Here is a 230,686-nt window from a genome sequence, read left to right as displayed (position 1 = left end):
GGTGACGTCGGCCCGGGAACGCCCGGACAACAACCTGCTGGCCACCGCGAACGTGCCGGCCGGCGAGGAGGTGGCCCGGGTGCTGCGGGTCGCCGACGGGGTGCCCGACCCGCTGCGCCGGTTGGCGGCACAGCTCGCCGAGGAGAACGGCGCCCCGTACGCGCGGGCGGTGGCGATCGAGCAGTTCCTGGCCGAGCACTACCGGGTGGTGGCCGACGCGCCGAGCGGGCACGCGTACCCGAACCTGGCCTTCTTCCTCTTCGGTCCGCGCAACGGCGGCGGGCAGCGCGGGACGTCGGAGCAGTTCGCGGCGGCGTTCGCGGTGCTCGGCCGGCTCTCCGGTCTGCCGACGAGGGTGGTGGTCGGCTTCTCCTGCAGTGGGCAGGGCCCGGTGCGGGCCGGTGATGCGTACGCCTGGCCGGAGGTGCTCTTCGACGGATTGGGCTGGGTGGCGTTCGACCCGCTGCCCCGCCCGGAGAACGAGCCGAGGCCGGTGGAGGAGGACTTCCGCCCGACCCCGGAGGACCCGCCGCCGTCGGAGGCGCCGGCGCCCACCGTGGAGCCGACCGCGTCGCCGGAGCCGGTGGCCGCCCCCGAGGGCCCGCCCGCACGGGGTGGCGTGTCCACGCCGGTGCTGGTCGCGGGCGGCAGCGGTGCCCTGCTGCTGGTGGTGGGGGCGCTGCTGCTCACTCTGTTGGCGATGCGTCGCTCCCTCACCCGCAAGCGACTGGCGGGGGGTGACCCCGGCCAGCGCATCGCCGGCGCCTGGCGGGAGGTCACCGACGCGTTGCGACTGGCCGGCCGCCCGGTCGGCGACGACCTGGCGGCGACCGAGGTGGCCGCGCAGGCCCGCCAGGCCCTGGCCGAAGCCCGAGCGGGCACGACCAGAGGCGGCGCATCCGGCAGCGCCACGACCGGAGGCGGCGTGCCCGGCGGCGGCGCACCCGGAGGCGGCGTGCCCGGCGCGGAGCCGGCCGTCGACGAGCTGGCGACGCTGCTCAATCAGGTGGGTTTCGCCCCCGAGGCCGCGGCGGCCGATCAGGCGGCCCGCGCCGCCGAGGTGGCCACGGCCTACATCGCCGACCTGCGCTCGGCCCGACCCTGGTGGCGCCGCCTGCTCTGGTCCGTGCACCCCTCCCCCCTCCACCAGGCCCGCCGGTCCCCCCACTCCCACCCCCGCCGCCCCCCGCGGTGATCAAGAGGTTCGCGTCATTTCAAGACGTCCCTGACCCGAACCTCTTGATCACCGGTGGCGGACTGGGGGCTGGTCGTGACCGCGGTGACCGTCAGCGGCTGACCCGGGCGCCGGCGAACTGCGACCAGCCGGCCACCAGTTCGGTCACCACCGCGACCAGCGGCTGCAGGTGGGTGGCCGGATAGAAGTGGCCGCCCGGCATCGAATGGCATACGAACTGCCCGGACGTGTGCCGTGCCCAGGCCCGCGCGTCATCCGGGGCGACCCGCGGATCGTGCTCGCCGACCAGCGCCGCGATCGGGCACCGCAACGCCCCGGTACCACCGGGATAGGTCTCCAGCGCGCGGTAGTCGTTGCGGATCACCGGCAGGCTGGCCCGGACCAACTCGGCCTGCACCGGGTCGGTGATGGCCGCGCCGCTGAGGATCTCCACCTCGATCAGCAGCGCCGCGTCGCTGAGCAGGTGCACCTTCGCGTCCCCGGCACGCGACGGCGGTCGGGCCGCGGAGGCGATCAGGCCCAGCGGCGAACGGCCGTCGCGTTCCAGGCGGGCCGCTAGCTCGAACCCGACGGTGGCGCCCATGCTGTGGCCCAGCACCGCCGTGGGCCGGTGCGACCAGGGCAGCAGCGCCCGCTCGACCGATTCGGCGAGCACTTCCAGGTCGTCCACCAGGGGTTCGGCGAGCCGGTCCTGGCGGCCCGGGTACTGCACGGCGAGGACCTCGATGTCCGGGGGCAGCGCGCGGGCCAGGGCGAAGAAACTGGACGCGGACCCGCCGGCGTGCGGCAGGCACACCAGCACCGGGGCGTCGGCGGAGGCGGTCGTGAACCGTCGTACCCAGCTCTCGGTCGTCATGCCGCTCCCCCGTCGCCGGGCTTGGGAAACCATCCCCGGTTGATGAAGAAGTCCACCTGGCGGCGGAAGAACTCGCGAGTCACCGGCGGGCAGGCGATGTCGCTGCCGTCCAGGGCGGCGACCGTCTCGCGGTCGTCCACCGGCGGGTAGAAGCGGTCCGGCGCGGCCGCCATCACGTCGAACGCGTCGAGCAGTGGAAGCAGCGCGTTGGCCGGGTCGCCGATGATCGCCGCCCGCCAGTCGTCGGCGGACCGTTCGGTCAGCGGGTAGCCGGTACCGCGCAGCTCTTCGATCATTTCGTCCAGCCCGATGTCGCCGTGCCCGGCCACGTGGAAGGTGCCGCCGGCGGTCTGCTCCTGCCGGGAAATGTGCAGGATGGCCGCGCTGGTGTAGTCGACCGGCATCAGCCGGAACCGCACCGGAATGGGTTCCGGGACGGCACCGCTCTGCACCATGCCCTTGAGCGCCAGCCACACGTAGTCGCGGCTCTGGCAGGCCCCGGAGTACCGGTCGCCGGCGATCAGGTCGATGCGGTAGATCGAAACCGGCAAACCCCGGCCGCGGGCGATCTCGATGATCTGCTCGGCCACCCACTTGCTCTGCGTGTAGCCGGTGGGCAGCCGCTCCCCCGGGCCGGCCGGGTCGCCGACACGCAGCCCGGCGCCGCCGGTGTCACGTCCGACGTAGACGCCGAGGGTGGACACGTGGTGGACCGGCACCGTCCGGAACCGGGCGGCCAGTCGCAGAATCTCGGCGGTGCCGCCGACATTGGCGTCGCGCACGGTCGCGTACGGCTGCACCCAGTTGACGGCCGCGCCCGCGTGGTAGACGGCGTCGACGGTGCGGGCCAGAGTGTCGTAGTGCTGCTCAGTCAGTCCGAGCCGGGGCGCGGCCAGGTCACCGGGGACGACGACGATCCGGTCCTGGTCGATCTGGCCGGTCAGGCCGTACCAGTCGAGGTTGTCCATCAGCCGCCGGCGTGCCTCGTCCGGTCCGGCACCGCGGACCAGGCAGTGCACCCGGGCCCGGGTCTGGCTCACCAGATCGCGCAACAGGTAGGCGCCGAGGAAGCCGGTAGCGCCGGTGAGCAGCACCTCGCGCGGGTCGGCCACGACCCGGTGCAGCTCGTCGGCAGGCCGGATGTCGTCGGCCAGGGTGATGTCGGCGGCGAAGTCCGGCCCGGCGGGCTGGTCGGCGCCGCCCAGCCGGCCGGCGAGGTAGCCGGCGGCGTCCAGCAGGGTCGGGTGGTCGAAGACGAACGTGGCCGGCAGCCGGAGCCCGGCGACCGCGCCGAGCCGGTTGCGGAACTCGACGCCGGTCAGCGAGTCGAAGCCGAGGTCGGACAGGCGCTGGTCGGCCGGTATTTCACCGGGGTTGGCGTGGCCGAGCACGGCGGCGACCTCGGCACGGACCAGGTCGACCAGCCGGTCGCGGCGCTCGCCGGCGGGCAGCCCGGCGAGTTCCTCGAGCAGGCCCGCCTGCGCGGCGTCGTTGCCGGCGGCCTCGCGGCGGGTCAGGCGCAGCACCGCGTCGAGCATGGCCGGCACCTGGTCGGGCCGCGCGCGCAGAGCGTCCGGGTCCAGGGGCGCGACCACGACGCCGGGTTCGCCGAGGGTGAGCGCCGCGTCGAAGAGCGCCGTCCCGGCGCCGGTGGCGATCGGCGGGTAGCCGGCGCGGGCGATGCGGTCGATGTCGGCGACGCTGAGCTCCCCGCCGGCGCCGCTGATCTGCCAGACGCCCCAGGCGATCGAGGTGGCTGGCAGGCCCTGCTCATGGCGGTGGGCGGCGAGCGCGTCCAGGAACGTGTTGGCGGCGGCGTAGCTGGACTGGCCGGCGCCGCCGATGACCCCGGCGAGCGAGGAGAACAGGACGAACGCGGTCAGCGGCAGGTCGCGGGTCAACTCGTGCAGATGCCACGCGCCGTCGGCCTTGGGCCGCAGTACGGCGTCGAGCCGCTCGGTGGTGCCAGAGGTGATCAGGCCGTCGTCGATGACACCGGCCGCGTGGACGACTCCGGTCAGCGGGTGCTGCGGTGCGATGCCGTCCAGGACCGCGCGCAGCGCCTCGCGGTCCCCGGTGTCGCAGGCCGCGATCCGCACCCGCGCGCCGAGTCCGGTCAGCTCGTCCGCCAGCTCCGCAGCGCCCGGCGCGGCGGGTCCGCGGCGGCTGGTCAGCACCAGGTCGGTGACGCCGTGTGCGGTGACCAGGTGCCGGGCGAACAGGGCGCCCAGCGCGCCGGTGCCGCCGGTGATCAGGACGGTGCCGCCGGGCGTCCACTGCGGAGCGGACGCGGTGGCGCCGACCCGGTGCAGGCGCGGGATGAGGATGGTGCCGGAGCGGATGGCGGCCTGCGCGACGCCGCTGGCGGCGATCATCGACAGGATCGGGTACGGGTCGTCGTCATGATCGATGTCGGCCAGCACGAAGCGGCCCGGGTTCTCCGACTGCGCTGAGCGGAGCTGCCCCCACACGGCGGCCGCCGCCGGATCGGTCACCGGACCACCGGCCGGGACCGCGCCGCTGGTGGTGATCACCAGGGGAACGTCGGTGAGCCGCTCGTCGGCCAGCCACGCCTGCACCAGGGTGAGGACGCGGCTAGTGTGCAGGTGTGCCTGCTCGGCGGTGCGTGATCCGGCGGGCTCGCCGCCGCAGTCGTACCGGACGGCGGTGGCCGCGGCGGCCCGGTCCAGGGCGGCGCGCAGCCGGTCGGGGTGGTCCGGGTCGGCGGGCATCAGCGGGGCCCAGTCGTGGTCCGGGGTCGGGCCGGTGACCTCGGCGGGTGTCCACCGCACGGCGAGCATCGCATCGGGCACCGGCTGCCGCCCGGAGGTGTGCGCTCCGCGTTCGGCGGCGCCGAGGGTCGCGACGAGCCGGCCGGTGCGGTCGGCGAGGACCGCACTGAACCCGCCGCCGGTGGCCGGAGTCAGGCGGGCGCGCAGGGTGGTGGCGCCGGTGGCGTGGACGTGCCAGTCGCTCCAGGCGTGGATCGGGCCGTCGCCCGGGGCCACGTTCAGCAGGGCGTCAAGCAGGGCCGGATGCAGAACGTACCGGTCCGCCTCGCCGGCGAGGTTCTCCGGAAGGGTGACCTCGGCGTACAGGTGCGGTGAGTCGGTGACCGCCTCGGGCGCGGACGGCCAGTCCGCGATCGGTTCCTGCTCAGCGGTGATGGTGACGCCGAGGGTGCCCTCGGCGTGCCGGGTCCACGGGCCGTCGCCGTCACCGGGGCGGGCGTGCACGGTCACCGGGCGCCGGCCGCGCTCTCCGGGCGCCCCGACCCTGACCTGGACCTGAAGGCCGCCCCGGGCGGGCATCTCCAGCGGGGTGATCGTGCACAGTTCGCGGACGGTCGTGCAGCCGGTCTCGTCGCCGGCGCGGGCCACCATCTCCAGCAGGGTCGCGTCGGTGACCGCCGGGTTGCCGGAGCCGGGCAGGCGGGTGGTGAACACCGTCTCGTCGCCGCCGGCCAGGGACACGGCCGCGCCCAGCAGCGGGTGGGTGGTGTCGCGCAGGCCGAGACCGGTGGCGTTGCCGGTGCGGCCGGCGGCGACATGCCAGTAACGGGTGTGCTCGAACGCGTACGTCGGCAGCGGAACGACCCGCGGGTTCGTCCCGGCGAACGGGTGTTCCCGGTCGACGGGCAGGCCCTGGGTGTGCAGGTGGGCGAGGGCGAGCTGGAAGGTGCGCACGGCGTCGGTGTCGCGGCGCAGGGTGCCGCCGACGAGCGCGTCGACGCCCAGGTTGTCGCGCAGCGAGGCGACCAGCACCGGGTGCGCGCTGACCTCGATGAACGTGCCGTGCCCGGCGTCGGCGAGGGCGCGCAGGGTGGTGGCGAACTCGACCGGCTGGCGCATGTTGGCGTACCAGTAGCGGGCGTCCATGCCGGTGGTGTCAAGGCGCCCGCCGGTGACCGTCGAGTACAGCGGCACGGTCGCCGCTCGGGGCCGCACGTCGCGGAGGGCTTCGAGCATCTCCTGCTGTACGACGGCGACGTGCGGCGAGTGCGACGGGAAGTCGGCCGGGAACCGCTTGGTGCGCGCGCCGGCCGCAACGCACTCGGCGACGAACTCGTCCAGGGCCTGCCTTTCGCCGGCGACCAGCACCGACGCCGGGCCGTTCTCGACCGCCAGGGTCAGCCGGTCGGCGAAGCGCCCCAGGCGCCGCTCGACGTCGGCGCGGGGCAGGCCGATCGCGGCCATCCCACCGCGCCCTTCCAGCCGGCGGGCGAGCCGGCTGCGGACCGCGATGATGCGGGCGCCGTCGGCGAGGGAGATCGCGCCGGCGACGACGGCTGCGGCGATCTCGCCCTGGGAGTGCCCGACGACGGCGTCCGGCCGGATTCCGGCCGCCTCCCACAGGGCGGCAAGAGCCACGTGTACGGCGAACAGGGCCGGCTGCACCACCTCGATGCGGTCCAGGGCCGGCGCGCCGGGCACGCCGCGCAGCACGTCGTCCAACGACCAGTCCAGGTGCGGTTCGAACGCCTTGACGCACTCGACGACGCGGGCCGCGAACACGTCCGAGGAGGCGAGCAGCGCGGTCGCCATCCCCGGCCACTGGCTGCCCTGGCCGGGAAAGACGAACACGGTACGACCCCGGTCGGCGGCCGTGCCGGTCATCAGATTCTCGGCGCTCTCCCCGGCGGCGAGCGCGTCCAGGCCGGCCAGCACGGTGTCCCGGTCGGCGGCCACCACCACCGCCCGGTGCGGGAACACCGTACGTGTGGTGGCCAGCGAGTACGCCACGTCGCGCAGGACGTCCGGGCGGTCGCTCGCGGGCAGCGACCGTACGTGGGTGGCGAGCCGGGCGGCCTGGGCCCGCAGCGCGGCCGGTGTCTTCGCCGACACCGCCCACGCAAGCGGCCCCGCGACCACCGTCTCCGGCTCGTCGCCGGACGGCTCCCGGGTTTCCGGTGCCTGTTCGAGCAGCAGATGGGCGTTGGTGCCGCTGGCGCCGAACGCGGAGACCGCGCCGCGGCGGGGTCGATCGGTGCCCGGCCACGGCCGGGTGGTGGTGAGTAGTTCGACGTCGCCGGCCGACCAGTTCACGAACGGCGACGGCTCGTCCAGGTGCAGCGTGCGGGGCAGCACGCCGTGCCGGATGGCCTGCACCATCTTCACGATGCCACCGACCCCGGCGGCCGCCTGGGCGTGCCCGACGTTCGACTTGAGCGAGCCGACCAGCACGGGACGGCCCTCGGGGCGGCCGGCGCCGTACGTGGCCAGCAGCGCCCCGGCCTCGATCGGGTCGCCGAGCCGGGTCCCGGTGCCGTGCGCTTCGATCGCGTCAACGTCGACGGTGGTCAGCCCGGCGTCGGCGAGCGCCTGCCGGATGACCCGCTCCTGGGCGAGCCCGTTCGGGGCGGTGAGCCCGTTGGAGGCGCCGTCGGAGTTGACCGCGCTGCCGCGGACCACGGCCAGCACGCGGTGACCGTTGCGCCGCGCGTCGGCAAGCCGCTCCAGCACGAGGATCCCGGCGCCCTCGGACCAGCCGATCCCGTCGGCGGCGGCGGAGAACGGCTTGCACCGGCCGTCCGGGGCGAGTCCCCGCTGCCGGGAGCCGTCCAGGTAGCCGCCGGGGTGCGCGGCAATGTACGCGGCACCGGCCAGCGCCAGGGTGGACTCGCCGGAGCGCAGCGACTGGGCGGCCAGGTGCACCGCGACCAGCGCCGACGAACAGGCGGTGTCGATCGACACGGCGGGGCCCTGCAGCCCCAGCGTGTACGCGATCCGCCCGGACGCCATGCTGCTCAGCTTGCTGGTCATCTGGTAGCCCTCGAACTCCTCCGGCGGGTCGAGGTCCAGGTAGCTCTGCTCGACCAGCCCGGCGAACACCCCGGTGCGGGACCCGGTCAGCGTGCTCGGATCGATGCCGGCGTTCTCGAGGGCCTCCCACGCCGACTCCAGCAGGATCCGCTGCTGCGGGTCCATGGCCAGCGCCTCGCGCGGGGAGATGCCGAAGAACGCGGCGTCGAACAGCCCGGCGGTGGCCACGAAGCCGGCCTCGCGGATGTAGATGTGGCCGGGCTTGGCCGGGTCCGGGTCGTAGAGGGCGTCCAGGTCCCAACCGCGGTCGGTCGGGAACGGGGTGATCTCGTCGCGTTCCTCGACGGCGACCCGCCACAGCTCGTCCGGGTCCTGCGCACCCGGGAACCGGCAGGACATGCCGACGATGGCGACCGGGTCGCGCTGCGGGTTCTCCATCTCGGCAATGCGGGCGCGCGCCTGCTGCAGGTCGGCGGTGACCCACTTGAGGTAGTCGACCAGCTTCTCTTCGTTGGACATGTGCGGTCCCGTCCTCGGGTCAGCCGGCTCGGCGGCCGAGCTCGGTGTCGATCAGGTGGAAGATCTCGTCGGTGCTGGCATCGGCGATCCGGGTGCTCGGGTCGGGTCCGCTGGCCGCGGGGGCGCCGGTGAGCCGGTCCAGGACGGCCCGCAGCCGGGCACCGGCCGGGGCCAGCGCCGGGTCGCCGGGTGTCCGGCCGGTCAGGGCCGCTTCGAGCTGGTCGAGCAGGCTCGGCAGGTCAGCGTCAGGCACGCCGGCGGGCAGCAGGGTGAGCAGGTGCGCGGCGAGCGCGGCCGGGGTCGGGTGCTCGAAGACGACCGTGGCGGCCAGTTCCAGGCCGGTGGCCGCGCGGAGCCGGTCGCGCAACTGGACGGCGGTCATCGAGTCCATGCCGGTCTCCTGGAACGGTCGGTCGGCGGGGATGGCCGTGTCGCCGGTGTGGCCGAGCGCCGCGGCGCTGTGGCGCAGCACCAGGTCACGCACGGCCCGCTCGCGGTCCGCGTGATCCAGCCCGGCCAGGGTGGTGGCGAGCGTCGGGGCCGGCTCGGTGGGCGCCGACTGAGGTTCCGGGGTACGGGCGGTGCCGGTGGCCAGCCAGTAGGCACGGTCGTGGTCGAACGCGTACCGGGGCAGGTCGATGCGGGTGGCGCCGCTGCCGGCGAAGTAGGCGGACCAGTCCACGGCCGCACCACGTGACCACACCGTCGCCAGCGCGTCGAGCAGCGTCGTCACCTCGTCGCGGTCGCGGCGGCCGGCCGGCACCGCGCCGTCGACCAACGCCGAGAGCGCCGCGTCCGGCCCGACCTCGAGGAACACACCGATGCCCTGGTCGCGCAGGGTGCGTACGGCGTCGGAGAACCGGACGGTGGCCCGGATCTGCCGGGTCCAGTAGTCCGGGTCGCTCCACTCGTCCTGCACGGCGTTGCCGGTCACCGTCGACACCGCCGGAATCGTCAGTCCGGCGTAGTCGACCATCTCGGCCTGTTTGCGGAACTCCGGCTGCATGGGCTCCATCCGGACCGAGTGGAACGCGTGCGACACGGTGAGCCGCCGGGTGCGCCGGCCCCGACCCGCCCACCGGGCCACCACCGCCGCCACGATCCGCTCGTCGCCGGAGATCACCACCGAGTCGTCGGCGTTGACGGCGGCGATGTCGATCTCGTCGCCGATCTCGGCCTCGGTGGCCTGCACGGCGGCCATCGCCCCGCCCGCGGGCAGCGCCTGCATGAGTCCGCTGCGGGCGGCCACCAGCACGCAGGCGTCCGGCAACGACAGCACGCCGGCGACGTGCGCGGCGACCAGTTCGCCGATCGAGTGCCCGGCGAGCGCGTCCGGCCGTACGCCCCAGGACTCCAGCAGGCGGAACAGGGCAACCTCGAACGCGAACAGGGCGGGCTGGGTCAGTCCCGTCTCGTCGAGTCCGGCGCCGCTGTCGATGGCGGCGCTCAGCGAGGTGGGCAGCAGGCGGTCGAAGATGTCGCAGATCTCGTTGTAGGTCGTCCGGAAGATCGGGAAAGCGGACCGCAACCCGGCGCCCATGCCGACCCGCTGCGCGCCCTGCCCGGTGAAGAGGATCGCAAGGCCACCGGTGCCGGCGGTGACGGGCACGGCGTGCTCGACATCGGTGCCGATCACGACCGTGCGGACCGGGAGCGCCGCGCGGGTGGCGAGGGTGTAGCCGATGTCGGCGAGGTCCGTGCCGGGGTGCTGGGTCAGGTGCTCGCGCAGCCGGGCGAGCTGGCGCCGCAGCGCCGGCTCGTCGCGGGCGGAGAGCACCCACGGCAGGACCTGCGGTGCCTGCTTCGCAGCCGGCCCGGTTGTCGGGCCCTGTTCCAGGATGACGTGCGCGTTCGTGCCGCTGATCCCGAACGACGACACCGCCGCCCGCCGTGGACGGTCCTCGACAGGCCACGACTGGGCCTGCGACAACAGACGCACTCCCGAGGCATCCCAGTCAATCTCCGACGACGGCGTCTCGCTGTGCAACGAACGCGGCATCACCCCGTACCGCATCGCCTGAACCATTTTGATCACACCACCGACCCCCGCCGCCGCCTGCGCGTGGCCGATGTTCGACTTCAGCGAACCCAACCAGACCGGACGCCCGGAACGACCGTAGGTCGCCTGCAACGCCTGAACCTCAATCGGATCGCCGAGCCGGGTACCCGTGCCATGACCCTCCACCACGTCAACATCCGTCACCGTCAGGCCAGCGGTCGCCAGAGCCTGGCCGATCACCCGCTCCTGCGCAGGGCCACTCGGCGCGGTCAGCCCGTTCGACGCGCCATCCTGATTCACTGCCGAACCACGCACCACAGCGAGGATCTGACGACCGGAAGCGACCGCGTCCGACAACCGCTGGACCAACAGCAAGCCGACGCCCTCGGCCCAGCCAGTACCCTGCGCGTCATCGGCATAGGAACGGCACCGGCCATCCACCGCCAAGCCGCGCTGCCGAGAGAACTCCACAAACGTGTTCGGCGACGACATCACCGTCACCCCACCCGCAACCGCCAGATCACACTCACCGCGCTGTAGAGCGGACACCGCCCAGTGCAGGGCCACCAAAGACGACGAACACGCGGTGTCGACCGTCACCGCCGGACCCTCGAGCCCGAACGTGTACGCCACCCGCCCCGACACGACGCTGCTCGCGCTGCCGCCGGCGAGGTAGCCCTCCAACTCCGGGGGCACCTCGCGGACCCGTGCGCCGTAGTCGCTGTACATCGCGCCGGTGAACACGCCGGTGTTGGAGCCGCGCAGGGTCGCCGGGTCGACGCCGGTGTCCTCGAACAGCTCCCAGGTCGTCTCCAGCACGAGCCGTTGCTGCGGGTCGGTGGCGAGGGCCTCCTTCGGCGACAGGCGGAAGAAGTCGGCGTCGAAGCGGTCGGCGTCGTACAGGAAACCGCCGTGCCTCGTGATCGACGTGCCCGGGTGGGCCGGGTCCGGGTCGTACAGCGACTCCAGGTCCCAGCCGCGGTTGGCCGGGAACTCCCCAACCGCGTCGACCTCCTCGGCCACCAGCCGCCACAACTGCTCCGGCGAGCCCACCCCACCCGGAAACCGGCAGGCCATTCCCACGATCGCGATTGGCTCGTCCGCCTCGGCGCGCATCCGCTCGGCGGGCGGCGCCTCGGCCGGGTCGCCGCCGAGTTGGGCGGACAGGTACGCGGTCAGCCGCTCGACGGTGGGGTGGTCGAAGGCGAGCGTGGCGGGCAGGCGCAGCCCGGTCGCGGCGCCGAGCTGGTTGCGCAGCTCGACCGCGGTCAGCGAGTCGAGCCCGAGTTCCTGCAACGGACGGTCGGTCGGGATGGCCGTTGGGTCGGCGTGGCCGAGCACGGCGGCGAGCGTGGCGCGGACCAGGTCGGAGGTGGCCCGGTTCGGCTTCGGCGGTGCCGCTGGGCGACGACGACGCGGCACCAGCTCCCGCAGCAGCGGCGAGGCGTCGGCGGCGTCCAGCGCGGACCGGTCCAGGCGGGTCGCCGCGTACACCGGTTCGGTGCCGGCGATGGCCTGGTCGAACAGTGCCAGCCCGGCCGCGGTGGACAGCGGCCGCAGGCCGAGCCGGGTCAGGCGGCCGCGGTCGGTCGCGGACAGGTGTCCGGTCAGCGCGCTGTCGGCCTCCCACAGCCCCCAGGCCAGGGAGACGGCGGGCAGCCCGGCGGCCCGCCGGTGCGCGGCGAGCGCGTCCAGGAAGGTGTTGCCGGCCGCGTAGTTGGCCTGCCCCGGTGTGCCCACCAGGCCGGCGAGGGAGGAGTACAGCACGAACGCGGACAGGTCCCGGGTGAGCTCGTGCAGGTGCCACGCACCGTCGATCTTGGGTCGCAGCGTCCGGTCGAGGCGGGCCGGGTCGAGGGCGGTCAGCACGCCGTCGTCGGTGATCCCGGCGGTGTGCACGACGGCGCGTACCGGATGGTCAGCCAGGACCGCTTCGAGGGCGGCGCGGTCGGCCACGTCGCAGGCGGCGAAGGTGACCCGCGCGCCGGCGGCGGCGAGCTCGTCGCGTAACTCGGCGCCGGGCGGCGTCTCGCCGCGGCGGCTGAGCAGCAGCAGATCCCGGGCACCGTGCTGGTGCACCAGGTGGCGGGCCAGCGCGCGGGCGAGCGTCCCGCCGCCGCCGGTGATCAGGATGGTCCCGTCGAAGCGCGGCGCGGTGCCGGCCGGGGCGACCGGGACGGCCGGGACCAGGCGCGGGGCGAAGAGCACGCCGTCGCGGATCGCGAGCTGTGGTTCGCCGGCCGCGACGGCGGCCGCCAGCAACTCCGGGGTGCCGGGCACGTCGGCGTCCACGAGCGTGATCCGGTCCGGGTGCTCGCTCTGCGCCGAGCGCAGCAGGCCCCAGACGGCGGCGTGGATCAGCGAGGGTGCTTCGCCGGGTGCGGTGGCGACCGCACCGCGGGTCAGCACGACCAACCGGGTGGCGGTGAACCGGTCCTCGGCGAGCCAGTCGCGGACCAGGGTGAGCACGTGCGCGGTGGCGGCGCGCACGGCGGCGGGCAGGTCGCCGTCCGGCGGTGGGCCGGGCACGGGGGCGAGCACGACGTCCGGCGGTTCGGCGGCCAACGCGGCCAGGTCGGACGAGGCGTGCAGCGTCGCCCAGCTCGTGCCGGGTCGCGGATTCCCGGCGGCTGCCGGGCGCCAACGCAGGGGCAGCAGGTCGGCTGCCGGCGCCGGGGCGCCGGAGGTGTCCAGCGGGCGCAGCGCGACGGCGTCGACCCCGGCCAGCGGGGTGCCGGCGCTGTCGGCGACGAGCAGGGCGTACGTGTCGGCGCCCGCCGGGGTGAGCCGGACCCGCGCGGTGGTCGTCGCGCCGGGCCGGAAGCGTACGCCGGCCCAGCTGAACGGCATCCGGGCCGGCGCTTCCCCGGCCACACCGGGCAGCAGCGCGTGCAGGGCGGCGTCGAGCAGTGCCGGGTGCAGGGCGAAGTCGCCCGAGTCGACGCCACTCACCTCGGCGAACAGCTCGTCGTCGCGATGCCACAGCCGCCGCAGGCCGCGCAGGCGCGGGCCGTAGCCGTAGCCGAGGTCGCGAAGCCGCTCGTAGGTGCCGGTCAGGTCCAGCTCGGTGGCGCCGACGGGCGGCCACTCGCGCAGGTCCTCGACGGGTTCGGCCGGCGTCTCGGTGAGCTGCCCGGTGGCCACCGGGTACCAGGTGCCGTCGGTGGCGGCGTGGATGTCGACGCGCTGGTCGGCGGCGCGGACCGCCACCTGCACGTCGACGCCGGCCTGCGGTGGCACCGTCAGCGGCGTGAGCAGGGTGAGCTCCGCGATCCCGGTGGCGCCGGCCTCGTCGGCGGCACGCCGCGCCATCTCCAGTAGCGCCGTGCCCGGGACGATCACCTGACCGTTCAGCGTATGGTCGGCGAGCCAGGGCTGGGTGTCGGTGTCGAGGTGCCCGGTCAGCAGCAGGTCGCCGGCGCCGGCCGAGCGGACGGCGGCGCCCAGCAGCGGGTGCCCGGTCGCGGACTGGCCCAGCGCGGCGGCGTCCGGGACGGCGGCACGCGGGCTGAGCCAGTAGCGCTGGCGGGCGAACGCGTACCGGGGCAGGTCGACGTGCGGGCCGGTGCCGCCCGGGAAGTAGCTGGAGAAGTCGACCGGCACGCCACGTTTCCACAGGTCGGTCAGCGCGCCGACGACGGCCGGGACCTCGGGGCGGTCGGCGCGGCAGGCCGGGACCGCGCCGTCGACCAGGGCGGACAGCACCGCGGTCGGTCCGATCTCGACGAAGGTGGTCACGCCGAGTTCGCGCAGCTTGCGTACGGCGTCGGCGAACCGGACGGTGGCGCGGACCTGCCCGGACCAGTAGCCGGGTCGCTGCCATTCGTCGCGGACCGGGGCGCCGCTGACCGTGGAGACGGCGGCGAGCTTCGGTACGGCGTACGTCAGGGTGTTCGCCTGCTCGCGCAGGGCGTCCAGCATCGGGTCCATCCGGGCCGAGTGGAAGGCGTGCGAGACCGTCAGGCGGCGGGTGCGCCGGCCGCGGCCGCGCCACAGCGCCTCCACCCGGGCGGCGGCCCCCTCCTCACCGGAGATCACCACCGCGTCGTCGGCGTTGATCGCGGCGACGTCGACGCCGTCGGGCAGCGTCGGGCGCAGCTCGTCCTCGCTGGCCTGGATCGCGACCATCACGCCGCCGGGTGGCAGGGCCTGCATCAGGGTGCCACGGGCGACGACGAGCCGGGCCGCGTCGGGCAGCGTGAGCACGCCCGCGACGTGGGCGGCGGCGAGTTCGCCGATCGAGTGGCCCACGACGAAGTCCGGACGCAGCCCCCAGGAGGCGAGCAGGCGGAACAGTGCGACCTCGAAGGCGAACAGCGCCGGCTGGGTGAAGCCGGTCTGTTCCAGCCCGTCGCCGGACTCGATGACCGGGCGTACCGGGCGCGGCAGCCAGCGGTCCAGCTCCGCGCAGGCCGCGTCGTACGCGTCCTCAAAGACCGGGAAGGCCGCGCGAAGTTCGCTGCCCATCCCGGCCCGCTGCGCGCCCTGCCCGGTGAACATGACGGCGAGCGCGCCACCGGCGGCGGCCGGGGCCGGTTCGGCGGCCGCGAGCGCGGCGCGCAGCTCCCCCCGGCTGGTCGCGGTGATCACCGCGCGGGTCGCCAGAGCGGGACGAGCGGCGAGAGTACGGCCGATGTCGGCGACACTGGCCTCGGGGTGGGCCTCGGCGAACCCGGCCAGCTGCTCGGCCTGCGCGCGCAGTCCGGCCGCGTCGTGCGCGGAGATCAGCCACGGCACCACCGGCGGCGCGGGTGGCGGGGTGACCGGCTGCGGCACGGTGTGTTCGAGGACGACGTGCGCGTTGGTGCCACCGAAGCCGAACGACGAGACCGCCGCGCGGCGCACCCCGTCGGTCGCGGGCCAGTCCCGGGCCTCGCGCAGCAGCGTGACACCGCCACTGTCCCAGGCGACGTGCGGGGTCGGCTCGTCGGCGTGCAGGGTGCGCGGCATGACGCCGTACCGCATGGCCTGCACCATTTTGATGACCCCGCCGACCCCGGCGGCGGCCTGGGAGTGCCCGATGTTGGACTTGAGCGAGCCGAGCCAGACCGGCCGCCCGGCCTGGCCGTAGGTGGCTTGCAGCGCCTCGACCTCGATCGGGTCGCCGAGCCGGGTGCCGGTCCCGTGTCCCTCGACCACGTCGACGTCGGCCGGGCGCAGGCCCGCCGCGTCCAGGGCGCGGCGGATGACGCGCTCCTGGGCGGGGCCGTTCGGGGCGGTCAGGCCGTTGGAGGCGCCGTCGGCGTTGACCGCGGTGCCGCGGAGCACGGCCAGCACCCGGCGGCCGTCGCGGATCGCATCGGACAGCCGCTGCACCAGCAGCAGGCCGACGCCTTCGGCCCAGCCGGTGCCGTCGGCCGCGGCGGAGTACGAGCGGCACCGGCCGTCGGTGGACAGGCCGCGCAGCCGGGAGAACTCGATGAACGCGACCGGGGTCGACATGACGGTCACGCCGCCGGCCAGGGCCAGGTCGCACTCGCCGCGGCGCAGCGCGGAGGCGGCGAGGTGCAGCGCGACCAGCGACGACGAGCAGGCGGTGTCGACGGCGACGGCGGGGCCCTCCAGCCCGTACGTGTAGGCGAGCCGCCCGGCGGCGATGCTGCCGGCGCTGCCACTGAACAGGTAGCCCTGGAACTCGTCCGGCGGCAGGCCGGGCCGGGTGCCGTAGTCGCTGTACATGGCGCCGGCGAAAACGCCGGTGGCGGTGCCCCGCAGCGTCGCCGGGTCGACCCCGGCGTCCTCGAACGCCTCCCACGCCGTCTCCAGCAGCAGCCGCTGCTGCGGGTCGGTGGCGAGGGCCTCGCGCGGCGACATCCCGAAGAAGTCCACGTCGAACAGGTCGGCGTCGTGCAGGAAGCCGCCCTCGCGGGTGATGGAGGTGCCCACGTGGTCGGGGTCGGGGTGGTAGAGCCGCCGCAGGTCCCAGCCCCGATTGTCCGGGAACCCGCCGACCGCGTCGACGCCGTCGGCGACCAGGCGCCACAGCTGCTCGGGGGTGCGCACCCCGCCCGGATAGCGGCAGGCCATGCCGACCACGGCGATCGGCTCCTGCTGGCTGTCCTGCACCTGTTGCAGACGCTGGCGTACGTCGCGCGCATCGGCGATCGCGCGCTTGAGGTATTCGCGAAGCTTCTCTTCGTCAGCCATGGGGCCACCCACTCTCCAGGTCGGCGATCACTCGGACTCGTCGACGAGCGCGAACAGTTCTTCATCGCTGGCGGCCGCCAGGTCGGCACCGGCCGGTCCGGCACCGGGTTGGACGATCTTGAGCAGGGCGTGGAGCCGTTCGGCGAGATCGGCGGTGTCCCCCGCCTCGACCGCCGCCGCCAGGTTCTCGCCGATCCGATCCAGATCGGCCAGCAGCGCCCGCGCGGCGGCCCGCGGGTCCGGAGCGACGATCCGGTCGAGGTAGGCGGCGAGGGCGCCGACGCTCGGATGGTCGAAGACCACCCCGGCCGGCAGTTGCGTGCCGATCGCGGCACCGATCCGGTTGCGCAGCTCAACCGCGGTCAGCGAGTCCAGGCCGAACTCCTGCAAAACCCGGTCCTCGGCCAGGGCCTGCGGATCGGCGTAGCCCAGCACGGCGGCAGCCTGCCCGCGGACCAGGCGCAGCAGGGCGGGACGGCGTTCGGCTGCGGGCAGCGCGCCGAGCCGGGCCGCGGCCGGTTCGCCGGTCTGGGCCGGGCGTGGGCCGGCGGCCGGCACGAGCGCGCGCAGCAGCGGCGGAACGGCACCGGTGGCGCGGACGGCGGCCAGGTCGAGGCCGGTGAGCGCGTACAGCGGCTCGGTGCCGGCGGTCGCCGCGTCGAACATCACCATCGCCGCTTCCGTGTCGACCGGGCGCAGGCCGAGGCGGGCGAGGCGTTGCCGGTCGGCGTCGCCGAGGTGCCCGCTCAGTTCGCTGGCCTGCGCCCACAGCCCCCAGGCGAGGGAGGTGCCGGGCAGTCCGGCGGCGTGGCGGGCAGCGGCGAGGGCGTCCAGGTACGTATTGCCGGCCGCGTAGGCGGCCTGCCCGGCGGTGCCGAAGAGCCCGGCGACCGAGGAGTAGAGGACGAACGCCTCCAGCTCGCGCTCGCGGGTCAGCTCGTGCAGGTTCCAGGCGGCGTCGATCTTGGCGGCCAGGACGCGGTTGACCTGCTCGTCGGTCAGCCCGGTCAGGACGCCGTCGGCCACCACGCCGGCGGCGTGCACGACGGCCCGCACCGGGTGGACGGCCAGGACGGCGGCCAGGGCGGCGCGGTCGGTGACGTCGCACGCGGCGAAGGTCACCCGCGCGCCGGCGGCGGTCAGCTCGTCGCGCAGTTCGGCGGCGCCCGGTGCGGTCTCGCCGCGGCGGCTGAGCAGCAACAGGTCGCGGGCGCCGTGCCGGGTGACCAGGTGGCGGGCCAGGATCCGGCCGAGCGTGCCGGTCGCGCCGGTGAGCAGCACGGTTCCGGCCGCCCAGTCGGGCGCCGTGCCCGGTGTGCCGGTGGCCCGGACCAGCCGGGGCACGAGGAGTTGTCCGTCGCGTACGGCGAACTGCGGCTCCGTCGGGGGCAGCGCGGGCGGCGACACCGGGTCGTCGTGGTCGACGTCGAGCAGGACGAACCGGCCCGGGTGCTCGGTCTGGGCCGTGCGGATGAGCCCCCACACCCCGGCGTGGGCGGGACCGGCCGCCCGGCGGGTGACCACGGCGAGGCGGCGCTCGGCGGTGCTCTCGTCGGCCAGCCACCGCCGTACCCGGTGCAGCGTGTCGCGGACGACGTCGCTCGGGTCGGTGCCGGTGACCTCGTACACGTCCACAGTGGTGCCGGGCTCGGACGCGGCGGGAACCCAGGAGACCGTCAGCAGCGGGTCGTGCGGCATCGCGCCGGCCAGGGGCCGCAGGCTCAGCGCCCCGGCACGCAGCACGGGCGTACCGAACTCGTCGGCGGCGGCGACCGCGACGGTGTCCGGGCCGGTACGGGCCAACCGTACGCGCAGCTTGCGGGCTCCGGTCCGGTACAGCCGCACGCCCGCCCAGCTGAACGGCACGACGGCCGGCCGGTCGTCGGCCGCGACCCCGGGGAGCAGGGCATGCAGGCCGGCGTCGAGCAGGGCGGGGTGCAGCAGAAACGCGGCGTCGTCCTCGTGCTCGACCTCGGCGTACAGGTCGTCACCGGCGGTCCACACCCGACGCAGGCCCTGGAACGCCGGCCCGTACCGGTAGCCGTGTCCGGCGAGCCGCTCGTAGGCGCCGGCCAGGTCGACCTCGGTGGCGGCCGGCGGCCACTCGGTCGCGTCGACGGCGGGTTCGTCGTCCTCGCCCGGGGCGAGCGTCGCCGTCGCGTGCGAGGCCCATTCGTCCTGCTCGCCGGCGCGGGCGTGCACCTCGGCGGCGCGGTTCCCGCGATCGTCCGGCGCGGCGATCAGCACCTGCAACCGCAGCGTGCCGTCGTCCGGTACCACCAGGGGCGCGGTGACGGTCAGGTCGGCGACCCTCGGGCAGCCGGTCTCGCGACCGGCGCGCAGCAGCATCTCCAGCACGGCGGTGCCGGGGATCAGGACCGCGTCGCCGACCCGGTGATCGGCGAGCCAGCCGGTCGCGGCGGCGCGGCCGGTGAAGACCATGCCGTGCCGGCCGGCCAGCTCGGTGCCGGTGTGCAGCAGCGGGTGGCCGAACCCGCCGTCGGTGTCGGCGGGCGGCGCCGGGAGCCAGTAGCGGTCGGCCTTGAAGCTGTACGTCGGCAGGTCGGTGTGTCGCCCGCCGGGGAACACCGCCGCCGGGTCCCAGGTCGCGCCGTGCAGGCGCAGCTGGGTGAGCCCGGCGGCGATCCCGTGCGGCTCGGGCCGGCCGGGCGGCAGCAGCGCGGCACAGGTGGCGTCCCGGTCCGCCGGCAGGCACTGCTGGACCAGGGCGGTCAGGGTCCCACCCGGGCCGATCTCCAGGTAGCGGCCGACGCCGAGGGCGTCGAGCTGGCGTACGCCGTCGAAAAAGCGCACCGTCTCGCGGATGTGCCGGACCCAGTAGCCCGGCTCGCGCAGCTCGTCCGGGTCGGCGAGTTCCCCGGTCAGGTTGGAGACGATCGGGATGCGCGGCTGGTGGAAGTCCACCTTCGCCAGCGCGGCGAGGAAGTCGTCCAGCACGACGTCCATGTGCGGGGAGTGGAACGCGTGGCTGACCGTCAGCAGCCGGCAGGCGACGCCCTGCTCGTCCCACCACGCGGCGAGGCGGTCGGCCGCCGGAGCGTCGCCGGAGACGACGGTGGCCTGCGGGCCGTTGACCGCGGCGACCGCGAGCGCCTCGTCCAGTCCGAGGCGGCGCACGTCGGCGCGGACCTGCTCCTCACTGGCGCGGGCGGCGATCATCACGCCGCCTTCACGGGCAGCCTGCATGAGCCGGCCGCGGGCGGCCACGACCGCGCAGGCGCCGGGCAGGTCCCACAGACCGGCGACGTGGGCGGCGCTCACCTCGCCGATGGAGTGGCCGAGCAGGTAGTCCGGGCGTACGCCGTGGTGCTCGACCAACCGGTAGAGGGCGACCTCAACGGCGAAGAGCGCGGCCTGCGTGTACGCGGTCTGATCCAGCATGGCCGAGTCGGCGGAGCCGGGCTCGGCCCACAGGACCTGGCGCATCGGCCGGGGCAGGTGCGGGTCGAGCAGGTCGCAGATCTCGTCGAAGGCGCGGGCGAATTCGGCACTGGTCTCGTGCAGCTCGCGACCCATGTCGAGGCGCTGGCTGCCCTGCCCGGTGAACAGGAACGCGGTGCGGGCGCCGGTGTCGCGGACGGCGCGTGCGGGCAGCACCGCCGGGTGCGGCGTGCCGGTGGCCAGCGCGTCGAGCCCGGCGAGGGGGTCGTCACCGACGACGGCGGCCCGGTACTCCAGCAGGGGCCGGGTGGCGAGGGTGTAGCCGACGTCGACGGGGTCCGTATCCGGATGACGGGTCAGGTGCTCGCTCAACCGGGCCAGCTGACGCCGCAACCCCGGCTCATCGCGAGCCGAGAACACCCACGGCACAACCGGCGACCGCCGCCCCGCGACCGGCTCGACCACCGGACCCTGTTCCACAATGACATGCGCATTCGTGCCGCTGATTCCGAACGACGACACCGCCGCCCGCCGCGGGCGGTCCTCGACCGGCCACGACCGGGCCTGCGACAACAAGCGCACCCCAGAGGCATCCCAGTCAATTTCCGCCGACGGCGTCTCGCTGTGCAACGAGCGCGGCATCATCCCGTACCGCATCGCCTGCACCATCTTGATCACGCCGCCGACGCCCGCCGCCGCCTGCGCATGACCAATGTTCGACTTCAACGAACCCAACCACACTCCATCCCGCGAACGACCATAGGTCGCTTGCAACGCCCCAACCTCAATCGGATCACCCAGCCGGGTCCCCGTCCCATGACCCTCCACCACATCAACATCCGCGACCGACAAACCAGCAACCGCCAACGCCCGACCAATCACCCGCTCCTGCGCAGGACCACTCGGCGCCGTCAATCCATTGGACGCACCATCCTGATTCACCGCCGAACCACGAACCACAGCCAAAACCCGACGACCAGCAGCAACCGCATCCGACAACCGCTGAACCAACAACAACCCCACACCCTCGGCCCAGCCCGTACCGCCCGCGCCATCAGCGAAAGAGCGACACCGACCGTCGACCGCCAAACCACGCTGCCGAGAAAACTCCACAAACGTGTTCGGCGACGACATGACCGTCACCCCACCGACCACCGCCAGATCACACTCACCACGCCCCAACGCCGAAACGCCCAAGTGCAAAGCCACCAACGATGACGAACACGCCGTATCAACCGTCACCGCCGGACCCTCGAAACCAAAGGTGTACGCCACCCGCCCGGACACGACGCTGGAGAGGTTTCCGGTGAGCAGGAAGCCTTCGAACTCCGGTGGGGCGCTGCGGCGGCCGGCCGCGTAGTCGTCGTACATGGCGCCGGTGAAGACGCCGGTGTTCGAGCCGCGCAGCGTCGCCGGGTCGATCCCGGCGTCCTCGAACAGCTCCCAGGTCGTCTCCAGCAGCAGCCGTTGCTGCGGGTCGGTGGCGGCGGCCTCGCGGGGGGACATGCCGAAGAACTCGGCGTCGAAGCGGTCGGCGTCGTACAGGAAACCGCCGTGCCTCGTGATCGACGTCCCCGCGTGGTCCGGATCCGGGTCGTACAACGACTCCACATCCCAACCCCGGTTGACCGGGAACTCCCCGACCGCGTCGACCTCCTCGGCCACCAGCCGCCACAACTCTTCCGGCGAGCTAACCCCACCCGGGAACCGGCAGGCCATCCCCACGATCGCGACCGGCTCGTCGGAGACCTTCGCGACCGCCGGAACGACCGGCGCGCTCTCGTCGGCGCCACCACCGAACTGGGCGCTCAGATGGGCGGCGAGCGCCTCCGGGGTGGGGTGGTCGAAGACCACGGTGGCCGGCAGGCGCAGTCCGGTCGCGGCGCCGATCTGGTTACGCAGCTCCACGCCGCCCAGGGAGTCCAGGCCAAGTTCGCGGAATGCCCGCCGCGGGTCGACCCGGTCGGTGCCGCGATGTCCCAGGACGGTGGCGGTGGCCGCACGCACCAGTTCCAGCGTCCGGTCCTCGTCGAACTCCACGACCCGGTCATCGTCGAACGAGACGGCAACCTGCGCGACGGGTCGCGGTTGGTATCGGGCCGGCGCGATCAGGGCCGCGTCGGCGCTGATCGCGGCGTCGAACAGGGCGAGGCCGTCGGCGGCGCCGAGCGGGGCGAAGCCGGCCCGACGCCAGCGGGCGAGGTCGTCCTCGCCGAGGCCGGCGCCCATCCCGGCGGTGCCGTCCCACAGCCCCCAGGCCAGCGACAGCGCCGGCATCCCGGCGGCTCGCCGGTGGGCGGCGAGCGCGTCCAGGAAGGTGTTCGCGGCCGCGTAGTTGGCCTGCCCGGGTGTGCCGACCAGGCCGGAGACCGAGGAGAAGAGCACGAACAGCGCCGGTGGCCGGTCCCGGGTGAGCTCGTGCAGGTGCCAGGCCGCGTCGATCTTCGGACGCAGCACGGTGGTGATCTGCTCGTCGGTGAGGGTGGCGACGGTCGCGTCGGCGAGCACGCCGGCGGTGTGCAGGACACCGGTCAGGGGGTGCTCGGCGGGGATCTCGTCCAGCACGCGGGCGAGTTGGGTGCGGTCCGCCGCGTCGGCCGCGACCGCGCGTACCCGGGCACCGTGGGCGGCGAGTTCGGTGACCAGCTCGGGCAGCCCGGGGGTGTCCGGGCCGCGGCGGCTGAGCAGCAGCAGGTGGCGTACGCCGTGCTCGGTGACCAGGTGGCGCGCGAACCGGGCGCCGAGCCCGGCGGTGCCGCCGACGATGAGCACCGTCCCCGCCGGGTCGAGCCGCCCACTCACGGCGCCGGCCGGCGCCGCCGGGACGAGCCGGGGCGCGAGCAGCTTTCCGCCCCGGACGGCGACCTGCGGTTCGCCGGTGGTCAGGGCCCGGCGCAGCTGGAGGTCGTCGGCCGCCTCGTCCAGGTCGACCAGCACGACCCGGCCGGGATGTTCGCTCTGCACCGAGCGCACCAGTCCCCACGCCGTGGCGGCACCGAGACCGGTGACGTCCTCGCCGGGCAACACCTGCACGGCGTTGCGGGTGACGACGGCGAGCCGCTCGTCGCCGGGCAGCCGCCCGCGGATCAGCCGGGCCAGGTCGAGGGCCGTGGTGTGTGCCTGTCCGGGCAGCTCACCGGGCGCGTCGGTGGGCACGACGGTCAGGATCGGCCGCGAGGTCCCGGCGCTGACCTCGACCCAGTCGATGGTGTGCAGGCGAGCGTCGGTGGCGGTCACCGGTCGTACGGTGACGGCGTCGACCGTGGCCACCGGCGACCCGTCGGCGGCCACGAGCCGCAACCCGACCCCGTCCGTCCCCGCCGGGGTGAGCCGGACCCGCGCCGTGGCCGCGCCGTGCCGCGCGACCTGCAGACCGGCGATCACGAACGGCAGGTCGATGGTGTCCGCGTCGCCGGTTCGCCGGGACAGGAGCTGCCAGACCAGGGCGTGCAGCGCCGAGTCGAGCAGCACCGGGTGCAGGCCGTAGCCGGCGGCGGTGTCGCGCAGCCCGTCCGGCAGGCCGACCTCGGCGTAGACGCCGTCGCTGTCGTGCCAGAGACCGCGCAGCCCGCGAAAGGCCGGACCGTAGTGGTAACCGGCGTCGGCGAGGCGGGCGTAGACGTCGGCGATCGGTACCGCGGTCGAGCCCGGCGGCGGCCACGCCCCGGCCGGTCCGGCCCGCTCCGGCACGGCCGGGGTGAGCAGGCCGGTGGCGTGCCGGGTCCACTGCTCCTCGCCGGTGTCCGCCGCGGCGTGCACGGTGAACGCGCGGCTGCCGTCGCCGGCCGGGGCGGCGACGGTGATCTGCACGCGCACCGGCGCGTCCAGCCGCAGCGGTGCCTCCAGCGTCAGCTCCGCGACGCGCGGGGCGCCACACGTCAGTCCGGCGCTCAGTGCCAGCTCGGCGAAGGCCGCCGCGGGCAGCAGCGCCCCCGATCCGACGACGTGGTCGGCCAGCCACGGCTGCTCGTCCGTCGACAGCCGGCCGGACAGCACGACCTCGTCCCGTCCGGCGATGCTGGTGCGGGCGCCCAGCAGCGGATGCCCGGCGGGCATCAGGCCGAGGGTGCGCACGTCGCCGCCACCCTGCGGCGCCAGCCAGAAGCGTTCCCGCTGGAACGGGTAGGTGGGCAGATCGGCGCGCGCGTCACCGGGGGCGAGCAGGTCGAGATCGACCGGTACGCCGTGGACGTGCGCCCGGGACAGCGCCCCGGCCACCGACCGGGTGTCGGAGTGCCCGCGACGCAGCGCCGCGATCGCCGTCACGTCCGGCGGCAGCGTCCGCGCGGCGAGCGGTGCGAGCACCGCGTCCGGACCCACCTCGACCAGCAGCCCGGCACCGGCCTCGACGAGCGCGGTCACCGCGTCGGCGAAGCGGACCGTCTCGCGGATCTGCCGGGTCCAGTACTCCGCCGTGGCGATCTCCTCCCCGGCGAGCCGCCCGGTGACCGTGGAGATCAGCGGCAGCCGGGGCCGGTGGTAGGTGACCTGCTCGGCGACCGTCCGGAACTCGTCCAGCGCCCCGTCCATGTGCGCCGAGTGGAAGGCGTGGCTGACGATCAGCGTCCGGGTGCGGCGGCCGCGCGCGGCCCAGCGCTCGGCCAGCGCGGTCACCGCGTCGGCGTCGCCGGAGACCACCACGGCGTCGGGGGCGTTGACGGCCGCGAGGCTCACCTCGGCGCTCAGTTCCGGCTCGACCTCGGCGGCACCAGCCTCGATGGCCGCCATGGCGCCACCCGCGCGGGCGTCGCGCATGGCACGGCCGCGGGCGGTGACCAGGCGGGCCGCGTCGGGCAGCGAGTACACCCCGGCCAGGTACGCGGCGGCCAGCTCACCGATCGAGTGCCCGGCGAGCAGGCCGGCCCGCAGCCCGTGGTGCTCCAGCAGCCGGGCCACGGCGACCTCGACGGCGAACAGGGCGGGCTGGGTCCAATCCGTCCGGTCGATGTCCTCCCCGGCGTGCACGACCTCGCGCAGCGGCCGGTCCAGGTGCGGTGCGAAGGCGTCGCACACCTCGTCGAAGGCGGCCGCGAAGACCGGGTCGGCCTCGTACAGCTCGCGGCTCATGCCGGGGTACTGCGCGCCCTGCCCGGTGCAGAGCAGCGCCGTCGGCGCGGACACCCGCGCCTCGCCGGTGACGACGTCCGGATGCGCGCTTCCCGCGGCCACGGCCGCAAGCCCGCCGAGCAGGGCCTCGAGGTCGGTGCCGAGGACGACGGCGCGCCGTTCGAAGGCGGTCCGTCCGGTGGCGAGCGTCCGCGCGACCGCGGCCGGGTCAGTCTCTGGCGCGGCGCTCAGCCGCTCGTGCAGGCGGCGGGCCTGCTCGGTCAGGGCGGCACCGGTGCGCCCGGAGACGGCCCAGGCAAGCGGGTACGGACCGGCCGGCGCGGGAGCGCCCGGCCCCGGATCGTCGCCCTCCTCGAGGACGACGTGCGCGTTGGTGCCGCTGACCCCGAACGACGACACCGCGGCGCGACGTGGCCGGTCGCCGCGCGGCCATTCCCGGTCCCGGGTCAGCAGGCGAACCCCGCCGGCGTTCCAGTCGACATGGTCGGTGGGCCGGTCCACGTGCAGGGTTCGCGGCAGGCGCTGGTGCCGCATCGCCTGCACCATCTTGATGACTCCGCCGACACCGGCGGCCGCCTGGGTGTGGCCGATGTTCGACTTCAGCGAGCCGAGCCACACCGGATGGCCGGCCTGCCCGTACGTGGCCCGCAGCGCGTCGGCCTCGATCGGGTCGCCGAGGCGGGTGCCGGTGCCGTGCGCCTCCACGGCGTCGACAGCGGTCGCGTCCAGGCGGCCGTCGGTGAGCGCGTCGCGGATCACCCGCTCCTGGGCCGGGCCGCTGGGGGCGGTCAGGCCGTTGGACGCGCCGTCGGAGTTGACCGCGCTGCCCCGGATCACGGCGAGGACCCGGTGACCGTGGCGGCGCGCGTCGGCGAGCCGCTCGATGAGCAGCAGGCCGGCACCCTCGGCCCACGAGGTGCCGTCGGCGGCCGCGGCGAACGACTTGCTGCGGCCGTCGGGCGCCAGTCCCCGCTGCCGGGAGAACTCGACGAACATGCCGGGGCCGGACATCACCGCGACGCCGCCCGCGAAGGCGAGGGTGGATTCGCCGGACCGTACCGAACGCACCGCCAGGTGCAGCGCGACCAGCGACGACGAGCAAGCGGTGTCCACGGTGACCGCCGGGCCGTGCAGGCCCAGCTGGTAGGCGATGCGCCCGGACATCACGCTGGCGGTGGTGCCGGTCAGCACGTGCCCGTCGACCTCCGAGCCGGCGATGTGCATGCGCGGTCCGTAGTCGAGGTGGGTGCCGCCGACGTACACGCCGGTGCGGGTGCCGCGCAGCGAGCGCGGGTCGAGCCCGGCGCGTTCGGCCGCCTCCCACGCGGTCTCCAGCAGCAGCCGCTGCTGCGGGTCCATGGCGAGCGCTTCCCGCGGTGAGATGCCGAAGAAGTCGGCGTCGAACAGCGCCGCGTCGTAGAGGAATCCGCCCTGGTCGACGTAGCTGCGGCCGGGCCGGTCGGGGTCGGGGTCGTGCAGGTGGGCGTCCCAGCCGCGGTCGGCCGGGAACACGCCGACCGCGTCGACGCCGTCGGCGACCAGCCGCCACAGGTCCTCGGGGGAGGCGACGCCGCCCGGGTAGCGGCAGGCCATGCCGATGATGGCGACGGCGCCGTCGTCGCCGGTCTCCTCGGCCGTCACGGCCGCCGTGCCACCGGAGTCGCCACCGGTGCCCCCGGCCAACGCGGCCGCCGTGCCACCGGAGTCGCCGCCGGCTTCGGCCAGGTGGGTCACCAGGTCGCCGATGGTCGGCCGGTCGTAGATCAGTGCCGCGGGCAGCGACCGGCCGGTCGCGGCGGCCAGGGCGTCGCGCAGCTCGACGCCCATCAGCGAGTCGAAGCCGAGGTCGCGGAAGGTGGCGTTCGGATCGAGCCGCTGTCCCGGCGCGATGCCGAGCACGGCTGCGGCGTGCTCGTGGACCAGGGACGCCAGGTCGGTGGTCGCCGGGTGCCGCGGCGCGACTTCGACCGGCGCGGTGCTCACGGTGTCGAACCAGTGCCGGCGTCGCTGGAACGCGTACGGCGGGAGCTCGGCTCGCGGGCCGGGGCCGCAGGCGGCCGCCCAGTCCACCGGCACGCCCCGCACGAACGCCTGGGCAATCGCGGTGGTGAAGGTCCGTGGTTCGTTCCGGTTCGCCCGCAGCAGCGGTACGGCGGACGCGCCGCCCGCCTCGGGCAGGGCCGCCGCGATCAGCGCGCTGCACACCCCGTCCGGGCCCAGCTCCAGGTAGGTAGCGACGTCCTCGGCCGCCAGCGCCCGGATCGCGTCGTGGAAGCGCACCGGCCGGCGAACCTGGGTGCTCCAGTAGCCGGGGTCGGTGGCCTCGTCGTCGCGCAACGCCCGCCCGTGAACGGTGGAGATCAACGAAATCCGGGGCGGGCGCGGATCCAGCCCGGCCACGACGGCGTGGAACTCCTGGAGCATCGGCTCCATCAGCGCCGAGTGGAAGGCGTGGCTGACGCTCAGACGGCGGGTGCGGTGCCCGGCGGCCCGGAACGCCTCGGCGAGTTCCAGGACGGCCGGTTCCGGGCCGGAGATGACCACGGCGGCCGGCCCGTTGATCGCCGCGAGGTCCACGCCGGCGGTCAGGCGCGGGCGCACCTCGTCCTCGGTGGCCTCGACGGCGACCATCGCGCCGCCGGCCGGCAGGGCCTGCATGAGCCGGCCCCGGGCGGTGACCAGGGTCGCCGCGTCGGCCAGGGTGAACACGCCGGCGACGTGCGCGGCGGCGATCTCGCCGATGGAGTGTCCGGTCACGTGATCGAAGCGCACTCCCCAGGACTCGGCGAGTCGGTAGAGGGCGACCTCGACGGCGAACAGCGCCGGCTGGGTGAATCCGGTGTCGTCGAGGCCGTCCCCGGAGACGATCACGTCGGTCAGCGGCCGGGGCAGCAACCGGTCCAGGTGGGTGGCGATCTCGTCGAATGCCTCGGCGAAGCGCGGGAACACCGCGTACAGCTGCCGTCCCATGCCGGCGCGCTGGCTGCCCTGGCCGCTGAAGACCGCCGCCACGGGTCCGGGCGCGACGGCTCCGGTGATCAAATTCGGCGCTGGGCGGCCGGCGGCCGCCGCGTCGAGAGCGGCCGGGTCGGCGTCGAGGATGACCGCGCGGTGGTCGAAGACCGTACGGGTGCCGGCGAGCGCCCGGGCGACGTCCGCGGGTGGCGGCGGGTCGTCCCGGTTCAGCCAGTCACGCAGCCGGGCCGCCTGCGCGCGCAGCGCGTCCTCACGCGCGGTGACCACCCAGGGCAGCACCGGCGGGACCGGGCCCTCGGGCTGCTCGGGGGTCGCGGGCGCCTCGGCCAGGACGACGTGGCAGTTGACGCCGCCCATGCCGAACGAGCTGACGCCGCCGACCAACGGTCGGGTCGGGTCCGGCCACGGGCCGCGTCGCTGCTGGACTTCGAGGCCGAGCTCGGCGAACGGGATGTCGGGGTTCGGCACGCTGAAGTTGCGGCTGGCCGGCAGCTCCCGGTGGGAGAGCGCGAGCAGGACCTTGAGCAGTCCGACGACGCCGGCCGCGGCCTCCAGGTGGCCGACGTTGGTCTTCGCCGAGCCGATCCGCAGCGCCTGCGCGGCGGGGCGTCCGACGCCCAGGGCGGCGCCGAGCGCCTGGGCCTCGATCGGGTCGCCGAGCCGGGTTCCGGTGCCGTGCGCCTCGACGTACTGCACCTGGTGCGGGTCGGTGCCGGCCCGACGGTACGCCGCGCGCAGCAGGTCGGCCTGCGCGTCGGCACGGGGGACGGTCAGCGCCGGCGCCGCGCCGCCGTGGTTGACGGCGCTGCCCCGGATGACGCCGTAGACGCGGTCGCCGTCGGCCCGCGCCTTCGCCAGGGGCTTGAGCACGACCAGCGCGGCGCCCTCGCCGGGGGCGAAGCCGTTGGCCCGGGCGTCGAAGGCGTAGCTCTCGCCATCCGGGGAGAGCGCGCCGAAGCGCCGTTCGGTGACGTGGTCGCCGAGCAGCGCCAGGTTGATCCCGGCGGCGAGGGCGAGGTCGGCCTCGCCGGTGCGCAGGCTCTCGCCGGCCAAATGCACGGCGACCAGTGAGGAGGCCTGCGCGGCGTCCACGGTGAGGCTGGGTCCGCGCAGGTCAAGGAAGTAGGAGACCCGGTTGGCGATGATTCCGCGGCTGAGGCCGGTCATCGAGTGCTGGGTGATGGCCTGCTCGCCGTGCCGGCGCACCAGGTGGGCGTAGTCGTCGCGCAGCGCGCCGACGTAGACGGCGGTGCGGCTGCCGGCGAGGGTGGCCGGGATGATGCCGGCGTCCTCGAGGCCCTCCCAGGCCAGTTCGAGCAGCAGGCGCTGCTGCGGGTCGACGGCGGCCGCTTCGCGGGGCGAGATGCCGAAGAACGCGGCGTCGAAATCGCCGGTGCCGTCGAGGCGGCCCGCCCGCGTGCCGTCGGCGCCGGTGCGCAGGCCGCTGCCACCGGCGGCGAGCAACTCCCAGAACGCGCCGGGATCGGAGGCGCCGGGCAGCCGGCACGCCATACCGACGACTGCGATCTCGTTCATCATCCGCCTTCCGGGTGGACCTGGGGATCTCCCACCCTTCCGGCCCTGCCTCAGCAGGCGGTAATGAGGCGGTAACCCAAAGTGGATGAGTGCACCGTTGCCCGGCGGTGGGGTCGGCAACGACCGCGCCCGGTTAGCGTCGGCCACCGATGACTTCGGACACCACACGGAGGGAGCACGCCATGACCGTCACACACGAGCAGCTGGTCGACGCCGCACGCGAGCACGGGGAGCGATACGTCGAGGCGTTCAACTCGGGAGACGTCGACACGATCAACGCGATGTACACCGAGGACGCGATCTCGGTGTGGGAGCCGGGCAACCCGCAGACCGGTCAGGCCCGGCGCGACTCCCTCGCGGAGTTCATCAGCCAGAAGCCGCAGATGCGCGCGACGCTGCGCGAGTCGCACGTCACCGGCGACACCGCGCTGCTGGTGGTGGATTGGGCGATCGACGTGGAGACGCCGGAGGGTGCACAGCACCTGGAGGGCGTGGGCCTGGACGTGCTGCGCCTGGGCGCCGACGGCCAGTGGCGGTTCGCCGTCGACAACCCGTTCGGGCAGAGCCCGGCGAACTGAGTGCACGACGCGGAAGGTCCGTCCCGGGCGTGCCCGGGGCGGACCTTCCGCGTGCAAGGGCGCCGGTCAGACGGTGGCCGGTACGCCGAGGCGCACCGGGACGACCTCGTGCCCGTTGGAGACGAACGACTCCACCGGCGGCAGTTTCTCCACCGGCTCGGCGAGCCGCAGGTCCGGGAAACGCTCGAAGAGCGCGGGCAGCGCCACCGAGGCCTCCAGCCGGGCCAGCGGCGCACCCAGGCAGTGGTGCACGCCGTGGCCGAACGAGATGTGGTTGCCCCGCTCGGGGCGGCTGATGTCGAACGCGGCCGCGTTGTCGCCGAAGACCTTCGGGTCGCGGCCCGAGGCGGCGAAGTTGACGAGGATGGCGTCGCCCTTGGCGATCGTCACGTCACCCAGGTCGATGTCCTCGACGGCGAAGCGCAGCGGCAGGCTGCCCAGCGGGGACTGCACCCGCAGCGTCTCCTCCACCACGTCCGACCAGGTCGCGGCGCCGCTGCGGACCAGCGCCAGCTGCTCGGGGTGGGTGAGCAGCAGGACCGCCGCGTGATCGAGCAGGTTGACGGTGGTCTCGTGGCCGGCGGTGTACATCAGGAAGATGGTGTCGATCAGCTCGCGCTCGGTGAGGCCGACGCCGCCCTCGTCGCGGACCGAGACCAGGCCGCTGGCCAGATCGTCGCCGGGCGTGGTCCGCTTCAGCTCGATGAACCCGGCGGCCAGCTCGTAGAGGGCCGCCTCGTTGGCGCGGGCCTCTTCCTCGCTGGCCGAGGTCTGGAAGATCGCCTGCATCCGCTCCAGCAGGTCGTCGCGCATACCGGCGGGAATGCCCAGCAGCTCGGAGATGATCAGGGTGGGCAGCGGGAAGGCGAAGTTCGCCCGCAGGTCGACCACGTCGTGCGGGCCGGCGGTGGCCATGCCGTCGAGCAGCGCCGCGGTGACCTCCTCGATCCGGGGCCGCAGCGCGGCGGTACGCCGGGCGGTGAATGCCTTGGCGACCAGCTTGCGCAGCCGGGTGTGCTCCTCGCCGTACGCGGTGATCATGTTGTGATCCTGGACCCAGATGGCCAGCGGCCAGGAGCGCGCCAGCTCGCCCTCGCCGTTCTCCCAGGCCGGCCAGTGCCGGTACGCGTCGCGGGAGACCCGGTCGTCGGTGAGCAGGCGCTTGATCAGCGCGTGACCGGTGATCGACCACGCGGGGACCTCACCGGGCAGTTCGATGCGGGTGGCCTCGCCGCGCTCGCGCAGCGCGGCCGCCTCACCGTGAATGTCCGAGCCGGCCGGATCGATGGCGTACGGGCATTGGGATTGCTTCGCTTCGGCTTCCATGGGACACCCCGAATCCTGGCGATGAATTGTCACCGGCCACGGTAGGCACGGACTCGTCATCAAACGCTCACGCACCGGTCTATCCACCACACTTACTTCCAGGTAAGTACGGACATATGAGTCCCTACTTGTGTCTCGACATTTCCTGCGGAAGCCTGGCAGCACACCGGGTTTCGGAAACGATGGCGCGCGCCTCGGCGTGGGCTGGCTGGAGACAAGTCATTGAGCAGCTACACGGGTAAGAAGGCAGTGATCACCGGTGGCACGATCGGCATGGGTCTGGCTACCGCCAAGGCACTGGTCGACGGCGGTGGCGAGGTCCTGGTCACCGGCCGCAACGAGAAGAACCTCGCCGCCGCGCAGACCGAGCTCGGCGACGCCGCGCGCGTGGTGCGCTCGGACACCGCCGTGCTCGCCGACATCGAGCAGCTCGGCGAGACCGTGGAGAAGGAGTTCGGCCAGATCGACCTGCTCTTCGTGAACGCGGGCTTCGCCCAGCCCGGCCCGTTCGGGCACGTCACCGAAGAGCTGTATGACAACACCTTCAACGTCAACGCCAAGGGCGCGTTCTTCACCGCCCAGCGCCTCGCACCGCTGATCAAGGACGGCGGCGCGATCATCTTCACCACCTCGGTCGCCAACGACTCCGGCAACCCCGGCATGGGCCCGTACGCCGGTTCCAAGGCCGCCGTCCGCGCGTTCACCAAGGTCATCGCCGCCGAGCTGCTGCCCCGCAACATCCGGGTCAACAGCCTCAGCCCCGGCTTCATCCACACCCCGACCGCGGGCATCACCGGCGCCACGCCCGAGTTGCTGGCCGTCTTCGAGAAGGTCGGCGACACCATCACCCCGATGCGCCGGCACGGCTCCTCCGAAGAGGTCGCCCGCGCCGTGCTCTTCCTCGCCTTCGACGCCACCTTCACCACCGGCGCCGAGCTCAACGTCGACGGTGGTCTCGGCCAGCGCCTCAACCGCCAGCAGTAACCCCGATCCGTCGCTGCGAGGCGACGCTGTGCCTCCACAGTGGCACAGCGTCGCCTTTTTTTGCGCATTGTCGCCCAACGGCACTCACCGGCCGGTAATCGGCGACTCACCGCGTTAGCCGTGAAGCCGCGGTTACTCCGCCATGACCAGGTTCAGGTGGTTGTCTGCCACGATTCCTGCGTTCCTTCCGGACGTGTGCAGCGTCGAGCCGACAAGGAGACGGAATGACTACTCGGGAAAATGGCGTCGAGGCCGTGCTGAGCGCCGTACGCAAAATGGTTCCCCAATTGCGGGAAAACGGCCTGGAAGCCGAGGACCGACGCTGGTTGCCCGACGAGAACCTGCGTCTTCTCGAGGACGCCGGCGTATTCCGGATGGCCACTCCCGACTACCTCGGCGGCCTGGGCTTCTCGGTGGCCGAGCAGGCGGCCGTGCTGTCCGAGATCGCCCGCGGTGACGTGTCGACGAGCTGGATCGCCAGCGTCTGGGTCTCCAGCGCGTGGATGGCCACGCTGTTCCCGGAGGAGATCCAGAAAGAGGTCTTCGCGACACCCTCGGTGCGCATCTCCGGCGGCTTCACGCCCTCCGGTGTGCTGAAGGCGACCGACGGCGGCTACACGCTCAACGGGTCGTGGAAGTTCAACTCCGGCTGCCGCGGCGCGCACTGGAACATCGCCACCTCGCTGATCGAGCACCCCGACGGCCGGTACGAGGAGGCCATCGCGATGGTGCCGATGAGCGACTTCAGCATCGCCGACGACTGGAACACCTCGTCGGTCGCGGCGACCGGTAGCTGCACCTCCACCGCCGAGAACGTCTTCGTACCGGCGCACCGGGTGATCCCCGGCGACGCGGCGGCCTTCGAGGCCGCGCTTGCCGAGCTGCCCGCCGACTGGCAGCCGACCGGCCGCGAGTACGGGCTCTACAGCTTCATCATCGCGCAGGGCGTGGCGACCCTGATCGGCGCGGCCCGCGGCGCCCTGGACGCGTTCCTGGACCGGCTGCCCGGCCGGGGCATCACCTACACCCCGTGGACCGAGCAGAAGCTGCACCCGCTGACCCAGATCCAGGTGGCCACCGCCGACGCGAAGATCGCCGCCGCCGAGGCGTTGATGGGCCGGGTGTACGAGACCCTGCAGCGCCGCGCCGACGCGGGCGAGCTGCCCACCCTGCAAGAGAAGGCGGCCATCCGGGGCCACAGCGCGTACGCGGTCGAGCTGGCCAAGGAGGCGGTCGCCATCCTCTTCAACGCCAGCGGCGCGACCGCCATCCAGCGGGCCGTGCCGATCCAGCGGTTCCACCGCGACATCCAGGGCCTGGCCCTGCACGGCATGATCCTGCTCAACTCCAGCCTCGAGGTCCACGGCCGCGTTCTGCTCGGCCTGGACCCGGAGACGCCGCTGCTCTGACGAGCCGGCCGTTACACCCCGTCCCGCCACGCCGGGCGCGGAACGTCTCCACGTTCCGCGCCGGGCGTATGTCACGGGACCCACTTTTCCCGGCGAACCGGGAGATCACACCGTCCTGCGCGAGGGGGCCGGACGGTGCCACCTGTCGTCCCGCGCGACGCGTGGGCACGACCATCACTGGGGGGACCCAACATTGCGAGACCAACCCACCGCACCAACGACCGCACTCTCCGGCCACCGGCTGTCGCGGCGCCGGCTCGTGCAGGCCGCCGGCCTGACCGCGGTGGCCGCCTCGGCGGGCACCGCACTGGGCTCGCCGGCCCGCGCCGATTCACCCGGCACCAACCGTGACGTGATCGTCGTGGGCGCCGGGTACGCCGGCGTCACCGCGGCCCGCGAGCTGCGGGCCCGGGGCTTCCGGCCGGTCATTCTGGAGGCCCGGTCCCGCATCGGCGGCCGGACTTGGACCACCACGTTCGAAGGCAAGCAGGTCGAGCTCGGGGCACAGTGGATCGGCCCGACGCAGCCGCTGGTCAACGCCGAGGTCCGCCGGTACGGTCTGAGCACCCTGACCGGCTCCATCCCGTCGCGGCTGCTGATGCCGTCATTGTCCGGCCCGGCGGCGGTGGATCTGGAGAGCGGCGACGCCCGCTACGGTGCCCTGATGGAGCGGCTGTTCGCCGGCGCCCGGGACCTGTTTCCGGACCCGCTGAACCCGCTGGCCAACCGTGCCGCGGTGGTCGCCGCCGACGGGCTGACCCTGCGCGACCGGCTCGACCAGCTCGGCCTGACCGCGGAGGAGCGGCTCTGGCTCAGCGGCACCACGGCCGGATACTCCGGCGGGGACAGCCGGATCGGCGCGTACACCGCGCTGGCGCACTGGTGGGCGCTGGCCGGGTACAACGTGGCCGGTTACGACGCGGCGATGTCGCTGCGGATCTCCACCGGGATGACCGGGCTGTTGCAGTCGATGCTCAACGACGCGCAGGCCGAGCTGCACCTGCGCACGGCGGTGGCGTCGGTGACCGACACCGGCGGCGAGGTGCGCGTGACCACGACCGCCGGGGTGACGTACCGGGCGCCCTGGGCGGTGATCGCGGTGCCGGTCAACGTCTGGAAGACGATCGCGTTCCGGCCGGGCCTGGCCGCGGTGCGCGCGCAGGCCAGCGCCCAGGGCGTCGGTGTGCCACACAGCAACAAGATCTGGATGAAGGTCACCGGCCTGCCGGACCGGGTCGCCGCCCGGGGCACTGAGGGCGACCCGTTCACCACCCTGCTGTCGCAGGGCGACGTGAACGGCGGGCAGCTCATGGTGGCCTTCAACAGCCTACCGCCGGTTGACGGCACCAGCGTCTCGGCGGTCCAGCGGGCCCTGCGCTATTACCTGCCCGAGGCCTCGGTGACCAGCGTGCTGGCCCAGAACTGGGGCACCGACCGGTATTCGTTGGGTGGCTGGGCGCTGCGCCGTCTCGGCCAGCTGTCCACCCAGCAGCCCGCCATCCAGACGCCACAGGGCCGGCTGGCGTTCGCGTCCGGTGACATCGCCACCGGCTGGATCGGTTTCGTGGAGGGCGCGATCGAGTCGGGCCTGCGCGCGGCCGGCCAGGTGGCCGCGATGGGCACCCCGGCGCTGGCCGCGGTCTGAACCCGCGTCGGTGAGCGTGACCGCCGTGCACCCGGACGCGGGCCACGGCGGTCATGCCGGCGACGGCGGGGCCGCCCCGGGACGGAACCCGCCGCCGAAGAAGATCAGCCCGTCGGCGCCCGTTCCCCGCAGGCTGTTGATGACCGAGCCGACAAAGATCGAGTGGTCGCCGGAGTCGTGCGCGTCCACCAGGACGCACTCGATCCAGGCCAGCGCGCCGCTGAGCAGCAGAGCCCCGGTACGCGGCCCGGGATGCCAGTCGAACGGTTCGAACTGTGACGCGCCCAGCGGACGGCTCTTGTCGGCGAAGTAGCGGGCGTGCCGTTCCTGGTCGGCGGCCATGATGGAGATCGCGAAGCGGCGCTCGGAGCTGATCGACTTGTGCATGACCGCGCTGTGCGCCACGCAGCAGAGCACCTGCGCCGGATCGAGGGATACCGAGCTGAAGGCGTTCGCGGTCATGCCGTGCGGATGCTCGCCGCCAACGGTGAGCACGATGACGCCGGTGGCGAACATCGACATGACCTCACGCATGGTCGCCGGCACGGGCGGTTCCTGAAGGGACATCGCTGCTCCCGTCCGAGGGGACTCGTGATCGAACGTAGTTGCGGCGTGGCAGTCGGTATCCATCACAAGGTCATCGCGTGGCAATCCGCGCCACGCGAGGACGCTTACCGCGCCGAGACCGTACGCTGCCGGGCCGTAGTCGACCCGCCGGTAACGTCCCCGGCGAATCCGGCCCGTACCTGCTGACGCGGACGAGGAGCCCCGATGACCACCACCGAATCCCACGCACCCGAACTGGCCGAGCCGCAGATGCTCGGCTTCCTCGCCCAACTCGGCATCGACGTCGAGTTCATCCGGGCCGAGGGGGACACGCTGTTCTACCGCGACGGCGCCGGCGAGGACGTGCCGGTGCTCGATGTCGCGGGCGGTTACGGCGCGCTGATCCTCGGACACAACCATCCGGAGATCGTCGACGCGGCCCGCGACTTTTTCGCCGCCGGCCGGCCGGTGCTGGCCCAGGCGTCCCGGCAGAGCGACCCCACGCTGGTGGCGCGGCTGCTGAACGACATCCTGCGGCGCGAGTTCGGCGATCCGGAACCGTACTACGCGGTGTTCGCCAACAGCGGGGCCGAGGGCGTCGAGGTCGCGATGAAGCACGCCGAGTTCGCCCGGGTGCTGCGCGTACAGGATCTGCTCACCGAGATCGAGACGCACCTGGCCGCCGTGGTCGAGGCGGTGGACTCGGGCGCCGCGCGCGTACCGGAGGAGGTCCTGCGGCGCCTCGGCGCCGAGCCCGGCGACGGCCCCGGCATCCTCGCCGACCGGGTCCGCGCCGCCGTGGCCCAGCAGGCCGCCCAGCCGCCGGTCTTTCTCACCTTCGCCGGGTCCTTCCACGGCAAGCTCGCCGGTTCGATCCAGCTGACTCACAACGCGGGCTTCCGGGTCCCGTTCGCCGGGCTGGCGGCGAGCGCCCGGTTCGTTGCGTTCGAGCAGCCGGGCGCGGTCGCCGAGGCGGTCGAGGCAGAAGGGGTCGACGTGCCGGACCTGCTGGTCGAGGGCGGCGAGATCAGACTGGTACAGCGCCCGTTCCCGACGGTCGCCGCGTTCGTACTGGAGGTGATCCAGGGCGAGGGCGGCATCCGGATGGTCTCCGCGCCGATCGCCGCCGAGGTTCGGGCCGCCGCCGACGCGGCCGGGATCCCGGTCGTGGTCGACGAGATCCAGAGTGGGATGGGCCGCACCGGCGCGTTCTTCGCCAGCTCACACATCGGTCTGCGCGCGGACTACTTCGTGCTCGCCAAGGGGCTCGGCGGTGGTATCGCGAAGACCGCGGTCACCCTGATCAGGGAGAGCTGCTACCGCCCGGACTTCGAGCTGCTGCACAGCTCGACGTTCGCCCGCGACGGGTTCTCGACCGCGCTGGCGCTGCGCACCCTGCGGGTACTGGAAGCCGACGGCGGCGCCGTGTACCGCCTGGCCGCCCGGGCCGGTGAGCGGCTGCGGACCACCCTGGAGAAGGTCCGGGCCGACTTTCCGGACGTGGTGGCCGAGGTCCGCGGCCGCGGCCTGATGCTGGGGGTGGAGTTTCGCGACCAGTCGACGTCCCCGCTGCCGCCACTGCGCGAGGCGACCGCGAACGGGATTCTGGGCTATCTGTTCTCCGGCTATCTCTTCCGGGCGCACCGGATCCGAACCTTTCCGACCGCGAGTGCGGTGAGCACCCTGCGCCTGGAGCCGTCGGTCTATTTTGGTGACGAGGCGGTCGCCGAGCTCGACGGCGCGCTGCGCGCGTTGTGTTCTCTGCTGCGCACGGGCGATCCACGCCTCTTCGAGACTGCGTGACCACAACGACACGTTGCGTTCGGATCGCGCCCGTGGCACGGTGGTGGCGGGTTTCGGCGGCCGTGACCGGCGCGGCCGCCTCAGTCCCGGCAACGACAAGGGTGTGATGCATGAGCGTGCGAGCGCGACCACCGTTCTGCGGCCTCGACGCCTCGATGGAAGTCATCAGCGGCAAGTGGAAGGTCCTCATCCTCTGGGCCCTGCGCGACCAGCCCCAGCGGTTCGGTGCCCTGAAACGGCAGGTGCCGGGGGTCAGTGAGAAGGTGCTCACCCGCCAGCTGCGCGAGTTGGAGGAGGATCGGATCGTGCGGCGCGAGGCGCACGACGACCAGACCGGCCTGCGCGTCGAGTATTCGCTCACCCAGCGCGGCGTCGACCTGTACAAGGCCCTGGAGCCGCTGGGCGACTGGGGCCGGCGCTATCTGACGCCGGCCCGCCAGGACGAGCTGGCGCACAGCTCAACCGGCAACGCATGAGGTCGTCGTAGCGGTCAGATACCGCGGCGGCCGCATAGCCAGCAGCGACCGCAGATGGCGGCGGCGCTCGTCGGGGTGGGTGCCGGCACTCGCGCCCAGCAGCTGGCGCAGCCAGCCACCCAGCCCGCGCGCCGCCTGACCGTCGGCGCTGTCGAGAAGCCGGTCGACCGCGGTGTCCGAGAGCGCGTCCAGCGTCAGCGTGGTGATGTGCCGCTTGCCACCGCCCCAGCCGGGCCGTACCTCGAGCAGACACGGCTGGGCGGAGGCCACCACGAGCAGCGGCACGTCGGAGACGTCGGCGAGGCCGTTGACCATGGTCAGCACGTCGTCGTCGGCATCGTGGAGATCGTCGATCAGCAGCACCAGCGGCCGGTCCAGTGGCACGTGCTCCAGGAACTGCCGCCACGCGCCCAGCTCGGCCTGCAGGTCGCCGAGGTGGTCGCGGTCGGCGTCCGGATCGACGTAGGCCCGCAGGCACGCGGCCAGGGTCCGTTGCCGGTCCGGGTCGCGGACGAGGTTGCGCAGCGTCCGGTCCAGCTTCGTCTTCCGCACGTCGACGGAATCGTCCTCGTCCACCTCGCAGAGCGCCAGAATCAGCTCGCGCTGCACGGCGAAGGCACCGCTCACCGCCTGCTCCGCGGCGCCGCCGGCGGCCACCGGGAACCGGGCCACGTGGGCGAGGCCGCTGATGACGTGTCGCAGCTCGGCCAGGAACCGGGTCTTGCCAGTGCCGGATTCGCCGAGGATGGTCACCAGGTGCGGGGTGTTGCGATAGCGTGCCCGCTCCAGCAAGTCGCGGATCAGCAAGAGTTCGAACTCGCGCTCGACCAGCGGGATGCCGTCGTAGGCCGCCTCGTCGAACCGCAGGCCCCGCACCGTCCACTCCCCCGGCTCGGCGAGCCGGTCACTGCGGTACACGTCATCGACGTCGCAGCGGGTCTCGTCGCAGATGCGGATCTCACCGTCGCCGGCACGGGCCAGTAGGGCGTGACAGCGGTCGAGGACCTGGCCGGTGGCCGACGACAGCGCTCCCCCGTCCGGCGACTCGTAGCGCACCAGCGCCGATCCGGTGACCACCGCGGCCCGGAACCGCACCGGTGGGCGGGCCACCTCGTCGCCGGAGTCGCACAGGCGTTCGCGCACGGCCAGCGCCGCGAAGACGGCGCGCTGTGCCCCGTCCTGGCCACCGTCGGCGGGAAAGACGGCCATCGAGATAGGACCGATCGCAGCGGTGGCCTGGCCACCGAGGTGCTCGACGCGCCGGCGGGTGTCGTCCGCGACGCCGGCCAGCAGCGCGTCGGCGTCGGGATGCCCGCTCGACCGGCTCTCGTCGTCCACCTGCGTGCTCACCAGCAGCACGCTGACCTGGCGGCGGGCGCTGGCTGCGGCCGCGACAGGATCGGCCGGTGGCGCGACGAGGGGGGCGCGCTGGGCGGGGATACGCGCCGGGACGGGATCGGCGGCCGGTGACACCACGACGGCCGGCTCGCCGGTCGTCGTGGTGTCCACGTCGAGTGCCGGATCCTGGGCCAGGATCGCGTTGTGCAGCACCTGCAGGTCCCGGCCGGGTTCGAGGCCGAGTTCCTCGACCAGGTAGGTGCGCATGCGCCGGTAGACGTTGAGCGCGTCGGCCTGCCGGCCGCTGCGGTAGAGCGCGAGCATGAGCTGCTGGCAGGAGCGTTCGCGCAGGTTGGAGCCGCAGACCATGGTCTCCAGGTCGGCGAGCACGCTCTGGTGCTGGCCGCAGGCGAGCTGGGCCTCGAAGTAGTCCTCCAGGGCGTCCAGCCGGGAGTTTTCCACGGCGGTCAGCTCCGGCCAGACGATGTCGGCCTCGGTAAGGTCGGCCAGCGCCGGGCCGCGCCACAGATCGAGGGCCTGGCGCAGCATCGCGGCCGCGGCGGCGGGCTCGCCCCGGGCCAGTCGCTCGCGCCCCGTGTCGGCCTGGGCCTGGAACTGGACGAGGTCGACGCTGTCCGGCGCGACGACGAGCTTGTATCCGGGTGACTGGGTCATCAGCTCCACCTGGTCGGCGCCGTCGGCCGCGGCCAGCACCCGCCGCAGGCCCCACACCGCGTTCTGCAGGATTTTTCGGGCCGAGACCGGCGCGTCGTCGGCGGGCCAGAGCGCGTAGAGCAGCTGACTGGTGGCGACCACCCGGTTCGGTCGCAGGAGCAGGTATCCGAGCGCTGCGCGCTGCTTGGTTCCTCCCAGTGGCACCGCCCTACCCTCGTGCACTACCTCCAGCGGCCCAAGGACACCAAATCGCATACTTCCCCCGAAGAATGGCGTTTCTCGATCTATCGAGCCCTATGTCTATACCGTTATACCAAGTCGATACATCCTTTTGTGACCTGCGCCACACGGCCGCCTTTAGGGCAGGATAATGAGCTGCATCGGCGGGCTTTAATTGCTGTCGGGAACATTTCACGAACGTTAAATTTTGCTTCCCCCGGCCAGGGTGCCGGCACTGGATCGCCGATCGCGCCACCGCCGTCGCCGATCCGCACCGCCTCTTCCCGTCCGAGTCCCACCCTCTTACGCACGTGTGCCCGACTCGGACTCTAGTGGGCCCACCCGCCCCAAAGTAAGTACGGACTCAAAGGTAAGTACCCACCCGAGTCTCCTCCGGAGACCACCGGTGAGTAACCGACCAGGCACCCACCGTCGCATCTGGACGGTTACCGCAGCATGACCGTCCGTCGCGGCGTTCGTGGAACGCTTCGGAGGCGGACCCCCTGCCATCCCTGGCGCCGAGCAGACAGGAGCACCGACATGACCATGATCAACGAATCGACCATTCCCGACGACCCAGACCTGCAGAACGAACTGTTCGTACGAATTTTCAATTCCGGCGACGGCGCGTTGTACGACTCGATGTATACGCCGGACGCCATATCGAACATCTCCGGCGCACCGTTGACCGGAGCAGAACGCACGCAGTTTTTCAAGGACTTTCTGGCCACCGGTCCGAAGATCGCGTCGAAAGTATCCCAGACCTACACCACCGCGGACACGTCCCTGCTGATCGTCGACTACCAGTTGGAGCTCCCGCAGCCGGACGGCAGCACCGCGACCGTGCGGGGCACCTGCACCGACGTGCTGATCCGCAACGCCGAGGGCCAGTGGCGACTGGCCATCGACCGCCCGGTCCCCGACGGCGCGCACGCCTGAGCACGCGACGTCCCGGTCCCCGTCCCACGCCGGGGACCGGTCCGGCCGACCCGCTCCCGCGCCAACCTCGCACAAGGAGAATCCATGACGAGCGCCAGGCTCGACACGCGTGCGGACGAGATCCGTACCCTCCCGGACGCCCTGCAGCTGCGTCGCGAGCGCCAGTCGGACGACGTGGCCTACGTGTCCCTACGCGACGGTGAGGTGCCCGACGAGACTCTCACCTACGGCGAACTGGCCGATGCCGCGCACGAGCGCGCCGTCCGCTTCGCCGCCCTCGGACTGGCCGGGCACACCGCGGTACTGCTCTACCCCTCCGGCCTGGAGTTCGTGCGCACCCTGCTGGGCTGCATGACCGCCCGCACGATCGGCGCGCCCGTGCAGGTGCCGCGCCGCCGCGACGGCCTGGCCCGGATCCGGCGCATCGCGGACGACGCCGGGGCCACCGCGATCCTCACCACGGCGGCCGTCAAACGCGACCTGCAGGACCGCTTCGGCGACGCCCCCGAACTGGCCGGGCTGACCCTGCACGCCACCGACGAGCCGGCCATCACCGGGCTCGCCGAGCTGCCTGAGGGGCCACGGCCGGACGACATCGCGCTGTTGCAATACACCTCCGGCTCCACCGGCGAGCCCAAGGGCGTCATGGTGACGCACCGCAACTTCCTGCACAACGCCCGCGAGACCGCCGAGCTGTGGCCGCTCGAACCGGACGCCACCGTGGTCAACTGGCTGCCGCTCTTCCACGACATGGGCATGCTCTTCGGCGTCGTCATGCCACTCTGGGGCGGAATCCCGTCGTACCTGATGGCCCCGGACTCCTTCATCCGGCGCCCGGCCCGCTGGCTGGAGGCGATCGCCCGCTTCGGCGGCACCCACTCCGCCGCGCCGAGCTTCGCCTACGAACTGTGCGTGCGCGCCGCCGCCGACGGGCAGACCGGCGACGTCGGTGACCTGTCCCGCTGGCGCGTCGCGGCCAACGGCGCCGAACCGGTACGCCGCCACGTGATCACCGCCTTCCTCGAAGCGTTCGCTCCACACGGCTTCACGCCGTGGGCCATGTGCCCTGGCTACGGGCTCGCCGAGAACACCCTGAAGGTCACCGGCACCGACGAGCACCGGCCACCCCGGATGGCGTGGTTGGCCGCCGGCCCGCTCGGCGACGGCATCGCCGAGTTCGCGGCCGAGCCCGGCCCCGACACCCTGCCCGCGGTCGGCAGCGGCAGCACGGTGCCCGGCACCACCGTACGCATCGTCGACCCGGCCACCCGCCGCGAGTGCCCGCCCGGACACGTCGGCGAGATCTGGGTCAGCGGCCCCTGCGTCGCCGCCGGGTACTGGAATCGGCCGGAGCTGTCCGAGGAGATCTTCCGCGCCCGGATCGAGGGCGGCGACGCCACCGGCTACCTGCGCACCGGCGACCTCGGCTTCGTGCACGACGGCGACCTGTTCGTCACCGGCCGCCAGAAGGACGTGATCATCCGCAAGGGTCGTAACTTCTACCCACAGGACATCGAGGAGTCCGCCCAGCACGCCGTCGACGGGCTGCATCCCAACTGCGCGGCCGCGTTCTCGGTCGACGACGGCAGCTCCGAGCGACTGATCGTGCTTGTCGAGGTCGACGGCCGGGTCGCCCGCGTCCCCGGCATCGCCGCCGCCCACGACGCCATCCGCGCGGCGATCTGGGACCGGCACCGGCTGGAGGCCGACGAGATCCTGCTCGTACGCCGGGGCACGCTGTCCAGGACCTCCAGCGGCAAGGTGCAGCGGCGCGCCTGCCGGCAGCGCTACGAGTCCGGCGCGCTGACGCCGTTGACCGCGGAGGCGCAACGATGAGCTCGCACCGGGGCTCGACGATCCTCGGCGTGGGCGCCTACCGCCCCGCCCGGATCGTCGGCAATGACGAGGTCAGCGGACCGATCGACTCCTCCGACGAGTGGATCCGGCGGCGCTCGGGCATCGTCACCCGCCGCTTCGCCGGCCCGGACGAGACCGTCGTCAGCATGGCGGCCGAGGCCGCGCGCAAGGCCGCCGCCCAGGCCGGCACCGATCCCCGCGACCTCGACGTGATCCTGCTGGCCACCATGTCGCTGCTGCACCAGTCGCCGCCGGCCGCGCCGCAGGTCGCCGAGCTGATCGGCGCCCGGGCGGCGGCCGGCATGGATCTCAACGCCGCCTGCTCCGGCTTCAGCTACGCGCTCGCGCTCGCCGACGGCTTGATCCGATCCGGCGCCCGCCGCGTCGTGGTGGTCGGCTCGGAACGGATGAGCGACCTGATCGACCGCACCGACCGCAGCACCGCCTTCCTGTTCGGCGACGGCGCCGGCGCGGTCGTGGTGGGCGCCGCCGACACCCCGGGCATCGGCCCGGTCGTCTGGGGCAGTGACGGCAGCCGGCACCACCTCATCGCGCACGACGCCGCCTGGGGCGAACCCGGTACCCGCCCCTACCTGCGGATGGTCGGGCCCGAGGTGTTCCGCTGGGCGATCGAGATGATCCCCGACATCTCCCGACGCGCTCTGGCCGCCGCCGGCACGGACCCGAGCGAACTCGCCGCGTTCATCCCCCACCAGGCGAACCTGCGCATCGTCGAGGCCGCCGCCCGCGTCCTCGCGCTGCCGGCGCACACCGCGGTGGCCCGCGATGTCGTACACGCCGGCAACACCTCGGCCGCCTCGGTCCCGCTCGCCATGGAGGCTCTGCTGGCCCGCGGCGAGGCCGGCTCCGGCGGCCGGGCACTGCTGGCCGGATTCGGCGCCGGGCTCACCTACGCCGCCCAGGTGGTGACGTTGCCGTGAACATGACCACCGCCGAACAACTGGCCGAGCTGCGGCGCCGCCGCGAGCGGGCCCGGCAGCCGTACGACCCGCGTGCCGTCCAGCGGCAGCGGGAGAAGGGCAAGCTCACCGCCCGGGAACGGGTCGAAGCCCTGCTCGACGCCGACTCGTTCGTGGAGTTGGACGCGCTGGCCCGGCACCGCTGCCACACCTTCGGGATGGAGCAGGAGCGTCCGTACGGCGATGGCGTGATCACCGGTTACGGCACCGTCGACGGCCGGCCGGTCTGCGTCTTCGCCCAGGACTTCACCGTCTTCGGCGGCAGCCTCGGCGAGGTGTACGGCGAGAAGATCATCAAGGTGATGGACCTGGCGCTGCGCACCGGCACCCCGATCATCGGCATCAACGACTCCGGCGGCGCCCGCATCCAGGAGGGCGTGGTCTCCCTGGCCTACTACGCGGAGATCGTCAAACGGCACGTCGAGGCATCCGGCGTCATCCCCCAAATCTCGATCATGGTGGGTCCGTGCGCGGGCGGCGCCGTCTACGCCCCGGCGATCACCGACCTCGTCGTCATGGTCGATCAGATCTCGCACATGTTCGTCACCGGGCCCGAGGTGCTGCGCGCGGTCACCGGCCGGGATGTCGACCACGCGGAGCTCGGCGGCGCGACCAGCCACAACAGCGTCTCCGGCAACGCGCACTACCTGGCCGCCGACGAGAAGGACGCCTTCGACTACGTCCGCGCGGTACTGGCCCACCTGCCCTCGAACAACATGGCCGAACCGCCGGTGCTGACCGTCCTCGGGCCGGAGACCGCTCGCGACCTGACCCTGGACGAGATCATTCCGGATGACCGGAACCGACCGTACGACATGGTCACGGTGATCGAGTCCGTCCTGGACGACGGCGCGCTGCTCGAGGTGCAGCCGCTGTTCGCCCGCAACATGATCTGCGGCTTCGGCCGGATCGAGGGCCACAGCGTCGGCGTGGTCGCCAACCAGCCCATGCGGCTGGCCGGCGCGCTGGACATCGACGCGGCCGAGAAAGCCGCCCGGTTCATCCGGCTGTGCGACGCCTTCCACCTGCCGGTGCTGACCTTCGTCGACGTGCCCGGCTTCCTGCCCAGCCCGGAACAGGAGCGCGGCGGCATCATCCGGCGCGGGGCCAAGCTCATCTACGCGTACGCCGAGGCCACCGTCCCGATGGTCACCGTGGTCACCCGCAAAGCCTACGGTGGCGGTTACGGGGTGATGGGCTCCAAGCACCTGGGCACCGACGTCACCCTCGCCTGGCCCACCGCGGAGATCGCGGTGATGGGCGGCGACGGTGCGGTCAGCGTGCTGCACCGGCGCGCACTCAAGGACGCCGCAGATCCGGGCGCGGAGCGCGCACGCCTACGCGAGGAGTACGAGCGCACCCTGTGCAACCCGTACCTCGCGGCCGAACGCGGCTACGTGGACGAGGTCATCCTGCCCAGCGAGACCCGCTCCCGGATCGCCGGAGCACTGCGGGCCCTCCGGGACAAGCGGGTGACCCGCGCGCCCCGCAAGCACGGGAACATCCCGCTGTGAATGCCACGTCACCCGATCCTGACGAGGTCGCGGCGGTGCTCGCCGTTCTCTGCCTGCTGACCCCCGCCGCGCCAGCCGCCGCGCCGCCCGCCCGGCGGCGCCGGATCGTCACGTCGCACCGCCCGGCCGTGCTGTCCCGCGGTCCCGGCGTCTGGCGGCACAGTGCCTGGACATGACCAGCACGGGGAGATCGAGATGCGCAAAGTACTGATCGCCAACCGGGGCGAGATCGCCGTCCGCGTCGCTCGCGCCTGCCGGGATGCGGGCCTGACCAGCGTCGCCGTTTATGCCGAGCCGGACCGGGACGCACCCCACGTGCTGCTCGCCGACGAGGCCCACGCGCTGGGCGGCCAGACCCCGACCGAAAGCTACCTGGACGCTGGCAAGCTGCTCGCCGCGGCGGACGCGACCGGCGCCGACGCGGTGCACCCCGGTTACGGCTTCCTGTCGGAGAACGCGGACTTCGCCCAGGCGGTGATCGACTCCGGGCGGGTCTGGATCGGGCCGCCGCCGGCGGCGATCCGGGCGCTCGGCGACAAGGTGCGCGCTCGCGCCATCGCCCGGCGCGTCGGCGCACCCCTGGCGGTCGGCACCGAAAAGCCGGTCACCGGCGCCGACCAGGTGATCGACTTCGCCCGTGACCACGGCCTGCCGCTCGCTATCAAGGCCGTACACGGAGGGGGTGGTCGCGGCCTCAAGGTGGCGCGGACGCTCGGCGACATCCCAGACCTCTACGCCTCCGCGGTACGCGAGGCGAGCGTGGCCTTCGGCCGCGGCGAATGCTTCGTCGAGCGCTACCTGGAACGTCCCCGGCACGTCGAGACGCAGTGCCTGGCCGACGCGCACGGTTCGGTTGCGGTGATCTCCACCCGCGACTGCACGCTACAGCGCCGCCACCAGAAGCTGATCGAGGAGGCGCCCGCGCCGTTCCTGACCGCCGAGCAGGACGTCGAGCTGCGCCGGGCCTCCAAGGCGATCCTGGCCGAGGCCGGCTACGTCGGCGCCGGCACCTGCGAGTTCCTGATCGCCGCCGACGGCACGATCGCATTCCTGGAGGTCAACACCCGGCTCCAGGTGGAGCATCCCGTCACCGAGGAGGTCACCGGCATCGACCTGGTGCGGGAGATGTTCCGGCTGGCCGCTGGCGAGGCTCTCGGCTACGACGACCCGCCGGTGCGCGGTCACGCCATCGAGTTCCGCGTCAACGCGGAAGACCCCGGACGCCAGTTCCTGCCCGCGCCCGGGACGCTGACCCGCTTCGACCCGCCGTCCGGCCCCGGCGTGCGCCTCGACGCCGGCGTCCGCTCGGGCACGGTGATCGGTCCGGCCTGGGACTCGCTGCTGGCCAAGCTGATCGTGGTAGGTGCGACCCGCCGGGAGGCCCTGCACCGCGCCCGGCGGGCGCTACGCGAGTTCACGATCGACGGCACGGCGACCGTGCTGCCGTTCCATCGTTTGATCGTCGAGGATCCCGCCTTCACCGCCGAGCCGTTCGCGGTTCACACGTCCTGGGTGGAACAGGAGTTCGCCGGCCAGTTGGCCCCGCAGGAACCGGCGACCGGCGCGGAAGCGCCGCAGCTGCCGCGCCACACCGTGGTGGTCGAGGTCAACGGCCGTCGCATGGAGGTCTCCGTGCCGGCCGGGCTGGCCGCACCGGCGTCCCCGGCGACGCCGCTGCCGGCGGCCCGCACCCGCCGCCCGCACCGCGCCGCCCCCGCCGGCACCAGCCTCACCAACCCCATGCAGGGCACCGTGGTGAAGGTCGCCGTCAGTGAGGGCGAGCACGTCGAGCAGGGTCAGCTGGTCGCGGTCATCGAGGCGATGAAAATGGAGCAGCCGCTGACCGCGCACCGCGCCGGCATCATCAAGGACCTGCGGATCATCGCCGGCGACGCCATCCCGGCCGACGCGGTCATCTGTGAGATCAAGGACTGACCGGCCGGCGGTTCGAGGCGCAGGTGGGCGGCGCGTCAGGCGGTGAGGCGGCGGACGAGTTTGCGGAGGCCGGCCTGCCAGCCGTCCGGGTCCTCGGCGCGACGGCGGGCATAGTCGGCGACCTCCGGGTGCGGCAGGATCAGGAACCGCTCCTCGGCCAGCCCGGCGATGGTCGCCTCGGCGACCTGGTCCGGGCTGAGCACCGCTCCGGAGGCGGCGATCACCCGGGCGCCCAGGTGGCCCTCGACGATGCCGTCGGCGAGCATCGGGGTGTCCACACCCTGCGGGCAGAGGGCGCTGACCCGGATGCCCCGGTCGCGGTAGGTGATGGCGAGCCACTCGGCGAAGCCCACCGAGGCGTGCTTCGTCGCGGTGTAGGCGGCGTCGCCCACCGCGGTCAGCACCCCCGCCGCCGAGCAGGTGTGCAGCAGGTGGCCGCCGCCGCGGGCGAGCATGCCGGGCAGCACCGCTCGGGTCGAGTAGACGTGGGCGAGCACATTGACCCGCCACGCGCGGTCCCAGGCCGCGTCGTCGACCTCCACTCCCCCGCCGGTGGTCACTCCCGCGTTGGCGCAGAACAGGTCGATGCGGCCGAAGCGTCGTTCGGTGTCGTCGACGAGCGCGCGGACCTGGGCCTCGTCGGTGACGTCGAGGGCGGCGGCGTGCGCCACCGGGCCGATGCCCTCGGCCACCGCGTGGGCCGCCTCGGCGTCCAGGTCGGCGACGACCACCGCGGCGGCGCCCTCGGCGGCGAAGCGCCGCGACAGTGCCGCCCCGATGCCACCGGCGCCGCCGGTGACCACCGCGATCCGGTCGGTCAGGTTCACGCGGACGCTCCCACGGGCTCGGTGCCCAACCGGGCGATGAGGGTCATCAGGGCGGCGGCGCTGCCGGCGGTCACCTCGGGGGTGGGCAGCAGTGCGAGGACCGGCACGTCCACGCCGGCGTCGGCGTAGCGGCGGACCTGGGCCCGGCACCGCTCCGGCGAGCCGTGCAGCACCAGGGCGTCGACCAGCTCGTCGGGCACGGCCGCGCTGGCGGCACGCCGGTCACCCGCCGCCCAGGCCTCCCACATCGGCGCCAGCGCCTCCGTACGGCCGAGCCACCGATGGAATTCGGCGTACGCCGGCACGGTGAGGTAGCTGGTGATCAGCCGGCGGCCGAGCGTGCGGGCGTACGCGGTGTCCTCGGTGGGGCAGACGAAGATCCGGGCGGCGATCTCGAAGCCGGCACGCCGCTCGCCCAGCTCGGCGAGGGTCCGCGGCACGTCGTCGGCGCTGAGCCAGTTGAGGATGACCCCGTCGGCCTCGGCGCCGGCTAGTCGGAGCATGCCCGGGCGCAGCGCGGCGAGCAGGATCGGCGGCGGCACCGCCGGTGGCCGTTCGAGGGTGAACCGGCGCACCGTGAAGGTGTCGTAGACCTCGTCGACCGTCTCACCGCGCAGCGCGGCGCGCAGGAACCGCAGGACGTCGCGGGTGCGTCGGAACGGCTCGTCGAACCGCACCGCGTTCCAGTCCCGCACGAGCACCGGCGAGGACGCGCCGATGCCGAGCGAGAACCGGCCCGGCGCGGCCTCGGCCAGTGCCGCCGCGCTCATCGCGAGCAGCCCGGGGCCACGGGTGAAGACCGGGGTGATCGCGGTGCCCAGCCGCAGCCGCGGCTGCCACGCCGCGGCGAGGGCCAGCGGGGTGAACGCGTCGGTCCCGGCGACCTCGGAGGACCACACGTCGGTGAACCCGGCGCGATCGAGGGTCGCGTAGACCGCCTGGTGATCGGCCAGCGGGATCCCGCCCAACGGCACCGTCATGCCCCATCGATTCGTCACCGATCGATCGTGCCCGTTGACGGGGCCTGCGAGCAAGATCCCCGAAGTGGGCAGAATCGCCGGTTCGCGGCCGCGCGTACCGGCCGGGGTGCTACGACTTCGAGGTGGACCGGAGCACCGGCGCAGGCCGCTGACCATGGCTCCCAGGGCGGCGGGACACCTGGAGCCGGTCCCGGCGGCGGCCGCGCCCGGTCGGGCCACGTTCCTGGAGCTCTTCTTCGACCTGGTCTACGTCTTCGCGCTCACCCGGATCTCCGCGCGTGCGTTCGAGGACCTGACCGAGAGCCCGGCGCGGCAGCAGGGCTGGGCAGCGGTCACCGGCGGCGGCAAGACGTTGCTGTTGCTGCTGGCGCTCTGGGCGGTCTGGCAGGGCACCGCGTGGACGACCAGCCGCTACGACCCGTATTGGGGGCCGCTGCAGACCGTGGTGCTGACCGCGCTCGTGAGCAGCATGGTGATGGGGGTCGCGATCCCCGGGCGTTCAGCGAGACCAAGCTGATGTTCGCGGTGGCGTAGGTGGTCGCGCAGGTGACCCGGCCGCTGATCCTGTCGATCGCGTTGGGGCCGCATCCGTACCGTCGGTTGAAGGTGCGGATGACAGTGGTGTTCGCCGTCAGCGGGGTGCTCTGGATCGGTGGGGCGTTGCTGGCCACCAACGGACAGGTGCTGCTCTGGGCGCTGGCGCTGCTCATCGAGTACCTGGCCGGGCGGTACGGCTGGCCGGTGCCGGGCCTGGGCCGGTCGACGGTTTCGAGGTGGGAGATCGCCGGGGAGCACCTGGCCGAGCGGTACCAGCAGTTCTTCCTCGTGGCGCTGGGCGAGACGATCCTGGTGGCCGGTTTCGCGTACAGCAAGGGCCCGTACGGGTCGAGGCACGCGTGGGCCTTCGCGCTCGCGGTGGCCACGTCGATCATGCTGTGGCGGATCTACGTTCAGCGCGCCGGGCAGATCCTGGCCGAGGCGGTGATGAAGGCCCGCCACCCGGCCAACATCGGCCGCTCGGCGGCGGACACGCACCTGGTCATGGTGGTCGGCCTGGCCGCCACGGCGGTCGGCTACGAGTTGATCATCGACCATTCGCTGGGCCATGCCCCACCGTCGTGGCTGGCCATGGCGCTCGGCGGACCCGCGCTGTTCCTGGCCGGCCGGGCCCGCTTCGAGTACGAGGTGTTCGGGCGGGTCTCGCCGTCGCGCTGGATCGCCATCCTGGTGCTGGCGGCGGTGGCCGTACCGCTGCTGTTCCTGCCGGGGCTGGCCGCCTCGGCCGCCGGAGTGCTCGTGCTGGGCGGCGTCGCGGTCGCCGACGCCCGCCGGGCCCGGGGCGCACCGCCGGAGGCAGCCGCGACGCCGTTCTGACCGTTCGGCGTACGCCGAACGGCCGGTTAGTCTCGGCGGGTGACCTTCTCCCTCGTCGCCCGATCCGCCGACGGCCGCCGCCACGGCGTCGTCGTGGCCAGCAGGTTCCTCGCCGCCGGGGCGCTGGTGCCGGCCGCGCAGGCCGAGGTCGGCGCGCTGGCCACCCAGGCGCACGTCAACCTCGCCTACCGCCCGCAGGGGCTGACGCTGCTCCGCACCGGGGTGGCCGCCGCCGACGTGGTGGCGGGCCTGGTCGCCGCCGACGCCGAGCGGGAGTACCGGCAGCTCGGCGTGGTGGGTGTCAGCGGGCCGGGCGCGAGCTGGACCGGCCCGGCCTGCCACCCGTGGGCCGGCGGGCGGACCGGCGACGGCTGGGCCGCCCAGGGCAACATCCTCACCGGCCCGGAGGTCGTCGACGCGCTGGGCGACGCGTGGCTGGCCTCCTCGGCGCTGCCGTTCGCCGAGCGGCTGGTCGCCGCGCTGCGCGCCGGTGACGAGGCCGGCGGGGACCGGCGCGGCCGGCAGAGCGCCGGCCTGCTGGTGGTCGAGCGCGGCGGAGGGTACGGCGGCACCAGCGACGTGCTGATCGACCTGCGGGTGGACGACCACCCCGACCCGGTCACGGAGCTGGGTCGGCTGTTGGCCATGCACACCATGTTGTTCAGCCGATCCGACCCGGCGACCCTGCTCGACCTGAGCGGCGTGGTCGCCGACGAGGTGGCGACGTTGCTCACCGCGCTGGGTCACCCGGTCGGCGACGCCGGACCGGAGGCGGCGCTGTTCTCCTGGGCGGAGCTGGAGAACCTGGAGGAGCGGCTGGTGCCGGGCCGCATCGACCCGGTGGTGCTCACGCACCTGCGGGGCGTCGCCCCGCACGTTCCCGCGCCCCGTCCGGCGAGCTGACCGACCGGGCCAGCCCCGCACGTTTCCTGCGTCCGGCCCGGCGAGCTGACCGGCCGGGCCGGCGTCAGCGGCACCCGGTGACGAGTCAGCGGCCGAAGGCGAGCCAGCGGAAGCCGGCGGCGTCGCTCGCGGCCCGTTCCGGGCCGGTCAGCGCGGCACGTCCGGTGGTCTTGCGGATCAGGGTCAGCCGGTCCCAGCCCAACGCGGCAGGCGCGGGTCGCCCTGCGGTGAGCAGGTCGGCGATCACCGCGGCCGCGTGCGGGGTGAGCCACGGCGGGCGGTCCAGCGCCGCCGCCAGGTCCAGGCCGTGCACGCCCACCTCGACCACCCGGGTACGCAGGAACTCGGTGAGGAGCATCGCGTCGCCGTGCCGGGTCCGGACCACCCGATCGGACGGGGCGGCGGCGACCGCCACGTCGGCGGCCCGCCAGGCCCCCTCGAACCCGGTCGTTAACGCCTCCCGGTGCACCTGCCGCGCGTCCCGGCGGCCGCCGGCGATGCGGTCGGCGTCCACCTGCGGGGTGAATTTCGCCGCGCCGAAGTAGCGGGCGGCGTCCACCTCGGCGCGCGGCGGGGCGGGGGCGGCGAGCATGTCGGCCAGTCGTCCGGCGCCGGTGCGCACGTGCGCGAGCAACTCCCGGACGGTCCACGGCGGGCAGGGGGTGGGCCGGTCGAGGTCGACGTCGTCCACCTCGGCCAGGACCTCGGTGAGCCGTACGCATTCGGCACGGAACGCGGCACGAACCGGGTCCATCGGTCGGCTCAGCCCTTGACCCGGGGCACCAGCCGATGCACGACGGTCAGCACCAGCGCCATCACCAACGCCATTGTGCCGGCGATGCCGGCGGCGCTGCCCGCGTACCCGACCAAGAGCGGGCGGCGGCTCAACTCCTCCGGGCCGGTCCCGCGCAGGTCCACCAGCCAGGTGAGGGCCAGTCCGGAGGCGATCAGGGCGAGCACACCGGCCACGCCGAGCACGACCGCGGCGACGCGGTGGGCGTCGCCGGGCGCGATCTGGGCCTGCTCGCGTTGGGTGATCAGCAGGACGAGGCCCGCCAGCGCCGCCCAGACGCCCACCACCAGGTAGGCGGCGACCGCGTCGCTGGGTCGGTGCCAACCGGCGGACAGGGTCGCCACCCCGGCGAGGGCGGCGTAACTCGCGCCGACGAAGGCGCCGACGGCACGTACCTTGGGCGGCAGGACCAGCATGAGCGCGACCGCCACCGACGCGGCCACGGCGGTGTGCCCACTGGGGAGGCTGTTGCCCACCGCGGCGCGGTCCGGGTCGAGGCCGAGGTCGGGCCGACTCAGGCCGTACTTGAGCAGTTGGGTGGAGACGTTCGCCCCGGCGATGAGCAGCGTCGCGGTGACGGCCAGGGCGATCCGCCCCCGGATGAGCGCGATGAAGCCGATCATCGCGGTGGCGGCGAGCAGGGAGACCACCGACATCGCGTTGAGGATCCGGTCCACCGGCCCGTCGATGCGGTCGTGGCCGATCTGGTTGCCGGTCAGGGCGACCGTGTCGACCCACTGGCCGATCTCGGTGTGCACGGCCACCCGCCAGACGGCGAGGAAGGCGGCCGCCTGGACGAGGGCCAGTACGACCAACCAGACCGCGGTCCAACCCCGTGCCGTCGCGCGCATCCGCACACCGTAGCGGCCGGTGCCGGCCGGTTGGCCGGTGGCCCACCGGCTTCCGCCGGTTAGGTTGGGGCGGAGGCGAGGAGGTGGCGGTGGGCGGCACACCGGAGCGGGAGTCCGGCCAGGTCGAGCCCGGCCCGGACCGGGCGACGGCGGCCGGTCCACACGGCGGGGGGACGGCCCCGGCCGAGTCCCTGACGGACCTGCTGGGCGGGCGACGGGGCGCGGTGGACGCCACCCTGCCGACGGTGGCGTTCGCGGTGGGCTGGCTGATCGGGGGCGAGTCGCTGTGGGCCGGGGTGGGCGCGGCGCTCGCCGTGGGCGTCGTGGTGGCCGGCGTACGGCTGCGGCGGGGTGACCGGCCGCGCTCGGTGCTGATCGGGCTGCTCGCCGTCTGCGTCGCGGCGCTGATCGCGGTGCGGACCGGCCGGGCCGAGAACTTCTTTCTGATCCAGTTGCTGTCGAACGCCGCCAGCGCGCTGGCGTGGGCCGTGAGCATCGTGGTGCGCTGGCCGCTGCTCGGCGTGCTGGTCGGCACGGCGCTGGGCCAGCGGACCCGGTGGCGGCGGGACCCGGCGCTGCTGCGCGGGTACGGCCGGGCCAGTTGGGTGTGGACGGCGACCTATGTGGTGCGGGTGGCGGTGTTCGTCCCGCTGTACCTGAGTGGGCAGGTGCTCGCGCTCGTGGTGGCCCGGATCGCGTTGACCTGGCCGCTGGTCGCGGCGGCGCTGGCGGTGAGTTGGGTGGTGCTGCGCCGGTCGTTGCCGACCGGGCACCCGGGGCTGCGTCACCCGGTCACCGGTGACCCGGACGTCCGGCCCGGCGAGCAGGCTGGGAAGGGGCCCCGGCGGGCATAAAAGTGGAGAGGCCGCCACGGGGGGAGCGGCCTCTCCGGTGACGTACGTTACTCCGTCATCCTCTGTGGCGTGATCCCGCGACAGCCGGAATTTCTGGGCTTTTTCGCGCCAGTCTTCAGTCCGGGCGGTGGGGTGGGCCGGTCGACCCGCTGCGTTGGCCAGATGACCGGCCCACCCCGGCCTGACCGTGGGTGTCAGGCCGTCCGCCGGCCGGGTCCCGTCGTTCCCCCGGACCCGGCCGAACCCCGGGGTGGGCGGGGCACTCCACCCACCCCGGGTCGCTGTCAGCCGTTCGGGAACAGGGTCCCGTAGTCGGCGTACGCCATGGCCACGTCGGCCTGCGCCCAGAAGCGGTGGTAGTTGAAGCTGGGCTCCGCACCACCGTTCAGGTACGCCTGCACCTTGGGCCAGTCCGGGTCTTTCTTGTAGAAGGACCGGATGTCGAGGAAGCTCTTGCCGGCGGCGATGGCGTCGCCGTTGGGCATCTTCCCGGTCCAGCCCGGCGGGACGTAGAGGCCCTGCCCGGTGGAGGCGTCGTAGACGTCGTCGAAGCGCTTGTAGTCGCCACGCGTCTCGGTGGTGGAGACGCCCTTCGCGTCACTGGCGGCGTCCAGCGCGTCCAGCAGGCCCTTGGCGGTGGTCTTCGCCGCCGCGTTGCCCGACTTGGCCGCGTACGCGATCAGGATCCGGGCGTAGGAGGCGGCGACGCCGACGTCCTGGCCCTTGCTGATCACCTCGACGTGCAGGTTGGTGTTGGGCTGCGGGCTGGACGGGTTCCAGGTGGTCGGCTGACCGGTCCACTTCATGTCCGACGGGATCGACCAGTTGGTGCCGACGGTCGTGTTGGCGATCGCCCACGGCACCCACTTGTCCAGCAGCGCCTTGGCCTTCGCGTTGCCGGTCTGCAGGTACAGCTCGGCGATCCGCTGCATCGACCACGCCTGCATGCCGAACCACTGGTTCGACGGCGGGTCGTTGTAGACCGGGTCGACGTCGTAGAACATGCCGTAGAAGGTGCTGGTGCCCGACGGCGGCTGGGCGTAGCTGCCGTCCCAGCTGTTGGTCGCGCCGCCGGCGATGCCGCCCTCGGACGACTGCAGCCAGGTGTAGAACTCCAGCTGCCGGTCGAAGCTCTTGGTCCAGTCGGCGACAGCGGTCGACGACTGCGGCTTGAGCTCCGGGGTGTTGGTCAGCGCCCAGGCCGCGAACGGGTTCTGGTAGCCGAAGTGGTTGTGGCTGGAACCGATCCGCCAGGACCAGTTCTGGCTGGCGTCGTACGCGCCGCCCCAGGCGTAGTACCAGGACAGCAGGTAGTGTGCCGAGTCCTTGCCGGTGCCGGCGGGGCAGGTGCTGGCCCCGACGCAGTTGCCGATCTTCTTGAAGTACTTGTCGAACATCGCGTACCGCAGGTAGTCGCCCATCTTGGCGGCCTTGGCCACGGTGGCGGCGACGTCGGCCTGCTTGCCCTGCGCCTTGGCCCAGGTCAGCGCCCAGTAGGCGGCCTGCACGGCGCGGGCGTCGGCGTCCGGGGCGTTGGTGTACTTCCACTGCTTGGCGGGAGCGCCGGTGTCCTTGACGAACAGGTCGAGGTAGCCGTACTGACCGCCGTGCTTGAAGGTGTCGCAGGACGGCTGCGGGATGGTCTCCCACACCGACTCCTGGGTGCCCCGCTGGAAGGTGTTGATGTACGCCGGCTTGGTGGTGCCGTCACCGCAGCGGCCGAAGCCGTAGGTGTTGTCGACGTCCATCAGCCAGTGCATGCCGTAGATGTCGCCGGTGCCGTAGGTGGACTGGAGCTCCGAGCGGAGCGGGTCCTGCCCGACGGAGATGTTGGGCTGCAACGCCGAGGGGTACTGGCTGGGCAGGTTGTACTCGGCGGCGTACTGCGGGGTGCCGGCGGAGCCCGCGGTGGGCTGGTCGGCGTGCGACGGGATGATGTACTTCTCCATCACCGTCCAGGCGTTGTTGAACGGCGCCCAGTTCTGGGTGACGCGGCCGTACTGGGCCTCGAGCCAGATCCAGAAGCTGAACGCCTCCGAGGTGGTCTCGTGGCCGTGGTCGGGCGCCTCGACGATCAACGTCTCGACCGAGTGGTACGGCACGCCCTCGGGGCTGAAGTAGCCCGAGTTCTTGATCTTGCCGTACTGGTCGAGGAACTTCTTGATGTAGGCGTTGTCGCCGCCGGGGGTGTCGTTGTCGATCTCGGTGGCGGTGACCGTCAGGGGCGCGAGACCGGTGGCGGACGCGGTGATGGTGGCGGTGCCGCCGACGGTGTCGGCGTCCTCCGCCGCGGCGACCGTGATGGTGACCCCGGTGTTCCAGTTGGTCGGCGTCAGCGTGACGCTGGTCGGCGAGACCGTGACGTCGGTGTCGCCGGTGCGGGTGAGGGTGACCGGCACGTTGCCCGTCGGCGCGGCGCTGAGCTTCAGGTTGAAGGTGGTGGTGCCTCCCTCGTTGACGCTCACCGCGGACGGGGTGGCGATCAGCCTCGGGCCGGTGGCGGCGGCGACGGTGAACGACTTCTCGTCGACCCCGATGCCGTTCGCGTTGTCGTACGCCTTGGCCTGCACCGTGTAGTTGCCGGCCGGCAGGGCCTCCTGCGTGTACGCGTACGGCGCGGTGGTGTCGGTGTTGATCAGCAGGCCGTTGCGGTAGAACTCGACCTTGCTGATCGTCCCGTCCGGGTCGCTGGCCGTGGCGGTCAGCGGCACGTCGGCCGGGGCGGTGAACGGCCCGCTCGGCAGGGCGAGGGAGACCGTCGGCGGCTGGTTGGCCGGGGTGCCGTTGCAGGGGGTGCCGTTCAGGGTGAACGAGGTGGGCTTCGGGTTGCTGCCCGAGTAGGAGCCGTTGAAGCCGATGGTGGTGGAAGCCCCGGTGCCGAGGTTGCCGTTGTACGACTCGTTGGTCGCGGTGACCTCACTGCCGGACTGGCTGAACCTGGCCGACCAGCCCTGGGTGACCCGCTGGCTGCTGTTCGGGAAGGTCCACTTGAGCGTCCAGTTGCTGACCGCGTCGCCCATGTTCTTGATGGTCACGTTCGCGGTGAAGCCGGTGTTCCAGTCGTTGGTCGCGTAGACCACGTCGCAGGCGGGTGCGGCCTGCGCGGCGCCGGCGGGCAGGGTCACTCCGCCGATGGCGAGCGCGGCGGCGGCGAGGATCGCCACTCGGCGGCGTCGTGCCAGTTGTCTCATGTGCGCGGTGTCTCCTCGGACCAGGCCGGGGTGGTCCCCGGCGAGGCGCCTCCCCGCGGGTGTGGTGGTACGCGGGGGATTCGAGGCGCCGGGAAGGTGGTCGCCCCGGGCCCGGCCGGGGTGCGGCGGTGCGGCCCGCGCGGGAGGGGGTCCCGCCGGCTGCGCTCGGGTGCCGTGACCGGAAGTCGTGCTGCCGGCTGCCCTCGGCGGACCCGCGCCCACGCGATCTGGCTCCTGTCGCGTTGAATCGACAGTGTGCCATGGAAGCGCTCCCACAACAAGCGCGCGGGGGGCGGGATCACCCAGTTGTTTCGATCTCGTTTTGGGTCTTTCACAAAGGCGTGACGAGCGTTACAGTCGCAACATCGGTCGATGGGAGCGCTTCCATCGACAAAGGTTCCAACTGGAAGATCACCGGGACCGTCCTCGTGGCGGCCCCGGGGAACCAACCCGAAGGCCGACGGCGGGCCAGCCCGGACGCCGCCGTCAGCCATCATCCCGCCACAGGGAGGGAGGTGGAACCAGAGCCACTCGCGTGGCCCGGCTCCCGCGCGACACGCACGGCAGGACCCAAATCTCGCCCGTGTGTGTGCAGTTACGGTGGGGACGGGGGTTGCCCTCCCCCGTCCCCACACTAAACCCCCGTACACAATGGGAAAAGAGGCCGACGGGACAGGCGCGAAGCGCCGCCCGGTCGGCCTCGTTCGCTGTCCGGGGCCCCCACCCGCCTCGACCCGCCAATCCGGCCGCCGTGACGGCCGGCTCACCGGGCCGGCCGCTCCTGGCCTATCCTGGGAGCGCTCCCGAATCTCGGCGGCGGCCCCGTATCCACGAGGAGAATCCATGTCGATACCTACCGGGCCCGCCGGCCCGCTGCGCTTTCCCCGCGACTTCGGCTGGGGCGCGGCCACCTCCGCTTACCAGATCGAGGGCGCCGCCAAGGAGGACGGCCGCGGCGAGTCGGTCTGGGACACCTTCAGCCGTGTCCCCGGGCGCACCCGCAACGGCGACACCGGCGACGTGGCCGCCGACCACTACCACCGGTACGCCGAAGACCTCGACCTGATGCGCGACCTGGGTCTGCGCAGCTACCGCTTCTCCATCTCCTGGCCCCGCGTCCAGCCCGACGGCACCGGCGCGCCCAACCAGCGCGGGCTCGACTTCTACCGCCGCCTCCTGGACGGCCTGCACGAGCGCGGCATCGCCCCGATGGCCACCCTGTTCCACTGGGACCTGCCGCAGGCGTTGCAGGACGCCGACGGCTGGGAGTCCCGCGACACCGCCCACCGCTTCGCCGACTACGCCGACGCGGTCTTCACCGCCCTCGGTGACCGGGTGCCGGTCTGGCTCACCATCAACGAGCCCAAGACCGTCGTGCAGAACGGCTATCTCATGGGCCACCACGCGCCCGGCCGGCAGGACCCGGACGCCGCCTACCTCGTCGCCCACCACCTGCAACTGGCCCACGGCCTCGCGGTCCGCGCGCTGCGCGCCGCCAACGGCACCGGCCGGATCGGCCCCGCGCTCAACCTGCACCCCTGCTACCCCACCGACGACTCCCCCGGGGCCGCCGCCGCCGCCCAGCTCTACGACGGCTACGAGAACCGCCTCTACCTCGACTCGCTACTCAAGGGCAGCTACCCGCAGGACGTGCTGGCCGACCTGGGCCCGCAGAGCCGGATGGTGCGCGGCATCCGCGACGGCGACCTGGCAGTGATCTCGTCCCCGGTCGACCTGCTGGCCGTGCAGTACTACACGCCCATCTACGTCACCGCCGACGGCAGCACCGAACACCGGTGGCCGACCTCCGAGGCCGGTTGGCAGCAGATCTACCCCGACGGCATGTACGACATCCTGACCCGGGTCACCCGGGACTACGGCCCGATCCCGCTCACCGTCACCGAGAACGGCCTGCCCACCCCCGACACCCTGGCCGCCGACGACACCGTCGACGACAGCGGCCGGATCACCTTCCTGCGCGACCACCTGGCCGCCGCGCACCGCGCCATCAGCGCCGGGGTGCCGCTGGAGAGCTTCCACGTGTGGTCGATGCTCGACAACTTCGAGTGGGACGAAGGGTACGACCAACGCTGGGGCCTGGTCTACGTGGACTACGCCACCCAGCGCCGGGTGCTCAAGCGCAGCGCCCACTGGTACCGCTCCGTCATCGCCGAGGGCGGTTTCTGAGCGGGCCGCCCGGACGGCCGGGCCCGGACGGCTCGGCTCCGGGTGAGCCGGTGACCGTCCGGGTTCCGGTCGGGAACGTTCAACGGGGCAGCGCCTGCTGCAACTCCGCCCGCAGGGCAGGGGTGAGCATCTCCCCCGCCTGCTTCGCCAGCCGGGCCATCTCGTAGCCCACCACGCCGATGTCCGCGTCGCCGGCCGCGAGCGTGGCCAGGATCGACCCGTCGCGGACCTGCATCACGAGGAAGTAGCCCCGGCCCATCTCAACCACCGTTTGCTTGACGATGTCGCCGTCGAACATCTGCGCCGCGCCCGCCGTGATGCTCATCAGCCCGGACGTCACCGCGGCGAGCTTGTCCGCGTGGTCGCGGGGCAGATGATCGGAGATCGCCACCAGCAGCCCGTCGGAGGAGACCACCACCGCGTGCGCCACACCCGGCACCCGCTCGGCGAACGCGCTCACCAGCCAGCTCAGGTCACGTGCCTCCTGGCTCAACGTCGTCACTGTCGTCGTCCTCCTTCGTCGTGCCCCCACGAGGGTGGCACCGGTATCTCGGTGGTGTCCTCGGCCTCGGCACGCCGTACCCCGCTGTAGAGCCGGGAAAGCATGCCACCGACCGCCTCCGGGTCCAGCTCGGCGCGCGCCGGCGCCGACTCCGGCTGGGCCGGGCGGGTGACCGCGGAAAGTTGCGCCATCGGCACGCGGATCGGCAGGCCGCGCTCGTTCGTGCCGGCCGTCACCGGAGTGGCGGGCGGCGCGGCCGGGCCGGGGGCCACCGCCCCGGTCGGTCCCTGCCGGGACCACCAGCCGCCGTCATCGCCGCCGGCGGCGGCCGGCGCCAACACGTCCTCGGCGCGTACCGGCACGGGGCGGGTCTGGCGCGGCACGGTGGCGGCCGGCGGGCGACCGGCCACCGGCAGGTCCAGCGGAGCGACGGCCGGTCCACGGGCACCAGCCGACCGGGGCGCCCCCGGCATCCGCTGCGCCGCGGCGCCCCGCGCCGCACTCGCCGCCAGCATCCGCGCCGGCGCCGGCGGATCCAGCTCCACCGAACCGGCCGGAGCCAGCAGGGCGGCCGGCAGCACCAGCCGCGCGACCAGACCGCTCTGGCCCGCGTCGAGCTGCACCCGCACGCCCAGCCGGCTCGCCAGGTGGCTGACCACGAACAGGCCCATCCGCTCGACCGCCGCGACGTCCGCGGCCGGCGGTTTGGCCAGCACCGCGTTCGCCTCGGCCAGCGCGGCCGGGCTCATGCCCAGGCCGTCGTCCACGATCTCGATCAACGTGCCCGAAGCCTCGACCCGGGCGGTCACCAGCACGACCGTGTCCGGACGGGAGAACGCGGTCGCGTTCTCCAACAGCTCGGCCAGCATGTGCACCAGTTCCCCGACCGCGTGCCCCAACACGTTGACCTCGCCCACCGAATCCAGCCGGACCCGCTGGTACTGCTCGATCTCGGCGGCGGCTGCCAGCAGCACGGTGCCGAGACCCACCGGACGGTTCCACCGACGGGTGGAGTCCGTACCGGCAAGCACCAGCAGGCTCTCGTCGTTACGGCGCATCCGGGCGGCCAGGTGGTCGAGCTTGAACAGGTTGCCGAGCTGGTCCGGGTCGCTCTCCTCGCGCTCGAGGTCGTCGAGCAGCTCCAGTTGGCGCTCCACCAACACCTGGCTGCGGCGGGCAAGGTTGACGAACATCGCATTGACGTTGCGACGCATCAGCGCCTGCTCGACGGCGACGGTCACGGCGCTGCGGTGCACCGCGACAAACGCCTCCGCCAGCTCACCGATCTCGTCGAGTGAACGGACCACCGCCGGCGCGACCTCGATGCTCGGCACCCCGCCGGTGACGGTCCGCAGCCGATCCAGCGCGTCCGGCAGCTCGACCTGCGCGATCCGCAGCGCCTGGCTGCGCAGCAGCCGCATCGACCGGGCGACCGACCGCCCCACCAGCAGTGAGATCAGCAGGGCGACCAGCAGCACGGTGACGACACCGCCGACCACCAGCAGGGTGGCCCGCAACTGGCCGCTGCTGGCGTCATCGGCCTCGCGCACCGCGTCGTCCAGCACCCCCGCCTCGACCTGGCGCAGCAACTCCTGGCGCTGTTGGCTGGCCGACCACCACTGCTCCGATGGCAGCACCTCGGGCGCGGCGTTCCCGGCCGGCAGGCTGCGCTCCTCCAGTTGGGTGGCGACCAGGAACAGCGGGTTCACCGAGGTCTCGTCGTACCGGCGGATCTGGTCCGTGGTGGCGGCCACCCGGAACGCGCCGAGGGCGGTCAACTGCTGGGCACGCAGGTCGGCGAGGACCACCCGGTCCTCCGTGCCGTACCGGCCGGCACGGGCGCCGGCGTAGAGCTGGGCGCGGACGCGCGAGGAGAGCTCCTTGACCCGGGCCAGCTGCACGTAGCGCAGGACCGAGTCGCTCAACGCCGCCCGGTCCTGACCCGGCGTCGGCTCGGCGAGCAGATCCAGCAGCGCGCCCACGGCCCGGTGGTAGTTGCTCAGGATGGTGTCGTTGCTGAGCACCGCCGGCGGGATCGCCGGACGGATGTCGATCACCTGGTCGTACGCCTCCTGCGCCTCGGAGAAGGCCACCCGCCAGGACGCGTCGGCGTCGGCCAGCGGCCCGGCCGCCCGACTCAGGTCGGCCATCGCCCGGTCGGAGGCCGCCTGCAACGGTCGCAGCGCGGTCGCGGCGGCCTGCCGGTCGCCACCGCGGCGCAGCTCGCCCAGCTCACCCGCCGAGCGGTCCCGCTCCTGTTGAAGCTGGTGCACCACCGCGGTGATCTGCCGGCCGATGGCGACCTGCCGGGAGAAGTCGTTCAGCGCGGTCGTCCGGCCGACCAGGGCGCTGGTCTGCACGCCCGCGAGCACCAGGAACGCCAACGACGGCACCACGAGCACGGTGGCCAGCTTGGTGCTCATCCGCCAGTCCCGCAGGCGGAACGGCGAGCGGCGTCGATGCGGAACGACGCGGACGTCGAAGCGTCGCCGGCGGTGGTTCGAAACCCCGCCGGTCGCCGGGTCGGGACCTGCCGCCACCCTGCCTCCTCCTCCTGCCGCGTCCACCGCGACCCGGGGAGCGCAGTCCATCCAACCAGGCCCGGTAGCGCTGTCAACGGCCCGGGCAGGGCGGAAGTTCAGGAAGGATACTGCGGGTGGGATCGTCCTGTCGTGGTCGGTAAGACCAGCTCATCCGTCCGGCCGATGTCGGCGAGCCCGGCTGCCGCACCAAAGCGGCCCAGCGCGACCAACGCGGCGCCGGTGGCACCGATCTCCGGGTTCCGTTGGTGCGACACCGGTCGCGGCGCGAGCGCGGCGGCGAACGCCTGCCGCCACCACACCGAGGCGGCCACCGCGCCACCACCCAGCACCACCCCGACCGGTTTGTCGACCGTGGACTCCAGCACCGCGAGATCGTCGGCGACCAGCTCGCACAGCCCCTGCATCAAGCCGGCCAGGATGTCCACCGCCGTGGTGCTGAAGCTCAGGCCGCGCAGCTCGCCCGAGCCCGCCGGCGCCAAACCGGGCGGCCGGTCGCCCCCGAACCGCGGGTCGGCCGGCCGGCCGCCGCCCGCCGGCACCAACGCCAGCGCCGCGTCCAGCTCGTCCCCGGAGGGCAGTCGCAGCTCCCTGTTCGCCCAGGCGAACAGGTTGCCACCGCTGGAGTACGCCGCCCCGGTCACCACGTGGTCGTGGTCGACCCGGTAGCGCCAGAGTCGTTCGGGCAGCCGCGGCAGCGGCTCTCCGGCCGGGATCCGCTGCATCAGGCGTACGGCCGCGGACGTGCCCACCGTGACCGCGGCCCGGCTCGGGTCGGCGCAGCCCGAGCCGACGTTCGACGCGCCGCCGTCACCCACCGGCGGCGTCCACCGGGCCTCGGCCAGCTGCGGCCAGCGGCGGGCGCGGTCGGGCCGGAGCCGGCCGTGCCAGTCCAGCTCACCCAGGGTCGGCAGGTCACGCGGTCGCGCGCCGGCGAGCGTCAACGCCTCCTCGTCCCAGCGCAGTGTGCGCAGGTCCAACAAACCCGTGCCGGAGGCCTGGGAGATCGACATGGGCGCCGCCTGCAGCAGCTCGCCCAGCACGTACTCCGGCAGGCCGACGAACCGGGCGATCGGCGTGCCCGACTGTTCCCGCAGCCAGGGCAGGCGCATCGACCAGTAGGAGCGGTGCCACCAGCAGCCGGTGCGCTGGTGGAAGCCGTCCGGGTCGGCCGGGCCGGACGTGTCGCCGACCGGCGCGGGCCGGGTGTCCAACCAGGTGACGACCGGGCCGAGCGGAGTGCCGTCGCGGTCCAGCGGAAGCACCGAGTGCCACTGCGCGGAGGTCGCCACCAGGTCGACGTCGTGCAGGTGCCCCGCCTCGGCCAGCTCGTCCAGACACTCGATGAGACAGGCGAGGTAGTCGGGGCCGGAGAGCGTGCCGGTGCCGTCGTCACCGATGGCGAGGTTGACCTTCCGCCGGGCCAGAGCGCCGGGCAGCGGCTGGGTTCCCCCGTCCAGCACCAGTCCGCGTACGGAGGAGGTGCCCAGGTCGAGCGCGAGAATGTTCATCGCCGGTCAAGTTACCCGGTGCCGGCCGCGCGGGACCGAAGGTCCGGCCGGGCGTACCGGTACGTCCGAAGGGGTCCCGAGCCGGGCCGCGGCCGCGTAAGGTGGACCGCATGCTCGCGCACCCAACCTCCTGGTGGCCCGCCGACCCGGCGGCCACCCCCCGCGCGTAGCTCCATCCACGCGGCCGCCACCGAGGCGGCCGCCGGATCTCCCGGCCCGGATGGCCGCCACCGCTGGCGGCGCCCGGCCCACGGAGACCACGATGACCAGCCTGACCCACCTGACCGACCTGCTCGCCGCCATCTCCCGTGGCGACGACCCCGGCCCGTTCGCGCTGCTGCGCCGCGAGGGCGCCGACGAGCTGGAACTCTTCACCGGCGTCGTCGCCACCGTCGACCGGCTGGCGGACATCCCGCTGTCGCCGGGCGCGCCCGGGGCGCGGACGCTGGCCCTGGTGCCGTTCCGGCAGATCGCCGAACGCGGCTTCGCCTGCGTCGACGACGACGCCCCGCTGGAGTGCCTCCAGATCCGCGAGCACCGGCGGATCCCCCTGGCCGAGGCCCTGGCCGCGCTGCCCGACCAGCCGGTCCGCACCCGCGACGCCGCGTTCGACGTCAGCGACGAGGAGTACGCGGGGATCGTGCAGCAGGTGCTCACCGAGGAGATCGGCCACGGCGAGGGCGCGAACTTCGTCATCCACCGCACCCTGCACGCCACCGTGCAGGGCACTCCGCTGGTGGCGGCGCTGGCCGCGCTGCGCCGGCTGCTGGTCGCCGAGCGCGGCGCCTACTGGACATTCGTGGTGCACACCGACACGCGGACCCTGGTCGGCGCCAGCCCGGAACGACACGTCAGCGTCGACGACGGGCTCGTGATGATGAACCCGATCAGCGGCACCTTCCGGCCCAGCGGCGACACCCCGGACCGGGAGGCGCTGCTGCGGTTCCTCGCCGACCCGAAGGAGGTCGAGGAGCTCTACATGGTGCTCGACGAGGAGCTGAAGATGATGGCGACCGTCGCCGAGCACGGCGGCCAGGTCATCGGCCCCTACCTCAAGGAGATGTCCCACCTGGCGCACACCGAGTACCTGCTCGCCGGGCGGGGCACCCGCGACGTGCGGGAGGTGCTGCGGGAGACGATGTTCGCGCCCACCGTGACGGGCAGCCCGATGGAGAACGCCTGCCGGGTGATCGCCCGGCACGAGCGCCGGGGCCGGGGCTACTACGCGGGCGTGCTGGCCCTGCTCGGGCACGACGACGCCGGCCGCCAGACGCTGGACGCGCCGATCCTGATCCGTACCGCCGAGATCTCCCCCACCGGCCAGCTGCGGGTGCCGGTCGGCGCCACCCTGGTCCGGCATTCCACGGCGGCCGGCGAGGTGGCCGAGACGCACGCCAAGGCCGCCGGAGTGCTGGCCGCGCTCGGTCTCGGCCCGGCGGCGCCCGCCGGCGACCGCGGGCCGGTCGTGCGGCTGGCCGACGACCCGGCGGTACGCGACGCGCTCGCCGCGCGGAACACGCCGCTGGCCCGGTTCTGGCTGGACCAGCGGGCGCCGGACGCGCCGGGGCTGCCCGGGTTGGTCGGTCTGCGGGCACTGATCGTGGACGCCGAAGACACCTTCACCGGCATGCTGGCGCACCAACTGGGCGCGTTGGGCTTCGCGGTCACGCTGCGGCCGTGGCACGCCGGTGGCCCGGTCGACGAGTACGACCTGGTGGTGGCCGGGCCCGGGCCGGGTGACCCGGGCAGCGCGGACGACCCGAAGATGACCGCGTTGCGGGAGCTGCTGGACGGGCTGCTGGCGACCGGCCGGCCCACCCTCGCGGTCTGCCTGGGGCACCAGGTGCTGGCCGGGCTGCTGGGGCTGCCCCTGCATCGTCGGGACGCGCCCTATCAGGGGTTGCAACGGGAGGTCGAACTGTTCGGCGGGGCCCGCCGGGTCGGCTTCTACTCCTCGTTCACCGCACGGGCCGAGGTGGACCGACTGCACACCGCGTACGGGACGGTGGAGCTGGCCCGGGACGCGCGCGACGGGTCCGTGCACGCCCTGCGCGGGCGGGGTTTCGCCGGGGTGCAGTTCCACCCGGAGTCGGTGCTCAGCCCGGACGGGCTGACCGTGCTGATCGAGTTGCTGGCCGATCTGCTGCCGGCGTCACGCCCGGCCCGGCAGGCATCGCCGGCTGGCCCGGCCCACCAGGCGTAGCCGACCGGCCGCGCCCGCCCGGCATAGCCACCGCCGTCATGGGGTAGGGCTGGTGCGACCGGTGGTGTGAGCGGGCCGAGAGCCCCCGCCCGCGCCACCGGTCGCACCATCTGTCAGCCGCCCAGGCCCTGCTTGAGCGCGGCGCCGACCTGCACCGCCCGGCGGGCGGTGAGGGCGCAGGCGCCCAGCGCCACCGCGTCCGGGGCGATCTCCCCGTTGTTGCTGGTGTGCGAGGCGCCGTACGGGTTGCCGGCGATGAACTGGCTGGAGTCGGTGTAGCCGGGGGGCACCACGACACCACCCCAGTGGTAGAAGACGTTGAACAGCGAGGTCAGGGTCGTCTCCTGCCCGCCGTGCGAGGTCGCTGTCGAGGTGAAGCCCGCGTAGACCTTGTTGGCCAGCGCGCCCTGCGCCCACAGCGGACCGGTGGTGTCGATGAACTGCTTCAGCTGGGCGGCGATCATGCCGTACCGGGTGGGCGATCCGAAGATCACCACGTCGGCCCAGGCCAGATCGTCGATCATCGCCTCGGGCACGTCCTGGGTTTCCAGGTGGTGCGCCTGCCAGCCGGAGTTGGAGCGGATCGCCTCGTCCGGCGCCAGCTCCCGCACCTTGCGCAGACGTACGTCGGCGCCGGCCTCGCCCGCGGCCTCGCACGCGGCCTGCGCCATCTGGTACGTGATGCCGGTGGCGCTGTAATAGATCACCGCTACCTTGGTCTGGGCAGCCATCAGATTGTCCCCTTCTCGTCTCGGGTCAGCTCCCGCGACTACCCCCCAGGTGCGGTGACAAACGACGCCGACGGCGGCCTTCCGGTCGTCCGGGCTCAAGTTTTCCGCAAGTTCCCGGCCGTTTCGGCCCGGTCGTCCGCGTGGGCGGCCATCCTGATGCCATCGGTGCCGGCGCGATCCTGGCGCCGGATGGCATCGGGCGCCTGAACGGGGGATCGCGCTCCGCTGGCAACGACGCTGGCGCAGCGCGATCAGGGGTACTTCCCGAACCTGTCCGGCCGGTGCGCTCAGTGGACCAGCGCCGCCATCAGCCGATCCAACTCGCCGGCCGGGTCAGCGGTGAGGCCGGTGTGCACCGGGCCCGCCTGGATCATCGTGCTGCGGGGCGCGGCCAGCCAGTGGAACCGTTCGCCGAGCCGCATCCGGGTCGCCGGCCCGGCACCGCAGGTGGTCCGGTCCAGGGAGTCGAGCACCGCGGCCACGGCCGGCAGATCGACATCGGGCGCCAGCGCGCGGACCCGATCGGCGTCCAGGTGCGTCCGCGCCGCCAGGAAGTCACGCTGCTGGCAGTAGAGCAGCACCCCGACGTTGATCTGCTCGCCGCGCTCGATGCGGGGCACCAGCCGGATGAGGGCGTACTCGAACGGATGCCTCACGCCACGCTCCCCGCCGGTAGCCAGTCCGCCGGCCGGGCGACCCGCCGCGACAGGTGTGCCACGTACGCCGCGCGCGCCGCGTCGGCCGAGTCGAAGTCGGCGGCGGTCAGCCACTGGGCCGGCACCAGCGCCAGCACCTCCCGCAGCAGCTCCGGGGTGACCCGGGGGGTCAGCTCGGCGTCGGCCTCGGCCAGCCGCGACGCGTACGGCTCCAGCACGTGATCGCCCGCGCGGTAGGCCCGGTGCACGGCGGCGTCGGCGCGCGGCCAGTTGTGGTGGAAGTACAGCGCGGCGCCGTGGTCGATGAGCCACAGCTCCCGGTGCCAGACCAGCAGGTTCGGGTTGCGCCAGCTCCGGTCCACGTTCTCCACGTACGCGTCGAACCAGAGCACCCGGGACGCCAGCACCGCGTCGACCGGGTGTGCGACCGGGTCGAAGCCGAGCGCTCCCGGCAGGAAGTCCATCCCCAGGTTGGCGCCGCCGCTGTTGCGCAGCAGCTCCTGCACCTCCTGGTCGGGCTCCGCCCGCCCGATCACCGGGTCGATGTCGAGGACCACCAGCGGCGGCACCCGCAACTCCAGCCGGCGGGCCAGCTCACCGCAGATCACCTCGGCGATGAGCGCCTTGGGCCCCTGGCCGGCGCCGGAGAACTTCGCCACGTACGTGCCGAGGTCGTCGGCCTCCACGAGGCCCGGCAGCGAGCCACCCTCGCGCAGCGGCGTGACGTAGCGGATGGCGTTGACCTGGCGGAGCACGTCGCCCACCCTACTGGGGGCCGCGCCGCGACCCGCCGCCTGTCCTCGTCGAACGTGCTCCGCCGTCCGGGCGGCCCGCGTCAGTCGAGCTTGCCGCGCAGCTTGTCGACCTGCGTCTGGAGGCGGTTCACCGCGTTCTCGTTGTTGACGAAGGTGGTGATGCCCGCGGCGAGGCCGAGGCCGATCAGCACCGCCAGGATGCTCAGCACCAGACCGCCGATCGACACCCCGCGGCCGGTCACCCCGGGTCGTTGCGCCATCTTGAGCCCGACGATGCCGAGGATGATTCCGATGATGCCGAGCACCAGCCCCAACCAGGCGAGGATGGCGGTCAACACGCTGAACAGGCCGGCGACGCCGAACACCAGCGCGAAGGTGGCGGCCGCGCTGGTCTTCGCGCTGGCTTCCCCCCGGTGGCTCCGAGACCCGGCCGGTACGCCGGCACCCCGGGCCGGCTCGTTTGCGGCAGTCATGAGACTCCCCCTTCGTACGCGCGGCTCGTGTACTTCCGGTGGGCCGCCTTCCCGCTGCTCGGGTGGTTATGCACCGGAGCCACTGTCGGCCGGGTGCCCTACCCTGACGCAGCCACCTCCGGGGAAGGGAGTCCGATGACCAGGGAACTCACCGCGTCCGAGGCGCTCGGCCTGCGGATGACGAGCCTGCTGCTGCGACCGCACCCGAGCATCCGGCCCGGCGCGGTGGCCGAGGTGGTCGAGTGGTTCGGCGCGATGCAGGCGCAGGATGTGGCGAGCGGGCTGTGGTCGCTGGGCGCCCGGTTGCCGGGGTGGACCAGATCCGACGTACAGGCGGCGCTGGAGCGCCGTGAAGCTCTGCGCACGTGGCCGATGCGGGGCACCGTGCACCTCGTTCCCCCCGCCGACACCCGCTGGATGCTGGAGCTGACCGGCGTCCGCTCGCGGGCCGGCGCGGCGACCCGTCGCACGCAACTCGGGCTCACCGAGGCCGACGCGGACCGGGCGTTGGACGTGCTCGGCGCCGCGCTGGTCGGCGGACGCCGGCTCACGCGGGCGGAGTGCCTGGCGGCCCTTCGCGCGGCGGGCCTGTCGACGGACGCCCAGCGGGGCTACCACCTGCTCTGGTACGCGAGTGTGCGCGGGGTGACCTGCGTGGCGCCGAACGTCGGCACCGACCAGACCTTCGCCCTGCTCGACGAGTGGGCGCCGGAGCAACGCCACCTGGATCGGGACGAGGCGTTGGCCCTGCTCGCCCACCGCTACGTCCGCGGGCACGGGCCGGTCACCGCCCGCGAGTTCGCCGGCTGGAGCGGCCTCACCCTGACCGACGCGCGGCGCGGCCTGGCAACCGCCGGCGAACTGCTGAGCACGGTACTCGTCGACGGCGAGCCGATGCACGTGGACGCGGCGCTGTGCGACACGGCGTCGGCCGGTGCGCGCGCGCCGCAGGATGACGTGCTGGCGCTGCCCGGCTTCGACGAGTACCTGCTCGGCTACCGGGACCGCACGCTGATGCTCGACCCCGCGCACCAGGCGGCCGTGGTGCCCGGCAACAACGGCGTCTTCCAGGCGACCGTGGTCCGCGCGGGCCGGGTGGTGGGCGTCTGGAAGCGCGCGCTCGGCCGGGCCGCCGTCACCGTGGCGATCCGGCCGCTGACGACGCTGGACGCTGGCGAGCGAGCCCGGGTGGAGAAGGCCCTGGGACGGTACGCCGACTTCCTCGGGCTGCCCGCCCGCTACGACTGGTCGGCCTGAGGGCTGCGCGCCTCGGACCGGCGCGGGGCGGACGATCGGGGACGCGCGGCGGTGAGCAGGTCGCCGACCCGCGTCACCCGCGGGTCGGCGCGGATCTGCGCCACGGTCGCCGGCAGCGGCAGCCTCCAGTTCGGATACTCGTCGACCGTGCCCGGCATGTTGGGCTGGCGCACCTCGCCCAGCACGTCGTAGAGGGAGACGCCGAGCAGCCGGGTGGGGCTGGCCGCGAGCGCGGCGTGCATCGCCACCACCACGTCGTCGTCGGGTGGGCCCGGCTCGCCGCCGGGCGTCGCCCCCGGGTCGGCCGGCTCGGGCAGCAGCGCCTCGTCGCGCAGCATCGCCAGCAGCCGCTCGCGGTCGGCGGCGGCCCGGGCCCGCTCGACCGCGACATCGGTGCCGAGCAACGTCAACTCGTCGCGGACACGGACGTGCTCGCCGGTCAAAAAGCCCGACGCGGTGGGCAGGTCGTGGGTGGAGATGGTGGCCAGCGCGTTACGCGGCCAGCGGGTCGGCGGGATGAAGTTGCCATCGTCGTCCCGGGCGAACCACAGCACGGTCGAGCCGAGCATGTTGCGCCCCCGCAGGCCCCGGGTCACGGCGGGTTGGACCGTGCCGAGATCCTCGCCGACCACCACCGCGCCGGCCCGGTGGGCCTCCAGCGCGAGGATGCCGAGCATCGCCTCGGCGTCGTATCGGACGTAGGTGCCCTCGGCGGCGCTGGCGCCCGGCGGCACCCACCACAGCCGCCACAGCCCCGCGACGTGGTCGACCCGCAGGCCGCCCGCGTGCCGCAGGGTCCGCCGTAGCATGTCCCGGTACGCCGCGTACCCGGTCTCGGCGAGCCGGTCCGGCCGCCAGGCGGCGAGGCCCCAGTCCTGGCCGAGCTGGTTGAAGTCGTCCGGTGGGGCGCCGACGCGTACCCCCTGGGCCAGGACGTCGGCGAGCTGCCAGCCGTCCGCGCCGCCCGGGTCGATGCCGACGGCCAGGTCGTGCACCACGCCGACCGGCATTCCCGCCGCCCGGGCCGCCGCGGTGACGGCGTCGAGCTGCTCGTCGCACAGGTATTGCAGCCAGGCGTGGAAGGCCACCCGGTCGGCGAGCTGCCGACGCTGCTCGGCGACCGCCGGGGCGGCCGGGTGGTGCAGCTCCGCCGGCCAGGCACGCCAGTCGTTGCCGTGCCGCTCGGCCAGCGCGCACCAGGTGGCGAAGCTGGCCAGCGCCGGGTCCGCGGCCAGGTCGACCGGCTGGGCGTACGGGTGCAGCAGCTCCAGGGCGTGCCGCTTGGCGGTCCACACCTCGTCATAGTCGATCAGGTCGCCGCGGTCGGGGCGCAGCGCGTCCACCACCGCCCGGGTCGCCGGGTCTGCCGCGGCGTACGCGGCGGTGTCACCGACGCGCAGGTAGAGCGGGTTGACGAAGCGCCGACTGGCCGGTGAGTACGGTGAGGCGGCCACCGGATGCGCGGGCCCCACCGCGTGCAGCGGGTTGAGCAGCACCAGCCCGGCGCCCGTGGCGCCGGCCCAGCCGGTGAACTCGGCCAGGTCGCCGAGGTCGCCCATGCCCCAGGAGCGTTCCGAGGTGAGCGCGTAGAGCTGGACCATCCAACCCCAGGTGCGCGGCGGCACGGGCAGCCGACGGGGCACCACCACGAGCGTCACGTCGCGGCCGGCGCAGCCCAACCGGTGCCAGCCCAGCGGCAGGTCTCCCGGCACTTCGCCGTCGACGTCGCGGCGGCCACCGTCCTCCAGGGTCACCACGCCGGGGCCGGGCAGCGCCCGGGTCGTGCCGTGGGTCAGCACCACCGTCGCCGGCAACGCGGCCGAATCGACGGCGCGGGCGGCGGCGAGCGCGTCGGCCACGGCGGCCGGGCTGGTGGCGTCCACGCCGAGCAGGCCGAGCACGCCCACGACGGTCTCCGGTGCGCCTCGCCGATCTTGCACTTTCGGTCGCGACACAGGGGACATCCGGCCCATGTCGACAACCGAAACTGCAAGATCGGCGGGAGGGGCGGCGGGGTTCAGTCAGCTAGCGCGCCGGCTGACCTGCCTTCGTGCAGGGTGAGGTTGCGGCCGTTGGTCGGGTCGAACAGGTGGATCTTCTCCAGGTTGAACCAGACCCGGCGGGACTGTCCCTCCGCGACCGGCGACTCGGCGGACAACCGGGTGACCAGGTTGCCGCCGGTGCCGGCGAAGTCGCCCGCGCCCGCGTCGGCGGCCAGCTCCTCCAGCTCGGCGGCGCTGGCCCGCTCCCCCTCGACCGTGAAGTAGACGTACTTGTCCGAGCCCATCGACTCGACGATCTCCACGGGCGCCTCGAACTCCAGACCCCGGCGGCGGGTGTCCTCGTCGACCAGTTCGGCGTCCTCGAAGTGCTCGGGGCGTACGCCGAGGATCAGCTCGCGGGGCGCGTCGGCCGCCTCCAGCTCGCGGCGGACCCGGTCGCCGAGCGGCACCTCGCCCAGCGCGGTGTGCAGGCTGCCGTCCAGCACGGCGGCGTGCAGGAAGTTCATCGACGGGGAGCCGATGAAGCCGGCCACGAAGAGGTTGCGGGGGTGGTCGTACAGCTCCTGCGGAGGCCCGACCTGCTGGATCGCGCCACCCCGCATGATGACCACCCGGTCGCCGAGGGTCATCGCCTCGGTCTGGTCGTGGGTGACGTAGACGGTGGTGGTGCCGAGCTGCTTCTGCAACCGGGACACCACCGTGCGCATCTGCACGCGCAGCTTCGCGTCCAGGTTGGACAGCGGCTCGTCCATGAGGAACGCCTTGGGCTGGCGGACGATCGCACGGCCCATCGCCACCCGCTGACGCTGACCGCCGGAGAGGTTGGCCGGTTTGCGGTTTAGCAGCGGCACCAGCTCCAGCACCTTGGCCGCCTCGTCGACCTTGGCGTTGATGGTCTCCCGGTCCAGCTTCGCCAGGCGCAGGGGGAACGCCATGTTCTCCCGCACGGTCATGTTCGGGTACAGGGCGTAGGACTGGAACACCATCGCGATGTCCCGGTCCCGGGGGGCCTTGTCGTTGACCCGCTGGCCGCCGATGCGCAGTTCGCCGGAGCTGATGTCCTCCAGGCCGGCGATCATGTTGAGGGTGGTGGACTTGCCGCAGCCCGAGGGGCCGACCAGGATGACGAACTCGCCGTCGGCGATCTCCAGGTCGACGTCCTGCACGGCGACGGTCCCGTCCGGGAACCTCTTGCTCACCTTGTCGAGCACGATGTCAGCCATGACTATTCACCTATCCCTTGACTGCGCCGGAGGTCAGGCCGGACACGATGCGGCGCTGGAAGAAGAGAACGAACAGGATGATCGGTACGGTGATCACCACGGCGGCGGCGCAGATCGCCCCGGTGGGGTCCTCGAACTGCGACGCACCGGTGAAGAACGACAGCGCGGCCGGCACCGTGCGGGACCGCTCGGTGGAGGTCAGCGAGATGGCGAACAGGAAGTCGTTCCAGCAGAAGATGAAGACCAGGATCGCCGTGGTGAACAGGCCGGGCGCGGCCAGTGGGGCGATCACCCGACGGAACGCCTGTGCCTGGGTGGCGCCGTCCATCTTCGCCGCCTTCTCCAGGTCCCAGGGGATCTGCTTGAAGAACGCCGACAGCGTGTAGATCGCCAGCGGCAGCGCGAAGGTGATGTACGGCAGGATCAGCCCTGGCCAAGTGTCGAAGATCTTGAGCTGACGCTCGATCTCGAACAGGGGCGACACGAGGGACACCTGCGGGAACATCGCGATCAGCAGGGAGACCCCGACCAGCAACCCCTTGCCGGGAAAGTCCAGCCGGCTGATGGCGTACGCGGCCATCGCGCCGAGCACCACCGCGATGAGCGTGGCGATGAGGGCGATGCCGATCGAGTTGACCAGCGCGCGGACGAACTGGTCGGTGTCGAAGATCGTCCGGTAGTTGTCCAGCGTCCACTCCCGGGGGATGAAGTTCCCGTCGGTGAGGGTGGCCGGCGTCTTGAACGACAGCGACGCGATCCACAGCACCGGGACCAGCGCGAAGACGACCACGAGGACGTCGAGCAGACCCCAGCGCACCTTGGCCCGGGTGGTGGTTTCGACAGCCATGTCAGCGCCTCTCGGAGTCGTCGCTGCCGGGCGCAGCGGTGCCGAACAGCTTCACGAAGACGAAGGCGATGATCGCCACGGTGATGAAGATGAGCACCGACATCGTCGAGCCGATGCCGAGGTTGAGACCCCGGATCAGGTTGTTGTAGGCGAGCATCGACACCGACGAGGTCTCGTTGCCCCCGGCCGTCAACACGAAGATGTTGTCGAAGACCCGGAACGCGTCCAGGGTGCGGAACAGCAGCGCGACCAGGATCGCCGGCTTCATCACCGGCAGCATCACCTTGGTGAACTTCTGCCAGGAGGTCGCCCCGTCGGTGGAGGCGGCCTTGAGCAGGTCCTCCGGGACCAGCGCCAGCCCCGCCATCAGCAGCAGCGCCATGAACGGCGTGGTCTTCCAGATCTCCGCCAGCATGATGATCGCCAACGAGCTGGCCCGCTCGGTGAGCGGCGCACCATCGCTGAACAGGTCGGCCAGGTAGCCGGTGCCGGGCGTCCAGGCGTACCGCCAGGAGAACGCGGCGACCACCGTGACGATGCCGTACGGGATGAGCGCCGACGTGCGGACCAGGCCGCGCCCGACCAGCGTGCGGTGCATGATCAGCGCCAGCCCCATGCCGAGCACCAGCTCGACGGCCACGGTGACCACCGTGATCAGCGTGGTCACCCCGAACGCCGTCCACCAGAACTCGTTGGTGAGCACGGTGACGTAGTTCTCCAGCCCGATGAACTCGCGCTGGTCGGGAAAGCGCAGGTCGTAGCGCTGCAACGACAGCCAGACCGAGTAGATGATCGGGTACGCGGTCACCGCGACCATCACCAGCGCGGCGGGCGCGCAGAGCAGCCAACCGAGTCGGCGTTCGGCCTTCTTGTTCTCACTCAGCGGCGGCCTGCGGCGGCCGCCCCGCTGGGTGGGCACGGTGGTGGATCGTTCCGCCTCGGCGCTCACCTGCGCGCCGGCCGGCGTGGCGTTGACACTCACGGCAGGACCCCCTTGGACTGGAGGGCGTCGGCGATGGCGCCGCGCAGCTCATCGGCCGTCTGTTGGCCACGGATCGCCGACGGCGGCGACAGGATCGCCGACATGACTGTCGAGATGCTCTGGTAGGCCGGGGTCAGCGGACGCGTCGCCGGGTCCTTCAGCTCTTCGAGGATGGTGTCCTTCATGGGGTACGCCTCGGTCATCTCCGGTTCGTCGAAGACCGCCTCGATGGTCGGTGGTACGCCGTCGTTGATGGCGGAGAACTTCTGGTGCTCGGGGCTGCGCAGACACCGGGCCGCCTCGAACGACTGCTCCGGGTGCCGGGAGTAGGAGCTGACCGCCAGGTTCACGCCGCCGATGGTGACCTTGCTGGGGGTGTTCTCGTCGATGCCGGGCACCCGCGCCCAGCCGACCTGCTTGGCCAGCTCCGGGTCGGCCTCCTGCAACGCCGGGTAGACGAACGGCCAGTTCACCTGGAACGCGCCCGAGCCGGACTGGAACTCCAGCCGGACCGGGTCCTCGGTGGCGTTGCTGAACGACGGCGACGTCACGCCCGACGTGGCGAACCGCTGCAACTGCTCCAGCGCCCGGACCGTGCCGTCGTCCATCACGGCCTTCTTGCCGTCGTCGGAGAGGACCTTGCCGCCGGCGCTCTCGGCCAGGGTGTTGTAGAGGACGACCAGGCCCTCGTACTGCGCGCCCATGGTGAGCACCTGGTACGGCTTGCCCTGGTCCTTGAGCTGCTTCGCGGCCGTGATCATCTGGTCCCAGGTGGTCGGCGGCTGCGGCACCAGGTCCTTGCGGTACCAGAGCAGTTGGACGTTGGTGTTCTTCGGCGCGGCGTAGAGCTTGTCCTCGTAGCGGGCGGTGTCCAGCGGCCCGGCGAGGGTGCCCTGCTCGACGTCGGACTTGTCCTGGCCGGTCCACTCGAGGATCCACTTGGCGCTGGCGAACTCCTGGGTCCAGGTGACGTCCAGGCCGAGCACGTCCATCCCGGTGTCCTCGGCGGCGAGCCGGCGCACCATCTGCACCCGCTGGTCGTCGGCCTGCCGGGGCAGCACCCGGTAAACGATCTTGTATCGTCCCTGGGCCTGCGCGTTGCAGTCGTCGACCACCTTCTGCAGGTTCTGCTCCGGCGGGTAGTACAGGTTGATCGTCGGCGTACCGCCGCCACCGTCGCCGGCACCGCACGCGGCCAGTGGCGCGGCCAGTGCCAGCGCGGCGGCTGCGGCACCAAGCCGGGCAGCCGGCCGACGCCGGTGTCGAGCCGTTTCGGGGTCCGTCATCGCCCTCCCCCTCTCTTCGGCGAGAAACCGGGGAGGGGCATCCGCGCCCCGGCGCACGGCGAGACTTCCGAGCCCTGGAGCTGCGGAAACGCCCCGACTCGGATGCTCTGTGCGGCTACACTGCCCCACCCGCGAAGTCACGAAACCTGCCTGCGCGCTGCCGCTGCACCGACCCCGCCGGATGAGTGAGGATGCCGCAGTATGACAGTTGCAAGCTGCGCGTATGACAGAGCCGCAGCGTCGCTGCTGCCGGAGCGGGCGCAGGACCTGCCGGAGCTGACCTTCTGGCAGCGCAGGATCCACCGCTTCGACCTGGCCGCTGCCGCCGTGGCGGGTCTGACCCACGACGCCGCGGTGCTCACCGGTGAGGGGCCCGGGTACTCCGAAGGGGTGCCGCTGATCCACTTCCCCGGATGAACTCCGGTGCGCCGCCCAAGTAAGGGGTACGAGCGGAGTCAGCCCCGGGCCCGCGCCCAGGAGAGGAAGCGCTCGGTCATCCGGGCCGGCGGGTGGTCCGGGTGGAGTTGGGTGAGCTGGTTCGTCGCCTCATGCATCAGGGTGCCGAGGTAGATCAGCAGCGCCGTCCGGCTGCCCCGGTACTCGGTCAGCAGGGCGAGCTTGGCCGGCTGGCAGGGCCACTCCTTTCCGCAACTGCGGCACCGCCAGAGCGGGCGCATGGCGACGTGCGGGACGGGCGGCCGGACCACCATCACCGCCACCGCATCGCGTGCTGCTGGTCGCTCCACCACGTGACCGTGCTCCGCACATCGACCTCCTCGGGTGGTGAGGGCGGGGCCGCTCCCGCACGGGGAACGGGAGCGACCCCGGGGCAGGGCCCGCCGCCGCCAATTCCGGCCACCAGCGGACCCGCCACTGGTGACAGTCTGGGGTGACACGACTACCGTCGATACGTGCTCAGGGCATCCGTGCAGCTCAACGGCCCAGGTGAGCAGCCCTGGCGGACACGCCGATCCACAGTGAGCGGAGTTTGGAGAATTGATGGGGACCGTGACGGACTACGTGCTGGAGGAGCTTCGCCTTCTCCGGGCGGGGCTGGGGCTCAGTCAGGACGACTTCGGCAGGGGCATCGGATATTCGGGTTCGCACGTCAGCTCGGTGGAGACCGGCGGGCGACCACCCACGAAGGAGTACATGCGGGCGGTCGACGCGCACCACGAGACCGGCGGGCGCTTCCTGCGCATGCTGGAGAGGCTGGCCCAACTGGACGCCGAGCCGGCCTGGCTGCGCGAGTGGATCGAGTTCGAACGCGAGGCAACCACGCTGCGCTGGTTCGAGCTGTCGTATGTGCCGGGTCTCCTTCAGACCGAGCGGTACGCCCGCGCCACGCTGGCCGGCGGGCGGTTCGATGCCGAGGATGTCGACCGCATCGTCGCCTCTCGGCTGGAGCGGCAGTCGATCCTGCACCGCCCGCGCCCGCCGCAGCTCATCGCCGTCCTGGACGAGGCCGTGCTCCGCCGGCCGGTGCTCGATCAGCCAGGGCTCATGGTCGAGCAGTGCGAGCACCTTGCCCAGGTGGCGGCAGCGGAGCATATCCAGGTGCACGTCGTGCCTGCGGATGCTGGGATGTACCTGGGGCTGGCAGGCCAGTTCATCATCGCCGAGTTGCCCGATGGAACTCGGGTAGCCCACGCCGACAACCAGCTCACCGCGCAGATCATCGATGCGCCAGCGGACGTCGCTAAGCTGGCGAAGACGTGGGAGATCGTGCGGAACGAGGCGCTCCCCCGCCGGCAGTCAATCGAGCTGATCAAGGAAGTGGCGAAGTCATGGACATGATGACCCCGCAGTGGCGGAAGTCGACCAGGTCCGGCGGCAACGGTGGGTCCTGCGTCGAGGTCGCCGACAACCTGCCGAACGTGGTGCTGGTACGGGACACGAAGGACCGGGACGGCGGCACCCTGCACGTCGATCCGGCGGCCTGGAGGGCGTTCCTCGGTTACGCCAAGCGGCACTGACCCCCACAGATCCACCCCGACCAGGCATGCTGGGATCATGATCGCGCGCTTCAAGGACCTCTGCCTGGACGCCTCCGCCCCGCGCTCGCTGGGCGCCTTCTGGGCGCGGGTGCTCGACGGAGAGCTGGCCGACGCTGGCGGCGACGACACCCGGGTCGACCCCCGATCCGCCCGCTCCGACGCCGAGTCGATCTGGGTGAACGAGGTGCCCGAACCCCGGACCGGCAAGACCCGCGTACACCTGGATCTGCGGTTGCCTGGTGCGGACCCGGCGGCGCTGCTCGCGGCCGGCGCCCGACTGGTCCGCGACCCGGCCGGCGACGCCGACTGGTGGGTGCTGGCCGACCCGGAGGGCAACTCGTTTCGCGCGTTCGGAGCCCACGAGGACACTCGGCCGGGTCCGTTCGAGCTGGTCGTGGCCTCGACCGACCCGGCCGCCCAGGCGACCTGGTGGACCGGCGTGCTCGGCGGCACCGTCGAGCACGGCTCGGGCAGCGCCTCGGTGGTCGGCGCGGCCGGGTTCCCCTGGGAGCGATGGGTGTTCGACGGGGTGCCCGAGCCCAAGACGGTCAAGAACCGGATGCACTGGGACGTCGAGCTGGTCGAGCCGGAACCGATGGCGCTGATCGGGGCCGGGGCGACGCTGCTGCACGAGCCGCTGGACGAGGCGCACTGGTGGTGGGTGCTGGCCGACCCGGAGGGCAACGAGTTCTGCGCCTTTCCGCCACGTCCCACCGGGTGAACGACCGACTATCCAGCGCGGGCGGCGTCGACTAGCGTTTCCCTAGCGCCGCAGCCAGCGCGTTCGCCGCCGACGTCGACACGCCTCCGGCCGGCCCAGCCTGCCCGATCGGTTGGTTATCGCGGGAACGTCCCACCGCCGCGGCACCGGTTCGGCAGGATCGTCCCAATGAGGGAGGTGCCGTCGTGCAGGACACCCGCGCTCTCGCCCTGACGTTCGAGGTGAGCGGCCTGCCACCGGTCAAGACCGAAGCGTTGTCCATCTTCGCCGCCGGGCATCGGCAGGCGACGAGGGTCCGCACCCTGCTCCAGGCCGCCTTGGGCGCGGCCCAGCGCACCGGCTGGACGCCGTTGCCTGGGCCGATCGAGGTGGACCTGGTTCTGCGCTGTCCGCCTGGGCACCGGACATCCGACGCCAGCACCCTGCTCGGCGGCGTCTGCGCGGTGCTGCAGGACAAGAAGCGGGTCTCCACCATCGGCCTGGCGCACCTCGGCGTCCTGGTGGATGTCGCCCTCTACGACGACGACCGGCAGATCCGCCGCTTGTCGTACCACGAGGAGCCGGCGGAGGACTTCTCGTACCAGGTGCGGGTCGCCGCCGTACCGACCGGCGTTTGACCGACGGCCGCGGTGGGGTATCGCGGACGCCGACGAAGGGAGCACCGATGTCGGAGCCACATGTCACGCTCGACCCGCGCGGGCTCGATCCGGTGCAGCAGAAGCTGCGCGGGCCGCTGGAGGACCAGCTGACCTCGGCTCTCCAGGCTGCCACCGACCGGGTTCGCGCCAGCTACGCCGGCGAGCCGGTCGAGCAGGTGTGCCAGCGGCTGTTGGACGAGACCCGCTCCGGGTTGCACCCCGACATCGCGGCCGGGTTCAACCCGGACATGGACGAGTTCTGCCGGGTGGCAATCTCGATCGTCCGCGGCGGGTCCGACGAGCCGGACGCCCACCACACCGGCGACGGCCGGCACCGCGCCTGACGGGCCGGCACCGATCGCAGTGGCCGGGTCAGGACCGGGTCCGCAACTACCCGGTCCTGACCCCCGGCCGTCCGGCGGGGAGCGGACAGGTCCGGCACCCACCGCGCACGTGGGCGCGGCACGACGCCACGCGGCCCGGCGGGGAGGTCCGGGCCGCCCTGCACTCAGCTCCACGGTGCCCACCCGCCGGACACCGGTGCGTTCCCGGCACACCCCGAAAGGCCGTGAGCGCCGGCTCAGGTTAGGCGGATCCCGACGGGCTGGACAAGCGTTGCGGGACCGTCCGCGACGTGACTGATCTCAAGGGGAAAAAGCGGCATGTGCGCGTAACGCAACCATGATTTTCGACGCTGTTCGGATTCGACGGTCAAAAATGCCGGAGCAGGTCGCGGAAGGCCGCCAGCCGCAGGATGCCGTTGTCGGTCGGGTCCAGCTCGTCGTCCTCCAACACCCAGGTGTTCTCGTTCGGGATGAACACCGCGTTCAGCCCGGCAGCCCGCGCCGGCAGGATGTCCGACTTCGGGGAGTTGCCGATCATCCACGCGTCGGCCGGCTCGAACCCGTGCTCGCGGATGAGCCACCGGTAGGTGTCGACGTTCTTCTCGGCGACGATGTGCGCCGCCCCGAAGTGGTGCAGCAGCCCGCAGGCATCCAGCTTGCGCTGCTGCTCCTCCCGCTCGCCCTTGGTCAGCAGCAGCAGTTCGTGCCGGCCGGCCAACTCGTCGAGCGCCTCGGCGACACCGGGCATCAGCTCTACCCGGTGCTCCACCAGCGCCAGGGCCAGCCGGTCGATCTCCTGGCGCTCGGAGTCGGTGGCCGGCCGTTCACGCAGCCGCTCCAGGCACTCGGCCAGACTGCGCAGGAAGACCTTGCTGCCGTACCCGTGCGCCACCGCGTTGGCCCGCTCGATGTCGTCGAGGATCGCCCGGGTCTCCGCCCGGTCCAGGGTGGGGTGGTCGAGCCAGGCCAGGAAGTCGTCGATCACCCGCTCGAAGACGACGTTGTTCTCCCACAACGTGTCGTCCGCGTCGAAGATCAATACCTGTGCCCGTCGACGAGCCGCCTGGTCCGCGGTCATGCCGGCACCTCCTCGCGATCATGCTCGTGCGGACGCGAACTCTAGGGCATTGCGCCCCGGGCACCCAGCGAATTCCCGTCCGCCGGGCAGGGCCACCACAGCAGTCTCTCCATGATCATCGCCTCCCGCTCCTCCTGCGCCTCGGGGCGCAGCCGGCCGCCGCGAGTGAGCATCACGACGCCGTGCAGCAGGCTCCAGCCCACCTCGGCGAGGATGTCCGGATCACGCCCCTGGGCCAGCGGGAGCAGGGCCGCCCGCAGCGCGGCGAAGACCGCCCGCGGCGCCGCCGGCACCCCGGCCGCGCCGAGGGCGAGGTCCGGGGTCAGCGCGAGCATCGCGTCGTAGACAGCCGGATTGGCGTACGCGAAGTCGAGGTACGCGCTCGCCATCACCGCCCAGGCCCGCTCCGGGAAGGGGTTGTCGGCGTGGGCGGCGGTCAGCGCGGCGGCCAGCGCGGCGAAGCCGTGCACCGCGACGGCGGCCAGCACCGCCTCCTGGTCGGCGAAATGCCGGTAGAGGTCGCCGACGTCCACGTTGGCCCGCTCGGCGAGTCGTCGGCCGTTCAGCCCCGTCCAACCCTCGGCCTCGGCCAGCTCGCGGGCGGCCGTGACGATGAGATGTCGCCGGTCCTCTTCGGTGGCCTCCTCGGCAGGTACGGACACGGGCCGAGCGTAACGACCAGCACTGTTCGTATCCGCTTCATGACGGATTGGCGACTGTTCGCCTCCTCCGCAGATCGGCAGCCGAGGCGGCCTCACCACGCCACCGACACCACTACATCCTGGATCGAGCACGATCATGCGCGGTACGCAGGGCGCGGCGAGCGGGGCGCGGCGGGCCGACTGCGCGGGTCAGCGGCGCAGGGTGAGGATCAGGTCGGCGATCAGGGCCGTCCAGCCGGTCTGGTGCCAGGCGCCCAGGCCGGCGCCGTTGTCGCCGTGGAAGTACTCCGGGAAGGCGATCAGGTCGCGCCAGTCGGGGTGGGTCTGGAACAGCCGCGCCGCGCCGTAAATCGGCCGGCGACCCCAGTCGTCCTGGGTGAAGAGCGAGATCAGCCGTGCGGACAGGTCGTCGGCGATCTCGTCCAGCGAGCGTTTCACCCCGGAGCGGGTCGGATACTCCACCTGCAGGTCGTCGCCGAAGAACGCCGCGTAGTCGCGCAGCGCGCTGATCAGCAGGAAGTTCGTCGGCATCCAGATCGGCCCGCGCCAGTTCGAGTTGCCGCCGAACAGGCCGCTCGTCGACTCGGCCGGTTCGTAGCCGACGGAGAACTCCTGCCCGCCGAGGGTGACGGAGAACGGCTTGTCCAGGTGCGCGCGGGACAGCGTCCGCAGGCCGAAGTCGGAGAGGAACTCGTCGGGGTCGAGCATCGGGGCGAGCAGCCGGACCACCTGATCCTGGCCGACCATGGACAGCAGCCGCTGCTGGCGGCCGTCCGGGCCGAGCCGGCGGGTGCCGATCACCTGGGCGTACTCCGGGCGGTTGGTGAGGAACCAGCGCAACCGCGCGCCCAGCTCCGGCAGTCGGTGCAGGGTCTTCGCGGTGAGGCGGGTGGTGGCGGCCAGCGGCAGCAGCCCGACCACCGAGCGGACCTTCAGCGGCACCTTCGTGCCGTCGGCGAGGCGCAGCACGTCGTAGAAGAAGGCGTCCTCGTCGTCCCACAGCCCCTGCTCGTACGCGGCGGCGGCGATGTAGAGGAAGTGCTCGAAGAACTTCGTGGCGGTGTCCACCCACGTCCCGTCGTGCTCGGCCAGCACGATGGCCATGTCGAGCAGGTTGAGGGCGTACATGGCCATCCAGCCGGTGCCGTCGGACTGCTCCAGCACGCCGGCCACCGGCAGCGCCGCCGAGCGGTCGAACGGCCCGACGTTGTCCAGCCCGAGGAAGCCGCCCTCGAAGACGTTGTTGCCGCCGGTGTCCTTGCGGTTGACCCACCAGGTGAAGTTGAGCAGCAGCTTGTGCATCACCCGGCCCAGGAACTCGAAGTCCTTCCCGCCGTCGATCTCGAACACCTTGAGCGCCGCCCAGGCGTGCACCGGCGGGTTCACGTCGCCGAACGCCCACTCGTACGCCGGGATCTGCCCGTTGGGGTGCAGGTACCACTCGCGCAGCAGCAGCAGGATCTGCTCCTTGGCGAAGCCCGGATCGACGCGGGCGATGCTCACGCAGTGAAAGGCCAGGTCCCAGGCCGCGTACCAGGGGTACTCCCAGGGGTCGGGCATGGAGATGACGTCGAAGCTGGTCATGTGCCACCAGGCGCTGTTGCGCCCGTGCCGGCGCCCGGCCGGCGGGGGCGACGAGCCCGGGTCGCCGTCCAGCCAGCGCTTGACGTCGAAGTGGTAGAACTGCTTGCCCCACATCAGCCCGGCGATGGCCTGCCGCGCCACCAGCGCCTCGTCCGGGGTCGCGGCCTCCGGGATCACGCCGGCGAAGAAGCGGTTCGCCTCGGCCCGCCGTGCCCACACCACGGCCTCGAAGCCGTCCCGCAGGTCGGCCGGGGGCGGCGGGGCGGCGGCCGGCGGCGACGCGGTACGGGTCAGCCGCAGCCGGATCTGGCGCTGGCCGCCGGCCGGCACGTCGAGCACGTAATGCAACGCGCCCTTGGTGCCCTCGCGGGCCGGGTTGACCGTGGGGGCGCCGTTGACCACGTGGTCGTTGATGCCGTCCTTCGGGTACGGCGAGCGGCCGGGCAGCCCCCACAGCCGCTCGGCGTTGGTGTCGTTGTCGCAGAGCAGCGGCACCGGGCCGCCGTCGCCCTCCAGCAGCAGCTGGCCGAGCACCCGGTGCTCACCGACCAGCCGGGTGCCCTCCCCGGTGAGGCGGGGGATCCGGTCGCCGCCGGGCAGCCCCCAGGCCCAGGTGTTGCGGAACCACAGGGTGGGCAGCACATGCAGGGTCGCCGCCCGGTCGCCCCGGTTGGCCACGGTCACCACCATGCACAGGTCGGTCGGTGACGCCTTGGCGTAGTCGACGGTCACCGCCCAGTACCGGTCGTCGTCGAAGATCCCGGTGTCCACCAGCTCGTACTCGGTGTCGTCCCGGCCGCGCAGCGCGTTCACCGCGACGAGTTCGTCGTACGGGAAGGCGGCCTGCGGGTAGTGGTAGCGCCAGCGCATCCAGGAGTGGGTGGGCGTGGAGTCCTCGTACCACCAGTACTCCTTGGCGTCCTCCCCGTGGTTGCCACCGTCGCCGCCGAGGCCGAACATCCGCTCCTTGAGGATCGGGTCCTTGCCGTTCCACAGCGCCAGGGCGAAGGCGAAGGTCTGACGGTCGTCGCAGACGCCCGCCATCCCGTCTTCGTTCCAGCGGTAGGCTCTGGACCGCGCATGGTCGTGCGGGAAGTAGTCCCACGCCGTACCGTGCTCGCTGTAGTCCTCCCGTACCGTCCCCCACGCCCGTTCGGACAGATAGGGACCCCATGCACGCCAGTCCTGCTCCCCCGAGTCGGCCTGGGCGAGCCGGAGCCGCTCAGCGTCGGGGGGCGAGGCGTCGGAGGACGATCGGTCAGTGATCACGTGCACATCTTTGACGCCGCCGGGGTACTTCACCACAGCGGCCATTCTCGTCGTGGCGTGTTACACCTCGCCGGCGGTGGAGGAAAGTTGATCGACATTCACTTCGGCCCGCAGGTCTGCGGCGAGCTGACCAGCGCGTCCAGCCGGGAGTGGCTGGTGCCCGACGGCCTCGGCGGGTACGCGATGGGCACCGTCGGCGGGCTGCGGACCCGCCGCTACCACGGTCTGCTGGTGGTGCCGGGCGAAACTCCCGCGTCCCGCCAGGTGGGACTCGTCAGTCTCGACCCGGCGGTCACCCTGCCCTCCGGCGCCCGGGTCCGGCTCGGCGCCCACGAGTGGTCCTCCGGCGTCGTGGACCCGCGCGGTTTCGAATTGCTGGAGCGCTTCGAGCTGGTCGACGGGCTGCCCCGGTGGCGGTGGCGGATCGGCGGGGTGGTGATCGAGCGGGAGCTGGCCATGCTGCCCGGCCGCTCCTGCGTGGCGGTGGTGCACCGGCTGGTCGCCGGCGGACCCGTCCGGCTGGAGCTGTCGGCCGCGTGCACCTGGCGTGACGCGCACGGCGAGCGGCGGGCCGACGGTCCGACCCCGCAGGTCGAGGCGGTGGCCGACGGCGCGGTGGTCGAGGGCGCGTACCGGCTGGCCGGCCCGGGCTGGGCGCCGGAGGGGCAGTGGTGGCTGGGCGTGCACCACCGCGAAGAGGCCAACCGTGGATTGAACGCGGACGAGGACCTCTGGTACGCGGGACGCTTCGTCGGCGAGCTGGAACGCCCGGGCGACACGGTGTCGGTGCGGGCCTGGGCCGGTCGACTCGACGAGGAGCCGCCGCCGGCCGCCGAGATCGTGGCGACAGCCCGGCGACGCAACCGGCAGGTGGTGGCCGCGGCGCGGCCGGCCGACGAGGTGGACGCGACGCTCGCACTGGCCGCCGACGCGTTCGTGGTCCGTCCCGGCGGCGCGGCTGTCGACGTGGTGGCCGGGTACCCGTGGTTCGGCGCCTGGTCGCGGGACACGATGATCTCGTACGAGGGGCTGTTCCTCTGCACGGGCCGGGCCGCCGAGGGGCGCGAGCTGCTGCGGGCGTACGCGGCGACGCTGTCCGAGGGGATGCTCGCCAACACGGCCGACACCGGCCGGGTGGAGTACAACACCGTCGACGGCACGCTGTGGTTCCTACACGCGGTGAGCCGGCACGTGACGGTCACCGGCGACACCGATCTCGGCGACGAGTTGCTGCCGGCGCTGCGTGCCGTGATCGACGCGCACGTGGCCGGCACCCGCTACGGGATCGCCGTCGACCCGGCCGACGGGCTGCTCACCCAGGGCGCCCCGGGCACCGCCCTGACCTGGATGGACGCCCGCGTGTACGGGGTGCCGGTCACCCCGCGCACGGGCAAGCCGGTGGAGGTCAACGCGTTGTGGATCAACGGGCTGGCCGGTCTCGCCGAGCTGGCCGAGCTGGCCGGGCAGGACGCGGGCGAGCTGTGGCGGCGGCACGCCCAGGCGACCGCGTCGTTCCGGGACCGCTACCCGGCCCCGACCGGCTGGCTGCACGACGTGCTGGACGCGCCCGCGCCGGCGTACCCGCTGGGTGGGGCGGCCCTGCACGACGACGACGCCCTGCGCCCCAACCAGTTGCTGGCCTGGTCGTTGCCGTTCGCGCCGCTGGAGCCGGACGAGCCGACGCTGCGCCGGATCGCGACCGGGCTGCTCACCCCGCTCGGGCCACGCAGCCTCGCCCCGGACTCGCCCGAGTTCGTGGGTCGGCACCGGGGTGGCCCGGCCGAGCGGGACGGCGGCTACCACCAGGGCACGGTGTGGCCGTGGCTGCTCGGGCCGTACGTGGACGCCTGCCGGCGGGGCAAGATGTCAGTCGATGACGTATTGATTGGTATTGAGTCCCATCTGACCGAATATGGGCTAGGCTCGGTAAGCGAGACGGCCGACGGCGTCGCGCCGCACTCCGCGACCGGCTGCCCGTTCCAGGCGTGGTCGGTGGCCGAGCTGCTGCGGGTGCGCCGAAAGGGCCAGTAGCGCTTTACACGACCGCAACGGCGGTGTCTCCGCTGGTTATCTCGGCCCCGGCAGGATTGGCCCCGATCCAGACGCGACGGCGACACCGACTCCGGTGTCGGTCGGCGCGCGCCCGGGGACAACTCAAAGGGGGCCGCATGTCACCCGACGCCCACGTGATCGACATCCACCCCGCCCGTCAGCTGCGGGTGCTGATGCTCTCCTGGGAGTACCCGCCGGTACTCGTCGGCGGCCTCGGCCGCCACGTCCACGCCCTCTCCGTCGCCCTCGCCGCCGCCGGCCACGACGTCACCGTCGTCACCCGCCACGCCGACGGCGCACCCCTGGAGGAATACGCCGACGGCGTCCGCATCCTGCGCGCCCCCGAAGACCCCGTCACCTTCCCCCTCGCCACCGGCTCCCTACTCGCCTGGACCATGGCCTTCAACCACACCCTCACCCGCACCGCCCTACGCGCCACCCAGGCCGGCAGCTACGACGTCATCCACGCCCACGACTGGCTCGTCGCCCACACCGCGACCACCCTCGCCGAACACCTCGACCTGCCGCTGGTCACCACCATCCACGCCACCGAGGCGGGCCGGCACCAGGGCTGGCTGCCCGAGGAGATGAACCGCACCATCCACGGCGTCGAGCACTGGCTCAGCGGATCCTCCACCCGGGTGATCACCTGTTCGGGTTACATGCGCGCCCAGGTCAGCGCGCTCTTCGACGTGCCGACCGGGCTGGTCGACGTGGTGCCCAACGGGGTCGACGACCGGGCCTGGCGGGCCCGCCCGCGCGCGGTCGCCACGGCCCGCGCACGGTTCGCCGCGGACGGCCCCCTCGTCGGGTACGCCGGACGTCTGGTCTACGAAAAGGGCGTGCAGCACCTCGTGCACGCGGTGCCCCGGCTGCGCGAGCGGCACCCCGGCCTGCGCGTGGTGATCGCCGGCGACGGCCCGTACCGCCCCGAGTTGGAGGCCGAGGCCCGCCGCCTGGCGCTCGGCTCGACCGTCCGCTTCACGGGCTTCCTCGACGCCACCCAACTGCCGGCGGTGCTCGGCGCGACCGACGCGACAGTGGTCCCCAGCCTCTACGAGCCGTTCGGCATGGTGGCCCTCGAAGCGGCCGCGGCCGGAGCGCCCCTCGCCGTGGCCCGCACCGGCGGCCTCGCCGAGATCGTCGAGCCCGGCGTGACCGGCGTGACGTTCCCGCACAGCGACCCGGCCGCCCTCGCGGGCGCGGTCGACCAACTGCTCGGCGACGAGGTCTTCGCCCGGCGGGTGGCCCGACGGGCCCGCAGCATGGTCGGCGAGCGGTACGGCTGGGCCAGCATCGCAGCCCGCACCGCCGCCACCTATGCCACCGCCCGTCGCGAGCACGGCCCGCTCCAGGCCCAGCGGGCCGCCGCCCGACTGGCCGGTGGGCGCGGCCGGATCGCCATCCCGGAGGGCAATCTGCTCGCCGCCACCGACCACGCCGCCTGCTGAGCCAGGTCGGACGACCGATAGGTGACTTCCGATCCGCTGGTTAGGGTGTACCCCCGAACAGCGGCTGAGGAGGAGCGTGGGCAGGTGCTGATCGCCGGTCGGTACCGGCTGCTCGACCTGGTGGGTCGCGGCGGCATGGGCCGGGTGTGGCGAGCCCGCGACGAGATGCTGCACCGCGAGGTCGCGGTCAAGGAGGTCGTACCGCCGAGTTGGTTGGCCGACCACGAGCGGGCCGAGCTGCGCTCGCGCACGCTGCGGGAGGCGCGCGCCGCGGCCCGGCTCAACCACCCCGCCGTGGTCCGCCTCTACGACGTCGTCCCGGTCGAGGGCAGCCCGTGGATCGTGATGGAGTACGTCCCGTCGCGCACCCTGCAGGACGTCATCGACGCCGAGGGGCCGCTGGAGCCGGCCCGCGCCGCCCGGATCGGCCTGGCCCTGCTCGACGCGCTGGAGGCCGCGCACACGGCCGGAGTGCTGCATCGCGACGTCAAACCGCAGAACGTGCTCGTCGCCCACGACGGCCGGGTGATGCTCGCCGACTTCGGGCTGGCCACCTTCGACGGCGGGGACGGCGCGATGACCCGCCCCGGGATGGTGCTCGGCTCCCCGCAGTACGTCGCTCCGGAGCGGGCCGCCGAGGGCGTGTCCACCGTGGCCGCCGACCTGTGGTCGCTCGGCGCCACCGTGCACGCCGCCGTGGAGGGCCGCTCCCCGTACGCCCGCAGCAACGCGATGGCCACCCTCAGCGCCCTGGCCGCCGGCCCACCCGACCCGGCCCCACACGCTGGACCGCTCGCGCCGGTGCTCGCCGGGCTGCTGCGCCGCGACCCGCGCGACCGCCTCGACCACGACGGCGCCCGCCGACTGCTCACCGCCGCGACCGGCCGCGCCGACCCGCCGCCGGCGACGGCGGCCCGGGCCCACCGCACGCCCGTGCCCGTGGACCTGCCCGACCAGGACCCCACCGTTCCGTTACCCGAGCCCGGCCCACCCACCTCCGACTCGACCGCGACGGGCCCAACCGACACCGGCCCGACCGCCGACAAGGGTGACCCGGCCCCGACGAGCGCGGCCTCCACCGCGACAGCCACAGCCCCTCCGAGCGTGGGCGGGCGACGTACCATGCGCCGGGCCGCTCTGGTCGTCACGGCGCTGCTGGTGGCGGCGGCAGCCGGGGTGGGCACCGCGCTGGCCGTCGCCGGAGACGACTCGGCCGACACCGCCGGCCGGTCCACCACGCCACAGCCGGACCGTCCACGCGGCGGCGGCGGACCCAACGGCGGTGGCGGCCTCGGCCGACCCGGCCCGCCGCCCGGCGAGCGCGACGTACCCCCGCCACCATTCGCCTGCGTACGCCCGGACATCGTCGGCGTGCCGGTGCCGGCCGGGTCGCCGACCCCCGGCGAACGCTTCCGGCCGCCGCCCGGGTGGGTGTGGCACGCCGACACCGCGGGCTTCCGGGTCTCCGTGCCGGCGACCTGGCGCTACTCCCGCGAGGGCGGGGTGGCCTGCTTCCAGGACCCGGCGACCGGCCGGGCGTTCAGCGTCACCGAGGGCGGCGGCGCCGATCCGCTGGCCCGGCTGCGTGCGAACCGCGACGCCGGTGTCGACTCCGGGGCGCTACCGGGGTACGACGAGATCCGGCTCGCCGCGGATGACGACGGGGCGGAATGGGAGTTCCGGTGGAAAGCCCCGTACGCCGTCTGGCTGCACGCGCGGCGGCAGATCGTCGGCGCCGGCCGCTGGACGTTGGGATGGATCACCGACGACCGGGACTGGTCCGCGGCCGACGCGGACTGGACGGCCGCGCGAAACAATTTCCGACCACCCCGCTGACCTGCGCCGTACGGCCGTGATCGGCCCTCCGTCCGGCGTGGATCGAGGCTGCTCAGCGGATGAGAAAAGTAGCCTGGGTGGTTATCGTGTAACCCGGGGTGACCGAGGGGCGCGCAGTCGCCAATAGAGTAAGCGACGGAATGCGATGGTGAACTTGACGGAGTGGGGGAAGCGGGAGGGTGTCCATCCGGTTACGGCGTATCGCTGGTTCCGGGAGGACAAGCCGCCCGTGCCTGCTCGACGAGTTGGCGGGCTGATCCTGGTGGAGCAAGCCGCTGGGGCGTCACCGTCGGAGACCACGGTGGTTCACGCCCGGGTGTCGTCGGCCGATCAGAAGTCCGACTTGGATCGGCAGGTCGCCCGGGTGACGGCGTGGGCGACCGAACAGAACCTCGCCGTGTCACGGGCGGTGACCGAGGTTGGTTCGGCGTTGGACGGGCGGCGCAAGGCGTTCCTTGCCCTGCTGCGGGATTCCGCCGTGTCGACCATCGTGGTCGAGCACCGCGACCGGTTCGCCCGGTTCGGCGCCGAGTATGTGGAGGCGGCCCTCGCGGCGCAGGGCCGCAGGCTGTTGGTGGTGGACCCGGCCGAGGTGGACGACGATCTGGTGCGTGACGTGACCGAGATCCTTACGTCGCTGTGTGCGCGTCTCTCGGGCCGTCGCGCTGCCGCGAGCCGCGCCTGTCGCGCGGTTGATGTTGCGATCGTCCCGGACGCTGTGGTGTGAAGACCGTCCAGGCGTATCGGTTCGCTCTTGACCTGGCTCCGAGGCAGGAACGCGCGGTGCTCGCGCACGCCGGGGCGGCGCGGGTGGCCCACAATTGGGCGCTGGCTCGGGTGAGGGCGGTCTTGGATCAGCGGGCCGCCGAACGCAGCTACGGGATGCCTGAGGAGCACCTCACTCCCGCGGTCGGGTGGACTCTGCCGGCTCTGCGTCGGGCATGGAACGGCGTTGAGGACGAGGTGGCGCCGTGGTGGGCGCAGTGTTCGAAGGAGGCATTCAACACCGGCCTGGATGACCTGGCCCGCGCGTTGAAGAACTGGACCGACTCCCGGGCGGGCAACCGCGCCGGTCGGCCGGTCGGGTTCCCTCGGTTCAAGTCCCGTCGCCGGTCGGTGCCGTCGGTGCGATTCACCACTGGCGCGATCCGCGTCGAGCCCGACCGTAAACATGTGGTGCTGCCCCGCTTGGGTCGGTTGAAGCTGCACGAGTCCGCCCGCAAGCTGGCCCGACGTCTCGACAACGACACCGCCCGGATCATGTCGGCCACGGTGCGACGTGACGGCGGACGCTGGCATGTGGCGTTCACCTGCGAGGTCGAACGGAGCGCTCGCGTCGCGTCGCGGCCCGTGTCGACGGTCGGTGTCGATGTCGGTATCAAGCGCCTCGCGGTGCTCTCCACAGGTGAGTTGGTGCCGAACCCGCGTCACCTCGGCGGTGCTCTGCGCCGTATTCGCGGGATCGGTCGGGCGGTGTCACGCAAGGCTGGACCGGACCGGCGTGCCGGCGTCCGCCCGTCGAAGCGGTGGCAGCGCGCATCCGTGCGGCTGGCCCGGCACATCGCCGACGCCGGGTTCGCCGAGATACGTCGCCAGCTCACCTACAAGACCAGCTGGAACGGCGGCCGGCTGATCACGGCCGACCGGTGGTATCCGTCCTCGAAGACCTGCTCGGGTTGCGGCACGGTGAAAACCAAGCTGGCCCTGTCCGAGCGTCAATACCAGTGTGAAGCCTGCGGTCTGGCCCTGGACCGGGACCTCAACGCCGCACGTAACCTCGCCGCCCTCGCGGCACAGGCAACGACCGCCGGGAGTGGCCCGGTGGCAGCACGTGGAGCCGACCAGAAGACCTGCCTACGCGGGCAGGTGGCTGTGAAACGTGAACCCGGCACGGCAACCGCCGGCAAGACCGGGACCGTCCCACCGCAAGGCGGGACTACCAACCATGCGCTTACCAAAGCGCACTGAGAGGTAGCGGAGCGACCGTGCGGCAGTTGCTGATCGCGGGTCGGTACCGGCTGCTCGACCTGGTCGGCGCCGGCGGGATGGGCCGGGTGTGGCTGGCCCGCGACGAGATGCTGCACCGGGACGTGGCGGTGAAGGAGGTCGTGCCGCCAGCCTGGCTGACTGAGGCCGACCGCGCCGAACTACGACTGCGGACGCTGCGCGAGGCCCGCACGGCGGCCCGGCTCAACCACCCCAACGTCGTGCGTCTCTACGACGTGGTGCACGACCGGGAAAACCCGTGGATCGTGATGGAGTACGTGGCGTCCCGGTCGGTGCAGCAGATCATCAACACCGAGGGCCCGCTGAGTCCACAACATACCGCCCGGATCGGGCTGGCTGTGCTCGCGGCGTTGCGGGCGGCGCACGGCGCCGGCGTGTTGCACCGCGACGTGAAGCCGCACAATGTGCTGGTCGCCGACGACGGGCGGGTGGTGCTCACCGACTTCGGGCTGGCGACCTTCGACGGCGGCGACGGGGCGATGACCGGCCCGGGCCTGGTGCTCGGCTCGCCGCAGTTCGTGGCGCCGGAGCGGGCCCGCGAAGGCGTGTCGGATCCGCGTACCGACCTGTGGTCGTTGGGCGCGACGCTCTACGCCACGGTCGAGGGGCAGTCCCCGTACGCCCGGTCCAGCGCGATGGCGACGCTGAGCGCGCTGGCCACCGAGCCGCCGGACCCGATGCGTCGGGCCGGCCCGGTGGGTCCGGTGATCACCGGCCTGTTGCAGCGCGATCCCTGGCGGCGGTTGACCGCCATCGAGGCCGAGCAGCTGCTGCGCGCCGCGGCCGCCGACCGCGACCGGCCGGCCGGGCCGCCCCTCTCCTCGGCGGTGGCGGCGGTCCGCAGCGCGGGCCGGTCCGCCGCGTCCACCCCGGTCAGCCCGGCCGGGCCGCCGGACGACGCGGCCCCGCCGATCCGGCCGCCGACCCGCCCGCCGGCGGCCCGCCCGAACGGCCGACGCGGGCGGCTGATCGCACTCAGCTGCGCGGCGACCGCCACCGTCCTGCTCGTCGTCGGAGGTGTCACGGCGGCGCTGCTCAACCACCGGGACGAGCGGATGCCGCCGTCCGGCGCCGGAGGTGGCGCGACCGCCACCCGACCGGCCGCGTTCGCCTGCGCGGCCCCTCCGCCGCCGACGGCCACCCCGGTGCCGTCGGTGTCGCCGCCCAGCGACGTGCGGTACGGGCTGCGGGACGGGTGGACCTGGCACGTCGACCCGGCCGGCTTCCGCATCGCCGCGCCGGTGGCCTGGGCACGCTGGACCGAAGGGGCGGTGACCTGCTTCCGGGAGCCCAGCGGGGCTCGGGTGCTCAGCGTCGAGGCGGGGCCGCCGCAGGTCGATCCGGTGGCGCACTGGAAGGCCGAGGAGAAGCGGCTCGTCGGCGGTGACGCGCTGCCGGGCTACCGCAAGTTGGACATCTCGGCGCTCGACGTCTTCGACGGCGGGGCCCTCTGGGAGTGCAGTTGGGAGAACGCGGCCGGCGAGCGGGTGCACAGCATCCGGCTGCTCGCCAACACCTCGGCCGGACGCGCCTACACCGTCTCGTGGTTGACAAAGGAGTTCGACTGGCAGGTCAACGCGGCATACTTCGTGATGATCCGGCAGAGCTTCACGCCCACCCTCTGACACTGTCCGTTGTGGACGTCCCGACTGACGCCCCTGCGACACCGGCGCTGGCTACAGTGGCGTAGTTTTGGCGCTCAAGATCCCTGGGGAGGGTGAGCCGAGATGATGGGACCGTCGCACGCGCTGTCCGGCGCGGCGGTATGGCTGACCGGGTCGTGGGCGCTGGACCAGTTCGCCGACTACCACCAGTCGCCGCTGGCGCTGGCGGTGGGCACGGCGGTGTGCGCGGGCGGGGCGCTCTTTCCCGACCTCGACCTGTCCGGCAAGGTGACCCGCAACCAAGGCGGCGCCACCGTCGCCCGCACGTTCGGGGTCTTCTCGCTCTTCGTCGCCGAGGTGGTGGAGAAGATCTCGCTCGGTGTCTACTACGCGACGAAGCTCAGCAAGGATCCGCGTCGCAACAACGGGCACCGGACGCTCACCCACACGCTTCCGTTCACGTTGCTGGTCGGCTGGGGCACCACCGCCCTCTGCGCCGCGTACGGCAAGTGGGCGGTGATCACGATCCTGTTCTTCATGTTCGGTCTCGCCCTGCGCGGGCTCTTCGACAAGTGGGCCGAACGGGCCGGCTGGGTGATCGTGACGCTCGCGTCGGCCGGCGCGGCCTGGTTCACCTTCGCCAACCTACCGGGCGGGCGGGGCTACCCCCTGATCGGCACGGCCGTCGGGGTGGGCTGCTTCGTGCACATCCTCGGCGACATGATCACCAGAGCCGGGGTGCCGATTCTCTGGCCGATCCCGATCCGCCGACGCATGTGGACGATGATCGGCCTGCCCAACAGCATCGCGCTGCGTACCGGCAGCAAGACCGAGGTGGTCGTGCTGCGTACTGTGCTGACCGTGGTCTCGGTGCTCGCCACCGTCGGCCTGGTCGCGCCATCGGTGCTGCAACGGTTCAACATCGACGTATGACCGACGCCGCCCCCGTGTCGAGCCTGTCGTCACCGCCAACCGAGGACGCGCGGGTGCCGGAGTTCTGGCGCGCGCTGGGGCTGCCCGGGCTGGCGGACGTGCACGTGCACTTCCTGCCACCGAGGCTGCTGCGCCGCGTGTGGGAGTACTTCGACGCCGCCGGGCCGCTGGTCGGCACCGAATGGCCGATCCGCTACCGGTGGAGCGACGCGGACCGCGTCGCCCACCTGCGCCGCCTCGGGGTACGCGCGTTCAGCGCGCTGGCGTACCCCCACCGACCGGGCATGGCGGCGGACCTCAACCGCTGGACGTTGCAGTTCGCTCGGGACACCCCGGGCTGCCTGCCCTCGGCGACCTTCTTCCCCGAGCCCGACGCCGCCGCGTACGTCGAGGCCGCGCTGGCCGACGGAGCCCGGCTGTTCAAGGTGCACGTGCAGGTCGGCGACTTCTCCCCCACCGACCCGGCACTGGACGAGGTGTGGGGGACGCTGGCCGACGCCGAGGTGCCGGTGGTCGTGCACGCCGGGCACGCCCCAGTGGGAACGACACACACCGGGCCCGCCCCGTTCGCCGACCTGCTCGCCCGGCACCCCCGGCTGACCGCCGTGGTGGCGCACCTCGGTGCGCCGGACTACCGGGCATTCCTCGACCTCGCCGACGCGTACGAGCGGGTCCGGCTGGACACCACCATGGCGTTCACGCCGTTCTTCGACCGGTTCGTGCCCTTTCCCGCCGACGAGTTGCCCCGTCTGCACGACCTGGGCCTCGCCGGCAAGGTGCTGCTCGGCAGCGACTTTCCCAACATCCCCTACCCGTACGTTGACCAGCTGACCGGGCTGGCCCGGCTGGACCTCGGTGACGACTGGCTACGCGCGGTCTGCTGGAACAACGCCGCCACCCTGTTCGACCTGCCGTAAACCGCCCCAGCCGGCGCCGCCCCGCGCCCCGCGCCATGATCGTGCTCGATCCTGGATGTAGTGGCCTCCCAACGGTTCGAGGGGACTCTTTCCAGGATCGAGCGCGATCATGGCGCGGCGGCGGTGCGCGGGGGCTCAGGAGGCGGGGTCGGCGGGCCCGGCTTGTTTTCGACATCGGCTATTGACGTCGCCGTAACAGGTGGCCTAGCGTCTGTCGAACCGCTTCGTCGAAACGCTTCGACGATCACTCGGGAGCGATTCCACGCCGGGCCGGAGGAGGTGCGCGGTGGCCACGATGCACGACGTCGCCCGCCTTGCGCAGGTCTCGGTCAGCACCGTGTCGTACGTGCTCACCGGCACCCGGCCGATCTCCCAGGCCACCCGGGACAAGGTGCTCGCCGCGATGGCCGAGCTCGACTACCAGCCCAACGCGATGGCCCGCGGGCTGGCCAGCCGGCGCAGCCGCATCCTGGGCCTGCTGATGCCGATGGACGAGCGCGGCCTGGGCGCGACCGAGACCGCGTTCGTCACCGGCGCCGCCGCCGCGGCCAGCGCCGTCGGCTATCACCTGGTGCTCTCGCCGGTCGGCGGCGGCAACCTCGCCGACCTGCGGCGGCTGGCCAGCCAGCGGATGCTCGACGGGGTCGTGCTGATGGAGGTGCAGCTCGCCGACGAGCGGGTCACCGTGCTCCAGGAGGCGGGCGTGCCGCTGGTGCTGATCGGGCGCACCGGGGACACCACCGGGCTCTCCTACGTCGACATCGACTTCGAGCAGACCGTGCGGGAGGCCGTCGCGCACCTGGTCGGCCTGGGACACCGCCGGATCGTCTACGTCAACCACTCGGCCGCCACGCTGGCCAGCGGCTATGGTCCCGCGTTGCGCACCCGGGACGCGTTCGTCACGGCGATGACCGGGCACGGTCTGGAGCCGGTCATGATCCCGGCCGAGGACAGCGCCGCCGGCGGGCGGGCCGCCCTGGCCGCCGCGTTCGCGCGGACGCCGGAGCTGACCGCCGTGCTGGCGATGAACGAGACCGCGATCTTCGGCATCCTCGGCGAGCTGACCGGACGGGGGCTGTCGGTGCCCGACGACGTCTCGGTCGTCTCGATGGTCACCTCGCCACAGGTCGCCGAGCTGGCCACCCCGGCGCTGACCGCGATGACGTCGCCCGGGTCGGCCCTGGGCCGGATCGCGATCGAGGCGCTGGTGCGCCACCTGGACGGGCCCGGTCACGAGCGCCACCAGCAACTGCTGCCGTGTGCGCTGGAGATCCGGGGATCGACCGCCGGGCCACGTCGGCCGGCCTCGGTCAGCGTCGAACCGTCTCCGACGAGCGGGGGCTGACCAGCCAGAACGGCCCGCCGCCGCGCGGCAACGCGACGACGGGCCCAGTGAGATACCGGGCTCGATACTCAACGAGGAGGATAGCAATGCAGCGATTCCGCCGGATCGTCGCGGCGATCGCCCTGGCGGCGACCGCGACGACCACCGTGGCCGCGTGCGGCGGTGGCGAGAGCGAGGACGACAGCGGGGCCAAGACCCTCAAGCTCTGGCACTACGAGAGCGAGAACAGCGCGATGGGGGTCGGCTGGAACCGGGCGATCGAGATCTTCAAGGCCGAGCACCCGGGCGTCGAGGTGCGCTTCGAGCGCAAGGCGTTCGAGCAGATCCAGCAGAACGCCGGCATGATCATCAACTCGTCCGAGGGCCCGGACATCATGGAGTACAACAAGGGCAACGCGACGGCCGGCCTGCTGTCGTCGCAGGGCCTGCTCACCGATCTGAGCGCCGAGGCCGACAAGCGCGGCTGGGCCGGCAAGCTCAGCCCCAGCCTGCAGACCACCGCCCGGTACAGCGACAAGGGCGTGATGGGGTCGGGCAACTGGTTCGGCGTGCCGAACTACGGCGAGTACGTCACGGTCTACTACAACAAGGACCTGTTCGACCGCAACGGCGTCAAGGTGCCGACCACGCTGGTCGAGATGACCGCAGCGATGGACACCTTCGTCGGCAAGGGCGTCACGCCGCTGGGCATGGCCGGCGCGGAGTACCCGGCCGGCCAGCTCTTCTACCAGTTGGCGCTGTCCAAGGCCGACCGGCAGTTCGTCGACAACTACCAGCTCTACAAGAACCCGGTCGACTTCAAGGCGGACCCGCTGAAGTACGGCGCGGACACCTTCGCCGAGTGGGTGCGCAAGGGCTACGTGGCCAAGAACTCGGCGAGCCTCAAGGCCGAGGACATGGGCACCGCGTTCATCGCCGGCAAGACCCCGATGATCGTCTCGGGCAGCTGGTGGTACGGCCGGTTCAAGACCGAGATGAAGGCCAACTGGGACACGTTCCTCTTCCCCGGCAACACCCTCAATGCCGGGTCGTCGGGCAACATCTGGGTGGTTCCGTCGAACAGCAAGGCCAAGAGCCTGGCGTACGACTTCATCGACATCACCCTGCGTCCGGAGATCCAGGACCTGATCGGCAACAACGGTGGCGTCCCGGTCGCCGCTGACGCCTCGAAGATCAGCGACCCGAAGGACCGCAAGCTGATCGAGGACTTCAACACGGTCAGCAAGCAGGACGGCCTCGCCTTCTACCCGGACTGGCCGGTGCCCGGCTACTACGACGTGCTGGTCGGTGGCTTCCAAGGCCTGATCAACGGGTCCAAGTCCCCCGATCAGGTGCTCGACACGATCGCCAAGCCGTACGCCGATGGCGTCAAGGAGATCACCGGCAAGTGACACGGCGAGCGGCGGGCACGACCGACACGACCGGCGTGCCCGCCCGCCCCGCCGGGAAGGATCTTCCATGGCAGTCTCCGAGATCGTCGCCGCCCCACACCCGACGGCGACCCCCACCCCGCGCAAGCCCCGCCGCGGACCGCGCGGCCGCAACGCGGCGTACTGGCTCTACCTCCTCCCCGGGGCGGTGCTGTTCGTCCTGGTCATCGGCGCTCCGCTGGTCGGCACCGTCTACCTGTCGCTGACCAAGTGGTCCGGGATCGGCGACCCCACCTTCGTGGGGTTCGACAACTACCAGCGGCTGCTGCACGACGACGTGTTCTGGGCGTCGTTCCGCAACACCGTGGCGATGATCGTCGCGATGGTGGTGGTGCCCACCCTGCTCGGGCTGCTGCTCGCCTCGGTGCTCTTCGACGTCATCGGGCGCCGGTTCAAGCCGCGTACCGCCGCGGCGCTGCGGGCCGCGTTCTATCTGCCGCAGGTGCTGCCCGTGGTGGTGGCCGGCATCGTCTGGGGTTGGATCCTGCGCCCCGACGGCGCGTTCAACAGCCTGCTCGACGCGGTCGGCCTCGGCGCGCTGCGCCACGACTGGCTCGGCGACCCGGGCACGGCCCTGCCGGCCGTCATGGCGGTGATGATCTGGGTGCAGATCGGCTACCCGGTGGTCGTGTTCATGGCGGCGTTGCAGCGGGTCGACCCGGAGCTGTACGAGGCGGCCGAGGTCGACGGCGCGAACTGGTTGCACCGGTTCCGGGCGATCACCCTCCCGCAGATCCGGCCGGAGACCTTCGTGGTCGCACTGACCTGCACCATCGCCGCGCTGAAGGTGTTCGGGCCGATCTTCGCGCTGACCCGGGGTGGCCCGGAGAACGCCACGAACGTGCCGTCGTACTTCGCGTACTACACGTTCTTCAAGAAACTCCAGGTCGGCTACGGCTCCGCGATCTCCACCGTGCTCACGCTGATCATCGTCGTGGTGGCCGTGGTCTTCATCTGGATGCAGGCGCGCAGCGAGCGCCGGGACCGGGGGTTCTGACATGGCCGTCACGCTCACGCCGGCGCCCACACCGGTGCAGCGGCCCGTCCGCGACCGGCACCACCGCGGCGTCAGCCGCTGGGTCGTGCTCGTCCTGGTCACCCTCGGCGCGCTCGTCATGCTGGTGCCGTTCGCGTTCATGCTGCTCAACGCGTTCAAGTCGCCCGGCGACTACTCGTCGGGCGGGCCGCTGAGCTGGCCGGGCGAGTTCTACACCAAGGGTCTGCGGACGTACTGGACCGAGGTGAACTTCCCCCTCAAGCTGTGGAACTCGGCGCTCATCGCCGGCTCCGTGGCGGTGCTCGGCGTCGTCGTGTCCCTGCTCAACGCGTACGCCCTGGGCATCGGCCGGGTCCGCGGCCGGCTGTGGATCGTCGGGTTGTTCCTGCTGGCCAACATGCTGCCGCAGGAGGCGCTGATCTACCCGCTGTACTACGTGGCGAAGGAGGTCGGCCTCTACAACACCCGACTCGCGGTGATCATCATCTTCACGGTGATCCAGAGCGCGTTCGGCACGTACCTGCTGGCCTCGGTCCTGGGCACGTTCCCGCGCTCGCTGCTGGAGGCCGCCGCGCTCGACGGCGCCGGCAAGTGGACGGTGCTGTGGCGGGTGGTCTTTCCCAATCTGCGGCCCACGCTCGCCGTGCTCCTCATCTTCTTCTTCATCTGGACCTGGAACGAGTTCCTCATCCCGCTGGTCATGCTCATCGACAACCAGACGCAGACCATCCCGGTCGCGCTCGCGTCGTTGCAGGGCGACCGGCTGATGGACGCCCCGACCACCAACGCCGGCGCGTTGATCAGTCTGGTGCCGGCCATCCTCTTCTTCCTCATCTTCCAGCGCACTCTGGCGCGCGGCATCACGGCAGGAGCCGAGAAGTGAAGTTCACCGACGGGTACTGGCAACTGCGCCCGGGGGTCAGCGTGCTGCGCCCCGGCACAGTCGAATCGGTCGAGCCGGACGAGCGCGGCTTCACCGTCTTCGCGCCGGCCGGTCAGATCACCGGTCGGGGCGACACCCTGAACCGGCCCGTCGTCACCGTCCGGTTCTTCTCCCCCGCCCCCGGCGTCGTCGGGGTGACCATCGGTCACCACAGCGGCGGGCTGCCCCGCGAGCCGCGCTTCGGGTTGACCACCGACGACGCGCACCCGGTCACCGTCGACATCACCGGCATCACCGCGTCGCTGACCACCGGCGAATTGACCGCCCGGGTGGCGCTCATCGACGGCTGGCGGGTCGAGTTCCGGCACGGCGATCGGTTGATCACCGCGTCCACCGCGCGCAGCGTCGGCATCGTCACCGACGGTGAGGGCCGCCGGTACGTGCACGAGCGGCTCGCCCTCGGCGTCGGCGAGACGGTGTACGGGCTGGGCGAGCGCTTCGGCCCGTTCGTGAAGAACGGCCAGACCGTCGACATCTGGAACGCCGACGGCGGCACCGCCAGCGAGCAGGCGTACAAGAACGTGCCGTTCTATCTGAGCAGCGCCGGCTACGGGGTCTTCGTGGACCATCCGGAGCACGTGTCGTTCGAGGTCGGCTCGGAGGTCGTGGCGCAGAACCAGTTCAGCGTCGAGGGCCAGTCCCTCACCTACTACGTCATCGACGGGCCCACCCCGAAGGACGTGCTGCGCCGCTACACGGCGCTGACCGGCCGGCCGGCCCGGGTGCCCGCCTGGTCGTACGGGCTGTGGCTGTCCACGTCGTTCACCACCTCGTACGACGAGAAGACGGTGACCGAGTTCGTCGACGGGATGGCCGAGCGGGACCTGCCGCTGTCGGTGTTCCACTTCGACTGCTTCTGGATGCGCCAGTTCCACTGGGTCGACTTCGTCTGGGACCCGGCGACCTTCCCCGACCCGGCGGGGATGCTGCGCCGGCTGCACGAGCGCGACCTGAAGGTGTGCGTCTGGATCAACCCGTACATCGCGCAGCGCTCGTACCTCTTCGAGGAGGGCCGCCAGGCCGGCTACCTGGTCCGCAATCCGGACGGGTCGGTCTGGCAGTGGGACAAGTGGCAGGCCGGCATGGCGCTCGTCGACTTCACCAACCCGGACGCGGTCGCCTGGTTCACCGGCAAGCTCAAGGTCCTGCTGGACATGGGCGTCGACTGCTTCAAGACCGACTTCGGCGAGCGCATCCCGACCGACGTGGTGTGGCACGACGGCTCGGACCCGCAGCGGATGCACAACTACTACGCCTACCTCTACAACAAGGCCGTCTTCGAGCTGCTGGAGACCGAGCGGGGCGAGGGCGAGGCGGTGGTGTTCGCCCGCTCGGCCACCACTGGCGGGCAGCAGTTCCCGGTGCACTGGGGCGGCGACTGCGAGGCGACGTTCGTCGCGATGGCCGAGTCGCTGCGCGGCGGGCTGTCCCTGGCGTCGTCCGGTTTCGGCTACTGGAGCCACGACATCGGCGGCTTCGAGGGCACCCCCGATCCGGCCGTGTTCAAGCGGTGGATCGCCTTCGGGCTGCTCTCCTCGCACTCCCGGCTGCACGGCTCCGGTTCGTACCGGGTGCCGTGGGCGTACGACGAGGAGGCCGTCGACGTGCTGCGGCACTTCACCCGGCTCAAGCTCAGCCTGATGCCGTACCTGGCCGCCGCCGCGCAGGAGGCGCACCGCGACGGGATTCCGGTGATGCGCCCGATGATCGTGGAGTTCCCGAACGACCCGGCCGCGGCGCACCTGGACCGGCAGTACATGCTCGGCCCCGACGTGCTGGTCGCGCCCGTGCTCAGCGCCGACGGCCAGGTCACCTACTATGTGCCCGCCGGCACGTGGACGCACCTCGTGACCGGCGCGCAGCTCACCGGCCCGGCCTGGGTCACCGAGAAGCACGAGTTCGACAGTCTGCCGGTGCTCGCCCGGCCGGGCGCGGTCATCCCGTTCGGGGCGCGCTCCGACCGGCCCGACTACGACTGGGCAAACGGCGTGCAACTGCGCCTCTACGCCCCGGCGCAGGGACAGCGGCAACGGGTACGGATCCCGTCGCCCGGCGACGGGCCGGGCGCGGAGTTCGAGGTGAGCTTCCGCGATGGCGTGGCCACCGCGGAACTGGTGGCGGGTGACTCGTCGGCGTACCACTGCGTGGTCGCCGGGACGGAGGTAGCAGGACGATGACGGCACGCACCTTTGCGGAGAGCTTCCTCTGGGGCTCGGCCACGGCGGCGTACCAGATCGAGGGCGCGGCCACCGAGGACGGCCGAGGGCCGTCCATCTGGGACACCTACAGCCACACCCCGGGGCGGACGCTGAACGGCGACACCGGTGACGTGGCCGCCGACCACTACCACCGCTGGCCGCAGGACCTCGACCACATCGCGGAGTTGGGCCTGGGCGCGTACCGCTTCTCGATCTCCTGGCCGCGCGTGCAGCCGGGCGGGTCCGGCCGGTTCAACCAGGCCGGCCTGGACTTCTACTCCCGGCTGGTCGACGGCCTGCTGGAGCGCGGCGTCCGCCCGGTCGCCACCATGTACCACTGGGACCTGCCGCAGGAGCTGGAGGACGCCGGTGGGTGGCCGGTGCGGGACACCGCGCTGCGCTTCGAGGAGTACGCGTCGGGGATCGTCGCCGCGCTCGGCGACCGGGTGCACACCTGGACCACGCTGAACGAGCCGTGGTGCTCGGCGTACCTGGGCTACGGCTCCGGTGTGCACGCGCCGGGGCGGACCGAGCCGGCGGCGGCGCTGGCGGCGGTGCATCACCTGAACCTGGCGCACGGCCTGGCCGGCCGGGTGGTTCGGGAGTTGGCCCCGACCGCCGAGCTGTCGGTGACGCTGAACCTGCACGTGATCCGCCCGGCGTCCGACTCGGCGGCGGACGTCGACGCGGCCCGCCGCATCGACGCGCTGGCCAACCGGGCGTTCCTCGGCCCGATGCTGAACGGGGCGTACCCGGCCGACCTGCTGGCCGACACGGCGGGCGTCACCGACTGGTCGTTCGTGCGCCAGGGCGACGAGAAGGTGGCCGCCGTTCCGCTGGACGTGCTCGGCGTCAACTACTACTCGAGCACCCTGGTACGCGCCTGGGACGGGCACTCGGCCCGTTCGGACGCCGACGGGCACGGCGCGTCGGCGCACTCGCCGTGGGTCGGCGCCGACGGCGTCGACTTCCTGCCGCAGCCCGGCCCCCACACGGCGATGGGGTGGAACATCGACCCGCCGGCCCTGACCGAGCTGCTGCTGCGGCTGGGCCGGGAGTACCCGGGCCAGCCGTTGATGATCACCGAGAACGGCGCGGCCTTCGACGACGCCGTGTCGGCCGACGGCCGGATCCACGACGACCGGCGGATCGACTATCTGCGCCGGCACATCTCCGCCGTGGCGGACGCCCGCGAGCAGGGCGTGGACGTGCGGGGCTACTTCGTCTGGTCGCTGCTGGACAACTTCGAGTGGGGCTACGGCTACGACCGCCGGTTCGGGATCATCCGGGTCGACTACGACACGCAGGAACGCATCTGGAAGGACAGCGCGCACTGGTACGGGCGGCTCGCGGCCACTGGTCAGCTCGACTGAGCGGTCCCGCACGGTGTCACTATCCGTGGGTAGCGCGTCATGGCGCCACGCCGGTCGCGCCGACAGACTCAGGGCATGGTTGAGCACGTCACCGTCGTCGCCTTCCCGGGTGTGCAGTCCCTCGACATCGCGGGGCCGTGGGAGGTCCTCACGGGGGCGAACCGGTATCGGACGGCACGCGGTGACCACCGGGCGTACGACCTGAGGCGTGGTCGAAGAGCCGGACGCGCGCATCATCACGGCCGCCGGCGTGTCGAGTGGCCTCGACATGGGGCTGAGACTCGTCGAACTCCTCACGGACCGGACGACCGCGCAAGCGGTGCAGCTCTGGATGGAGTACGACCCGCAACCGCCCTTCGACAGCGGCCACCCCTCCCGCGCGACCCCCGAGGTGATCGCACGAGCGGCGGCGTACGAGAGCGCGGCCAGAGTGGCCCAGTGACCCTGCCCGGTCGCCGAAGCGCTAGACGAGTAAGGCCTAACCCTGGTCAGCGCCGTGTAGTTCCAGGTCGAGTTGGCTTTTGAGGGTCACGCATCATCGGTCCACAGGTCGGTGTCCGCGGCAACCGCCCGGATCGCCCGCTTCAGCTACGGCAACGCCGGACCGCACCCCGAGCAGTACCTGCACCACGGTGAGAAGGGTGTTGATGATCCGCTTTGGCTGCCCGCCGCGTTGATGTGCTGTCGAGCGGTATACCTCAGAGGTATGAATATGACTCTGAGGTATACCGCTTACCACCGCATCCGCCCCCACGGAGGTGACTGACGGTCACCGCCGGCCGCCGGCTACGCCCACCACCCCAGCCACGGTTAGGAATTACTCGGATTAGACCCCGACGCGCTGCGGCGGGACGGTGAGGCCGTAGAGCGCCATCAGCTCCGGGGTGTCGACGCGACTGCCGTCGGCCACCGAGTCGCAGGCGATGTCGACGATCTGGTCCTTGTGCGCCAACAGGTACGGCCGGGCGCCCACATCGGCGCTGGCCAGCGTCGCGATGCCGGGCCAGTGCCGACGGCCGAACAGCATCGGGTACCCGCGCAGCCCGTCGTAGGTGGCGCAGACCAGCACATCCGGGTACGGCAGCGCGGCCACCCGGCTGACCGCCGCGGCGGTCAGGCCCGGCATGTCGACCGGCACCACCACCACCGCCTCGATCCCCGCGTCGTCCATGGCGGCCAGGCCGGCACGGATGGACGAACCGACCCCGGTGCCCCACGCCTTGTTGATCACAACGGTCGCCTTGCCCAGGTCGGCGGTCTCCCGGACCTGGTCCGCGGCGGCCCCCAGCACGACCACGATCTGCTCGCAGCCCGCCTCGGTCATCGTGTCGATCATCTGGTTGACCAGGGGCTTCTCTCCCTGGTGCAGCAGCGCTTCGGGACCGCCGATGCGGCGTCCCCCACCTGCGGCGATGATCATTCCTGCGATCCGGTTCAGCTGCGCCCCCTCAAGCACGGGACCGACCGTGACGACCGGCCCCCTCCTACGGACACTGCAACGAGGAGGGCCGCGCACGAGTGGCGGGGCGAAAAGGGAAAATAGTGCAACCGTTACGCACCGGACCGCCAGCGGCGAGGCCGCGATGGCCTCCTCCGCGACCGCCGCAGCACGAAACGGCCCGGCGACCTACGGACGCGCCCCGGGTGGCTGATCGACTCCACATCGCCGAAGTGGCGGCATCCAGGCGCCTGGATACCCTCATCTCGGCGATGTGGAGTCGATCATCGCGCGATGACCTCCGCAGAGCCGGCCACGCCGGCCAGACCCGCCTAACCGGCCACGCCGGCCAAACCCGCCCAACCGGCCACGCCGGGCCTGACCCGCAGAGCCGGTCAGGCCGCGTCGGCGTAGCAGTCGACGATGGACAGATCCAGCGGGAAGCGCACCGGGGTATCGCCGAACAGCAGCGCGGTGGCCCGCTCGCCCGCCCTGCTCACCGCCGCCGCCACGGTCTCGGCCTGCTCCGCCGGACAGTGCGCCAGCACCTCGTCGTGCTGAAAGAAGACCAGCTCGGCGTCGGTGTCGGCCAGCTCGGTGCGCAGCGTGGCCAGCAGCGTCGAGGCCCACTCCGCGGCGGTGGCCTGGATGACGAAGTTGCGGGTGAAACGCCCCCGGGACCGGGCGGCTCGAGCCCGGGGGCTCTGCCGATCGGCCGCGGCGTCCCGATCGGTCGGCCCCTCGTCGGGATCACCGAGCCCGACCGAGCCGGGTGGGCAGGTGCGCCCCAGCCACGAACGGACCAACCCGCCCGCCTCGCCGGTGCGCGCGGCCGCCTCGACGTAGCCGAACGCCGTCGGGTAGCTGCGCTTCAGCACCGCCAGCGCGGGCACCGCCGCACCGCCGGTCTGCCCGTACATGGCCCCGAGCAGGGCGACCTTGGCCCGGGGACGGTCACCGCCGAACGAGTCCCGGGCGAGCGCGGCGTACAGGTCACCGGCGCCGCCCGCCGCCGCCAGCCGCGCGTCCCCGGAGACCGCCGCCAGGACGCGGGGCTCCAACTGGCCGGCGTCGGCGACCACCAGCCGCCAGCCCGGGTCCGCCACCACCGCCCGGCGGATCACCTTGGGAATCTGCAACGCGCCACCGCCCCGGGTCGCCCAGCGGCCGGAGACCACCCCGCCCGGCACGTACTCCGGCTGGAACCGACCGTCGCGCACCCACTGCTCACGCCAGGACCAGCCGTGCGCCGTCCAGATCCGGTACAGCTCCTTGTATTCCAGCACCAGGGGCACCGCAGGATGGTCCACCCCGCGCAACACCCAGGCCCGGGTGTTGGGCAGCTCCACCCCGGCCCGGGCGAACGCCTTGAGCAGCTCGGCCGGGGAGTCGGCGTGCAGCTGGCGGACGCCGAAAGCGTCGGCGATCCGGGCCGTCAACTCGGCCAACCGGCGCGGCGGCCCGCCGACCGGGGACGGCTCCCCCAGCAGGTCGGCGAGGATCGCGTCGTGCACCTCGGCCCGCCAGGGCAGCCCGGCGACGCCCATCTCCACCGCGATCAACGCGCCGGCCGATTCGGCGGCCACCAGCAGCCGGAACCGGCCCGGGTGCTCGGTGGTGGCGAGCCGGGCGACCTGGTCGGCGTACACCCGGGTCAGTGCCTCGATGCCCGGCCCCGGCGGACCGGGCAGCGTGTCGAAGAGCGCGCCCTGGCCGTGCCCGGGTGGCGCGGCGGCGCGCGGCGGCGGGTCGGCCGGCACCGCGGCACCGGTCAGGCGGGCCCAGGCGGCGGCCAGCGAGCGGGGCTCGCCCCAGCGGCCGGCGTGCCCGAGCAACAGAGCCTCGGTCAGCTCCACGTCGTGGCACCGCTCGACACGAACCCCGGCCCGCAGCAGCGCCGGGTAGATCGCACCCGTAGCGGCCCAGACCCACCGCGGGTGCTCGGCCGCCTCCCGCGCCGCCATCGCGGCCGCGAGGTCGCTGACGGTCTCGGTCGGGCCGACGGGTCGGCCGGCGGCGTCGAGCGGACGCAGCTCTCCCCCACCGCGTTCGCCCGCCACCACCGCCACCAGCACGAATATGATTCTGCCCTCCCCCTCCGACAGGAAAACCGGTCGGTAGGTCGGCCCGGTGCTCGATAGCGTGGCCAGGTGCCTCCCCAGATCCCACACTCCGACCCCGGCACCCCCGACACGCGCGGTCCGATGCGGTACCTGTGGTGGCTGGTCCGCTGCCAGCCCTGGCGGGTGCTACGCGGCAGCCTGCTCGGCACGGCCTGGATGGTCGGGCTCTCGGCCCGGCCCTACCTGATCGCCCGTGCCGTCGACGACGGCCTGCGCGCCCGCGACAGCCGTGCCCTGGCCCTGTGGGTCGTGACGATCATCGTGGCGGGGGTGGCGTTGTCGTACCTGGGCATCATGCGACACCGCACGATGACCTTCATCCGGGAGGACGCCAAGGCCCGCTCGGCGGAGGTGCTGCTGCGTCAGCTGTCCCGGGTCGGCGCGGCGCTGCCACGCCGTTCCGCCGCCGGTGAGGTGGCCACCGTGGGCGGTTCCGACATCGACTGGTCGGCGCAGGTGCTGACCCTGACCGGGCCGGGCGTCGGCGCGATCGTCGCGTACGGGGTCATCGCCGTGGTGCTCTGGTCGATCTCCCCGCCGCTCGCGCTCTGCGTGCTGGTGGGCATGCCGGCGGTCGCGCTGGTCGTCGGGCCGCTGCTGCGCCGACTGGAACGCGCGGAGTCGGTCTACCGGAGGCAGCAGGGCGCGCTCACCGCCCGGTCCGGGGACATCGTGGCCGGGCTGCGCGTGCTGGCCGGGGTGGGCGGCCGGGACCTCTTCGCCCGACGGTACGCGGCCCGATCCCAGGACCTGCGCGCCGAGGGCTACCGGGTCGGCGCGGTCATCAGCTGGATCGACGCGGCGACCGTCGCCATCCCCGGCCTGTTCCTGGCGGCGGTGGTGTGGCTGACGGCCCGGATGGTGGTCAGCGGCGCCGTCAGCGTCGGTGAACTCGTCGCCGTCTACGGCATCGTCGCGAGCCTGATCGTGCCGGTCTGGTTCCTCCTGGAGGGCAGCCATCAGCTCATCCGGGGTCGGGTCGCCGCCCGGCGGATCACCGACCTGCTCCGGCTCACCCCGGACGACGTCGGCGGGCCGGGTCGCCGGTGGCCGTCCGCCGTCCCCGACGCGCGTCACCCGCATGCGGTGACCGCGCCGGACGGCCCCGCCGACCTGCACGACCCGGTGACCGGGCTGACCGTACGCGCCGGCCAGCTGACCGCGGTGGCGGCCGACGACCCGGCGGCGGCCGTGGCGCTTGCCGACCGGCTGGGCCGGTACGTCGTCAGCGACACCACCTGGGGTGGCATACCGCTGACCGAGGTCGCCCTGGACGAGGTGCGTGCCCGGATCCTGGTCGCCGACCACGACTCGTACCTCTTCGGCGGGACACTGCGTGACGTCCTGCGCCCCGGGACCGACGACGAACGGCTCGGCGCCGCCCTGCGGACCGCGTCGGCCGACGACATCGTCGACGCCCTCCCGGCCGGGCTGGACACCCCGCTGGACGCCCGGGCCCGGACGCTCTCCGGCGGTCAACGCCAACGGGTCCGCCTGGCCCGGGCGCTGCTCGCCGAGCCGGAGGTGCTGATCCTCGTGGACCCGACCTCGGCCGTGGACGCGCACACCGAGGCGCGGATCGCCGAGCGGCTGCGGACCGCTCGGGCGGGGCTGACCACCGTGGTGCTCGCCACGTCGCCGCTGCTGCTCGGCCGCGCCGACGTGGTCGCGCACCTGAGCGCAGGCCGGATCACCGCCACCGGCACCCACGACGGCCTGCTCGAATACGCCCCGGGCTACCGTCACCTGGTGGCCCGCGGCGACGACGATCCGGTCGCCGAGCGCCCCGCCGACGCCGAGGAGGCGTACCGGTGACCCGGCTGCCGATCGCGGACCGCGGCACCGTACGCCGTGCCCTCCGCGACATGATCAGCCGGCACCGCCGGGCCGTCGGCGTCGTACTGGCGCTGCACAGCGCCGCCGCCCTCGCCGGGCTGGCCCCGCCCTGGTTGCTGGGCGTCATCATCGACCGGGTCACCGCCGGCGCCGGCGTGGCCACCGTGGACCGGCTGGCACTGGCGATCGCCGGCTGTGTCCTCGTCAGCGCCCTGCTCTCCCGCTACGCCCAGTACGCCGGCCACCGCTTCGGCGAACGGGCCGTCGCCGAGCTGCGCGAGGAGTTCGTCTCCCGCACCCTCGGGCTGCCGGTCTCGGTCGTCGAGCGCGCCGGCGCCGGTGACCTGGCGACCCGCAGCTCGGTCGACGTGGCGACGGTCGGGACCACCGTCCGGGAGGTGGTGCCCACCATCGTCATCGCCTCGGTGCAGTTGACGTTGCTGTTCGGGGCGGTCTTCCTGCTGCATCCCCTGCTCGGGGTCGCGGCGCTAGCCGGGCTGCCGTCGATCGTGGCGGTGACCCGGTGGTACCTGCGTCGGGCCAGCTCCGCGTACCTCACCGAGGGCGCCGAGGCGGCCGAGTTGACCGAGGCGTTGACCACCACCGCCGAGGGGGCCCGCACGGTCGAGGCGCTGCGGCTGACCGACGACCGGATCCGGCACGGCACCAGCCGCGTCACCCGGCTGTGGCAGGCCCGGCGGGCGACCCTCGCGCTGCGGACCGTGTTCTTCTCGGTCGTGGAGGCCAGCTATCCGCTGCCCGTCGCCATGGTCCTGCTCGTCGGGGGCTACCTGTACGCCGCCGACCGGGTCTCGCTCGGCGCGGTGGTCGCCGCCGCGCTCTACCTCCAGCAGGCCATCGACCCGATGGACCGGCTGTTGCAGTGGACGGAGCAGGCGCAGCGCGGCTTCGCGTCGTTCGCCCGGGTGCTCGGCGTCGGGCTGGTCCCACCGGAGTCGCCCGGCACCACGGCCACCGTGCGGGGCGAGCGGCTCGTCGTCCGCGAGGCACGGTTCTCGTACGCCGACGGGCACGACGTGCTGCACGGCATCGACCTGGACGTGCGGCCCGGCGAACGGCTGGCGGTCGTCGGCCCGTCGGGCGCCGGCAAGTCGACCCTGGCCCGGCTGCTGGCCGGCATCGACGCGCCGCGGCGGGGCGTCGTCAGCATCGGCGGTTGCCCGGTCACCGACCTGGACCCGGCCGAACGTCGGCGGCGGATCGCCCTGGTCACTCAGGAGCACCACGTCTTCATCGGCTCGGTACGTGACAACCTCGCGTTCGCCGCGCCGGACGCCTCGGACGAGCAGATGCGCGCCGCGCTGGCCACGGTGGGCGCTGACTGGTACGACGAGCTGTCCGAGGGGCTGGACACCGCGCTCGGCGACGGCGCCCGCCAGCTCGGCGCGGCCGAGGCCCAGCAGCTGGCGCTGGCCCGACTGGTGCTCGCCGACCCGCACACGCTGATCCTGGACGAGGCGACCGCCGCGCTCGACCCGAGCACCGCTCGGCGGACCGAGCGCGCCCTGGCCGCCGTGCTCGTCGGACGGACCGTCATCGCCATCGCGCACCGGCTCAACACCGCGCACGACGCCGACCGGGTGGCCGTCCTGGCGGACGGCCGGATCACCGAGATCGGCAGTCACGACGAGCTGGTGGCGGCCGACGGGGCGTACGCCGCCCTCTGGCGCTCGTGGCACGCTCACGCCGACGAGCGCCAGAGGTGACGGTCTACTTCACCGCGCCGGAGGTGAGCCCGGCCTGGATCTGACGCTGGAAGACCGCGTACACGATGATCATCGGGAGGATGGCGATGGTCAGCGCGGCGAACAGCCCGGACCAGTCCGCCTCGTAGCCGGCGTTGACCGAGATGTCGGCGATGCCCTGGGTGAGCACCCACTTGTCCTTGGCGTTGGAGAGCAGCACCAACGGGAGCTGGTACTGCGCCCACTGTCCGATGATGTTGAAGATCGCCACGCTGATCAGACCGGGCTTCGCCATCGGCATCATGACCTGGAAGAACAGCCGGGTGTGCCCGCAGCCGTCGATCATCCCCGCCTCGGCCACCGACGTCGGCAGCGTCTTGAAGAACGCGGCCAGGAAGAAGATCGTGAACGGCAGCGAGTACGCGATGTAGACCAGCACCACGCCCTGGTAGGTGTCCAGCATGCCCAACTGCTTCACCACGAAGAAGAGCGGCACCAGGGCCAGGAAGACCGGGAACGCCAGCCCCGAGACGAACAGGTAGTAGATCGCCCGGTTGCCCCAGAACCGGTACCGCGCCAACACGTACGCCGCCATCGAGCCGAGCAGCATGGTGCCGAAGGTGCTGCACGAGACCACGAGGACGCTGTTGAGGAAGTACCGGCCGACGTTCGCCTTGGTCCACGCCCGACCGAAGTTCTCCCACCGCAGCTCCGCCGGGAGCGTCCACGGGCTGCTGAAGATCTCGCTGGTGTTCTTGAACGCGGCGAGGAAGGTCCAGAGGATCGGCACGATCACGATCACCGCCCACACGGCGAGCGCGATGTGTCCCAGGCCGGCGAAGAGCCGCACCTCCGAGCGGGGGTCCTTGCTCCCCCGCCCTGCGGCTGCCGGGTCGCCGGTCTTCGGCGGTAGGGCCGCCGGCGTCGGCGGCAGCGTCGACTGGGGGTTCATCAGTACTCCACGCTTTCCCGCTTGGTGAGCCGCAGCGTCAGCGCCGCGAACGTGAGGGTGAGGAAGAACAGCGCCACGCCCATCGCGGAGGCGTAACCGTACTTCGAGTAGACGAACGCGTTGCGGTAGATCTCCATGGCCAGCACGGTGGTGGCGCCGTCCGGGCCGCCACCGTCGACCGAGAGCACGGCCACGATGGCGAACGCGTCGAACGCCGCGATGCCCAGATAGACCCACGCGACCTGGAGGGTGTCCCAGAGCAGCGGCAGGGTGACCCGGAAGAACAGGGTCACCCTGCTCGCCCCGTCCATCTCCGCGGCCTCGTAGATCTCGCCCGGGATGGAGGCCATCCCGGCCGAGAAGAGCACCACGTAGAAGCCGACGGCCTGCCAGACCAGCACCGCGAGGATCGACCAGAGGGCCAGGTTCGGCTTGACCAGGAAGAGGATCGGATCCAGGCCGATCTTCATCAGCACGCCGTTGATCAGACCCGACTCGTTCGGCCGGTAGACCATCTGGAACAGCACCGCGATGATCGCCACCGCCAGGACCTGGGGGAAGAAGAACACCACCCGGTAGAACTTCGCCCCCCAGACCCCCTGGCGTTGACCGCCGCTGCTCTTGCCACCCACGTTGAGCAGGAAGGCGAAGAACAACGCGATGGCGATGGTGATCAGCGGCAGGGCAAGCAGCAGTACGCCGTGGTGCTGGACCGCCTTCCAGAAGGCGCCGTCGTCGAGCAGCCTCCGGTAGTTGTCGAAGCCCACCCACTGCGGGGCGGAGAGCCCTCGCCAGTTGGTCATCGAGATCTGGAACGCCTGCGCGTACGGCCAGATCACGAATGTCACGTACAGCGCGACCGGGGCGAACAGGAACCCGATCACGAATGGATACTTGCCGTGCCGCATGACCCTAGCTCCGATCGATCAGCGCTTGAACTTGGCGACCGAGCTGTCCTTCTTGATCGCGTCGGCGCGCTTCTGGATCCGCTCCACGAAGGCGTCCGCGTTGATCCGGCCGAACATCAGCTCGTTGGTGGCGCTGCGCGCCTCGGTGTCGAGCTCCTTGTACCAGCCGTCGAAGTACAGGTTGAACACGTCCTGCCCGGCCGCCTTGAGCGCGGCCTGCGAGCTGGCCACACCGGGCGGGAAGGCGAAGCCCTCCGAACCGGCGGTGACCACGGTCGGGGCCTTGACCACCTCGGTGAAGCCCTTCGCGCCCGCGGTGGACAGCATCTGGCGCATGTACTCCAGGCCGCCCTTGGGGTTCTTGCTCTTCGCCGAGACGAAGTAGCCCTCGCCCGCGGTGGCCCGCAGCGCCGTGGCCGGCAGCTTGTCCGACGCGGTGAGGCTCGGCACCGGCATGAGCTGGTAGTCGAAGCCGGCCGGGGTGTCCTGCTTCTGCTCGCCCTCCAGCCAGTCACCGCTGGGGTACAGGGCCACCTTGTACTGGTTCTGCCGCAGCTGCACGTCGGTGTGCTTGAGCCCCTCGAAGCTCTTGTCGCTGAACTTCGCCCCGACCTCGGCCCACGCCGTGGCCGCCTGCTTGACCGCGTCCTGCTTCCAGGCGCCGTCCTCCAGGTTGTCGATGTTCTTCAGCACGTCGACGCCACCGATCTTGGCGGCCTGAGTGAGGATCACGTTCCACTGGTAGTACGCCGCGTTCGCCCCCGCGTACCCGTAGGGCGTGATGCCCTTCGCCTTGATGGCGGTGAGCAGCTTGATGAAGTCGTCCCAGGTCTTCGCCGGCGCCCAGCCGTTGTCCTTGAACAGCTTGGCCGAGTACCAGATGCCGAAGACGGTGGAGACGTAGTACAGAACGTACGGCTTGCCGTTGAACGAACCCGCCTCGACGGTGCCCGGCACCACGGTGTCGCGGACCTTCTTGGCCGGGTCGTCGACCGACGGGGCGTCCCACAGCTCGGTGAGGTCCTGGAGCTGACCGTCGGCGACCAGCGCGCCGAAGTCCATCAGCTTCTCGCCCGAGTTGTTCACGAACTCCGGCGGGTTGCCGGACGCGAACCGCGGCTGGAGCACCGTGGAGACGGCCTGGGTGGACTGGTGCTTGATCTCCGCCTTGGGGAACGCCTTCTTGTAGAGCGGCTCGTGCACGTCGGTGGCGTACTTCTCGCCGTAGCCACCGTTGAAGATGATCACCTCGATCGGGGCGTCCTCCTTGACGCCCAGCGGGTTGGCCGCGCTCTTGGTGCCTTCGGCGGCCTTCTCGTTGTCCTTGTCACCGCCGCTGCTCGTGGCGCACGCGCTGAGCAGGCCGATGGCCGGGGTGGCGAGCATGCCCACGGCGGCGGCGCGACGCAGCACCGTGCGACGGTCGAGTGCGGCCGGGTGCTCGGGGGTAATCGACATCGTCGTCTCTCCTTGTGGAATGTCGGGTCAGGCGGTGCGCCGGAGACGCCCGGCGTACCGCGACTCGAGGGCGATGTTGTGCTCGTCCCCACCGGGGACGTTGGCGGAGAGGTAGATAGGGGGTACCTCCCCGGCCTGGTGGAACCGTCGTACGACCTCAGCGGTCAGCAACTGCGCCAGCAGCGCGGTGGTGACCGAGGAGACCGCACAGACCGCGCCGCCGCCCTCGAGCGGCAGCAGTGCGTCACCGTACGGCGCGCCGTTGTCCAGCACGACGTCGGCGAGGTCGGCGAGCCGCTGACCGGACGGGTGCCGTGGGGCGACCCGTGCGGTGTGCTCGACCGAGGTGACCGCGATCAACGGGTGACCGCGCTCGGTGACCAGCGCCGCCAGCTCGACCACCGAGCCGTTGATGCCGGACTGGGACGCCACCACGAACACGTCGCGCGGCTGGGGCGCCGCGAGCGCGTAGATCTGGTGGGCGATCCAGGGGTCGCGTTCCAGCTTGGGGTCGGCGAGCACGTCGCGCGGGGCGTCGCCGTGCACCACCAGGTCCCGTACCGAGAGCCGGTTGGTGGGGACCAGCCCACCGGCGCGGGCGACCAGCTCGGCGGCGAACGCCTCGGAGTGCCCGGCGCCGAACGCCTGGAGCACACCGCCGGCGCGCAGACTGTCGGCGATCAGGTCGGCGGCCCGGGTGATCCCGTCGGCCTCCGAGTCGAGCAGGCGGTCGAGCACCGGGCGGACGGCGTCCGCGTACCCCTGGGCACTGATCATGAGAGGGCCCCTTTCGCGGCCTTGTGCCCGTCGACGGCCTGCGCGGTGCGCCGGAAGGCCGCGTGGGCGCGGTCGTGGGTGCGCTGGGCGACGGCGATGTAGAGCAGGTCGAGCACCACCAGTTGCGGGTGGCGGGCGGAGAGGGCGTCCGGCCGGAAGGTGGTGGCCTGGCTGGCGGTGAGCAGCACGATGTCGGCCAGCTCGGCCAGCGGCGAGCGGGGGAAACCGGTGAGGGCGACAGTGGTGGCGCCCCGGCTGCCCGCCTCGGCGAGCATCTCGATCGTCTCGCGGGTCTGGCCGGTGTGCGAGATGCCGAGCGCGACGTCGCCGACGCCGAGCAGCGCGGCGCTGGCCAGCCCCTCGTGCACGTCGCTCCAGGCCCAGGCGGCCACCCCGATGCGGTGCAGGCTGAACTGCATCTCCTCGCCGACCAGGGCGCTGCCGCTGGCGCCGAAGATGTTCACCCGGCTGGCGCCGGCGATCGCCACCGCGGCGCGTTCCACCTCGCTGAGGTCGAGCAGCGCGGCGGTGTCGTGCATGGCCCGGGTGTCGGCCGCCATGATCTGGTCGAGCACCCGCGCGAGGGGGTCGCTGGGCTGGATCTCGCGGCCGATGTCGACGGTCCAGCCGGCCGAGCGTGCCCGGCCGGTCTCCGCGGCGATGCCGAGGCGCAGGTCGGCGTACCCCTCAAAGCCCATCGCCCGGCAGAAGCGGGTGATGGTGGCCGGGGAGGTGCCACTGCGTTCGGCAAGCTCCACAATGGTGGAGCGCGCGGCGGCCTCCGGGTCGCTCAGGACGTGCTCGGCGACGCGGCGCAGCGCGCCGGTCAGCTCGGCGAGCCCGTTGCGCACCCGGGCCAGCACCCCGTCGGAGGGTGAGTTCCTTCGGTCGGTCACGTGGGGGTCGACCACCGCGGTCCCCGCGGCGATGTCCACCTCGTGATCAACCATGGGTCGCCTCACCTTTCCGAAAAGACTGTTAACTGTTAGTGGTAAAAGTTCTTACTGAACCGCCCTCTGTGTCAAGACTGTGGGCGAAGTTTTCAAACTGTTACCTGGCGCACAGACCTCCACTCCCGACCGAAGTTGCCCCACGCGGCCGCGCCGACCAGCATGAACAGGCCCAGCACCGCGCAGCGCAAGGAGGCCCGTGCCGATGTCCGACACCGTCGTGGTCGGTCTCGACGTCGGGGGTACGTCCACCCGGGCGACCGCCCTGACCCTCGCCGGCGAACGCCTCGGCACCGGCCGAGCCGGCGGCGGCAACCCCACCAGCCACGGCGCCGAGCGGGCCGCCGCCGAACTGTTGGCCGCGCTGCGCGCCGCGCTCGCCGACGTCGACCCGACCCGGGTGGCCGCCGGCACCATCGGGCTGGCCGGCGCAGCCCGAATCCTCGCCGACCCCGCCGGACGCGCCGCCTTCGACCGGGCCTGGCACGACGCGGGCCTGCGCTGCCCGTACGCCGTGCACGGCGACGCCCTGGTCGCCTACGCCTCCGGCACCGCCGAGCCCGACGGGACGGTGCTCATCGCCGGCACCGGCGCGATCACCGCGCAGGTCGTCGACCTGCGACTCGACCGGATCGCCGACGGCCACGGCTGGCTGCTCGGCGACGCCGGATCGGGCTTCTGGCTCGGCCGCGAGGCGGTCCGCCGGCTCCTCGCCGACCTGGACGCCGGCCACGCGCCGGGCACGCTGGGCGCGGCGGTGCTCACCGACCTGGTGGGCAGCACCGACGTCGCTCCCCGCCCCCGCGACACCGTGGACGCCACGATCCAGGCGGTCACCCGCCGGCCGCCGATCGAACTGGCCCGGCTCGCGCCACTGGTCGTCACCGCCGCCACCGACGGCGAACCGGTCGCCACCGCGCTGATCGCCGAGGCCGCCGCCCACCTCGCCGGGAGCGTCGGCCGGATCCGCCCCGCCGGGGCGACGACGCCGGTCGTACTCGGCGGTGGGCTGCTCACCGCGGGCACCCCGCTCGCCACGGCCGTCCGCGCCGAGATCGGCCGACGCTGGCCGTCCGCGCCCCTGCGCACCGCCGGCGACGGGGCCGCCGCGGCAGCCTGGCTCGCCGCCCGCGCCCTACCCGAGGTCACCGACCCGGCAGCCCTGCACGCCCGACTCTTCCCCACCCCCTGACCGCCCCACCCCGGGCCGCCCCGGGCCGGGCCCGACCGCGCGCCGCCCCCTGCACACCATGCCGCACCGGGTCACACTGAGCGAGCCGGGCCGGTAATGCCGCGCCGGACCGGGCCACCCGGGCGAGCCGGACCGGCAATGCCGGGCCGGGCGCGTCGGGCCGCCACGGGTCATGATCGTGCTCGATCCTGGAAAGAGTGCCCACCTCACGCCCCGAGGCCACTACATCCTGGATCGAGCACGATCAAGGCGTGCGCCGCTGCCCACCCGCCGCCAGCCCGGGCCTCTCGGGCCGGGGCCGGGAGAGCCGGGAAGCCCGGGCCGCCCACGGCAAGATCCGCACACCCGCCTCCACGGCAAGATCCGCGCACTTTCGGGGAAACTGCTGCCTCACGACGAGCTGAGACAGCAACTTCACCGAAGTTGCGTCGATCTTGGACGCCGGGCGGCACGGGCGGGCGCCGAGCGGGCGGGCGGGCGCCGAGCGGGCGGGCGGGCGCCGAGCGGGCGGGCGGGCGCCGAGCGGGCGGGCGGGCGGCGCGGGTCGGGACCGTGTGATCAGGAGCGGTCACTGGTCGGTGGTGGATGCCACCGGGCGGCGCGGTCGCTGTGGCTCGCCTCGGCGGGTGGCGGGTGAGCCGCCACCCGTGCCGTCCTACTTGAGCTGACCGGCGGTGAGGCCGGCCTGGACCTGCCGCTGGAAGGCCACGTAGATCGCCAGCACCGGCAGCACCGCGATGCTCAACCCGGCGAAGAGCCGAGCGTAGTCGCCCGCGTAGCCCTGGCTGACCGACAGCGCGAACAGCCCCTGGGCGAGCATCCACTTGGACTCGTCGCCCTGCATCAGCACCTGCGGCAGCAGGAACTGGTTCCAGTGGCTGAGGAAGTTGAAGATCGCCACGCTGATCAGTCCCGGACGCGCCATCGGGAGCATCACTCGGAAGAAGAGTCGGAAGTGACCGCAGCCGTCGACCATGGCCGCCTCGGCCACCGAGGTCGGCAGGGTCCGGAAGAACGCGGTCAGGAAGAACACCGTGAACGGCATCGAGTACGCCGCGTACACCAGGATCAGTCCCGTCCAGGTGCCGAAGAGGCCGGCGTTGCGGACCACGAAGAACAGCGGCACCAGGGCGAGGAACACCGGGAACATCAGGCCGCCGACGAACAGGTAGTAGACGACCTGCCGGCCACGGAACTCGTACCGGGCGAAGACGTACGCGGCGGCGGCGCCCATCAGCATGGTGAGGCTGACCGAGCCGGTGACCACCACGAGGCTGTTGAGGAAGTACCGGCCGATGTGCGCCCCGGTCCACGCACGCGCCCAGTTGTCCCAGCTCAGCGACGCGGGCAGCCCCCACGGGTCGGCCAGGATCTCGCCGTTGGTCTTGAACGAGCTGAGGAACATCCACAGCAGCGGCAGGACGGTGAGCAGGCCCCAGAGCAGCAGGAAGCCGTGCGAGAGGGCGTTGGCGACGCCGAGTTCCCGGCGGACGGGACGGTCCCGACCCGGGGTCGACGTCGGCGCGGCGACGGTGGGCTGGTCCAGTGTGGTCACGAGTACTCGATCCGATCGCGCCGGCCGACCCGCAGCGACAGCACCGCCACCGAGAGGGTCAGGAAGAACATCACCACGCCGATCGCCGAGGCGTAGCCGAACTTGGTCTCGCTGCCGAAGGCGGTGTCGTACATCCGTACGCCGATCACGTCGGTGGAGAAGTTCGGTCCACCGTTGGTCATGAGCTGCACGAGGATGAACCCGTCCAGGGCGAAGATGGCCAGGTAGACCCAGGCGACCTGAACGGTGTCCCAGAGCAGTGGCAGGGTGATCCGCCGCAGCGTGGTGAACCGGGACGCACCGTCGAGCAGCACCGCCTCGTAGATCTCCTTCGGTACGGCCGACATCGCGGCGCCGAACAGGACGACGTAGAAGCCGACGTTGCTCCACACCATCACCGCCAGCACACACCAGAAGGCGGTCGCCGGGTCGCCGAGCCAGGTCGGCGCGGGCAGGCCGACGGCGTGCAGCGCGCTGGTCAGCAGCCCCTTGTTGGGGTGGTAGACCTCCTTGAACAACAGCGCGATGATCACGACGGAGAGCACCTGCGGGAAGAAGTACACGGTGCGGTAGAACGCGCCGCCGCGGACCCCGGTGACTCCGGCGCGGCCCCGGCGCCCGCCCAGGGCGAGCATGGTGGCGAAGAAGAGCCCGAACCCGATGGTCAGCACGGGCACCAGGGCGAGCAGGATCGCGTTGTTCTTCAGCGCGTTCCACACGTAGTCGTCGTGCCACAGCGCCTTGAAGTTCGCCAGCCCGACCTGGTTGGCGTCGGCCGAGTAGCCGAGCCAGTCGGTGGTGGAGATCTGGAACGCCTGCAGGTACGGGGAGACGACGAAGAAGACGTACAGCAGCACCGGCGGCACCAGGAACGTGACGATCAGCGGCCACTTGCCATGTTTCACGGTGGACCTTTCCCAAGGTGCGGCCGGTGGGGGCGCGCTCGCCCCCACCGGCCGGGCTGTCAAGCCGCTCGCTTGTACTTCTTGATCGAGCTGTCCTGGGCGATCGAGTCGGCGCCCTTCTGACACTGGTCGAGGAACTCGGCCGGGCCGATCCGGCCGCTGAAGAACTCGCCGCAGGCGGCATCGACGAGGGGCTTCTCCAACTTGCGGTAGTAGTTGTTGTAGACCCAGTTGAAGCCGTTGGCACCGGACGCGTCCAGGGCCTTGACCACGGTGTTGAGCCCGTACGGCAGCTCCACGCCCTCGCTGGCGCCGGCCACCACGGTCAGGCTGGCCACCCTTTTGGTGAAGTCCTGGGCGCCCTTCTTGGAGAGCATGGTGCGGAAGTACTCCAGGCCACCGGCGACGTTGCGGGCCTTGGCCGGCACCATGAACGGCTCGCCGGCGGTGCCTCGGATCGCCTCGAACGGCAGTTTGTCGCCGCTGCCCAGGCTGGGGGTGGGCGCGATGGTCATGTTGAACCCGGCCGGGGTGACGTCCTTCTGCTCGCTCTCCAGCCAGGAACCGCAGGAGATGAAGGCGGCCTTGCCCTGACACCAGGCGGTCTGCGACTGCTTGTGGTCCAGGCCGGGCGAGCCCTCCAGGATGAACTTGTCCTTGACGATCTGGTGCCACGCGTCGGCGGCGGTCCGCATCGAGTCGGACTTCCAGGCGTTCGGCTCCAGGTTGTCGATGGCGGTCGCCACCGACGGCCCGCCGAGCTTGATGGCGGTGGCGATCAGCGGCCAGCTCATGTAGCGCGGGTGCAGGCCCGCGTACGTCCAGGGGGCGATGCCGGCCGCCTTGATCTGCTTGCAGAGCGCGATGTGGTCGTCCCAGGTCTTGGCGTACTCCCACTTGCGTTCGGCGAACAGCTTCTCGGAGTACCAGATGCCGTAGGCGGTGTAGGTGTAGTTGAGCACCAGGAACGTGCCGTCGTACGACCCGACCTCGACCGCGCCGGGCAGCAGGGTGTCCTTGACGGTCTTGCCGGGCACGTCGAGGCTCGGCGCGGCGAGCAGCTCGCCCAGGTCGGCGATGGCGTTCTGGCTGACCAGGCCGTTGAAGTCGATCTGGCTGGCGCCGGAGTTGTTGACCACGTCCGGCGGCGTGCCGTCGACGAAACGCGGCTGGAGGGTCTTGCTGATCTCCTGGGTGGCGGAGTGCTTGATCTTCGCCTTCGGGTACTTCTCGGTGTACATGGCCTCGTGGGCCTTGGCGTACTCCTCACCGAACCCGCCGCCGAAGATCACCACCTCGAGCGGGGCGTCCTCCTTGACGCCGAGCGGGTTCTCGGCGCTCTTGGTGCCCTGGTAGGTCTCGGCATCGCCCTTGTCACCGCCGCCGGTCGCACAACCGGTCAGCAGACCGGCGGCGGGGGTGGCCAGCAGACCGGCGGCGGCGCTGCGCCGCAGGATCTCACGCCTGTTCATCAAGTCTCCTCGGTTCGGGTCGGGCGGTCGCCGGGTAATGGGGAAGGCGTCCGTCGCGCGAGGCACGGGGGTTGTTGCTTGTCTTCAGTTAGCGCAAAGTTGCTGAAGAATTTCTACGGCAGCGGCGCGCGGACTTCAACCCCCGGCAGCCGAACCGTTATCACCACCGGGCACCGCCGGCTCGCATAGCCTGGGGTGATGGGCCGCCTGCGCCAGCTCGCCGAGCGCACCCCGGCGGGCCGGGAGCGGTACGTCGACCTGCTCCGCGCCCTCGCCATCACCATGGTCGTTCTCGGACACTGGAGCATCGTGGTGATCGTGCGCAACGACTCCGGGCTGCCCACCGGGCACTCCGCGCTCAGTGACCTGCCATGGGCGTACCCGCTGACCTGGGTGGCCCAGGTGATGCCGGTCTTCTTCCTGGTCGGCGGTTACGCCAACGCGGTCTCGCTGGCCCGCCTGCGCGCACGGGGCGGCGACGCCGCCAGTTGGCTGCTCGACCGCAGCGCCCGGCTGGTCCGCCCCACCAGCGTGCTGGTGCTGGTGCTCGGCGGCGCCGCCGCCGTGGCCCGGCTGCTCGACACCGACCCGACCCGGATCCGCGAGGTGGTCTGGTTCGCCACCATCCCGCTCTGGTTCCTGGTCGCGTACCTCGCGGTGGTCGCGCTCACCCCACCGATGTACGCGCTGCACCGCCGCCTCGGCCTGGCCGTTCCGCTGGTGCTGGTCGCCCTGGTGGGTCTCGGCGACCTGGGCCGGCTGACCGGGCCGGTGGAGCTGAGCTACGGCAACTACCTGTTCGGCTGGCTGGCGATACACCAGCTCGGCTTCGCCTGGTACGACACCCGGCAGGCAGCCGGGCCGAAGCCCGCCAGCGAAGCCGCCCCGCCGGCCGACGCCGCCGGCCCTCCGGCCCCCGGTGAAACCGGCCCGCCGTTTGACGAGCATTCGGGGGTACGTCGCCGCCGGCTGCCGACCTCCCTCCGGGCCGCTCTGGTGTTCCTGGTCGGCGGGCTGGCCGCGCTGCTGCTGCTCACCGTGCCCGGCCCCTGGCCGGTGGCCATGCTGAACGTGCCCGGCGAGAGGCTGGACAATGCCAGCCCGCCGAGCCTCGCGCTGCTGGCCGTCGCCGCCACCCAACTCGGCCTGGTCCTGCTGCTGCGCGGCCCCGCGGAGCGCCTGCTGCGGCGCACCGGCCCGTGGCAGCTGGTGATCGGGGTCAACCTGGTGGTGCTGACCATCTTCCTCTGGCACCTGACCGCCGCCATCCTGCTGATCGGGCTGCTCGACGCGACCGGGACCCTGCCCGCACCGGAGGTCGGCTCGGCTGCCTGGTGGGCGTGGCGGGTGCCCTGGCTGCTGCTGCTCGCGGCCGTCCTGACGGTGCTGGTCGCCGTCTTCGGGCGGGTGGAGGTCCACAGCAGCGGGCACCGCACCGGGCACCGGGCCAGCCGGGGCACCACGACCCGCACGGTGCTGACCGTGGCCGGTTACGCCGCAGTGGTGTTCGCACTGATGCTCAACAGCGCGACCCCGAAACTCGCCCCGGAGCCGCTCGGCATGCCCGCCCCGGCCCTGCTGGCGTACCTGGCCGGGGCGGGCGTGCTGCGTCTGCTCAGGTCTGGGTGGGGAACCCGAGGTTGACCCCGCCGTGGCGCGGGTCCAGCCACCGGCCGGTGACCGTCGACGGCCTCGACTGGCCCGCGTACGCCGAACCCCTCGCCCAGATCGCGGACCTGGTCCGGAACGCCGGATAGGCGGCTCACCGCACGGTGGGTGGCTCGGCCGCCGGCCGCAGCGATCTCGACACGCGTCTCGGCGGGCTGGCCCGGGCAGAACTGCGGCGGCGCAGCGGCAGGTGCAGGACGGTGGCGACCACCGCGAAGGCGGCCCAGCCGGCGCCCAGCGCGACGGCCGACGAGACGTCCTGCAAATAGTGGTACGCGGTGAGGAAACCGACCAGCGCGAGGCTGTTGCGAGCGAAGTGCCCGCTGAACTCGAACAACTGACGGCGAGCCTCGACGGCGACCAGCACCCCCGAATACGGGAATGTCACCACCATGCCGCGCAACACCGCGCCGAGCACCGCGGTGAGGATCGCCCCGACGAAGATGACCAGCAACTTGAGCAGCGCCGGCAGACCGTCCGGACGGCCTCCGGCCGGCGTCGCCGCCCGGGCGTCCGCGTCGCCGACCGCGGCCGGTCCGGCAGCGGCGGCGTCCGCTCCGTTGGCTGCTGCGGCGGCGGCGTCGCCTGCGCCGGCTGCGGCGGCGGCGCGCGTACGGGCGTGACCGCGCAGCAGGAGCATGGCCGTCAGCCAGAGCACGAGCGTGGCGGCGAGGGCCGCCTCGAACGGGATGTCGACGGCCAGCAGACCTGCGCTCAGCGCCACGTAGACGGCGATCCCCGCGCCGTCGGCGAGCAGGATGGGCCAGCGCAGCCGCTGGTGGGTGACCGCCACGGTGACGAAGAAGAGGTTGAGCCCGAGCACGCCGAGCACCTGCGCGCCGCCCACTCCGTAAGGGGTGCTGACCAGGGCGAGCGTCATCGGAAACGGAAGGCTGTAGACCAGCGCGCGGAGCCTGATCGAGCGGATCACGCTGACCGCCCAGACCACGGCCGTCACCAGCAGGACCGCACTCACCGTCATGGCTTCCCCGTCTCGGCCGTCAGTCCTGGAAGGTCGCGGCGTTCACGCAGACGTCGAACACGCGGGTGAGGCGCTCGACGTCCGTCCGGTTGACCGAGAACTGGTTCTCGCCGACCTCGCCGTGCGCGGTCATCCGGGCCTCCCAACAGCTCGACCCGTCCCAGACTGTCAGATTGACGAGGAGCTGTGGACTGACCACACCGAAGGGCAGCAGACCCACCCGTGCCCCGGCCGCGCGCTGCCGCTGCACGAGCGCGGACAGCTCGTCGGTCAGCGTGGCGTAGACGAAGACCCGGGTGATCCGGACGCCCCGCTGCAGGGCCGCGACGTTCGCCTCCCAGTAGCGTCGGCCGATCTCGCTGCGCCACCAGCTCAGCTCCCCGCTCACCCGGGGCATCACGTTCGTCAGCGCGTCGAGCCGGTGCACGCAGCCACGGGTCGCGCCGACCAGGTCCTCGTCCTCGTCGCCACGCCGGATGATCCGCCCCTGCGCGAGCTGCTCGGCCTCCAGCCGGAACTGCTCGTAGCGCCGCTGCGCCTCCGCCGCGACCCGCGTGCCCGCGTGCTGCTCGGCCGCCTCCCGGATGGCCCCGGCCAGCTCGGTGGTGGTGTGGACGAGCCACGGCGGCCCGTCCAGCAACGTCCGCAGGTGAAACCGGCGCTCCGCGCGGGCCAGCGAGTCCACCAGCAGCGAGATGGTGATGCCCATCAGGCCGGCCAGCAGCGACTCCACCCCGGAGGCGGCGTTGGTGAGGTCGAGCATGACGCTGAGGGTGATCGACAACGTGATGCCGACCAACGCCACCGGGTCGGTGTGCGGCACCAGACGCGCGAAGCCGCCGGAGGCGCCGCCGCGCTCGCGGGGCCGCCGACGGGCCACGTCACGGACCATCGAAGTCCCCCAATCCGCCGGTGCCGCCAGGGTAGATGCCAGCCACAACCCGCAGGCACCGCCGGATGACAGCGGTAGCATCCGGCAGGTGCAGAGCGCGGATGCGGCCCCGTCGCCTTCGACGGTCGCCGAGCAGATCACGGCGGACGTCCGGGCCTGGGTCGACTCCGCTGCGCTCCGCGGCCTGGTTCGGCACTTCGGCGGTCACTGGCCGACCGGCGACCTCGCCGAGGCGCTGCGGTTCCTCGATGACTTCTCCGCCCGGCACTGGGACTTCCGGCAGGGGCGCGAACGCCCGGACGCGCGCGAGCCGACCTTCGACGCGCTCACGTCCAGGCTGGTCCTCGACGCGGCCGCCGCGCTCGGCATGGTGCGTGCGGTGCCGCCGGCCCGCCCGGCGTACGCCCACCTGGTCGTGCTGGGCGGCCTGGCGCACGCCTGCGTGCGTCGCGTCGCGTACGCCGCGCATCTGCTGCGCGCCGGCCTGCGGGTGACCGGCGAGGTCGCCGTGCTGGGCAGCTTCCGACCACTGTCCGAGTGGGAGCGCGCCACCATCGCCGACGCGGGCCTGCCGCCGGACGAGACCGAGGTGGACGTGCTGGACACGGCGGTCCGGCAGGTGTTCGGGGTGACCGCCCCGACCGAGCAGGACGGCGTCGACGCCGGCCACCCCCACCACTCCTGGTCGTCGCGGACCTACCGGCCGACCGGCCTGCCACCGGTACGGGTGCTGGCCGCGCCGTCCAGCGACCCCGACCGGCGACGCGCCCACACCGCCGACACCCAGCGGTTCTGGGCCGGGCACGTCCGGCTCGCCCCGGGTGACGAGGCGCTGATGGTCACCGCGCCGATCTACGTGCCGTTCCAGCACTGCGACGCGCTACGCACCCTGGCCGTGCCGTACGGCTGCGCCATCGAGACCGTCGGGGTGGACCCGACGCTGGCCGACCTGGCGGTGCTACCCGAGCAGACCCTCACCCCCGGGCGGTACCTACAGGAGACCCGCTCGGCCATCCGCTCGATGCGCGCCCTGCACCAGCAGGCCGCCCGACGGTGACCCGACCAGACCGGCCGACCCGGCGCAGGACGGTAGTCTCGGCCAGGCCAGCCGTCCGTGAGGTGAATCCGCCGGGCCCTACGCCCCGGCGGTGTCGGCGACGGCCTGGGCGAAGACCTCGGAGCGGTGCTCGAAGTTGCGGAACCGGCCGTAGCTCGGGGCGGCCGGGGACAGCAGCACCACCCCGCCGGCCGGGGTCACCTCCCGGGACAGCCGGACCGCGTCCACCAGGTCGTCGACCAGCTCCGTCCGCACCTTGGGCAGGCCGTCGAGCGCCTCGACGATGCGGGCGCCGCTGTCCGGGATGCCGATCACGGTCAGCTCCCGCTCGGCGAGGTGCTCGGCCAGCGGCGTGTAGTCCAGCCCCCGGTCGTTACCCCCGACGATCACGGTCAACGGTCGCCCGTCGTACGCGTCGATGGCGTGCATGGCCGCGTACGGGCTGGTGGCCAGGGTGTCGTCGACGAAGGTCAGGCCGGACGGGTCGGTGATCTCGGTGAGCCGGTGGGCCAGCCCCTGGAACTCGGCCACCGCGACGGCGAGGTGGTCCTTGGCGGCCACCACGTCGATGCCGAGCGCGTCGAGCACGGCGAGGGCGACGCACAGGTTGCCCTCGTTGTGCCGGCCCACCAGCGGCAGCACGGCGCGGGGGAAGAGCGGCTGGTCGCCGAGGTGGAACCAGGGCGTGCCGTCCGCGCCGGTGGCGACGTGGGTGGTGTCGGGGCGGCCGGCCCGCACCGCCGGCAGCTCCCCCAGCTCGGCGGCGAGCCGTGGGTCGGCGCCGTTGACCACGATCGTCTGCGGATCGTGGGCCAGCAGGTTGAGCTTGTCGCGGTAGTACTCCCGCTCCCCGCCGTGCGCGTCCAGGTGCTCGGGGAACAGCGCGGTGACCACGGCCACCCGGGGCGAGTCGGTGAGGTCGCTGCACTGGTAGCTCGACAGCTCCAGCACGTACAGCTCCGCGTCGGGCAGGTCGAGGGTCGGCACCCCGATGTTGCCGCCGAAGACGTTCGGGCGGTCCATCGCGGTGAGCAGGTGGCTGATCAGGCTGGAGGTGGTGCTCTTGCCTTTGCTGCCGGTCACCCCGACGGTGCGTGCGGCGTGGTCGGCCATCCACAGCGCGGTGCCCTGGGTGACCGGCACGCCGCGTCGGCGCAGCTCGACCAGCCAGGGATGGGTCTGCGGCACGCCGGGCGAGCGGACCACCACGTCGGCGGCGGCCAGCCTGGCGAAGCCCGCCTCTCCGGTGACCAGCGGGGCCGCCTCGGCCAGCGGACCGTCCCAGGGCAGGGACAGGAAGTTGGCGCTGTCGTCGACGGCGACCAGCTCGGCGGGGCCGTGCGCGGCGATCGCGGTCACAGCCGCCCGGCCCTCCCGACCGGCCCCCCAGACGGCGACGGTACGTCCGCGCAGGTCAGACAGGCGCACTGGGCTCTCCTCGGGGGTCACGGCGGCGGCAGGGCGGGGGCCCGGTCCGGACACGGCCGGACGAACCAGGGCCTAGTATGGCGTGTGCCCAACGAGCAGCTCCGGCGGATGGACGCCTTCACCTTCCCGTCCTACTCGATCGACTTCGCCACCGGTGAGGTGTTGTTCGACTACGCGCTGACCGGTCCGGCCGGCGAGCAACGGTTCACCGAAGTGATCACCCTTCCGTTGCCGGCGCAGCCGCCGTCGGACGAGACCGTGGCCACCCTCGGTCGGGTGCTGGAGGTGCTGCACCTCGTCGCCGGGGTGAGCTACTACAAGGTCGCCGCGCCGCCCCGGCTGGTGCTGCCGGCGCCGCTGGGCGCGGCCACCGTCGACTACGTCACGGCCGTCTACACCAAGGGCCTCGCGGAGTACGCGTACCGCAACCAGTTGCCGCACGTGCTCGAGTTGCGCCCGGAGGTGCCGGCCGGCTCGCCGGAGTCGCCGCGCGTCTACGACAACTCCGATCGTCGCCCCCTCTCCGCCGTCGGCGGCGGCAAGGACTCGATCGTGAGCTTGGAGGCGCTGCGCCGCGCCGAGCTGGACCCGGTGCCGTTCTCGGTCAACCCGAACCACGTGATCGTCTCGGTGAACGAGGCGTCCGGGCTGACCCCCCTCGCGGCCCGACGCCGCATCGACCCGGTGCTGTTCGACCTGAACGCGGCGGGCGCGCTGAACGGGCACATCCCGGTCACCGCGATCAACTCGCTGATCGCGGTGGCGACGGCGGTGCTGCACGGGCTCGGCCCGGTGGTGATGTCCAACGAGCGCTCCGCGTCCGACCCGAACCTGGTCTGGAACGGCCACGAGATCAACCACCAGTGGTCCAAGGGCGTCGAGGCCGAAGGGCTGCTGCGGGGGGCGCTGGCCGAGCACGCCGGCCTCACCGAACCGTACTTCTCGCTGCTGCGTTCGCTGTCCGAGCTGCACATCGCCCGGCTGTTCGCCGAGTTCACCCGGTACGACGACGTGGTGACGAGCTGCAACCAGGCGTTCAAGCTGCGCGACGCGTCCGAGCGCTGGTGCCGGGACTGCCCGAAGTGCCGGTTCGTCTTCCTCGCGATGGCCCCGTTCATGCCGCGTGAGCGGGTCACCCACATCTTCGGCGGCGACCTGCTGGCCGACCCGGAGCAGATCCCCGGCTACCGGGAGCTGCTGGGCGTGGACGGGCACAAGCCGTTCGAGTGCGTGGGCGAGGTCGAGGAGTCGGTGGTGGCTCTCGGCCTGCTCGCCGAACAGGACCAGTGGCGCGACGCCCCAGTGATCAAGGCACTGGTGGAAGCCGTACCGGAAACGGCCTGGTCCGCGGTGGCGACGTCGGACGTCTTCACCCCCGGCGGCCTTAACCACATCCCCCCAACCTACGCAAAAGCCCTAACCTCCCTCTCCTAACCCCCCACCCCTCCCCTCCCCCTCTGACCCCGTTGATCATGAAGTTATTGCCACTCTCATCGGCGCGTCTTGGCAATAACTTCATGATCAACGCGGGAGGTGGCGGGGGCTATGCGGGCCAGGCGTCCGTAGACCCTGCGCGTCGACGATCAGCGCGTGCACCGCCTCGGTGATCCGCACGAACGGGGTGGCCCGGCGCAGCTCGACCAGGGGCAGGCCGCGCCGCTCGGCGGCGGCGGCCATCACCCGGGGTGCACCGCTGACGTACCGGCGGCCCAGTTCGACGACGAGCCCGGAGACACCGACGTCGGCGAGGTCGCCGATGAACGCGCGCAGCCCCGCGTCGTCGGCCGGCAACCCGATGCCGGTGGTGAGCACCAGCTCACCGCCGCCGAGCAGGGTGGCGATGTCGGGTACCTCGGCGACGTGCACCCACCGGACCGGCCGGTCCAGCCCGGCGTCCCCGGCGACCACACGGGGAGCGCCGTGGCGGACGGGGTCCAGGGCGAGGACCTCACGGACGGTAGGGAACACGGCCGACACGCTACCGTCCGTGACCCCGGACCTCGATCTGCCGAGGCCGCTCAGTCGACGCCGAACTCCATGGCGGCGCGGTCGAGCGCCTCGTCGGCGGCGGAGGCGACGCCCCGGGAGGCGATGGCCTCCGCGCCGCCCTCGGGCATCGCGCCGATCAGCCCGGTCGAGGCTGCCTGCGCGGCGCCGATGATCCGCTGGGGAGCCGCGCCGCCGACCATGCCGAGGGAGGCGTACTGCTCCAGCTTCGCCCGCGAGTCGGCGATGTCCAGGTTGCGCATGGTGAGCTGGCCGATCCGGTCGGACGGGCCGAACGCCGAGTCCTCGGTGCGCTCCATGGACAGCTTGTCCGGGTGGTAGCTGAACGCGGGGCCGGTCGTGTCCAGGATTGAGTAGTCCTCGCCCCGGCGCAGCCGCAGCGTCACCTCGCCGGTCACCGCCGTGCCGACCCAGCGCTGCAACGACTCGCGCAGCATCAGCGCCTGCGGGTCGAGCCAACGGCCCTCGTACATCAGGCGACCGAGGCGGCGGCCCTCGCTGTGGTAGTTCGCCAGGGTGTCCTCGTTGTGGATGGCGTTGACCAGTCGCTCGTACGCGGCGTGCAGCAGGGCCATGCCGGGCGCCTCGTAGATGCCCCGGCTCTTGGCCTCGATGATCCGGTTCTCGATCTGGTCGGACATGCCCAGGCCGTGCCGGCCGCCGATGGCGTTGGCCTCCAGCACCAGGTCGACGGAGCTGCCGAACTCCTTGCCGTTGATCGTCACCGGGCGGCCCTGGTCGAACCCGATCGTGACGTCCTCGGTGGGGATCTCCACCGACGGGTCCCAGAACCGGACGCCCATGATCGGGCTGACCGTCTCGATGCCGGTGTCGAGGTGCTCCAGGGTCTTCGCCTCGTGCGTCGCGCCCCAGATGTTGGCGTCGGTGGAGTACGCCTTCTCGGTGCTGTCCCGGTACGGCAGGCCGCGCTCCAGCAGCCATTCCGACATCTCCTTACGCCCACCCAGTTCGGTGACGAAGTCGGTGTCGAGCCACGGCTTGTAGATGCGCAGCTGCGGGTTGGCCAGCAGACCGTAGCGGTAGAACCGCTCGATGTCGTTGCCCTTGAAGGTCGAGCCGTCGCCCCAGATCTGGACGTCGTCGGAGATCATCGCCCGCACCAGCAGGGTGCCGGTCACGGCCCGGCCCAGCGGGGTGGTGTTGAAGTAGGCCCGCCCGCCGGAGCGGATGTGGAAGGCGCCGCAGGTCAGCGCGGCGAGGCCCTCCTCGACCAGAGCGGCGCGGCAGTCGACCAACCGGGCGACCTCGGCACCGTACCTGAGCGCGCGACCGGGCACCGAGCCGATGTCGGGCTCGTCGTACTGGCCGATGTCGGCGGTGTAGGCGCAGGGGACGGCGCCCTTGTCGCGCATCCACGCGACCGCGACCGAGGTGTCGAGGCCGCCGGAGAAGGCGATGCCGACACGTTCGCCGATGGGCAGGGAGGTGAGAACCTTGGACACGGGGAAGATTATTCAGCAAGACGCATGGTCATGCAAGCGGATCGTCGCGACCCAGTTCCCAGAACGCCACCGCCGCGGCGGCGGCGACGTTCAACGAGTCCACGCCGCGCCGCATCGGGACGACCACCCGCACGTCGCTGGCCGCCTGCGCCGCGGCGGTGAGGCCGGGACCCTCGGCGCCGAGCAGCAACGCCGCCCGCGCGCGCTGCGCCGGGGTCAACCGCGAAATGGGTACGGCGTCCGGCGCGGGCGTCATGGCGAGCACGGTGAAGCCCGCCTCGCGCACCTCGTCGAGCCCGGTGGGCCAGCGTTCGAGCTTGGCGTACGGCATCGCGAAGACCTCACCCATGCTGACCCGTACGCTGCGCCGGTACAGCGGATCGGCGCAGGACGGCGACAGCAGCACGGCGTCGATGCCCAGCGCGGCGGCGCCCCGGAAGATCGCGCCGAGGTTCGTGTGGTTGTTGACGTCCTCCAGGATCACCACCCGGCGCGCGGCGGCGAGCACCTCGGCCGCCGTCGGCAGCGAGCGGCGGTGGAACGACGCGAGCACCCCCCGGTGTACGTGGAAACCGGTGGCCCGTTGCAGCACGTCCTGGGTGGCGGCGTAGACGGGCGCGTCGCCGGTGTCCAGGTCGGCGAGCTGGTCGACGCGCTTGGCGTCGACCAGGTACGACCGGGCCGGGTAGCCGGCGCGCAGCGCCCGGCGCAGCACCAGCTCGCCCTCGGCGATGAACAGGCCGTGCGGAGGCTCCCAGCGGGTGCGCAGCTCGACGTCGGTGAGCGCGCGGTAGTCGGCGATCCGGTCGTCGTCAGGGTCGGTGATCTGGTGGACGGGCACCCGCCGATTCTGCCGGACGGTCGACCCCCGCTCCGGATGCCCGCCGCACGGGGTGTTTTGTCCGGTCGAGACGGGGAACGACCGGTGAAGTACCGGACTCGACGGGAAGGACCAGCCAGGTGAGCGCAGACCACACGGCACCGCCCGAAGCGGGTGCCCTGCCCCGGCGACCGACCGTCGCGGACCACATCGTCTCCCGCCTGTTCAGCTGGGGCGTGCGGCGCTACTTCGGCTATCCCGGCGACGGCATCAACGGCCTCACCTCCGCCCTGCAACGCACCAACGAGCGCGCCCAGTTCGTCCAGGTCCGGCACGAGGAGACCGCCGGCTTCGCCGCCTCCGCGCACGTCAAGTACGGCGGCGGGCCGCTGGGCTGCGCGCTGGTGACCAGCGGGCCCGGCGCCATCCACCTGCTCAACGGCCTGTACGACGCCAAGCTCGACCACCAGCCGGTGGTCGCCCTCGTCGGGCACACCGCGGTCACCGCCGAGGGCGGCGGCTACTACCAGGAGGTCGACCTCCTCGCCCTCTACAAGGACGTCGCGGCGGCGTTCCTGGCCCAGCTCGACCATCCGGCGCAGGTGCGTCACCTCGTCGACCGGGCGTGCCGCACGGCGCTGTCCCGGCGTACCGTCACCGCCCTGGTGCTCCCGTCGGACCTGCAGGACGAGCCGGCCATCCCCGACCCGCCGCACGCGCACGGCTACTACCACACCAGCAACGTGCCGAGCAGCACGCCGACGGTTCCGCCGCAGGCCGACCTGCGCCGCGCCGCCGAGGTGCTGCGCGGCGGCGAGCGGGTGGCCATGCTGGTCGGGCAGGGCGCACTCGGCGCGCAGGACGAGGTCCGCGAGATCGCGCACCGGCTCGGCGCCGGGGTGGCCACCGCGCTGCTGGGCTTCACCGTTGTCGACCATCGCGAGCCGTGGGTGACCGGCGCGATCGGACTGCTCGGCACCCGGCCCAGCTGGCAGCTCATGACCGGCTGTGACCGGCTGCTGATCGTGGGCAGCAACATGCCGTACTCGGAGTTCTACCCGCCGCCCGGTCAGGCCCGCGCGGTGCAGATCGACCTGGACGGCACCCAGCTCGGGCTGCGCTACCCGACCGAGGTGAACCTGACCGGCGACGCCCGCCCCACCCTGCGGGCGCTGCTGGACGAGCTGGGCCCCGGCCCCGGGCCGACCGCCTGGCGGGCCGAGATCGCCGAGGCCACCTCGGCCTGGCGACGCGTCCAGCGCGACCTGGCCGCGCAGAGCGCCGACCCGGTCAACCCGCAACTGCTGTTCACCGAGCTCAGCGACCGGCTCCCCGACGACGCGATGCTCGCCGTGGACTGCGGCACCGCGACCGCCTGGTACGCCCGGCACGTGCAGGTCCGACCCGGGATGCTGGCCAGCCTCTCCGGCACGCTGCTGTCCATGGGCGGGGCCATGCCGTACGCCCTGAGCGCCAAGTTCGCCCACCCGGACCGGCCACTGGTCGCGCTGATCGGCGACGGGGCGATGCAGATGAACGGCGTCAACGAACTGATCACCGTGGCGAAGTACTGGCACGGCTGGGCCGACCCGCGGTTCGTGGTGCTGGTGCTCAACAACCGGGACCTGGCGTTCGTCAGCTGGGAGCAGCGCTCCTCGGAGGGGATGCCGATGTTCCCGGACAGCCAGCAGCTGCCGGACATCGGCTACCACCAGTGGGCCCAGGTCCTCGGGCTGCACGGAGAGCTGGTCGACTCGCCGGAGCAGGTGCCCGGCGTCTGGGAGCGAGCGCTGACCGCCGACCGGCCGGTCGTCATCAACGCGCTGGTCGACCCGGCCGAGCTGATGCTGCCGCCGCACTTCACCGCCGAGCAGGCCCGCAAGACCGCGGCGGCGGTGCTACGCGGCGACACCGACTGGGCCGGCATCATCCGCCGCGGTCTCCCCGCGACGATCGCCAGCTACCGCCCCCGCCGCCGCGAGCGCTGACCCCCGCCGGGTCAGCCGCGCCGGTCGAGCCAGCGTTGCAGGGCCGAGCGTGGGTCCTGCTCCCGGGTGGGCTGCTGGCGCTCGGGGACGACGGGGCGCTCCACCGGGCGGCGGGGCTCGCCGGCCAGCTCACGGCTCGGCGCGACGAACGCCTTCTCCGGCTGCCCCTTCACCGCCGTGGCGATGATTCGGGCGACCGCGTCGATCACCTTGCTCTGCACCGCCGAACCCACCGAGTCGGCGGGGTCGTCGGGGTTGGCGGCGATGCCGGCGACGGCCACCTGCGGGGTGAAGCCGACGAACGTCTCGGTGGCGTTCTCCTCCGAGCTACCGGTCTTGCCGGCCACCGGCCGACCGTCGAGGATGTCGTTCACGCCGGTGGCGGTGCCACCGTTGCACTGCCCGTACGGCGACTGCTGGCCCACCGGGCAGCGGGCCGCGTCCGTCGCGGCGCGCGCCACGTCGGCGTCCAGGACCCGCTTGCAGGACGGCTGGCCGACCGGCACCTTCGCGCCCTTCGCGTCGGTCACCGAGACCACCGGCACCGGGGTGCAGTAGGTGCCCTCGGCGGCCACCGTGGCGTACGCGTTGGCCAGGTCCAGCGGGGTGGTGGCGGCGACGCCGAGGGTGAACGAACCCCAGTTCGCGGCGTTGTTCTTGGCGAAGGCGGCGTCCGAGTCGGCGCGGAAGGTGATGCCGAGCCGCTGCGCCATCTCGACGACCTTGTCCTGCCCGACCTGCTCGGCCAGCCAGACGAAGTAGGTGTTCACCGAACGGCCGAAGCCGTCCCATATCATCCGGTACCCGTCCATCCACTTCGGGTTGGCGTTCGCCGGGCACCAGCGGCCGTCGCAACTGCCCGGGCCCTCGGCGGCGTACCGGGTGGGCAGCTTGGCGGGGGCGTCGAACCCGGTGGAGAGGGTACGGCCCGACTCCAGCGCGGCGAGCATGGTGAACAGCTTGAACGTCGAACCCGCCTGGTATCCGTCGACACTGGCCCCGCCGGAGATCAACGGGTTGACGGTGTTCGGGTAGTTCGCCTGCCCGGCCGGGTTGTCGGCCAGGCTGTAGTGCCGGTTGACCGCCATCGCCAGCACCCGACCGGTGCCCGGCTGCACGGCCGCGATCGGCAGGGCGCGCTTGTTGTCGTACCCGTACACCCTGGTGGCCTGCTGTTGCGCGGTGGCCTGGACCTGCGGATCGAGCGAGGTGACGACGGTGTAGCCGCCCGAGCGCAGGGCCTGCTCGCGCTCGGCGGTGGTGGCGCCGAAGGCCGGCTGGGTCAGCCACCACTGGCGCAGGTAGTCACAGAAGAAGCCCCAGTCGTCGTGGCCCCGGGCGACGGCGGTGCAGCCGTTGGGCTGCGCGGTCGGGTGCAGGGTCAGCGGCTCCGCCTTGGCCTGCGCGGCCTGCGCTGCGGTGATCGCGCCGGTGGCGACCATCGAGTCCAGCACGTACGACCGGCGGGCCAGCGCCTCGTCCTTGTCGCCGCCGATCGGGCTGTACGCGTCCGGGGACTGCACCAGGCCGGCGAGCAACGCCGACTCGGCGAGGGTCAGCTTCGCCGGCGGCTTGCCGAAGTAGCGCTGGCTGGCCGCCGCGATCCCGTACGCCCCGGAGCCGAAGTAGGCGATGTTCAGGTACCGGTTGAGGATCTCGTCCTTGCCGAGGCTCTTCTCCAGCGCGCCCGCGTACCGGATCTCCTGGAGCTTGCGGCCGACGGTCGGGTCGGTGGCGGCGGCGCGCTCCTCCGGCGTGCGGGTGGGGTCGGTCTTGAGCACGTTGCGGACGTACTGCATGGTCAGCGTGGAGCCGCCCTGCTCGGCGCCGCCGCCCTTGACGTTGGCGACCAGCGCTCGGGCCAGGCCCCGCAGGTCCGCGCCGCCGTGGTCGTAGAACCGCCGGTCCTCGGCCGCCACGATCGCCTGCCGCATCACCGGGGCGACGTCCGCCAGCGCGACGTCGGTGCGGTTCACGTCGTAGAACGTGGTGAGCAGCGTCTTGCCGTCGTTGGCGTAGAGGTACGAGCGCTGCGGGGTGGCCGGGGTCTTCAGCGAGGCCGGCAATGCGGCGTACGACCCGATCGCGGCGCGCGCGGCGAACCCGACCAGCAGGTTGCCCGGGAGCGCGGCCACGGCCAGGACGAGCCCGGCCAGCACGCCAGCGAGCAGCACGGTGAACAGCCGCGACAGCGGCGAGCGAGAGGCGGCCATGCTCCCCAGGATTGCCACAAAAACCGCCAACCGACCACCCCCGAAACCCAACTGTCACCAACTTCACGCCCCCACGGCCCCCTCCCCCTGGGTGGGTTTTAGGGGGTTGGGGTGCTCAGGCTGGCGTTGGCGGCGTCTCGGGCGGTTTCGCGGGGCATGAGGCGGCCGGAGCGGTAGCCGATGCCGATGCCGGCGATCAGCACGAAGATCGCGCCGAACGTCTGCAGCGAGCCGATCAGGGCACCCCCCAGGCCGAGCAGTGGTGCGGCGATGATCAGCATGACTCCGTCGCCGATGCTGAAGGTGCCGGAGCGGGCCACCGCCCACCCGGTCAGGAGCCAGCCCACGCTGTAGAACGTGGCGCCAAGCAGGACCAGCGAGCGCGCGGTGGTGCCGAAGACCGGCGTCTGCCCCTCGAGCCCGGCGAAGGGCAGCATCAGCACGGTGCCGGCGATACTGACCAGCAGACCGGCGGCGGCCACCCGGCGGCTGCGCGTGGCGGCCAGCAGGCCGGTGAGGGCCAGCAGCGCGAGCAGGCCCAGCCACACCGCGGCCACCCAGCCGATCAAATACACGGCCCGGCCGTCGGCGGGATAGGGGTCGTTGCCCACCCCGCCGTCGCTGGCCATCGCCACCGCGCCGTAGAGAATGGCGTACGCGGGCAGCAGCCACACCGCGGCACGCGCGAACCGGCGTACCGACCAGGCCCAGCTGGCATTCGTGGCCGGGGCGCCCGGGGTCGGCTCGCCCAGGAAGGGCAGTACGCCGAACCCTCCACCGGTGCTCCGGGAGCCCAGCGGGGCGACCGGGTCGTGCGCGCCGGGCACCGGGGCCGAGGACCACATCCGATTCGCCGGATCCTTCATGCGTCACCTCGCTCGTCCGCGAGCGGTGCGAGACGCGCCGGGGCGCCCCGATTGCCTGGTCACCACCCGTCCTAGGACCGATCGTGGCAGGCATCGGAGCGCCCCATGAGCATTTCTCGCATTAACGCCGTGCGTCGGAGCCTCGGTTCGAGGCTCGCCCGGCCCGGCCGGCGTGCCGGATCAGCCGCGCTCGCGCTGGTCGGCCGGGTCCTCGGTCAGGCTGGCCGGGGTGACCGGCTCCGGCGCGGGCAGCCCCTGCGGCTTGTTGCCGCCGGTGGCCTGCGCCTCGGCGACGCGTACCTCGTCGTGGATCTGCTGGGCGGCGTCCGCCGCGGCCTGCGCCGCCTCCGCCGCCTCGCGCTCCACCTGGCTCGCGTGGTCGGCCGCCTCCGGCGCGGGCAGGTCCCCGACCATCTGGCTCAGCCCACCGAGCGCGCCACCCATGCCCTCCAGGGCCTTGGTCAGCTCGGCCGGCACGATCCAGACCTTGTTGGCGCTGCCCTGGGCGATCTGCGGGAGAGCCTGCAGGTACTGGTAGGCGAGGACCTTCTGGCTCGGGTTCGCCTGGTGGATCGCGTCGAACACCGTCCGGATCGCCTTCGCCTGCCCCTCGGCCTGCAGGATCCGGGCCTGCCGATCACCATCGGCCCGCAGCACCGCCGACTGCTTCTCACCCTCGGCGGTGAGGATCTGCGACTGCTTGTGCCCCTCGGCGGTCAGGATCGCGGCACGGCGGTCCCGCTCGGCGCGCATCTGCTTCTCCATCGAGTCGCGGATGCTGGCCGGCGGCTCGATCGCCTTGATCTCCACCCGGGTCACCTTGATGCCCCAGCGGCCGGTGGTCTCGTCCAGCACACCGGACAAATGCCGGTTGATCTCGTCCCGGCTGGTCAGGGCCCGCTCCAGATCCAGCGAGCCGATCACGTTACGCAGCGTGGTGACGGTCAGCTGCTCGATGGCCTGGAGGAAGCTGGAGATCTCGTACGTCGCCCGGACCGAGTCGACCACCTTGAAGTAGAGGACCGTGTCGATCGAGACCACCAGGTTGTCCGAGGTGATCACCGGCTGCGGCGGGAAGCTGACCACCTGCTCCCGCATGTCGACCTTGGTGCGGACGGCGTCGATGAACGGCACCAGCAGGTTGAGGCCGGGGTTGAGGGTGCGCTTGTACTTACCGAGCCGTTCCACCACGTCCTGGCGCTGCTGCGGCACGATCCGCACCGCCTTGGCCAGCGTTATCACGGCGATCAACGCCACCGCGATCACCAGCACCCCGAATATCGTCATCCCGTTCACCCTCTCGCTTCCGGCAGCTCGCCGGCGGAAGAAACATCGTCCTGCCAGACCAGGGCGGTCGCGCCCCGGACCTTTATCACCCGAACCCGCAGACCGGGCTCGAAAGTTTGCGTCGTGTCGTACGGCCGAGCGCTCCACAGCTCCCCGTCAATCTTGACGAGGCCGCTGTCGGCGTCCACCCGCTCCAGCACCAGCGCCGTGGAGCCCTCCATCGCCTCCACGCCGAACGGCTGTTCGCCGCTCTCCAGCGCCGAACGGCGGTGCCGCTTGATCACCGGCCGCGCCACCACCAGGCTCAACGCGGATACCACCGCGAAGATCAGGGCCTGCACCGCCACCGGCGCACCCAGGGCGGCGGCACCGGCGGCGGCGAAAGCCCCAACCCCGAACATGATGAGAAAAAGGGTCGTCGTGAAGATCTCGGCGACCGCCAGCACCACACCCAAAACGATCCACACCACGGCGTCCACACCACGATCCTGACACGTGGATGCACGAGCAGCCCACCCGCAAAGATCAGTAGGCTCGGCGAGGCCCCGCCCCGACAATGATTTGGCAGCCCGACCCAAGGAGATCCCGTTGACCCTGCTGCCCGAGACCGCCCGGCAGATCGACGCCCGGGTCGCGCAGGCCCAGGCCGACGGCCACACCCCCTCGCTGGTGCTGGGCGTGGTGCGCGACGGCACGTTGGCGCACCTGGCCGCCGCCGGTGCGCACCCCCGCCCGGACGCCGACCTGCAGTACCGGCTGGGCTCGATCAGCAAGACCATGACCGCGACCCTGATCATGCAGTTGCGCGATGCGGGCCGGCTCGCCGTCGACGACCCGGTGGAGCGCCACCTGCCGGGCACCGGCGTCGGCGCGCTCACCCTGCGCCAACTGCTCGCGCACGCCAGCGGCATCCAGCGCGAACCCGACGGCGACTGGTGGGAACGGGCCGCCGGCGTGGACCTCACCACCCTGCTCGCCGGGGTCAACCCCGACAAGATCGCCTACCCGCCGCACCGCACCTATCACTACTCCAACCTGGCGTACGGGTTGCTCGGCGGCGTCCTCGAACGACTCACCGGGACGCCCTGGGCCGACCTGCTCAGCGAGCGGATCCGCACCCCGCTGGGCCTGCGCCGCACCACGTACGCGGCCACCGAGCCGTTCGCCCGTGGCTACGTCGTGCACCCCTGGCACGACACCCTGCGCGAGGAGCCGCGTACCGACACCGGGGCGATGGCCCCGGCCGGGCAGCTCTGGTCGACGATCGAGGATCTGGGCCGCTGGGCCGCCTTCCTGGCCGACCCCGACCCGTCGGTGCTGGCCGCCGAGACGCTGACCGAGATGTGCTCCCCCGTGGTGATCAGCGACCAGGAGTCCTGGGGACACGGCCACGGCCTCGGGCTGGAGCTCTTCCGGGAAGGCGACCGGGTGTACGTCGGACACGGCGGCTCCATGCCCGGCTACGTCGCCTCGCTGGCCGTGCATCGGCCCAGCCGCACCGCGGTCGTGGGCTTCGCCAACTCCTACGGTTTCCGTACCGGCCACATCGGCGGGCTGGGCCGGCAACTGCTCACGCTGGTGCTGGACGCCGAACCCGCCCCGGCCACCCCGTGGCGCCCGGCCGCCGCGCCGCCACCCGCCGAACTCGCCGAGCTGACCGGCCGCTGGTGGTGGATGGGCACCTCCATCGAGGTGTACGCGGACGCCGTCGGCGACCTGCACGCCGGCCCGGTCGGCGCACCGAATCTCCGGTTCGTTCCCGAGGGCCCGGATCGCTGGCGGGGTCGGGCCGGTGGGCAGGACGGCGAGATCCTCACGGTGCGCCGCGACGGGCAGGGCCGCGCGGCCGCGCTGGACATCGCCACCTTCGTCTACACCCGCAGCCCCGACCAGGAGCCCTGACTGGACGTTTGTTTCGCGTTCGCGTCAGTAGCGGCCGATTTACGTCTCGACCTCGTCAGGGCAATATGCCGGACCTGGCCTGGAATAACCACATCCTGGCCAGCTCTGCCTTGACCAGAATCAGAGCATTTCAGCCCGCGATCGTGTCTGGTTCACTTTCACCCAACATCGACGTACATGAGGTCCGTCGATCCGACCCCCAGACGCCGTACGCCTGAATCATGACCGCGCGACGAGCCTATCCGTCCGACCTGTCCGACGCCCGCTGGGCCCTGATCGCACCCCGCCTGACCGCCTGGCGACAGGCCCGCACCGACGCCGGCGTCAGCGGCCGCACCCCCACCCACGACCTGCGCGAGATCTTCAACGCCATCCTGTACGTCAACCGCACCGGCATCACCTGGCGCTACCTGCCCCACGACTTCCCACCCCACCCGACGGTCTACGGCTACTTCGCCGCCTGGAGCAAAGAAGGCATCTTCACCGACCTGAACTACCAGCTCACCGGACTCGTCCGCGACCACCACGGCCGCACCATCACACCCACCGCATCCATCATGGACAGCCAGAGCGTGAAGACCTCCACCAACGTCCCACTGTCCACACAGGGCACCGACGCCGGAAAGAAGATCGTCGGCCGCAAACGCGGCATCATCACCGACACCCTCGGCCTCCTCCTCGAGCCCGCTTGCCCGAACGTACTCCGGAGCGGCGCCGCGGGCGCGAAGTGCGCTTGATGGGTGCAAGGTTGCGATTCCATGTAGATGTGACTACCAGCTATAGCTGGCACTTGCCGATGACAGTGCGCCGGGCGGCCTTCGGTGGAGACGGTCGCCACACCCCGACCGCCGCCATCGACAGCGGGTGCGGGCGGCGCGTTGGATCGGGGTATGTCTGCACACTTTGACGTGGTGGTGCTCGGGGCGGGTCCGGGAGGCTATGTCGCCGCGATCCGCGCGGCTCAACTGGGATTGTCGACGGCCATTATCGAGGAGCGGTACTGGGGCGGCGTGTGCCTCAACGTCGGCTGCATCCCGTCCAAGGCGCTGCTTCGCAACGCCGAACTGGCCTACCTGGTCACCCACGAGGCGAGGACGTACGGCATCCGGGTCGACGGGCAGGTCAGCCTCGACTATCGTGCCGCGTTCGACCGCAGCCGTAAGGTTGCCGACGGGCGCGCCAAGGGCGTCCGGTACCTCATGAGGAAGAACGCGATCGTTGAGTACGAGGGACGGGCCAGCTTCACCGACCCGCACACGCTGGCCGTGGCCCGCAAGGACGGCGGCACCGACACCGTCACGTTTGACCACTGCATCATCGCCACCGGGGCGACCACCCGGCTGCTGCCCGGCACCGCGGTCAGCGACCGGGTCGTCACGTACGAGCAGCAGATTCTCTCCCAGGAGTTGCCGGAAAGTATCGTCATCGCCGGGGCGGGCGCGATCGGCGTCGAGTTCGCGTACGTCCTGCACAACTACGGCGTGCGCGTGACGATCGTGGAGTTCCTCGACCGGATGCTGCCGCTGGAGGACGAGGAAATCTCGGCCGAACTTGCCCGCCGCTACAAGCGGCTCGGCATCGAGGTACTCACGTCGACCCGGGTGGAGTCGATCGACGAGACCGACGACCGGGTCCGGGTGACCGTGTCGTCCAAGGGCGGCGAGCAGCGCGTGCTCGAGACTGACAGGGTGCTACAGGCGATCGGCTTCGCGCCCCGCGTCGATGACTATGGCCTGGAGAAGACCGGGGTCCGGCTCACCGAACGGGGCGCCGTCGACGTCGACGCCCGCTGCCGGACCAGCGTGCCGCACCTGTTCGCGATCGGCGACGTGACTGCGAAGCTGATGCTCGCGCACGCCGCCGAGGCGATGGGCATCGTCGCCGCCGAAACGATCGCCGGCGCCGAGACGATGGAGCTGGACTACACCATGATCCCGCGGGCGACGTACTGCCAGCCGCAGGTGGCCAGCTTCGGCCTCACCGAGGCGCAGGCCCGCGAGCGAGGCCACGACGTGCGGGTGGCGAAATTCCCCTTCAGCGCCAACGGCAAGGCGCACGGCCTGGGCGACACTGTCGGCTTCGTCAAGCTGATCAGTGACGCCAGGTACGGCGAACTGCTCGGCGGGCACATGATCGGTCCGGACGTCACCGAACTGCTGCCCGAGCTGACCCTGGCGCAGCAGTGGGACCTGACCGTGCACGAGCTTGCCCGCAACGTGCACGCCCACCCGACCCTCGGCGAGGCGGTCAAGGACGCCCTGCACGGGCTCGCCGGACACATGATCAACATGTGACGCCGCGCGGGGTCGGCCGTCCCTCCAAGCGGCTGAAGGCGGCGATGGCCCGAGCCCGCTCGGCCGGTTCCGGGAAGAGCCGGACGATCATGCCAAGGCTGACCGCCATGGTGAGCGCTCCGCCGATGCCCTGGAGGAAGCGGGCGGCGACCAGCACCCCCGGCATCGCTGGTGTTCCTCCCAGGTTTCGATGTCTCCATCAAACCCGGTGCGGAACACCCGGGTACCACCCGGACACGCCACCTGAACCACCGCCACGGTCTGCGCCGGAATCTCCACCGACACCCTGGGCCTCATTGACATCCGGGCACCACACTCCATAAGGGACATACGGCCGCCGCCAAGCTCGAACACCCGCCGGCTACAGCGAGTTAGCCAACAGAGTCCGGCAAGGTAGTTGTATGTCCGATTTAGGTGATTCCAAAGAGTTGTAGCGGCCGGTACGGGTTTCGACTGTTGTGGCGTAGGGCTTTGGCGATGTTGGTGACGCCGGCCAGTCGGAGCAGGCTGATGACGGTGTTGTGGAGGGCGGCCATGGCCTGCGGGGCGTTGCCGATGCGGATTTGGTTGGCGTCCTCGCCGAAGGTGACGTCACGGATGTGGTGCAGGGCCTCGATGAGTCAGGAGCATGAGCACCGCGCCCGGCGCTGTGATAGCCGCAACCGCGGCGCTCGCACCGGTGCCGGCACGCGTCCACCGGCCTGACGTCGGCAGCTTCATCGTCCGTCCCGCGCTGCTTCCTGCTGGTGCGCACGAGACGTTCGCATCAGGGCGACATAACCGTCCTCCAGGCTCGGGACCACGGCCTCGGCGCCGGCCGGCGGAGTCTCGGCAACGAAGCGGTAGAGCATGCCGTTCGACGCGGCTTGCGCGTTGACCACGGTCAGGTCGCCGACTGGCGGAGCACCGGTGGTGTGCAGGCTGAACGTCCTGCCGTCGGCCGCCTCGACCAGGCCGTTGGTGCTGCCGTGGTACGCCAGCCGGCCGGCGTTGAGCACCGCCACCTCCGGGCAGGTCTGTGCCACGTCGTCGAGGATGTGCGTGGACAGGATGACCGTCCGGTCGCCGCCGAGGCCGGCGAGCAGTGTGCGGAACCGCATCCGCTCTTCGGGGTCGAGGCCGGCCGTGGGCTCGTCGACAATGATCAGCCGCGGGTCGCCCAGCAGAGCCTGGGCGATGCCGAGGCGGCGTCGCATGCCTCCGGAGAAGCCGCGCACCCGGCGGTTGGCGTGCTCGGTCAGCGCCACCCGTTCGAGCAGCGACCCGACCTGGTCGCGGCGGACCCGCTTGTCGTCGATGCCCTTGAGCAGGGCGACGTAGTCGAGGAACTCCCGCGCGTTCAGGTCGGGATACAGGTCCAGGTCCTGCGGCAGGTAGCCGAGCGCTCGGCGGACCGCCTGCTTGCCTGCGCCGGTGGCCATGTCGTGGCCGCCCACGATCACCCGGCCGGCGGTGGGGCTGATCAGTCCCGTGATGATGCGCATCAGCGTGGTCTTGCCGGCCCCGTTGGCACCGAGCAGCCCGATCATGCCGGGCGTCAGCGACAGGGAGAGCCGGTCGAGGGCGCGCGCGTCGCCCTTGAAGGTCTTGGTCAGGTCCGTGATCTCGATGTCCATCGGGTCTCCGGTCGGCGTCAGAGGCGGCGTCGGGCGAGCGCGCACGACGCGGTGAACAGCACCGCGCTCATCGCCACGACGAGGATGAGGTTGACGGCGGCGGTAGCAGCGGACGGGGCGGGAGCGGCGAAGGCGCCCTCGCCGGCCCAGATGGTCGGTGCGTGCAGCCAGCCGCCGGCGATGTAGTCGCCCAGCGGGGACAGCAGCGTCCCGGTGACCGTGGGGATCGGCACGATGCTGGTGCTGAGCAGGGTGGCCCAGAACCAGACGGCCACGGCGATCACCCGGACCACCGCCATCGGCAGCACCAGCCCCAGCGTGGCCGCGAAGGTGGTCAGCAGCAGAGCGCTCGGCACGGTGACCGTGCAGAACGCGACCACCGCCCAGCCCAGGGTGGACACGTCACCGGTGGTAAAAGTGAGCACGACAGCCACCACAACCAGCGCCGCGGCCACGGGTGCGAGCGCCGCGGCGAGGCTGCCGGCCAGCGAGCCCAGCATCCGCGCCGCGAGGCTTGAGGGGGTCGCCAGCAGCAACTCGTTGAGCCCGCGCCGGGTGGTGCCGGTGAACCGGTCGGCCAGGGCGACGCTCAGCCCGACGATCACCAGCAGGTTGAAGCTCAGTGACCAGGCACCGACCCGGGCGGCTGCGGTGTCGAGCTTGGCCGACTCGGGCGACAATATCTGGAGGATCAGGCCGATGGCGAGCAGCGGCAGCACCGCCAGCCACACCACCTTGCGGCGCGCCGCCATCTGGAACTCGTACTTGATCGCACCGGCCAGTGCCGGGCTCAGCAAACGACTCATTCCCGGCTCCCGTGGACGAGGCGCTCGGAGGCACCGAGCTTGCGAAGGGCCAGGACCGCGAACGCGATACCGGCGAAGGAGAGCAGCGCCCGGTTGACCTGCCACACCCCGATGAAGCGGTCGAGGTAGAAGATCTGCAGGAACCAGAATCCGATCACGATCACCGAGGCGCCGCTGACCGACCGCAGCCGGGCGGTGGCCCAGGCACCGGCACCGATGAACAGCAGCGCCGGGCCGAGCGGCACCAGGATGGCCGCGATGCCGTGCGCCGGGTGGTTCCACTGGTTCCGGGCGATCAGCACGATGATCAGCGTGGCGGCGGCCAGCAGAGTCACGGCGGTGACCACGAGCAGGCGGCGCAGCACCGTGCGCGGATAGGGTGTGGGCAAAGTGGACTGCAACTCGGGCATTCGCTCCCGGCCGACGGCGGCGACGGCGGCGATCCCCGCGGTGATCGGGAAGACCATCGCCACCAGCCGCACCATGCCGAGACCGACCGCGTCGGCCGTCCCTGCGTTCGCGGCGGCCGCGGCGAAGGAGGCGGAAATGATCCCGCAGGTCGCCAGCCAGGGCAGCGTGAGGCTGGCAACGCCGCAGCGTCTGGCCTCGAATCCCCAGATCTCAACACCTGTCACAACGGGTACGTAGCGGCGGGGGCCCGGGTGGTTCACCGATCTCCGAAGGAAATCTGTTTCGTGCCCGGAACCAGCCGGACCGCGAGCGCCAGGAGGAGCACGGACACGACGGCCGGCACGGGGGAACCGGACCAGATCGCATCGAGCACCGCTCCGACGCCCACATTGGGCACGCGCCGCTGTGGCAGGTCGGCTGCCACCGCGGAGAACCACACCAGGACCCCGGCCACGCTGCCGAGCCAGTACGCCCGCCAGATCGTCAACAACACCGCCACCGAGGCACTGAGGAGCGACGGGCCGAGCCAGCCGGAGATCAGCACCAGGGTGTCGACGGAGTGATCGAGCAGGGCGGCCAGCCCGGTGGCGAGGAGCGCCGCTGTCAGGTCGACTGCCAACACCAGCACCAACCGTGCCAGGAACACGGCACGCGGAGTCACCGACAGCACCATGAGCAGCTCCCGCCTCGGGTCGGTCCGCGGGCCACAGACGGCCAGGCCGCCAGCCAGGAGAAGGAGGCTGACCAGAGCACCGAAGCCGGTGCCCCGCCAGCCGGGGTCGGGCACGAGCACCGCGAGACAGACCGCCAGCGTGAGCCCGACCGCGGTGAGCGGGAGCAGGAGGCCGGGGACCAGCCGGTACTGGGCCGTCACCAGTTGCCGGGCCAGCCGCAACGACCGCCGCAGGCCCGGTCGCGGGACGGTGCCGGGCTCCGGGGTGTCAGCGACCGCACCGGCCGCGACCGCGCGGCGTTGAGCGGCCAGCATCGGTGCGATCAGCGCGTCGAACGACGGCACGGCGGCCGGGCCGGTGAGCATCTGGTCGGCGGTCCGAGCCGCGGCCGCCAGCCGTGCGGTGGCGGTGACCCGGTCCGCGCACGCCGCGCACCCGGTCAGGTGGGCCCGCACCTGCGGGGTCAGCGGTGCGGTGGGATCGGCGGCCCGGACCAGCGCCTCGTCATCGAGATGGGCCATGGCTAGGTCCGGCCGGGTCCGATGGCGGCGGCCAACCGGACCCGCGCGTGCGCCATCCTGCTCTTCACCGTGCCGACCGGAACGCCGAGCACGGCGGACACGTCCCGGTACGGCAGTTCGTCGACGACCGTCAGGATCACCACCTCACGCAGATGGTCCGGCAGCGCCGCCACAGCGTCCGCCAGGGCCATCAGATCCGCTTTGACCAGCACCTGGGCCTCGATGTCCACGGTGGGATCCGCCACCGCCACCGCTTCGGAGAGCTCGGTCGTCGGCGCCGACTGCCGGCGCAAGCGGTTGTGGGCCTGCCGTCGGGCGACGCCCAGCAACCAGCCACGCACCGACGAGTCACCCCGGAACGAACCGGCCGCCTGCCACACTGCCAACCATGCCTCCTGCATGATCTCCTCCGCCACCGACCGGTCGGACACCAGCCGCTGCAGCAACCGCAGCATCGTGCCGGCGTGCCGCCCGTAGAGCTCACGTAGCGCGTCCTCGCTGCCCTTGGCCAGCGCCTTCATCAGCTGCTCGTCCGAATCCACTGCCATGTACGTAGCCACTCCCGCCCGCGCGGTTCACGCCGCAGCCGGGGATTTTCAGTCGCGCCTCCGGCAATGTCCTCGGCGGGATCGCCGCCCGCGTTGGCGCGGGCCGTCCACCTGATCCCGGCCCGGCCAACGGCGTCTCGACGGCAGAAGTCAGACGAACCGCCGCCGGTGATGCCGCTCAGACCCGCACGATCATCTTGCCGGTGTTGCCGCCGTGCAGCATCGACAGGAAGGCGTCCACCAGGTTCGTGATGCCGTCGACGACCGTCTCGTCCGTCATGATCCGCCCGTCGCGCAGCCGGGGCACGGCGAACTCCTCCAACTCGCCCTGCAGGTGCCGGTAGTCGCGGACCAGGAACCCTTCCAGCCGCAACTGCTTGCCGACGATGTCGAAGAGGTTGCGCGGAGCCGCTGGCGGGGTCAGCGCGTTGTACTGGGCCACCGCCCCGCACCAGGCGATCCGGCCGTGGTCACGCAACGCATCGATGGCCGCCGCCAGGTGGTCCCCACCGACGTTGTCGAAGTAGACGTCGATGCCGTCCGGTGCCGCCGCGGCCAGTTGGGCACTCAGCTCACCCGCCGAGTAGTCGATCGCGGCGTCGAACCCCAGGTTGGTGACCAGGTGCTTCGCCTTGGCCGGGCTTCCGGTGCTGCCGATGACCCGGTCCGCACCCAACTGCCGGGCGAACTGACCGACCGTGCCGCCCACCGCGCCGGCCGCGGCCGAGACGAACACCGTCTCTCCCGGTTGCACACGGGCGATGCGGGTCAACCCGACGTACGCGGACAGCCCCGTGCCGCCGAGCACCCCCAGGTACGCGGTGAGCGGCACGCCGGGCACCGCGGGAAGCACCCGGACCTCGGCCGGGGTGACCAGCGCGTGGCTGCGCCAACCCTGGCGGTGGAAGACCAGGTCGCCGACGTCGAGCCCAGGAGCGGCCGAGGCCACCACCCGACCGATCGACCGGCCCTCCATCGGCACCCCCAGGCCGTCGGAGTCCATGGCCTCCCGCATGTACGGATCGACCGACAGGTAGACGTTCTCGACTAGTGCCTGCCCGGCGGCCGGCACGGGAGTGGGGATCTCGAGGTAGGCGAACTGCTCGGGGCTGGGCGCGCCGTGCGGCCGCGCCACCTGGTGTACGACGACAGACATGCTGATCAGCCCACCCCGATCAGGCGGGCAGGACCAGCGTTTTAGCATATTGCTAAATGATTACGTACCAGCTCACCGTCAACGACCTCGCCGACATGCGGTTCGCGTACTCGCCGCTGCTGGAGACCGCGACCAGCCTGTGGGCGCTGCGCTGGCCGGAACGGTACGTCCTGCACCTGCCGTGGATCCGGCGGGCCCGAGCGGCACTGGCCGACGCGCCCGGCGCCCGGCTGGAGATCCTCGACGGTCTGCTCGGTGCCGAACGCGGCTGGCTGCCTGACTTCGTGACGCCCCGGCCGGAAACGCCGCTGCCCGAGTTCGCGGACGAGTTGCAGCGGGTACGGGACACGCCGGTGACGTCGGCGGTGACCGACTTCCGCGCCGTCTACGGACGTCACCCGCTGCCGGCCGTCACCGATCCGGCCGTCGTCGCGGACACCCTGCACTGGTACTGGCAGCTCGCGATCGAACCGTACTGGCCCCGCATGCGCGCCGTACTGGAGGCCGACATGCTGCACCGGGCCCGGCTGCTCGCCCGCGACGGCGCCGGGGGGGTACTGGTCGAACTCGACCGCCGGGCCCGCCTCACCGACGGTTACCTCCGCCTGTACGCCGGTCACGCGCTGGACTACGACGTCGACGTCGCCGGCCGGGGACTCTGGCTGGTGCCGGCCCTGTTCCTGCCACAGACGGTCAGCCCTGTCGGCCCGGATCAACCGCCGACGGTGGCCTATCCAGCGCGCGGCATCGGCACGCTGTGGGAGTCCGCCCCGTCCCGGCCCCCCGAGGCGGTCAGCGATCTGATCGGCGCCGCCCGCGCTGGCCTGCTGACCGCGATCGACGGCCCCGTCTCCACCACCGAACTGGCGCGGCGGCTTGGGGTAACCCCGGGAGCGGTGTCCCAGCACCTCGGTGTGTTACTCCGGGCGGGTCTGCTCAGCCGGGCCCGGGCCGGCCGGGTGGTGCTCTACGTCCGGACGGACCTCGCGGAACAACTGCTACAAGGCGGTCCGGCCGGTGGAAAGGCAACCGATGACACCGACAAGGTCCACCCGGTACCAGGGAAGTCGGGGTGACGGGCCCGTAGGACACCCCGACTTCCCTGATACCGAGTTGATCAAAGCTGCCCTGCGGGCGGCTGCGCTCCAGCTGATCTTGGCGAGGAAGCGGGCGAGGTGCGGGTCGAACCTCGCCGGGTCGGCGGCGGCTATCTCGGCCGGCGACCACCAGCGGGCGTCCGCAAACTCCGTCGATCGAGCACGAACCGCTTCCCGCGATGCGCGGGAAGCACGAACCACAGGCTGACGTCGGTGTGCCCGTGGTCGATGCCGACCGTACGCGTGACGGTCAGGAACACCGGCTGACCATCGAGGTTGTCGGCATCGATCCCGAGTTCTCCCCGTGCCTCCCGGCGGGCGGTCTGCACGGGGTGCTCGTCCGGCTCGACGTGGCCACCGGGCGGCAGCCAGAGGCCGGCGTTGACGTGGTCCACCAGCAGGACACTGCCGTCCGCGGCATCGACCGGCACGACGTACGACACGAGATGACGCGATGGGGCCGCTGGCTTCACCTGGCGAAAGACGTCCTCGGTGGCCGTCAACCATCGTAGGGTGTCCGCCCGGTGCTCTGCTTCCAGCTCGTCTCTCCCCGTCGGTCATGTCGAGTCCGACCACCTGCTTGACGAATCCGTCCCAGCACATGCACGACAGCCGGCCTTGGTCCTAACACCCGTACGAGGGGTCACAGCACCCATGCGTCTCTGTCTAACTTTCGGCATGTTCGTTTGGTCGTACCAGTTTGGGCAGGTTGATCTGTATGCCGGCACCGGCCGCGACCGGGTCGACCGCTGTCCGAGGCCTCATTGACGCCGGCGCCGGAGCTGTCGCCCTTGCAATTCGTGCCCGTGCGACCCGCTGTGACCTGCGGTGGGAGACGTCCGGATGGCGCTGTGAGCCGCTGTGAGCGGGAACCGTGTTCGCCGGAGCACACAAACACGGGTTTGAGGGTGCGGAATTCTTCCCGCCCGGCCCGTGCCGGGCACCCGGGAGGTTCCGCCCGCCGCCGGGCCCGGACATTGTCGGGCCGCCGCGAGCTGGACGCCTCGGGTGCCGCGCAGTGCTTGGTGCGCTGACACCTCATCGAACACCGCAACCCGTGAGGGAGGACGAGTTCCTCCCGAGGCCAGTGCGGCTGATTGCGCGTCCCGTTCTCCGGGTCCGGTGGCGGTCCCCTTGACCGTCCGCTAGCGCCCCCGCCGCCCCACCCTGGTGACGGCAACGGGGCTGGAGGTGACCCCCTCATGTCCCGCATCCCGGCACGACTGCGTGCCCTCACCCTGCACCGCACCGTCCGTCTCGCCGGCCGGACCGCCGCCGTCGCGGCCCAAGTCGCTCTTCTCCTGTCCGTTCCAGCGGCGGCGTTCGCCGACACGCGCGAGCCGGTGTACATGGCGGTGAACTCGCTGCCGGTTGTGATCGGCAACCTGCAGGCGTGGCTGATGGGCATCCTCGCCGCCGTCGCCACCCTGTTCCTCGTCCTGGCCGGCGTCTACTGGGCTACCGCCGGGGGTGACCCGGCCCAGGTCGACAGGGCCAAGGGTGCGCTGAAGAACGCCCTGGTCGGTTACGGCCTGGCGGTTCTCGCGCCGGTGCTGCTGCAGGTCGTCCCAGGGCATCGTCGGAGGCTGAGGCCGTTATGGGTTGGCTGCTCGATCAGATCCTGGACTGGCTGGCGGCGGCGATCATGGCCTGTCTGGACGCGCTGACCGGGGTGATCAGCAGCGCGCTGCTGGTCACCCCGAACGTCACCGCGCTGCCGCAGGTGCAGGCGTTGACCGGCCGTTCGGTCCTCGTCGTGGACACCGTGTTCGTCCTGGCGTTCATCGCCGCTGGCGTGCTCACCATGACCGCCCGCGGCAGCGAGGGCTCTCGCTACACCGTCAAGGACCTCATACCCCGGTTGATCGTCGGCTTCGTTGCCGCTCACTTCTCGCAGCTGTGGTGCGGCGCGCTCATCGATCTCGCCAACGCCCTCACCGCCGCCCTCACCACGCCCGAGGGTGACAGCGACGGAGCGCTGCGAGAGATCAAGGCTCATATCGCCGCCGGGCAGGACAAGATGGCGGTGCTGTTGTTCGTCGTCTGCGTGGCCATCATCGCGGTCCTGCTTGCCAGCACCGCGTTCAGTGTGATCGTCAGGTTCGCCGTCGTGCTGGTGCTGACCGCGTTCGCTCCCCTGGCACTCGCTTGCCACGCGCTGCCGCAGACCGATCCGCTCGCCCGGCTGTGGTGGCGCTCCTACGCTGGCATCCTCGCGGTGCCGGTGGTGCAGGGGTTCACCCTCTACGCCGGGCAGTGGATGCTCACCGATCCGGACCACCTGCTGCCCGTGCTCGGGCTGCCGGTGGATCCGGGCGGGGTGATCAACCTGTTCGTGGTCATGGTCATGCTGTGGACCACGCTGCGGGTGCCCGCTCTGATGCGCCGCTACGTGGCCGCCGGCGGCGGTGGCGGGGGCGCGAACAAGCTCGGCGCGGCGGTGCGGGTGATCGTGGTGCAGCAGGTCACCCGGTCGTTACCCGGCCTGGGCCGGATCCGGGCGGTGACCCGATGAGCCGCCTCGACCGGGACGACGAGCCGGGGCGGGCGCGGATGCCGACGGGCGCTTCATACTGCCCTCTCTGCGAGTCTTGTTGGGGTTGCTGGATTCGGACACTGAATCCGGGTTCAGGGGCGCGGGTCGTGGACTGGCTCGGCGTCGTCCGGCCAGTTCGACGTGAAGATCCAGTCGAGGCCATCCTCCCCGGCTGTATCCAGATGGGCAGCGCGACGCAGGCCGGCGCGTGCGGCGACCCTGAGCGACGCCGTGTTGTCAGGTCGGACTCTCGCGATGATCGGCTGGTCGGGCAAGTGCGCGATTGCCCAGTTGACGACTGCGGTGGCGGCTTCGGTGGCTACTCCGTTGCCCCAGGCCTGCGGGTCGAGGCGGTAGAAGAGGTTCAGAACAGTGCGGCCATGCAGCTGCATCAGCTTGATGCCGCAGAAGCCGAGCGGCTGGTGGGTCTGCAGCTGGCTGTGGACCGTCCAGTAGCCGAAGCCGTGCTGGTTCCAGTGCTCGTTCCAGCGTTGGTAGCGATCCTCGGCTTCTGCCCGGTTGGCAAGGGCGTCAGCGGGATTGTGGGCGTAGGCCCTCGGATCGCTGTGGATTCGATAGATGGTGTCGATGTCAGCGCGGGTCGGGCGGCGCAGCGACAGCCGAGGAGTCAGCAGTTGCTCGTTGTCGATCAGGTCGGCGTGGCCCATGTCTGGATCTTCTCCTTCCGGTTCCGGCGCCGCCGCGTCGGGGTTCGACTTGGTGGCGGATTCGGCACGTCAGGTAATCATTGGTCGCGTGGGCTTGAGCCGGAACGAGGCGGCGACTTTGCGCCGGTAGATGGCTTGGGTGTCGAGGTCCCAGGGGATGCACCAGCGCCCGCTGGGACCCTGGCGGGCGGGGGCCTGTCCGTGAGCGAGCCAGTTGTAGATGGCATCGGCAGGAATGCCAAGCTCGGCGGCGGCTTGCTTGACGCTGACCTCGCCGGTCTGGACTGCGACGGTGCGAGGTCCGCGGATCGTGTGGTAGGCGCGGACGCGGGCGACGCCAGCCTTGGTCCAGCGGTGACCGCGTCCGGTGCGAAGCCCTTGCGCGTTGAGCATCTCGGCGAGTTGCTCGCTGGTGTGGGTGGCACCGTGGCGGCGGATCAGGTCGAGCGCGGCGGCGGAGGTGCGGCCGGGTCCGATGCGGCCGGCGGTGATCTCGTCGGCGGCGCCGGTGTGCCAGCGCACGCCGATGCGAACTTCGTCCTTGTGCTGTTCGGGCAGCAGAGTGACATCGGCGATCAGGGTGCGCAGCAGCCGTTTGCGGTCGCGGGCCTGGGTGTCCGGGTGGTGCCACAGTTTCGGCAGGTCGGCGGCCAGGGCCAGCAGGGCGTCGCGTTCGGGCAGTGGTGGTGGGGCCGCTCGGGCGGTGGCCAGGGCGGCTTCAGCGTCGGCGAGCGCCTGGAGCTTGGTTTCCCACTTGCTCTCCAGGGTTCGGGCGACGAGCCGGTTGTCGGGGTCGACGTTGCTGAAGGCGCGTTCGGCGCGGTCGGCTTCGTAGCGGGCGCGTTCGACGGCGAGTTCGGCGGCGCGGTGGCTGCGGGTGTAGCGGTCGGTCAGCTCGTCGGCTGACGGACCTGCTCGTCAGGGTCGACGATCACCTCGCCGTCGTCGTAGACGAAGCCGACAGCCAGCGGCGAACGCAGTTCACCACGGTGCGCGGCGGCCAGTTTCGCGCCGTGCAGGCGGCCGGTGAGCAGGTGCAACTCGGCTTCGCTCATGCTGCCCTTGAGGCCGAGCAGGAGGCGGTCGTTGACGTCCGACAGGTCGTAGACGCCGTCGGCGTCGACCAGCAGCGTGTCGGTGAGCCGGGCCAGTTCCAGCAGCCGGGCGAACTCGCCAGACCAACGCGCGAGCCGGGACACCTCCAGGCCGAAGATCGCGCCAACCTCGCCGCGGCACACCCGGGCCAGCAACTCGGTGAACCCGTCGCGGTGTGCGCCGAACCGGCCGGACACGCCCAGGTCGGCGTCGATGGTCAACACTCCGCCGGGTGACCAGCCCATCTCCACCGCGGTCGCGGCCAGCCCGTACTGCCGGGTCGTGGATTCGCCGTGCACCCGGACCTGCACCACGCTCGACTGGCGTACATACACCACCGCCAACCTGCCGCGATGCGATGCGGTGATCTTCGACGAGGCCTTCACCGCGACCTGCCCCGGCCAGGAGCACCGCGGCGGTCATGTTGGCCACCGCCATCACCGCCTCGACCTGGTCCCAGCCGGCGTCCACGCCTCATCCCCGTTCGCACCGTCCGGCCGGGTGATCCTGCACTGTCTGCACTGTCCACAACAGAGACGATCATTCCTCATCTCCGCTGTCGTCACGCAGCCGGCATGCCAGCGCGTCAACCAGCTTCCGCGCGGCGGTAAGGCCGTCAACGGCAAACCGCTCTGGCAGCACCTCGGGTCCGCGATCGGTCCATGACTGCGGCAGCGAGATCCGCCGCTTGCCACCGTCGACCTCGCACACGAACACCAGTACGCCCCTTATTCGGGCGGTGAACAACACCGGTAACTCCTCACCCGTCAATGGGTGAAAGGGTGTGTAACGACCAATGAATCCGAAGAAGAACTTCGACGACGAGCCCTATAGAGCTCGTATCCCGGCCGACGTCGACGCCCCCGACAAGGTGCTTTACGGGCTGACGTTCCGGCAGTTGGCCATCCTCGCCATCGCCGCCCTCGCCTTCTACGGCGCATGGCGGGCCCTGCACGACCTGCTGCCGGCGCCGGTGCTGCTCGGCGCGGCTGTCGTCATGGGTGGGCTGGTGTTCGGCATCGCCGTGGGCCGCCGCGACGGGCTGTCCCTGGACGTGTGGCTGCTCGCTGCCGTGCGGCACTCGCGGGCACCGCGGGCCCTGTCGACCACCGACACGACGTCGAAGACACCGGATTGGGTGCAAGCCCCGAGGAGCAGGGTGGTGCTGCCCGCGCCGTTGAAGCTGCCCGCCGACGCGATCGCCGACAGCGGGGAGATCCGCCTTGGCAGCGCCCGGGCGGCGATGGTCGCCGCCACCAACGTCAACCTCGCTCTGCGCACCCCGGACGAGCAGGTCGCGCTCGTCGACACGTTCGGCCGGTGGCTCAACTCGCTGTCCACGCCGACGCAGATCGTCGTGTCCGCGCAGCCGGTCGACCTGCGCTCTCACGCGCGCAAACTCGCCCACGCGGCGGACGAACCCGGACTCCGGGGGCGTCGTGTGGTGGGACCGGTGGGCGCAGGAGAACCACAACTCGGTCGTGCTGGCTCGCTCCGGCGCGGGCAAGAGCTACTTCGTCAAACTCGAGATCCTGCGGAACCTGTACCAAGGCGTTCAGATCGCAGTCGTCGACCCTGAGGACGAGTACCTGCGACTCGCCGACGCCGTCGGCGGGACCGTCGTGCGCCTCGGCCATGCCGGGGTGAAAGTCAACCCGCTCGACCTGCCCGCCGGAGATACCCGTCCGGACGTGCTCACCCGCCGCGGCCTGTTCCTGCACACCCTCACCGCGGTGCTGCTCGGGCAGCAGCCGCCGCCGGCCGAACGCGCCGCCCTGGACCGGGCGATCCTGGCCGTCTACCGGCAGGCCGGCATCACCGCCGACCCGGCCACCCACCACCGCCCGGCCCCGCTGCTGCGCGACCTCGCCGCCACCCTGCAAGCCGACGCGGATCCCGCGGCGCGGCAGCTCGCCGCCCGGCTCGCCCCCTGGGTTGAAGGGTCCTTCTCCGACCTGTTCGACGGGCCGACCACCACCCGCCCGGAGGGGCACCTCATCGTGTGGTCGCTACGGCAGCTGCCCGACGAGCTACGCACCGTCGGCACGCTGCTCGCCCTCGGCTCCATCTGGCGCGACGTTGACGCCCCCGGCCGGACCAGCCCGGCCACCCGCCGCCTCGTCGTCGTCGACGAGGCGTGGCTGCTCATGCGCGACGGCGAAGGCGCCCGGTTCCTGTTCCGCATGTCCAAGGCCGCGCGCAAGCGCAATGCCGGGCTGACCGTCATCACCCAGGACGTCGGCGACGTCCTCGGCACCGACCTCGGCCAAGCCGTGGTCGCCAACGCCGCCACCCAGGTGCTGCTCAAGCAGGCCCCCCAGGCCATCGACGACATCGGCGACGCGTTCGGCCTCACCGCCGGGGAACGGCGGCTACTGCTCGCCGCCCGAACCGGGCAGGGGCTGATCATCTCCGGCACCAACCGCAGCAGCTTCGAGGCCATCTCCTCGAACGGAGAGCACCTGGTGTGCACGACCCGGCCGGCGGAGCTGGCCGCCCTCGACGACGAGGAGGCAGACGACCTATGAGAGCACCAGGTATGACTATGCCCGCCTCGCCGGCACCGGCGCCCAGCCCTTCGGGGCCGGGCGCCGGGTTCGTGGTGCCCCCGACCGGCCCAGGCCGATGGGTCGTCGACGGCGCGCAGTGGGCCACACAGCGGCCGTCGTTGCTCGCCGTGGCCGCCGCCGGGCTCGTCGCCTACGTCGCGGCGCGCAACCTCCTCCAGGTGTGGCGGCACCGCCGGCACGCCGACGGCGCTCGGTTGGTCACGATGGCCCCGCCACCTGAAGTCGACCCGCACGGCGCCGCCGCCCTGTGGGCGAACCTCGCGGGAACGCTGACCCCGTCACGGCGGCGGCGTCTGCTCTACGGCAGTCCTCACGTGGCGTGGCAGTACACCTGGACCGGGCGGCAACTGCTCATCTCGGTATGGGTGCCCGGCACCGTGCCGCCCGGCGCTGTCGAGGCCGCGATCCGCGCCGCGTGGCCCGGCGCCGCCTGCATCACCGACGACACCGCCACACCCCCGATCCCCCTCGACGTACCGGCGGCGATCGGCGGGCACCTGCTGCCCACCGCCGCCGAATGGCTCGCCCTGAGCACCGACCACGACAACGACCCCCTGCGGGCGCTGATGTCCGCCGGGTCCCGGCTGCGGGCCGACGAGTACACCTGCGTGCAGGTCCTCGCCCGCCCCGCCACACCCCGCCGGGTCCTGCGCGCCCGACGGGCCGCCAGCCGGCTGCGCGACGGCAAGACCGCCGTACCGGCGATCAACCCCGCCGCCCCACCGCGGTGGCTCATCGAGCTGTTCCTGACAGCGCGCACCGGCGGGACCAGCCGTGCCGCCCCGCCGGCCGGGCGGCGGGACCCGGGGATCGAGCGGGACGTGCGGGCGATCCTCGACAAAACCTCCCACCCGCTGTGGCAGACCGCGATCCGCTACGCCGTTGCCAAGGACACCCAGCGCAGCGGCTCGAGCCCGCTGGAACGGCTTCCGCGGGGTGGCCGACACGATCGCCTCGTCGTTCGCGGTCTACTCCGGCCGCAACCGCCTCACCCACCGCACCCGCATGTCCGCGCCCCTGGAAGTCCTCGCCGGCCGGCGCCTCGGCTCAGGGTTCCTGACGTCCACACCCGAGCTGGCGGCGCTCGCGGCGCTGCCCCGCGACCTCGCCGTCCCCGGCCTCGACCGGGTCCGCGCGAAGTCCATGCCCACCCCCGTCGCCGTCCCCACCGGCAGCCGCGGCACGAAAGTCCTCGGCACCGCCGAGGTCGGCGGCCACGGCGTCGCCCTGTCCGTGCCGGATTCGCGCTATCACCTGCACGTGATCGGATCCACCGGCTCGGGGAAGACACGCTGCTGGTCAACATGGCCGTCGACGACATCAAAGCCGGCCGCGGCACCGTCGTCATCGACCCCCACGGCGACATGGTCCTGGACATCCTCGACCGGCTCCCCGCGAGCGTGGCCGACCGGGTAGTGCTGTTCGACCCCGACCAGCCCAACCCACCCACGTTGAACCCGCTGTCCGGCGATGACCCGGACCTGGTCGTGGACAACCTCGTGTCGATCTTCGGGAACATCTTCGCCAAGGCCCACCAAACGCTTTCCAGTCCGGCGAGCACCTGATCCGGCTCCAACCGGGTGACTCGACGACCGCCACCTGGGGTGTCCAGTTGCGCTGACTACGGCAATCGTCCCGCCGGCTCAGCGGTTCATCAGGTACGCCACCACGATCGCCGTGACCAGCGCCAGCGCGGCCAGCACCGCCGCGGTGATCTTGGCTGCGCTGTACGGGCGCTCGCCGATGACCTCGCCGGTCCGGGCGTTGACCAGCACCTGGTACGACCGGCCGGCGTGCAGGTACGCGGCGATCCACACCGGCAGCAAAAGCAGCTTGTAGGTCACGTCCGCGTAGGTGGTGTCCACGGAGTTGACCCGCTGCTCGTCACCGCCGATGTCCGACCGGCAGTCCCGCTCGATCACCGGCGCCATCCGGGCCTTCGCCTCGGCCAGCCCCGCCTCGGGCTCGGTGTCGTACCGCAGGGCGTGATAGCCGGCCAGGTAGTCCCCGTGGTACGCGACCGCCTCGGCCAGTGGCCACGGGGTCAACTGGTCCAGCCTCTTCTCTGGCAGGGTCGTGGTGGCGGGCACCAGCACGTCGTCGAAGTCCCGACGGACGGTGCCGCTCGCCGGGTACCACCGGGTGTGCCGGACCTGCCGGGTGCGCGTCTCCTGCCGACCGTCCACCGTCACCGTGTACGTCTCGGTGACGTAGTAGTACTCGCCGCGCTGCCCCTGGTAGTCCGACACCGTCCGCGCGTCGAACGTCCAGTGCGGCAGGTAGGTGCCCTTGAGGGTCTCCGCCTCGCTGATCTTCTTCAGGCTGTTCGGCGCGAACCAGCGGCTGCGGCACCACCGACCCAGGGCTGTGCACACACCCGGCTGATCCACCGTGAACGGCAGCACCGCCTCCGGCGCGACCAGCTCGATCGCCGCGGCGTCCGCCACCAGCGGCGTGGCGCAGAACTGGCAGCGCTGGGCGAGCGCGTCACTCTCGGTCCGGGCGCCACAGCCCGGGCACACGTAGGAGTACGCGCCGACGCTGGCCGCCGGCCTGCGCGGCCGCGCGAGCAGCCCGGCGTACGGGTACTCGCGCACCTCCCGGCCGGCACCGGCGATCTGCTGCTGGTGGCCGCAGTACGGGCAGCGCAGCATGGTCGTGCCCGGTGAGTACTCGACCCGGGCACCGCAGCCCCCGCACTGGTACGACGGTGGGGAGACGGCCGTGTCGCTCATCAGCGCGCCCTCCCCTTGGAGCGCCATGGCCCGCTCGCGTACGGCGTCATTGCGGCGGCAGCGGCGGTGGGACGGTGGCCAGCACCGACGCCAGCTCCGGCACCTGCGAGGCCGGCTGCCACTGCGCCAGGCCGGACCGCCACACCAGCGTGTCCGGGCCCAGGGTGCCCGCGGCCACCCGCTCGGCCAGCCCACCGAGGTCGAATGGGCCCTGCCGCTGGCCGGCGACGCCGACGTACCACTGCGACTGGTTTGGCAGCGGCGGCGGCTCGGTGGCGGCCGGCGGGGTGCCGGCGCCCGCCATGCCCCGGGCCAGCTGCTGGCCCGCGGCCATGCCCATGCCCAACCCGATGCCGGTCCCGGCGCCCCCGCCCGGGTTCTTCGCCGCCTCCTCCAGGGCGGTGGCCGCCTGGTAGCGGGTGAACCGGTCCAGGTCCCCGACGGCGCCCATGCTGGTCCGCTTGTCCAGCGCCCGCTCCACCTCCGGCGGCGCGGAAACGTTTTCGATCACGAACTTGGGAATTGCGATGCCGACATCGGCCAGTTCCTCGGTCAGCACGGCGGCCAGCCGCCGGCCGATCGCGTCCTGGTGTGCCGCCAGGTCAAGCAGCGGCACCCCTGCGGTGGCCAGCGCGCCGCCGAGCCGCCCCACGATGAGCTGGCGCAGGTATTCCTGCACCTCCTCGGTGCGGAACTGCGGATCGGTGCCGACCAGTTCCCGCAGAAGCTTCTGCGCGTCCACCACCCGCGCCGCGTAGGCGCCGAAGGCCCGCACCCGGACTACGCCGAACTCGGCGTCCCGCAGGATCACCGGGTTCTGGGTGCCCCATTTCATGTCGGTGAACTGCCGGGTGTTGACAAAGTACACCTCGGCCTTGAACGGCGAGTTGAAGCCGAACTTCCAGCCCTTGAGGGTGGACAGGATGGGCAGGTTCCGGGTCTCGAGCGTGTACGTGCCGGGCGCGAACGTGTCGGCGATCTGCCCCTCGTTGACGAACACCGCCGTCTGGGACTCGCGGACGATCAGCCGGGCACCCATCTTGATCTCGTTCTGGTACCGGGGGAAACGCCAGACGATCGTGTCCCGGCTGTCGTCCAGCCATTCCACGATGTCAACGAACTCGCCCCGGAGCTTGTCCATCAGCCCCATGGTGTTGCCCTTCCCCTCGCAGCCGGGGTCACCGGCGTCGCGGTGACGATAACAAGTGCCCACAAGGCGTACCTGGTCACGCTGTTGGCATCGACGTACCGCAGGGGGTGCCGGGTCAGGCAGGCGGAGCGCGGCCCAATGCGGTGAGATTGCCCGTGTCGGCTCGTGACCGGGCTGCTGCCGCCGGGCTGGGATGGACGGATGCCGCGCCCTATCAGCGGCATGTGCGTGCACCCAATCGTCGAGCGCGCTGGTAGCCGACCGAAGGAAGCACCGCCTGGGATTTTCGAGGACCATGACCTCGTCGGTCCGGAGGACGACGCGCTTGAGGAGATGGCCCGCTCGATGCGGCAGTACTGTATTCGTGGGCGTCGGGCTCGTGCAGCCTCACATCCGGGATCTCAGCTCGTCGACCTCGCAGCCTGGCGAGGACGGGTCGAAGCCGGGCTCGACCAGCCAGCGGACCGTCCGCAGGCTTCGCAACGACCACCACGCGCGGATCACGTCGAGGTCGACGTCGGTGCCGTAGCCGGCGACGACGTCGCCAAGGTGCTCCTCGTGTCCGAGCGTCAAGGTGGCGAGGTCGTACAGGGCATCGCCCTGGGCCGCCTCGGACCAGCCGATCAGGCCGGTGATCTCGTCAACGTCGACGAACACGTGGGTGATCTGCAGGTCGCCGTGTGTGAACACCGGTGTCCACGGCCGGAGCGCAGCCTCGGCAACCCGGCGGTTGCGCGTGACCAGGTCGGTGGGAAGGACGCCGTGATGACCTACTCGCATTCGCTGTCGAGGTGCGATGCGATCTCGTCGAGGCTCCAACCGGGCCATGACGGCAGCGGCGCGTCGTGCAGCGTTCGTGCGGCGGCACCTGCCGCGGCCCATGCCGCCGACGAGGCGGTTGACGGCTCGCCGAGGCGGCCGAGTGCCGTGTCTGGGAGGGCGGCGAGCGCGAGCACGGGCGGCTTCCGCCACAGGAGCTCCGGAGTCGGGATCGGCGCCGTGGCCATCGCCTCGACCTCGACGTCGGTGCGCGTCTGATCAGCGTCGATCTTCAGGAACACGTCACCGACGCGCAGGGTCGCGCGCTCGTGATGGGCGACGACGTCGCGAACCTCATGCCGTCGTTGGACTTCGACCACGTCGTCGCGAACCTGCCTGACGCGCGTCAGCCTGGTCTCCCCGGGCTCATGCTCGATGAGGTGCTCGCGGCCATGGAGTCGGTCGTCGATTCCAAGTCGGACGTTGAGGCCGCGCCGGTCCTGGTGGTCTGGGCTGAGTCGCTTCGAGAGCTTCGCGCATGGCTGCTCCGGCCCGCAGTGAAGGGCGTGACGATCAGCCTGGCCTACTTCCTGCTCACCACGTGGTGGATGCAGGTCAAGACAGAACACCCGGATATGGCCGGCGTCATAGAACCTCAGCTATGGACGGCAGTGGGGATTCTGGCGACCCTTGCGATAGGGGCAAAGAAGAAGTAGAGCTTCGCCCTGCCATCCCTACGCTCCTATGGATGTCAAGCTCCGTCGGCCGCCGTCTCGCCAGCGGAGCTTGACTCCTTCGTCCCGAAAGAATGATCAGCCGTCGATGAGCTGGGCGAGTGTCTTGGCTGAGCTGCTGAAACAGTCCGCCATCGTCCATGGGCGTCCGGCGTCGGCCGCCCCGGTCGTCACCCAGCTAGTCACTCGGTCCACGGGCGGGCTTCCGGCGTCCGTACCTGCGTGGGTTCTAATGGGCGCATGCCTAATCTCCCCACCCCCTCGCTTCTCTCCTACCTGCGGTTCCCTCTATGGATCCTCGTGTTGCCCTTGCTGCTGTTCGCTGGTCTTCCTACCCTGATGTTGGCCGGTCAAGGCGAGTTCGGCGCAGCGATCCTGGTGTTGAGCAGCAACGTCAACGCGATCATCCTCGGCCGGCTGCTCCTCGCTAGGAATCTCCTCGGGAGGGGAAAGGTGAAGCCCGAGGACTTGGCCTGAACGCGTTCACCAACTCGCCCCTCGCCTGCTAGCCATCCCGATGCTCCTATGGATGTCAACCCCGACCCCTTGACCCCCAGGCAACCAACACCACAGCGTGAGCTGCTGCCCTTTGGCCGTTGACCTGGCAACGCGGTCCGCCATCGTCCGTGCTCGTCCGCTGGCGTCCGCACCGATCGTCACTCCGTTAGTCACCCAGGGTCGCCCGCCTCGCCCACCCGCACAACATCCTCACGGGTCGCCCGCCATACATGCGGGGGCAACGCCTTGTTGAGCTACAAGCGCTCGCTGGATAGCAGTTGCCCGCCGCCGACCAGCATCGCCACGCCCGCCAATATCATCAACACCCCAAAGAACCTGTCGAACACGATGAAGAAAGCGCGGCGTCGAGCCAGTCGGTCATCTGTCCACCGGAAGGGACTAAGCGGGCGCACGATCTGCATCGATAGTTCTATATGCTTTGTCGCGATGCCGCGATAGTCACTCGCGAGGGCCGCTCCAATCACGATGAAGAGCACTCCCAACAAAAGCCCGAGCAAGACCCGCCACATCACGATGCCTCCGCCGAACGACTCCCGGGCAGCCCCGCTGACACAGCGAGACTAGACGACATCCTCAAGCCATCCCGTCTGCCGCCGACCCGCCCTCCTGGGGAGCGGGCCACCACCCGACGAATCCCACTCCGCCAACTGGTCCCGGATCACCCGCAGCATGTTCCAGCCGGGCACGAAGGACAGGTGGGTGACGGCGACGGTGGCCCGGTCCGCCACGTCAAGCGGATCTTGACGTACGGTCGGACTGTCAATCCCCTGGACTCGTGGAGGGCTCCGTTATGCGGCCTGGGCCTCCAGGGCGCGGGTCTCTGATCGTTCGTAGTCGATGGGTGAGCGCCAGTCGCAGACGGAGTGCCGGCGGCGTCGGTTGTAGAACTCGGTGATCCGGGTGGCGATCTTCAGGCGGGCTTCGGTGCGGGTGCGGAACGTGCGGCGGTGCACGTACTCGACCTTGATGGTGGAGAAGGTGGCCTCGGCGACGGCGTTGTCGAAGCACGACCCGACCCGGCCCATCGACTGGCGCACCTTCCACCGGGCGCAGGCGCGGACGAAGTCGGCCGAGGTGTACTCGCTGCCCCTGTCGCTGTGAAAGATCACCCCTTCGACGCTGCCGCCACGGGTGACGGCGGCCATGTTCATCGCAGCGACGACCAGCCCGGCGTCGTGGTGGGCGCCCATCGCGTAGCCGAGAATGCGACGCGAGTAAAGGTCGATGACGGTGGCCAGATAGAGCTTGCCCTCGTCGGTGCGGATCTCGGTCATGTCGCCGAAACAGGCGACATCCGGCGCCGGCGCGGTGAACACCCGCTTGATGGGGTCCGGCGCGGCCGGACGTTTGCCCGGGCGGGTCAGGCCCCGGCGGCGGCGCTTGATACGGGCGGCCAGGCCGAACTCGGCCATGAGCTGCGCGATCGTGTTGTCGGAGACCTGCCAGCCCTGCTCGCGCAGCTCGATGCCGATGCACGGGCTGCCGGAGGTGCCGCCCGAGTCGTCGAAGACCTTCGTGACCGCGGCTGCCAGTCGGGCACGCCGGTCATCGCGGGGCGTTGGCGGCCGGTCGCGGTCGAGTAGCCGGGAGGAGTTCCACCTCCCGGCTCTCGCAGATCCGTACGTGAACCTCTCGGTTCATACGGCTCTTGTCACCCTGGTCACCAGACAGCGGGGCCGGTGTTGACCCAGGTCCAGTGAGCGAAGAATCGGGGGTACCGCTCGGTGACCCCCTGCCACGCCTGCTGCGCCTTTCGGCGTCCCTTTAACCTCCGGTACTTCTTGCGGACCCAGCGCATCAGGTAGGCATTGATGCGTGTCAGGAGGGGGTACAGCGCCGACCGGTAGAAGGCGCCGTAGTAGTTCATCCAGCCCCGCACGACCGGGTTGATCTTGCGTGCGAGGTCGGCGAAGGACTGATTGGTGCGCTGGTGCAGTCGCCAGGACCGCACCTGCGCGCCGATCTTCTTCAAGGCGTCCCTGCTGATCGCGGGCATGAACGAGGTGAACATCTTCCCGTCCTTGTCCCGCGCTCCGCGTGGCTGGAAGGTGTATCCGAGGAAGGTGAACGAGGTGTGCTCATGCGAGCCACGTCGCTTGCCGTCCTTGCAGTACACGACCTGGTCTTGTCGGGGTGTAGCGCTCGAACCGGACCGTGGGGAACTCCCGAACCATCCACGTGTCGAACGCGTAGTGCAGGAACAGGTTGGCCAGCACGGGCGAGACCGCCGACCCCTGCGGGGTTCCACGGTCTCGATGCTGCAGGGTCCCGTCGGGCAGTTGCAACGGCGCTTCAAGCCACCGCTTCACATACAGCACCACCCACGGCACATCGGTGTTGGCCTGCACCGCCTTGACGACGAGGTCCCACGGGACGCTGTCGAAGAACTTCTGGATGTCCAAGTCGATCACCCAGTCGGTCTTCCAGCAGCGTTTCCGGCATGCAGCCACCGCGTCCAACGCAGACCGCCCAAGGCGGTAGCCAAACGAGTCCGGATGGAAAATCGCTTCGACCTTCCGTTCCAGCTCGCCCGCCACCACTGTCTGAGCGACCCGGTCGGCCACGGTGGGCACCCCGAGAATCCGGGTCCCTGCGCCATGCGACTTCGGTATCTCCACCGCACGCACCGGCGGCGGAAAGTAGGTGCCCGACGACATCCGATTCCAGATCTTGTAAAGGTTGTTCTTCAGATCCTTCTCGAACTCCTCGATGGCCACCCCGTCCACGCCCGGTGCGCCCTTGTTCGCCTTGACCTTCTCGAACGCCTCCTGAACCACCCACTTCGAAATCTCGAACGGTTTGCCTGACAATTTCAGCTCGTCCACGCGACTCCTCCCGAGCGCAGCCCGGTTGATCGAACGAACAACAGCCACGGATGACCCGGCCCCTTGGCTCCACTCCCATTACAGAAGCTTCATCGCTACTACGAGCCGGTCCGCCAGCAGGACCCGCGACGGTACTCACGCCCTCACGGTTTCAGCCGCTTGGGACACTCCCTCTCGCCCGCCCCTGCTCAGGCCGGACAGTGTCGGGTCCTGCCTTCTCACGTTCCACGCAGAAGCCGCAGATCAGGCTCGCGTCGCCTCCATGCCGGACACCACCTGGCCAGTCGGCGGGCTCCCGCCAGACTCATCCCGGGATCAAATGGACACCCCGGTTTCGATGTCACCTGTTGCTATTTCGACACGTCAGCAGCGATTCACTTGCGCTCGCCTTCCTGATCCCCACCTGACACGTCCAGCGCGCCTTTTCCACATCGCTCACCACGAACGGCATCCAGCCGCCGCAGCATGTGGTGGTTTGGAGCCTCCCCCGCAGGGCGACTCCGAAGGGCCAAACCTTCATCTCCTGCGCAGCACCGCTTCACGAAGATCTACCTACATCAAGCTCCCTTCCACGTTCGTGACACACCCATTTGTAGAACCACGACTCGGACACTCCGAGGGCCCGGCAGGCCACCGCGTGCGGCACGTCATGCTCGGTCCTCTGGGAAGCGATGAACCCGGCCACGCTCACCGGCTCGTCGCTTCCTTGACCCACAGGACCACGGATCGCTTGAGGACTCACGCTCCAACGCCAGCTCCGCGTTCTCCCGCCGCAGCCGGGCCAACTCCGCCCGTTCGTCCTCCGACAACTGCCCGGCAGCGGCCTCACCGCGAGTCTCGCGGTCCTTCTTCACCCAGTTCGCCAGGGTCCCGTCGTTGATCCCCAGGTCACGCGCGACCTGGGCGATCGACTTACCCGTCCCGCGCACGATGCGCACCGCGCCCGCCCGGAACTCCCGATCGAACTGGCGTCTCGTCTCAGCCATGAACCTCTATCCCCTCAAGCTCTGGCCTCCACGCTACGAGGGGAATGGCAAGCAGCTCCTGAGAACCGCCCGCCCGTCGCCCCGGCACCGCCGCCGGGGCGACGGGTCAGGCCGGCTCGGTGACGAAGTCGATGAGGCGTTCCATGGCGTTGATCAGGGGGGTTTCCACGTCGGCGAAGCTGTTCACCCGGGACAGGATGTGCCGCCACATGTCGGCCGGCTCGGCCACCCCGAGGGCCGCGCAGACCCCCTCCTTCCACGGCTGCCCCGGCGGCACGACCGGCCACGCCGCGATCCCCAGTGCCGCCGGTTTGACCGCCTGCCAGACATCCACGTACGGGTGGCCGGTCACCAGCACGTACGGCGAGTTGACCCGGGCCACGATGCGGCTCTCCTTGCTGCCCGGCACCAGGTGGTCGACGAGCACGCCGAGGCGTCGGGTCGGGCCGGGGCCGAAGTCGCGTACGTCGGCGTCCAGGTCGTCGATGCCGTCCAACGGCTCGACCACCACGCCCTCGATCCGCAGGTCGTCGCCCCAGATCCGCTCGACCAGGGCGGCGTCGTGGATGCCCTCCACCCAGATCCGGCTGGCCTTGGCCACCTGGGCGCGGACATTGTCCACCGCCACCGAACCGGACGCGGTACGTCGGCGGGCCGCCGGCACCGGCGCGCGGCTCGGGCGGCGCAACGTCACCGGACGGCCGTCGAGCAGGAACGCCGCGGGCAGCAGCGGGAAGTTGCGCCGCCGGCCGTGCCGGTCCTCCAGCACCACCGCGCCGGCCTCGAAGCCCACCACCGCTCCGCAGAACCCGGAGTCGGCGTCCTCCACCACGAGATCCGGTTCGGCGTCCACCTCGGGGGTGACCTTCCGCCGCCGCCAGTCCCCCGCCAGCACGTCCTCGCCGTATCGCCCCGCCATGTCGATCACGCTAACGCCCCCACCACCACCCCGCCCCCCGACACACCGCCCCAGCCCATCGATCAGGGAGTGGATTCGAAGCGGCCCAGGGTGCTCTCGACCGGCGCCGGCCAGACGGCGTCCTTGAGACCGAGGGCGTCGCGCAGGTAGGCCCAGGTGAGCCGCTGGATCAGAGCGACCCGCTCGGGGCTCTCGTCCAAGGCCGCGCCGCGGGCGAGGATCGGACGAAGGGGGCAGTTCGGGGCAGGCAGGGCGGCCGGAGCGGCAGTCGAGACAGGGCCACCGATGACCACGTACCCTTTCGGCATGTCCACCCCCGCAACGGGCGCGGCCACGCTTGCGCCGCGCCGGTCGAGCCGGTTCGTTGCCTGGGTGCGCGCGTGGCGTGCCGGGCTGGTGCCGTACGACGAGGTCGCCGACGCCATCGCCGGTGACGAGGAGCACCTCGTTGCGGACGCCCCCGGCACCTGGACCGACGTCCCGCTGGGCGCCGCGCTGCCCACCCTGGCCAAGCTCTCCCCCGACGAGATCCGGCTGGTGCTGCCCGCGCCGGGAGACCCGCGGGGTCTGCCCGGTCCCGGGGACTTCGCTGGCGCGGCACTGGTGGCGGGCGAGGCGGTGGTGGCCGGTGGGCTGGGTCTGATCCCGCAGGTGCGCAGCCACACGTCCGGCTCGGGGGACTGTTTCGAGACGGTGCTGTGGCGGGTGTACCCGCTGCCGGCCAACGCACCGGCCGCCTCGCTGTCGCTGCCCGGCGCCGCCGAGGCGGAGGCCGAGCTGGCCGCCGCGCTGGCCGAGACGACCGCCGCGCTGACCCGGCTCGACGTGGCCCAGTGGCGGCCCGAGTTGGCCGGAGCGCTGGCCGCGCTGCGCCGCCCGGACGGCGCCACCGATCTGCCACCCGGCTTCGACCCGCGGGCTCGCCGGCTCTTCGCCCGGGCCGCGGTGCTCGACCGGGTGCTCGCGCTGGCCGGGCACGCCGCCCCCGGCGGCGCGATCAACAACTACGAGGCCCAGCAGCGCGACGCCGCACTGCGCCCGCTCACCACTGCCTGCCGCCAAGCGCTGGTCGCCGCCTGCAACGCCCCACTACGCCCCTGACCCCCCTCCCCAGCCCGCCCTCCCCACCCCACCCCGCGTCGATCTTGCACTTTGTGTTGCGGCATAAGGGGCATCCCGGCCATGTCGGCGACAGTAAGTGCAAGATCGGCGAGAGCGGGGGCGCGCGGCGCGCAGCGCCGTCAGACCTCGTCGAGCAGGTCGGCGACCGAGTTGATGATCCGGGACGGACGGTACGGGTAGCGCTCCGCCTCGGTACGGCTGCTGATGCCGGTGAGCACCAGGATGGTCTCCAGCCCCGCCTCCAGACCGCAGAGGATGTCGGTGTCCATCCGGTCGCCGATCATCGCGGTGGTCTCCGAGTGCGCGTTGATGGTGTTCAGCGCGGAGCGCATCATCATCGGGTTGGGCTTGCCGACGAAGTACGGCTCCACCCCGGTCGCCTTGGAGATCATGGCGGCGACCGAGCCGGCGGCGGGCAGCGCGCCCTCCACCGACGGGCCGGTCACGTCGGGGTTGGTGCAGATGAACCGGGCCCCGTCGTTGATCAGACGGACCGCCTTGGTGATCGCCTCGAAGCTGTAGGTGCGGGTCTCGCCGAGCACCACGTAGTCCGGGGCGAAGTCGGTGAGCACGTAGCCGACCGCGTGCAGCGCCGTGGTCAGGCCGGCCTCCCCGATGACGTACGCGGTGCCACCCGGCCGCTGGTCGGCGAGGAACTGGCCGGTGGCCAGGGCCGACGACCAGATCGACTCCTCCGGCACGTCCAGGCCCATCCGACTCAACCGGGCCGTGAGGTCCCGCGGGGTGTAGATCGAGTTGTTGGTCAGCACCAGGAACGGCTTGCCGGAGGCGCGCAGCCGGTTGATGAACTCCGGTGCGCCGGGCACCGGCTGGCCCTCGTGCACCAGCACGCCGTCCATGTCGGTGAGCCAGCTCTGCACGGGCTTGCGGTCATGCATCGGTGCTCCCAGCGGACGTCGGACGGCGGGTCGGTACGCAGCACACGGTGGGGCAGGTGTCCCACATCGGCAGCTCGCCGAGGCGGCGACGCAGCTGCGCGCCGTCCGGGTCGGTCCGCTCGGTGACCAGCTCACGCACCATGGTCACGAACCGCGGGTCGGTGCCCGGGGTGCCGGCCCGAACGAAGTCCAGGCCGAGCTGCTTGGCCGTCTCCAGCGCCTCGGTGTCGAGGTCCCACACGACTTCCAGGTGGTCGGAGACGAAGCCGATCGGGCTGACCACCACGCCTGTGGTGCCGCCCTCGGCGAGGGTGCCCAGGTGGTCGTTGATGTCCGGTTCCAGCCACGGCACGTGCGGGGGGCCCGAACGGCTCTGCCAGACCAGGTCGTACGCCAGGTCCGGGGCGGCGGCAGCGGCCACCAGCGCGGCGGCCTCCCGCAGTTGCGCCTCGTACCGACCGCCGTGCGGGCCGGCGTTGGCCGCCATCGAGGTGGGGATGGAGTGGGCGGTGAACACCAGCCGGGTGGTGTCCCGCCTGGCCGGGTCGAGCTGGCCCAACGCGGCACGGACGGCGTCGACGTGCGGCTCGATGAAGCCGGGATGGTCCCAGAACTGGCGGATCTTCTCGATCACCGGGGCGTCCGGGCCGACGGCGGCGCGGGCGGCGGCGATGTCCTCCTGGTACTGCCGGCAGGACGAGTAGCCGCCGTACGCGCTGGTGACGAAGGCCAGCGCCCGGGTCACCCCGTCGTCGCGCATCTGCGTCACGGTGTCGGCGAGCATCGGGTCCCAGTTGCGGTTGCCCCAGTAGATGGGCAGGTCGAGACCGTGCGCGGCGAAGTCGGCACGGACGGCGGCCAGCAACTCGCGGTTCTGCTGGTTGATCGGGGACACCCCGCCGAAGTGCTGGTAGTGCTCGGCGACCTCGGCCAGCCGCTCGGGCGGCACGCCTCGGCCCCGGGTCACGTTCTGCAGGAACGGCATCACGTCCTCGGGCCGCTCCGGGCCACCGAAGGACACCAGCACCACCGCGTCGTACGCCATGAGGTCATTCTCGCCCCTCGGCCGCGACGGCCCCTGCTCCGGGGTCATCCACGGTGTTAGGAAGGGCCCCCTGCTCTACCGTAGGCGTTAACAGGGGGCCCTTCCTTGCAGCGTCAGGAACCGACGGCGTGGTAGCCGCCGTCGACGTGCACGATCTCGCCGGTGGTGGCCGGGAACCAGTCGGAGAGCAGCGCCAGGCAGGCCCGGGCGGCCGGCTCCTGGTCGGTGAGGCTCCAGCCCAGCGGAGCCCGCTCGGCCCAGGCCTCCTCGAACTGGTCGAAGCCGGGGATCGACTTCGCGGCGATGGTGCGCAGCGGTCCGGCGGCCACCAGGTTGCTGCGGATGCCCTGCTTGCCCAGGTGCATGGCGAGGTAGCGGGACGCGGACTCCAGGCCGGCCTTGGCCACGCCCATCCAGTCGTAGACCGGCCACGCCTTCGTGGCGTCGAAGGTCAGGCCGACCACCGCGCCGCCGGCCGACATCAGCGGCAGCGCCGCCATGGCCAGCGACTTGTACGAGTAGGTGGAGACGTGCAGGGCGGTCGCCACGTCCTCCCAGGGGGCGTCGAGGAAGCCGCCGCCGAGGCAGCTCTGCGGGGCGAAGCCGATCGAGTGCACGACGCCGTCGAGGCCGTCGACGTGCTCCCGTACCCGGTCGGCGAGGCTGGCCAGGTGCTCGGTGTTGGTCACGTCGACCTCGATCACCGGCGCGGGCTCGGGCAGCCGCTTGGCGATCCGCTCGACCAGGGAGAGCCGTCCGAAGCCGGTCAGCACGACCTGCGCGCCGTTCTCCTGGGCGAGTTTCGCCACCGAGAAGGCGATCGAAGCCTCGGTGATCACACCGGTGACGAGCAGCCGCTTACCGGCGAGCAGTCCGGACATGCAGGGTTTCCTCCGTACGTTGTCGAAGCGCTGGTCAGTGGCCCATGCCGAGGCCGCCGTCGACCGGGATCACGGCGCCGGAGACGTACCCGGCGCCGTCCGAGGCCAGCCAGGTGACCACGGCGGCCACCTCGTCCGGGCTGGCCATGCGGCCGGCCGGGATGGACTTGCGGATCTCCGCCTTGCGGTCGTCGCTGAGGCTGGCGGTCATGTCGGTGTCGATGAAGCCGGGCGCCACCACGTTCGCGGTGATGTTGCGGCTGCCCAGCTCACGGGTGATCGAGCGGGCCACGCCGACCAGGCCGGCCTTGCTGGCGGCGTAGTTGACCTGACCCGCGCCGCCGGAGAGACCCACCACCGAGGAGATGAAGATCATGCGGCCCCACTTGGCCCGCAGCATCTTGCCCGAGGCCCGCTTCGCGACCCGGAACGCGCCGGTGAGGTTGGTGTCCAGCACACCGGTGAACTGCTCCTCGGACATCCGCAGCAGCAGGGTGTCGTCGGTCATGCCGGCGTTGGCGACCACCACCTCGACCGGACCCAGCTCGGCCTCGACGGCGCTGAACGCGGCGTCGATCGAGGCCGCGTCGGTGACGTCGGCGCGCACACCGAACAGCCCGTCGGGGGCATCGCCGCTGCGGTGGGTGACCGCCACCCGATCGCCCTGCTTGGCGAAGGCCTGCGCGATGGCCAGGCCGATCCCCCGGTTACCCCCGGTCACCAGCACGGTACGGGCCACGGTTCCTCCTTGCGAATGGTCAGCACGGACGCGTCGGAGCCTAGGCGTTACCGGTAGGTAAGCGCTAACGGGAGCCGCATCACACCGTGGTACGACACGAGGATCAACCCCTGGTGGCACGCCCCGTGACGGGCTCGGCCCGTAGCCTCCGGGTGGTGAACCGGCAACCGATCGCCGTGGCCCTGCGGGCGCTGCGGCAGACCCTGTGGGGCCCGGACGCCCCGCCCGGTCGACCGCTGCTGGCCCGCTTTCCCCGGCTGGCCCGACCCGCCGCCCCGGTCGGGCTGCTCGCCGCGCTCGGCCTCTTCTGGATCACGCTCACCGTGGAGAGCAACTGGGGTCTGCCGGCGCCGATCGCGGTGCTGTTCGCGGCGATGACCGTGGCGCCGCTGCTGGCGCTGCCCCGACGTCCGCTGCTGGCCTGGCGGCTCACGGTGCTGGCCCTGCTGCTGTGCACGTTCAACGCGCCGGCCGACCTGCCCGGACCGTGGACGCCGCCGCTGGCGCTCGGGTCGGTCGCGGTGGTCGCGGTGGTCATGGCGCGGGTCGACCGGCCGGTGCTGGCCTGGGTGGTGGCGATCACCGCGGTGCCGGTGCTCACCCTGGTGCGCCCGGAGAACCGGGCCGCCGTCCTGGCGCTGCTCGGCGCGCTGGCGATCGTCGGTGACCTGATCCGGCGCAACCGGCTGTCCCGGCGGGCGCTGGCCGCGCAGACCGAGCTGAGCGAGCGGGAGCAGGAGCGCCGCGCGGTGCTGGAGGAGCGCACCCGGATCGCCCGCGAGCTGCACGACGTGGTGGCCCACCACATGTCGCTGATCGCGGTGCAGGCCGAGACCGCGCCGTACCGGCTGACCGACGTGCCGGCGCCGGCGGCCGCCGAGTTCGCCGCCATCGCCGGCTCGGCCCGTGACGCGCTGACCGACATGCGGCGGCTGCTGGGGGTGCTGCGCAGCGAGGCCACCGGCCCGCAGACCGCTCCGCAGCCCGACCTGACCGACCTGGGCCCGATGGTGGACGCGGCCCGCCGCGCCGGGCTGCCGGTGACGCTGGACGTCGACCCGCTGGGTGACGGGCGGGTGCCCGCGCCGGTCGGGCTGGCCGCGTACCGCATCGTGCAGGAGGGGCTGGCGAACGCGGCCCGGCACTCGGCCGGCGCCGCGGTGCGCGTCACCGTCCGCGCCCGTCGATCCGGTCTGGGAGTACGCGTCGAAAACTCCCCGGCCGACGCCCGACCGACCGCCGACGGCAGTCCGGGGCACGGGCTGACCGGCATGCGGGAGCGGGCCACCTCGCTGGGCGGTACGTTCACCGCCGGGCCGCTGCCCGACGGCGGTTACGCGGTGGCGGCCGAACTGCCGTACGAGGCGGAGAGCGGAGACGCATGATCAAGGTGCTGATCGCCGACGACCAGGCGATGGTCCGGCAGGGCTTCGGCGCGTTGCTGGCCGCCCAGCCGGACCTGCTCGTGGTGGGTGACGCCGCCGACGGCGCGCAGGCCGTCGCCGCCACCCGCCGGCTCGACCCGGACGTGGTGCTGATGGACGTGCGGATGCCGGTCATGGACGGGTTGGAGGCCACCCGCAAGCTGCTGGGCGACCGCTCGGCGCAGCGCCCCCGGGTGCTCATCCTCACGACGTTCGACCTGGACGACTACGTGTACGAGGCGCTGCGGGCCGGCGCCAGCGGCTTCCTGCTCAAGGACGCGCCGGCGGCCGACCTGGTGCAGGCGGTGCGGGTGGTGGCGGCCGGGGACGCGCTGCTCGCCCCGGCGGTGACCCGCCGACTGATCGCCGAGTTCGCGGCCCGCCCGGACCACCGCCGACCCCGCCCGACCGACCTGGCCGGGCTCACGCCCCGCGAGACCGAGGTGCTGCGGTTGATCGCCCGGGGTCGCAACAACGCGGAGATCGCCGGTGACCTGGTGGTGGCGGAGCAGACCGTGAAGACGCACGTGGGGCGGATCCTCGGCAAGCTGGGGCTGCGCGACCGGGCCCAGGCCGTGGTGCTGGCGTACGAGACGGGTCTGGTCGCCGCCGGCGAGTAGCCCCACAGGACCAGCCGCGAAACGGCTCCCCGGTGCGACGCCCGCGACCCGTGCGCCCCCGCACTCTCCCTCCGGACGACATACCCGGAGGGAGAACGTGATGCGACGACGAGGTGCCGCCCGCTTCGCACTGAGCGCACTGCTCGGCGTGAACCTGGTCCTGCCCGCTCGGCCGGAGCCGGTCGCGGCGGCGGGATTCGTCGAGGCGTACCCGGTCACCGCGGCGGCGATGCGCGCGGCTGGCCCCCCGTACGCGGACTGGGCGGCCGACGGACGCCGGTTTCTGCTGTTCGACGAGCGCGGTGACGGCCGGGCCGTGGAGGTGATCGGCGACCTGGCCGGCGCGGACCGCATCGCGGTGTTGGTGCCGGGGGTGGGCAGCACGCTGACCGACTTCGACCGCGGGTTGGGCGGGGTGGCCCGGCGGGCCCCGGGGGTGCAGGCCACGCAGCTGTACGGGCAGCTGCGGTCGGCCGACCCGACGGCGCGGGTCGCGGTGCTGGCCTGGCTGGGCTACGACCCGCCCGACGGGGTGGTGACCGCGGTCAGCGACGCCAGCGCTCGGCGTGGGGCGGTCGGGCTGGCCCGGCTGCTGCGGGAGCTGGCCGCACGTCGTCCCGCGGCGACGATCACGGTGATCGGGCACAGCTACGGGGCGTTGGTGGCGGCGCTGGCGGCGACGCACGCCCCGGCGCAGGTCACCGACGTGGTCAGCCTCGGTGGCGTCGGCGCTGGGGTGCAGCGCGCCGCCGACCTGCGTGACGGACTGCGGTTCTGGGCGGCCGAGGCGCCGTCGGACTGGATCCGCCGGGTGCCACCGCTGCGGCTGCCCGGTCTCGGCTACGGGCGTCGACCCGGCGATCCGGCGTTCGGCGCCCGGCCGCTGCCGGTGGACGGGGTGGCCGGGCACGACAGCTACCTGGCGACCGGCAGCGCCACCCTGGTCGCGGTCACGGCGGTCGTGCTGGGCGCCGGCCCGGTCGAGGACGCCCGGTGAGCCGCGACCGCACGGTCGACGCGCTGCGGGCGTACGCGATCGGTCAGGTGGTGCTCGGGCACTGGCTGGTCACCGCTCTGGTGCTGGCCGGCGACGGCGGGCTGCACCAGGCCAGCCCGCTGACCACGCTGCCCGACCTGCGCCCGGTGACCTGGGTGTTGCAGACGCTCGGCCTGTTCTTCTTCGCCGCCGGCTTCGGCTCGGCCCGCTCGCTGGCCCGGCACCGGGGCGGGACGGGTCGCTGGCTGGCCCGCCGGTCACGCCGGCTGCTGCTGCCCACGGTGGCGCTGCTGGGTGCCGGCGCCGCCGTGCTGCTGGCCGCCACCGTGGCGGGCGCACCCGACGACACGCTCGCCGTCGGGCTGCGACTGGCGGTCAGTCCGCTCTGGTTCCTGGTGCCGCTGCTGCTCCTGGTGGCGGTGAGTGGCCCGCTGCGCGCCGCCGTACGCCGGTGGGGGCTGGCCCGCTGCGTCGTGCCGGCGGTGGCCGTGGTGGCGGCGAGCGACGTGGCGGTCCGCCTGCTGCCGGACGGCGTGACGGTGGCACCGGTCAGCGTGGTGGCGGCCTGGGCGGTGCCCTACCTGCTGGGCCTGGCGTACGCCGACGGGCGCCTGGCCGGGCGGCGGACAGCCGGCCTGCTGGCGGCCGGTGGAGCCGCGGCGCTGGCCGTGCTGCTGGCGGTGGGCTACCCGGTCAGCGCGGTCGGAGTGCCTGGGGACGGGGTGTCCAACCTGAACCCGCCGTCGCTGCTGGCGGTGGCGTTGGCCCTCACGCAGGTCGGGCTGGGACTGCTGGCCCGGCCCGGCTGGGAACGGTTGCTGGCCCGACCGTTGCCGGGCCGGGCGGTGACCGTGGTGAACCACAACGCCGTGCGGATCTACCTGTGGCACCAGCCGGTGCTGGTCACGGTGACGGCGCTCACCGCCCGGGGTGGCCTGGCCCTGCCCGGGCTGCACACCGCGCCGGACGGGCCGACGTGGGTGCTGGCCCGGTTCTGCTGGCTGCCCCTGCTCGCCGCGGTGCTGGTCACCGTCGTGCGCACGGGCCGCCGGCAGGGGTCGACGGACGGCCCCGACCGGTGGCGTCGGCCGGGCGGTGGAGCGGTCGCCGACCGGTCGGCCGAGTGCGTCCCGACACCGGCCCAGGTGTACGATCATCGACGTTCCGGCCCGGTCGACTTGCAGGAGGTGATCGCTGTGCGAGATAGCGATCCTCCTAGTCGTGGCCGGGCCGATGGTCAGCCCCGCTGAGCCACGACTCAGTCTGGCGAGCTGACCCCGCTCCGCTCCCCCACCGCCTCGGCTGACGCCAGGCGCGTGTGCCGCGCCGTCCGGTTTCACCGGACGGTCGCCGGGAGCCGCCCGGTCACGACTTCGTGTGCGCGTCCCCACCCCCTGCGGTCCGCCCCCGCACGCGGACCGTCCAGCCGCCACTCGGAGCCGTCCATGAGCCGCTACGTCGCCCCGCTGGGCTTCACCCTCGCCGCCGTCTGGGTGGCCGTCGTCTTCGTCCTGGCCGGCGGCGGTCACTGACCACCGCCGGCCCGTTCTCTTTCCTGGTCGTCCGCCGCCCTGTCTCTTTCCTGGCCGTCCGCGCCCTGGCCGGCGGTCAGAGCATCCGTGACGACCAGAGCAGGCTGAGCGCGCCGGCGCAGAGCGCCAGCAGCAGTGCCAACCCCGCGTACCACTGGGTCACCTCGCGTGGCTCGGTGCGGAACCCGATCGAACTTCCCATGTCCTGGTAGACCTGCTTCAGCTCGCTCACCGACGCCGCCTCGTAGAAGTAGCCCTCGGTGGTCTCGGCCAGCTCCGCCAGGGCCAGCCGGTCCACCGGCACCCGCTGGAGCTGCCCACCGATGTCGACCTGACCGTTGTCGGTGCCGAACGCGATGGTGGAGACCGGCACGTTGGCCGCCTGCGCGGCGGCCGCCGCCTCCTGCACCGACCGACCCGAGGTGCGGAACCCGTCCGAGAGCAGCACGATCCGCGCCGGTGGGATACCCGCCGCGCCGTCGGCCGGCACCGACCGGATCGCCTCCAGGCAGGTGAACACCGCCTCGCCCGTCGCGGTCGCCTCGGCCAGCACCAGCCCGTCGATGGCGGCGGTCACCGCGCCCCGGTCCTTGCCCGGCGGCACCAGCACGTTGGCCGCCTTGGCGAACGAGACGAGACCCAGGTTGTAGCTCTCCGGCAGCTCGCCGACGAACTGCTTGGCCGCCTCCTGCGCGGCCTCCAGCCGGTTCGGCGCCACATCGTCGGCCTGCATCGACAGCGACACGTCGATGGCGAGCATCACAGTCGCCCGTTCCAGCGGCTCCTTGGTGTCCACCGCCGGACGGGCCAGGGCGGTGGCGAGCACCAGCAGGCAGAGCAGGAACGCGGTCGCCGGCACGTGCCGCCGCCAGCCCAGACCCTTGGGCGCGACGGTCCGCAGCAGGTCCACGTTGGTGAACCGCATCGCGTACGCCCGGCGGTGCAGCTGCCGCCAGATGTAGAACGCGGCGAGGGCGAGCACCGGCAGCACGGCCAGCAGCCACCACGGTTGCAGAAAACGGATCATCGTGTCGTCCCCCGGGTGCGGGCGTGCCGCTGCGCGGCCACGAAACGCACCATGTCCAGCAGCCAGTCTCGGTCGGTACGCAGACGCAGGTGGGCCGCGCCGGCGCCACGCAGCGCGGCGGAGATCGCGGCCCGTTGGGCGGCGGCGGCCTCGGCGTAGCGCTGCCGCAGCCGCGGGTCGGCGGTCTGCACCTCGTGCAGCTCACCGCTCTCCGGGTCGACCACCGGCAGCACGCCCACGTCGGGCAGTTCCAGCTCGCGCGGGTCCACCACCTCGATCGCCAGCACGTCGTGCCGGACGCGCAGCTTGCGCATCGGCCGGGCCCACTGCTCGGTCGGCGCCAGGAAATCCGAGACCACCACGGCCACCCCGCGTCGCCGGGGCGGACGGTTGAGCATGTCGACGAGCGCGCCCAGATCTCCCCGGCCGGGCTGGATCGCGGTGCCGGCGACGGCCCGCAGCAGGCCCTGCGCCTCCTTGCGGCCTGAGCGGGCCGGCAGTCGGGTGAGCACCCCCGGCCCGACCGGCGGTGGGCCGCCCCGCCACCGTCGCGCCGGTGCGGACGCGCCGCCACCGGTGCCGATCACCGCGCCGATCCGGTTGCCGCCGCGCACGGTCAGGTGGGTGATGGCGGCGGCGGCGGCCACCACCACCTCCCGCTTGAGCCACTTCCCGGTGCCGAAGTCCAGGCTGGCCGAGAGGTCCAGGGCCAGCCACGTCTCCAACTCCCGATCCGCGACCGTACGCCGCACGTGCGGCGTCGTGGTCCGCGCGGTCACCGGCCAGTCCATCCGGCGTACGTCGTCACCGGGGCGGTACTCCCGGGACTCGCCCGCCTCGCTGCCCGGGCCCGGGAGCAGGCCGGCGTAGTCACCCTGGAGCAGACCATCGAGCTTGCGGGTGACCAGCAGCTGGAGTCGGGACAGCACGGCCTCGCTGCGGTCGGGGGCGGGACGAGGGGTGGGTGAGGTCACGGCCGCTGCCCGGGCCAGCCGGCGCCCGGCGGCGGGGTACTCGGCGGCGGGGTGGCCTGCTGTCGGGGCGCGACGGCCGGGAGCGGAATGGTCGACATCACCCGGTGCACGATGTGGTCGGCCGGCACGTCGTCGGCGAGCGCGTCGTAGCTGAGCACCAGCCGGTGGCGCAGGATGTCCGGGGCGATGTCCTGCACGTCCTGCGGCAGGGCGTAGTCGCGCCCGCGCAGCAGCGCCAGCGCGCGGGTGGCCCGGACCAGGCCGAGCGAGGCGCGCGGGCTGGCCCCGTACTGGATCAGCTGGGCGACGTCCGGCATGCCGTGCTCGGCGGGTGCGCGGGTGGCCAGCACCAGGCGCACCGCGTAGTCGACCAGGGCGTTGTGCACGAAGACCTGGTCGGCCTTGCGTTGCAGGGCGATCAGCTCGGGGGTGTCGAAGACCGCCGTCGGCTCCGGGGCGGTAACGCCCATCCGGTAGACGATCTCCCGTTCCTCGGCGTCGGTCGGGTAGCCCACAACGATCTTCATGAGGAAGCGGTCCCGCTGCGCCTCCGGCAACGGGTAGACGCCCTCCTGCTCGATCGGGTTCTGCGTGGCCATCACCAGGAACGGATCGGGCACCCGGTGACTCTCCCCGCCGATGGACACCTGGCGCTCGCTCATGACCTCCAGCAGCGCCGACTGCACCTTGGCCGGAGCGCGGTTGATCTCGTCGGCGAGCAGGAAGTTGACGAAGACCGGGCCCAGCTCGACGTCGAACTTCTCGCTCGACTGCCGGTAGATTCGGGTGCCCATGATGTCGGCCGGCACCAGGTCCGGGGTGAACTGCACCCGGGCGAAGGACCCGCCGACGACCTTGGCGAGGGTCTCCACGGCCAGGGTCTTGGCCACGCCGGGCACGCCTTCGAGCAGGCAGTGGCCACGGGCGAGCAGCGCGACGAACATCCGCTCGACCATCCGGTCCTGCCCGACGATCACCCGCTTGATCTCGAAGAGCGCCTTCTCCAGCAGGGTGGCGTCCTGCGCAGGGGTGGTCACCGGTGGTGTGGTCACCGGCGCGGGTGTGTCCGGTGCCGCCCCGTTCGGCGTCGGGGCGTCGGGCGTGGTCGGCTGGGCCACCGGTCCTCCACAGCGTTGGTCGGTCGTCGCGGCAGGTGCGGTATCAAGACTCGCACGCCTTCCTGAGTGTCGAGGTGGGGAGAAGCCGATTTTCGCCGCGGCGTCCAATGCCCGAATCGCGTGTCACGGGTGGACAGGGACCGGCCCGCCGCGTGTACGATTCACCCCGTCGCCGGGCGGCTCCCCCCGTGGCCGCCCGGCGCTCAAGCTCTCCGTCCGGCCGCCCTAGACTGACCCGGATGAGCCTCCCCTCCCCTGCCGACGAGCCCCTGGTCTGCTCGGCCCGGGGCTGCCGCGCCCCCGCCGTCTGGGCGCTGGAGTGGAACAATCCGCGCCTGCACACCGCCGATCGGCGCAAGACCTGGCTGGCCTGCGCCGAGCACCGCGACAGTCTCGGCGAATTCCTGAACGTTCGCGGCTTCCTTCGTGCCGTCACTCCGGTGCCCGGATCGCCTACCCTCGACACGTGAGCGAGCGCAGCGAGCGACCGATGAGGCACGGCAGCGTGGCGCTCCGCGCCGCCGACGGGCAGGGAGAGGCGGCGGCACACGACGCACGGCTCGTGCGGCGTTGCGGCGCACGGAACGGCGCCCGCCGGTGAGCGCGGAAGACCGCGTCGACCGTCCGACTTCCCCCGACCCCACCTCCCCGGCCAGTCCGCCGTCCCGCGTCGCGCCGCCGCCCGGCGCGTTCGGGGCACCCGGCACACTCGGTCCGGACCCATCCCCACCGGACGTGTCATGGCCGGCCCCGCTGCCGCCGAGCGCCCTGCCCCCGTCCGGCGGGCACGACGCCGGTCCGCCCCCGTCCAACCTGCCGTCGCCGGGTCTCCTGCCGCCGGGCACTGCTTCGTTGACCCACTCCGGTGCGCAGTCGTCGGGGCGGGGGCCGCTGGAGCCCTGGCCGGACACCGTCCAGTGGCAGCCGATCTCCACCAACCTGATCTGGGTGGAGCTGATCCGGCTCGCGGTCGTGGTGGCCATCGGCCTGGCGGTGACCGCGATCGGTTGGGCGTTGAGCGGCCACTGGCTGTTCGGGCTCGCCCTCGCCCTCGTGGTGGTGCTCGGCGGGTGGCGGGCCACGGCCATCGTCCGCGCGGTACGCGCCTGGGGCTACGCCGAGCGCGACGACGATCTGCTGGTGCGGCACGGGCTGCTGGTCCGGCGGCTGTCCATCGTCCCGTACTCCCGCATGCAGTTCGTCGACGTGAGCGCCGGCCCGCTGGAGCGTGCCTTCGACCTGGCCACCGTGCAGTTGCACACGGCGGCGGCCGCCAGTGACGCGCGGGTGCCGGGGCTGCGTCCGGCGGAGGCGTCCCGGCTGCGCGACCGGCTCACCGCGCTCGGCGAGGACCGGGCGGAGGGGCTGTGACCGCCCGCGCGGGCGACCGTCGGCACCGCCGAGGGCCGGCCCGATGAGCGACGGTCCCGCCGAGCCGGGCACCCGGCCGCCGCTGCCCGCCGGCAGCGCGCCTCCCGCCGGCCCGCCCAATGCGCCGTACCCCGCTGCTCCGCCTGCTCCGCAACATCCCGCTGGCCCGCCTGCTTTGCCGTACCCCGCCGGACCGCCTGGGGTGCCGCCCGGCGCGGTCTACCCGTGGCCGGCGTCGTCGGGCGGCGGTGACGGTGAGCCGCGGCACCGGCTGCACCCGCTCAGCCCGCTGCTACACGGTGCCAAGTCGCTGGTCGTGGTAGTCGCGGGCTTGTCCTGGTCGACGCTGTCGCGGGTCGGCTTCGGCTGGTTCGCCGCCATGGTGGTGGTGCTGGCGCTCGGCGCGACCGTGCTGTCGGTGATCAGCTGGTACAACACCGGCTACCACGTGGTGGGCCGCGAACTGCGGGTGCACGAGGGGCTGCTCTGGCGGCGTACCCGGGCCATCCCGTTGGAGCGGTTGCAGGCCGTGGAGGTGGTCCGGCCGCTGCTCGCCCAGCTCACCGGCCTGGCCGAGCTGCGCCTGGAGGTGGTCGGCGGGGGCAAGACCGAGGCGCCGCTGGCGTACCTCGGAGTGGCCGACGCGGCCCGCCTGCGCGAGCGGCTGCTGGCGCTCGCCGGGCGGACGGCCCCGCCGGGCGTCACCGCGCCCTCGGCGGAACCTGGGACGCCGACGGCCGCGCCGGGCCGGCCACTGCACGCGGTGCGCAACCAGAACCTGCTGGTCAGTCAGTTGCTCACCCCGCAGGCGTTCCTGCTCCCGTTCGGTCTGGCGTTCGTCGTGGTGCAGTTCGTCACCGCCGAGTCGTGGTCCTTCGTCGCGGTGGCGAGCACGCTGACCGCGATGGCCGGTGTGCTGCTGCAACCGATCCGCCGGGTCCTCGACGACTGGAACTTCCGGCTGGCCCTCGACGGCGGCACCCTGCGGGTGCACAACGGCCTGCTGGAGACGCGCGCCCAGACCGTGCCGCTGGCGCGGGTGCAGACCGTACGGGCCACCTGGCCGCTGCTGTGGCGGGTCAACGACTGGCTGCGGCTGCGGTTGGAGGTGGCCGGCTACTCCGTGGCGGAGGCCGACGACCGCAACCGGCCGGACCGGCTGCTGCCGGTCGGGGACCTGCCGACCGCGACGATGATCGTCACCGAGGTGCTTCCGGGCGTACGCCTGGACGCGCTGACGCTGAGCCCACCACCACCCCGGACGCGCTGGCTGCACCCGCTCGGACGCGGCGCGCTCGGAGCGGGCCTGTTCGAGCGGGTCTTCGCCACCCGGTCCGGACTGCTCACCCGGCAGTTGGTGATCGTGCCGTACGCGCGGATCCAGAGCGTACGGGTGGTGCAGGGGCCGGTGCAGCGCCGACTGGGGCTGGCGACCGTGTACGCGGACACCGCTGGCGGTTCAGGCGCGGCCGCCCAGGACCGGGACCTCATCGAGGCGTGGGCCCTGGCAGCCGAGCTGACCACCCGAGCAACCAAAGCCCGCCGCACGCCCTAACCCACCAACCCCACCACCCTCCGATGATGATCATCAAGTTGTCGCCCCGACACGTCGAGCGAGCGGCCGATAACTTGATCGACGGAGCCTGGGGTGGGGGCCGGGCGCGGGTCGGTCAGTGGTCGGCGGGTATCGCTGGTTGGTCGCCTGGTGTGGGGTGCCTGTCGGCCGATGGTTCGGGCGCGACGGTCCGCCCTGGTGGTGCGTCGGCGACCCCCGCTCGGCGGGCCCGTAGCGCCGCCCAGCCGCGCTCAGCCAGCCCGACGACCAGGTAGGTGAGCCCGACGTACGCCCAGCCCACCAGCACGTCGATCACGTAGTGCTCACCGGAGTAGACCAGGGTGAAGGTCATCGCCAGCGGGTACGCGAGGAGCAACGGCCACCAGCGCCGACGGGTGGTGTGCAGGAAGAACAGCACCACGAACAGCGCCCACGCCGTGTGCAGCGACGGCATCGCGGCGACCGGGTTCGAGGCGATCTGGCCGGCGTTGAGCACGTTGCCGGCGCCGTGCATGCCGAACGCCTTCCAACCCCGGGTGGAGATCCGGGCGACCTCGGTGAGCAGGCCGTTCTGCGCGGCCCACCAGGGCGGGGCGGCCGGGTAGATGAAGTAGGTAACCAGGCCGGCGGCGCAGAGGAAACCCCAGCGCCGCATGTAGGCGGCCCAGCGGTGTCGGTCACGTAGCCAGAGCACCGCCGCGGCGGCCAGCGCCACCACGAAGTGCGAGAAGTACACCCAGCTCGCCGCCACGTCCCACCAGTGCACCTGCGGGCGGTACAGGTGCTCCTGCAACCAGATGGTGGGCACTTCACCGCCGGTGGCCCAGCCGAACATGAACCGGTCGGCGACGATCAGCTCCATCGCGTGCGGGGTGGCCCCGTTGTCGGCGAACCCGCGCGAGAGGTTGTAGATGACGAACAGCAGCACCACGGGCACCCAGTCCCGGGCGAAGCGCAGGTGGCTGCGCCACGGGCGGTCGCTGTTCCAGGCGATGGTCCCGAGCCAGATCCACACGAAGGCGTACGTGGGGTCGGTGGGCAGCCCGATCGCGAGCCAGGCGGCGACGAAGGCGACCGCCCAGACCGTCATGGCGACGGTGCGCCGACGGCCACCGTCCGGGGACGCGGGCGGGTCGGTCCGGGCGGGGGGCTGGGGGTCAGTCACGACGGCCATCGCCGTCAAGGTTAACGACGGGTACGGCATCGACCGACGGGGACCACCCGGGGACGCCGTGCACGCGTGGGCGGCGGTCGGTGTGCGGATCGCCGGGCGCGTGCTCGACGGGCTCGGCGAGCACCTAGGCTGACGACCATGCAGGAGCAGCCCGAGCCGGCCTTCGCGCCGGGTCTGACCGCCCAGGTCGAACTGACCGTCACCGACACGGACACCGCCCAGGCGGTCGGTTCGGGGGACGTACCGGTGCTGGGCACACCCCGGGTGCTCGCACTCGCCGAGGCGGCCACCGTCGCGGCCACGGCGACCACGCTGCCGCCCGGGTCGACAACGGTGGGCACCCGGGTCGAGTTGGAGCACCTCGCGCCGACGGTGGTCGGGCGCACGGTACGGGCACAGGCTCTGCTCGCGGCGGTCGACGGTCGCCGGTTGTCGTTCGAGGTCACCGTCGCGGACGGCGACCAGACGGTGGCCCGGGGCCGGGTCGACCGGATCATGGTGGACCGGCAACGCTTCGTCGACCGGGCCGGGCGGTCGTCGTGAGCGCCGGGTTCACCGAGGTCGCCGACCGGGTGTACGTGCTGCGCGAGCCCCTGTTGCGGGTCAACGTCACCCTGGTCGTCGGCGACGACGAGGCGCTGCTGGTGGACACGCTCTCGTCGGCCGGGCAGGCCACCGAACTGGCCGCCGCCGTCAGGCAGGTCACCGACCGTCCGCTGACGCTTGTCAACACCCACCACCACTACGACCACTGCTTCGGCAACGCCGTCCTGGCCGGCGACCCACCCCGCCCGGTGTACGCGCACGAGCGGGCCGCCGCGGCCCTGCGCGACGAGCCGGAGCGGCTGCGCCGGGAGGCGTACGAGGAGGTGCGCACGGAGCACCCGGAGCTGGCAGCCGAGCTGGCCGACACCCCACTGCTCGCTGCGACGCACACGGTGCACACCGAAACCCCGCTCGACCTGGGTGGCCGGCGGGTGCTGCTGCGGCACCCCGGGCGCGGGCACACCCACGCCGACGTGGTGGTGCACGTGCCCGACGCGGACGTGCTCGTGGCCGGCGACCTGGTGGAGCAGAGCGGCCCGCCCGCTTTTGAGGACTCGTACCCCCTGCAGTGGCCGGACGCGGTCGCGGACCTGCTGCGGCTGACGACGGCGCGCACGGTGGTCGTGCCGGGCCACGGCGACCCCGTGGACGTCGGGTTCGTCCGCGCCCAGCACGCCGACCTGGCGCGACTGGCCTGGCTGATCCGCGCCGCGCACGCCGGCGACGCGCCACCGGAGCGGGTGGCCGCCGAGGCGCCCTTCGGCGCCCGCGCCGCCCTGATCGCCGCCCGCCGCGGCTACACCGAACTAAACGGAACGGTCTGACCCCCGGCTCCCGCCGGCGGGGCGGGGTCAGGGGTTGAAGCGGCGGTTGACTTCGGTGCGGGTGGGCATGGCCGTGGCGCCGCCCGGGGATTCGCAGACGAGGCCCGCCACGCGCAGCGCGAAGGCCACCCGTTCGACCCAGCCCGCCGGCTCGTCGGGCTCGCCGTCGAGGAGCAGGTCGGCGATCAGCGCGGCCATGACCGAGTCGCCGGCGCCGGTGGCGTCGATGGCGTTGACCTTGGGGGCCGGCACCCGTACCGGATCCGCGCCAGCGGCGGCCAGCACCGCGCCGGCCGCGCCGAGCGTCACCACCACGGTGGCCGCGCCCAGCTCACGCAGGTACGCGGCCACCCCCTCGACCGGCTCGCCCGGGTAGAGCAGCGCGGCGTCGGCGGTGCTCAGCTTGACCAGGTGCGCGCCCGCAGCGAACTCGGCCACCACCTCGCGCAGCCCGTCCAGCGCCGCCGGCCCGTCGAGCAGGCGGGGGCGTACGTTCGGGTCGAAGACGCGCAGCCCGGCGGCGAGCGACCAGGCCCGGCGCGCGGCGGCCAGGGTGCGCGGTTGCACCAGCACGACCGAGCCGCAGTAGAGCACGTCCGCGCCCTCCAGCAGCGCCAGGTCCAGATCGTCTGCCCCGAACAGGCCGTAGGAGGGCGGCTCGCCGTAGAACCGGAAGTCGGGCTCCGGCCCGGCGTAGGTGACAACCGCGAGCGTGGTCGGCGCCGGCGCCGTGACCGCACCGGCGAGACCGACGCCGACATCGGTCAGGAAGCCGCGGATCCGCCCGCCCAGCACGTCGTCGCCGAGCGAGCCGACGAACTGCGCCGCACCGCCGAGCCGGGTCACCCCGACAGCGACGTTGAGCGGCCCACCGCCGATCGCCTGCCGGTAGACCCGTTCCCCGTCGCGCTCGGTGTCGAGCAGGTCGACGAGCGCCTCGCCGAACACCACCGCGTACCCCATCGAAGTCCCTTCGTCGTCGTCAGCCGGCAGCGCCCCGGCGTGCCGCCGGCCGGCCCGCCGCGGGCGATCGGGCGGACCTGGTCGGCTGGGACCAGGCTGGCACAACGAACGCCCTGCTGGGCGGCGATGACGCGGTACCGGTGCCGGCGTCAGCCCGGGTGGTGGATCGGCCCGTCGAGCGCGGACAGGGGCCGGCCGCTGCCGCCCCAGCGGGCGGCGACGATCTGCGCGGCGACGCTCACGGCGGTCTCCTCGGGCGTACGACCGCCGAGGTCCAGCCCGATCGGTGAGGCGAGCCGGTCGAGCTGCTCCGGGCTGAGCCCGGCCTCGCGCAGCAGCTTGTGCCGCTCGTCGTGGGTGCGCCGCGACCCCATCGCGCCGACGTACGCCAGTGGTTGGCGCAGGGCCAGCGCCAACAGCGGCACGTCGAACTTCGGGTCGTGGGTGAGTACGCAGACGACGGTGCGCGCGTCGACCCGGCCGGCGTCGATTTCGGCCCGCAGGTAGCGGTGCGGCCACTGCACCACCACCTCGTGCGCGTCCGGGAAGCGTCGGTCGGTGGCGAAGACGGCCCGGGCATCGCAGACGGTCACCCGGTAGCCGAGGAACGCGCCGATCCGGGCCACCGCGGCCGCGAAGTCGATCGCCCCGAAGACGATCATCCGGGGCGCGGTGGCGTACGCGGCCACGAAGAGGCTGAGGCCGGCGCCCCGGCGCTGCCCCTGGTAGCCGTACCGGAGCACGCCGCTGTGCCCGGCGGCGAGCAGTCCGAGCGCGTCGTCGGTCGCGGCGTCGTCCAGCCGGTCGTCGCCGAGCGAGCCGGTCACCTGCCCACTGGTCAGCACCAGCCGTCGGCCCAGTCGCCGGGCCGGGTCGGTCGGGGCCGCGCCCGGGGGGTCGCCGGCGTCGGCCGCCACGCAGGTGATGACCGCGGCTGGTTCGCCGGCCTGGCGCGCGGCGGCGACCGCGTCCAACTGCGTGCGGGCGTCGCCGTCGACCCGCTCCACGAACACGTCGAGCATCCCGCCGCACGTCAGGCCCACGGCGTACGCCTCGTCGTCGCTGACGCCGTAGTGGACCAGCTCCGGTACACCGGTGTCGAGCACGTGGCGGGCACGCTCGTAGAGGTCGGCCTCGACGCAGCCGCCGGAGACGCTGCCGGTGACCGTGCCGTCGGCGGCCACGAGCATGGCGGCGCCGGGCGGCTGTGGCGCCGATCGCCAGGTGGCGACGACGGTGGCCAGGGCGACCGGCTCGCCGGCGCGGCAGCGGCGGTGCAGGTCGTCGAACACGTCGGGCACGCGCTGCCGCCTCCTTCGTCTCGTCGCCGTCCGGTCTCCCCCGCACGACCGGCACGGCGACGTGCGCCGCCCCGACGCGGGAGATCTACCCGGACGGCCGTCGTCGCCGTGGGGATGCAGACCATCACTATAGGAGAGAAGCCGCCAGTCCGATCCGGAGACGGGTGAGCCGACGACGGCACGACTGGTCGCGCCACCCGCGATTCGCACATCGAGGATCGACTATTGCGCCGACGGCCGGTGACGTGATGGGATGACGCATACCGGGCGGTGCGAGGGCTGCCGCGCCGCCGGTTGCCGGGTTGGTTCGACGCGAGGGCACCGGTCCAGGACAGGACCGTTGATGGCGTGTGTCCGCTGGCCGCACTTCGGCCGGGGCACGTCACCGTGATCGCCGCATCCGCCCCCACGGCGCTGCGCCGACACCACAACCCCACCCGATTGCGGCGGGGCGGCTCAAGCGGCACGCCTCGCGAGTCAGGAGAACCCGTGAACCGTTCCCGTACGGCCGCGTTGCTCACCGCGGCCCTTACCTTCGCGCTGGGCGCCGTAGCCCTGGCGTCCAGTCCGCAACCGGCGGCCGCGCACGGCGCGGCGATGACGCCGGGTGCCCGGACCTACCTGTGCTGGCAGGACGGCCTCAGCCAGACCGGTGAGATCAGGCCGAACAACCCCGCGTGCGCCGCCGCGGTGGCACAGAGCGGGACGAACTCGCTCTACAACTGGTTCAGCGTGCTGCGCTCGGACGCCGGTGGCCGCACCACCGGCTTCATTCCGGACGGGCAGCTGTGCAGCGGTGGCAACACCGGCTACCGGGGCTACGACCTGCCCCGCACCGACTGGCCGCTGACCCACCTGACCTCCGGCGCACGGCTGGACTTCCGGTACAGCAACTGGGCGCACCACCCGGGCACCTTCTACTTCTACGTCACCAAGGACAGCTGGAGCCCGACCCGGGCGCTGGCCTGGAGTGACCTGGAGGAGCAGCCGTTCCTGACGGTGACCAACCCCCCGCAGCGCGGCGGCGTCGGCACCAATGACGGTCACTACTACTTCAGCGGCAACCTGCCGTCGGGTAAGAGCGGCCGGCACATCATCTACTCGCGCTGGGTGCGCTCGGACTCGCAGGAGAACTTCTTCGGCTGCTCCGACGTGGCCTTCGACGGCGGCAACGGCCAGGTGACCGGTGTGGGTCCGGGCGGCTCGAACCCGCCCACCACGCCGCCGCCCACCACGCCGCCGCCGACCACTCCCCCGCCCACCACGCCGCCGCCCACCACGCCGCCGCCGACCACCCCGCCGCCGACCACGCCGCCGCCGTCGACCGGTGACTGCATGGCCGTCTACAAGGTGACCAGCGCCTGGCAGGGTGGCTTCCAGGGCGAAGTCACGATCATGAACCACGGCAGTACGCCGTTCGCCGGCTGGACCGCGTCCTGGACCTGGCCCAACGGGCAGGCGATCAATCAGATCTGGAGCGCCACCCAGACGACGTCCGGCGCCTCGGTGACGGCGACGAACGTCTCGTACAACGGCACGATCGCACCGGAGGGCACGACCACGTTCGGCTTCCTGGCCAGCAGCACAGGGACGAACGGCATCCCAACGGTCACCTGCGCCCGCCGCTGAGGATCCCTGAAATGATCAAGAGGTTTGCGTCACCCGGAGTCACTCGGGTGACGCAAACCTCTTGATCGACAGGGTGGGGTCGCTGGTCAGCGGACCATGGAGCCGACCACCGGCTTCGTCAGCAGAGCCGACTGGTTGCGCTGGATGCCCGGGTCGAGCGTCTTGGCCACGAAGATGGCGTGCCAGATGCAGAAGATCAGCACCGTCCACACCTTGCGGGAGTGGTCGGCCTCCTCCCGCTTGTGCTCGTCGAGCAGCCGCAGAGCGTACGACAGGTCGAGCAGGTCACCCGCGCCCGAGGTGCTCAGCACGTGCCGGGCCCACTCGTACATCTCGCCGCGCAGCCAGACCCGGGTGGGCGTCGGGAAGCCCAGCTTCTTGCGGTTGACGATCGCCGGCGGCACGACACCCTGCAACGCCTGACGCATCGCGTACTTGGTGGCGTCGGAGCGCGGCGGCAGCTTGAGATCCACCGGGATCTTCGCCGCGACGTCGAAGACCTCGCGGTCGAGGAACGGCACCCGCACCTCCAGCGAGTGCGACATCGAGATCCGGTCGGCCTTGACCAGGATGTCGCCGCGCAGCCAGGTGTAGAGGTCGACGTACTGCATCTTGGTGACGTCGTCCAGCTCGGTGCACTCGGCGTAGATCGGGGCGGTCACGTCCGTGTAGCGCACCGAGGGGTCGTAGCGGCGCAGCAGGTGCTGCTTCTCCTCCTCGGTGAACATCCGGGCGTTGCCGTAGTAGCGCTCCTCGATCGGGGTGGTGCCGCGCTCCAGGAAGCTCTTGCCCTTGACCCCCTGCGGGATCGCCTTGGAGACCGCACGCAGGCCCTTCTGCACGCCGCCGGGCAGGCCGTTGACGGTGCCGAGCGACAGCGGCTCCCGGTAGATCGTGTAACCGCCGAAGAACTCGTCCGCGCCCTCGCCGGAGAGCACCACGGTGACGTGCTCGGCGGCCTTCTTCGCCACGAAGTACAGCGGCACCAGCGCCGGGTCCGCCACCGGGTCGTCCAGGTGCCAGACGATCTTCGGCAGCGCGTCGATCATGTCCTGCGGACCGATCTTGGTGGGGATGGTGGTGACGTCCAGGTGCCGGGCCGACTCCTGCGCGACGTCGATCTCCGAATATCCGGGCACGTCGTAGCCGACGGTGAAGGTCAGGATGTTCGGGTTGAACTCGCGGGCCAGCGCGACGACCGCGGTCGAGTCGATGCCGCTGGACAGGAACGACCCGACCGGCACGTCGGAGCGCATGTGCATGCGTACGCTCTCGCGCAGCGTCTCCCGGATCTCGTGGTAGAGCTTCTGCTCGTCGTCGACCGGCGCGGGCCGGAACACCGGCCGGTACCACCGGCGTACGTCGATGCGCCCGCCCGGGGACCAGGTCAGGTACTCCCCGGAGCCGATCCGGTTGATGCCCTTGTGCAGGGTGCCGGGCTCCGGGACGTACTGCAGGGTCAGGTAGTGGCTCAGGTTGGCCGTGTCGACGCCCGCGTCGCCCTGGTAGCTACTGTGCGCGAACGGCAGCAGCGCCTTCTTCTCCGACGCCAGGTAGAGCCCGTCGGCGGTCTCCAGGTAGTGCAGCGGCTTGATGCCGAAGTAGTCACGGGCACCGAACGCGCGCCGTTCCTGCCGGTCCCAGATGACGAAGGCGAACATGCCGCGCAGGCGGGTGAGCACCTGCTCGCCCCAGAAGTGGTAGCCGGCGACGATCACCTCGCCGTCACCGGCGGTCGCGAACTGCGCGCCGAAGTTCCGGACGAGCTCGTCGCGCAGCTCGATGTAGTTGTAGATCTCACCGTTGAAGGTGAGCAGATAACGACCGTTCGCGTAGGGCAGCGGCTCGTGACTCGACGCGACGTCGATGATGGCGAGCCGCTTGTGGGCGAACACGCCGTCCGCGTACCGGCCGGAGGCGTCGCCGACCACCTCGACCCCTGTCTCGTCGGGGCCGCGGTGGTGCAGGCATTCCAATGCTCCGGCGATGTGGTCGCGGTGCGCGGCGGCGTTGCCGTTCGCGCTGAAGAAGGCCAGGAGTCCGCACATGGTGGTCATCTTTCCACGCGGTCCGTCGGCCCGTCGCAGCCGTCCGTCGATCCGGAGCGCTCCGGCCGCCACCAACACGAACCGGGCACGCGGTACCGTCGGGACCAGCAACGAAGCGGAGGGAGCGGCGCAATGACCGAGGAACGCACCGACGGTACGCCGACAGACGGCACGGAATCGCACGATCCGGACTTTCCGGAGGCGTTTCTGTCCTTCATGCGGCAGGACTGGCGGGACACCGAACTCCCGGTCACGCCCCGTCCCGAGGCGCCCAACTACGCCAAGCGCCGCGCCGCGCTCTCGGCGGCCTTCCCCGGCGAGACACTTGTCATCCCGACCGGCGGCGAGAAGGTCCGCGCCAACGACACGGCCTACCCGTTCCGGCCGGGCAGCGACTTCGCCTACCTGACCGGCGACCACGACCCGGACAGCGTGCTGGTGCTGCGCCCGAACGGCTCGGGGCACGACGCGACGCTGTACATGCGGCCCCGCTCGTCCCGGGAGACCGACGAGTTCTTCCGCAGCCGGCACGGCGAGCTGTGGGTCGGCCGGCGACACACCCTCGGCGAGAAGTCCAGCGAGCTGGGCCTGCCCACCGCCGACCTGACCGGCCTGGAGGCGGCGCTCGCCGACCTGGCGCCCGGTCGCACCCGGGTGCTGCGCGGCTTCGACGCCCAGGTCGACGCGGCCGTCCGCCCGTACGACGGGGTCCGCGCCGAGGGGCAGCCGCCCCGCGACCGGGAGCTGGCGATCGCCATCTCGGAGCAGAAGCTGGTCAAGGACGAGTGGGAGATCGGTCAGCTTCAGGACGCCATCGACGCCACGGTGCGCGGCTTCGAGGACGTGGCCCGGATCCTCCCCGCCGACCGGGCCGTCTCGGAGCGCCTGCTGGAGGGGATCTTCGCCCTGCGAGCCCGCCACGACGGCAACGACGTCGGGTACGGCTCGATCGTTGGCGCCGGCGAGCACGCCACGATCCTGCACTGGGTGCACAACCACGGCGCCACCCGTCCGGGTGACCTGCTGCTGATGGACATGGGCGTCGAGGGGCGCAACCTCTACACCGCGGACGTGACCCGGGTGCTGCCGGTCAACGGCCGGTTCACCGCCCTGCAACGGCAGGTCTACGACATCGTGTACGCCTCGCAGCAGGCCGGCATCGACGCGATCCGGCCCGGCGTGAAGTTCAAGGACGTCCACCTGACCTGCATGCGGGTGCTCGCCGAGGGCCTGGCCGACCTGGGCCTGCTGCCGGTGAGCGTGGACGAGGCCATGGACGAGAAGTCCTCGGTCTACCGGCGCTGGACGCTGCACGGCTTCGGTCACATGCTCGGCATCGACGTACACGACTGCTCGAACGCCCGCAAGGAGACGTACCGCGACGGCGCCCTGGGCGAGGGCTACGTGCTGACCGTCGAACCGGGCCTGTACTTCCAGCCCGAGGACGAGCTGGTCCCCGCCGAACTGCGCGGCATCGGCATCCGCGTCGAGGACGACGTCCTGGTCACCGCGACCGGCGCGGTGAACCTGTCAGCCGGCCTGCCGCGCACCGCCGACGAGGTGGAGACCTGGCTGGCCGAGCAGCGCGACGCAGGCCCCCGCCTGCCCGCCTGACCCGGTACGACCCCCGGCGGGCCCCGCCCCCGGTGCCGGCGACGTTTTCCGTCGTCCTGACACCGATGGCGGGGCCCGCCGCTGTTTGCGCTGCCCAGGTCCTTTCTCCACGCCCTGCGCCTCGGTGTACCCACCGCGACCAACGTGAGGCGAATGCGGGCTTTTTTCGGATACGTCCGCCTCGCGAGGATCCTTCTCATACGGTGTGGATAACAGGCTGCAACCCATTTGTAGCTGCTCGTGCCGCTCAGGTGGTACGAGCCCGTCTGGTAGCAGGAAAGGGCGGAAGGCTCTGATGTCCAACGACGTAACGACTCCCGACGGCGGGGCCCCAGCGGCCGCGCCGTCGACTAGGCGACGCAAGCTGTGGGTCGCCACCGGCGTGGCCGGCCTGACCGGCGTCGTCGGTCTGGCGGCACTGGGCGGGCTGGCTGCCCGTGACAACAAGTCCGACGACGCACAGCGGGCCAGCGACTCGCAGGCGGCGCCGAAGCAGAACGTCAGCGATGCCGGCCCGGCCGCAGGCCAGGACGACGGTAAGGACCGGGATGAGCGTGGCGAGGACCGGGATGTGCGTGGCAAGGACCGGGATGAGCGTGGCGAGGGCCGGGATGAGCACGGCAGGGTGCGGGAGGTGCCTTGTGACGATGAGAAGCTGATCGAGGCGGTCGATCTGGCCAACCGGGACCAGGGCGGCACGTTGAAGCTGGCCCCGCACTGCACCTACGAGTTGAGCTTCGCCGACAAGAAGTCCGGCACGGGTCTGCCGACGATCCGGCAGGAGATCACGATCAAGGGCAACGACGCGACGATCAAGCGGGACTCCGAGGACGCGTTCCGGATCTTCCGGGTCGCCGACGGCGGCGACCTGACCCTGAAGGACCTCACCGTCAAGGACGGCAACGCCGCCGAGTTCAAGTACGGCGGTCCGCAGGGCCCCGGCGGTCCGCAGGTTCCCGGCGGTCCGCAGGTTCCCGGCAGTCCGCAGGTTCCCGGCAGTCCGCAGGTTCCCGACGCTTCTCAGGCGGCCCCGGAGAAGCCCGCGCCGCCGAATAAGAAGGACGGCGAAGCGGACGGCGGTGCGCTGCTGGTCGAGCGCGGCGGCAGCGCCCACCTGGAGAAGGTCGAACTGACCCGCAACAACGCCGAAGGCAACGGCGGCGCCATCGCCAACTTCGGCCGGGTCGACCTCGACGACAGCGAGGTCGAGAACAACCACGCCCGGGAGAACGGCGGCGGCATCTTCAACGTCGGCGTACTCAAGATCAAGGGGTCCTCCGACGACAAGGACTGGCCCTCCCACGGCCAGGGCGGGTCCGCCGACGGCAAGAACGAGTCCTCCCACGAGCGGGATCGCGAGTCCCGCATCACCAACAACACCGCCGGCGACAACGGCGGCGGCATCGCCAACGGCCGCGGCAAGCACGAGGAACACGGCAAGGACAACGAAAAGAACAACGACTACTGGCCAGGCGTGCAGGGCCGCGACGAGGCCGGCAGCGTGGAGATCTTCAAGACCTCCATCGAGGGCAACACGGCCAACGGCAACGGCGGCGGCGTGTTCAGCTCCAGCGGCTTCGTCAAGATCGTCCTGTCGAGCATCAAGAAGAACACCGCCTGCGAAAGCGGCGGCGGCATCTACGCCCGCAACACCAACCTCGACCTCGAGAAGGTCACCGTCGCCAAGAACCACGCCAGCAAGGACGGCGGCGGCATCGTCAACACCGGCGGCGAAGAAAAGAAGAAGGAAGACCCGTCCTACAGCGGCGACAAGAAGGAACAGGAAGCCACCGCCACCATCGCCGACAGCGAGATCGTCGAGAACACCGCCGGACGCTTCGGCGGCGGCATCTTCAACGGCGACCCCGACGTCAAGCTCAAGGAAGGCTTCGAGGAGCACGACAACAAGGACGACAAGGACGACAACGCCCGCCTCACCCTGCGGGACACCGAAATCAAGGCCAACACCGCCCTCAACGGCGGCGGCATCTTCAACAACAAGGGCACAGTCACCCTGACCAAGACCCGCGTCACCAAGAACACCGCCACCGACTCCTCCAAGAAGCACCGAGTCGCCGGCGGCATCCTCAACAACGACGGCACAGTCCGCCTCGACGAAAAGTCGACCATCACCAACAACGACCCCACCAACTGCGCCGGCACCGTCAAGGACTGCTTCAACTGACCAGCGCATGATCGCGGGAGTCCCTTTCCGCCGCGCGGCGGAAAGGGACTCCCCTCCCCGCGTCGCCCACCCGGTTGTGGTGCGTCGCGCGTCAGGAACGCGTGCCGCCGGAGGTGGCCGCGCGGTCATCGGAAGTGACCGCGCCCTTTCCGCCCTCCGCGACGCCCTTCGCCATCCGTGACGCCCCTGCTGCCCGGCCGTCCGCCGTGCTGTCGGCTGCACCGCCCACATACCTAATGTGGGCTTTTTTCGCATACGCCCACGAGGCGAAGAAGGTTCTCATACGGTGTTCTTCAGCAGCTACAACCGATTTGTAGCGAAGGCCGCCTCGCTGTGGCGAAGCGACCTTGTCGGGTACAAGGAGAGGGCAGAGAGCTCCGATGTCCAACTACCTTCGCAATAACGATGGCGCCAACCGTGAGACGACCTTTCCGATCCGTCGTCGCCGGCTCTGGCTCGCCACCGGCATTGTGGGCCTCACAGGAGCGGTCAGCCTCGCAGGGGTCGCCTATGCGACCACCGGGGCCACCGGTGCCCACCGGTTGACCGACCTGAAGTGGTCCACGGCTCAGCAGCTCACAAAGGACGACGGTAAGGACCGGGATGAGCGTGGCAAGGACCGGGATGAGCGTGGCAAGGACCGGGATGAGCGTGGCAAGGACCGGGATGAGCGTGGCGAGGGCCGGGATGAGCACGGCAGGGTGCGGGAGGTGCCTTGTGACGATGAGAAGCTGATCGAGGCGGTCGATCTGGCCAACCGGGACCAGGGCGGCACGTTGAAGCTGGCCCCGCACTGCACCTACGAGTTGAGCTTCGCCGACAAGAAGTCCGGCACGGGTCTGCCGACGATCCGGCAGGAGATCACGATCAAGGGCAACGACGCGACGATCAAGCGGGACTCCGAGGACGCGTTCCGGATCTTCCGGGTCGCCGACGGCGGCGACCTGACCCTGAAGGACCTCACCGTCAGGGACGGCAACGCCGCCGAGTTCAAGTACGGCGGTCCGCAGGGCCCCGGCGGTCCGCAGGTTCCCGGCGGTCCGCAGGTTCCCGGCGGTCCGCAGGTTCCCGGCAGTCCGCAGGTTCCCGGCAGTCCGCAGGTTCCCGACGCTTCTCAGGCGGCCCCGGAGAAGCCCGCGCCGCCGAATAAGAAGGACGGCGAAGCGGACGGCGGTGCGCTGCTGGTCGAGCGCGGCGGCAGCGCCCACCTGGAGAAGGTCGAACTGACCCGCAACAACGCCGAAGGCAACGGCGGCGCCATCGCCAACTTCGGCCGGGTCGACCTCGACGACAGCGAGGTCGAGAACAACCACGCCCGGGAGAACGGCGGCGGCATCTTCAACGTCGGCGTACTCAAGATCAAGGGGTCCTCCGACGACAAGGACTGGCCCTCCCACGGCCAGGGCGGGTCCGCCGACGGCAAGAACGAGTCCTCCCACGAGCGGGATCGCGAGTCCCGCATCACCAACAACACCGCCGGCGACAACGGCGGCGGCATCGCCAACGGCCGCGGCAAGCACGAGGAACACGGCAAGGACAACGAAAAGAACAACGACTACTGGCCAGGCGTGCAGGGCCGCGACGAGGCCGGCAGCGTGGAGATCTTCAAGACCTCCATCGAGGGCAACACGGCCAACGGCAACGGCGGCGGCGTGTTCAGCTCCAGCGGCTTCGTCAAGATCGTCCTGTCGAGCATCAAGAAGAACACCGCCTGCGAAAGCGGCGGCGGCATCTACGCCCGCAACACCAACCTCGACCTCGAGAAGGTCACCGTCGCCAAGAACCACGCCAGCAAGGACGGCGGCGGCATCGTCAACACCGGCGGCGAAGAAAAGAAGAAGGAAGACCCGTCCTACAGCGGCGACAAGAAGGAACAGGAAGCCACCGCCACCATCGCCGACAGCGAGATCGTCGAGAACACCGCCGGACGCTTCGGCGGCGGCATCTTCAACGGCGACCCCGACGTCAAGCTCAAGGAAGGCTTCGAGGAGCACGACAACAAGGACGACAAGGACGACAACGCCCGCCTCACCCTGCGGGACACCGAAATCAAGGCCAACACCGCCCTCAACGGCGGCGGCATCTTCAACAACAAGGGCACAGTCACCCTGACCAAGACCCGCGTCACCAAGAACACCGCCACCGACTCCTCCAAGAAGCACCGAGTCGCCGGCGGCATCCTCAACAACGACGGCACAGTCCGCCTCGACGAAAAGTCGACCATCACCAACAACGACCCCACCAACTGCGCCGGCACCGTCAAGGACTGCTTCAACTGACCGACGGTCAGCGAACGGATCCACGCAGGGTCCGGCCCCCTACCACCTCGGTGGCAGGGGGCCGGATCGTCGTGGGATCAGTTCTGGACGAAGACCGCCACGCTGCGCGCCGGCACGGTGAACGTGCCGCTCGCCTGGTCGAACGAGGCGGTCCGCAGCACCGGGTCGGCGGACTCCCGCAGCACCGGGTGCAGCGCCACGTTCGCCCCGCGCAGGCCGGTCACCGTCTGGTTCGCGGCCCCAGGGGTGGCGTTGAAGACGACGGTCACCGACTTCCACTTCCCGTCCAGCCCCCGGGCGTCCAGGGTCATGGTGAGCACGCCCGGCGTCTCCTTCTCGCCGGAGAGCGGGAAGGCGACCCGCTGCTGCACCTGGCCGGCGGTGGCCAGCCCGAACACCGGCGAGGACTCCCGGATCCGCAGCAGCTCCGCGTACCGGGCGTCGGCCAGGTTGATCGCGGCGCAGTCCGGCACCAACTTCGGATCGGCCAGCAGCGGCTTCGCGTACGGCCACTTGTCCTGGTTGTCCTGCGCTGGCGGCAGGCCGGCGCCGAACCCGTTGCCCCGCTCGCAACCCCAGCGGATCTGGTTGAACCAGTCACCGGAGTTGAACGAGTTGCGGTCCAACGACTTCGACCGCAGCCGTTCGGTGCCGGCGGTGACGAACCCCGTGCCCTGCCCGAGCGCCACCGTGCTCAGCGCCAGCACCTGCATCCGGGAACGGTCCGCCGGGGTGGTGGCCTGCGGCAGCTTGTACGCCAACGCGTCGTACAGGATCTCGTTGTCGTGCGCGTCGACGTAGGTGACGGCCTCCCCCGGCGCGGCGGTGTAGCCGGCCGGGGAGCCGTTGTAGTCCACCTGCGCCCCGGTGACCGTGCGCCCCGAGGTGTCGGTGAACCGGTAGTCCCGCAGGTTGCCCGTGAGACCCACCTTGATCAGGTCGTGGGCGTGCAGCAGGCGGGCCTTCTGCGTCGCCGCCGACCCGTTCACCGGGTCGCCGTTGGGGTCGGTGTAGAGCCCGGAGGCGAAACCCTGCGCGCGGGGGTTGGCGTCGAACGGCCCGCCGCCGCGCACGGCGTCGCGCAGCCGGTCGTTGAACGTGCCGATGCCGGTGCCGGCCATGTTGGCCTGGGTGGCCTGCACGAACCGGGCGTCGTTGGCGACCTCGCCGAAGTTCCAGCCCTCGCCGTAGAGCATGATCGCCTTGCCGTCCACCCCGTCGCGGGCGACGGTCAGCCGGTCCAGCGCCGCACGCACGGCCACGATGTTCGCCTTCGGGTGGTGGCCCATGAGGTCGAACCGGAAGCCGTCCACCTTGTACTGCCTGGCCCAGGTGACCAGCGAGTCGACGACCAGCTTGCCCATCATCGCGTGTTCCGGCGCGGTGTTGGCGCAGCAGGTGGAGTTGGCCACCGTCCCGTCGTCGAGCAGCCGGTGGTAGTAGCCGGGCACGACCTGGTCGAGCACCGACTTGTCGTCGACGCCGGCCGCCGCGGTGTGGTTGTAGACCACGTCCATGACCACCCGCAGGCCGGCCTCGTTCACCCCGGCGACCATCCGCCGGAACTCGGTGGTCCGCGCCGCGCCGACCGGGTCGACGGCGTACCCGCCCTCCGGCACGGTGTAGTGCAGCGGATCGTAGCCCCAGTTGTAGCCGTCGGTCTCGGCCACCGCCGCCACGCATTTCTGCTGCTCCTCGGAGTCCGGCGGAAATGCCGCCAGGTCACAGGCCGGCTGGCGCTGGTCGGCCCGCTTCTCGGGGATCGTGGCGAAGTCGAACGCCGGCAACAGGTGCAGGTGCGTGACACCGGCGTCGCCCAACGCCCGCAGGTGGGTCATCCCGGCGGTTTTCGGGTCGGTGAACGCCAGGAAGGTGCCCCGGCGCTGCGCCGGCACGGTTTCGTCGGCGATGGAGAAGTCGCGCACCGACAGCTCGGAGATCTGCGCCTTCGACGCCGGCACGGCGGCCGGCTTGCGCAGCGTGCGCCAGCCCGGCGGGGCCAGCGCCGGATCGTTCAGGTCGACCAACTGGCTGTGCGTGGAGTCCGCGGCGAGAGCCACCGAGTAGGGGTCGGTGACCGACGCGGTGACCATCCGCTGCGCGGCCGGCTGCCACGCCTGCACCTGGTAGCGGTAGTACTTCCCCGCCCAGGCGTGGCTGCCACGCACCGACCAGACGCCGGTGCGGTCGTCGCGGCGCATCGGCACCGTCTTCGGCGCGGCGGCGGGTGAGTCGAACAGTTGCAGCGCCACCGTCCGGGCGGTCGGCGCCCAGAGCGCGAGGCTCGGCGTACGACCGGCGAAGGTCGGACCGAGCGTGACCTGGGTGGCCCCGGAGTACACGTCGTCGAGCACGCCGGGGATCTGCACGCCGGTCGCGGCGAGCAGGGCGCCCGCCGCGTCGCGCTCGGTGACCAGCAGCTGCCCGCGCAGCGCCGCCGGCACCTTCGCCAGGTCACCCCGGTCCAGGGTGAAGGCCCGGTAGGACCACAAATGCGGGAACGCCGCGCGCTGGGCCTCGGTGAGCCCGTTGCGCTGCGCCCGCAACGGCAGACTGGTGTACGTCCCGGACAGCTCGCCGTCGACGACGCTCACCCCGCCGGTGGGGGCGGCCACCAGGGCGTACACCCGACCGTCGGTCGGTGGTGTCTGCCAGGCCACGGTGGACCTGTCGATCCAGTGCGCCTTCTGCGTGCCGATGTCGGTGTCCCCGCCTGCGCTGGTCGCGGTCGACGGCAGCAGCCGCCCCGGGGTGGCGGCGAGCAACCACACCTCCCGGCCGGCGCTGGCGACGTCGAGCCGCTGGTCGTCGGGCAGATCCTTGGTGTCGCCCTGGTGGATGATGTAGTTCAGCCCGGTGGCGCCGGCCACCAGCGGCACCCGGAACACCGCGCCGAACGCGTCGATCGACGTCGGCGTGAGCGGGGTGGCCCACTCGGTCGGGTTGGCCGCCCCGTCCCACAGGTGCAGGCCCCACCCGTCGTAGTTGCCGTCGGCCCGCCGGTAGTGGATGAGGGCGGTGCCCTCCTCGACCGGCGGATCCGGTTGACCGGTGGCCGCCTGCCGGCTCGGGTAGATCGCCGGGTCACCCTGCTTGAGCCAGACCTCACCGGTGGCCGTCACGTCGATGCTGCGGTCCTGGGCGACGTCCTTGGTGCCATTCTTGTCGACCACCACGAAGCCCACCGACTTCGCGCCGGGCTTGAGCTTCACCCAGGCGAACCGGCCGTAGGAGTCCTCCCCGGCGAACGGTTGCCCCTTGGGCCACTCGGTGACGTACGCCGGGTCGATGTCGCCCCAGGCGTACAGCCCCCAGTCGTCGTACCCCCCGGCCGGACGCTGGTAGTGCACCACCGCCCACTCCCGGGACCCGCCCTGCTCGGGCGTGCCGACGACGGCGACGGACCGCGCCGTCGCGGTGCGGCCACGGCCGTCGCGCACGACGGCGCGGTACTCGATCCGGGTGCCGCCGGCCAGGCCGGCCAGGTCGTGATGCACGGTGTACGGCGCGTGGTCGGCGCTGCCCAGCAACGTCCACCTGCCGCCGGCCACCCGGGCCGCCACGGTGACGGTGGCGAGCGGGTCGCCGGTCACCTTCGCGGTGACGGCGGCGCGGGTGGCCACCGACGCGTCCGGCGCGGGCGTGGTGATGCTGATGGTCGGCTTGCCGGTCGGCTGGGCGATGGCGGTGCCCGCGCGGTACACGGCCGCCGACAGCGGCGGAACGGTCAGCGTGAGTTTCCCGTCGCCGCCGGCCTGTTCGCCGCCCGATGCGCCGTAAATGCCGGTGAAGGTGGCGCCGGCCGACCAGGTGTCCACGGTGACAGTCTGCGCGGTCTCGGCGTTGTTCACCGCCACCACGTACTCGGTCCGGTCGGCGGGGGCGATCCGGGAGGCGGCGAACACGCCGGGACCGTCGGCGGCGTACCGGGTGACCTGGATGCCGTCGCGCAGCGCGGGGTGCGCCTGGCGCAGCCGGCCCAGCTCGGCGATCGTCCGGTACAGCGGGTGGCCGGTGTCGAACTGGTCGCTGGCGTGGGTGCGGTCGGTGCCGAGCAGGTCGTCGTCGAGGTAGTCGGGCACTTTCGAGGCGAACATGTCCTGCCGGGCGTCCTTGTCCCCACCGGGGCCGGTGAAGCCCTGCTCGTCGCCGGAGTAGACCACCGGCTGGCCACGGGTCAGGAACATCAGCTGGTGGGCGAGCTGGTCCCGGCGCAGGTGGCTAGCCGGGTCGGTGCCGCCGCCGGCGATGAACGACCCGATCCGGCCCATGTCGTGGTTGCCGAGGAAGGTGGTCAGCCGACCCGCGTCGGTGTCCCGGGCGGCGTAGAGGTCGTCGCGGGCGTACACGTCGGCGAGGGCCTTCGCCGAGCCGGCGCCCGCCGTGTAGCCTCGTGCGGCCTCCTGGAACGCGAAGTCGATGGTGGCCGGCAGACCGCCGCGCCGCACGTACTCCGACGTGATCTCCGGGTTGGCGCTGTAGACCTCACCGAACAGGAAGAAGTCCTTCTTGCCGGCCTTCTCGGCGGCTCGCTCGACGCCCCTGGTGAACTGCGGCCAGAAGTCCATGTTGACGTGCTTGACGGTGTCCAGCCGGAACCCGTCGACGCCGGTCGCGCCGATCCAGTCGCCGTACGCCTTCGTCATTCCCCGCACCACCTCGGGACGCTCGGTCCACAGGTCGTCGAGGCCGCTGAAGTCGCCGTACTCGCTGTTCTCGCCGGAGAAGGTGGAGTCGCCCCGGTTGTGGTACATGGTCGCGTCGTTGAGCCAGGCCGGCACCTTCACGGTGGCGTCGCCGGGCTCGGGAAAGACCGGCGTGTACGGGCCGGAGTTCCGGTCGACCGTGGGAAAGTCACGACTGCCGTCGGCGTAGTTGCGGTCCTCGAAGGCCCGCCCCTGCGCGTCGACGTACGGCGAGGTGGCCTTGTCCACGTAGGCGTAGGAGTCCTCGGCGTACGTGATGACGTCGGCGGTGTGGTTGACCACGACGTCGAGGTAGACCTTGATCCCCCGCCGATGCGCGAGCGAGACCAGCTCCTTGAGCTGCGCGTTCGTGCCGAAGTGCGGGTCGACCTGGGTGAAGTCGGTGATCCAGTAACCGTGGTAGCCGGCCGAGACGTCGTCGCCCTTGCCCTGCACCGGACGGTTCTTGAAGATCGGGGCGAGCCAGATGGCGGTGGTGCCCAGGCCCTGGATGTAGGCCAGCTTGTCGATGACGCCCTTGAGGTCACCGCCGTGGTAGAAGCCCTTGTCGGCCGGGTCGAGCCCGGTGCGCAGCCGGCCACCGGTCAGGCCACCGGAGTCGTTGCGCCGGTCGCCGTTGGCGAACCGGTCCGGCAGGACGAAGTAGAACTGCTCGGCACGCGCGGTGTCGTCGCCGGCGGCCAGCAACGCCTCGGCGGTGGGCTCGTCGCGCCACTGGACGGCGCCGGCCGCGGCGAGGGGGTCGGTGCCGGACGCTCGGGGGTCGGCGTCGGCGCCGAGGGGCCGCGTGGAGTCCGGCGTACCGACGAGGGTGAAGGTGAGCAGGCAGACGAGCGCGAGCAGGGCGGTACGCGGGATCGGCGGGGGTTTCATCGACGGCCTTCCTCTGGTCGTGATTGGCCGCACGCTAACCCTTGCCGAAACAATCAGCAATACCTTGCAAACAAAGTCGTAACCGAGCAGGTCCTTGCGGAAGTGCAGCTCAGAATCCGCTGCAGCGCACTCCGTCGACTGTGCAACCCCGCGGCGTCGTGGACGCCCGCTCCAGGTGGAACCGCAACGGCACCGACCCGTCGGCCGGCACGTCCACCCCGCTGACGTACGTGAAGCTCCCGTCGGACTGTCGCAGCGTCCCCTGTGGCACCCCCTCCACCCAGGCGGTCACCAGCCGCCCACCGGCGAAGTCGAACCGCACCGTCCAGCCATGGTCCGCACCCGACGCGTTGACGATCAGCACCTCGCCGATGAAACCCCCGTCGAAGCTCTGCACGACCCGGTACCGCCCGCTCATCGCGCGTGGCTGCTGCGGCGACGCCCCGGTCGACGGTCGCAGCGAGGTCGGAGCCACCGTCGGGCCGACCGCCGGCGGCCGCGACATGGCCGGTGTGCTCGGCGGCGGCCCGCTCGCCCGCGGCGACAGCCCCGGCAGCACCGGCGCCCTCTCCGGCAGCGGCGTCGACGACGCGTCCGACGGCGCGACCGGCGCCTGCGGCAACGGCAACCCGGCCGGCGGCGGCCCGTCGTCGCGAGCCGGACTACGCCCCCGGTACGCGCCCAGGGCCACAAAGAGCAGAACCACCATCACGACGAGGCCAGCGCACGCCACGATCCACGGCGACGACGCGATGGCAGCCGGACCGTGCGACGGCCGCGGCGCGCGACGCATGCCGGACATGTACCTCCCTCAGCGGGCCGTCCGGGCAGCGTAGCGATCGACGGCCCGGCCCGGAAGCAGCGACGGCCGTCACCGCCACCGGTTCAGCCGAAGCGGCAGTCGACGCCGTTGACCGTGCACCGCACCGGCCGCTGCGCCGACCCCTCCCAGGCCAGCCGCAACCGCAACGTCTGCGTGTCACCCGGAGCCAGCGCCGCCCCGCCGCTCACCACGAACTCACCGTCACCCTGCGCCGACACGGAGATCCCCGGATCACCGCTGACCCGCAGGCCGCGCATGTTCTCCTCGAACGCCAACTCCACCCGCCAGTCCGCCGACCGGGCCGACTCGTTCGTCAGCGACAGCACCGCCTCCGTCGCGTTCCAGCCGTCCGTACCGACCTGGTACCGGGCGGTCACCGCCCCGCTCGCCGGCGCCACCGCCCGGGCGCTCGTCCGGGCCGGCGACGGCGAACCCGTGGTGGCGCGCGGCGACGGCGCGCGGCTGCTCCGCGACGGCTGCGGCGACGCCGTCCGCTGCTCCAGCCCACCCGACGTCGGCTCCGACGACGCCGTAGCCGGCACGGTCGGCAAAAACACCGGCGGCGCGGCCTGCGACGCGCTCTCCCGCTCCCGCGTACGGAACGACAACAGCGCGATCACCAACAGCACCACCAGCGCGCCGATGCCGAGCAGCACCACGATCCACGGCACCGACAGCAGCACGCGCGCCGTCCGCGGACCTCCCGCACCGTCCGGCCCCAACGCCATCAGGTCTCCCCTCGTCCCACCGACGCGACAGCGTAGCCAGCGGCGGCCGGGCCGAAAACCTCGCGGGTACAGATCGGACCGACCGGCCCACCCGACGCGGAAAACGGCTCGCCCGCGTGGACGGTCCGCCAGCGGTCAGGCCGTCCGGACAACGGTGCAGATCAGCGGACCCGCACCCGACGTACGCAGCAGATAGCGGTACCGCTCCCCCGGCACCGCGTACCCCCGGCTGTCCAGGAACTCCCACTCCACCGACACCATGGTCAGCAACGCCGACACCGGCTGCACGTCCTCGATCCGAGCATGCGCGGCGATCAGCTCCCGATCCTGGTAGTCGGGCGCGGCACCCACGAAGGACAGCGCGACCGCAGCAAGGGAGGTGAACGAGAAGCTGTACGTGTCGGCCACCACCAACCCGGGCAGGGCGTAACAACCGGCGAGCGACGGCAGGTCGCCGGAGGTCATCGCGGCGCCGTACCGGTCGAAGAAGCCGGTCAGCGCGTCGAGATCGGTGGAGGCGTTCACGCGACAGCAATTGCCGCTCACGGGGCGGGCCAAACCTCAGCGGGGCGGAACCCGCACCTCGATCTCCGCACCCAGCCGGGCGGCACCGGTCAACCCCAGATCGTCACCACTCCAGAACCGCCCCGGGTCGTACCAGTTTGGACGCTTACCGGCGGGCAGCAGACCCATCGCCTCGTAGGTCACCGCCACCACCTCGGCGCAGTACGCCGTCTCCAACGCCCTCTCCCGCCCGGCCGCGCTGGCCGGAGCGGCTGTTGTCCCCGGGTCGGCCGCAGCGCCCGAAGCGGCCGTTGTCCCCAGGTTCGCCGCGGTGCCCGAACCGACCGGGTTGGCCGCAGTGCCCGGAGCGGCCTGATTGGGCCAGGTCGCCTGGGCGGCCCGCGACACGGCTCGGAGGGCGGCCCGGCCGGGGCCCGGCAGCGACGGCACCCGACCGCGCACCCACCGCCACGCCAACTGGGCGGTCGACGGGAACGGCGTGCCGTCCAACCGCGCGACGGTCCGCAGCACCGCCCGCTCCATCTCCCCGTCCGCCGGCGGGTCGAGCTGCCGCAGCCAGGCCCGCTGACCGTACCGGTTGGCCCACACGCAGACCGCGTCCCGCAGGTCGTGCAGCTGCACACCGCGCTGATGCGTGCCGGACCACAGGTCCGGCAGCGATCGGCCCAGCTCCGCGTGCCACATCAACGGCGGCATGTCGTCCAGCACGACCGCCATCCCGACGTGGTTGACCGGGCTGTTCGTGGTGAACTGGATCGCCCGGTCCGGCACGCTACGACCCCGGAACACCCACACGTCGCCGGTGCGGGTCAACTCGACGGCCTCATCCAGGCTGATGCTCATGAGGGTCTAGCCTAGGCCGATGCGGCAACGAATGCGGTGGTGGAAGGTCCTCGGGCTCGCCGGCCTCGCCGGAGTCGCGGCGTCCGGTGTGGTCATAGCGCGGGCCGAGCGGCGCCGGCGCGCGTACACGCCGGAGGAGATCCGGCAGCGGCTGCTGGAACGTCACGCCCAGGCCAGTGCGGCAGCGAAACCCGCCGACCCCGCCTGACGACCCGGGCGGGGTTGAACCGCCCCGCCAGCCAGACAGCCACCCACGCGGTCCCACCCGACCCATCCGGCCGGCCGGGTTATCGGCGGGCACAATCCCGCCGGACCGCATGATCGTGCTCGATCCTGGATGTAGTGGCCTCGCCGGCAGGGTGTGGGCCCTGTTTCCTTGATCGAGCACGATCATCCGATTGGGCGCAGGGCCGCGCGGGGATGATCCACTCGGGTTCGCCGATGTCGGGGTGTTCCGCGCGTCCGGATACCCCGAGATCGCCGAAGTCGAGTCGATCACCATCAACCGGTGTCGGATGTCTGGTTCCGGTGGGTGGTTTGTCCGGTGCCGGCGTGGGTGTCCTGTGGTCGGTGGCACCTGGGCGGCGGAATCGGTGGCCCGGCGGGGTCGTTATACCTGGCATGGCCCCGCGACCTACGGGCTAGCGGCGCACGGCAGCCGTCGGGAACAACCCCGCCGGCCGCCACGGTTACCCCCCCCCGTTACCTTTTTGATCGTCCCCAGCCGGGGACTGCTCGGTCGCCCGGCTCGGTATGACTTACTGCCCCTGTCGTACGGATGATCCGGGGGGTGTTGTCGCCGGGCCGGGTGGCGCCGATGGACCGCTGATAGGGACACGGCCACCCGTTTTGTTGGGGTAGGTCTCTTCGTAACGTGGCTGCCGGCAGTCGACGCCTGATCGACCGGGTTGACGGGTGACGTCGCGGGGAGGCGATGCGGTGCACGGCGACTACCAGGTGTTTCTCGGTCTCGATGTCGGCAAGGACGGCCACCACGCCGTCGCGCTGACTCGGGACGGCAAACGGCTGCACGACGCGGCGCTGGTCAACACCGAGGCGAAACTGCGGCAGGTGTTCGACAAGCTCGGCCGCCACGGCCGCGTCCTGGTCGTGGTCGACCAGCCCGCGACGATCGGCGCGCTGCCCGTCGCGGTAGCCCGAGCGTGCGGTCATCAAGTGGCCTACCTGCCCGGACTCGCGATGCGACGGATCGCCGACCTGCACCCCGGCAGCGCCAAGACCGACGCCCGCGATGCCTACGTGATCGCCGACGCCGCCCGCACCTTGCCGCACACGCTGCGCCGCGTCGACGTCGGCGACGAGACCCTGGCCGAACTCGAGGTCCTGGTCGGCTTCGACGACGACCTGGCCGGCGAGGCCACCCGGGTCGCCAACCGCATCCGCGGGCTGCTCACGCAAATCCACCCTGCTCTGGAACGGGTGCTGGGACCGAAGGTGCAGCACAAAGCCGTCCTGGAGCTGCTGTCGCGCTGCGGCGGACCGGCCGGGCTGCGCAAGGCCGGCCGCCGCAAACTCACCGCCATCGCCAGCAAGAACGCGCCCCGCATGGGCGAACGTCTCATCGAGCAGGTCATGACCGCGTTGGACGAGCAGACCGTGGTCGTCGCGGGCACGGCCGCTGCGGAAACGGTCCTGCCCCGGCTGGCTGACAGCCTGCGCGACGTGCTCAAACAGCGCGACCAGGTCGCCGTCGAGGTGGACAGGATGCTTGATGCGCACCCTCTTTCCGAGGTCCTGACCTCGATGCCCGGCATCGGCGTCAGGACCGCTGCGAGGATCCTGCTCGAAGTCGGCGACGGCACCGCGTTCGCCAGCCCAGGCCATCTGGCCGCCTACGCCGGCCTGGCACCCGTCACCCGCCGCTCCGGCAGCAGCATCCGCGGTGAACACCCACCCCGGGGCGGCAACAAACAGCTGAAACGCGCCTTCTTCCTCGCCGCGTTCGCAGCCCTGGCCGACCCGGTCAGCCGCGCCTACTACGACCGGAAACGCGCCGAAGGCAAACGCCACAACGCGGCCCTGATCTGCCTCGCCCGACGCCGCGTCGACGTCCTGTTCGCGATGCTCCGCGACAAGGTCCCCTACCAGCAACGCCCGCTGCCTACCGCAACCGTCGCCGCTTGACAAAACCATAGGGACACCCCCCCGCACGGCCGAGCACCACCACTGGCCGGGGCGTGTGGCAGCCGCCGGGAACACCCCGCCGGCCGGCACGGTTACATCCCCCGCACGGCCGAGCAGCACCACCGGCCGTCTCCGGTCCGGGAGGAACGTCGGCGGAATGCCCCGCCACCCGGACCCGTTACACCACCCCCCGGGGACACTCCCGTGCAGGCCCCTCGCCGGGCCGCCGGACCCAGTCCCCGTGAACTTCCCCGCCCGGCACACCACCCCCCCGTTTGTGTGTCGTCGCGGTTTCCCCCGATGCAGAGGAGCACGCCATCATGCGTACCGATCTGATTCGTAAGACCGCCCTGACCGCTGCCGGTCTGGCTTTCACCGGCGGCGCCATCGCCGGCCCCGTGACCACCGCCTACGCCGCGTCCGAGGCCAAGCCCGCGACCACCACGCAGTCCGACCGCAAGCCCTCGGGTGAGCGTCAGCTCGGAGTGCGGTACGAGGCGCAGCCGAACTTCTACTACTGCGGCCCCGCCGCCGCCCGTAACGCCCTGTCCGTGCAGGGCAAGGACATCAGCGTGGACGCCATGGCCAAGGAGATGGGCACCACCGAGGCCGGCACCAACAGCATCAACGACATCACCCCGGTGCTGAACAAGGAGACCGGTAAGAACGACGCCTACCGCAGCGTCGAGATCAGCAAGCCCACCGCCGACGCCAAGCAGACCGACCAACTGCGCGCCGACATCGTCAAGACCGTCGACGACGGCCGCGCCGTGGTCGCCAACATCGCCGGCACCACCACCGACACCAACGGCGGTGTGCACTCCTTCGAAGGCGGGCACTACATCAGCGTCGTCGGCTACCGCGACAACGGCAACACCGTCACCATCGCCGACTCCGCCGACCCCAACACCGCCTCCTACCAGGTGAGCGTCGAGCACCTCGCCGACTGGATCGCCACCCGCGGCTACGCCACCAGCTGACCCCACCCAACACACCACCGACAAGGGCCGGACCCCACCACGGGGCCCGGCCCTTTTCGGCATGTCCGGGTCAGCGATCCCTGCCGGTGCGGGCCGGCCCCGTGGTCTGCGCCGACTCCGTGGCCTGCGCCGGTCCCATGGACTGCGCCGACTCCGCCGGCTCGGCCGCGCTCACGCGGTGGGCCCGTCGGCGTAGCCACCACGTGCTGGCCAGCCCAGCGAGCACCGCGAGGACCAGGCCGGCCCAGGAGATGTCCTTGAGCCAGTGCTCGGCGGCCCGGCCGACGGTGAACAGCAGGTACGTGGTGCCGAACGCCCACACCAGCCCACCGGCGGCGTTGGCCAGCAGGAACCGCCGGTACGGCACGTGCAGTGCCCCGGCGAGCGGACCGGCCAGGATCCGCAGCAGCGCCACGAACCGGCCGAAGAACACCGCCCAGACGCCGTGCCGGGCGAAGCTCTGCTCGGCCCGGGTGAGCTGGGCGGGGCCGAGATGGCGGGGGAAGCGTCGGCCCAGCCGGGCCAGCAGCGGGCGGCCGCCGCGGCGACCCACCGCGTACCCGATGGAGTCACCCACGATCGCGCCGGTGGCGGCGGCCGTGGCCACCCACTCCGGCTCCACCACTCCGGTGGCCGCTAGCAGGGCCGAGCTGACCAGGACGATCTCGCCGGGCAGGGGGATGCCCATGCTCTCCACGCCGATCACGCCGGCGACGAGCAGGTAGACCGCGATCGGCGGCAGCGACACGAGCCAGTGCTGGACGTCGAACACGGTTGCCCCTCCTCCGACCGGACCCTCGAACCCTACCTGCGGCGGCCCGCCCGACCGGGCGGCCTTCGGCAAGGACCCGGCAGCGGGCTGAGCGGGCACGCGCACACCCCCTACCCGTCCTAGGAGGCTAGGGGTGAGGCGGCGGGCGAACCGGGTGGCTGAGTTGCGTAACTAGCAAGACGGACGTACGGTTTTATTTGAGAGCGCAATCGGCGGTAAGTGTTACCTAACCTCGGCGGCACTCCGGCCGGTGCGACAGACTGCTCAGGACTACTCACGGTCGCTGGTGTGAAGGAGTACGACGTGGCGAGCCTCGACACCTTCGGTGCGAAGACCCAGCTACGCGTCGGAGACGCGAGCTACGAGATTTTCAAGATCGACAAGGTGGACGGCCACGATCGGCTGCCGTACAGCCTGAAGATCCTCCTGGAGAACCTGCTGCGGACCGAGGACGGCGCGAACATCACCGCCGACCATATCCGCCAGCTCGGCGGGTGGGACCCGACCGCCGACCCGAGCGTGGAGATCCAGTTCACCCCGGCGCGGGTGCTCATGCAGGACTTCACCGGCGTGCCCTGCGTGGTCGACCTGGCCACCATGCGCGAGGCCGTACGTGAGCTGGGTGGCGACGCCACCAAGGTCAACCCCCTCGCCCCCGCCGAGCTGGTCATCGACCACTCGGTGATCGCCGACCTGTTCGGCCGCGAGGACGCGTTCGCCCGCAACGTCGAGCTGGAGTACGAGCGCAACAAGGAGCGCTACCAGTTCCTGCGCTGGGGCCAGACCGCGTTCAACGAGTTCAAGGTCGTCCCGCCGGGCACCGGCATCGTGCACCAGGTCAACATCGAGTACCTGGCCCGCACCATCATGGAGCGGGGCGGCCAGGCGTACCCGGACACGGTGGTCGGCACCGACTCGCACACCACGATGGTCAACGGCCTGGGCGTGCTGGGCTGGGGCGTCGGCGGCATCGAGGCCGAGGCCGCGATGCTCGGCCAGTCGGTCAGCATGCTGATCCCGCGGGTGGTGGGCTTCAAGCTGTCCGGTGAGATGCCGGCCGGCACCACCGCCACCGACCTGGTGCTGACCATCACCGAGATGCTGCGCAAGCACGGTGTGGTCGGCAAGTTCGTCGAGTTCTACGGCCCCGGCGTGAGCGCCGTGCCGCTGGCCAACCGGGCCACCATCGGCAACATGTCGCCGGAGTACGGCTCCACCGTGGCGATCTTCCCGATCGACGCCGAGACGATCCGCTACCTGGAGCTGACCGGCCGCGACGCCGCGCAGGTCGCGCTCGTCGAGGCGTACGCCAAGGAGCAGGGCCTCTGGCACGACCCGGAGGCGGAGCCGGCCTACTCGGAGCGCCTGGAGCTGGACCTGGGCTCCATCGAGCCGTCGCTCGCCGGCCCGAAGCGCCCGCAGGACCGGGTGCCGCTGGGCGCCGCCAAGACGCTGTTCCGCTCGGCGCTGACCGACTACGTCGCCGACGACTCCGTCGGTGAGCGCGACCTCAAGCCGGGCGTGCCCCGCGAGGAGCTGCCGCGCGGCGCGAACGGGCCGGCCGACGAGGCCAGCGCCGAGTCGTTCCCGGCCAGCGACCCGCCCGCCAACGAGTTCAGCGACCCGGCCGACGAGCCGCGCGACCTGGAAACCGCGGCGGTGGGCTCGGGCGGCCGGGCCAGCAACCCGATCCGGGTCACCGGCGCGGACGGCGCCGAGTACGAGCTGGACCACGGCGCCGTGGTGATCGCCGCGATCACCTCCTGCACCAACACGTCCAACCCGCAGGTCATGATCGGGGCGGCGCTGCTGGCCCGCAACGCCGTGGAGAAGGGCCTGACCCGCAAGCCGTGGGTGAAGACCACCCTCGCCCCGGGCTCCAAGGTCGTCATGGACTACTACGAGCGCGCCGGCCTCACGCCCTACCTGGACAAGCTCGGCTTCAACCTGGTCGGGTACGGCTGCACCACCTGCATCGGCAACTCGGGCCCGCTGCCCGAGGAGGTGTCGGCGGCGGTCAACGAGCATGACCTGTCCGTCGTCTCGGTGCTGTCGGGCAACCGGAACTTCGAGGGCCGGATCAACCCGGACGTCAAGATGAACTACCTGGCGTCCCCGCCGCTGGTGGTCGCGTACGCCCTCGCCGGCACGATGGACATCGACCTGGCCAACGAGCCGATCGGTGAGGACAGCGACGGCAACCCGGTCTTCCTGCGGGAGATCTGGCCGAACAGCGCCGAGATCCAGGACGTCATCGCCCAGGCGATCGGCGCGACCGGGTTCAGCGCCGCGTACGCAGATGTCTTCGCCGGCGACGAGCGGTGGCAGTCGCTGCCCACCCCGACCGGCGACACCTTCGCCTGGGACAGCGACTCGACCTACGTGCGCAAGCCCCCGTACTTCGAGGGCATGCAGCGCGAGCCGAGCCCGGTCGTCGACATCTCGGGCGCGCGGGTGCTGGCCAAGCTGGGTGACTCGGTGACCACCGACCACATCTCGCCGGCCGGCTCGATCAAGGCCGACTCGCCGGCCGGCACGTACCTCGCCGAGCACGGCGTGCCGCGCCACGAGTTCAACTCGTACGGCTCCCGCCGGGGCAACCACGAGGTGATGATCCGGGGCACGTTCGCCAACATCCGGCTGCGCAACCAGCTGGTGCCCGGGGTGGAGGGCGGCTTCACCGTCAACCACCTCACCGGCGAGCAGGCCTCCATCTACGACGCCTCGATGGCCTACCAGGAGGCCGGCATCCCGCTGGTCATCATGGCCGGCAAGGAGTACGGGTCGGGCTCGTCGCGGGACTGGGCGGCCAAGGGCACCATGCTGCTGGGCGTCCGGGCGGTCATCGCCGAGTCGTACGAGCGGATCCACCGCTCCAACCTGATCGGCATGGGCGTACTGCCGCTGCAGTTCCCGGTGGACGTCACCGCCGAGTCGCTCGGCCTGACCGGCACCGAGATGTTCACCATCACCGGCGTGACGGCCCTGAACGACGGCGACACCCCGCGTACGGTGACGGTCACCACCGACACCGGCGTGGAGTTCGAGGCCGTGGTGCGGATCGACACCCCGGGCGAGGCGGACTACTACCGCCACGGCGGCATCCTGCAGTACGTGCTGCGCCGCATGATCGCCAACTGACGTCGTACACCTCAGAAGGGCCGCTTCCCGCGCTGGCGGGGAGCGGCCCTTCCACGTCACCGCCGACGGACGCTGGCGCTCGACCCGGCAGACCGAGCGGGTGAAACGCTTATCGGTCCCGCGCCCCGGGTTGCTGCGTCGGGCCCTTTGCTCTGCTTCAACTGGCGCAACGGCAGTGGCCTGTCAGTGTTGCGCCCGTTGAAGCAGAGCAAAGGACAAAAACGTGGTACCGCCAGCTCAGGATCCTGACCAGATCCTCGCTCAGCTGACCCCCACCCCACCCGAGCGCGTACGGCCTACCGGGCGAGGTCGGCAGCTCGGTCGAGCAGGGCGCGGCGCTCGACCGCCGAGTCCACCGCTGCCGCCGCCGCCCGGAACAACGCGGCGGCACGCGGCCGGTCACCCTGCCGGGCCACCAGATCGGCCTCCACCGCCACCGCCACCGCCACCGGGTGACCGTCCAGCCCTCCCCCGGCGCGCGCGGCGTCGAGCAGGACCAGTCCGGCCGCCGGCCCGTACGCGTAGCCGTGCGCGACCGCGCGGTTGAGCGCCACCACCGGCGACGACCGGAGCCCGAGCAGGGCATCATAGGCGCGGGCGATCGCCGGCCAGTCGGTGGCCTCGGCGGACTCCGCGGTGGCGTGGCAGGCGGCGATGCGGGCCTGCCACGCGTACGGTCCGTCGTGCCGGACCCGGGCCAGCGCGGAGAGCCCGTCGGCGACGGCGGCCCGGTCCCAGCGGCGGCGGTCCTGCCGTTCCAGGGAGAGCAGGTTGCCCGCGGCGTCGCGGCGGGCGTCGCGCCGGGAGTGCTGGAACAGGACCAGCGCCAGCAGCGCGGCGACCTCGGACTGCTCGGGCATCAGCCGGTCGAGCAGGCGGGCCAGCCGGACCGCCTCGTCGGCGAAGGCCGGCTCGCCGTCCACGGAGTATCCCCGGGTGAAGAGCAGGTACAGCACGGCGAGCACACCGGGCAGCCGTTCGGCCAGCGCCGGCCCGCTCGGCACCCGGTACGGGATGCCGGCCTGCGCGATACGGGTCCGGGCGCGGGTCAGCCGGCGGGTCATCGTCGACTCGCTGACCAGCAGGAGCCGGGCGATATCCGCGGTCGGCACCCCGCAGACCGTCCGCAGCGTCAACGCCACCCGGGCCTCGAACGCGAGCGCCGGATGGCAGCAGGTGAAGATGAGTCTCAAGCGGTCGTCCTCGACGTCGTGCTCGGGCTGCGCGTCCGTCGGCGCGAGCACCGCCAACTCGTGCAGCTTGCGGCGCTCCACGGTGGCTCGGCGCAGCACGTCGAGCGCCCGGTTGCGGGCCACCGTCATGAGCCAGCCACCCGGATTGACCGGCACACCGTCGCCGGGCCAGCGCTCCAGCGCGACAGCGAGGGCCTCCTGAGCGCAGTCCTCGGCCAGCGCCCAGTCCCCGGTCAGTCGGATCAGGGTCGCGACGATCCGGGGGTACGCGTTCGCGCCGGCGGCCGCGACGGCCTGCGCCGCCGCGACCGCGCCGACGTTGTCGGGCGCACCGGTCTTGGTGTCGGTGCGGGTCATAAGGATCAGGCGGACAGGCTCGCGAACGGGCGCAGTTCCAGCCGCCCCTCCCGCGCCATCGGGTGGGTGCGCGCCACCTCGATCGCCTCGTCGAGGTCGGCGCAGTCGAGCAGGTCGAAGCCCACGATGACCTCCGTGGTCTCGGCGAACGGCCCCTCGGAGACGAGCAGTTCGCCGTCGCGGACCCGGACGGTGGTGGCCGCGGTGGTCGGCGCCAGCACGTTTCCGGTGACGCGACGGCCACGGGCGTCGTTGTCGGCCACCCACGTGTGGATGTCGGGCAGCTCGCTCGGGTCGGTGTCCGGTGCGGTGTCGGTGCAGACGAACATCATGAACTTCATCTGGCGCTCCCTCGTGTGTCCGGGTGTCGCCAGCATGACGAACGGCCGGGGCCGTTCCGGACACGAGTGCCCGGAAAAAGTGACCCCGACCGCCGGTCAGTCCGTGCTGGCAGCGCGCCGGCGGGCCTCGCGGGTCTTCATGGCGTGCTCCATGAGGGTCACGAGCACCTCCTTGCTGGACTCGCGCTGGCGGGCGTCGCAGAGCAGCACCGGCACGCCCGGGTCGAGGTTCAGCGCGGTCTGCACCTCGTCGAGCCGGTATTTACGGGCGCCCTCGAAGCAGTTCACCGCCACCACGAACGGGGTGCCCCGGCCCTCGAAGTAGTCGATCGACGGGAAGCAGTCGGCCAAACGCCGTGTGTCGGCCAGCACCACCGCGCCGATCGCCCCCAGCGCCAGCTCGTCCCAGACGAACCAGAACCGGTCCTGCCCGGGTGTGCCGAACAGGTAGAGCACCAGGTCGTCGCTGATGGTGATCCGACCGAAGTCCATCGCCACGGTGGTGGTGGTCTTACCCTCCACCCCGGACAGGTCGTCGATGCCGACGCCGGTCTCGGTCAGCACCTCCTCGGTGCGCAACGGCCGGGTCTCGCTCACCGCGCCGACCATGGTGGTCTTGCCCACGCCGAAACCACCGGCGACCAGGATCTTGATCGCGGTGGGCAGTGGCGTCGCTCCCGCCGGCCGGTCAGAGTGCCCGTAGTCCATTGATTACCGCCTCGAAGATGCTGTTGTCGGGAAGACCGGCCGTGGTCTGGGGTTCGCGTACCTGCACGAGGTTGCGGGCCGCCAGGTCGCCGAGGAGCACCCGGATGGTCCCCACCGGCAGGTCGAGGTGGGCGGCGATCTCGGCGACGGACTGTATTCGCTGGCACAGGCCGACGATCGCCAGGTGCTCGGGACCGAGACCCACCTCCGGCGTCACGTCGGCTCGGGTCGCGGTGACCAGGGAGATCAGGTCGAACGTGCCGGTGACCGGGCGGGCACGCCCGCGTGTCACCGCGTACGGGCGCACCACCGGGCCCGCATGGTCATCCACCCACTGATGCTCTGCGGACTCCCCCTGCACCGTCATGGCCGTTACCTCTCGCCAGCCGACTGTTCGGTGCCCCGCGACGGGGAGGCCACGTACTTGCCGACCCGGGTGACGAGCATCGCCATCTCGTACGCGATGAGACCGACGTCGGCGTCCTCGCTGGCGAGAACCGCCAGGCAGGCGTTGCGGCCGGCGGCTGTGACGAACAGGAACGACGACTGCATCTCGATGATGGTCTGCTGCACCTGCCCGCCGCCGAAGCGCTTGCCGGCGCCCCGGGCCAGGCTCTGGATGCCGGCCGCCATCGCCGCGAGGTGCTCGCCGTCGTCGCGGCTCAACCCCTGCGAGGAAGCCATCAACAGCCCGTCGGTGGAGAGCGCGACCGCGTGCTCGGCCTGCTTCACCCGGCCCACCAGATCATCCAGCAACCACGTCAGGTCGGCACTCGAAGCCGTCTTCTGGGCCACTTCGTCGTCCTCTTCTCGCCCGGCAGTTGCGCCGTATTCGTCTTGGGCTTGACCGTCACACCGCGCGGGAACCCGCAGCACCGGCGCTCGGTCAGGTGGCTTGTGGTTCCTCGCCGGTCGGCTCGGGCGTGCCGCTCGCCGAGGCGTCGGACGCGCCACCGAGCAGTCGCGCCGCGTCGGTCCGACCGCGCCGGGTGCCGGTCTGATACGAGCTCATCATCCGGCGTACCTGATCCGGCGGCCGAACCACGTCCTCCTCGTCGGACTCGGTTGCCGCCGGGTCGTCGCGCAGCTCGGGAACGATGTTCGCCTGGCGGACGCGGACCGGCAGGCCCGAGCCGGTCCGGTCCGTCTCGGCCCGCGCCGGGGTCGGCCCGCCGTCGCCGGCCGGCTCGCTGCCGCCGCCGCTCGGCCCGACCCGGTCCACCGCGGGCAGGCCGGTGGGCACCGTCGGGCCCTCCAGGGCCGGCTGGCCCAGGCCACGCCGGGCCCGGGCGGGCAGTTCCGCCGTCGGGGCGCCCAGGGTCGTCCGCTGCCGGGTGGGGAGTACGACGTCGGTGTCGGTCCCGTCCACCTGCGGCTCGGTCGGGATGCTGCTCTCAGCCCGCGCCGGGGCGAGGGGAGTCACCGGCTGCGCCGCGCCCGGACCGCTCGTGTCCGTCGCCGTGGCGGCCAGCGCGACCGACGAGAGGCTGGCGGAACGGCCGCCGTCGGCGGGACCGGCGGCGGACGGGCCCGAGGGCAGCGCGATGGCCGGCGGCCCGACGGGAAGCACGCCAGAGTCCTCCGGGTCGGTCCCGTTCGCGGTGACCAGCTCCAACGGAATGAGCACGACGGCGGTGGTGCCGCCGTACGCCGACTCCTTGAGCCGGACCCGCACGCCGTGCCGCTCGGTCAGCCGGCTCACCACGTAGAGGCCCAGCCGGGCGGCGTTGGCGAGGTTCAGCTCGGACTGGTCGACGATGCGGTGGTTCGCGGCGGCCAGGTCCTCCTCGCTCATGCCGAGGCCCCGGTCCTCGATCTCGATGGCGAACCCGTTGGCCACGAGCTGGCCGCGGACCTCGACGGTGGTGTGCGGCGGTGAGAACGACAGGCCGTTCTCGATCAGCTCGGCGAGTAGGTGGATGATGTCGCCGACCGCCCGGCCGGCGAGCGAGACGGGCCCGAGCGGCAACACGTTGACCCGGGTGTAGTCCTCCACCTCGGCGACCGCGCCGCGCACCACGTCCACCATGGGGACGTTGCGGCGCCAGGCCCGGCCCGGGGTGGAGCCGGACAGCACGATCAGGTTCTCCGCGTTACGCCGCATCCGGGTGGCCAGGTGGTCGACCCGGAACAGGTCCTCCAACTCCTCCGCGTCGTGTTCACGCCGCTCCATCGCGTCGAGCAGGGTGAGCTGGCGGTGCACCAGCGCCTGCGTACGGCGGGCCAGGCTGAGGAACACGTCGCGGACGTTGCGGCGCAGCTCGGCCTGCTCGACGGCGGTGTTCAGGGCGGTCTCCTGGACGGCGTTGAACGCCTTGCCGACCTGGCCGATCTCGTCGGTGCCGAACTCCAGCGGGGGCGCCTCGGTGGCGACGTCGACCTCCTCGCCGCGACCGAGGCGCTCGACCACCCGGGGCAGCCGCTCGTCGGCGAGCTGCCAGGCGGCCTCCCGCAGCCGTTCGAGCTGGCGCAGGAGGGTCCGAGCCGTGGTGATGGAGACGACGACCGAGGCGATGACGGCGAGCAGGCCCAGGCCGGTGGCGAGCACCAGCCGGACGACGACCATCACGGCCACGCTGGTGGCCCGGCCGACGATGCCCTCGCCGCCGTCGATGACGGCGTCGTTCACCTCGGCCAGCGCCGGCTCGACGGTGCCGCGCCACTGCTCGGCGCTGACCGGCAGTTGGGTGGCCGGCCGGCCCTCGCGGATGATGCTGTCCTGTACGGCGCGCAGCCGGGTGAACGCCTCGCCCTCGACGAGCTGCCGGTAGCGGCGCTGGTCGGCGTCGGCGAGCCGGGCCCGGGTCTCCTCGCCGAGGAAGCGCTCGGCGCCGACCAGGCTGACGTAGCGGGCGTACTCCGGCCCACTCATTCGGCCGTTGCCGAAGAGGCCGCTGAGCAGCGCGTCCTCCTGGGAGATCAGTTCCTTCATCCGGTTGAGCTGGATCAGGGCCGCCGCGTCGGCGGCGATCTCCTTGTCGTCCAGACTGCCGGTGACGTCGTAGACCTGGAAGATCGACTCGATGGCGCCGGTGTAGGCGTCGGCGGCGGAGATCCGGTCCACCTTGCGGGCGAGCACGTCGGCGCGGGTCTGCTTCAGTCCGTCGATCTGCGCGATCGTGGCGTCCAGCTGGGCGGCGAGCGCCGAGCTGCCGGCCACGTCGACCTGCCAGTTGCGGACCGAGTCGGCGAAGTCCTCGGCCAACTGCGCGGTCTTGCGCTGTTCGGCCTCCAGCACCGCGCGCTGCTCGGCGTCGGGGTTGCTCAGGTACGCCTGGGTCAACCGCCGCTCCAACTGGAGCTCCTGCAACAGCGGCTCGGTGGGCGTGTAGACCCTGCTGTTGATCAGCTGAACACCGAGCAGGTTGAAACCGTCTCGCAGGGTCACCCATGCCGCGAACATCCAGAGCGCGACCAGGGAGAGCAGCAGGGCGACAACTTTGGTGCGGATACTCGTACCGCGAGAACGCATTGAACCGTCCCAGGCAGGGCGTTGACTCAGCTCATCAACGGGTGATCATGGAAGACGACGTCCCGCCGCAGCGGGGCGTACGGGGCTGAGGCTCTGCGTACGCTAGCAGTGTCCACACAACCCCTCAAGTTGTTGTTTTTGTTGCTGGGTAACCACAATCCACCACCGAACGGTCGGCATCCGCCAGATGGACGGAGGCCAGCCGGCAGGCGGCCAGCACTGCTGCGCGGACGATCGCAGTAGGACAGTACAGCTCCTTGCCGTACCACAGTGGAGGGTCGACCCGCCCGGACGGCCGGTGCAGGTAGGCGTGGCCGCGCGCCACCGCGTCGTCGACCCGGGGCGCCCCGGTCGGCGCGGCCAGCAGCACCTGCAGGGCGTACGCGGTCTCCTCGGCCGTGCCGCCCCACCGCCCCCACGAGCCGTCGGCGCGCTGGCTCTCCAGCACCCAGCGGGCCGCCCGGTCCACCGCCTCGGCCGCCGTGCCGCCGCGACCGAACTCCGCCAGGGCCAGCACGCAGCAGGCCGTGGCGTAGTACGGCGAGGCGTGCCACCGATCCTGCCAGGGGCCGTCGGCGAGCTGGTGTGCCGGCAGCACGATGCTGAGCCGCTCGATCGTCCGGTGGTAGCGCGCGTCCGCGCCGGGGTGCGCGGCCACGTGCTGGCCGAACGCGTCCAGCACGTGCGCGTTGGTGGTGAGCGAGAAGCCGTCCTCGCTCCCCGGCCAGGTGCAGAAACCGTCCGCTGTCTCGTACGCCCACAGGCTGGCCGGGTCGGCGGGGCGGCCGAGCCGGGCCAGCGCGTGCAGCGTGACCGAGGTGGTGTCGGCGTCGGTCGGCAGGCCCTCGCCGGTGGCGACGCCCTCGGCGGCGGTGGCGGTGGCCAGGGTGCGCAGCACGGTCGCCGGCGGATTGACCGCGACACCGGCGCGGCGCAGCCCGCTGAGCACCCAGGCCCGCTCGAACACGGTGATCGGGGTCGGACAGGGCACCGGACCGTCGTTCTCGCGGATCAGCTCCCGCAGGAAGGCGTGCGCGGCGGGGCCGGCGTCCGGGCCGGCGGCGGTCAGCCAGGCGGCGGTCGCAGCGGGCGAGGCGCCGACGGCGGTGAGCGTCGGCCCGCCGTCGGCCGGTGTCGCGTCCAGCACCTCGTAGAAGTGGGCCAGCTTGGTCGGCAGCGCAGCCCCGACGGCCACCGCGGCCCGTACCGCGCGCAACCGGTCGGGGCCGAGCCCCGGGGGCAGGGTCAGCGGCGGGCGGGGCAGCCGGTCGGCGGTCGCCCGGTCCAGCCGGGTCAGCCGGTCGTTGATCGACTCGACCAGCGCGGGGACGATGAGGTCCAGCGCCGGGGTGTCCGGCAACGCCCGCGCGTGCGTGGTGAGCAGCCGGCCGGTGAGCGCGTCGAGTCCGCGTGCCACCGGGGCGGGCAGGTCCGCACCGGCCCAACCGCCGTCGGCCAGCACCGCGAGCAGAGCGTCGGTGGCGCTGAGCGTGGGCACCAGGGCGTACCCGTCGGGTGGGCCCCACGCGCCGTCCGGGCGCTGCTCGCGCAGCAGGAAACCGATCCGCCTGTGGTGCCCCGGCAGCCAGGCCGCACCGGCGACGAGCCGGCCGCTCTCGTACACCGAGGGGGCGACCTGCCCCCACGGCCGCAGCGCCAGGCCGGCGATCAGCTCGCGCGCGGCGTCGGTGGTCGGCTCGGCCAGTACGCGCGGGGAGCCCTCACTCATCGCGTGCTCCCCAGAAGTCCGACAGCTGGTAGAAGCCCCCCGTGAAGGAGATCTGCCGGTGCAGGTAGTCCGCCTGGCGGGGGCAGCGTTCGGCGAGGGCGGCCAGGTCGCCGCGGGACCGGGTGGTCAGCTCGGCGAGCCGGGCGTGCACCCGCGCCGGGTCGTCGACCAGCAGCAGGGCGTTCAGGTCACCCCACTCGGCGTCCCGCTCGTGCGTGGCGAGGTCGTTGACCAGCCGCAGCACCCGCTGCACGCCACGTCCGGCGTCCAGCAGGTCGGTCAACTGGGCGAGGGTCCGCTCGTCACCAGTGGCGATCCAGTGGGTGACGTTGACGAAGGAGCAGGCGGAGTTGTCGGCGTTGTCCAGGTAGCGGTCGAGGTCCGGCAGACGCCGCCCGGTGGTCGGGTCGGTGGGCAGGTTCTTCCAGTCCCACTCGCGCGACACGGCGGCGAACATCCGCGCCAACTCGTCGCGCCAGATCGGGCGCAGCCGGGCGAACGCCGGCACGGTGGCCAGCTCGTCGCGCAGGTCGGCCAGCAGCCGCGCCAGGTGGCGCCCCGGTGGCGGGGTGGCGCCGTCGGCCACCGCCAGGCAGTCGGTCACCACCTGCCGGACGTCGTCGGCGGACTGGGCGAGGTAGTCGACCTGCCAGTCGGCCGCGAAGGCCCAGAGCGTGGTGCGGGTGGTGATCCGCAGTTCGGCGGCGGTGTGCCAGGGCGCGATGAAGGCGACCACGGTGGCCACCGAGCTGAGCAGCGCGGCGTCGAACGGCGCGGCGTCGAAGAGTTCGGGGTGGGCGGCGGTGACGCCCTGCAGGTCGCGGACGCCGCGCACGGCGAGCGCGCACACCCTGCCCTGCTCGGCGACGGCGTCGGGCCCGGCCTGCACGGGCCACGGCACCCCGCTCATGAGACGACCGGACGTTCGACCGGAGTGACGATCAGCTCGGCCCGCTGCTTGGGTTGCAGCGAGGCCCCGAGCCGTGGTGTCAGGCCGACGGGCTCGCGCAGTCGGAAGCGGTAGCGGCTCAGCACGGTGCTGACGATGAGCTGCGCCTCCAGCAGGAAGAGGTACTGGCCGAGGCACTGGTGTGGGCCGCCGCCGAACGGGAAGTAGGAGTAGCGGTAGCGCCGCCGGGGCTTCTCCGGCGCGAAGCGCTCCGGGTCGAACAGCGTCGGGTCGTCCCAGAACGTCGACATTCGCTGGGTGACGTACGGGCTGACCAGCACGGTGCCACCGGCCTTGATCCGCACACCGCCCAGCACGTCGTCGCGCACGGCGGTGCGGGGGATCATCCAGCCGGCCGGGTAGAGCCGCAGCATCTCGTCGAGCACCATGCGGCCGTAGCGCAGCTGCGGCAGGTGCTCGCGGCCGACCCGTTCCGCGCCGACCACCTGCTCGATCTCGTCGGTCATCCGCTCGGCCACGTCGGGCCGGGCGGCCAGCACCGGCCACAGCCAGGAGAGCAGGGCGATCGTGGTCTCGGTGGCGGTGGAGAACATCGCCACCACGTCGCCGCGGATCGCGTACTCGTCGGGTTCGCTGCCGTCGGCGCGCGGCCGGCAGAGGGTGGAGATGATGTCGTCGCCGTCGGTGGGCCGGGCCCGGGCCTCCCGGATGATCGGCAGCACCACCTCGTCGATGGTCCGCACGGCCTGGTTGAAGGCACGGTCGCGGGGCATCGGCACCGCGTACGGCACGAAGGGCACCAGCAGGCGCGGGAGCATCGCGGTGGTGAGGGTGTCCAACGCCGCGCTGATCCGCAGCGCGTCCGGCACCGAGATGCGGTCGGCGAAGAGCACCCGCATGGTGGTCCGCAGCACGATCCGGGTCAGCTCGGCGCCGCCGTCGATCGGGCGGCCGTCGCGGGCCGGTTCCAGCCACTCGTCGACGGCTTCGTTGATCGCCTCGGCCATCCGGTCGACGAGCGTCTCGGCCCGCTTCGCGGTGAACAGTGGTTGCAGCGCGCCGCGGCTGGACTCCCAGATGTCGCCCTCGGCGACCAGGATGGCGTCGCCGACGATCCGGCGGACGGGCCGCCACAGCAGGCCGTCGCCGTCGCGGGTGTAGTTGGCAACGTTGTCCCTCAGGACGCGTTGCAGGTGCTCCGGGTGACTGACGAGGTAGGGGCGGAACGAGCCGAGGTTCAGCCGGACGACCTCACCGCCAGCGGCGTCCGCGAAGCCGACCAGCGCGCCGAGTGGGTCGCGGATCAGCGCGGGCAGCGCGCGACGGAGCGGGATCTTCCGAGGTTCGGTGCTGACGGGGGCGGGGCCGACATCGGACACCTGGGACATGCAACGTCTCCTCGTCGTTCCGCCGGCCTGGATTGTCCACTTCGGCCGAACGGTACTGTGGAACTTTCACCTTCTGGGCGACGGAAGCATCTCACCAATTTGGGGGCACCTCTAGACCTGTGACCGGTGAGATTCCACCGACGCGCCCGACGGATATCGATGTTGATGGCGGTCCTAGATCCTGAATGGACAGTTAGGATGCGGCACCGGTGCAGGTCGCACCCGTACACGTTGGGGTCGCAGCCGCCAGTCGGCCCGCGTGCCGGCAGGCCCGCCGGCCGCTCGGCCAACGGTGCCGCCCGGCGGGTCGCACCCGTGCGATCCCAGTGGGCGGGCGGCGCGCGGGTGAGCCAGGAGGCACCGGTACCTGCGAATCCGGGCGATGTCGGGCACCCTGTGCCAGGCTCTGTGGCATGGACGACAAGACCATCCTGAACCGGATCTCCGAGCTGGTCGACGAGGAACACCGGCTGCGCGCGGACGCCCAGGCCCACGAGTCGGGCACCGAGGGCGAGGCCAGCGAGCGGCTACGCGCCCTGGAGGAGTCCCTCGACCAGTGCTGGGACCTGCTACGCCGCCGTCGGGCCGCCCGAGCCACCCACGGCGACCCGGACTCCCAGGGCGAACGCCCCAAGCCCGAGGTCGAGCGCTACCTGCAGTGACGGGTGGGGGCGAGTCGGGCAGCCGCTCGGGCCGCCCGACCCGCTCCGGTCAGCGGATGCCCGCCTCCCGCAGCAGCTCCCCCGTCAGAGCACCGGGGTCGACCAGCTCGGTGCTCAGCCCCCGGGCCACGAACCAGGCGCTGACCACCCGCACGTCGCGGGCCAGGAATTCGGGCCCTTGCGGGTTCGCCACCACGTCGACCACCTGCGGCAGATCGATCACGACCAGCCGCCCGGAGTGCACCAGCAGGTTGTACGGCGACAGGTCGCCGTGGGCGTAGCCGGCCCGGGCCAGCACGCGCAGCGCCTCGACCAGTTGGCCCCACAGGTCGCGCAGCTCCGCCGGGTCGGGCCGTAGCTGGGCCAGCCGGGGCGCGGCCAGCCCCGACTCGGCGTCGCCGACGAACTCCAACATCAGTTCGGTGCCCCGCAGCTGCACGGGGTAGGGCACGGCGATCCGGTCGTGCCCGGCGCCGATCTCCCAGAGCCGGGCCAGCGCGTCGAACTCGGCCGCCGCCCACTGCCCGGCGATCATCTGCCGGCCGAACGCCGTCCGGCCGGCCATCGCCCGGTTCTCCCGGGACCGCCGCACCCGGCGACCTTCCAGGTAGCCGGCGTCGCGGTGGAACAGCCGGTGCTCGGCGTCCCGGTATCGCTTGACCGCCAGCAGGCAGGACCGGTCCGTGTCCGGTACCGCACGGCGGACCAGGTGGACGTCCGCCTCCTTACCGGTCTTGAGCACACCCAGTTCGGTGTCCTTGGCGGCCAGCTCGGTGACCAGCCACTGCGGGTGCGGCGCAGGGCCGTGCACGGCGTCGTCCCACGACGACCAGCGTTCGCCGGTGGCCGGGTCAGGTTCGCCGTCGGGGTCGGCGAGCGGCTCGGTGGGCCGCCCGCGCTTCAGAAACTGCGGTTCGTCGTCGTCGAAGCGGCTCTTGCCGCGGCTGCGGCGCTCCAGCGCCGGCAGGTCATGATCGCGCACTGTGGTGAGGTTCCCTTGGTCGAGGCTGAGTTAGGAAGCTGGAAGCGACCTGCGAAGACGGCCATGACCGACCCCCTCTCCTCGACCGGGCGCACGCCCGGGTGCACGATGCGCCGCCCATGCTGCCGTCGCCCCGACGGCCGGTCAATCGAATTACCGCTGCCGCCGCCCCGGCCGGCGCACGCCGCGTCCGGCGGCGGCGAACCGTGAGCCGCTCCCGGCGACGGGCCGCCGACAGCGGTCGGTCTCCCGGTCCGCGGCCGTCAGCTCGCGAGCACCGTGGCGACCGCGGCGATCAGCCCGTCCGCCGTGCGGCTCGGCGCGAACCGGACGTCCGACCAGGTCCGTCCCCGGTGCAGCCAGACGCTGGGCAACCCGACGGCCGCAGCGCCGCCGATGTCCGCCTCCGGGCTGTCGCCGACCACCCAGGCGCCGCGCAGCGGCATCCGGACCCGCTGCGCGGCGAGCGCGAAGATCCGCGGGTTGGGCTTGCTGACCCCGGCCTCCTCGGAGATGACCCAGTCGGCGACGTACCGGTCCAGGCCGGTACGGCGGATCTTGGCGTCCTCCACGCGTACGGTGCCGTTGCAGACCACCACCGGCACCCAGCCCGCGTCGTCGGCGATCCGCAGCGCGCAGGCGGTCAGCGGATCGAGGCGGGTCTGCGCCACCACCCCGTCGTGCAGCTCCTCCACCAGGTCGATCGAGGGGATACGCAGCTCGTAGCGGTCCCGGATCGCGTCGGCCAGGTCCCAGCGGTCGGTCAACCCGTCCGCGTCGATCGAGAGCAGCCAATCGATGTCGGTGGGGGGCGCGCCGATACCGTCCAGGAAGCGCTCACCCCAGCGGCGGAACGGCCCGGCCCGATCCAGCAGGGTGTTGTCCAGGTCCAGCAGGAGCAGTGGCACTCGGGCACCCTACGGGACCGACGTGCCCGCCAACAGATCCCGCGGGTGTCGACCTGACGGTGGGCTCAACCGGTCAGCAACACCCGTGGGCCGCCCTGGGCCGGCAGCAGATCGGCGAGCATCGAATGGGCTGCCCGGGTGGCCGTGAGCTCGGCCGGATCGAGTGTCGCCGCCAGCACCGCCGTGCCCTCGTCAGCGCCCCGGGCGAGCGTACGTCCCTGCGGGTCGTAGATCGCCGCGCCGCCGTTGAACCGCCACGGGTCGCTGCCGCCGACCGCGTTGGCGAAGACCACGAACATCGTGTTGTCCAGGGCCCGCGCGGCGTAGTACAGGTCCCGGCGGTGCTCGGAGCCGGCCAGGTAGCCGCTGGGGCACAGGTAGGCGTGCGCGCCGTCGAGCGCGGCGGCCCGGCCGTGCTCGGGGAAGCAGCCGTCGTAGCAGATGCCCAACCCGAGCCGCCAGTCGTCGAGCAGCAGCGTGGCGCCCCGACCGCCGGGGGTGAACAGCGCGCGCTCGTCGCCCCACAACTGCTGCTTGTCGTACCCGACCCGGATCGTGCCGGCGCGGTCGACCACCAGGGCGGCGATGGTGCGCCGGCCGTCCGGGTGCCGCGCCGCCGCCCCGACCACCACGGTGATCCCGGCCGTGCGCGCCGCGGCGCGCAGCGGATCGAGGCGGGCGTCGGCGACCACCCCGGCCGGGTCGGCCGCCACGTCGGTACCGACCGGGTCGGCGGCGAGGGTCGGCGGGTGGTACGCGCACAGGTACAGCTCGGGGAGGACGGCCACCCGGGCACCCTGTCCGGCGGCCTGACGGACCAACTCGGCGGCTGCCGCCGCGTTGCCGGCGACGTCACCGGGGACGGGGGTGGCCTGGACGGTGGCGACGGTCAGCGCCGCGGTGGGCGTGGGGTGAAGCGGGGTCACCGGAGGATGGTAAACGGCACCGCACCAAGCCGTACGTACGGTTTGCATGGCCCGGGGTGACCTGCGACGATCGACGTGTGCCCAGAGTAAGCCAGGACCAGCTCGACGCCCGCCGGCAGGAGATCCTCGCCGCCGCGCGGGCGTGTTTCGCGCGGCTCGGCTACGAGGGAGCGACCGTCCGCCGCCTCGAGGAGGCCACCGGGCTGTCCCGAGGCGCCATCTTCCACCACTTCCGGGACAAGGACTCGCTCTTCCTCGCCGTCGCCGAGGACGACGCCGCCGCCATGGTCGAGACGGTGGCCCGCAACGGTCTGGTGCAGGTGATGCGCGACCTGCTGGCCCGCGCGGTCTCCCCCGACACCACCGGCTGGCTGGGCAGCCAACTGGAGGTCTCCCGCCGGCTGCGCACCGATCCGGCGTTCGCCAAGCGCTGGGCGGAGCGGTCCGCCGCGATCGCCGCGGCGACCCGGGACCGGTTGGCCCGCCAACGCGACGCCGGGGTGCTGCGCGAGGACGTACCGATCGACGTGCTGGCCCAGTTCCTGGAGCTGGCCTACGACGGCCTGGTGCTGCACCTGGCAATGGGCCGACCGGCCGGCGACCTGGGCCCGGTGCTCGACCTGGTCGAGGAGGCCGTCCGCCGCCGCTGAACGCCGGCCGCACACCGGGACGGGGACCGTGGCGGTCGTGCTCCACAATGGGGCCGCCGATCCCCTCCGGCGACAGGAGCAGCCGATGATCGTCCTCGCCGCGTCGGGCGACACCTGGGGCATCCCCGGCCCGACCTTCCTCCGGCTCTACCTCGTGGCGGCCGCCGTCGTGGTCGCCCTCGCGGTGCTGCACCGGGTCCGCCTCGCCACCGAAGGCGGGCACGCCGCCGCCGACCCGCTCGGCCCGCAACAGGTCGCGTACCTCAACGGTGGGCCCGCACTTGCCGTGCACGCCGCGCTCGGCGGGCTGCGCGGCAGCGGGGCGATCGGCGTACGGCCGGACCGTCGGCTGACCACCGTCGGGGCGGCGCCGACGGGGCTCACCCCGTTGGACAGCGCCATCCACTGGGCGGCCCACCAGCACTCCCGCGTCCGGGACCTGGGCCAGAACGAACGGGTGGTCACCGCGCTCGACCAGCTCCGCACCGGCCTCGAAGAGCGTGGCCTGCTCGTGAGCCCGACGCGACGCGCCACCGCACGGCGGTGGGCACGGCTCCTCGCCGCGCTGCTGGTGCTCGGCGTGGTGCGGCTGTTCGCCGGCCTGGCCAACGGGCGGCCCGTGGGCTACCTGCTGCTCACCCTGGTCGGGGTGCTGGTGGCGGTGCTGCTGCTCTGGCGGGTACCGCAGACCAGCCGGGCCGGTCGCGCCGCGCTGCGCGACCTGCGGAACCGGCACACCCACCTGGCCCCCGCCTCGGCCCCCGCGTACGCCACCTACGGCGCGGCGGGCGCGGCGATGGGCGTGGCGCTGTACGGCACGGCGTCGCTCTGGGCGATCGACCCGGGCTTCGCCGAGCAGGCCGAGATCCAGCGCCAGGCCATCGCCAGCAGCGGCTGGTCGTCGGGCTCCGGATCGTCGAGCAGCGGCAGCTCGTGTGGCGGCGGCAGCTCCTGCGGTGGCGGCAGTTCCTGCGGTGGCGGCAGTTCCTGCGGTGGCGGCGGTGGGTGCGGCGGATGACCGCCCCGTCCGGCGTCGGCATCGGCTGGCGTCCCGAGATCGCCGGTTTCGTGGCCGAGCTGCCCGGGCTGCGCTTCGCCGAGGTGGTGGCCGAGTCGGTGCCCGCGACCGGGCCGCTCCCGCCGGGGCTGGCGCAGCTGCGCGAGCGCGGCGTGAGCGTCGTACCGCACGGAGTGCGGCTCTCCCTCGGCGGCGCCGAGCCGGTCGACCCGGCCCGCGTCGCCCACCTGGCCGCGGTGGCGCAGCGGCTCGACGCCCCGCTGGTCAGCGAGCACATCGCCTTCGTCCGGGCCGGCGGGCTGGAGGCCGGGCACCTGTTGCCGCCGCCGCGCAGCGCCGAGGCGGTCGACGCGGTCTGCGCCAACGTGGCCCGGGCGCAGGCCGAGCTGCCCGTGCCGATCGCGCTGGAGCCGATCGCCGCCCTGTTCGACTGGCCCGACGACGAGCTGGACGAGGCGGACTTCCTCACCGAGATCCTCGACCGCACCGGTGCGCTGCTGCTGCTGGACATCGCCAACGTGCACGCCAACGCCCGCAACCGGGGCACCGATCCGCTCGCGCTGCTCGACCGGCTGCCGTTGGACCGGATCGGTTACGTGCACGTGGCCGGCGGGGCCGAGCACGGCGGGTTCTACCACGACACGCACACCGATCCGGTGCCGCCGGAGGTGCTGGAGCTGGTCCGCGCGCTCTGCGCCCGGCAGCGACCACCGGCGCTCCTGCTGGAACGCGACGGCGGCTACCCACCGGCCGCCGAGCTGCGCGCCGAACTGGACGCCCTGGCCGCCGCCGCCGGCTTCCCGGCCGTGACGTGACGGGCGCCGATCCCCGCGCCGGGCTCGCCGCGCGGCAGGCGGAGCTGGTGGCGACGCTGGTCGCCGGAGGTCCGCCGCCGGCGGGGTTCGCGGCCGGGCCGCTGGCCGCCACCCGGGCGGCGCTGCGCCGCAAACGGGCCGGTGAGGTGGCCCGGCACTGGCCGCTGCTCGCCGCCGGCCTCCGCGCGGCGTGGCCGGCGACCTTCGCCGAATGGGCCGCCGAGCGCCCCACCGCCGGGTCGCTGCGCGACGGTTGGGACCTGGCCCGGGCGCTGCGGGAGCGCGGCTCGCTGCCGCCGGCCGGCGCCGAGGAGCTGGCCGTCCGCGAGGCGGGCCTGCGCTATGACGGGCGTCGGGCGCCGCGCCCGCGCCGGCTGCCGGCCGTGGCCCGCGCCGGCGGCGCCGTCGCGGTGCAGATCGCCGGTCGGGTACGTCTGGTGCGCCCCGCCGCGCGTCCGCCCGCCCACCTTGGCGGGCCCGAGCCGGATGCGGCAGGATCGGCGACATGGATCTCGGACTGACCGACCGGGTGTACGTGCTCACCGGCGCCTCCCGCGGCCTGGGCTACGCGACGGCGCAGTGCCTGGTCGCCGACGGCGCGCGGGTGGTGCTCTCGGCCCGCGACGCCGACGCGGTCGACGCCGCCGCGCAGGGGCTGGGTGGCCCGGACCGGGCGGTCGGCGTCACCGCCGACCTGGCCGACCCGCAGACCCCGGAGCGGCTCGTCGCGGCGGCCCGGAAGCACTTCGGCCGGATCGACGGCGCGCTCATCTCGGTCGGTGGCCCACCCGCCGGCACCGCGGCGTCGATCACCGACGAGCAGTGGCGGCACTCCTTCGAGACCGTCTTTCTGGGCACCGTCCGCGCGGCGCGCACCGTCGCCGCCGCGCTGCCCGACGGAGGCGCGATCGGGCTGGTGCTCTCCACGTCGGCCCGCGGCCCGGTGCCCGGCCTCGGCATCTCCAACGGCCTGCGGCCCGGCCTGGTCGGCGTCGCCAAGGACATCGCCGACGACTACGGCCCGCGCGGCGTACGCGTGGTCGGCCTGCTGCCCGGCCGGATCCTGACCGACCGCAACCGGGAGCTGTTCGCCGCCACCGGCGACCCCGAGCGCGCCCGCGCCGAGGCGGAGGCGAGCATCCCGCTGCGACGCCTCGGCGACCCGGCCGAGTTCGGCCGGGTGGCCGCGTTCGTGCTCTCCCCCGCCGCGAGCTACCTCACCGGGATCACCCTGCCGGTGGACGGCGGCGCGCTGCGCGGCCTGTGACAACGGACGGCCGAGGCGGCGCTCCGACACCCGGCCCAGGCGGCCGATCCGGCGCTGTGCCGCCCGCGCTGGGCCGTCGTGCCGGCGCGGGTGCCGCGCATCCTCGACCGACCAAGGCGGAGTTGGCCGCCGCCACCGACCGGAGCATCCCCGACGTGCTCGCGCCCGCGCTGTCGGTGCTCTTCGTCGGGATCAACCCGGGCCTGTGGTCGGCCGCGACCGGCTGGCATTTCGCCCGGCCCGGCAACCGGTTCTGGCCGGCGCTGCACCTGGGCGGGTTCACTCCCCGGCTGCTGCACCCGAGCGAGCAGGGCGAGTTGCCGGCCCTCGGGCTCGGCATCACCAACATGGCCGCCCGGGCCAGCGCCCGCGCCGACGAGCTGACCGCCGAGGAACTTCTCGACGGCGCGGCGATCCTGACCGACAAGGTGGCCCGGCACCGGCCACGCTGGGTGGCCGTGGTGGGAGTGACCGCGTACCGGATCGGTTTTCAACGCCCGAAAGCCGCCTTCGGGCCACAGCCGGAGTCGCTGGCCGGGGCGCGGCTGTGGGTGCTGCCGAACCCGAGCGGCCTGAACGCGCACTTCACGCCGATCACGCTGGGCGCCGCGTTCGCCGAGCTGCGGGCGGCCACCGGCCTGCCGGCCCGCCGCCCCGGCTGAGGCCGTCGTCACCTCGTCGAATCCAGGTCCCGTACCGCTGGCATCAGACGAGACGCTGGATGCGGACCTTCGGGCGCTCGTTCCTCAGGTGGCCCTGCTTGTGCTGGCGAACCTGCTCGTCCCAGACCTCCTGGTCGTAATCCGGGCCCGGGGGAACCCATCGGTGGGAGCCATCGCTGTAGTGGAACTTCTCGTCTCCTGGACGCAGGATGCTCATCTCATCCAACCGAGGAATCGGTAGTGCAGGCGGCCGGCGGGGACATGAATCAGATCCTGGGTCGCCTCGACAAGCTGTGCGGCCAGATAGAGCGCAAGCGACACCCGGGCACGGCGATGCTCCATCAGCAACTCCCCCCGGCGGGTCTGGCAGGGCCAGTCCATCCCGCAGTCACCGCACGCCCAGGTGTGCCTGATCGGATGGTGCCTCGTCATCGCGGACTGTCCTGACTGGGCCAGTGACCACGGTTGATCGGGATGCGGTGACTGCTGCGGCAGGGAAGTTCCGCTCCACAGCGGCAAATTCGCCGCCAGTGCCGCCAGGACCAGATCGGGCGGTGCCGGCGGGCGAAGGCCAGGGCTGCCGCCAGCACGTACTCGTCATAGGTGACCCGCCTCATCGACTGTCGTCTCCTCGTGCTGCAGCTCTCGAAGGCGTGGATGCCCGATCGCGGGGGACGCGCCGGACATCCACGCCGGCAAGGACGACCCACAGCGCCAACCGGGAGAATCGACCTCCCCCGAAACCTCCCACAGGTACCGTTGGGTGGTCAAGGGCTGACGTAGGTGGTCTACTCGTGTTGCCAACCGAGGGGATCACTGTGCCACCGCGTTACCGCTATG

General features: G+C 72.2%; 183 protein-coding genes and 6 pseudogenes (2 of these 189 running past the window's edge). 86 read left to right on the top strand and 103 right to left on the bottom strand.

Annotated elements, in window-relative coordinates:
* Positions 1-1,195, top strand: the end of a protein-coding gene (locus tag OG505_RS04155; RefSeq protein WP_405431084.1) for a transglutaminaseTgpA domain-containing protein. The gene continues 1,328 nt to the left of window position 1, outside the view; the window shows 1,195 of its 2,523 coding nt (coding positions 1,329-2,523); its start codon lies beyond the left edge, outside the window; it ends in the stop codon at positions 1,193-1,195.
* Positions 1,196-1,286: 91 nt separating this feature from the next.
* Here OG505_RS04155 and OG505_RS04150 read toward each other — a convergent pair whose 3' ends face one another.
* The 4 genes and pseudogenes from OG505_RS04150 to OG505_RS04135 all read right to left on the bottom strand — a co-directional run bounded on the left by OG505_RS04150 (position 1,287) and on the right by OG505_RS04135 (position 29,462).
* On the bottom strand, positions 1,287-2,051 hold the full coding sequence (locus tag OG505_RS04150; RefSeq protein WP_405431082.1) for a thioesterase II family protein: 765 nt from the start codon (positions 2,049-2,051) through the stop codon (positions 1,287-1,289).
* A complete protein-coding gene (locus OG505_RS04145) occupies positions 2,048-8,332 on the bottom strand; it encodes a thioester reductase domain-containing protein (RefSeq protein ID WP_405431080.1) in 6,285 nt (2,094 codons plus the stop codon). Before OG505_RS04145 ends, OG505_RS04150 begins: the two co-directional genes overlap by 4 nt.
* Positions 8,333-8,609: 277 nt before the next feature.
* Positions 8,610-16,466: pseudogene (locus OG505_RS04140) on the bottom strand (SDR family NAD(P)-dependent oxidoreductase); the annotation flags it as partial.
* A gap of 39 nt (positions 16,467-16,505) precedes the next feature.
* Positions 16,506-29,462 (bottom strand): SDR family NAD(P)-dependent oxidoreductase, encoded by a 12,957-nt coding sequence (locus OG505_RS04135; protein WP_405431078.1) that lies wholly within the window; start codon positions 29,460-29,462, stop codon positions 16,506-16,508.
* A 179-nt stretch (positions 29,463-29,641) separates the two neighbouring features.
* On the opposite strand from OG505_RS04135, the gene OG505_RS04130 reads away from it, so the two are divergent.
* Positions 29,642-30,037 (top strand): YybH family protein, encoded by a 396-nt coding sequence (locus OG505_RS04130; protein ID WP_405431076.1) that lies wholly within the window; start codon positions 29,642-29,644, stop codon positions 30,035-30,037.
* 66 nt (positions 30,038-30,103) lie between these two features.
* Here OG505_RS04130 and OG505_RS04125 read toward each other — a convergent pair whose 3' ends face one another.
* The gene (locus OG505_RS04125; RefSeq protein WP_405431074.1) at positions 30,104-31,363 is read right to left on the bottom strand and encodes a cytochrome P450; all 1,260 of its coding nucleotides are present in this window, start codon (positions 31,361-31,363) and stop codon (positions 30,104-30,106) included.
* Between the two features lie 222 nt (positions 31,364-31,585).
* Here OG505_RS04125 and OG505_RS04120 point away from each other — a divergent pair, with 222 nt between their 5' ends.
* The 3 genes from OG505_RS04120 (at position 31,586) to OG505_RS04110 (ending at position 35,401) form a co-directional block, all read left to right on the top strand.
* Entirely contained in the window at positions 31,586-32,347 is a 762-nt protein-coding gene (locus OG505_RS04120) for an SDR family NAD(P)-dependent oxidoreductase (RefSeq protein WP_405431073.1), read from the top strand.
* A gap of 224 nt (positions 32,348-32,571) precedes the next feature.
* On the top strand, positions 32,572-33,756 hold the full coding sequence (locus tag OG505_RS04115) for an acyl-CoA dehydrogenase family protein (protein ID WP_405431071.1): 1,185 nt from the start codon (positions 32,572-32,574) through the stop codon (positions 33,754-33,756).
* Between the two features lie 193 nt (positions 33,757-33,949).
* The gene (locus tag OG505_RS04110) at positions 33,950-35,401 is read left to right on the top strand and encodes an FAD-dependent oxidoreductase (protein ID WP_405431069.1); all 1,452 of its coding nucleotides are present in this window, start codon (positions 33,950-33,952) and stop codon (positions 35,399-35,401) included.
* 51 nt (positions 35,402-35,452) lie between these two features.
* On the opposite strand, the gene OG505_RS04105 is transcribed toward OG505_RS04110, so the two are convergent.
* Positions 35,453-35,968, bottom strand: coding sequence for a flavin reductase family protein (locus OG505_RS04105; protein ID WP_405431068.1), 516 nt, complete (start codon positions 35,966-35,968; stop codon positions 35,453-35,455).
* Positions 35,969-36,172: 204 nt separating this feature from the next.
* On the opposite strand from OG505_RS04105, the gene OG505_RS04100 reads away from it, so the two are divergent.
* Together OG505_RS04100 and OG505_RS04095 are read left to right on the top strand one after the other, a co-directional pair.
* The gene (locus tag OG505_RS04100; RefSeq protein ID WP_405431067.1) at positions 36,173-37,750 is read left to right on the top strand and encodes an aminotransferase class III-fold pyridoxal phosphate-dependent enzyme; all 1,578 of its coding nucleotides are present in this window, start codon (positions 36,173-36,175) and stop codon (positions 37,748-37,750) included.
* Between the two features lie 110 nt (positions 37,751-37,860).
* Positions 37,861-38,226, top strand: coding sequence for a winged helix-turn-helix transcriptional regulator (locus OG505_RS04095; RefSeq protein WP_405431065.1), 366 nt, complete (start codon positions 37,861-37,863; stop codon positions 38,224-38,226).
* Here OG505_RS04095 and OG505_RS04090 read toward each other — a convergent pair.
* Positions 38,209-40,443, bottom strand: coding sequence for a BTAD domain-containing putative transcriptional regulator (locus tag OG505_RS04090; RefSeq protein ID WP_405431063.1), 2,235 nt, complete (start codon positions 40,441-40,443; stop codon positions 38,209-38,211). The two genes, OG505_RS04095 and OG505_RS04090, sit on opposite strands and share 18 nt — an antisense overlap.
* A 555-nt stretch (positions 40,444-40,998) precedes the next feature.
* Here OG505_RS04090 and OG505_RS04085 point away from each other — a divergent pair.
* From OG505_RS04085 to OG505_RS04060, 6 genes are all read left to right on the top strand, one after another.
* On the top strand, positions 40,999-41,397 hold the full coding sequence (locus OG505_RS04085; RefSeq protein WP_405431061.1) for a YybH family protein: 399 nt from the start codon (positions 40,999-41,001) through the stop codon (positions 41,395-41,397).
* An 84-nt stretch (positions 41,398-41,481) separates the two neighbouring features.
* A complete protein-coding gene (locus OG505_RS04080) occupies positions 41,482-43,233 on the top strand; it encodes a fatty acyl-AMP ligase (protein ID WP_405431060.1) in 1,752 nt (583 codons plus the stop codon).
* Complete coding sequence (locus tag OG505_RS04075; protein ID WP_405431059.1) at positions 43,230-44,195, top strand: beta-ketoacyl-ACP synthase 3; 966 nt, start codon at positions 43,230-43,232, stop codon at positions 44,193-44,195. The genes OG505_RS04080 and OG505_RS04075 overlap by 4 nt, the downstream gene beginning before the upstream one ends.
* Before the next feature lie 2 nt (positions 44,196-44,197).
* Entirely contained in the window at positions 44,198-45,748 is a 1,551-nt protein-coding gene (locus tag OG505_RS04070; RefSeq protein ID WP_357074713.1) for an acyl-CoA carboxylase subunit beta, read from the top strand.
* On the top strand, positions 45,745-45,924 hold the full coding sequence (locus OG505_RS04065; protein ID WP_357074519.1) for an acyl-CoA carboxylase epsilon subunit: 180 nt from the start codon (positions 45,745-45,747) through the stop codon (positions 45,922-45,924). Before OG505_RS04070 ends, OG505_RS04065 begins: the two co-directional genes overlap by 4 nt.
* A gap of 19 nt (positions 45,925-45,943) precedes the next feature.
* Complete coding sequence (locus tag OG505_RS04060; RefSeq protein ID WP_405431058.1) at positions 45,944-47,683, top strand: acetyl/propionyl/methylcrotonyl-CoA carboxylase subunit alpha; 1,740 nt, start codon at positions 45,944-45,946, stop codon at positions 47,681-47,683.
* A 35-nt stretch (positions 47,684-47,718) separates the two neighbouring features.
* On the opposite strand, the gene OG505_RS04055 is transcribed toward OG505_RS04060, so the two are convergent.
* Entirely contained in the window at positions 47,719-48,510 is a 792-nt protein-coding gene (locus tag OG505_RS04055; RefSeq protein ID WP_405431056.1) for an SDR family oxidoreductase, read from the bottom strand.
* Positions 48,507-49,490 carry an LLM class F420-dependent oxidoreductase gene (locus OG505_RS04050; RefSeq protein WP_405434376.1) on the bottom strand — a complete coding sequence of 328 codons (984 nt, stop codon included), beginning with the start codon at positions 49,488-49,490 and terminating at the stop codon, positions 48,507-48,509. Before OG505_RS04050 ends, OG505_RS04055 begins: the two co-directional genes overlap by 4 nt.
* 154 nt (positions 49,491-49,644) lie before the next feature.
* On the opposite strand from OG505_RS04050, the gene OG505_RS04045 reads away from it, so the two are divergent.
* Genes OG505_RS04045 through OG505_RS04035 form a run of 3 tightly spaced genes read left to right on the top strand, consistent with a single transcriptional unit; the run spans position 49,645 to position 51,767 of the window.
* Complete coding sequence (locus OG505_RS04045; protein ID WP_405431055.1) at positions 49,645-50,007, top strand: low temperature requirement protein A; 363 nt, start codon at positions 49,645-49,647, stop codon at positions 50,005-50,007.
* 17 nt (positions 50,008-50,024) lie between these two features.
* A complete protein-coding gene (locus tag OG505_RS04040; RefSeq protein WP_405431053.1) occupies positions 50,025-50,864 on the top strand; it encodes a low temperature requirement protein A in 840 nt (279 codons plus the stop codon).
* Positions 50,865-50,903: 39 nt separating this feature from the next.
* Complete coding sequence (locus OG505_RS04035) at positions 50,904-51,767, top strand: DUF1028 domain-containing protein (protein WP_405431051.1); 864 nt, start codon at positions 50,904-50,906, stop codon at positions 51,765-51,767.
* An 85-nt stretch (positions 51,768-51,852) separates the two neighbouring features.
* Here OG505_RS04035 and OG505_RS04030 read toward each other — a convergent pair whose 3' ends face one another.
* Both OG505_RS04030 and OG505_RS04025 read right to left on the bottom strand, forming a co-directional pair.
* Positions 51,853-52,521 (bottom strand): maleylpyruvate isomerase N-terminal domain-containing protein, encoded by a 669-nt coding sequence (locus tag OG505_RS04030; protein ID WP_405431050.1) that lies wholly within the window; start codon positions 52,519-52,521, stop codon positions 51,853-51,855.
* Between the two features lie 8 nt (positions 52,522-52,529).
* Positions 52,530-53,417, bottom strand: coding sequence for a phosphatase PAP2 family protein (locus tag OG505_RS04025; RefSeq protein WP_405431049.1), 888 nt, complete (start codon positions 53,415-53,417; stop codon positions 52,530-52,532).
* 194 nt (positions 53,418-53,611) lie between these two features.
* Between OG505_RS04025 and OG505_RS04020 the strand changes: the two genes are divergently transcribed.
* On the top strand, positions 53,612-54,265 hold the full coding sequence (locus OG505_RS04020; protein WP_405434375.1) for a DUF3159 domain-containing protein: 654 nt from the start codon (positions 53,612-53,614) through the stop codon (positions 54,263-54,265).
* 284 nt (positions 54,266-54,549) lie between these two features.
* On the opposite strand, the gene OG505_RS04015 is transcribed toward OG505_RS04020, so the two are convergent.
* Entirely contained in the window at positions 54,550-57,456 is a 2,907-nt protein-coding gene (locus OG505_RS04015; RefSeq protein WP_405431048.1) for a glycoside hydrolase family 48 protein, read from the bottom strand.
* Positions 57,457-58,299: 843 nt separating this feature from the next.
* On the opposite strand from OG505_RS04015, the gene OG505_RS04010 reads away from it, so the two are divergent.
* Positions 58,300-59,643 (top strand): GH1 family beta-glucosidase, encoded by a 1,344-nt coding sequence (locus tag OG505_RS04010; protein ID WP_405431046.1) that lies wholly within the window; start codon positions 58,300-58,302, stop codon positions 59,641-59,643.
* A 79-nt stretch (positions 59,644-59,722) separates the two neighbouring features.
* Here OG505_RS04010 and OG505_RS04005 read toward each other — a convergent pair whose 3' ends face one another.
* The 3 genes from OG505_RS04005 to OG505_RS03995 form a co-directional block, all read right to left on the bottom strand.
* Positions 59,723-60,136 (bottom strand): roadblock/LC7 domain-containing protein, encoded by a 414-nt coding sequence (locus OG505_RS04005; protein WP_197281421.1) that lies wholly within the window; start codon positions 60,134-60,136, stop codon positions 59,723-59,725.
* Between the two features lie 5 nt (positions 60,137-60,141).
* Positions 60,142-62,685 (bottom strand): nitrate- and nitrite sensing domain-containing protein, encoded by a 2,544-nt coding sequence (locus OG505_RS04000; RefSeq protein ID WP_405431044.1) that lies wholly within the window; start codon positions 62,683-62,685, stop codon positions 60,142-60,144.
* A gap of 98 nt (positions 62,686-62,783) precedes the next feature.
* Positions 62,784-64,196 carry an FGGY family carbohydrate kinase gene (locus OG505_RS03995; protein ID WP_405431043.1) on the bottom strand — a complete coding sequence of 471 codons (1,413 nt, stop codon included), beginning with the start codon at positions 64,194-64,196 and terminating at the stop codon, positions 62,784-62,786.
* 271 nt (positions 64,197-64,467) lie between these two features.
* Here OG505_RS03995 and OG505_RS03990 point away from each other — a divergent pair, with 271 nt between their 5' ends.
* The gene (locus tag OG505_RS03990; RefSeq protein ID WP_405434373.1) at positions 64,468-66,399 is read left to right on the top strand and encodes an anthranilate synthase family protein; all 1,932 of its coding nucleotides are present in this window, start codon (positions 64,468-64,470) and stop codon (positions 66,397-66,399) included.
* Between the two features lie 113 nt (positions 66,400-66,512).
* Here the strand turns inward: OG505_RS03990 and wrbA are convergent, their stop codons facing one another.
* From wrbA to OG505_RS03970, 4 genes are all read right to left on the bottom strand, one after another.
* Positions 66,513-67,130, bottom strand: coding sequence for an NAD(P)H:quinone oxidoreductase (gene wrbA, locus OG505_RS03985; protein ID WP_405431042.1), 618 nt, complete (start codon positions 67,128-67,130; stop codon positions 66,513-66,515).
* 287 nt (positions 67,131-67,417) lie between these two features.
* A complete protein-coding gene (locus OG505_RS03980; RefSeq protein ID WP_405431040.1) occupies positions 67,418-67,786 on the bottom strand; it encodes a DUF3037 domain-containing protein in 369 nt (122 codons plus the stop codon).
* A complete protein-coding gene (locus tag OG505_RS03975) occupies positions 67,783-68,541 on the bottom strand; it encodes a HipA family kinase (protein ID WP_405431039.1) in 759 nt (252 codons plus the stop codon). The genes OG505_RS03980 and OG505_RS03975 overlap by 4 nt, the downstream gene beginning before the upstream one ends.
* Before the next feature lie 80 nt (positions 68,542-68,621).
* Positions 68,622-69,014: a hypothetical protein gene (locus OG505_RS03970; protein WP_405431037.1), complete on the bottom strand. Its 393-nt coding sequence runs from the start codon at positions 69,012-69,014 to the stop codon at positions 68,622-68,624.
* A 135-nt stretch (positions 69,015-69,149) separates the two neighbouring features.
* On the opposite strand from OG505_RS03970, the gene OG505_RS03965 reads away from it, so the two are divergent.
* Positions 69,150-70,271 carry a winged helix DNA-binding domain-containing protein gene (locus tag OG505_RS03965; RefSeq protein ID WP_405431035.1) on the top strand — a complete coding sequence of 374 codons (1,122 nt, stop codon included), beginning with the start codon at positions 69,150-69,152 and terminating at the stop codon, positions 70,269-70,271.
* Here OG505_RS03965 and malQ read toward each other — a convergent pair.
* The 5 genes from malQ to OG505_RS03940 all read right to left on the bottom strand — a co-directional run bounded on the left by malQ (position 70,253) and on the right by OG505_RS03940 (position 76,612).
* On the bottom strand, positions 70,253-72,178 hold the full coding sequence (gene malQ, locus OG505_RS03960; RefSeq protein ID WP_405431034.1) for a 4-alpha-glucanotransferase: 1,926 nt from the start codon (positions 72,176-72,178) through the stop codon (positions 70,253-70,255). The genes OG505_RS03965 and malQ overlap by 19 nt on opposite strands.
* A gap of 110 nt (positions 72,179-72,288) precedes the next feature.
* Positions 72,289-73,497, bottom strand: a complete 1,209-nt coding sequence (locus OG505_RS03955) for an ABC transporter ATP-binding protein (protein WP_405431033.1) — start codon at positions 73,495-73,497, stop codon at positions 72,289-72,291.
* A 10-nt stretch (positions 73,498-73,507) separates the two neighbouring features.
* Positions 73,508-74,344, bottom strand: coding sequence for a carbohydrate ABC transporter permease (locus OG505_RS03950; protein ID WP_405431032.1), 837 nt, complete (start codon positions 74,342-74,344; stop codon positions 73,508-73,510).
* A 1-nt stretch (position 74,345) separates the two neighbouring features.
* Positions 74,346-75,326 (bottom strand): carbohydrate ABC transporter permease, encoded by a 981-nt coding sequence (locus OG505_RS03945; protein WP_405431031.1) that lies wholly within the window; start codon positions 75,324-75,326, stop codon positions 74,346-74,348.
* Positions 75,323-76,612, bottom strand: a complete 1,290-nt coding sequence (locus OG505_RS03940) for an ABC transporter substrate-binding protein (protein WP_405431029.1) — start codon at positions 76,610-76,612, stop codon at positions 75,323-75,325. The genes OG505_RS03945 and OG505_RS03940 overlap by 4 nt, the downstream gene beginning before the upstream one ends.
* A 201-nt stretch (positions 76,613-76,813) precedes the next feature.
* Between OG505_RS03940 and OG505_RS03935 the strand changes: the two genes are divergently transcribed.
* Positions 76,814-77,029, top strand: a complete 216-nt coding sequence (locus OG505_RS03935) for a hypothetical protein (protein ID WP_405431028.1) — start codon at positions 76,814-76,816, stop codon at positions 77,027-77,029.
* 38 nt (positions 77,030-77,067) lie between these two features.
* Here OG505_RS03935 and OG505_RS03930 read toward each other — a convergent pair whose 3' ends face one another.
* Entirely contained in the window at positions 77,068-77,358 is a 291-nt protein-coding gene (locus OG505_RS03930) for a flavin reductase (protein WP_405431026.1), read from the bottom strand.
* A 253-nt stretch (positions 77,359-77,611) separates the two neighbouring features.
* Between OG505_RS03930 and OG505_RS03925 the strand changes: the two genes are divergently transcribed.
* From OG505_RS03925 to OG505_RS03905, 5 genes are all read left to right on the top strand, one after another.
* On the top strand, positions 77,612-78,409 hold the full coding sequence (locus tag OG505_RS03925) for a DUF5753 domain-containing protein (RefSeq protein ID WP_405431025.1): 798 nt from the start codon (positions 77,612-77,614) through the stop codon (positions 78,407-78,409).
* Positions 78,406-78,588 (top strand): DUF397 domain-containing protein, encoded by a 183-nt coding sequence (locus OG505_RS03920; RefSeq protein ID WP_405434371.1) that lies wholly within the window; start codon positions 78,406-78,408, stop codon positions 78,586-78,588. Before OG505_RS03925 ends, OG505_RS03920 begins: the two co-directional genes overlap by 4 nt.
* A 37-nt stretch (positions 78,589-78,625) precedes the next feature.
* Positions 78,626-79,330, top strand: a complete 705-nt coding sequence (locus OG505_RS03915) for a VOC family protein (protein WP_405431024.1) — start codon at positions 78,626-78,628, stop codon at positions 79,328-79,330.
* Between the two features lie 185 nt (positions 79,331-79,515).
* A complete protein-coding gene (locus tag OG505_RS03910; RefSeq protein ID WP_405431023.1) occupies positions 79,516-79,947 on the top strand; it encodes a hypothetical protein in 432 nt (143 codons plus the stop codon).
* A gap of 47 nt (positions 79,948-79,994) precedes the next feature.
* Positions 79,995-80,312, top strand: a complete 318-nt coding sequence (locus tag OG505_RS03905; RefSeq protein ID WP_405431021.1) for a hypothetical protein — start codon at positions 79,995-79,997, stop codon at positions 80,310-80,312.
* A gap of 367 nt (positions 80,313-80,679) precedes the next feature.
* On the opposite strand, the gene OG505_RS03900 is transcribed toward OG505_RS03905, so the two are convergent.
* The 3 genes from OG505_RS03900 to OG505_RS03890 all read right to left on the bottom strand — a co-directional run bounded on the left by OG505_RS03900 (position 80,680) and on the right by OG505_RS03890 (position 84,950).
* Positions 80,680-81,390 carry an HAD family hydrolase gene (locus OG505_RS03900; RefSeq protein ID WP_405431020.1) on the bottom strand — a complete coding sequence of 237 codons (711 nt, stop codon included), beginning with the start codon at positions 81,388-81,390 and terminating at the stop codon, positions 80,680-80,682.
* A gap of 41 nt (positions 81,391-81,431) precedes the next feature.
* Positions 81,432-82,052, bottom strand: a complete 621-nt coding sequence (locus tag OG505_RS03895) for a TetR/AcrR family transcriptional regulator (RefSeq protein ID WP_405431019.1) — start codon at positions 82,050-82,052, stop codon at positions 81,432-81,434.
* A gap of 189 nt (positions 82,053-82,241) precedes the next feature.
* Positions 82,242-84,950: an MGH1-like glycoside hydrolase domain-containing protein gene (locus OG505_RS03890; RefSeq protein WP_405431018.1), complete on the bottom strand. Its 2,709-nt coding sequence runs from the start codon at positions 84,948-84,950 to the stop codon at positions 82,242-82,244.
* 42 nt (positions 84,951-84,992) lie between these two features.
* On the opposite strand from OG505_RS03890, the gene OG505_RS03885 reads away from it, so the two are divergent.
* The 15 genes from OG505_RS03885 to OG505_RS03815 all read left to right on the top strand — a co-directional run bounded on the left by OG505_RS03885 (position 84,993) and on the right by OG505_RS03815 (position 104,433).
* Positions 84,993-86,936, top strand: coding sequence for an amylo-alpha-1,6-glucosidase (locus OG505_RS03885; protein WP_405431016.1), 1,944 nt, complete (start codon positions 84,993-84,995; stop codon positions 86,934-86,936).
* 137 nt (positions 86,937-87,073) lie between these two features.
* On the top strand, positions 87,074-88,408 hold the full coding sequence (locus tag OG505_RS03880) for a glycosyltransferase family 4 protein (RefSeq protein ID WP_405431014.1): 1,335 nt from the start codon (positions 87,074-87,076) through the stop codon (positions 88,406-88,408).
* 45 nt (positions 88,409-88,453) lie between these two features.
* Positions 88,454-90,244 carry a serine/threonine-protein kinase gene (locus OG505_RS03875; protein WP_405431013.1) on the top strand — a complete coding sequence of 597 codons (1,791 nt, stop codon included), beginning with the start codon at positions 88,454-88,456 and terminating at the stop codon, positions 90,242-90,244.
* Positions 90,245-90,392: 148 nt separating this feature from the next.
* A complete protein-coding gene (locus OG505_RS03870; protein ID WP_405434370.1) occupies positions 90,393-90,971 on the top strand; it encodes an IS607 family transposase in 579 nt (192 codons plus the stop codon).
* Positions 90,968-92,212, top strand: coding sequence for an IS607 family element RNA-guided endonuclease TnpB (tnpB, locus tag OG505_RS03865; protein ID WP_405431011.1), 1,245 nt, complete (start codon positions 90,968-90,970; stop codon positions 92,210-92,212). The genes OG505_RS03870 and tnpB overlap by 4 nt, the downstream gene beginning before the upstream one ends.
* A gap of 17 nt (positions 92,213-92,229) precedes the next feature.
* Positions 92,230-93,876, top strand: a complete 1,647-nt coding sequence (locus OG505_RS03860; RefSeq protein WP_405431010.1) for a serine/threonine-protein kinase — start codon at positions 92,230-92,232, stop codon at positions 93,874-93,876.
* Positions 93,877-93,978: 102 nt separating this feature from the next.
* A complete protein-coding gene (locus OG505_RS03855) occupies positions 93,979-94,788 on the top strand; it encodes a metal-dependent hydrolase (protein WP_405431009.1) in 810 nt (269 codons plus the stop codon).
* Positions 94,785-95,705 carry an amidohydrolase family protein gene (locus tag OG505_RS03850; RefSeq protein ID WP_405431007.1) on the top strand — a complete coding sequence of 307 codons (921 nt, stop codon included), beginning with the start codon at positions 94,785-94,787 and terminating at the stop codon, positions 95,703-95,705. The genes OG505_RS03855 and OG505_RS03850 overlap by 4 nt, the downstream gene beginning before the upstream one ends.
* A gap of 295 nt (positions 95,706-96,000) precedes the next feature.
* A complete protein-coding gene (locus tag OG505_RS03845) occupies positions 96,001-97,050 on the top strand; it encodes a LacI family DNA-binding transcriptional regulator (RefSeq protein ID WP_405434368.1) in 1,050 nt (349 codons plus the stop codon).
* Positions 97,051-97,136: 86 nt separating this feature from the next.
* Positions 97,137-98,441, top strand: coding sequence for an ABC transporter substrate-binding protein (locus OG505_RS03840; protein ID WP_405431005.1), 1,305 nt, complete (start codon positions 97,137-97,139; stop codon positions 98,439-98,441).
* 67 nt (positions 98,442-98,508) lie between these two features.
* Positions 98,509-99,477, top strand: coding sequence for a carbohydrate ABC transporter permease (locus OG505_RS03835; protein WP_405431003.1), 969 nt, complete (start codon positions 98,509-98,511; stop codon positions 99,475-99,477).
* Position 99,478: 1 nt separating this feature from the next.
* Positions 99,479-100,360: a carbohydrate ABC transporter permease gene (locus tag OG505_RS03830; RefSeq protein ID WP_405431002.1), complete on the top strand. Its 882-nt coding sequence runs from the start codon at positions 99,479-99,481 to the stop codon at positions 100,358-100,360.
* Positions 100,357-102,597 carry an alpha-xylosidase gene (yicI, locus tag OG505_RS03825; RefSeq protein WP_405431000.1) on the top strand — a complete coding sequence of 747 codons (2,241 nt, stop codon included), beginning with the start codon at positions 100,357-100,359 and terminating at the stop codon, positions 102,595-102,597. The genes OG505_RS03830 and yicI overlap by 4 nt, the downstream gene beginning before the upstream one ends.
* On the top strand, positions 102,594-103,991 hold the full coding sequence (locus OG505_RS03820) for a GH1 family beta-glucosidase (RefSeq protein ID WP_405430998.1): 1,398 nt from the start codon (positions 102,594-102,596) through the stop codon (positions 103,989-103,991). The genes yicI and OG505_RS03820 overlap by 4 nt, the downstream gene beginning before the upstream one ends.
* A 208-nt stretch (positions 103,992-104,199) precedes the next feature.
* A complete protein-coding gene (locus OG505_RS03815; protein WP_405430997.1) occupies positions 104,200-104,433 on the top strand; it encodes a hypothetical protein in 234 nt (77 codons plus the stop codon).
* A gap of 384 nt (positions 104,434-104,817) precedes the next feature.
* Here OG505_RS03815 and OG505_RS03810 read toward each other — a convergent pair whose 3' ends face one another.
* Together OG505_RS03810 and OG505_RS03805 are read right to left on the bottom strand one after the other, a co-directional pair.
* Positions 104,818-105,411, bottom strand: coding sequence for an NTP transferase domain-containing protein (locus tag OG505_RS03810; RefSeq protein ID WP_405434367.1), 594 nt, complete (start codon positions 105,409-105,411; stop codon positions 104,818-104,820).
* 413 nt (positions 105,412-105,824) lie between these two features.
* Entirely contained in the window at positions 105,825-107,534 is a 1,710-nt protein-coding gene (locus OG505_RS03805) for a bifunctional 3'-5' exonuclease/DNA polymerase (RefSeq protein ID WP_405434366.1), read from the bottom strand.
* A gap of 99 nt (positions 107,535-107,633) precedes the next feature.
* Here OG505_RS03805 and OG505_RS03800 point away from each other — a divergent pair, with 99 nt between their 5' ends.
* Together OG505_RS03800 and OG505_RS03795 are read left to right on the top strand one after the other, a co-directional pair.
* Entirely contained in the window at positions 107,634-109,367 is a 1,734-nt protein-coding gene (locus tag OG505_RS03800; protein WP_405434364.1) for an ABC transporter ATP-binding protein, read from the top strand.
* A gap of 50 nt (positions 109,368-109,417) precedes the next feature.
* Positions 109,418-111,115, top strand: a complete 1,698-nt coding sequence (locus tag OG505_RS03795) for an ABC transporter ATP-binding protein (protein ID WP_405434362.1) — start codon at positions 109,418-109,420, stop codon at positions 111,113-111,115.
* Positions 111,116-111,119: 4 nt separating this feature from the next.
* Here OG505_RS03795 and OG505_RS03790 read toward each other — a convergent pair whose 3' ends face one another.
* Genes OG505_RS03790 through OG505_RS03770 form a run of 5 tightly spaced genes read right to left on the bottom strand, consistent with a single transcriptional unit; the run spans position 111,120 to position 116,139 of the window.
* Positions 111,120-112,046 (bottom strand): carbohydrate ABC transporter permease, encoded by a 927-nt coding sequence (locus OG505_RS03790; RefSeq protein ID WP_405430995.1) that lies wholly within the window; start codon positions 112,044-112,046, stop codon positions 111,120-111,122.
* Complete coding sequence (locus tag OG505_RS03785) at positions 112,046-112,954, bottom strand: carbohydrate ABC transporter permease (protein WP_405430993.1); 909 nt, start codon at positions 112,952-112,954, stop codon at positions 112,046-112,048. Before OG505_RS03785 ends, OG505_RS03790 begins: the two co-directional genes overlap by 1 nt.
* Positions 112,955-112,972: 18 nt before the next feature.
* Positions 112,973-114,412, bottom strand: coding sequence for an N-acetylglucosamine/diacetylchitobiose ABC transporter substrate-binding protein (gene ngcE / locus OG505_RS03780; protein ID WP_405430992.1), 1,440 nt, complete (start codon positions 114,410-114,412; stop codon positions 112,973-112,975).
* A gap of 27 nt (positions 114,413-114,439) precedes the next feature.
* Positions 114,440-115,189: a sugar isomerase domain-containing protein gene (locus OG505_RS03775; RefSeq protein ID WP_405430991.1), complete on the bottom strand. Its 750-nt coding sequence runs from the start codon at positions 115,187-115,189 to the stop codon at positions 114,440-114,442.
* Complete coding sequence (locus OG505_RS03770) at positions 115,186-116,139, bottom strand: MurR/RpiR family transcriptional regulator (protein WP_405430989.1); 954 nt, start codon at positions 116,137-116,139, stop codon at positions 115,186-115,188. Before OG505_RS03770 ends, OG505_RS03775 begins: the two co-directional genes overlap by 4 nt.
* Before the next feature lie 205 nt (positions 116,140-116,344).
* Here OG505_RS03770 and OG505_RS03765 point away from each other — a divergent pair, with 205 nt between their 5' ends.
* Positions 116,345-117,331 carry an N-acetylglucosamine kinase gene (locus OG505_RS03765; RefSeq protein ID WP_405430988.1) on the top strand — a complete coding sequence of 329 codons (987 nt, stop codon included), beginning with the start codon at positions 116,345-116,347 and terminating at the stop codon, positions 117,329-117,331.
* 655 nt (positions 117,332-117,986) lie between these two features.
* On the opposite strand, the gene OG505_RS03760 is transcribed toward OG505_RS03765, so the two are convergent.
* Genes OG505_RS03760 through ngcE (OG505_RS03750) form a run of 3 tightly spaced genes read right to left on the bottom strand, consistent with a single transcriptional unit; the run spans position 117,987 to position 121,263 of the window.
* Positions 117,987-118,886, bottom strand: coding sequence for a carbohydrate ABC transporter permease (locus tag OG505_RS03760; RefSeq protein ID WP_405430986.1), 900 nt, complete (start codon positions 118,884-118,886; stop codon positions 117,987-117,989).
* On the bottom strand, positions 118,883-119,791 hold the full coding sequence (locus OG505_RS03755) for a carbohydrate ABC transporter permease (RefSeq protein WP_234591511.1): 909 nt from the start codon (positions 119,789-119,791) through the stop codon (positions 118,883-118,885). Before OG505_RS03755 ends, OG505_RS03760 begins: the two co-directional genes overlap by 4 nt.
* Positions 119,792-119,850: 59 nt before the next feature.
* Positions 119,851-121,263, bottom strand: a complete 1,413-nt coding sequence (gene ngcE, locus OG505_RS03750; protein ID WP_405430984.1) for an N-acetylglucosamine/diacetylchitobiose ABC transporter substrate-binding protein — start codon at positions 121,261-121,263, stop codon at positions 119,851-119,853.
* Positions 121,264-121,461: 198 nt separating this feature from the next.
* Here ngcE (OG505_RS03750) and OG505_RS03745 point away from each other — a divergent pair, with 198 nt between their 5' ends.
* The gene (locus tag OG505_RS03745; RefSeq protein WP_405430982.1) at positions 121,462-122,907 is read left to right on the top strand and encodes an acyltransferase; all 1,446 of its coding nucleotides are present in this window, start codon (positions 121,462-121,464) and stop codon (positions 122,905-122,907) included.
* 118 nt (positions 122,908-123,025) lie between these two features.
* Here the strand turns inward: OG505_RS03745 and OG505_RS03740 are convergent, their stop codons facing one another.
* Positions 123,026-123,913 carry a hypothetical protein gene (locus tag OG505_RS03740; RefSeq protein ID WP_405430981.1) on the bottom strand — a complete coding sequence of 296 codons (888 nt, stop codon included), beginning with the start codon at positions 123,911-123,913 and terminating at the stop codon, positions 123,026-123,028.
* Positions 123,914-123,932: 19 nt separating this feature from the next.
* The gene (locus OG505_RS03735) at positions 123,933-124,805 is read right to left on the bottom strand and encodes a hypothetical protein (RefSeq protein ID WP_405430979.1); all 873 of its coding nucleotides are present in this window, start codon (positions 124,803-124,805) and stop codon (positions 123,933-123,935) included.
* An 88-nt stretch (positions 124,806-124,893) separates the two neighbouring features.
* Here OG505_RS03735 and OG505_RS03730 point away from each other — a divergent pair, with 88 nt between their 5' ends.
* Positions 124,894-125,862, top strand: coding sequence for a hypothetical protein (locus OG505_RS03730; RefSeq protein ID WP_405430978.1), 969 nt, complete (start codon positions 124,894-124,896; stop codon positions 125,860-125,862).
* Between the two features lie 78 nt (positions 125,863-125,940).
* Here OG505_RS03730 and murD read toward each other — a convergent pair whose 3' ends face one another.
* Positions 125,941-127,290 (bottom strand): UDP-N-acetylmuramoyl-L-alanine--D-glutamate ligase, encoded by a 1,350-nt coding sequence (gene murD / locus OG505_RS03725; protein ID WP_405430977.1) that lies wholly within the window; start codon positions 127,288-127,290, stop codon positions 125,941-125,943.
* 84 nt (positions 127,291-127,374) lie between these two features.
* Here murD and OG505_RS03720 point away from each other — a divergent pair, with 84 nt between their 5' ends.
* Complete coding sequence (locus OG505_RS03720) at positions 127,375-128,724, top strand: hypothetical protein (RefSeq protein WP_405430975.1); 1,350 nt, start codon at positions 127,375-127,377, stop codon at positions 128,722-128,724.
* 135 nt (positions 128,725-128,859) lie between these two features.
* Here the strand turns inward: OG505_RS03720 and OG505_RS03715 are convergent.
* From OG505_RS03715 to OG505_RS03705, 3 genes and pseudogenes are all read right to left on the bottom strand, one after another.
* Positions 128,860-129,267, bottom strand: a pseudogene (locus OG505_RS03715) (PucR family transcriptional regulator ligand-binding domain-containing protein); the annotation flags it as partial.
* Between the two features lie 41 nt (positions 129,268-129,308).
* Positions 129,309-130,760 carry an argininosuccinate synthase gene (gene argG, locus OG505_RS03710; RefSeq protein WP_405430974.1) on the bottom strand — a complete coding sequence of 484 codons (1,452 nt, stop codon included), beginning with the start codon at positions 130,758-130,760 and terminating at the stop codon, positions 129,309-129,311.
* Between the two features lie 28 nt (positions 130,761-130,788).
* Positions 130,789-131,601: a TrmH family RNA methyltransferase gene (locus tag OG505_RS03705; protein ID WP_405430973.1), complete on the bottom strand. Its 813-nt coding sequence runs from the start codon at positions 131,599-131,601 to the stop codon at positions 130,789-130,791.
* A 119-nt stretch (positions 131,602-131,720) separates the two neighbouring features.
* Between OG505_RS03705 and OG505_RS03700 the strand changes: the two genes are divergently transcribed.
* Complete coding sequence (locus tag OG505_RS03700) at positions 131,721-133,568, top strand: thiamine pyrophosphate-requiring protein (RefSeq protein ID WP_405430972.1); 1,848 nt, start codon at positions 131,721-131,723, stop codon at positions 133,566-133,568.
* Positions 133,569-133,579: 11 nt separating this feature from the next.
* Here OG505_RS03700 and OG505_RS03695 read toward each other — a convergent pair whose 3' ends face one another.
* From OG505_RS03695 to OG505_RS03680, 4 genes are all read right to left on the bottom strand, one after another.
* Complete coding sequence (locus OG505_RS03695) at positions 133,580-135,781, bottom strand: transglycosylase domain-containing protein (protein WP_405430971.1); 2,202 nt, start codon at positions 135,779-135,781, stop codon at positions 133,580-133,582.
* Positions 135,782-135,879: 98 nt separating this feature from the next.
* Positions 135,880-136,647: a hypothetical protein gene (locus OG505_RS03690; protein ID WP_405430970.1), complete on the bottom strand. Its 768-nt coding sequence runs from the start codon at positions 136,645-136,647 to the stop codon at positions 135,880-135,882.
* A 180-nt stretch (positions 136,648-136,827) separates the two neighbouring features.
* On the bottom strand, positions 136,828-137,934 hold the full coding sequence (locus OG505_RS03685) for an SPFH domain-containing protein (protein ID WP_405430968.1): 1,107 nt from the start codon (positions 137,932-137,934) through the stop codon (positions 136,828-136,830).
* Positions 137,935-137,939: 5 nt separating this feature from the next.
* Entirely contained in the window at positions 137,940-138,413 is a 474-nt protein-coding gene (locus OG505_RS03680) for an NfeD family protein (protein ID WP_405430966.1), read from the bottom strand.
* Between the two features lie 109 nt (positions 138,414-138,522).
* Between OG505_RS03680 and OG505_RS03675 the strand changes: the two genes are divergently transcribed.
* From OG505_RS03675 to lpdA, 3 genes and pseudogenes are all read left to right on the top strand, one after another.
* Positions 138,523-139,836, top strand: coding sequence for a serine hydrolase domain-containing protein (locus OG505_RS03675; RefSeq protein ID WP_405430965.1), 1,314 nt, complete (start codon positions 138,523-138,525; stop codon positions 139,834-139,836).
* A gap of 221 nt (positions 139,837-140,057) precedes the next feature.
* Positions 140,058-140,516, top strand: a pseudogene (locus OG505_RS03670) (transposase); the annotation flags it as partial.
* A 210-nt stretch (positions 140,517-140,726) separates the two neighbouring features.
* Positions 140,727-142,130, top strand: coding sequence for a dihydrolipoyl dehydrogenase (gene lpdA / locus OG505_RS03665; protein WP_405430964.1), 1,404 nt, complete (start codon positions 140,727-140,729; stop codon positions 142,128-142,130).
* On the opposite strand, the gene OG505_RS03660 is transcribed toward lpdA, so the two are convergent.
* The 7 genes from OG505_RS03660 to OG505_RS03630 all read right to left on the bottom strand — a co-directional run bounded on the left by OG505_RS03660 (position 142,120) and on the right by OG505_RS03630 (position 147,862).
* Positions 142,120-142,296, bottom strand: coding sequence for a hypothetical protein (locus OG505_RS03660; RefSeq protein WP_405430963.1), 177 nt, complete (start codon positions 142,294-142,296; stop codon positions 142,120-142,122). The two genes, lpdA and OG505_RS03660, sit on opposite strands and share 11 nt — an antisense overlap.
* A gap of 550 nt (positions 142,297-142,846) precedes the next feature.
* Positions 142,847-143,746 carry an ABC transporter ATP-binding protein gene (locus OG505_RS03655; protein ID WP_405430961.1) on the bottom strand — a complete coding sequence of 300 codons (900 nt, stop codon included), beginning with the start codon at positions 143,744-143,746 and terminating at the stop codon, positions 142,847-142,849.
* 17 nt (positions 143,747-143,763) lie between these two features.
* Positions 143,764-144,552 carry a hypothetical protein gene (locus tag OG505_RS03650; RefSeq protein WP_405430959.1) on the bottom strand — a complete coding sequence of 263 codons (789 nt, stop codon included), beginning with the start codon at positions 144,550-144,552 and terminating at the stop codon, positions 143,764-143,766.
* Entirely contained in the window at positions 144,549-145,187 is a 639-nt protein-coding gene (locus OG505_RS03645; RefSeq protein ID WP_405430957.1) for a hypothetical protein, read from the bottom strand. Before OG505_RS03645 ends, OG505_RS03650 begins: the two co-directional genes overlap by 4 nt.
* 32 nt (positions 145,188-145,219) lie before the next feature.
* Positions 145,220-146,158: a hypothetical protein gene (locus tag OG505_RS03640; protein ID WP_405430955.1), complete on the bottom strand. Its 939-nt coding sequence runs from the start codon at positions 146,156-146,158 to the stop codon at positions 145,220-145,222.
* A gap of 2 nt (positions 146,159-146,160) precedes the next feature.
* A complete protein-coding gene (locus OG505_RS03635; protein ID WP_405430953.1) occupies positions 146,161-146,706 on the bottom strand; it encodes an RNA polymerase sigma factor in 546 nt (181 codons plus the stop codon).
* A 178-nt stretch (positions 146,707-146,884) separates the two neighbouring features.
* The gene (locus OG505_RS03630; RefSeq protein ID WP_405430952.1) at positions 146,885-147,862 is read right to left on the bottom strand and encodes an NADP-dependent oxidoreductase; all 978 of its coding nucleotides are present in this window, start codon (positions 147,860-147,862) and stop codon (positions 146,885-146,887) included.
* A 56-nt stretch (positions 147,863-147,918) separates the two neighbouring features.
* Between OG505_RS03630 and OG505_RS03625 the strand changes: the two genes are divergently transcribed.
* Complete coding sequence (locus OG505_RS03625) at positions 147,919-148,938, top strand: helix-turn-helix domain-containing protein (protein ID WP_405430951.1); 1,020 nt, start codon at positions 147,919-147,921, stop codon at positions 148,936-148,938.
* 131 nt (positions 148,939-149,069) lie between these two features.
* On the opposite strand, the gene OG505_RS03620 is transcribed toward OG505_RS03625, so the two are convergent.
* Positions 149,070-149,402, bottom strand: coding sequence for an NUDIX domain-containing protein (locus OG505_RS03620; protein ID WP_405430949.1), 333 nt, complete (start codon positions 149,400-149,402; stop codon positions 149,070-149,072).
* 759 nt (positions 149,403-150,161) lie between these two features.
* On the opposite strand from OG505_RS03620, the pseudogene OG505_RS03615 reads away from it, so the two are divergent.
* A pseudogene (locus tag OG505_RS03615) lies at positions 150,162-150,549 on the top strand (pilin).
* Positions 150,550-150,556: 7 nt separating this feature from the next.
* Positions 150,557-151,474, top strand: coding sequence for a conjugal transfer protein TrbL family protein (locus OG505_RS03610; RefSeq protein ID WP_405430947.1), 918 nt, complete (start codon positions 150,557-150,559; stop codon positions 151,472-151,474).
* Between the two features lie 113 nt (positions 151,475-151,587).
* On the opposite strand, the gene OG505_RS03605 is transcribed toward OG505_RS03610, so the two are convergent.
* Positions 151,588-152,163 (bottom strand): GNAT family N-acetyltransferase, encoded by a 576-nt coding sequence (locus OG505_RS03605; RefSeq protein WP_405430946.1) that lies wholly within the window; start codon positions 152,161-152,163, stop codon positions 151,588-151,590.
* 69 nt (positions 152,164-152,232) lie between these two features.
* Entirely contained in the window at positions 152,233-152,685 is a 453-nt protein-coding gene (locus tag OG505_RS03600; RefSeq protein WP_405430945.1) for a hypothetical protein, read from the bottom strand.
* Between OG505_RS03600 and OG505_RS03595 the strand changes: the two genes are divergently transcribed.
* Positions 152,674-153,069, top strand: coding sequence for a hypothetical protein (locus OG505_RS03595; protein WP_405430943.1), 396 nt, complete (start codon positions 152,674-152,676; stop codon positions 153,067-153,069). The genes OG505_RS03600 and OG505_RS03595 overlap by 12 nt on opposite strands.
* Here the strand turns inward: OG505_RS03595 and OG505_RS03590 are convergent.
* Positions 153,054-153,644: a recombinase family protein gene (locus tag OG505_RS03590; protein ID WP_405430941.1), complete on the bottom strand. Its 591-nt coding sequence runs from the start codon at positions 153,642-153,644 to the stop codon at positions 153,054-153,056. The two genes, OG505_RS03595 and OG505_RS03590, sit on opposite strands and share 16 nt — an antisense overlap.
* Before the next feature lie 154 nt (positions 153,645-153,798).
* Positions 153,799-154,008, bottom strand: a complete 210-nt coding sequence (locus OG505_RS03585; RefSeq protein ID WP_405430940.1) for a hypothetical protein — start codon at positions 154,006-154,008, stop codon at positions 153,799-153,801.
* A gap of 46 nt (positions 154,009-154,054) precedes the next feature.
* Between OG505_RS03585 and OG505_RS03580 the strand changes: the two genes are divergently transcribed.
* From OG505_RS03580 to OG505_RS03570, 3 genes and pseudogenes are all read left to right on the top strand, one after another.
* Positions 154,055-154,837, top strand: a complete 783-nt coding sequence (locus OG505_RS03580; RefSeq protein WP_405430938.1) for a PrgI family protein — start codon at positions 154,055-154,057, stop codon at positions 154,835-154,837.
* Complete coding sequence (locus tag OG505_RS03575; protein WP_405430937.1) at positions 154,740-155,786, top strand: VirB4 family type IV secretion system protein; 1,047 nt, start codon at positions 154,740-154,742, stop codon at positions 155,784-155,786. The genes OG505_RS03580 and OG505_RS03575 overlap by 98 nt, the downstream gene beginning before the upstream one ends.
* Before the next feature lie 11 nt (positions 155,787-155,797).
* Positions 155,798-157,360, top strand: a pseudogene (locus tag OG505_RS03570) (type VI secretion protein); the annotation flags it as partial.
* Between the two features lie 111 nt (positions 157,361-157,471).
* On the opposite strand, the gene OG505_RS03565 reads toward OG505_RS03570, so the two are convergent.
* The 4 genes from OG505_RS03565 to OG505_RS03550 all read right to left on the bottom strand — a co-directional run bounded on the left by OG505_RS03565 (position 157,472) and on the right by OG505_RS03550 (position 160,774).
* Positions 157,472-158,563, bottom strand: a complete 1,092-nt coding sequence (locus OG505_RS03565) for a hypothetical protein (protein WP_405430936.1) — start codon at positions 158,561-158,563, stop codon at positions 157,472-157,474.
* A gap of 46 nt (positions 158,564-158,609) precedes the next feature.
* The gene (locus OG505_RS03560; protein ID WP_405430934.1) at positions 158,610-159,704 is read right to left on the bottom strand and encodes an SPFH domain-containing protein; all 1,095 of its coding nucleotides are present in this window, start codon (positions 159,702-159,704) and stop codon (positions 158,610-158,612) included.
* A gap of 396 nt (positions 159,705-160,100) precedes the next feature.
* Positions 160,101-160,595, bottom strand: coding sequence for a phosphotransferase (locus tag OG505_RS03555; RefSeq protein WP_405430932.1), 495 nt, complete (start codon positions 160,593-160,595; stop codon positions 160,101-160,103).
* Positions 160,484-160,774 carry a hypothetical protein gene (locus tag OG505_RS03550; RefSeq protein WP_405430930.1) on the bottom strand — a complete coding sequence of 97 codons (291 nt, stop codon included), beginning with the start codon at positions 160,772-160,774 and terminating at the stop codon, positions 160,484-160,486. Before OG505_RS03550 ends, OG505_RS03555 begins: the two co-directional genes overlap by 112 nt.
* A 30-nt stretch (positions 160,775-160,804) precedes the next feature.
* On the opposite strand from OG505_RS03550, the gene OG505_RS03545 reads away from it, so the two are divergent.
* Together OG505_RS03545 and OG505_RS03540 are read left to right on the top strand one after the other, a co-directional pair.
* Positions 160,805-161,188 (top strand): hypothetical protein, encoded by a 384-nt coding sequence (locus tag OG505_RS03545; RefSeq protein ID WP_405430929.1) that lies wholly within the window; start codon positions 160,805-160,807, stop codon positions 161,186-161,188.
* A 258-nt stretch (positions 161,189-161,446) separates the two neighbouring features.
* Positions 161,447-161,683 carry a hypothetical protein gene (locus tag OG505_RS03540; protein WP_405430927.1) on the top strand — a complete coding sequence of 79 codons (237 nt, stop codon included), beginning with the start codon at positions 161,447-161,449 and terminating at the stop codon, positions 161,681-161,683.
* Positions 161,684-161,958: 275 nt separating this feature from the next.
* On the opposite strand, the gene OG505_RS03535 is transcribed toward OG505_RS03540, so the two are convergent.
* From OG505_RS03535 to OG505_RS03500, 8 genes and pseudogenes are all read right to left on the bottom strand, one after another.
* Positions 161,959-162,237, bottom strand: coding sequence for a hypothetical protein (locus OG505_RS03535; RefSeq protein WP_405430925.1), 279 nt, complete (start codon positions 162,235-162,237; stop codon positions 161,959-161,961).
* Between the two features lie 48 nt (positions 162,238-162,285).
* Complete coding sequence (locus OG505_RS03530; protein WP_405430924.1) at positions 162,286-162,453, bottom strand: hypothetical protein; 168 nt, start codon at positions 162,451-162,453, stop codon at positions 162,286-162,288.
* 60 nt (positions 162,454-162,513) lie between these two features.
* Positions 162,514-163,287, bottom strand: a pseudogene (locus OG505_RS03525) (IS3 family transposase); the annotation flags it as partial.
* 98 nt (positions 163,288-163,385) lie between these two features.
* Positions 163,386-163,736, bottom strand: a complete 351-nt coding sequence (locus tag OG505_RS03520; RefSeq protein ID WP_405430923.1) for a group II intron maturase-specific domain-containing protein — start codon at positions 163,734-163,736, stop codon at positions 163,386-163,388.
* A gap of 67 nt (positions 163,737-163,803) precedes the next feature.
* Complete coding sequence (locus OG505_RS03515; protein ID WP_405430921.1) at positions 163,804-164,550, bottom strand: reverse transcriptase domain-containing protein; 747 nt, start codon at positions 164,548-164,550, stop codon at positions 163,804-163,806.
* Between the two features lie 647 nt (positions 164,551-165,197).
* On the bottom strand, positions 165,198-165,536 hold the full coding sequence (locus OG505_RS03510) for a transposase (RefSeq protein ID WP_405430919.1): 339 nt from the start codon (positions 165,534-165,536) through the stop codon (positions 165,198-165,200).
* 106 nt (positions 165,537-165,642) lie between these two features.
* Positions 165,643-166,455 carry a DUF3097 domain-containing protein gene (locus OG505_RS03505; RefSeq protein WP_234588486.1) on the bottom strand — a complete coding sequence of 271 codons (813 nt, stop codon included), beginning with the start codon at positions 166,453-166,455 and terminating at the stop codon, positions 165,643-165,645.
* Between the two features lie 62 nt (positions 166,456-166,517).
* Positions 166,518-166,655: a hypothetical protein gene (locus tag OG505_RS03500; protein WP_405430917.1), complete on the bottom strand. Its 138-nt coding sequence runs from the start codon at positions 166,653-166,655 to the stop codon at positions 166,518-166,520.
* A gap of 106 nt (positions 166,656-166,761) precedes the next feature.
* Here OG505_RS03500 and OG505_RS03495 point away from each other — a divergent pair, with 106 nt between their 5' ends.
* Positions 166,762-167,556: a hypothetical protein gene (locus OG505_RS03495; RefSeq protein WP_039908695.1), complete on the top strand. Its 795-nt coding sequence runs from the start codon at positions 166,762-166,764 to the stop codon at positions 167,554-167,556.
* A gap of 140 nt (positions 167,557-167,696) precedes the next feature.
* Here OG505_RS03495 and OG505_RS03490 read toward each other — a convergent pair whose 3' ends face one another.
* The 4 genes from OG505_RS03490 to fabG all read right to left on the bottom strand — a co-directional run bounded on the left by OG505_RS03490 (position 167,697) and on the right by fabG (position 171,141).
* The gene (locus tag OG505_RS03490) at positions 167,697-168,476 is read right to left on the bottom strand and encodes an HAD-IIA family hydrolase (RefSeq protein ID WP_234588479.1); all 780 of its coding nucleotides are present in this window, start codon (positions 168,474-168,476) and stop codon (positions 167,697-167,699) included.
* A complete protein-coding gene (locus OG505_RS03485) occupies positions 168,469-169,521 on the bottom strand; it encodes a ferrochelatase (RefSeq protein ID WP_405430915.1) in 1,053 nt (350 codons plus the stop codon). Before OG505_RS03485 ends, OG505_RS03490 begins: the two co-directional genes overlap by 8 nt.
* Before the next feature lie 113 nt (positions 169,522-169,634).
* Positions 169,635-170,402: an enoyl-ACP reductase FabI gene (fabI, locus tag OG505_RS03480; RefSeq protein WP_405430914.1), complete on the bottom strand. Its 768-nt coding sequence runs from the start codon at positions 170,400-170,402 to the stop codon at positions 169,635-169,637.
* 34 nt (positions 170,403-170,436) lie between these two features.
* Positions 170,437-171,141 carry a 3-oxoacyl-ACP reductase FabG gene (gene fabG, locus OG505_RS03475; RefSeq protein WP_405430912.1) on the bottom strand — a complete coding sequence of 235 codons (705 nt, stop codon included), beginning with the start codon at positions 171,139-171,141 and terminating at the stop codon, positions 170,437-170,439.
* A 155-nt stretch (positions 171,142-171,296) separates the two neighbouring features.
* Between fabG and OG505_RS03470 the strand changes: the two genes are divergently transcribed.
* From OG505_RS03470 to OG505_RS03455, 4 genes are all read left to right on the top strand, one after another.
* Positions 171,297-172,526 (top strand): sensor histidine kinase, encoded by a 1,230-nt coding sequence (locus OG505_RS03470; protein WP_405430911.1) that lies wholly within the window; start codon positions 171,297-171,299, stop codon positions 172,524-172,526.
* A complete protein-coding gene (locus tag OG505_RS03465) occupies positions 172,523-173,185 on the top strand; it encodes a response regulator (RefSeq protein ID WP_405430910.1) in 663 nt (220 codons plus the stop codon). Before OG505_RS03470 ends, OG505_RS03465 begins: the two co-directional genes overlap by 4 nt.
* A gap of 100 nt (positions 173,186-173,285) precedes the next feature.
* Positions 173,286-174,182 carry an alpha/beta hydrolase gene (locus OG505_RS03460; RefSeq protein ID WP_405430909.1) on the top strand — a complete coding sequence of 299 codons (897 nt, stop codon included), beginning with the start codon at positions 173,286-173,288 and terminating at the stop codon, positions 174,180-174,182.
* Positions 174,179-175,432 (top strand): acyltransferase family protein, encoded by a 1,254-nt coding sequence (locus OG505_RS03455; RefSeq protein ID WP_405430907.1) that lies wholly within the window; start codon positions 174,179-174,181, stop codon positions 175,430-175,432. Before OG505_RS03460 ends, OG505_RS03455 begins: the two co-directional genes overlap by 4 nt.
* A gap of 358 nt (positions 175,433-175,790) precedes the next feature.
* Here OG505_RS03455 and OG505_RS03450 read toward each other — a convergent pair whose 3' ends face one another.
* The 3 genes from OG505_RS03450 to OG505_RS03440 are packed head-to-tail and all read right to left on the bottom strand — an operon-like array spanning position 175,791 to position 178,833.
* Positions 175,791-176,741 (bottom strand): VWA domain-containing protein, encoded by a 951-nt coding sequence (locus tag OG505_RS03450; protein ID WP_405430905.1) that lies wholly within the window; start codon positions 176,739-176,741, stop codon positions 175,791-175,793.
* Complete coding sequence (locus tag OG505_RS03445; RefSeq protein WP_357493456.1) at positions 176,738-177,733, bottom strand: DUF58 domain-containing protein; 996 nt, start codon at positions 177,731-177,733, stop codon at positions 176,738-176,740. The genes OG505_RS03450 and OG505_RS03445 overlap by 4 nt, the downstream gene beginning before the upstream one ends.
* Positions 177,712-178,833 carry an AAA family ATPase gene (locus tag OG505_RS03440; protein WP_405430904.1) on the bottom strand — a complete coding sequence of 374 codons (1,122 nt, stop codon included), beginning with the start codon at positions 178,831-178,833 and terminating at the stop codon, positions 177,712-177,714. The genes OG505_RS03445 and OG505_RS03440 overlap by 22 nt, the downstream gene beginning before the upstream one ends.
* 239 nt (positions 178,834-179,072) lie before the next feature.
* On the opposite strand from OG505_RS03440, the gene OG505_RS03435 reads away from it, so the two are divergent.
* The 3 genes from OG505_RS03435 (at position 179,073) to OG505_RS03425 (ending at position 181,759) form a co-directional block, all read left to right on the top strand.
* Positions 179,073-179,303 carry a hypothetical protein gene (locus OG505_RS03435; protein WP_357493371.1) on the top strand — a complete coding sequence of 77 codons (231 nt, stop codon included), beginning with the start codon at positions 179,073-179,075 and terminating at the stop codon, positions 179,301-179,303.
* 265 nt (positions 179,304-179,568) lie between these two features.
* Positions 179,569-180,204, top strand: a complete 636-nt coding sequence (locus OG505_RS03430; protein ID WP_405430903.1) for a PH domain-containing protein — start codon at positions 179,569-179,571, stop codon at positions 180,202-180,204.
* Positions 180,205-180,247: 43 nt separating this feature from the next.
* On the top strand, positions 180,248-181,759 hold the full coding sequence (locus tag OG505_RS03425; protein ID WP_405430901.1) for a PH domain-containing protein: 1,512 nt from the start codon (positions 180,248-180,250) through the stop codon (positions 181,757-181,759).
* 115 nt (positions 181,760-181,874) lie between these two features.
* Here the strand turns inward: OG505_RS03425 and OG505_RS03420 are convergent, their stop codons facing one another.
* Entirely contained in the window at positions 181,875-182,933 is a 1,059-nt protein-coding gene (locus tag OG505_RS03420; protein WP_405430899.1) for a phosphatase PAP2 family protein, read from the bottom strand.
* Between the two features lie 138 nt (positions 182,934-183,071).
* Here OG505_RS03420 and OG505_RS03415 point away from each other — a divergent pair, with 138 nt between their 5' ends.
* Positions 183,072-183,476: a thioesterase family protein gene (locus tag OG505_RS03415; RefSeq protein WP_405430898.1), complete on the top strand. Its 405-nt coding sequence runs from the start codon at positions 183,072-183,074 to the stop codon at positions 183,474-183,476.
* Positions 183,473-184,303, top strand: coding sequence for an MBL fold metallo-hydrolase (locus OG505_RS03410; protein ID WP_405430897.1), 831 nt, complete (start codon positions 183,473-183,475; stop codon positions 184,301-184,303). Before OG505_RS03415 ends, OG505_RS03410 begins: the two co-directional genes overlap by 4 nt.
* 27 nt (positions 184,304-184,330) lie before the next feature.
* Here OG505_RS03410 and OG505_RS03405 read toward each other — a convergent pair whose 3' ends face one another.
* Together OG505_RS03405 and OG505_RS03400 are read right to left on the bottom strand one after the other, a co-directional pair.
* The gene (locus OG505_RS03405; protein WP_405430895.1) at positions 184,331-185,266 is read right to left on the bottom strand and encodes a carbohydrate kinase; all 936 of its coding nucleotides are present in this window, start codon (positions 185,264-185,266) and stop codon (positions 184,331-184,333) included.
* Between the two features lie 149 nt (positions 185,267-185,415).
* On the bottom strand, positions 185,416-186,567 hold the full coding sequence (locus OG505_RS03400; protein ID WP_405430894.1) for an XdhC family protein: 1,152 nt from the start codon (positions 186,565-186,567) through the stop codon (positions 185,416-185,418).
* Between the two features lie 489 nt (positions 186,568-187,056).
* Between OG505_RS03400 and OG505_RS03395 the strand changes: the two genes are divergently transcribed.
* Positions 187,057-188,196: a lytic polysaccharide monooxygenase gene (locus OG505_RS03395; RefSeq protein WP_405430893.1), complete on the top strand. Its 1,140-nt coding sequence runs from the start codon at positions 187,057-187,059 to the stop codon at positions 188,194-188,196.
* An 86-nt stretch (positions 188,197-188,282) separates the two neighbouring features.
* Here OG505_RS03395 and asnB read toward each other — a convergent pair whose 3' ends face one another.
* Positions 188,283-190,244: an asparagine synthase (glutamine-hydrolyzing) gene (gene asnB, locus OG505_RS03390; protein WP_405430892.1), complete on the bottom strand. Its 1,962-nt coding sequence runs from the start codon at positions 190,242-190,244 to the stop codon at positions 188,283-188,285.
* 132 nt (positions 190,245-190,376) lie between these two features.
* On the opposite strand from asnB, the gene OG505_RS03385 reads away from it, so the two are divergent.
* From OG505_RS03385 to OG505_RS03375, 3 genes are all read left to right on the top strand, one after another.
* Complete coding sequence (locus OG505_RS03385; protein WP_405430891.1) at positions 190,377-191,858, top strand: aminopeptidase P family protein; 1,482 nt, start codon at positions 190,377-190,379, stop codon at positions 191,856-191,858.
* Positions 191,859-192,063: 205 nt separating this feature from the next.
* Positions 192,064-194,043 carry a hypothetical protein gene (locus tag OG505_RS03380; protein ID WP_405430890.1) on the top strand — a complete coding sequence of 660 codons (1,980 nt, stop codon included), beginning with the start codon at positions 192,064-192,066 and terminating at the stop codon, positions 194,041-194,043.
* A gap of 542 nt (positions 194,044-194,585) precedes the next feature.
* A complete protein-coding gene (locus OG505_RS03375; protein ID WP_405430888.1) occupies positions 194,586-196,322 on the top strand; it encodes a hypothetical protein in 1,737 nt (578 codons plus the stop codon).
* A 77-nt stretch (positions 196,323-196,399) separates the two neighbouring features.
* On the opposite strand, the gene pulA is transcribed toward OG505_RS03375, so the two are convergent.
* The 5 genes from pulA to OG505_RS03350 form a co-directional block, all read right to left on the bottom strand.
* The gene (gene pulA, locus OG505_RS03370) at positions 196,400-201,901 is read right to left on the bottom strand and encodes a pullulanase-type alpha-1,6-glucosidase (protein ID WP_405430886.1); all 5,502 of its coding nucleotides are present in this window, start codon (positions 201,899-201,901) and stop codon (positions 196,400-196,402) included.
* Positions 201,902-202,010: 109 nt separating this feature from the next.
* The gene (locus OG505_RS03365) at positions 202,011-202,610 is read right to left on the bottom strand and encodes a cellulose binding domain-containing protein (RefSeq protein WP_405430885.1); all 600 of its coding nucleotides are present in this window, start codon (positions 202,608-202,610) and stop codon (positions 202,011-202,013) included.
* Between the two features lie 176 nt (positions 202,611-202,786).
* A complete protein-coding gene (locus OG505_RS03360) occupies positions 202,787-203,452 on the bottom strand; it encodes a hypothetical protein (protein ID WP_405430884.1) in 666 nt (221 codons plus the stop codon).
* 135 nt (positions 203,453-203,587) lie between these two features.
* On the bottom strand, positions 203,588-203,977 hold the full coding sequence (locus OG505_RS03355; RefSeq protein ID WP_405430883.1) for a hypothetical protein: 390 nt from the start codon (positions 203,975-203,977) through the stop codon (positions 203,588-203,590).
* Between the two features lie 36 nt (positions 203,978-204,013).
* The gene (locus OG505_RS03350; RefSeq protein ID WP_405430882.1) at positions 204,014-204,820 is read right to left on the bottom strand and encodes a hypothetical protein; all 807 of its coding nucleotides are present in this window, start codon (positions 204,818-204,820) and stop codon (positions 204,014-204,016) included.
* A 19-nt stretch (positions 204,821-204,839) separates the two neighbouring features.
* Between OG505_RS03350 and OG505_RS03345 the strand changes: the two genes are divergently transcribed.
* The 3 genes from OG505_RS03345 to OG505_RS03335 all read left to right on the top strand — a co-directional run bounded on the left by OG505_RS03345 (position 204,840) and on the right by OG505_RS03335 (position 207,945).
* Positions 204,840-205,028, top strand: coding sequence for a hypothetical protein (locus OG505_RS03345; RefSeq protein WP_405430880.1), 189 nt, complete (start codon positions 204,840-204,842; stop codon positions 205,026-205,028).
* A gap of 731 nt (positions 205,029-205,759) precedes the next feature.
* Positions 205,760-206,965 carry an IS110 family transposase gene (locus OG505_RS03340; protein ID WP_405434360.1) on the top strand — a complete coding sequence of 402 codons (1,206 nt, stop codon included), beginning with the start codon at positions 205,760-205,762 and terminating at the stop codon, positions 206,963-206,965.
* A gap of 320 nt (positions 206,966-207,285) precedes the next feature.
* A complete protein-coding gene (locus OG505_RS03335; RefSeq protein WP_405430879.1) occupies positions 207,286-207,945 on the top strand; it encodes a C39 family peptidase in 660 nt (219 codons plus the stop codon).
* Between the two features lie 70 nt (positions 207,946-208,015).
* Here the strand turns inward: OG505_RS03335 and OG505_RS03330 are convergent, their stop codons facing one another.
* Positions 208,016-208,717 carry a DedA family protein gene (locus OG505_RS03330; RefSeq protein ID WP_405430878.1) on the bottom strand — a complete coding sequence of 234 codons (702 nt, stop codon included), beginning with the start codon at positions 208,715-208,717 and terminating at the stop codon, positions 208,016-208,018.
* Positions 208,718-209,005: 288 nt separating this feature from the next.
* Between OG505_RS03330 and OG505_RS03325 the strand changes: the two genes are divergently transcribed.
* Positions 209,006-211,858 (top strand): aconitate hydratase, encoded by a 2,853-nt coding sequence (locus tag OG505_RS03325; RefSeq protein WP_405430876.1) that lies wholly within the window; start codon positions 209,006-209,008, stop codon positions 211,856-211,858.
* A gap of 296 nt (positions 211,859-212,154) precedes the next feature.
* Here OG505_RS03325 and OG505_RS03320 read toward each other — a convergent pair whose 3' ends face one another.
* From OG505_RS03320 to OG505_RS03280, 9 genes are all read right to left on the bottom strand, one after another.
* The gene (locus tag OG505_RS03320; RefSeq protein WP_405430875.1) at positions 212,155-213,408 is read right to left on the bottom strand and encodes an RNA polymerase sigma factor; all 1,254 of its coding nucleotides are present in this window, start codon (positions 213,406-213,408) and stop codon (positions 212,155-212,157) included.
* A 5-nt stretch (positions 213,409-213,413) separates the two neighbouring features.
* Positions 213,414-213,749, bottom strand: a complete 336-nt coding sequence (locus OG505_RS03315; RefSeq protein WP_405430874.1) for a YciI family protein — start codon at positions 213,747-213,749, stop codon at positions 213,414-213,416.
* Between the two features lie 96 nt (positions 213,750-213,845).
* Positions 213,846-214,457 carry a GTP-binding protein gene (locus tag OG505_RS03310; protein ID WP_405430872.1) on the bottom strand — a complete coding sequence of 204 codons (612 nt, stop codon included), beginning with the start codon at positions 214,455-214,457 and terminating at the stop codon, positions 213,846-213,848.
* Positions 214,438-214,824 (bottom strand): DUF742 domain-containing protein, encoded by a 387-nt coding sequence (locus tag OG505_RS03305; protein WP_007462630.1) that lies wholly within the window; start codon positions 214,822-214,824, stop codon positions 214,438-214,440. Before OG505_RS03305 ends, OG505_RS03310 begins: the two co-directional genes overlap by 20 nt.
* A gap of 5 nt (positions 214,825-214,829) precedes the next feature.
* On the bottom strand, positions 214,830-215,252 hold the full coding sequence (locus OG505_RS03300) for a roadblock/LC7 domain-containing protein (RefSeq protein WP_007462632.1): 423 nt from the start codon (positions 215,250-215,252) through the stop codon (positions 214,830-214,832).
* Positions 215,253-215,343: 91 nt separating this feature from the next.
* Positions 215,344-217,929, bottom strand: coding sequence for a nitrate- and nitrite sensing domain-containing protein (locus OG505_RS03295; RefSeq protein WP_405430869.1), 2,586 nt, complete (start codon positions 217,927-217,929; stop codon positions 215,344-215,346).
* Between the two features lie 124 nt (positions 217,930-218,053).
* Entirely contained in the window at positions 218,054-219,658 is a 1,605-nt protein-coding gene (locus OG505_RS03290; RefSeq protein WP_405430868.1) for a prenyltransferase/squalene oxidase repeat-containing protein, read from the bottom strand.
* Positions 219,651-220,568, bottom strand: coding sequence for a terpene synthase family protein (locus OG505_RS03285; protein ID WP_405430867.1), 918 nt, complete (start codon positions 220,566-220,568; stop codon positions 219,651-219,653). Before OG505_RS03285 ends, OG505_RS03290 begins: the two co-directional genes overlap by 8 nt.
* Positions 220,565-221,902: a cytochrome P450 gene (locus OG505_RS03280; protein ID WP_405434359.1), complete on the bottom strand. Its 1,338-nt coding sequence runs from the start codon at positions 221,900-221,902 to the stop codon at positions 220,565-220,567. The genes OG505_RS03285 and OG505_RS03280 overlap by 4 nt, the downstream gene beginning before the upstream one ends.
* 467 nt (positions 221,903-222,369) lie before the next feature.
* On the opposite strand from OG505_RS03280, the gene OG505_RS03275 reads away from it, so the two are divergent.
* Positions 222,370-222,618, top strand: coding sequence for a DUF2630 family protein (locus tag OG505_RS03275; protein WP_355248839.1), 249 nt, complete (start codon positions 222,370-222,372; stop codon positions 222,616-222,618).
* Positions 222,619-222,667: 49 nt separating this feature from the next.
* On the opposite strand, the gene OG505_RS03270 is transcribed toward OG505_RS03275, so the two are convergent.
* The 3 genes from OG505_RS03270 to OG505_RS03260 all read right to left on the bottom strand — a co-directional run bounded on the left by OG505_RS03270 (position 222,668) and on the right by OG505_RS03260 (position 225,434).
* On the bottom strand, positions 222,668-223,600 hold the full coding sequence (locus OG505_RS03270) for a serine protein kinase RIO (RefSeq protein WP_405430866.1): 933 nt from the start codon (positions 223,598-223,600) through the stop codon (positions 222,668-222,670).
* A 263-nt stretch (positions 223,601-223,863) separates the two neighbouring features.
* Positions 223,864-224,508, bottom strand: coding sequence for an HAD family hydrolase (locus OG505_RS03265; RefSeq protein ID WP_405430865.1), 645 nt, complete (start codon positions 224,506-224,508; stop codon positions 223,864-223,866).
* A 65-nt stretch (positions 224,509-224,573) separates the two neighbouring features.
* Positions 224,574-225,434 carry a carbon-nitrogen hydrolase family protein gene (locus OG505_RS03260; RefSeq protein ID WP_405430863.1) on the bottom strand — a complete coding sequence of 287 codons (861 nt, stop codon included), beginning with the start codon at positions 225,432-225,434 and terminating at the stop codon, positions 224,574-224,576.
* Positions 225,435-225,511: 77 nt separating this feature from the next.
* Between OG505_RS03260 and OG505_RS03255 the strand changes: the two genes are divergently transcribed.
* The 6 genes from OG505_RS03255 (at position 225,512) to mug (ending at position 229,846) form a co-directional block, all read left to right on the top strand.
* On the top strand, positions 225,512-226,084 hold the full coding sequence (locus OG505_RS03255; protein ID WP_405430862.1) for a TetR/AcrR family transcriptional regulator: 573 nt from the start codon (positions 225,512-225,514) through the stop codon (positions 226,082-226,084).
* Positions 226,085-226,169: 85 nt separating this feature from the next.
* Positions 226,170-227,102: a TIGR04222 domain-containing membrane protein gene (locus OG505_RS03250; protein ID WP_405430860.1), complete on the top strand. Its 933-nt coding sequence runs from the start codon at positions 226,170-226,172 to the stop codon at positions 227,100-227,102.
* A complete protein-coding gene (locus OG505_RS03245; RefSeq protein ID WP_405430859.1) occupies positions 227,099-227,917 on the top strand; it encodes a DUF692 domain-containing protein in 819 nt (272 codons plus the stop codon). The genes OG505_RS03250 and OG505_RS03245 overlap by 4 nt, the downstream gene beginning before the upstream one ends.
* Positions 227,914-228,438 carry a hypothetical protein gene (locus OG505_RS03240; RefSeq protein ID WP_405430857.1) on the top strand — a complete coding sequence of 175 codons (525 nt, stop codon included), beginning with the start codon at positions 227,914-227,916 and terminating at the stop codon, positions 228,436-228,438. Before OG505_RS03245 ends, OG505_RS03240 begins: the two co-directional genes overlap by 4 nt.
* A complete protein-coding gene (locus OG505_RS03235) occupies positions 228,423-229,184 on the top strand; it encodes an SDR family oxidoreductase (protein ID WP_405430856.1) in 762 nt (253 codons plus the stop codon). The genes OG505_RS03240 and OG505_RS03235 overlap by 16 nt, the downstream gene beginning before the upstream one ends.
* Positions 229,185-229,240: 56 nt before the next feature.
* Complete coding sequence (mug, locus tag OG505_RS03230; protein WP_405430855.1) at positions 229,241-229,846, top strand: G/U mismatch-specific DNA glycosylase; 606 nt, start codon at positions 229,241-229,243, stop codon at positions 229,844-229,846.
* A gap of 43 nt (positions 229,847-229,889) precedes the next feature.
* Here mug and OG505_RS03225 read toward each other — a convergent pair whose 3' ends face one another.
* Complete coding sequence (locus OG505_RS03225) at positions 229,890-230,063, bottom strand: hypothetical protein (protein ID WP_405430854.1); 174 nt, start codon at positions 230,061-230,063, stop codon at positions 229,890-229,892.
* Positions 230,060-230,278 (bottom strand): flavin reductase, encoded by a 219-nt coding sequence (locus OG505_RS03220; RefSeq protein WP_405430852.1) that lies wholly within the window; start codon positions 230,276-230,278, stop codon positions 230,060-230,062. Before OG505_RS03220 ends, OG505_RS03225 begins: the two co-directional genes overlap by 4 nt.
* 362 nt (positions 230,279-230,640) lie before the next feature.
* On the opposite strand from OG505_RS03220, the gene OG505_RS03215 reads away from it, so the two are divergent.
* Positions 230,641-230,686, top strand: partial view of a winged helix-turn-helix domain-containing protein gene (locus OG505_RS03215; protein ID WP_405430851.1) — the 5' end (the start) only. It continues 194 nt past the right edge of the window; only the first 46 of its 240 coding nucleotides appear in the window; its start codon is at positions 230,641-230,643; its stop codon lies off the right edge, out of view.

Origin of the sequence: Micromonospora sp. NBC_00617, assembly GCF_045161355.1 — a bacterium.
Classification (GTDB): Bacteria; Actinomycetota; Actinomycetes; order Mycobacteriales; family Micromonosporaceae; genus Micromonospora.
Note: the sequence above shows the minus strand (reverse complement) of the source record. Positions and strands in the feature narration are given on the sequence as shown.

What these genes read in the sequence shown, in the direction of transcription:
- OG505_RS04150 (WP_405431082.1), bottom strand. Translation starts at nt 2,051, where the DNA reads ATGACGACCGAGAGCTGGGTACGACGGTTCACGACCGCCTCCGCCGAC.
- OG505_RS04145 (WP_405431080.1), bottom strand. Translation starts at nt 8,332, where the DNA reads ATGTCCAACGAAGAGAAGCTGGTCGACTACCTCAAGTGGGTCACCGCC.
- OG505_RS04135 (WP_405431078.1), bottom strand. Translation starts at nt 29,462, where the DNA reads ATGATGAACGAGATCGCAGTCGTCGGTATGGCGTGCCGGCTGCCCGGC.
- OG505_RS04130 (WP_405431076.1), top strand. Translation starts at nt 29,642, where the DNA reads ATGACCGTCACACACGAGCAGCTGGTCGACGCCGCACGCGAGCACGGG.
- OG505_RS04125 (WP_405431074.1), bottom strand. Translation starts at nt 31,363, where the DNA reads ATGGAAGCCGAAGCGAAGCAATCCCAATGCCCGTACGCCATCGATCCG.
- OG505_RS04115 (WP_405431071.1), top strand. Translation starts at nt 32,572, where the DNA reads ATGACTACTCGGGAAAATGGCGTCGAGGCCGTGCTGAGCGCCGTACGC.
- OG505_RS04105 (WP_405431068.1), bottom strand. Translation starts at nt 35,968, where the DNA reads ATGTCCCTTCAGGAACCGCCCGTGCCGGCGACCATGCGTGAGGTCATG.
- OG505_RS04100 (WP_405431067.1), top strand. Translation starts at nt 36,173, where the DNA reads ATGACCACCACCGAATCCCACGCACCCGAACTGGCCGAGCCGCAGATG.
- OG505_RS04095 (WP_405431065.1), top strand. Translation starts at nt 37,861, where the DNA reads ATGAGCGTGCGAGCGCGACCACCGTTCTGCGGCCTCGACGCCTCGATG.
- OG505_RS04085 (WP_405431061.1), top strand. Translation starts at nt 40,999, where the DNA reads ATGACCATGATCAACGAATCGACCATTCCCGACGACCCAGACCTGCAG.
- OG505_RS04080 (WP_405431060.1), top strand. Translation starts at nt 41,482, where the DNA reads ATGACGAGCGCCAGGCTCGACACGCGTGCGGACGAGATCCGTACCCTC.
- OG505_RS04075 (WP_405431059.1), top strand. Translation starts at nt 43,230, where the DNA reads ATGAGCTCGCACCGGGGCTCGACGATCCTCGGCGTGGGCGCCTACCGC.
- OG505_RS04070 (WP_357074713.1), top strand. Translation starts at nt 44,198, where the DNA reads ATGACCACCGCCGAACAACTGGCCGAGCTGCGGCGCCGCCGCGAGCGG.
- OG505_RS04060 (WP_405431058.1), top strand. Translation starts at nt 45,944, where the DNA reads ATGCGCAAAGTACTGATCGCCAACCGGGGCGAGATCGCCGTCCGCGTC.
- OG505_RS04050 (WP_405434376.1), bottom strand. Translation starts at nt 49,490, where the DNA reads ATGACGGTGCCGTTGGGCGGGATCCCGCTGGCCGATCACCAGGCGGTC.
- OG505_RS04045 (WP_405431055.1), top strand. Translation starts at nt 49,645, where the DNA reads ATGGCTCCCAGGGCGGCGGGACACCTGGAGCCGGTCCCGGCGGCGGCC.
- OG505_RS04030 (WP_405431050.1), bottom strand. Translation starts at nt 52,521, where the DNA reads ATGGACCCGGTTCGTGCCGCGTTCCGTGCCGAATGCGTACGGCTCACC.
- OG505_RS04015 (WP_405431048.1), bottom strand. Translation starts at nt 57,456, where the DNA reads ATGAGACAACTGGCACGACGCCGCCGAGTGGCGATCCTCGCCGCCGCC.
- OG505_RS04010 (WP_405431046.1), top strand. Translation starts at nt 58,300, where the DNA reads ATGTCGATACCTACCGGGCCCGCCGGCCCGCTGCGCTTTCCCCGCGAC.
- OG505_RS03995 (WP_405431043.1), bottom strand. Translation starts at nt 64,196, where the DNA reads ATGAACATTCTCGCGCTCGACCTGGGCACCTCCTCCGTACGCGGACTG.
- wrbA (WP_405431042.1), bottom strand. Translation starts at nt 67,130, where the DNA reads ATGGCTGCCCAGACCAAGGTAGCGGTGATCTATTACAGCGCCACCGGC.
- OG505_RS03970 (WP_405431037.1), bottom strand. Translation starts at nt 69,014, where the DNA reads ATGACTGCCGCAAACGAGCCGGCCCGGGGTGCCGGCGTACCGGCCGGG.
- OG505_RS03965 (WP_405431035.1), top strand. Translation starts at nt 69,150, where the DNA reads ATGACCAGGGAACTCACCGCGTCCGAGGCGCTCGGCCTGCGGATGACG.
- OG505_RS03955 (WP_405431033.1), bottom strand. Translation starts at nt 73,497, where the DNA reads ATGGCTGACATCGTGCTCGACAAGGTGAGCAAGAGGTTCCCGGACGGG.
- OG505_RS03950 (WP_405431032.1), bottom strand. Translation starts at nt 74,344, where the DNA reads ATGGCTGTCGAAACCACCACCCGGGCCAAGGTGCGCTGGGGTCTGCTC.
- OG505_RS03940 (WP_405431029.1), bottom strand. Translation starts at nt 76,612, where the DNA reads ATGACGGACCCCGAAACGGCTCGACACCGGCGTCGGCCGGCTGCCCGG.
- OG505_RS03935 (WP_405431028.1), top strand. Translation starts at nt 76,814, where the DNA reads ATGACAGTTGCAAGCTGCGCGTATGACAGAGCCGCAGCGTCGCTGCTG.
- OG505_RS03925 (WP_405431025.1), top strand. Translation starts at nt 77,612, where the DNA reads ATGGGGACCGTGACGGACTACGTGCTGGAGGAGCTTCGCCTTCTCCGG.
- OG505_RS03920 (WP_405434371.1), top strand. Translation starts at nt 78,406, where the DNA reads ATGATGACCCCGCAGTGGCGGAAGTCGACCAGGTCCGGCGGCAACGGT.
- OG505_RS03915 (WP_405431024.1), top strand. Translation starts at nt 78,626, where the DNA reads ATGATCGCGCGCTTCAAGGACCTCTGCCTGGACGCCTCCGCCCCGCGC.
- OG505_RS03905 (WP_405431021.1), top strand. Translation starts at nt 79,995, where the DNA reads ATGTCGGAGCCACATGTCACGCTCGACCCGCGCGGGCTCGATCCGGTG.
- OG505_RS03900 (WP_405431020.1), bottom strand. Translation starts at nt 81,390, where the DNA reads ATGACCGCGGACCAGGCGGCTCGTCGACGGGCACAGGTATTGATCTTC.
- OG505_RS03890 (WP_405431018.1), bottom strand. Translation starts at nt 84,950, where the DNA reads ATGGCCGCTGTGGTGAAGTACCCCGGCGGCGTCAAAGATGTGCACGTG.
- OG505_RS03880 (WP_405431014.1), top strand. Translation starts at nt 87,074, where the DNA reads ATGTCACCCGACGCCCACGTGATCGACATCCACCCCGCCCGTCAGCTG.
- OG505_RS03855 (WP_405431009.1), top strand. Translation starts at nt 93,979, where the DNA reads ATGATGGGACCGTCGCACGCGCTGTCCGGCGCGGCGGTATGGCTGACC.
- OG505_RS03850 (WP_405431007.1), top strand. Translation starts at nt 94,785, where the DNA reads ATGACCGACGCCGCCCCCGTGTCGAGCCTGTCGTCACCGCCAACCGAG.
- OG505_RS03845 (WP_405434368.1), top strand. Translation starts at nt 96,001, where the DNA reads ATGCACGACGTCGCCCGCCTTGCGCAGGTCTCGGTCAGCACCGTGTCG.
- OG505_RS03840 (WP_405431005.1), top strand. Translation starts at nt 97,137, where the DNA reads ATGCAGCGATTCCGCCGGATCGTCGCGGCGATCGCCCTGGCGGCGACC.
- OG505_RS03835 (WP_405431003.1), top strand. Translation starts at nt 98,509, where the DNA reads ATGGCAGTCTCCGAGATCGTCGCCGCCCCACACCCGACGGCGACCCCC.
- OG505_RS03830 (WP_405431002.1), top strand. Translation starts at nt 99,479, where the DNA reads ATGGCCGTCACGCTCACGCCGGCGCCCACACCGGTGCAGCGGCCCGTC.
- OG505_RS03820 (WP_405430998.1), top strand. Translation starts at nt 102,594, where the DNA reads ATGACGGCACGCACCTTTGCGGAGAGCTTCCTCTGGGGCTCGGCCACG.
- OG505_RS03810 (WP_405434367.1), bottom strand. Translation starts at nt 105,411, where the DNA reads ATGATCATCGCCGCAGGTGGGGGACGCCGCATCGGCGGTCCCGAAGCG.
- OG505_RS03800 (WP_405434364.1), top strand. Translation starts at nt 107,634, where the DNA reads ATGCGGTACCTGTGGTGGCTGGTCCGCTGCCAGCCCTGGCGGGTGCTA.
- OG505_RS03795 (WP_405434362.1), top strand. Translation starts at nt 109,418, where the DNA reads ATGATCAGCCGGCACCGCCGGGCCGTCGGCGTCGTACTGGCGCTGCAC.
- OG505_RS03790 (WP_405430995.1), bottom strand. Translation starts at nt 112,046, where the DNA reads ATGAACCCCCAGTCGACGCTGCCGCCGACGCCGGCGGCCCTACCGCCG.
- OG505_RS03785 (WP_405430993.1), bottom strand. Translation starts at nt 112,954, where the DNA reads ATGCGGCACGGCAAGTATCCATTCGTGATCGGGTTCCTGTTCGCCCCG.
- ngcE (WP_405430992.1), bottom strand. Translation starts at nt 114,412, where the DNA reads ATGTCGATTACCCCCGAGCACCCGGCCGCACTCGACCGTCGCACGGTG.
- OG505_RS03775 (WP_405430991.1), bottom strand. Translation starts at nt 115,189, where the DNA reads ATGATCAGTGCCCAGGGGTACGCGGACGCCGTCCGCCCGGTGCTCGAC.
- OG505_RS03770 (WP_405430989.1), bottom strand. Translation starts at nt 116,139, where the DNA reads ATGGTTGATCACGAGGTGGACATCGCCGCGGGGACCGCGGTGGTCGAC.
- OG505_RS03765 (WP_405430988.1), top strand. Translation starts at nt 116,345, where the DNA reads ATGTCCGACACCGTCGTGGTCGGTCTCGACGTCGGGGGTACGTCCACC.
- ngcE (WP_405430984.1), bottom strand. Translation starts at nt 121,263, where the DNA reads ATGAACAGGCGTGAGATCCTGCGGCGCAGCGCCGCCGCCGGTCTGCTG.
- OG505_RS03745 (WP_405430982.1), top strand. Translation starts at nt 121,462, where the DNA reads ATGGGCCGCCTGCGCCAGCTCGCCGAGCGCACCCCGGCGGGCCGGGAG.
- OG505_RS03740 (WP_405430981.1), bottom strand. Translation starts at nt 123,913, where the DNA reads ATGACGGTGAGTGCGGTCCTGCTGGTGACGGCCGTGGTCTGGGCGGTC.
- OG505_RS03735 (WP_405430979.1), bottom strand. Translation starts at nt 124,805, where the DNA reads ATGGTCCGTGACGTGGCCCGTCGGCGGCCCCGCGAGCGCGGCGGCGCC.
- OG505_RS03695 (WP_405430971.1), bottom strand. Translation starts at nt 135,781, where the DNA reads ATGGCCGCCTCTCGCTCGCCGCTGTCGCGGCTGTTCACCGTGCTGCTC.
- OG505_RS03690 (WP_405430970.1), bottom strand. Translation starts at nt 136,647, where the DNA reads ATGAAGGATCCGGCGAATCGGATGTGGTCCTCGGCCCCGGTGCCCGGC.
- OG505_RS03685 (WP_405430968.1), bottom strand. Translation starts at nt 137,934, where the DNA reads ATGACGATATTCGGGGTGCTGGTGATCGCGGTGGCGTTGATCGCCGTG.
- lpdA (WP_405430964.1), top strand. Translation starts at nt 140,727, where the DNA reads ATGTCTGCACACTTTGACGTGGTGGTGCTCGGGGCGGGTCCGGGAGGC.
- OG505_RS03660 (WP_405430963.1), bottom strand. Translation starts at nt 142,296, where the DNA reads ATGCCGGGGGTGCTGGTCGCCGCCCGCTTCCTCCAGGGCATCGGCGGA.
- OG505_RS03655 (WP_405430961.1), bottom strand. Translation starts at nt 143,746, where the DNA reads ATGGACATCGAGATCACGGACCTGACCAAGACCTTCAAGGGCGACGCG.
- OG505_RS03650 (WP_405430959.1), bottom strand. Translation starts at nt 144,552, where the DNA reads ATGAGTCGTTTGCTGAGCCCGGCACTGGCCGGTGCGATCAAGTACGAG.
- OG505_RS03640 (WP_405430955.1), bottom strand. Translation starts at nt 146,158, where the DNA reads ATGGCCCATCTCGATGACGAGGCGCTGGTCCGGGCCGCCGATCCCACC.
- OG505_RS03635 (WP_405430953.1), bottom strand. Translation starts at nt 146,706, where the DNA reads ATGGCAGTGGATTCGGACGAGCAGCTGATGAAGGCGCTGGCCAAGGGC.
- OG505_RS03630 (WP_405430952.1), bottom strand. Translation starts at nt 147,862, where the DNA reads ATGTCTGTCGTCGTACACCAGGTGGCGCGGCCGCACGGCGCGCCCAGC.
- OG505_RS03625 (WP_405430951.1), top strand. Translation starts at nt 147,919, where the DNA reads ATGATTACGTACCAGCTCACCGTCAACGACCTCGCCGACATGCGGTTC.
- OG505_RS03610 (WP_405430947.1), top strand. Translation starts at nt 150,557, where the DNA reads ATGGGTTGGCTGCTCGATCAGATCCTGGACTGGCTGGCGGCGGCGATC.
- OG505_RS03605 (WP_405430946.1), bottom strand. Translation starts at nt 152,163, where the DNA reads ATGGGCCACGCCGACCTGATCGACAACGAGCAACTGCTGACTCCTCGG.
- OG505_RS03580 (WP_405430938.1), top strand. Translation starts at nt 154,055, where the DNA reads ATGAATCCGAAGAAGAACTTCGACGACGAGCCCTATAGAGCTCGTATC.
- OG505_RS03565 (WP_405430936.1), bottom strand. Translation starts at nt 158,563, where the DNA reads ATGAGCGACACGGCCGTCTCCCCACCGTCGTACCAGTGCGGGGGCTGC.
- OG505_RS03560 (WP_405430934.1), bottom strand. Translation starts at nt 159,704, where the DNA reads ATGGACAAGCTCCGGGGCGAGTTCGTTGACATCGTGGAATGGCTGGAC.
- OG505_RS03555 (WP_405430932.1), bottom strand. Translation starts at nt 160,595, where the DNA reads ATGGGCCGCGGCAGGTGCCGCCGCACGAACGCTGCACGACGCGCCGCT.
- OG505_RS03545 (WP_405430929.1), top strand. Translation starts at nt 160,805, where the DNA reads ATGGGCGACGACGTCGCGAACCTCATGCCGTCGTTGGACTTCGACCAC.
- OG505_RS03540 (WP_405430927.1), top strand. Translation starts at nt 161,447, where the DNA reads ATGCCTAATCTCCCCACCCCCTCGCTTCTCTCCTACCTGCGGTTCCCT.
- OG505_RS03520 (WP_405430923.1), bottom strand. Translation starts at nt 163,736, where the DNA reads ATGTTCACCTCGTTCATGCCCGCGATCAGCAGGGACGCCTTGAAGAAG.
- OG505_RS03510 (WP_405430919.1), bottom strand. Translation starts at nt 165,536, where the DNA reads ATGGCTGAGACGAGACGCCAGTTCGATCGGGAGTTCCGGGCGGGCGCG.
- OG505_RS03505 (WP_234588486.1), bottom strand. Translation starts at nt 166,455, where the DNA reads ATGGCGGGGCGATACGGCGAGGACGTGCTGGCGGGGGACTGGCGGCGG.
- OG505_RS03495 (WP_039908695.1), top strand. Translation starts at nt 166,762, where the DNA reads ATGTCCACCCCCGCAACGGGCGCGGCCACGCTTGCGCCGCGCCGGTCG.
- OG505_RS03490 (WP_234588479.1), bottom strand. Translation starts at nt 168,476, where the DNA reads ATGCATGACCGCAAGCCCGTGCAGAGCTGGCTCACCGACATGGACGGC.
- OG505_RS03485 (WP_405430915.1), bottom strand. Translation starts at nt 169,521, where the DNA reads ATGGCGTACGACGCGGTGGTGCTGGTGTCCTTCGGTGGCCCGGAGCGG.
- fabI (WP_405430914.1), bottom strand. Translation starts at nt 170,402, where the DNA reads ATGTCCGGACTGCTCGCCGGTAAGCGGCTGCTCGTCACCGGTGTGATC.
- OG505_RS03465 (WP_405430910.1), top strand. Translation starts at nt 172,523, where the DNA reads ATGATCAAGGTGCTGATCGCCGACGACCAGGCGATGGTCCGGCAGGGC.
- OG505_RS03460 (WP_405430909.1), top strand. Translation starts at nt 173,286, where the DNA reads ATGCGACGACGAGGTGCCGCCCGCTTCGCACTGAGCGCACTGCTCGGC.
- OG505_RS03450 (WP_405430905.1), bottom strand. Translation starts at nt 176,741, where the DNA reads ATGATCCGTTTTCTGCAACCGTGGTGGCTGCTGGCCGTGCTGCCGGTG.
- OG505_RS03435 (WP_357493371.1), top strand. Translation starts at nt 179,073, where the DNA reads ATGAGCCTCCCCTCCCCTGCCGACGAGCCCCTGGTCTGCTCGGCCCGG.
- OG505_RS03425 (WP_405430901.1), top strand. Translation starts at nt 180,248, where the DNA reads ATGAGCGACGGTCCCGCCGAGCCGGGCACCCGGCCGCCGCTGCCCGCC.
- OG505_RS03420 (WP_405430899.1), bottom strand. Translation starts at nt 182,933, where the DNA reads ATGGCCGTCGTGACTGACCCCCAGCCCCCCGCCCGGACCGACCCGCCC.
- OG505_RS03415 (WP_405430898.1), top strand. Translation starts at nt 183,072, where the DNA reads ATGCAGGAGCAGCCCGAGCCGGCCTTCGCGCCGGGTCTGACCGCCCAG.
- OG505_RS03405 (WP_405430895.1), bottom strand. Translation starts at nt 185,266, where the DNA reads ATGGGGTACGCGGTGGTGTTCGGCGAGGCGCTCGTCGACCTGCTCGAC.
- asnB (WP_405430892.1), bottom strand. Translation starts at nt 190,244, where the DNA reads ATGTGCGGACTCCTGGCCTTCTTCAGCGCGAACGGCAACGCCGCCGCG.
- OG505_RS03385 (WP_405430891.1), top strand. Translation starts at nt 190,377, where the DNA reads ATGACCGAGGAACGCACCGACGGTACGCCGACAGACGGCACGGAATCG.
- pulA (WP_405430886.1), bottom strand. Translation starts at nt 201,901, where the DNA reads ATGAAACCCCCGCCGATCCCGCGTACCGCCCTGCTCGCGCTCGTCTGC.
- OG505_RS03365 (WP_405430885.1), bottom strand. Translation starts at nt 202,610, where the DNA reads ATGGTGGTTCTGCTCTTTGTGGCCCTGGGCGCGTACCGGGGGCGTAGT.
- OG505_RS03360 (WP_405430884.1), bottom strand. Translation starts at nt 203,452, where the DNA reads ATGGCGTTGGGGCCGGACGGTGCGGGAGGTCCGCGGACGGCGCGCGTG.
- OG505_RS03350 (WP_405430882.1), bottom strand. Translation starts at nt 204,820, where the DNA reads ATGAGCATCAGCCTGGATGAGGCCGTCGAGTTGACCCGCACCGGCGAC.
- OG505_RS03345 (WP_405430880.1), top strand. Translation starts at nt 204,840, where the DNA reads ATGCGGCAACGAATGCGGTGGTGGAAGGTCCTCGGGCTCGCCGGCCTC.
- OG505_RS03335 (WP_405430879.1), top strand. Translation starts at nt 207,286, where the DNA reads ATGCGTACCGATCTGATTCGTAAGACCGCCCTGACCGCTGCCGGTCTG.
- OG505_RS03320 (WP_405430875.1), bottom strand. Translation starts at nt 213,408, where the DNA reads ATGACCCGCACCGACACCAAGACCGGTGCGCCCGACAACGTCGGCGCG.
- OG505_RS03315 (WP_405430874.1), bottom strand. Translation starts at nt 213,749, where the DNA reads ATGAAGTTCATGATGTTCGTCTGCACCGACACCGCACCGGACACCGAC.
- OG505_RS03310 (WP_405430872.1), bottom strand. Translation starts at nt 214,457, where the DNA reads ATGGACTACGGGCACTCTGACCGGCCGGCGGGAGCGACGCCACTGCCC.
- OG505_RS03305 (WP_007462630.1), bottom strand. Translation starts at nt 214,824, where the DNA reads ATGACGGTGCAGGGGGAGTCCGCAGAGCATCAGTGGGTGGATGACCAT.
- OG505_RS03295 (WP_405430869.1), bottom strand. Translation starts at nt 217,929, where the DNA reads ATGCGTTCTCGCGGTACGAGTATCCGCACCAAAGTTGTCGCCCTGCTG.
- OG505_RS03290 (WP_405430868.1), bottom strand. Translation starts at nt 219,658, where the DNA reads ATGAGTGAGGGCTCCCCGCGCGTACTGGCCGAGCCGACCACCGACGCC.
- OG505_RS03285 (WP_405430867.1), bottom strand. Translation starts at nt 220,568, where the DNA reads ATGAGCGGGGTGCCGTGGCCCGTGCAGGCCGGGCCCGACGCCGTCGCC.
- OG505_RS03275 (WP_355248839.1), top strand. Translation starts at nt 222,370, where the DNA reads ATGGACGACAAGACCATCCTGAACCGGATCTCCGAGCTGGTCGACGAG.
- OG505_RS03250 (WP_405430860.1), top strand. Translation starts at nt 226,170, where the DNA reads ATGATCGTCCTCGCCGCGTCGGGCGACACCTGGGGCATCCCCGGCCCG.
- OG505_RS03245 (WP_405430859.1), top strand. Translation starts at nt 227,099, where the DNA reads ATGACCGCCCCGTCCGGCGTCGGCATCGGCTGGCGTCCCGAGATCGCC.
- OG505_RS03235 (WP_405430856.1), top strand. Translation starts at nt 228,423, where the DNA reads ATGGATCTCGGACTGACCGACCGGGTGTACGTGCTCACCGGCGCCTCC.
- OG505_RS03225 (WP_405430854.1), bottom strand. Translation starts at nt 230,063, where the DNA reads ATGAGCATCCTGCGTCCAGGAGACGAGAAGTTCCACTACAGCGATGGC.
- OG505_RS03220 (WP_405430852.1), bottom strand. Translation starts at nt 230,278, where the DNA reads ATGACGAGGCACCATCCGATCAGGCACACCTGGGCGTGCGGTGACTGC.